Consider the following 224,981-nt stretch of genomic DNA (forward strand, 5'->3'; position numbering starts at 1 on the left):
GACCTGATCAAGAGCGATCCGCAGAGATCCTACGAGATCATGGGCGCCGACGTGAAGCAGTCTGCGAAAGAATTCGAGGATTCGGCGAAATACCTGAAATGGGCCGACAAGGCGGAGAACAAGCAGTTCTTCACCAAGGAATTCCAGGACTTTTCCAAGACCGCCGGCGAGCTTCTGCTGCAGATGGGGTTGATCAAGGAAGCGCCAGATGTTGCCACGCTGGCCGACACCAGCGCGGTGGCGAACTGATAGTCCGGCCTTTGACCATTGTGCGGCGGCGCCTAGGGCCGCCGCTCTCTCCTGGACAAGTGATGATTTGACGATGCGGACGATCTGAAGATGCGCCCCTTGCATCCGGTGTCGCCGGGCATTCGAACCGTGCTTGGCATTTCCTTCTTCGTGCTGTTCGTCGCCTTCTGGGCGTGGATCACGCTTGGCGGCCACGTCAACCGCATCTTCCTCGCCGACCCGCTGTCGATGCTGCGGGATGGTTGGCGGCTGCTGGTCGAGGACCGCTTCTGGCTCGACATATTGATCACCATCTGGCGGGTCTTCGGCGGGTTCCTGCTGGCGTCGATCGTCGCCGTGCCGATCGGCATCGCCATGGGCGCCTGGAAACCAATAGAGGCGTTTCTGGAGCCGTTCGTCTCCTTCGCCCGCTACCTCCCGGCTTCGGCCTTCATTCCGCTGCTCATCCTGTGGGCCGGCATTGGCGAGCTGGAAAAGCTGCTGGTCATCTTCGTCGGCTCGGTGTTCCAGATCATCCTGATCGTCGCGGTCAAGGTGGGCTCGACGCGGCGCGACCTGGTCGAGGCGGCCTATACGCTGGGCTCGACCAACAGCGGCATCGTCAAACGGGTCATCATGCCGGCCAATGCGCCCGAGATTGCCGAGACGCTGCGGCTGGTGCTCGGCTGGGCTTGGACCTATGTCATCGTCGCCGAGCTGATCGGTTCGTCCTCAGGCATCGGCTACATGATCATCAACAGCCAGTCGCGGCTGGCGACAGGGCAGATCATCTTCGGCATCATCGTCATCGGGCTGATCGGACTGTTGTCCGACTTCGCCTTCAAGGCGTTCAATCGCTGGCTCTTTCCCTGGAGCCTGGCATGAGCAAGTTGCTTATCGAAGGCGTCTCGCGAACCTTCGCCGGCGTGCGCGGCGGGCAGCCGGTCAAGGCGCTGATGCCGGTCGACCTTGCGGTCGCGGCCAACGACTTCATCACCATTCTGGGGCCGTCCGGCTGCGGGAAGTCGACGCTGCTCAGGATCGTTGCCGGCCTGGAAGCGCCGAGCGAAGGCCGTGTGCTGCTCGACGGCAAGGCGGTGACGCGGCCGGGACCGGATCGCGGCATGGTGTTCCAGTCCTACACGCTGTTTCCGTGGCTAACGGTGGCGCAGAATATCGCCTTCGGACTGCGCGAACGTGGCATGGCCGAAAAGGAGCGAGACGGGATCGTCGCTTCCTATGTCGACCTCGTCGGGCTCAAGGGCTTCGAGAACCATTGGCCAAAGCAGCTGTCCGGCGGCATGCAGCAGCGCACGGCGATCGCCCGGGCGCTGGCCAACGACCCCGAAATCCTGTTGCTGGACGAGCCGTTCGGTGCGCTCGACAACCAGACGCGCGGACTGATGCAGGAACTGCTGCTCGGCATCTGGGAGCGGCGCAAGAAGACAGTGCTGTTCGTCACCCACGACATCGAGGAGGCGATCTTCATGGCTTCGCGGGTGATCGTGATGAGCGCGCGGCCAGGCCGCATCAAGTCGGATGTCGCCATCGACCTGCCGCATCCGCGTCACTATACGCTGAAGACCAGCCGGGAGTTCTCGGCGCTCAAGGCGCGGCTGACCGAGGATATCCGCGTCGAGGCGATGCGCACAGTACAGGCGCAGCCCGCCGAAGCCTGAGTGCGTTTTCGGATCAGGCCGCCAGCAATTGCTTGCGGTCGACGCGCTCCTGCTGCGGCGAGCGGGCATAGAGTTCGCGGTAGCATTTGGAGAAATGCGACGCCGAGACGAAGCCGCAGGCGACCGCTACCTCGACCACCGGCATCGAGGACTGGATCAGCAGGTGCCGGGCGCGGTCGAGGCGGATTTCCAAGTAGTAGCGGGCAGGGGATCTGCCCATCTCGGTGCGGAACAGGCGCTCGATCTGGCGGCGCGACAGGTCGACATGGTCGGCGATCTCGATCAGCGACAGCGGTTCGGAGAGATTGCCTTCCATCAGTTCGATGATGGTCAGCACCTTGGAATTCTGCACGCCGAGGCGGGCGCGCAGCGGCAGGCGCTGGCGGTCGGTGGGGCTGCGCACGCGGTCGGTTAGCACCTGCTCGCACACGCGGTTGACCAGATTGTCGTCGAAATCGTCGCCGATCAGCTTGAGCATCATGTCGAGGGCGGCGGTGCCGCCGGCGCAGGTGTAGATGTTCTGGTCGATCTCGAAGAGGTCGGCAAAGACGTTGGCCTTGGGAAAGGCCTCGGAAAAGCCCGGCAGGTTTTCCCAATGGATGGCGCAGCGCTTGTTGGAGAGCAGGCCGGCGGCGGCAAGGATATGCGCGCCGGTGCACAGGCCGCCGACGGCGACGCCTCTGTTGTATTCCTCGCGCAGCCAGGCGAAGGCCGACCTATTCTGGTAGCGCTCGACATTCATGCCGCTGCAGACGATGGCCATGTTCGGCCGATCCGGCCCGGCCATTTTCTTGCGCTCTTCCTCGAGCGAGGTGTTGACGGCGCATTCGACGCCGTTGGAGGCGCGCACCGGCTTGCCGTCGATGCTGGCGAGGCGCCAGCGATAGGCCTCATAGCCGAGCATGCGGTTGGCCGAGCGCAGCGGGTCGAGCGCCGTCGCAAAGGCGATCATGGTGAAGTCCGGGACAAGGAAGAATACAAACGATCGCTTGATCGGATGCTTTACGGCGTTCAAGGGAACCTCACGCGGCCATGGCGCGAACAGGATGTCGCGAACAGCACAGCGACATCAGGAAAAACCATTCCTGTCAATCGGCTAGGGGGCTAAGCGGAAACTATATTTGCGACATGGGTCGCAAATGAGCAATCGTCCGGGATGACAGGCACGGGCTGCCGACGGATTGGGCATGGTGGCGGCGGCATAGGTGCCAAAAATGAGAAACGCCGCTTCGGTCAAGCCGAAGCGGCGCTGTTATCGACTATCGGCAGCGGCAGGGAAGCGCTGAGCGCTAGCCGTTATCTCAGGCAACGAAACCGAGGCGCACCGCATTCATGGCACCGGTCTGGCCGGGCATGGTATTGGCAAGGCGCTGGCGCTCGAGAGCGGTCGTCAGGTTCATTTCGCGGCGGGCAAAGAGGCGGGCAAAAAGCTTCATCATCATCTCCTATCGGTTGCTCAGACGGGTCGCCTTCGCTTGATGGAGTGGGGCAGCTCGTTTGCTGACGGTGATATAGGCCTGCGTGAGCAGAAACTAAATCGCAAATGCGAAGCGCTTGAATGGAAATGCGACATCGTTTGCGACATTATTGGGCATGGTGCCCAAAATTTACGATTACTTACAGTGTGTTACCGGCGACATTGAGGCGCCATGCAAGTGACGCATATGCGCCATGCAGCGGCGACACGGCTCTGAAAATCATTTGAGTGCAAATAAGTTGGAGAAAGCCTGCAGGGCCAATAGAGAAGGCCTGCCGGGCTGGTCTGCGCGGCAGGCCTTCAGCACAAGGTACACAATGGTTTACTTTGCTCCAGCCCAGGATCCGACGCCGTGGCGTGCACCGGTCTTGGTGTCGGCAGCTTCAGGCCAGCCGATATCCTTCTGCAGTTCGATCGGCAGCGAGCGGATCGCACGTTCGGTCTGGAAGCGGGCGCGGGCCGCGCTCAATTCGGTCGCAAGCCGACCGATGGATGACAGGATAGACATTTCATTCTCCTTTGGTTGTGGCACGTCCCGCATGAACGCGTTCCGTCGCCTGGATATTCCGCATCGAGTGCAATTCCGTGTCAGGAGCGTTGGAGCCATGGCACGTCCTGCCTTCGATGGAGTTGACTATCCTCCCAATCTGATGTTCAATCAAACGAAATGGAATGATGCTTCACATCAGAAAAATTGAAGGTCGATCCCGATGAACGCCCCACTCAATCATCCGCTGCCGCTGCTCGATCTCGACGTTTTGCGCACCTTCGTGGCCATTGCAGAGACCGGCAGTTTCACCACGGCGGCCAATGCGGTGTTCCGCACGCCGTCGGCGGTCTCCATGCAGATCAAGAAGCTCGAGGACATTCTCGGGCGCTCTGTTTTCGCGCGGGATGCGCGCTCGGTGACGCTGACCACGGATGGCGAGATGCTGCTCGGTTATGCCCGCCGGCTGTTGTCGATCAACCGCGAGGTGGTGTCGAAGTTCATCATCCCCGAGATCGTCGGCGTGGTGCGGCTCGGCTCGCCGGACGACTATGGCGAGCGCGTGTTGCCGCATGTGCTGAAGCGTTTCGCGCAGTCGCATCCGTCGATTGCCGTCGACGTCACCATCGACCAGAGCAGCAATCTGCGCCGCCGCATGGACGACCGGGCGCTCGACATCACGCTGCTGACCAATTCCTACAAGACCAGCGCACTCGGCGCCGAGGTGCTGCTCACCGAGCCGATCGTCTGGGCCGGCGCCAAGGGCGGCAGCGCGCATCTGCGCGAGCCTTTGCCGGTGTCGCTGTGGGAAGAGGGCTGCGCCTGGCGGGCCGGCGCGCTCGATGCGCTGAGCCGTGAAGGCCGCAATTACCGCATCGCCTATATGAGCGCCCACACGGCAGGCCAGCGCGCCGCCATCATGTCGGATCTCGCGGTTGCGCCGCTGCCGAAGTCATTCCTCGGCAACGACATGGTCGAGCTTTGCCCGAAGGACGGCATGCCCGATATCGGCACCTACAATCTGGCGATGGTGGTGTCGCCGGACGCCAGCGCGCCGGTCAAGGCCGTCGCCGACCATATCCGTGCGACGTTCGAGCTTTTCCGCGAAACCGGCAAGTTCTAGAGCGGTTCACCGTTTCACGGAAACGCGAGCCGCTTTAACTCCTTGTTTTGACGCAATTCCCAAGGGAAAGCGCTACACGCTTTTCCCGGGAAACCGTTTTACACTTTTCCTGGAATTGCTCTGCTATTCCGCTGCTTGGGCGGGGCGCGCCGCGAGAGCGGGTCGCGCCGTGCGCCGCGCAGTTGGCTCACCTTCAAGGAAGGTGACGATGCTGTCCCTGGCGCGACGCGCCTCCGGCATCTCGATCAGCGGCCAGACGTGGAACATGCCTTCCTCGTAGACGACCTCGACGTCGACGCCGGCAGCGCGCGCCTTTTTGGCGAAGATCAGATTGTCGGGGCTGAGCAGGTCGTGCGAGCCGGTCAGAAGCAGGGTCTTCGGCAGCACCGCGAGGTCGCCATAGAGCGGGCTGATGTGCCAGTCGCTGCGATCAATGCCGGCACTGTACATGCGGATCGCTTCCAGCCCGCCGGAAATGCCGAGCCACGGATCGTTGCGTTCCGCCTCGAACACTTCGGGGTTGGACAGCGACATGTCGAGGCCGGGTGAAATCAGCACGTGGCGCGACGGCAAGGGCAGGCCTTCCTCAGCCGCCATCATGGTCAGCACGACGGCCATGTTGCCGCCCGCGGAATCGCCCATGAAGACGATGTCTTCAGCGTCGGTCTCATCCAGCATCTGCCGGTAGACGTCGCCGACCATGCCGAACATGGCGTGGAAATCATGCTCCGGCGCGATGGGATAAATCGGCACGGTGATGCCGAAACCCAAGCGCTCGGCCACCTCGGCGATCAACCCCCAATGATAGGATGTGATCTGGAAGACATAGGCGCCGCCATGCATGTAGAGGATGCGCCTGCGTTCGCCGGCCTTCGGCGCGATTTCATAGACAGGGAAGCCATCGACGCTGCGCTCGGTGATATCGAGCCGCTCCCGCAGCAATGCCGGGGGATGATGATCCTCGGTCTTGCGGGCATAGGCGATCCAGCGCTGCAGGTTTTCCGGGCTGGCAAATGCCTTCTTGCGGCTGTGCCGGAGGATGAAGGAAACGAGGTGGCTTTTGAAACTGGGCATTCGCCTACACAAGCTCGGCCGCAGCCGACTAAGAGAATTCCCCCACTGTCGCGAAGATCGTACCTCCAGCCGAAATGTCAAGATTCTGGCCCAAGCCAACACGGTTGTTTGATCAGCCAGGTCCGCTGTTTTGCGCAGCGCGGCTCAGCGCCGGGGCAGCAGCGCGGCGCGAAGCTTGATGTCGGTCGCAGCCGGGACCATGCGGCGGCCCCGGCGCTTAGTCAGCAATTTGCACTTGTCGGCGAAGGTCATCAGCGGCCCGAGCCCAGGATCAGACGCGACAGGTTGGTCTGGGCGTCGATGCGCGGCGACACGGGCCAGCCGATGTCCTTCTGGATTTCGGGTGGCAGGTTGTTCATGGCGCGCACGGCCTGTGCATTCTTCATGGCCGCACGAAAACGGCCGAGGGTCTCGAACATCTCTATTCTCCTTTGGAGCGTTGTGGCGGCGGAATAGTCCGGTCCGCCATTCGATGTCCGTTAAATGCTTCACGTCTGTATCGGACGTATTGCGCCAAAACAGCGTTTCGGTTTCCAGATCGGTGCGATCTGGAAACATTTGCATACAAATGAAATTGGTCGAATTGGCGGCCTTCGTAAGGTGGCTTATTCCCGGCTGCGCCTGGCGGCATGGCCTTCACGCGAACGCCGGCGCGGGGCGGCGTCGCCGGCGACGCCATCCTGGCTGACGGTCTTGCGTGGCGGCAATTTCACCGCCGCCGACAGTTTCGGGAACGGATCGACCTTGTTGGGAAGCGCCATGGCGTAGACGAAATGCTCCTGGAATTTCGGCTCCAGTGCGGTCTCGATCTTCTCGATGTGGCTGACCGTGTCCTCGATCTCGCGGCGATAGCCGCGGTTGAGCAGCGCCATCCGCGCACCGGCGCCGGCGGCGTTGCCGACGGCCGAGACCTTGTCGAGGTCGCAGTCCGGGATCAGGCCGAGCACCATGGCGTATTTCGGATCGATGAACGAGCCGAAGGCGCCGGCGAAATGGATGCGGTCGACGTGTTCGGTGTTCTGCTTTTCCATCAGAAGCTTGGTGCCGGCATAGAGCGCCGCCTTGGCAAGCTGGATGGCGCGCACGTCGGTCTGCGTGATGGTGATCTTGGGTTCGCCTTCCTTCAAGACATAAGAGAAGGTGCGGCCGTTGACCGTGACGCGCGGCGACCGCTCGGCCAGCGACCCGTCGATGACGCCATCCTCGGAGATGATGCCGGCGAGGTACATTTCGGCCACGATCTCGATGATGCCGGAGCCGCAAATGCCGGTGACGCCGGTCGCCTGCACGCTATCCAGGAAGCCGGGGTCGTCGGACCAGAGTTCAGAGCCGATGACGCGGTATTTCGGCTCCAGCGTATCGGGGTCGATGCGCACGCGCTCGATTGCGCCGGGGGCAGCGCGCTGGCCGCCGGAGATTTCCGCGCCCTCGAAGGCGGGACCGGTGGGCGAGGAGGCTGCGACCACCCGCTTGCGGTTGCCAAGCACGATCTCGGCATTGGTGCCGACGTCGACGATCAGCATCATCTCGTCCTGGCGATGCGGGCCTTCCGACAGCGTCACGGCTGCGGCGTCGGCGCCGACATGGCCGGCAATGCAAGGCAGCATATAGAGGCGGGCGCCCTGGTTGAGCTTCAGGCCGATATCGGAGGCCTTGATGCGCACCGCGCCCGAGACGGCGAGTGCGAAGGGCGCGCCGCCGAGTTCGGTCGGATCGATGCCGAGGAACAGATGGTGCATGATCGGATTGCCGACAAAGACGGAATCCAGGATGTCGTTGCGCTGGACATTGCCTTCCGCGCAGACCTTGTCGACCAGGCCCGAGATCGCCTCGCGTACGGCGACCGTCATGCCTTCGCGGCCGTCCGGGTTCATCATCACATAGGAGACGCGGCTCATCAGATCCTCGCCGAAGCGGATCTGCGGGTTGGAGGTGCCCGACGAAGCGGCGACGCGGCCCGACAGCAACGACACCAGATGCATGGCGATGGTGGTCGAGCCGATGTCGCAGGCCAGTCCATAGGCCTCGTTCTTGAGGCCGGGCCAGAGTGCTATGACGCGGGCGATGTCGCTTTCGGCATCCTTGTGGATGGCCGCGGTCGCGGTCCAGTTACCCTTGCGCAGTATGCCTTGCACCTGCGGCATCAGGTAGAAGTCGAATTCGAGGTTTTTAAAGCCCCAATCCTTCATCAAGGCGATCTTGAGGCGGTCGAGATCGCCCAGCGGCTTGTGCATGTCGGGCTCTTCGATCTCGACATAGCACATGCGGATTGCCGCATCGCGGGCGATGACGCGCGTGTCGGCATCCTTGCGGATGGTCTGGGCGTTGATGACCGTGTCCTGCGGCACGTCGATGACGAGGTCGCCGAGGATCTGCGCCGAGCAGGACAGGCGCCGCCGCTCGGGCAGGCCGCGGACGCGCTCATATCGCTCTTCCTTGGCGCCCTTGGGCGAGATGTGGTCGTTGGACGAGACGATCTTGTGCTTGGCGAAATTGCCTTCCTGCACTTCGATCTGGCAGCGACCGCAGGTGGCGCGGCCACCGCAGACGCTCTCGACATAGACGCCGAGCTGACGCGCGGCATCGAGCACCGGTGTGCCGACGGGAAAGCGCCCGCGCTTGCCTGACGGCATGAACAGCACGAGCGGATCGGTAATGTTTGCAGGCGAGTTCACGATTGCGCGCTTATCCCCTGGCCATGCGGGCTTCACGGCCGCCGCGCCGGCGACCGCCATTGCCGCCGCCTTCGCCCGGAGCGTTAACGGCGGTGGGCGCTGCGACCGCCTGGCCGCCTTCGGCCGGTTTGTAATCCTTGTAGGTGCGGATCCAGTTGGTGCAGTTCTCGTCGGTGCCGTTGAGCACATTGGCGCCGCGCACGGCTTCCATTTCCTGCGGGCGAACCGGGTTCATGATAGCGCTAGTCATGCCGGCGCCGATCACCATCGGGATGAAGGCGGCGTTGATGCCGTGGCGGTGCGGCAGGCCGAACGAAATGTTGGACAGGCCGCAAGTGGTGTTGACCTTGAGCTCTTCGCGCAGACGGCGCAGCAACGCGAAGACCTGGCGGCCGGCATCGCCGAGCGCGCCGATCGGCATCACCAGCGGGTCAACGACGACGTCATGCGCAGGAATGCCGAAATCGGCGCAGCGCTGCACGATCTTCTTGGCGACGGCGAAGCGCACATCCGGATCCATCGAAATGCCGGTCTCGTCGTTGGAGATGGCGACGACCGGAACGTTGTACTTCTTGACCAGCGGCAGGATGGCTTCGAGCTTTTCCTCTTCGCCGGTCACGGAGTTGACCAGCGGCCGGCCCTTGGCGACCTTGAGCGCTGCCTCGATGGCGGCGGTCACCGACGAGTCGATCGACAACGGCAAGTCGACAAGGCCCTGGACGATCTCCAGCGTCTGCACGAGCAGGCCGGGTTCGGTTTCGTTCGGATTAACGGAGGTGACGCCGGCATTGACGTCGAGCATGGTGGCGCCGCAGGCGGCCTGTTCCAGCGCATCCTTGACGACGGTCTCGAAATTGCCGGCGATCATCTCGGCGGCCAGCTTCTTGCGGCCGGTCGGGTTGATGCGCTCGCCGATGACGCAGAAAGGCTGGTCGAAGCCGATGATGATCTCTCGTGTCGCCGAGGCGACGATGGTCCGGGTCATGAAGTCTCTCCGCCTGATATAAAGATTTCTTTATATCGTTGTCTGGTTTCATTCAAGCGAATGGCTGGCCGTCCGCGCTGTCAGTGCGCGGTCTTCACCATATCCACCTGCGTTTCGGTAATGTCGTCGTGCAGTATGCTCTCGAGCCGGTCGGCGACCATCTGATCGTCGTGGCGGATCTCGCGTTTCCATGGCTGGCGGCCTTTCAGCACACCCGATTCATCGACGATCTCGGCGACATATTCCTCCTGGCGGTAGGCCATCACATGGATGCCGGAGACACCAGGAATTTCCTTCACCTCGTTGATGATGTCGGTGCAGAGCTGCTTGCCTTCCTTCTTCTGGTCCTGCGCACCTTCCAGCCGCTTGATGATGGCGTCGGGAATATGAATGCCCGGCACGTTGGAGCGGATCCATTTGGCCGTCTTGGCCGAAGCCAGCGGGCCGACGCCGCACAGGATGAAAACTTTTTCCGTATGCCCCAAGTCCCGCGCCCTCTGCATGAAGGTTCTGAACATCGGCACGTCGAAGCAGTATTGCGTCTGCACGAACTGCGCGCCGGCGGCGATCTTCTTGCCGAGATGGATCGGGCGGAAATCGAAGGGTGGCGCGAAGGGGTTGACGGCGGCGCCGAGGAAAATTTGCGGCGGCGTCGTCAACTTGCGGCCGGACAGGAACTTGCCGTTGTCGCGCATGATGCGGCAGGTTTCGAGCAACGACATGGAATCGAGGTCGAAGACAGGCTTGGCGCCGGGCTGGTCGCCGGCCTGGACGCCGTCGCCGGTGAGGCACAGCATGTTGGCGACGCCCATGGCGGCACCGCCCAGCACGTCGCCCTGGATCGCGATGCGGTTCCTGTCGCGGCAGGCGATCTGCATGATCGGCGCGTAACCCATGCGGGTCAAAAGCGCGCAGATGCCGACCGACGACATGTGGCAGTTGGCGCCGGAGGCATCGACGGCATTGATGGCGTCGACCCAGCCGTCGAAGATTTTCGCGCGGTTATAGACGTCTTCGGGATCGGCGCTGTCGGGCGGGTTGAGCTCGGTGGTGACCGCGAATTCGCCGCGCCGCAGCACACGCTCCAGCCGGCCACGCGAGGAGTGGCCGGGCAGCGGATCGAGCGGCAGATGGATGCCGGCCGGGTTTTCATCGCGCTGGCGGCCGATCACGCGGCCGCTCCAGTGTTGGCTTTGGCCGCTGCTTCACGGGCCGCTGCCGACTGGGCCGTCACCCGCAGCCAGGCCGAGGTTTCGCGCAGCGACTGGTCGACCGGCTTCTGCACGGTCAGGATCCTGTCGCCATGCTCCATGTTCCGCGAGCCTTCCCAGGCCTTAACCCAGACGCAAGGCATATCGGGCTCGACCTCGCAATTGCCGTTGGCGCGCACACCGCCGCAAGGGCCGTTGCGCAGCTGCTTGGGGCAGTTCATCGGGCACGACATGCCGGTCGAGGACAGGATGCACTGGCCGCACATGCGGCAGTCGAACATGAAGCCCTTGACGCGCCTTTCGACAAACTTGATCGGCGCCTCGACGCGCCCATAGCCGAGGCCTTTCCAAAGCGGATGAAGAAGCAGGAACATGTCGGCGAACCTGGAGTAGAACCATTCGAGCAATCGCGAGTGCCGAATGGACCACAGCCTGATGGCAAACGACCGCTGCACGCGCCGCTGCGGCGACACGTCGGCCGGCTTGTAGTCGGATTTCGGCGCTGCCTTCTTGACCTGCGTGGCCTGGGTAAACGGCTGGGTAACCCTTGGCCCTTCTTTGGCAGGAGTGGTTTCAGACATTTTCTTTCCCGCCTGCCTTGACTAGAGCGACCAGCCGCTCGCGGTCGTATTTCGCGTCGATGTCGCTGAATGCCTTCTCGACCTCGGCTTCGAGGTCGTCGCCGACCGGGATCGGATCGGCCTTGCGCCATTCGGCGAGGTAATCGTCGGTGCCGCCGGCGCCGGTGCGCATGGCGCACATATCGATCGCCTCGGTGAAGCGCAGCGGCAGTTCGCGCTTGGCGTTCTGCCGGCCCTTCTTGACGATGACCTGGGCGGGGATGTCGCGCCAATAGACGACAATCAGATCGGCCATGAATTCTCTCACTCCCTGTAGAGCGCCGTGCGTCCATGAGGGAAACGACGTTCCACCACTTTATCCAGCTGGTGTGAGCATTGCCGGATGCGCAGTGGGGCTGCTTGTTATGGGACGACGCGCGCGCATTCAAAAGCGACGCTATTGAGAGTCGCAAAAAGAAAGGCGAGATTCCGAGGGAAGGCTGGCTACCAAACCCGCTTGGTCAGGCCGGTCCAGAGATAGAACCAGATCGTCGGGTGGTACCATTGTTTCGAGGGCAGGTCCGGCTTGATCGTGGCCAACTTTCCGTCCAAGGCACCGTGGACCGCCTCGACGCAGATGTCGCGCGAGAACGCCGCCTGGCGCAACGCATAGCTCGAAATCGTGTCGCCGGGCTCCGGCTTGCCGCGCGCCTGTTTCAACACGCCGCCGGTGTCGACGCCGGCGTCGACCAGATGCACGGTGGTGCCGAAATTCTGGAGATCGCCGCAGGCCAGCGCCCAGTAGCCGCCATTCATGCCGCGGTATTTCGGCGCGATGCCGGCGTGGTAGTTGAGCACCGGGCAGGGCATTTGCGCCAGCGTCTGCCGGGACAAAATCCGGCAGCCGGCGAGCAGCACCACGCCCGGGCGGATGTCGGCGACCGCCTGCAGGCAATCGGGCCCGTCGGCGGAGGAGACGTGGATGATCTTTTGTCCCGGCCTCGGCTCTGTCTGCAGTTTTTGCGCTGCGATCAGCCGCTCCGCGTGCCCGGCGAAGAAGCGCTTGCCGAGCCTCGTCAACACCATCGTGCCAAGCTGGCCGATGGCCGAAAACAAGCCCTGGCGGCGCGCCCGGCCGAGCAGCAATTGTTTTTTGGATTCAGGGCTTTCGAGGATGACGCTGACAGGACCGAACTGGTCGGCGATGGCGTTGACGATGGTCCAGATGTGCGGCCCGCCTTCGGTGACGATGACGATCGCAGCACTTTTTTCAACCGCTGATGCCATGGCGCGCTTTCTTGCCGGCGCGCAACCATTTGCCGTGCGCTGCCCGGCTCAATTCTGTGCCGGGCGAGGTTAAATCTTGATGACCGCCCGGCCAGCGAGAGACCAACGGATCAGCGCTTGAACTCGATGATGTCAAGTTTCGATTCGTAGTAGGGCGCCGGGAATTCGATGCGCCATTCATTGGCGCTGGTGCGGAAGGCATAGCCGACCTGGTCGCTTTCCGGGCCGCTGCCATAGGGTTTAGGCTTGTTGTCATTGACATAGCCGGAGCCGAGATAGATCGCGCGTTTTTCGCTATCGTCGAAGAAACGGCCCTTGGTGCGTTGCGAGCCGCTGACCTTTTCCAGCTGCCAGCCGGAGCCATCGTCCGTGACCTTGCACTTGAACCAGCCATAGATGACCAGCGGGCCGGTCAGGCCCACCTTGATGGTTCGGCATTGCCAGTTGCCGCTCAGGTCCTTGTCGGAAAAGGCCACTATCGGCTTTGCCAGCAGCGCGTCGAGTTGGCTGACCTCAGCCGGGTCTCCCGCTTTTGCCTCGGCCAGCGCCGCCTTGCGGGTCTCGCCATATTTGTCGAGCCGCACCTTGTCGGCAGGCGTGATGATCTTCTGCACCTCGCCGTCGGCGCGAGCGGGCAAGACGAGGCAGAGGAGGCCAAGGGCGGCGAGCAGGACGCGAGGGGTCATCGGTGGTATCCATGTTGGCGCGGCTGGAGCAGCCGATTCTATCTTCCAGTGCACACTTACCCATTCGCGGCGGCCTGTCATCCGTGCTTAAACAGCGGTATGTTCCGCGGGAGGTGCGCGTGGGGGTTACAATCCATTTTGAGGGACAACTGCGCGGAGAGGAACAATATGTTGCGCTGTTGCAGGAAGTTGAAGCGCTTGCCATCGCTCGAGACTGGCGATTTCGGCCGATAGACGAGGCCGAAATGGTTCTCAACCGGGTCATCGACGAACGCAGCGTTGACTATATCGGCCCGGTCTTGGGGATAGAATGCCAGCCGCATCCCAAGTCGGATCGCCTAAGGTTCGAGTTCGACAGGGACCTCTTCATGCAGCAATATTGCAAGACCCAGTTTGCGGGGTCGGAGGCGCATATCGAGATCATCGAGTTGCTTCGCAAAGTTGCTCCTTTTTTCGACAAGTTCGACGTCTTCGATGAAGGCGAGTACTGGCAACTGGGCGACCGCACAATTCTGCAGGTCAATCTCGACACAGTCGACGCTCTGCTTGCAGAGGCTTTGCGCAAGGATCCAACTGCAAGAGGGCCGATCCGGTTAGACAACGGCCGCGTTGTCGATTTCGTGTCGGATCCGCAACCGGAGAGCAAATAATCCGAAGTCGGGCGCCTAACGCAATTCTTCTGGATGTGCCGCCACCCGCGCCAATTCAGCCGTCAGGTCGCCATAGCCGGTCGAGCGGCGCTCATAGGCGAGGCCAAGCATCTTCGCGGCCTTCTCGGCGACCTTGTCGAGTTCCGGATCGTCGGTCTGGGCGATGTAGATCAGCTTCTGGTAGTTGCCGAAATAGTCCTTGATCAGCTCCGGGTGCTTGTCGAGGCCGAGCGGCTTCATGAAGAAGGCGTCGAACTGGCGGCACAGGAAATCGGTCATGTAGAACGACATCATGTCGTCGTCGGCGACCTTCGCATAGGCGTCCATGCCCTGGTAGAAGGCAAAGCAGTGCGGCCCGGCCATGCGCTCGACGCCGTGCTTCTCCAGGACCCGGTCGAGCATGCCGCCGGTACCGCAATCGGCATAGCCAACGAAGATGTTGCTATAGCCTTCCGCCTTGGCCTTTTCGATCGCCTTGTCCATCGCCGGTGCGATGCGGTCGGGGTAGAAATGGAACTCCGCCGGCAGGCAGGTCAGGTCGAGATGGTCGAGCTTGAGCTGCTCCTTGACGGCCAAAACTTCGCGCGCAATCATTCCGCAGGCGATGACCAGCAGCCTGTCGTCCTGATTCGGTTTCGTTTTTTGCATTCTGGCCATGGAACCCGGTCGAAGCGGCCTTCGTTGCTGTGGGGCGAATCTATCGAGAGAGGGATAAACCGTCCATGAAACTGTTACGCGTTGCGCCGATTGCAATCCTTGCCTGCATCCTGGCGCTTACGGCCTGTGCCAACACCGTCCGTGGTGTCGGCCGGGATATCAAATCGACTGCGAAAGCCGTCGACGACACCGTCACCAAACCCTGACGCAGCCATCCGTTCCAATAGCTGGAACAAAAAAGCCGCGCTGCAAGGCGCGGCTTTCGATTGTGGCCCAGACGCCTTGCGTAACAGATCAGGCTGAAGCGCGCACGTTATGCTTGCGCTTCATGAAGTCCTTGGCGGTCTCGACCGCCACGGCCGCGTCGCGGCAATAGGCATCGGCGCCGACGGCCTTGCCGAATTCCTCGTTTAGCGGCGCGCCGCCGACCAGGACGACATAGTCGTCGCGGATGCCCTTTTCCTTCATCGTGTCGATGACGACCTTCATGTAAGGCATGGTCGTGGTCAAAAGCGCCGACATGCCGATAATGTCGGGCTGGTGCTGCTCGATGGCGTCGAGGTATTTTTCCACCGCATTGTTGATGCCGAGATCGATGACGTCGAAGCCGGCACCTTCCATCATCATGCCGACGAGGTTCTTGCCGATGTCGTGGATGTCGCCCTTGACGGTGCCGATCACCATCTTGCCCTGCTTCGGCGCGCCGGTGGCGGCCAGCAGCGGGCGCAGGATGAACATGCCGGCTTTCATCGCGTTGGCCGACAGCAGCACCTCGGGAACGAACAGGATGCCGTCGCGAAAGTCCTCGCCGACGATGCGCATGCCTTCGACCAGAGCTTCGGTCAGCACCTTGTAGGGCACCCAGCCGCGCTCGAGCAGGATGTTGGTGCCTTCCTCGATCTCTTCCTTCAGCCCGTCATAGAGATCGTCGTGCATCTGCTGCACCAACTCGTCGTCGGAAAGCTCGGAGAGGATGATCTCGTCGTCGGCCATTTTTCTCGGGCTCCTTGCCGCGCGGATGCGATCACGGCGGCTTAAAATAATCGCGTCAATACCTAACCCGGCGGGGGCAGGTATCCATAGCTGATTTGCGACTTCCCGCAAAAGGAAAGCGACCGCAAATCTATTGGAATTCTTGTCGATTTTGCGACAGGCGTTGGCGCTGGCGGGCCGTTTCGAATAGGGTGCATGGCTACGATCCGGGCGAGAAGCCGCCTACGCGGCCGCAAACGGTTTTTAGGGAAAAACGATCATGAGTGAAAACGCGTCAGTCGACCAGGAAGCGTCCAATGCGCGACGTGGACGTGCTGCCAGCGGCGGCGCGGCTGCAAGGCGGGCGGCGCGCTCGGGCGGCGGACCGGGCACCCAGCTCACCTATATCAAGCGCAAGATCAACATCTATGAGGTCCTCAACGAGGAAGGCCTGGCGATTATCGAAAACAACACCGATACGGTGCTGGAAGAGATCGGCATCATCTTTCGCGACGACGCCGAGGCGCTGCAGCTTTGGAAAGAGGCGGGCGCCGACGTCAAGGGCGAGCGCGTGCATTTTCCCAAGGGCCTCTGCCGCTCGCTGCTGGAGACCGCGCCGCCCATCTACACCCAGCATGCGCGCAACGCCGAACGTTCGGTGCAGATCGGCGGCAACGCCACGGTCTTCGCGCCGGTCTATGGTCCGCCCTTCGTGCGCGATCTCGACGGTGTCAGGCGCTACGCGACGATCGAGGATTTCCGGAATTTCGTGAAGCTCGCCTATATGGCGCCGTCGATTCACCATTCGGGCGGCACGGTTTGCGAGCCGGTCGACGTGCCGGTCAACAAACGCCATCTCGACATGATCTACAGCCACATCAAATATTCGGACAAACCGTTCATGGGTTCGGTGACGGCGCCAGAGCGGGCCGAAGACACCGTCGCCATGGCCAAGATCGTGTTCGGCGACGATTTCGTCGAAAACAACACCGTGCTGACCAGCCTGATCAACGCCAATTCGCCGATGGTGTTCGACGAAACCATGCTGGGCGCGCTGAAGGTTTATTCGCGTCACAACCAGGCTTGCATCGTCACGCCGTTCATCCTTGCCGGCGCGATGAGCCCGGTCACGGTGGCCGGCACGCTGACACAGGTTCTGGCCGAGGTGCTGGCCGGTGCCTCTTTCACGCAGTTGATCCGCCCCGGCGCGCCGGTACTGTTCGGCACCTTCGCCTCGTCGATCTCCATGCAGTCTGGTGCGCCGACCTTCGGCACACCGGAGCCGTCGCTGGTTTCCTACGGCGCCGCACAGCTTGCCCGCCGGCTCGGCCTGCCGTTCCGCACCGGCGGATCGCTCTGCGCCTCCAAGGTTCCGGACGCGCAGGCCGCCTATGAGAGCGCCAACACGCTGAACTCGACCATTCTTGCCGGCACCAATTTCGTCCTGCATTCGGCAGGCTGGCTCGAAGGCGGACTGGCGTCCTGCTACGAAAAATTCATGATGGACATCGACCAGCTCGGCATGACGCAAAAGTTTTCCGAAGGCGTCGACCTCTCGGAAAACGGCCAGGCGATGGACGCCATCCGCCAGGTTGGCCCGGGCAGCCACTATCTCGGCTGCGACCACACCCAGGCCAATTTCCAGACCGCCTTCTACCGCTCCAGCATCGCCGACAACAATTCCTACGAGCAGTGGCTGGCCGAGGGCGAGAAGACAGCGCCGCAGCGCGCCAACGAACTCGCCCGCCGCTGGCTGGAGACCTATGAGGCGCCGTATCTCGATCCGGGCATCGACGACGGGCTGAAGGACTACATCGCGACGAAGAAGGCGTCGATGGCTGACGCCTTCACCTGAAAGGAGCCCGAGTCAGGCGGGGCTAAAGTCGCCAACATCATCCACAAGGAAGTCTGGCGGAGCGCTTTCTCCGACCCGGACAAGAAGGGATGATTGCGCGGCGCCGGGCTGACGAGATAGCGGCCGCGCTTTCCGCCGACGGCCTCATCCTGCGCGGCGGCTTCAATTTCGCAACAAGCGAAACGCCGCCGCATGGCCCTTCAGTTGCCCCCGCCAAATCCGTGCTGTTGGTGGGGCAGGCGGGAGCGGCACCCTGGCCGCATTTCCTGCGCTGGCGCGACCGGCAACCGCAAACCATTGCTAATCCGCTCGACACATGGTCGCGCGCAGTGATCGGTGCGGTGGCGGAGAAATTCGGCGCGCGCGCCGTTTCGCCTTCGGACAGACCTTATCTGCCGTTCCAGCAATGGGCGATGCGAGCGGAGGGGCTGAGACCGTCGCCGCTGGGCATCCTGATGCATCCGCAGTACGGGCTCTGGCATGCCTATCGCGGCGCGTTGCTGTTCGAAGACGAGATCGCGGCTCCAGAAGCTCACGCATCGATTCACCTTTGCGACGCCTGTGTGGCAAAACCTTGCCTGAAATCCTGTCCGGTTGACGCCTATTCCGCGGATGGTTTCGCTCATCAGGCTTGCTTGGCGCATGTGCGGGGATCGAAGGGCGAACCATGCCGCGGCGGCGGCTGCCTCGACCGCAACGCTTGTCCGTATGGCACGGCCCATCGCTATCCGCCTGAGGTTCAGGCCTTTCACATGACGGCGTTTGCTGGCCTGTAGCGGCGTTGAACGCCTGCACAAAGTGTTGAACGGGATTGTCAGGGAACGGCTTGCCCTGACAATGCCTGCTTATATGTATCGCACGACAATCAATGGGGCGAGCCATGGCGAAGCAGGACATTGAGATAGAGACCGGAGACGGCGTGGCGAAGGCGGGATTGTTCCGTTCGGCGACTGTTTCCCCGGTCAAGGCCGGTATCATTCTCTACATGGACGCCTTCGGTCCGCGACCGGCGCTCGACGCAATGGCGGAGCGGCTGGCGGGTGAGGGCTATGCGGTGCTGGTGCCGGATCTTTTCTATCGCAAAGCACCCTACGGGCCGTTCGAGCCCAAGACCGCTTTCGTCGTCGAGGAGACCAAGGTCGCGCTGACGGCGTTGGTCCACGGCACGACACAGCACATGACCATCCGCGACAGCAGGGCGTTCCTCGACACGCTTACCGCTGAAGGTGTCACCGGACCGGTCGGTGTCGTCGGATACTGCATGGGCGGGGCGCGGGCCTTGAATGCGGCTGCAACCTATCCCGATCGCATCGTGGCGGCGGCAAGCTTCCATGGCGGCAATCTGGCCAGCGATGCCGCCGACAGTCCGCACCGCAAGGCTGCAATGATCAAGGCGCGGGTCTATGTCGGAACGTCTGGGGTGGACCGCAGCTTTCCGCCGGAGCAGTCGGCTCGACTGGCCGAGGCGCTGCGCGTGGCGGAAGTCGACCACGTCATCGAAAACTATGCCGGCATGGCGCATGGCTGGTGCGTGTCGGATCACAGCGTCTTCAACGCGGCCGGCGCCGAGCGCCACTGGAAGCGACTGACGACGCTGTTCGCCGAGACGCTGATCTAACGAGGCGTTGCCTGAAGTCGCAACGAACGGGTAGAGACTGCACGATTGGCGCGGCCTGTTAAAACAGCGCCAGTCGAGCGGGAACGAACAGCCTGATGCAATCCTATGATGTCGTGGTGATCGGCGCCGGTGCGGCCGGAATGATGTGCGCCATCGAGGCGGGCAAGCGCGGCCGCTCGGTCCTGGTGCTCGATCACGCGACAAAGCCCGGCGAGAAGATCCGCATCTCCGGCGGCGGCCGCTGCAATTTCACCAACATCCACACCAGCCCGAAGAATTTCATCTCCGGCAATCCGCATTTCTGCATTTCGGCGCTCAGCCGCTACACGCAAGGCGACTTCATCGCGCTCGTCGAACGCCATGGCATTGCCTATCACGAGAAGACGCTGGGACAGCTGTTTTGCGACGGCTCGGCGCGCCAGGTCATCGACATGCTGGTTTCCGACATGCAGGATTGGGGTGTGGAACTGGCGTTGTCGACCGAGGTGAGGAACGTCAGCAAGACCGCGGACGGGTTTGTGCTGACGCTCTCCGCTGGCAGCGTCGCTTGCAGCTCGTTGGTCGTGGCTTGCGGGGGCAAGTCGATCCCCAAAATGGGCGCGTCCGGTTTCGGCTACGAGCTTGCGGCGCAATTCGGCCTTGCGGTGGTGGAAACACGGCCGGCGCTGGTGCCGCTTACCTTCGACGCAAGAACGCTGGAGCGGCTGGCGCCTTTGGCCGGCAATGCCGTCGATGCCGAAGTCGCCTGCGGCAAGACGCGGTTTTCAGAAGCGATGCTGTTTACGCATCGCGGCTTGAGCGGGCCTTCCATCCTGCAGATATCGTCCTATTGGCGCGAGGGCGACGAGATCCGCATCGCCATGCTGCCGGGGAGGGATGTGGCGGAACTGCTTCGCGCCGCCCGGCGCGTCAACGGCAGGCAAGCGGTGCAGACGGTGCTTGCAAACCATTTGCCGAAGCGCCTTGCGCAAGCAGTCGCCGAGCGCAGTGGGATCGATGGCAATCTCGCTGATTTGACAGACCTGCAAATGAAAACCGTCGAAGCCGCCGTCAACGACTGGCGCATCAAGCCGGCCGGCTCCGAGGGTTACCGCACGGCGGAAGTGACGCTTGGCGGTGTCGATACCAACGGGCTCGATCAGAAGACGATGCAGGCGAAATCCGTGCCGGGGCTGTTTTTCATCGGCGAAGTCGTCGATGTCACGGGCTGGCTGGGCGGCTATAATTTTTCAGTGGGCTTGGTCGTCCGGCTGGGCCTCGGGCCAGGTGTGCTGATATTCAGGTGAGGCCGGCCTGCAAACGACGGCTTTCTGTGCTTCCGGTGCTCGCGTACCAAAAGTACGCTCCGCTCCGGTTCTCGAAATCCATCGTTTTCGGCTCGGCCTGACCTGAATCTCAGCGCACCTGTTGCGCGTGCATCCGTCGCCTCGGAAAAAAATCTTTCCATAACCCCAAGGATTGGCCATTAGCCTTCGTCCAACAGGCAAATGATGGCGATGATGCTGGATGAAAGCGAAGCCTCCGACGCCGAATTGATCGGGCGGGCGAAGGGCGGAGACAGGGGTGCCTTCGGCAAATTGCTGGAGCGGCACTACGACTTCGTTTATCGCGCCGCCTATCGCTGGTGCGGAAAGAAGGCCGATGCCGAAGACATCGCCCAGGAGGTCTGTGTCCGTCTCGGCAAGGCGATCCGCGACTACCGCGGCGGCGGCGCGTTCACGACATGGCTCTATTCCGTGACGCTGAACGCGGCGCGCGACATGATGCGCAAGACCACGCGCGAAAACGTCAAGGCCGAGGCTTTCGGCGCCTACAGCATGATTTCGGGAGAGGCCTCGGCCGAGCCCGAAGATCCCTCTGAGGCGCTCTGGGCAGCGGTGCGGCAATTGCCGGACAAGCAGCGCGATGCAGTACTTCTGGTCTATGGCGAAGGGTTGAGCCATGCGGCCGCCGCCGAGGCGATGGCAATCTCGGAGACGACGGTTTCCTGGCACATCCATGAAGCGAAGAAACGGCTGAAGACGTTGATTCGTTCAGCCGGGGAAGTGTGACCATGGTCGACGACAACGAACTCGACAGGCTGCGCGACGCAGCAGTACCGGCGCCCGGGGAAAGCGCGAAGGCACGCGCCTTCGAAGCCGCCATGCGCGCCTATGATCAGGAAAATATTTCTGCCGTCACCCAAGGATCGGTCGGCGGGCTTCGTCTCACAGAGCGAGCACAAAAGCTCTGGAGCGAGATCATGCAAAAGAAACTCATCGCCACGCCAGCCATTGCCGGGCTCGTCGCCCTGCCGATCGCCGGATACGCCACCTTTCATATGCTGAGGGAACAGCCGTCGCCGTTCGGCAGCGACGAGAAGATCACTGAGACGCTGGCCGACAAGCCGGCAACCAATGGGCCGGCGATCAACGCGCCGGTAAAAGACAAGCAGGCGCCTGAAAGCGACAAGAAGGCCGACGCCGACGCGCGAAGCCGCGACACTACTACGACGCTTACGCCGCCCGCGCCGCCGAAGCCCGAATCGACCGTTGCTGTCGCCCCTGCGCAGCAGGATGCGCTGGGGCGCGGCGTGTTGGCCGAGCCTGCGCCAGTTGAGAGCCGCGAGTTTTCGCTTGACGGCACCGCTGCCCCGGCCGGCGGCGCGCGGGTCGACCGCATGGCCGGCGCGACCGAATCCAAGTACCTGGCGCAGCCCTCTACCATGCCGGCCGACCAGATTGCGCCGCAGGAGCCAAACCGCGACCGCGTCGAGGATTTCAAGACCAATCCAGTGCATGCAGCGCTTCAGGATCCGGTCTCGACCTTCTCGATCGACGTCGACACCGCTTCCTATTCCTTCGTCCGCGGCTCGCTGAAGCAGGGCTACCTGCCGCAGGCCGACACGGTGCGCGTCGAGGAGATGGTCAATTACTTCCCCTATGACTGGAAGGGTCCGGACTCGGCTTCGACGCCGTTCAATTCGACCGTCAGCGTCATGCCGACGCCGTGGAACGGGCACACCAAGCTGATGCACGTCGCCATCAAGGGCTTCGACATCAAGCCGGTCGAGCAGCCCAAGGCCAATCTGGTGTTCCTGATCGACGTCTCGGGTTCGATGGACGAGCATGACAAGCTGCCGCTGCTCAAGTCGGCTTTCCGGCTGCTGGTCAGCAAGCTCAAGGCGGACGACACCATCTCGATCGTCACCTATGCCGGTGACGCCGGCACCGTGCTGATGCCGACCAAGGTTACCGAGAAGGACAAGATCCTCAACGCCATCGACAATCTGTCGCCCGGCGGCTCGACGGCCGGCGAGGCGGGCATCAAGGAAGCCTACAGGCTTGCCCAGCAGTCCTTCGTCAAGGACGGCATCAACCGTGTGATGCTGGCCACGGACGGCGACTTCAATGTCGGCCAGACCGATGACGACGATCTGAAGCGGCTGATCGAGCAGGAGCGCAAGACCGGCGTCTTCCTGTCGGTGTTCGGCTTCGGCCGCGGCAATCTGAACGACCAGATGATGCAGACCATCGCCCAGAACGGCAACGGCACCGCCGCCTATATCGACACGCTGGCCGAGGCCGAGAAGGTTCTGGTCGAGGATGCCTCCTCGACGCTGTTCACCATCGCCAAGGACGTCAAGATCCAGGTCGAGTTCAATCCGGACAAGGTCTCGGAGTACCGGCTGATCGGCTATGAAACCCGCGCCTTGAACCGCGAGGACTTCAACAATGACCGCGTCGATGCCGGCGATATCGGCTCCGGTCATTCGGTGACCGCCATCTACGAGATCACGCCGAAGGGCAGTGGCGGCGAGCAGATGGATCCGCTGCGCTACGGCCAGGCCGCGGTCGACAATGGCGGCGTCGCCAACGCCGACGAATATGCCTTCGTGAAAATCCGCTACAAGCTGCCGAACGAAGACGTCTCGAAGCTGATCACCACGCCGGTGACGTCGGCCAACGAGGTCGCGTCCTTCGACCAGGCCAGCACCGACCAGCGTTTCTCCATCGCTGTCGCCGCCTTCGGCCAGAAGCTGCGCGACGAGGATGCGACCGCGAAGTTCGGCTACGACAAGATCATGGAGATTGCCACCGCCGCCCGAGGAGCCGACCCGTTTGGGTACAGGTCCGAGTTCCTTTCGCTTGTGCGCCTTGCCTCGGCGCTCGGCGGTAACCGGTAGTGGCAATACAGCCGGTTCCTTTCAGACGGGGGTCGTTCTGATACGGGGAACCGGCTACGGGCGGGTGAGGCAGGCCGGCGGGGGAAACCCTGCCGGCCTTTTTTCGGATCGATTAATCCGAAGCGCACAGATGATCCGCCTGATCGTTAAATTGCGCGGCTTTTCCGGAACGTCATCGCAATGCCCTGCTATTATTGCATGGGGTCGGGACTGGGCTTGGGGAGCCGGGAATTGCAGATCATGAACATTGGAAACACGACGCCGGCGGTGAGACTCACGCAGGCGTCGGGAACGCTGTCGCCAGAATCCAGGCGCATCATGGATGACGTCGACGCAGCCCGGAATACCGCAAAGTCGGCGCTGACCAATGACCGCTTTCGTGTCATGCTGGAGCAGATCGGCAGTCCGCAGTCGTCGGGTGACCTGGTGACGATGAATGAAAGCGCCGACAGCACCGCCCTGGATTTCAAGACGGCGCTATCGCGTTACGCTGAAAACAGCGAATAAGTTCGATATCAGGCCCGGCTGCGGCGGCGTTCGCGGCGGGCTTCGCTGGTCTCGGCGGTGTTTTCCGTCGCCACCTTGTTGCGCATCGGACCGATGCGTTCGACGATCGCCGCGACGGTCGGGCGTTCGGATTTGGTGTGCGCGTCGAGCGCCTTGCGCATGGCGGCAAGGTGCTGGAACGACGTGCCGCAGCAGCCGCCGATGATCTTCGCGCCGCCATCCACCGCCAGCCGGACATAGTCGGCCATCAGCTCCGGCGTGCCGGAATAATGGATCTCGGTGCCACGAAATTCGGGAATGCCGCAATTGCCCTTGACGATCACCGTCGCTTCCGGCTTCGCCTCGGTCATGTCGAGCAGCGAGGCCAGGATGTCGGAGGCGCCGACACCGCAATTGGCGCCGACACCGAGCGGTGTCTCTGAAAGTCCGTCGACGACGCCGTGGATATCCCTGGGCAGCAGGCCCATCATGGTGCGGCCGGCAGTGTCGAACGAACCGGTATAGGCGTAGGGCAGGCCGACGCGGATGGCGGCCTCCGCCGCGGCGCGGATTTCGTCCGGCGCAGACATGGTCTCGATCCAGGCGACTTCGGCGCCGCCTTCCTTCAAGCCTTCGATCTGTTCGGCGAAGGCCTCGACCGCCTCGTCATAGGTCATGGCGCCGAGCGGCACCAGCAACTCGCCGGTCGGCCCGACCGAGCCGGCGACGATGACTTTCCTGCCGGCCTTGTCGGCGACAGCGCGGGCAATCTCGGCGGCGCGCTTGTTCAGCGCATGTACACGGTCCTGCGCATGGTGCAGCTTCAGCCGGTGGCGCGTGCCGCCGAACGAGTTGGTGAGAATGATATCGGCGCCGGCGTCGACGAAATTCTGGTGCAGGCTGGTGATGGTGTCGGGCGCTGTCTCGTTCAGCAACTCCGGCGCTTCGCCGGCCTCCAGACCCATGGCGAACAGATTGGTGCCGGTGGCGCCATCGGCGAGCAGCACGCCCTTTTCGGCCAGCAGAGCATCGATGGGATTGTTCGCGGTCATCGGATCGACTTTCAGATATTTGAATGGAATAAGGATATAAAGAAGTCTTTATGTCCAGTCAATGTGTTTGCGACCTGCAATTGCCGCGCGGCGCACCTTTCCGGGGCGTTGGGGATCAGGCAGAACCCGATGGAAATGACGCGCCGGCCAGATTGCGCGCGTAGGCGGCGGCCTCATGCGGGTTGATGTCGGCGGCCCGGATCAGATTGTCGAAATGCTGGGTCAGCGCTTGGACCGGCTGGGTGGCGTTCAGCACGACATACATGTCGCCGACATAGATGGCGGCGCGATAAGGGCCGAAGATGGTCAGCGGGATGGAATAGCGCATGCGGCCGTCATAGAGGAACAGGCGGAAGGTGGGGTAGAGATCGTCAAGCAGCGTCGCCATATGGGCAAGCTGCTGCCGGCGGTCAGCCTCGGGAAAGCGGTCCCAGACGCCCAGGCCGCGGGCGAAGATATCAAGCGTATGGCGCGGCATGCAGACCTCCATGTCGGTCTCAGGGCGCCGGTTGTACTCGATGCGGTACTGCGTCTCGCTCGCCTGCGCCAGACGGCTGCGGTTGGTGATGTTGGCTTCGTAGTCGACCAGCTGGCGTGTGCGCAGGAGGTCGGGAATGCCGGCCGGCACATAGCGGATCTTGGTGCCTGCGGCCTCGGCGAACCATTTGGCGAGCAGCGTGCGGTCGAAGCCGTCGGGCGCCTCTTCGATCTCCAGGCTTTCGCGGATTTCGCCGGTGACGCCTTCATCCTGGGACAGGCCGAGCAGCCAGTCCAGCGAGATCTTGAATTCGGCGGCGATGTTGAGCAGCGTTTCGGCACGTGGCAGGCGCGTCGAGGCGCCGGACATCAGTTGCGACAGCGCCGACCGGTCGATGCCGACTGCTGACGCGAAGGCCGACTGGTTGAGATCGGACCGTGTCAGGAGCAGCTTCAGGCGCTCCCGGAAGATTGCCGAAAGGTCCCGTTTGTCCACTGTTCGTTCTCCGCGCTCTCTTAGGAAAAATTTGCGCCCGAGCCGTCGGATCAGCACTTCCAGCGTAAATGAATCCGTAGGGTTGTTTACAATGTTTAACATCTGCGGTCGAAAATGCGCAATCGCAACATTTTGTACACTTTGTCTCGTTGAGCGGAATTGCTTCTCCTGACACTATGCTGTCAGGAACCAATTCCGGCGACTGAGGGGCAGTGGTCGATAGCATGACAGGCAAGCGCATCAAGCGACGCGACGCAGCGGCCATCGAGTGGCCGACCGTGGTCCTCGCTTTCTTCTGTTACGGAATGTGGCTCGCTGCCGGGCTCCTGCTCTGGCCCTCTTATCCGATCCCGGCACTTCTTCTCCTCGGCTTCATCCTGGCCTTGCAGTCGTCGATCATGCACGAAGTGCTGCATGGCCATCCGACGCGCAGAGCGCTCATCAACGAAGCCTTCGTCTTCCTGCCGATCGGCCTGGTCTGGCCGTTCCGTCGCTTCAAGACGCTTCATTTGCGCCACCACGCCGACGAGCGCCTGACCGATCCGCTCGACGATCCCGAGAGCTATTACCAGGCGCTGTGGATGCATGACGATCTGCCGCCGACGATGAAATTCCTGCTCAAGATAAACAACACCATGGCCGGCCGTTTCTTTCTCGGCCCTTGGCTGTCCTGCATCGGTTTCTTCGTCGACGACGCCAGGCATGTGATTGCCGGCGACAAGGTGATCGGCAAGGCATGGCTGCTGCATGCGATCGGCCTCGCCATCGTGGTGCCGATCGTGCAGTTCGGCTTCGGCATTCCGGTATGGCTCTACATTCTGGTGCCGGTCTGGCTCGGCCAGTCGCTGATCGCGGTCCGGACTTTCGCCGAACATCAGTGGTCCGAGCACCCTGAAGGACGCACGGTGATCATCGAGCGCTCGCCGCTGTCGTTCCTGTTCCTCAACAACAATCTGCACTTCGTTCACCACAAGACCCCGACCCTTGCCTGGTACAGGCTGCCAAAACTGTTTGCCGACCGCCGTGACGAGTGGCTGCGGATGAACAATGGCTACGCCTATCCGAACTATTTCGCACTGATCAAGGCCTACGCCTTCAAGGCCAAGGAGCCGATCGTGCACCCGGTGCTGCGCCGCCAGGCCGAGCCGGGCAGGGCGTTCAAGCCGCGCATCAGGGCGCGCAGCATCAGCGGGCTTGGCAGCGCGCCGGTTCCGGCCGAGCCGCCGAAGGAATAATCCCCGGACTTCCCGAACCCGTGTCGGTCAATTCTGATTGGACGCCGCGTTTTTGCGATCCTTTCCCGAGCCATGATGATTGAGTATCGGCATGAGTGATTTGGTTGCGGCATTGCCGATGTATGACTGGCCCGAAGTGCGCGGCGAGGTCGACGCGCAATGGGCAGCGTTGCGCGATGCTTTTCGGCACAAGGGCGTCGATGGGCCGCAGACAATCGTGCGCCGCAATGGCGACCTGCCGCCGGTGCCGGGCGGTATCCACGACGCCGAGGGCAGACTGATCGCGCCCGATCCGGCGATACTGCCGCCGGACGAACTCGACCATCACCAGCTTTGGCTGCATCCGGCGCTGCTGTTCGCGCAGACCTGCTGGGGGCCGATGGAACTCGGCCTGAGCAAGCATGTGCAGGTGGTCGGCCAGCCGAGCTACGACGCTTACGAGGGCGGCGAAGGCGAACTCTATTCGAGCGCGCTGGTGATGCTGACGGGCGAGGGACCGGAGGTTCGCTCGCCCGCGGATGGCAAAGCCTCGCTGCCGCTCGATCTGATGCGCGGCAAGCGTTTTACCTACAACAGCCTCGATTCGATGTCGGGCATCATTGCACTGGCGCGCGATCTGCAGGCCGCCGGCGAAAGCCTGGATATCTTTTCCTCGCGCAGCGAAAGCGGTGGCCATCGCGACTCGATCGTCGCGGTCGCCGAGGGCAAGGCGGATATAGCTGCCATCGACTGTGAGAGCTGGGCGCTGGCGCAGCGTTTCGAGCCTGCGGCAAACGCCGTGAAGGTCGTCGGCTGGACGGCAAGGCGCAAAGGCCTGCCCTACATCACCGCCAGGACGACGCCGGAAAAGACGCTCAAGGCTCTGCGCGAGGCGCTTGCCGGATCAGCCGAGCAGCCTCGCATCCAACGGGTAGGTTGAAAGCTGCTCGTTACCGGTCTCGGTGATCAGGATCTGTTCCTCGATCTTGACGCCCTCATGGCCGCCGAGACGGCCGATATAGCTTTCCACGCACAGGACCATTCCCGGCTCCAGCACGCCATCGGGCGTGTCCGGCGTCCAGTCGCTGGCATGCGGCAGGGTTGGATACTCGTCGGCCAACCCGACGCCATGATAGAGCACGCCGTAGCGCGCCGGGAAGCAATCTCCCGGCGGCACCACGGACCGTTCGACCAGGTCGCGGAAGGAAATGCCGGGCTGCATTAGTTGCGTGTTGTGGGCGATCTGGTCGGCGGCGATGCGGAACAGATCGCGCTGCTCGTTCGACGGCTTGGCGTCACCGCACAGCCAGGTGCGCGAGAGATCGGCGCAGAAGCCGTAGGGACCGATCAGGTCGGTGTCGAAGGCGACGAGGTCGCCTGCTTCGATCACGCGCGATGAGCATTCCTGGAACCACGGATTGGTGCGCGGCCCTGAGGCAAGCAGCCGCGTCTCGATCCATTCGCCGCCGCGCGCAATGTTGCCGCGGTGGAGTTCGGCCCACAATTCGTTTTCGGAAATGCCCGGCATCAGCGCCTTCTCCATTTCACCCATCGCCGCTTCGCAAGCGACGATTGCGCGGCGCATGGCGAGGATCTCGTCCGGCGATTTGATCAGCCGCGCATTTTCCATCACCGCTTCGCCATTGCCGATCGAAATGCCGAGGCGGGCGAGTTCCTCGACGCCTTCCGGGTTGATGTGGTCGACGGCAATGCGGCTGTTGCCGCCGCCATGCTCCTTGACCAGATCGGCGATGCCGGCCGCCCAGCGGCGGACTCTGTGCTCGGTCAGCTCGCCGCCATAGAGATACATCCACGACACTGCCGGCCGCACCTCGTCGACGACGCCGGAATGATCCGACAGATGCTCGCAGGAGAAATAGTCGAACAGCACCACGGGTCCCTCAGTGGCGACGAAGCAGTGGCGGGTCGGATTGTGCGCGACCCACAGCTGCATGTTGGTCGAATCGGTAGCGTAGCGCATGTTGACGGGGTCGTAGAGCAGCGCGCCGGCGTAGTTTCGGCGCTTCAGTTCGGCTCGGACGCGCTCGAGCCGGTATTGGCGCGTAGCGGCAAGATCGGGCGCGGCGATGCCTGCCGCTTGCCATTCGGTTTCAGCCAGCGCGCCATAGCCCAGCACATGCTGGTTCAGCGACGCCGCTTTCTGGCGCGAGGCGTCGCGCAAGGCTTCGACGGAGCCCGGCTCGAACGGCATGATCTTGCGATGACGACCGAACCCTTGTTTCTCCACCCGACGCCTCCTGCCGACTTACTGTGGCTCTGCGCCCGCGGCCGCTTTCTTCAGCCGCGTGACCGTCAGCGTGCGGGTGGGCGGCTCGCTGTCGAACAGCATCGGGACGACCAACTGCTGCGGCGAGCCATCAGCGACATAGCCGGCCTCGCTCAAGGCCCGCAGGATGCCCTCAGGAGGTTCCTTGTCATTGGCCATCACGAGCACCGCCGGCTCGATCAGCAAATGGCCGAAGTCCGGCATCTCGTCGTCGAGCACGACCAGATCGGGATCGACAAGACGCAGATTTCCCACCCAGTGCCAGCTCGATATCGCCGTGCGAACCGGACCGTTTGCCGTCAGCTGGCCATAGAGCGACTGGTAGTCGACACGCACGATGCTGCCGCGGCTGTCGCCGCCATTGAGGTGCGTGTACCAGGTCACCGGCAGCACGAGCATGGCAAGCGTTGCGCCGACAAAGACGACGACGTCCTGCACCTTCCTTCCCTTGTCGCCTCTGGCATCCATCCGCAAGGCCAGCGCGACCGGCAGCAACACAAGGATGGGAAGCATCCAGCGATCGCGAAATTGCGTCGTCCCGCTCGCCAGGACGAGCACGATGGTCATCGCCAGGGCAAAAGCGATGGTGCGCCACACCAGTTTCTCGGTCCATGGCGCCGGTTGCAGCGCGGGCGCTGGCTTTTTCCATGCGATGAGCAAAGCCGCGACGAATATGCCGGCCGGCAACACGGCGAAATACAGGATAGCCTTGCCCAGTCCGCGCATTCCGTAGAATGCGGTTTGTATGGCGCTTTCTCCTCTGCCCATGCCGAAGCCGCCGCTGTGCGACAGCAACTGGTCGGTGTAGGTCAGGTTCCAGTAGAGCGTCGGCAGGCAAAGCAGCACCGCCACGACAAGGCTGATCGAAAACCGGCGGTTGAGGATGACGCCGCGCGTTTCGCGCAGCGACAGGGTGGACAGGATCAGCGCGCCGAGAAAGATCGCGTTGTTGTATTTCGACAGGATGGCGGCGGCCATCGCCACGCCAAACAGCACATAGGTGGCCAGGGAACGCCGCTGCACCAGTTCGACGAGCGCAAGAAACAGCACCACTGAAAAACAGAAAGCGGCGATCGAGTGGGTGAGGGCGTGCTGCATCTCCCACACCATCTGCGGAAACAACAGCAGGCCGAACAATGCGGCGGCGCCAGCGCGGCTGGAATAGCCCAGGCGGCGGACAGCGATGAAAACCGACGCCAGCGCCGCTCCGATCAGTAGGTACTTCACGATCTTGAGCGCGAGGATGTTCGTTCCGACCACGGCGGCGACGAGGCGGGCGAGCCAGGTGTAGAGCGGCGGCTGCGAGCCGCCATAGCCAGCCCAGAGGTAGCGCATGTACATCAGCTGTTCGGAATCGTCGACGCCGACACCGGTTCCCACGACATGGGACAGCAGCGCCATCACCACGATCTGGACGACGCAATAGACCGCGACGCAGACCAGCGCGGCGTTGAAGGGACCGACCTTGCCTTCGCAGAGCCAGTCCGTCCATTTCTCTAGATACTGCAAGGGGATCGTCTTTTCATCGAGGGAAAATGCCTGCGGCCAACTGCCGAAGGCCCCTTACACGATCTCACGCTCCCTGTCGCCTTTTCAGGTCCGCATCTTCTCGCCGCTGGGGTCGAAGGGCGCCTCGACATTGATGCGCGCCGGACGCCGGTGGCCGAGGATCTCGATCTCGAACAGTCCGGCACTTTCGTCCTCGGCGAGTGCCGCCGGCACATAGCCCTGCGCCATCGACTTCTGCACATAGTGCGCATAACCGCCCGAGGTGACCCAGCCGACCACGCGCCAGTCGCGGTCGACGATGCCGCGCACGGCGGAAGCGCCTTCGGCAGCCTTCGAGCCACGCACGTCCTTGCCTGCCGTATCGAAGCGTGGCGCGCCATAGCCATGCGGCTTTTCCACCGTGCCATAGTCCTTGCCGACCTTGGCCCAGATCGGCTCGTCGCCCATGACATCGGCGTCGGCCGCATCGACGATGAAGGAGACACGGCGCAGTTTCGGCCCTTCCGCCTGTTCCTTGGCGGCGGCTTCGCGGCCGATGAAGTCGTTCTTCTCCAGCTTGATGAAACGGTCCATCGCGCCTTCGAACGGGCCGTAGATCGGGCGCAGCTCGCGGTACCAGGTCGGGAAGTTCTTCTCCAGGCGCATGGAGAGCAAAGCGCGCATGCCGAAATCGACGAGGCCGAACTCCTCGCCGGCGTCCTTGATCGCCTTGTAGACCAGACGCTCATAGGCCGGCGCCATCCAGATTTCATAGCCGAGATCGCCGGTATAGGTGATGCGGTTGACCATGCAGGGCGCGCCGCCGACCGCCATTTCGCGGAAATCCATGAAGCGAAACGCCTTGGTCGAGATGTCGACATCGACCAGCTTCTGCAAGAGGTCGCGCGATTTCGGCCCGGCGATCGACAGGCCGACGAGCGTCTGATCGAAGCGGTGGATGCGCACCGAACCATCCTTCGGCAGGTGCTTTTCGAACCAGCGCATGTGGTACTTCTGCGCGGCGGACGAACCCCAGATCATAAATCTGTCTTCGCCTGCCTTGGCGATGGTGAAGTCGCCGATCAACTTGCCGAACTCGTTGATCATCGGCGTCAGCACGATGCGGCCGATCTTCGGCATGCGGTTGGTCATCAGCCGGTTGAGGAAATCCTCAGCCGCAGGTCCCGACACTTCGTATTTGGCGAAATTGGCGATTTCGGTGACGCCGACGCGTTCGCGTGTGGCGCGCACTTCCTCGCCGATAGGACCGAAATCGTTGGAGCGGTGGAAGGAGACGACGTCCTTCGGCTCCTTGCCCTTCGGCGCGAACCACAGCGGGGTCTCCAGGCCCCAGCTATCGCCCATGACGGCGTTGTTGGCGAGCATGGTGTCGTAGAGCGGGGTGGTTTGTGCAGGGCGCGCAGCCGGCAGCTCTTCATTGGGGAAGCGGATGGAGAAGCGGCGCGAATAGTTTTCGCGCACCTTGGCGTTGGTGTAGCGCAGGCCGGCCCACTCGCCGAAGCGGGCGACATCCATGCCCCAGACGTCGAAGCCGGGATCGCCATGCACCATCCAGTTGGACAGCGCGAGGCCGACGCCGCCGCCTTGGCTGAAGCCGGCCATGACCGCGCAGGCGCACCAGAAATTGGTCAGGCCCTGCACCGGCCCGACCAGCGGATTTCCGTCGAGCGCGAAGGTGAAGGGGCCGTTGATGATCTGCTTGATGCCGGCTTTCTCGATGCCGGGGAAATGCTTGAAGCCGATCTCCAGCGACGGCGCGATGCGGTCGAGGTCGGGCGGCAGCAGTTCATGGCCGAAATCCCACGGCGTATTGACCGGCGACCAGGGTTTGCAGGCTTTTTCATAGGTGCCGAGCAGGATGCCGTTGCGCTCTTGGCGGGTGTAGATCTCGCCCTTGAAGTCGAGCACGCCGATCATCTCGCGGCCGGTCGATTTGTTGAATTCCTCGACCTCGGGCATCGGCTCGGTGAGCAGGTACATGTGCTCCATGGCCAGCACCGGCAGTTCGACGCCGACCATGCGGCCGATCTCGCGCGCCCACAGGCCGCCGCAGTTGACGACATGCTCGGCGTGGACGGTGCCCTGTTCGGTGACGACGTTCCAGGTGCCGTCAACTTCCTGCGTCAGTTCGACGACGCGGTTGCGCAGCACGATCTCGGCGCCCAGCTTCTTGGCCGCCTTGGAGTAGGCGATCGTCGTGCCGGAGGGATCGAGATGGCCTTCGACCGGATCCCACATGGCGCCGACGAAATTGGTCTCGTCCATCAGCGGGAACATCGCCTTGGCTTCGGAGGGCGTGATCAGTTCGGTGTCCATGCCGAGATAGCGGCCCTTGGCGTGGGCCAGGCGCAGAAAATCCATGCGCTCGGGCGTATCGGCCATCATCACGCCGCCGGTCAGATGCAGCGAGCAGGACTGGCCGGAGATTTCCTCGATCTCCTTGTAGAGCTGCACCGTATAGGCCTGCAGCTTGGCGACGTTGGGATCGCCGTTCAGCGTGTGGAAGCCGCCGGCTGCGTGCCAGGACGAGCCGGAGGTGAGCTCGGAACGCTCGATCAGCATGATGTCGGTCCAGCCGGCCTTGGCCAGGTGATAGAGCACCGAGCAGCCAACGACGCCGCCGCCAATGACAACCGCTTTTACATGAGATTTCATGAGAGATAGGTCCGTTTTTGCGTAAATTGAATCAGGTGTGTCGGTTGGCAGGATGCCGCCAGTTGCTTGCCGATCAAAAATCGGTCGGCGCGCCGCCTTCGGCCGTGCGCTTTTCGACGAAGTCGTTGAGCTCTTCGCGGATCGCCGGGTCCATATAAGGTTCCTCGTAGGATGCCAGCCGCTCCTTCCAGACCTTGTTGGCCTTTTCCAGCGCGGTCGGCGATCCGGCTTCGGCCCAGGTCTCGAAATTGCGCCAGTCGGAGAGGATGGGCGAGTAGAAGGCTGTCTTGTAGCGGTCCTGCGTGTGCTGGGTGCCGAAGAAATGGCCGCCGGGGCCGACCGACTGGATGGCGTCGAAGCCGAGCGCTTCGTCGGACAGGTCGAGCGGGGTGAGGAACTCGGCCACCATCTGCAACAGGTCGATGTCCAGGATGGTCTTCTCGTAGGAACAGCGCAGGCCGCCTTCGAGCCAGCCGGCGCCGTGCATCATCAGATTGCCGCCGCCCTGGATGGCGCCCCACAGCGAGAACACGCTTTCATAGGCTGCCTGCGCGTCGACCGTGTTGGCGGCGCAGGTATTGGAGGTGCGGTAGGGGATCTTGTAACGGCGGGCAAGCTGGCCGCCGACAAGCTGCGCCTTCATATATTCAGGCGTGCCGAAGGCCGGCGAGCCTGACTTCATGTCGACATTCGAGGTGAAGCCGCCATAGCCAACCGGCGCGCCCTTTCTCACCATCTGGGCAAAGGCGATGCCGGACAGCGCCTCGGCATTTTGCTGCACCAGCGCACCGGCGATGGTCACCGGCGCCATCGCGCCGGACAGGGTGAAGGGCGTGATGACGACGACCTGACCCTTGCTCGACATCTGGATGATGCCTTCCATCATCGGCACATCCAGTTTCAGCGGCGAATTGGTGTTGATGATGGTGAAGACGGACGGCTCTTCGAGCATCTGCTCATGGCTGATGCCGCGGGCGATCCTGGCGATCTCGATGCCGTCGACATTGCGCTCCTTGCCGAGCGAATAGATGTGGAACACCTTGTCGGTCAGCGTGGCGAGGTCGCGGATGCATTCGAGGTGGCGCACGGAAGGATGGATGTCGGTCGGCTCGACCGGATAACCGCCGGTGCAGTTCAGGATGTTGTGCATCTGCGCCAGACGCAGGAAGTTGCGGTAGTCCTGCTGGTTGCCCGGACGGCGGCCGCGATCGAGGTCGGAGCAGTTCGGTGCCGACGCCATCATCGACAGGATCACATTGTTGCCGCCGAAGCGCACATTGTGCGCCGGGTTGCGGGCATGGAGCGTGAATTCCGACGGGCAGTTGGAGATGAGATCGAGGATCATGTCGCTGTCGAAGCGCACGCGCTCGCTGCCCTCGCGGACATCAGCGCCATTTTCCTTCATCATGCGGCGCGCTTCGTCATGCAGCACGTCGACGCCTATTTCCCTCAAGACGCGCAGCGAGGCGAGGTGGATCGATTCCAGCTCGTCGTCAGAGACCAGCTTGGTCGGCGTTAGCGGATTTCTCAGTTGCCGAAAAGCCGGCTGTTCGAAGGCGGCCGAGCCGCCGGCGCGCTTGCCCGCACGGCCACCGCGACGGGCCCGGTCGGTTGCCAAAGGCGGTTCGGCTGGATGCAGGGCGGCGGTCATGATGGTCCTCGTACGATGCTGGTAGCGGGCGGCATAATGGACCGGCGGCTGTCCGACCATTGCGGAGGCGGCGACCACTAGGACGAGGGAAGCGACATGCCCGAACGGCAGTCCGATAGTTGACAACCTTGCCGGGGATTGGCGGACAGGACGCGCCCACTGCGGCTCTTGGCGCAAGGGGATTTCAGGCGCGGCCCTTCCTTTCCCTAAATCGAACCGCTAGCTCAGTGGTTTGCCGCTGGATGGGCCGGCAATTCATGTGGAAGGCATCATGGCTGCGACCGGTTCGAGCGATGGCGAAGCGGGGACGCAATGGGCGGCGCTTGCCGGCGTAACTGCCGCCCTCGCGATGTTCGGTGCGGCGCAAGGGCTGAGCTCGCCGCTGTTTACGCTGCTGATGCAGAAGCAAGGCATGTCGCCGGCGCTGATCGGCTTGTCGGCAGCGATGATGCCGCTTGGCCTGATCCTTTCGGCCTCGTTCGTGCCGGCAGCCGTTCGGCTGGTCGGCGCGCGCAACCTGGCTGTGGGTTGCTCATTGATTGGGGCGCTGTGCTTCCTCGGCATCGGCTACCTGCAGGACTGGGTGGGCTGGTTCGTCATCCGCTTCATCATCGGTATCGTCATCAACCCGCTCTATATACTGGGCGAAGTATGGGCGCTGTCGCTGGCGCCGCCGTCGCGCCGCGGCAGGGTGATGGGGGCATTCAACACCGTGCTGGGCGCTGGCTATGCTGCGGGGCCTTTGGTCCTGACCGCGGTAGGGATATCGGGCTGGGTTCCTTTCCTGGTCGGCATGGCCGGCTTCATCCTGTGCGCCGCGATCCTTCGTGCTGTTTCCTCAAGCCTCGCCGGCTTCGAGGATGACGGCCAATTGCCCGGCGGCTTTTTCGGTTTCGCCAGGCTGGCGCCGGCGCTGTTGTTTGCCGTGCTGGTTTCGGCGGCGGTCCAGCAGGGCACCTACGCTTTGATGCCGGTCTTCGGTGCTGCCTATGGCTTGCCCGAAAGGACGCTGGCGGCCCTGGTGATGGCACTGTCGCTGGGAAACATCTTCCTGCAGATCCCGCTCGGCCTGCTGGCCGAGCGTTTCGGCGGGCGGGCGATGATCATCTTCTGTGCGTTGGCGACAACGACCTGCGCGGTTTTGCTGCCGTTGCTGATCACGACGCCGGCGATCTGGCTCGTCCTTCTCGTCATGGGCGCTGTCGGCTACGGCGTCTACACCATGGCGCTGGTGGAGCTCGGCAGCCGCTTCAGGGGAACCGTGCTGGTCGCCGGCAACGCCGCCTTCGCATTGATGTGGGGCGCCGGCGGCATTGTCGGCCCGCCTGGCGCCGGTGCCTTGATGCAGACCATCGGTCCGCTCGGTCTGCCGGTGGTGATCGCCGGCCTCGACGCGCTGCTGGTGAGCTTCGCGCTCTATCGATCGTTCAAGCGCCAAAACTCCTGACAGGCCCAAAAGCTCCTGACAGGCCTTGTCTGGAGCAAACGGTTTTTCGCGGGGCGGGGCTTACCCGCGTCGGACAGAAAAGCTAGTCCTGAACCTGGTTTAGGTGCCAATGATGAACCTGGCGGAAGCTGACAACGAGAAGATGCAGTGGGCGGCGATCAGCGGCGTGATCGCGACCGTCTCGGTGTTCGCCATCGCGCAAGGCCTGTCCTATCCGCTGCTGAGCTTCATCCTGCAACGCCAAGGCGTTTCGCCGGCCATCATCGGGCTCTCGGCGGCAATGACGCCGATCGGCTTCATTGTCTCGTCGCCGCTGATCCCGGCACTGGCGCGCCGGTTCGGGGCAGGGCGCACCGCGCTTACCTGCGCGGCGCTTTCGGCGATCGTTCTGGCGCTGATCGGGTGGACGCAGAATGTCTATCTGTGGTTTCCGCTGCGCTTCCTGATCGGGGTGGTGACCAATCCGCTCTATGTCTTGAGCGAAATCTGGGTCATTGCACTGGCGCCGCCATCGCGCCGCGGTCGCGTCATGGGTGTCTATTCAACCATCATCTCGGCCGGCTTCGCTGCCGGGCCGCTCTGCCTGCTCGCTGTCGGCACCGTGGGATGGCCGCCATTCCTGGTGGGGATCGCCGCCTTCATCTTTTGCGGCGCCTGCCTGGCGCTGGTGCTGCCGCGACTGCCGAAGGTCGACGAAGCCGGGCACAGGGTTTCGGTCATGGGCTTCATGCCCCTGGCATGGCTACTGCTGTCGGCGGTGGTCGTTGCCGCCGGTTTCGAACAGGGCGTGCTGGCGCTGCTGCCGGTCTACGGCACGCACCATGGCATCGCGGAAGCGCGCATGTCGGCGCTGCTGTCGGTGATGATCGCAGGCAATATCGCCATGCAGGTGCCGCTCGGCTTGCTGGCGGAACGGCTGACGGCGCGGCTGGTGCGATTCGTCTGCGTCGTGGTGACGGTGCTGGGCTGCGTGCTGCTGCCGCTGCTGATCGAGACGCCGTTGATCTGGCCTTGCGTCTTTATCTGGGGCGCGGTCTCCTATGGCATCTACACCATGTCGATCATCGAGCTCGGCGAGCGCTTTACCGGCTCGGCGCTGGTCGCCGGCAATGCCGCCTTCTCCCTGATGTGGGGCATCGGCGGCATCGTGGTGCCGCCGCTGGCGGGTGGCGTCATGGATGTGATCGGCGCCTCCGGCCTGCCGATCACGCTGGGCACGATTTGTCTGGCACTGGCTGTGGCCACGGTCCTGCGCCGGCGGATGGTTTGAGGTCGCATTCCCACCGATGACCGAACGTCACCATCTTGAATAAAACCGCTTGGAACGCGATGTAGGCAGGGCTGCCCGCCACTAGCCTGGAGACCGTGCGTGACCCAATCGACGACAAAACGCCAGACGGATGCCACCGTGGAGGACAAGTTCCTCTGGCTGGAGGACCGGACCAGCAAGGAATCGCTCGACTGGGTGCATCGCCAGAACGAGATCACCGTGGCCGAACTACAGGGCGATCCGTCCTACCAGGCGGCCTTCGAGACGGCGCTCGACCTGATGACGGCCGAGGACAACATTGCGGTCGGTGCCGCGCTCAACGGTCAAGTCTATAATTTCTGGCAGGACAAGACCAATGTGCTCGGCCTCTGGCGCCGCACGACGGTCGCTTCCTACAAGACCGAGAAGCCTGTGTGGGAGACGATCATCGACTTCGACGTGCTGTCGGCCAAGGAGGGGGTGAAGTGGGTGTTCAGCGGCGCCAGCCGCCTTTACCCCGATTTCAACCTTTGCCTGGTGGCGATGTCGCCGGATGGCGGCGATGCCGGCGAGATGCGCGAATTCGACATCGAGACCAAATCATTCATCGAGGGCGGCTTCCGCGCTCCCGCCTCGAAATCCGGGTTTTCCTGGCTGGACAAGGACACGGTCATTGTCTCGGCTGCCTTCCATGAAGGCGACAAGACCCAGTCCGGCTATCCGCGCGTCGTCAAGCTGTGGAAGCGCGGCACCCCGTTGGAGGATGCGACGCCGATCTTCGAGGCCGAGAAGCAGGATCTCGCGGCCGGCGCGGGGGTCGAGCATGATGGCGACAGGCAGTATTTGTTTCTGGCCCGCACGATCGCCTTCTTCTCCTCGCACAGTTTTCTGCGCCTGCCGTCGGGCGAAAACCGGCGCATCCCGCTGCCGGACGATGTCACCGACACCGCGCTGTTCAAGGGCTGGTTCGTGTTCGGGGTGCGCAGCCCATGGACGGCGCCGGGCGGCACTGAGTGCTTGCCGGACGGCCTCTATTCCTTCGATTTCGAACACTGGATGGACACCGGCGACCTGGGCCCTGTTGAAACCATGCTCGCGCCAGCGCACCGTGTTTCGGTCGCCGGCATTGCCCGCACTCAGGACCGGCTGTTCATCAATCTGATGGACAATGTGCGCGGCAAGGTCGTTGTCGCCGAGCGCAGCGGCGACCGCTGGTCGCTGAAGCCGGTGGCGCTGCCCGAGAACGGCAATGTCGGCATCGCGCATGCCGAGCATTTCGGTTCCAGCGTCTCCTTCTCCTTCACCGATTTCCTGACGCCGAGTTCGATCATCTGGTCGGACGATGACGGGGCGACGCTGGCCACCGTGAAATCGCAGCCGGCGCGGTTCGACGCCGCGCCGCTGGTCTCCGAACAGTTCGAGGCGCGCTCGAAGGACGGCACCATGATCCCGTATTTCGTCGTCAGGCGGCGCGACCAGAAGGGTCCGGTACCGACGCTTCTCTATGGTTATGGCGGCTTCGAAATACCGCTGCTGCCCGGCTATGCCGGCGTGCGCGGCAGGCTGTGGCTGGAAAAGGGCAACGCCTATGTGCAGGCCTGCATCCGCGGTGGCGGCGAGTTCGGGCCGGCCTGGCATCAGGCCGCGCTGAAGGGCAATCGCCAGACTGCCTTCGACGATTTCGCCGCGGTGGCGCAGGACGTCGTCAGGCGCGGCATAGCCACGGCTGCTTCCCTCGGCATCCAGGGCGGCTCGAATGGCGGCCTGCTTACCGGCGTTTCCCTGACGCAGCATCCCGAACTGTTCGGCGCCGTCATCATCGAGGTGCCGCTGCTCGACATGCTGCGCTACACCGAACTGCCGCCAGGCGCCTCGTGGATCGGCGAATATGGCGATCCGGCAAAACCGGAAGAAGCCAAGTGGCTCGCCGCCTATTCGCCGTACCATCATGTCTCGGCCGATGCCGTCTATCCCCCGGTGCTGCTCACGACATCGACCGCCGACGACCGCGTCCATCCCGGCCACGCCCGCAAGATGGCGGCGAAGCTGCAGGAAGCAGGTCACGGCAAGACGTTGTTCTTCGAGGAGACGGAAGGCGGCCATGGCGGGCGCGGCGACCGCCGGCCGCAAGCGGCGCAAACCGCCATGAAATACGTGTTCCTGCAAAGGGTATTGAGCGGCACCGCTTGAATTCCGGGCCTCGGGCGGCATAGACTGCAGCCATGGTCTACATGAGCACATCCGGCGCCTTCGGGGTCGCGGTGACACCGTCGCCGCGCACGCTGCGCGCCGAACTGCTCAGGCTGTGCGCCCGCATCGGCTATTCGCCGCCCGCCGTCCTCTGACGAAGTCGCCCCGGCAGCTTGCCGGTTTGATTCCAGAGGAAAGAGCAAACCCATGACTTACCAGAACTATTCGCTGAAGCAGCTTCAGCAGATTGACGCCGCGCATCATCTGCATCCCTTCACCGACCACAAGGAATTGCGCGAGACCGGCTCGCGCATCATAACCCACGCCAACGGCCCGTTCATCTACGATGCCGACGGCACCGAAATACTCGACGGCATGGCCGGGCTGTGGTGCGTCAATGTCGGCTATGGCCGCGACGAGCTGGCCGACGCCGCTTACGCGCAGATGAAGGAATTGCCCTACTATAATTCCTTCTTCAAATGCTCGACGCCGACGCCCGTGCTGCTGTCGAAGAAGCTGGCCGAGCTGGCGCCCAAGGGCATCGCCCAGGTGTTTTACGGCTCCTCCGGCTCGGAGGCCAACGACACGGCGCTGCGGCTCGTGCGCCACTATTGGGTGCTGGAAGGCAAGCCGGAGAAGAACCGCATCATCTCGCGCAAGTCGGCCTATCACGGCTCGACCGTCGCCGGGACGTCGCTGGGCGGCATGGATTTGATGCACAAGCAGCTCGGCGGCGCCGTGCCCAACATCGTCCATGTGATGATGCCCTATGCCTATGAGCTGGCGCTGCCCGGCGAAAGCGACCATGATTTCGGCCTGCGCGCGGCCAAGGCGGTCGAGGATGCCATTCTGGAGGCCGGCGCCGACAAGGTCGCGGCCTTCATCGGCGAGCCGGTGATGGGGGCGGGCGGGGTGAAAATACCGCCGATGAGCTACTGGCCGGAAGTGCAGCGAATCTGCCGCAAATACGATGTGCTTTTGATGCTGGACGAGGTCATCACCGGCTATGGCCGCACCGGCGAATGGTTTGCGGCGCAGACCTTCGGCGTCGAGGCCGACACCATCACCACGGCCAAGGCACTGACCTCGGGCTATCAGCCGCTGTCGGCGCTGCTGGTCGGCGACCGTATCGCGGCGACGCTGGTCGAAAAGGGCGGCGAATTCTACCACGGCTATACCTATTCGGGTCACCCGGTGGCCTGCGCGGTGGCGCTGAAGAATCTCGAGATCATGGAGCGAGAAGGTCTGGTCGACAGGGTCAGGAACGACACCGGACCTTACTTCGCCCAGGCGCTGCAGGAGCGCATTGCCGGCCACGAACTGGTCGGCGAGGTGCGATCGATCGGGCTGATGGGCGCGATCGAGATCGTCAAGGACAAGGCGACCAAGGAGCGCTTCCTGCCGGCGGGCAGTGCCGCCGTCACCGTCCGCGACCACGCCATCGCGCAAGGCCTGATGCTGCGCGCCACCGGCGACACGATGATCCTGTCGCCGCCGCTGATCTGGACCCGCGCGACGATCGACATGGCTTGCGATCGCATCGCCAAAGCGCTGGATCTGTCGCAAGCGGATTTGCGCAAGAAGTAGATGGAACGAGCGCCGGGCGCCTTGCAAACAGGGCGCCCGGACTGTGCGCCTGCTTATGGTCTGGGTCGACGGGGTCAGCGCACCGATCGTGCTGGTCAATGAAGACCATCAGGCAATTCCGAACGCTGCAATCGGAATAATAATTCAGACCGAGCAGTATAGTACTGCAAAACGCAAAAACCGCGCTCCATGGGAACGCGGCTTTGCCAGATACGCATGGCATTTCGCCAACAATACACTTGCGAAACTTACGGGCTCCGGTACGCGAGACCTGATCCGGAGCGCCGGGCGGATGCGATATGTCCGCCTCGCCATCCGTTATATAGGCACATCGTTACCGCCGGGTTATCGAGAGCTTAAGCAAATCTAAATTTGCAATTTTTCCGCGCAATAAAAATCGAGAAAAGCGCTGCCAAATTCGAAAACTTATAGAGAACTGCCGCGAAGGAAATTTATGATGCCGGAAAAATCCGATCCGCCATTTCCCTGGGCGTTGAACAGCGCATAAAGCTGGGCCGCTTCGGCCCCCATTGGCGTCACCGCGCCGGCGCTTTGGGCCGCCTCCTGCGCCAGTTTCAGGTCCTTCAGCATGAGTGCTGCGGCAAAGCCCGGTTTGTAGTCGCGGTTGGCGGGTGAGGCCGGCACGGGACCCGGCACCGGGCAATAGGTGGTCAGCGACCAGCACTGGCCCGACGAGGTCGAGGCAACGTCGAACAGGGCCTGATGCGAGAGGCCGAGCTTTTCGGCCAGCACGAAGGCCTCTGCGACGCCGATCATCGAAATGCCGAGCATCATGTTGTTGCAGATTTTGGCTGCCTGACCGGCGCCGTCGTCGCCGCAATGGACGATGCGGCCTGCCATCGGCTTCAGGACCGGTTCGGCCTTGGCGAAGGCATCCTTGGCGCCGCCGGCCATGAAGGTCAGTGTTCCCGCAGCAGCACCGCCGGTGCCGCCGGAGACGGGGGCGTCGATCGAATGCAGCCCGTGTTCCCTTGCTACGGCATGCGCCTTGCGGGCCGACTCGACATCGATGGTCGAGGAATCAATGAACAGGGCGCCTGGTTTGGCCTTGGGTGCGATGTCCTCGTAGACCGAGAGCACGTGCTTGCCGGCGGGAAGCATGGTGATCACGACATCGGCGTCCTTCACCGCCGCCACGGCATTCGCCATGACAATGACGCCATGCTCGCGGGCGACGGTGAGGTTTTCCGGCATCAGGTCAAAGCCGTGCACCGCGTGCCCCGCCTTGACGAGATTGGCAGCCATCGGGTTGCCCATATTCCCCAAGCCGATGAAGGCGATCGTCGTCATTGTTCTATCCTGGTCTTGCTGGCTTCAGCGTCCGATCAACGCCCGCGCGATAATCACGCGCATAATCTCGTTGGTGCCTTCGAGGATCTGGTGGACGCGCAGGTCGCGCACCAGTTTTTCGATGCCGTAATCATGGAGATAGCCGTAGCCGCCATGCAGCTGCAGCGCCTCGTTGGCGACGTTGAAGCCGATGTCGGTGACGAAGCGCTTGGCCATGGCCGACCATTTGCCGGCGTCCGGCGCCTTGCGGTCTAGCTTCGAGGCGGCAGCATAGAGGAAAATGCGTGCCGCCTGCAGTTCGGTTTCCATGTCGGCCAGCCGGAACTGCAGCGCCTGGAACTGGTTGATCTTCGAGCCGAAGGCTTTGCGTTCGCCCGTATAGGCCAAAGCCTTGTCGAGCGCCGATTGCGCGCCGCCGAGCGAGCATGCCGCAATGTTGAGGCGGCCGCCGTCAAGGCCGGCCATGGCGATGCCGAAACCTGCGCCTTCCCCCGACAGCAGGTTTGCAGCCGGCACCTTGCAGTCCTCGAAGATCACCTGGCGGGTCGACTGCATGTGCCAGCCCATCTTGTGCTCGTTGGCGCCGAAGGAGAGGCCGGGCGCATCCTTCGGCACGACGAAGGTGGAAATGCCCTTCGGCCCGTCGGCGCCGGTGCGCGCCATGACGACATAGAGGTCGCTGTCGCCGGCCCCGGAGATGAACTGCTTGGCGCCGTTAAGCACATAGTCGACGCCGCTCTTCACCGCGCGCGTCTTCAGCGCCGCGGCATCCGAGCCTGAGCCCGGCTCGGTCAGGCAGTAGCTCGCCAGCCATTCCATCGAGGTCAGCTTCGGCAGGAAGCGTTGGCGCTGCTCGTCGTCGCCGAAGCGGTCGATCATCGACGCCGCCATATTGTGGATCGAGATGAAGGAGGAAAACGCCGGATCGGCGTGCGACAGTGCCTCGAAGATCAGCACGGCGTCGAGCCGGCCGAGCGCCGAGCCGCCGACATCGTCCCTGACATAGATGCCGCCGAGGCCGAGCGGGCCGGTCTCGCGGATTACATCGGCGGGAAAGTGTCTTGCCCGGTCCCATTCGAGCGCATTGGGCGCAACGCGATCGGCGGCGAAGGCCTGTGCCATCTCCTGGATGGCGCGCTGTTCCTCGTTGAGCTCGAACTGGCTGGTGCTCGCATCGACCGCGGCGTCCATGGCGTGCTCCCTGTGTTCCCCAGCTGGGGTTGGCTTGCTGGCCTGTTGTTTTTGGCTTTGCGCGCCGCTCAATCTAGACCAATGATGCCGCCGCGCAACCCGGCTCGCCGCGCAGCCGCTGTGCATGAATGGATCAACGGAGCATTGCGTGCCGACATATTTCGACGAATTGCTCGACCGCTTCCATGCCTATCTCCGGGGCGTGGACAACGCGCTGGTGCGGGACGCCGTGACCCGGATCGGCTGGAATATGACGGCGCGCGTGCTCGAAGCGCATCCGCTGCCTTGCCTTGGTCTGCTCGACCGCATTGTCGAACTGGCGCCGCCGGACCCGCAGCCCCTGGTGCAACTGCTGGCGGAGCGTCGTGACGATCTGTGCTGGGGGCAGACCTACAACGCGAGCGATTTTGGTGAAGCGTTCTTGCAAAAATACGGCTGGCTGGAGGTGTTTGGCACGCGCGGCCATTTCGCCAATGAAGAGGTCGCGGCCGGATTGCTGATCCTGGGGCCCGGCATCACCTATCCCGACCATCATCACATTGCCGAGGAGATCTACATTCCGCTGACCGGCGGCACCGAGTGGCGCATGGGCGAAGGCGGCTTTCACACCCGCCAGGCGGGCGAAATTATCCATCACGCCTCCAATGTCAGCCATGCCATGCGCACNCAAGGCGATCATGCTGCAAGGCACGGGTTCGGATGTCGGCAAGACGGTGCTGGTGGCGGGGCTCTGCCGCGCGGCCAGGAATCGCGGGCTGAAAGTCAGGCCGTTCAAGCCGCAGAACATGTCGAACAATGCCGCCGTCGCCGACATTCCGGGCGACGACCGCCCCGGCGGCGGCGAGATTGGCCGTGGGCAATGGCTGCAAGCGCTGGCGTGTGGTGTTCAGCCGACCGTGCATATGAATCCGGTGCTGCTCAAACCCCAGAGCGACATCGGTTCGCAGGTGATCGTGCAGGGCAAGGTGTTCGGCGAGGCGCGAGCGCGCGACTACCAGACAATGAAAGCGGGGCTGATGGACGCCGTGCTGGAGTCCTGGACGAAGGTCGGTGAGGGCGCCGATCTGGTCATCGTCGAGGGCGCCGGATCGCCGGCCGAAATCAACCTGCGCAGCCGCGACATCGCCAATATGGGCTTTGCCACACGCGCCGACGTGCCGGTGATTCTGGTCGGCGACATCGACCGCGGTGGCGTCATCGCTTCGGTCGCCGGCACGCATCTGATCCTGCCGGAGGCAGACAGGCGCATGATCGTCGGCTACCTCATCAATAAGTTCCGCGGCGATGTCTCGCTGTTCGACGACGGCATCCGGTCGATCGAAAGCTTCACCGGTTGGCGCTGCTTTGGCGTCGTGCCGTGGCTGAAGGCGGCGGCGCGATTGCCGTCCGAGGATTCGGTCGTGCTCGAACGCCTGACGTCGGGCGAGAAGCGGGCGTTGAAGGTCGCCGTGCCGATGCTGTCGCGCATCGCCAATTTCGACGATCTCGATCCGCTCAAGGCCGAACCGCAGGTCGAAGTGGTGTTCGTGCCGCCGGGGCAGCGCTTGCCGGAGAATGCCGGCCTGGTGGTCATTCCCGGTTCCAAATCGACGATCGGCGATCTCATGAAGTTCCGCGAGAATGGCTGGGATCGCGATCTCCTCGCGCACCGCAAACGCGGCGGCCATGTCGTCGGTATCTGCGGCGGTTTCCAGATGCTCGGCCGCCTGGTGCGCGATCCCGATGGCATCGAGGGCAGTGTCACCGAGGCCGAGGGACTCGGCCTGCTCGACATCGAGACGGTAATGGAACCGGAAAAGACGGTGCGCAATGTCAGCGCCCGCTCAGTGCCGTTCGGCCTGGCGCTCGAGGGCTACGAAATTCATCTCGGCCGCACCACCGGGCCGGACATGGCGCGGCCGTCGGCTGTGATCAACGGCATCGACGACGGTGCGATTTCCGCCGACGGCAAGGTTTTTGGCACCTATCTGCACGGCCTGTTTTCCGCCGACGCTTTCCGGGCGAGATTCCTGGAAAGCCTCGGCTTGAAAGGCGGCGGCATCGACTATCGCGCGGACGTGGAAAAAGCGCTGGACGAGATCGCCACCGAGCTGGAGCGCCATCTTGAGTGCGATGCGATTTTTGGGTTAGCAAGGTAGGACCGTCCACCGTTTCGCCATCCTCGGGTCTGCGCGTCCGCTTCGTTTCCACTCCGTGGATGTCGAAGTTCGGGCGCTTTCGCCGACCTTCGACGCGGCGCTGAAGGACCAAGGCCGATGGCGAAGGATTCTGCGAAACTGATCACCAGCGGGACGGTGAGCGAGGCGTATTCGACATTGCGAAAATGGCCGGGCGCCGTTTCGCGATAGCCACAAATGTCGGTGACCGCGTTCTGCAGCCGCAGGCCCGGCGCGCGCCGCACCATCTCGAACCGGTCGGCTACCGGGCGGTGCTGTTGATCGTGGCGCTCCGTCTCGCCGGACATGGTCATCCTCCGCGCGGAAGAGCCTAACGGACCATGCATCCAAAGCAAAAGCGCCCGGCTTTTGACCGGGCGCTTCGAATTGCAGAAGTCGCGGGCGCCTAGGCGCCGCGCATCAGGCAGGCGGCGGCAAGCACGATGTATGCGATGAGGACAATCCACACCGCAGCCAGAGGAATGAACGCAAGAACGCCAAGCGCGGCGAGCACGCCGATGATGGCGATGACAAGGGATATGATGAAAACAAGCTGAGTGGGTGCACTAAGATTCATGTGTGGTCCCTCCAACATGATTCGTACAACGGCACTCTATCAGGCGTGAGGCTTATACACCAATCAGCTGGCGCAATGGGTTCGCCGGGTCGGCCAGCAGCTTCACCGCCAGAGCCAGGCAGATGATCACCAGCAGCGGCTTGATCAGCCGGGCGCCGATGCGGATGGCAAGGCTGGCGCCGAGCCGGGCGCCGAGGAACTGGGCGACGCCCATCATCAGCCCGATCTTCCAGCAGACGACGCCGGCGACGGCAAAGACGATGAAGCCGCCAATGTTGGAGGCGAAATTGAGCAGCTTGGTGTGTGCCGTGGCCTTGAGCACGCCGAAGCCGGCGAGGCTGACGAAGGCCAGCATGTAGAAGGAGCCGGCTCCCGGCCCGAACAGCCCGTCATAGAAGCCGACCAAAGGGGCGATGACCAGCCCGAACAGGAAGGGCGACAGGCGCTCGGCGCGGTCGACATCGTTCATGTTGGGTTTCACGGCGAAGTAGATCGCGATGGCGATTAAAAGCAGCGGCAGCAGCGCCCGCAGGAGATCACCCGGCACGAATGCCGCCAGCAAGGCGCCGACGGCACTGCCGGCAAGGGCCAGAAGCGCCGATGGCAGCTGTCGGCGCAGATCGACATGGCCATTCATGGCGTAGTGGATGGTCGCCGAAGCGGTGCCGAAAATGCCCTGCAGCTTGTTGGTTCCAAGTGCTGCGACGGGCGGGAAGCCGGCAAGCAGCAGGGCCGGGATGGTGATCAGCCCGCCGCCGCCGGCTATCGAATCGACAAAGCCGGCTGCAAAGGCGGCGAAGGCAAGCATGATGACGGTCTGGGTAGCGAGGTCGAGCATCGGGATTTTCTGAACATTCCGGCGGGAAAGGTGGTGCCGCGCCTTCTCATGGCCATCCGGTTTGCGCAAGGCCGATTCCGCGCTACGTCCATCCAAGCGCGTTGCGCTTGGATTTCCTGTGGTGCATGTCATTATCTCAGTACCGCTGCGCAGTTTTGGGTCATGTGCGCTGGGCGGGCTCGGGAAAGGGACACTGTTGGCGATGGCATTGCTCGACCAGATACGCTCGATCTTCGATGGTGACCCCGGCGTGCGCAAGGTTGCCGACGACCCCGTGCTGTCGGCGGAACTCTTGATGCTGTTTCGCATGATCCTGGCCGACGGCTCGGTTTCGGAGAGCGAAATGGTCGCCTTCCGGCGCATCTGCAAGGACGCCTTCGGCATCCCGGAAACCAGCATCGACGCGGTCATCGAATATCTCAATGATTTCGGCTACGAGACCAACGGTTCGCAAGCCATGGCGCTGTTCCGCGATCTCGATGTCGAACGGCGCAAGTTGCTGGCGCTCCACATGGCGGAGATCGCCAAAGCCGATTCCAAACTGGCCGAGAGCGAAGTGCGGCTGTTGCGCCGCACGCTCGATTTGCTCGACATCAGCCCGGTCGATGTGGTGAAGCCGGAGGAGTGAGGCAGACCAGGGGCAACGGCCGCCCGGCCGGGTCCCCGCTGCTTCGCAGCGTCCCAGCGTTCGTGACCTTTCATCGTGCCACTGGCACGATGAATTCGCTGCGCGAACCGGTCACTCACCCCTGTTCCTGCATACGGTGAGCGATCGCCCGATGCAGATCGGGCGCAGCCGCGACCAGCGCCCTGGCCGCCTCCGACTGCGGATGATCGAGCACGTCGCCGGTCTTGCCGCGCTCGACGATCCTGCCGTCATGCATGACCAGCACCTCATCGGTGATGGCGCGGGCGACGGTCAAATCGTGAGTGATGAAGAGATAGCCAATGCCGAGCTTCTGGTTGAGCTCTGCGAACAGATCGAGGATCTGGGCGCGGATCGAGACGTCGAGCGCCGAGACCGGCTCGTCGGCGACGACCAGCTTCGGCCTGGTGATGATGGCGCGGGCGATCGACAGGCGCTGGCGCTGGCCGCCGGAAAACTCATGCGGATATTTGTCCATGTCGCTGGTGCCGAGGCCGACCTCGTGCAGCGCATGCGCCACCATCTCGCGCCGCTCGGCCGGTGTCGGCTTCGTCTCCAGTACATGCAGCGGCTCGGCGACCAGTTTTACGACCTTCTGGCGCGGGTCGAAAGAGCCGTAGGGATCCTGGAACACCACCTGCATGTCGCGCCGCGCGGCTTTGAGCTCCGCCTCGCTTTTGCCGGTGATGGTCTCGCCGCGAAAGCGGATCGTTCCCGATGTCGATTTGTCGAGCGCCAGGATCATGCGGGCAAGCGTTGACTTGCCGCAGCCGGAGCGGCCGACCAGCGCCACCGATTGGCCCGGCGCCAGCGACAAGGAGACGTCGTCGACAGCGCGGATCGGGGGAGCGGGTTTGAACAGGGATGTACGCCGCCCGGGATAGTCGCGGGTCACGCCTTCGACCTCAAGCAGCGGTTTGCCCTGGCCGGTGGCGTGAACTTTGGCGCGCGCGGGCACGTGCATCGAGGCCAGCGCCAGCTGGCGCGTGTAGGGATGCAGCTGTTCCGACAGCGTGCGTGCGGTGTCGCCGGCTTCCATCACCTCGCCATTGCGCAGAATGGTGATGCGTTCGGCCATTTCGGTGACGACCGCGAGATCGTGCGAGATCAGAAGCAGGCCCATTCGGTTTTCGCTGACAAGGCCGCGCAAGAGGTCGAGGATCTGCGCCTGCAGCACCACGTCGAGCGCCGTGGTCGGCTCGTCGGCGATGAGCAGCTTGGGTTTCAATGCGCAGGCAATGGCGATGACGACGCGCTGGCGCTGGCCGCCCGACAATTCGTGCGGATAGCGCGACAGCGGGAATTTGGCCTCCGGCAGGCCAACCCGGTCGAGCATTTTGCGCGCGCGGTCTTCGGCGTCGGCACGGCTTGCCCTAGTGTGCCAGCGTATGCCTTCGGCGACTTGCTCGCCGATGGTCTTGACCGGGTTGAGCGCCGTCATCGGCTCCTGGAACACCATGCCGATGTCGTCCCCACGCAGCGCGCACATCTGGTCCTCGGTTGCGGCCAGAATATCGATGCCGTCGAAGGTCACGCGGCCGGTGGCGCGCGCCGCATGCGGCAGAAGCTGCATGATGGTCAGCGCCGTCATCGATTTGCCGGAACCGGATTCACCGACCAGGCCCATCACCTCGCCGGGCGCGACGGAGAGCTCGACCCCTTTCAGGATCGGCGTGTCGCCGATCGCCAGCGACAGGTTCTCGATCTGCAGCAGGCTCATCGCTGCCGCCGCGATTTCGGGTCGAGTATGTCGGCGATGCCGTCGCCGAGCAGATTGAGCCCAAGCACGGTGATGACGATGGCCATGCCGGGGAAGATGGCCATCCACGGCGCCACCACCATGCGCGTCTGGGCGTCGAACAGCATGCGGCCCCAGCTCGGCATTGGCGGCTGGGCGCCGAGGCCGACATAGGAGAGACCGGCTTCGGCCAAAATGCCGAGCGCGAACTGGATGGTGCCTTGCACCAGAAGCAGCGTGGCGATGTTGGGCAGCACGTGCTCGATTGTAATCTGCGTCTTGCTCTTGCCGGCGGCGCGCGCGGCGAGAATGAATTCGCGTGGCCAGATCGCCAGCGCGCCGGCGCGGGCGACGCGCGCAAACACCGGGATGTTGAAGATGCCGATGGCGATGATGGCGTTGATCGCGCCCGGTCCGAAGATGGCGGTGATCATGATCGCCGACAGCAGCGCCGGGAAGGCGAAGACAAGGTCGTTCAGCCGCATCAGCGCCTCGTCGACGAACCCGCCGCGCGCCGCGGCGAAGGCGCCGAGCGGCACGCCGACGCCCATGCCGATGCCGACCGCGACCAGCGCCACGGCAATCGAGTTGCGGGCGCCGACCATGATCATCGACAGGATGTCGCGGCCGAAATGATCGGTGCCGAACCAGTGCGCCGCAGAGGGCGCCAGCGTCTTGTCCGAGATCACCAGTTTGGTCACGTCGTAGGGCGTCCAGACGTAGGAGATGACCGCTATTGCAGCCACCAGCACCGTGATGGCGAAGCCGATGAGGAAGGAGCGGTTGCGGAAGGCCTTGGCCAGAATGCTGCCCAACGTCTCCTGCGGGATGTCGATGTGCAGCGTCATTGCCGGCCTCGAAGGCGCGGATCGACGATGGCGTAGGAGACGTCGACGACGAGGTTGACTGCAATGACGGCGACGACCAGCAGCATGACGATGCTTTCCACCACGATCAGGTCGCGCTGAGTGATCGCCTGGAACACCAGCCGTCCCAGACCAGGCAGATAAAAGACGTTCTCGATGATGATGGTGCCGGCGAGCAGGAAGGCGAATTGCAGGCCCAGAATGGTCAGAACCGGGATCATCGCGTTGCGCAGTGCGTGCCGCCACAGCACGGCGCGATAGGGCAGGCCCTTGGCGCGGGCGGTGCGGATATAATCCTCGTTCAGCACCTCGAGCAGCGCGGAGCGGGCAACGCGAGCCAGGATCGCGGCCTGCGGCAGGGCGAGTGCTACGGCCGGCAGCAGCAGCGATTTCAGCGCCGGCCAGGCGCCGGCGCTCCAGCCGGGGAAACCGCCGGCCGGCACCAGCCGCAGCCAGACGGCAAAGAGGTAGATCAGCATCAGCGCGAACCAGAAGTTCGGGATGGCGACGCCGAGCTGCGCGGCACCCATGGCAATCGTGTCGCCGGCCCGGCCGCGCCGGCTGGCGGAAAAGAGCCCGACGGGAATGGCGATGACGGTAGAGAGCGCCAGCGCGATCAGCGCCAGCGGCAGGGAAACCGCCATGCGTTCGCGGACAAGGTCGATGACCGGCACCGAATAAGTATAGGAGCGGCCGAAATCGAGGCTGAGCAGACCGCCGACCCAATGGAGGTAGCGCAGGAGAAGCGGCGCGTTGAGGCCCATCTGGTTGCGCAGGAGTTCGACCTGCTCGGCGCTGGCGTTGAGGCCCAGCATCAGCCGCGCCGGGTCGCCGGGCAGGATTTCGAGCACGGCGAAGACGACCATCGACGCCAGAATCAGCGTTGCGATGGCGATGGCGAGGCGTTTGAGGAGGTAGGCGGTCATGGTGGCGGGAATGGTGCGTTGCCAAGTGCGATGACTGAGCAAAGGCAGCGTTCTGTCACACCCCCCTCTGTCCTGCCGGACCCGGCCCTTCGCTGTCGCTTCGGGCGTTCGTTGTTCGGAAAGCCAAGCAGTTGGCTTTCCGTCCGCTGCGCGGACCACTCCTCACCCCCCGCAAGGGGGGAGATCAGCAGTTTCCGTGTCGTCGACCAGCGTTCAACGTTCGCGATAGGCGAAAGCGGAGATGAAAGCCCAATCTCCCCCCTTGCGGGGGAGATGCCCGGCAGGGCAGAGGGGGGTGTGACGGAGCGCAAACGCCGCCGTTTGGCCCGCCGCCTCAATCCGCCCACTTCACCTTGGTCAGATCATTCGCCTGGATCGGCGCATTCTCCCACAGGCCCTGCAGCTTGGCGTCCCAGACGCCGACCTTCGGCAGTTCATAGAGGAACCCCACCACGGCGTCGTCGGCCAGTATCTTCTGTGCTTCGCCGAGCAGCGTGTTGCGCTTGGCGTCGTCGGAGGTGAGGTTCAGCTCGGCGATGATCTTGTCGAAGGCGGGGTTGTCGTAGTTGAAGTAGTAGTCCTTGCGCGAATAGATATCGATGTCGTTGGGCTCGGTGTGGGAGACGATGGTCAGGTCGTAATCCTTCTTGGTGAACACCTGGTCCAGCCACTGCGCCCATTCGACCGGAATGATTTCCAGGTCGATGCCGACGTCGCGCAGCTGCGAGGCGATGATCTCGCCGCCAAGCCGTGCATAGGAAGGCGGCGGCAGTTTCAGCGTGGCCTTGATTCCGTTTTCGAAGCCGGCCTGCTTCAGCAGCTCCTTGGCCTTGTCGACATTGTGCGGGTACAGGCCGGTGAGGTCGACATAGGCCTTGCTGGCGGGCGACATGTGCGAGCCGATCGGCACGCCGAGGCCGGCCGAGGCGCCGTCGATGATCGCCTTGCGGTCGAGCGCGAAGGCAATTGCCTGCCGCACCTCGAGCTTGTCGAAAGGCGGCTTCTTGTTGTTGATCGCCAGAATGGTCTCGCCCTCGGTCGAGCCGATCACCACCTTGAAGCGCGGATCGTCCTTGACCTGCGCGACGCTGTCGGGATCGAAGAAAGGGAAAGCCTGGATGTCGCCGGAGAGCAGCGCCGGCACGGCGGCAGCGGCGTCGGGAACGATGCGGAACTCGGCCTTGTCGAGGAACACCGGGGCGCCCCAGTAAGTGTCCGATTTCACCAGCGTGATCGACGAGCCCTTGGCCCAGCTCTGGAATTTGAACGGGCCGGTGCCGATGGGCTTTTCCTTGTTGGTGTCGGCGCTCTCGGGCGCCACGATCACCGCGTCGCCCCAGCCCAGATTGTAGAGGAACGACCCCTGCGGGTTCTTCAGCGTCACCTTGACCGTTGTCGGATCGACGACTTCGACCGTATCGATGGCGGCGAACAAGGCCTTTTGCGCGTTTACGGAATTGTCGGCACGGGCGCGGTCGAGCGAGAACTTCACGTCGCCGGCGTCGAAATCGCTGCCGTCATGGAATTTGACGCCGGTGCGCAGCTTGAAGGTGTAGACCTTGCCGTCGTCGGAAATGGCCCAGCTCTCGGTAAGGTCGGGCAGCACTTCGCCATTCGGGCCGATGCGGGTCAGGCCCTCGAAGACGTTGGCGTAGAGCACTTCGTCGATCGCCGCGGCAGCACCGGCGGTCGGATCGAGATGTGGCGGCTCGAGCGTAATGCCGATCACCAGGTCGGTGCGTGCGGCAAATGCCTGACTGCCGGCCAGTGCCAGCACTGCGGCGGCAAGAATGGTTTTCCACAATTTCATCGTGCAACTCCCAAATGCTCGAACCCTGGTGCGATAGAAGCGTGATTTCGAGGTGGAGTAAATTGCGTTTCGTGCTCTGCAGCGGCGCGGGGAGGAATGTTTTTTCAGCGAAGCCGATGGTTCAGTCCGCGGCCGTGCCCCTGAGCAGCACATTCAGCCCGATCGCCATCACCTTGGCCGACTCCACCATATCAGAGATGCCGACCCATTCGTCGGACCGGTGGGCGAGGTCCAAAACGCCCGGGCCATAGGCGATGCAATCATAGATGTGGCCGATGCGGGCGATGTGCTTCTGGTCGTAAGTGCCTGGTGAAATGACATATTCCGGCTCGCGGTCGAAGATCGCCATGATGCCTTGCGCCACCGCCTTGACCACCGGCGCGTCGCGCTCGGTCATCAGCGGCAGCACCTCCATCAGGTCGCGAATCTCGTAGTCGAACTTTTTGCGCTCGCGCTTCAGCCGGTCGAGGATATCGGTCACCTCGCTCTTGACCGTGGCAAGGTCCTCCTCGAGCAGGAAGCGGCGGTCGATGGTCAGCCGGCAGGCGTCGGGCACGTTGGGCGAGGGCAGGCCGGGGCGGAAATCCTCGGTCTGGCCGCCATGGATCGAGTTGATGTTCATGGTCGAGCGCTTTGCGCCTTCGGGCACGACAGGCATGCGCGTCACCTTGCGGTCGAGCGCCGGAAACAGGTCATCCTCGAAGGCCTGCAGCACGGCGCCCATGTGGCGCACGGCATTGTCGCCGAGGAACGGCATCGAGCCATGCGCGATCTCGCCCTTGGTCTCGATCTCCGCCCACCAGACGCCGCGATGGCCAAGACAGATGCGGTCCTTGTTCAGCGGCTCGGGGATGATGACGTGGTCGACCTTGGGTTTCGAGAAATAGCCAAGCTTCGCCAGATGGGCGACGCCGCCGAAGCCGCCGGACTCTTCATCGACGGTGCCGGAGATTTCGATGGCGCCAGGAAAGTCGGGGAATACCTCCATGAAGGCTTCCGCCGCGATGATCGAGGCGGCCATGCCCCCTTTCATGTCGCAGGCGCCGCGCCCGTAGACCTTGCCGTCCTTCACCACGCCGGCAAAGGGATCGACGCTCCAGCCCTCGCCGGCTTCGACCACATCGATGTGCGAGTTGAAATGGACACAGGCCCCAGGCGAGCGGCCGTCGAAGCGTGCGACGACATTGACGCGGGGATAGCGGTCGGTGTCGCCGGGCGTGCCTGCGGCGCGGATGAATTCGGTTTCGAAGCCAAGCCTGCCTAGGCGCGCACCGATATATTCGGCGCAGGGGCGATAGGCTTCGCCGGGCGGGTTGATGGTCGGGAAGCGGATCAGGTCAGCGGTCAGTGCGACCAGGTCATCAACACGGGCGTCTATCGCTTTGAAGAGTCGTTCGTTCATTCCCGGATTTGAGCAGGCAAGGGGGTGGTTTTGCAAGCATCGCGCCACTGGCGCCGAAACTTCGTGTCGCAGCGGCAACTATGGCGGGAAAATCGTTCAAATTCGCTGCTTTAGATTGGCGAATTTATCAAGGAGTGTGTGTTAGATCACTCACCTGTCGTTAAAAAGATGAAAAACCGCGTGATGACAGGGCAGGCAAGGGGCATCAAAGGGGTTTGATCTCATGACTAAAATCGTTCTCATGGCAGCTGCTTTTGCTGCGATGCTGTTCGGCACGTCCATCGAAAGCAGGGCTGCCTCGCTGGTGGCCAGCATAGACGTCTCGTCGCAGACCATGACCGTTAGCCAATACGGCCAGGTGCTTTATCGCTGGAGCGTGTCGACCGCCCGCAGCGGCTATTTCACGCCGCGCGGCACCTATCGGCCGCAACGCACGGCGCGGATGTGGTATTCGAAAAAATACCACATGTCGCCAATGCCTTACTCGGTGTTCTTCCATGGCGGCTACGCCATCCACGGCACCGGCGCGGTCAGGCAGCTAGGGCGTCCGGCATCGCATGGCTGCGTGCGGTTGCACACCGCCAATGCCGCGATGTTCTATGCGATGGTGCGTGAAGTCGGCTTCGGCAATACGCGGATCGTTGTGACGAACTGAGGCTATCGACGACTTAAGATTGACGCTGCCGCTGGCCGGTGGCGTTGGCCTGTCCGCGCCGGCGCCGACGCCGGCCCGAGATTTCCCACCTTTTGTGGAACCACATCCACTGTCCCGGATCCTCGCGCACCCAGCGCTCGACCACGTCGGCGAGCATTTGGGTGGTGGCCGCGACATCGACGCTGCCGCTTTCATTGCGCGGCAAGGTCAGCTTGTCCTCGATCTCGAGGCGGAAGCGGTTGCCAGGCAGCCGCACACATCGCGCCGGATAGACGTCGCAATCATAGTGACGGGCGAGCATGCCCAGAACCGGATTGCTCTGGCATGGGCGGTTAAAGAAGATCGTCTCCAGTCCGCTGGAGAATTTCTGGTCGACCAAAACGCCGATATTGCCGCCTTTCTCCAGAATCGACGCCAGCGCGAAGGAGGCGCCGGTCGAAGACGGCAGCAAGGCGCCCATGCTCGAACGCCGTGTCGAATGGATGTAATCGGCGAGGTATGGGTTGTTCGGGGGACGAAACAGCGCCGTGATCTTCATGCCGAACGTCGCGGCTGCCACGGGCAGCAGCTCGAAATTGCCGAGATGGCCGGTGAACAGGATATGCGGTTTGTCCTCGCCAGCTATCTGATGGAAATGATCGGCGCCGCCAACTTCGACGCGGCCGGGCGTCGCTGCGTTCGGATCATAGTCGAAGAGCGCGTCGAGAAAGATGTATTCGGCGGCGAGCCGGGCCATGTTGCCCCACATGTCGGAGGCGATGGCCTCGATCTCGACATCGCTCTTTTCGGGATAGGCAAGGCGCAGATTGCTGATGGCGACGCGGTGGCGCCCGACGCGCGGACCGATGCGGCGTGCGGCGCGGTCGGCAAAATTGAGCGCGCTGTCGGCGGGCAAAAGGCGCAGCAGCGAAATGATCGTCATCGCCGCACGCGCAACCAGCCAGTGCTCCATCTGGCGCAGCCGCCTGCCATAGCGGAACATGAAGTCCCGGCGGGCTTTCTTGAACACCTTGCCGACCATGGTCCTAAGAAACGCGCAGGATGATCTTGCCGAACACGTCGCGGCCTTCCATGCGCTTCAGCGCGGCGTCGATGCCGTCGAAGCCGACCTCGGTGTCGATAACAGGTGCTACCTGTCCCGCCGCCATCTTCTGCATGGCGTTGGCCATGTTCTCCATGCGGCAGCCGAAGGACCCGAGCAGCTTCAGCTGCTGCTGGAACAGCTGCATCAGATTGATCTGGGTCGACACGCCGGAGGTCGAGCCGCAGGTAACGAGCCGGCCGCCGCGCTTGAGGCACAGCATCGAGGCGGCAAAGGTGTCGGCGCCGACATGTTCGAACACGACGTCGACGCCCTTCTTCCTGGTGAGCTTGCGCACGACCCCTTCGAAACGATCGTCGCGGTAGTTGATGATATGGTCGGCGCCGAGCGCCTTGGCCTTGTCGATCTTGTCGTTGGAGCCGACCGTGGTGATGATGGAGCAACCCATGCGCCTGGCCAGCTGGATCGCCGCCGAGCCGATGCCGGAGCCCCCGGCATGGATGAGGATGGTTTCGCCGGGCTGCAGCTTGGCATTGTCGAACAGCATGTGCTCGACGGTGCCGAAGGTGACGGGGGCGACGGCAGCGCCGACATCGGTCACGCCTGGAGGGGCCGGGACCAGCAGGCGCGCCGGCAGGTTGATCTTCTCCTGCGCAAAGCCGTCGAGATGGAAGCCGTGGACGCCCGAGACATGTTGGCAGAGATTGTCACGGCCTTCGCGGCAGGCGCGGCAAAGGCCGCAGGTGCGCGCGCCGTAGATCGACACCAATTGTCCGGGCAGCAGGCTGGAGACGCCGGGGCCGACAGCTTCGACCTCGCCGGAGGCTTCGGCGCCGACGACCAGCGGCAGCTTACGCTTGGCGAAGGCCATGCCACGCCAGCCCCAGACGTCGATATGGTTCAGCGCCACCGCCTTGATGCGCAGCGTGACTTCGCCCAATGTGGGGGGCGGCGGGGGCGGCAGGTCCACCGTTTCAAGACGGCGGTCCTCGATAAGTTGCAGTGCGCGCATGGAGCCTGTCAGTTCAGTCTGGCTGAAAAAGGTCGCTTAGACCGGTTCCCGCGCCATGACAAGGCAAGTGTTCTGGCCGCCGAAGCCGAACGAGTTCGAGAGCACGGTGCCGACTTCGGCATTGCGCTTCTTGTTGGGCACCACGTCGAGCACGATTGCCGGGTCGGGATTGTCGTAGTTGATGGTCGGCGGAATGACGCTTTCGCGCATGGTCATCAGCGAAAACGCCGCTTCGACGGCACCCGCCGCCGACAGCGTGTGGCCGATCATCGACTTGTTGGACGAGACCGGCATCGAGCCGATGCGATCGCCGAACACGGTCGACAGCGACAGATGCTCCATCTTGTCGTTTTCCGGCGTCGAGGTGCCGTGAGCGTTGACGTAGTCGATCTCGTCCTTGCTCAGGCCGGCATCCGCAAGGGCGGCGCGGACTGCTGCGATCGCCGGGGAACCGTCGGGCTTGGAACGGGTGCGATGGAAATCGTCGGCCTTTTCACCGCAGCCGCGCAGGATGCCGAGAACGCTGGCGCCCCGGGCAAGGGCTGCCTCAAGCGATTCCAGCACCAGAGCGCCGGAGCCTTCCGCCAGCACAAAGCCGTCGCGGTCCTTGGAGAAGGGTTTTGACGCCTTTTCAGGGATGTCATTGTGGGTCGACAGCGCCGAGAGCAACGAAAAGCGGATCAGCGCCTCGGCGGTTGCCGAACCGTCGGCGCCGATCGACAGCGCCCGGTCGCATTCGCCGCGGCGGATCGCTTCGACGCCGAGCTGGATGGCGGTGGCGCCCGAAGCGCAGGCCGTCGACAGCGTGATCGGCAGGCCGCGCGTGCCAAAGCGGTCGGCCAGCCGGTCGGCGATCGCGCCGAACTGCGTGCTTGCGAACGTATCTGTTTCCTTCAGCCCGCGCGCCACCCTGAGCAGCCTTTCGGCGCCGGCGCCTTTGCCGTCGGAATTGTAGAGCGCGAAGCGGTCGTGCCAGTCGAGTTCGACCGGCGGCGAGGCGAGGAACAGAGGCCCGCCAAAATCAGAGGAATCGAGGCCGGATTCGGCCACCGCCTCCTTCGCTGCGGTTTCGGCCAGCTCGTAGGTCAGCAGGCTGGCGCCTTTCGAGCTTGAGTCGAGGAAGTCGACCATGCCGGAGATGCGGGTGTTGAGGTGGTCGACGGGAAAGCGGGTGATCGGGTGGATGCCCGATTTGCCGGAGGTCAGTGCCGCCCAGTTATCGGCCTTGCCGATGCCGAGCGACGTTACCACGCCGATGCCGGTGACGGCGACGATCGGCCTGCCCATGTAATCTCTGAGATTGGCCATCCGGAACCTCTTAACTTTGCAGCATGATCGCGCAGCGCTGCTTCAAGCAGCGTTGACCAGCGCCATGCCCTCGAATTGGTGATAGCCGATCGCCGTTGCGAGCACGGTTTCGGGAATGCCTTCGAACGGCTTCTCGGCCGCGGCGTCGAACACGGGGTAGGCGGCCTTGCGGTCGACGGCCAGGGCGGCGAGGGCGACCGCGAATGGAAACTGCGCTTCCTTCATATGCCCGGTCAGCGTGGCGAAGCCGCGCGCCGATATCGCCGGATTGGCATCCAGCGCTGACTTTTCGGCTGACGTTGCGGTATGCGCGCCGGAGGCGCCCGACAGGGCAAGCAGCTTGCCGCTTGGGAGAGTTGCCTGTTTGAGCAGTGTCGCGATCTCGGCGTCAAGCTCGCCGCGCGAGCGCCGGGCGCGGCCTGAGACGACCGGTCCGAGCTCGGCATAGATTTTCCGCCCACGGCTTTGCGCGTGTTCGCGCTGCTCCAGCACCAGGAACGCGCCGCCGGAGCCGGAGACCAGGCCGCCGCCCTCGGCGCCCTGTCTCTGCCAGACCGGCTTCCATGGGCCGCGATGCAGATAGCCGGCCAATTCATAGCCGAGCAGCATGTCGGAATGTTCGGTCTGGAAGGCGCCACCTACCAGTATGTGGGTCGACTGTCCGGAGCGGATGCGCGCCGCGGCGGTCTCGACGGCGGCGACGCCGGCACCTTCCTCGCCCATGAAGGTCCTCGACGATCCCGTCACCTTGTGGACGATGGAGATGTTGCCGGCGAGCAGATTGGAGAGCTGGGCCAGGAAAAGCGTCGGCCGCAATTCGGTGGTCAGCTTCTCGTTGAGCAGCACGTCGCGGTCGTTGCGGCTCTCGGACGCGGCGAGGATGGCGGCATCGACCGCCTCGTCCCGCTCGCCGCCGCCGGCAGCGACAACCATGTCCATGGTCGTGCAGAGTTCGTCATTGCCCTTGATGCCGGCGTCGTCCAGCGCCATGCCGGCGGCATAGGTGCCCAGCCGCTGCCAGGTTTCCATCTGCCGCTGGTCGCCGCGCTTGGCGATCTGCAGGTTCCAGTCGATCTCCGGCAGGGGATGCACGGTGTAGGGCCCAAAGCGCGCGGCTTCGAGCACCGGCTCCAGGCCCGGCTGCGCCAGCTTCTGCCAGTGGGTATCCGGACCCTCTCCCAGCGAGGAGACAAGGCCGATACCGGTGATGACGACGTCGCGAGGGCTGCTCATGAGCGGCTTTGTGGGTCAGGCGGCGCAGCCCGTCAAGGCCGCGCGCTTGCCGATATCAGGCGGTCTTGGCGGCGACCAGCGCGTCGATCTTGGCGCACAGGTTCTTCATGACGAAGTAATCGTCGGTCGAAGCCTTGCCGTCATTGACTTCCTGGGTCCACTTTTCCAGCGGCACCTTGATGCCGAATTCCTTGTCGATGGCAAAGACGATATCGAGGAAATCGAGACTGTCGATGCCGAGATCGTCGATCGTGTGGCTCTCGGGAGTGATGGTATCGATGTCGATCTCGCTGGTGTCGGCAATGATCTTGGCGACTTTGTCGAACGTGGTGGACAAGGGCTCTTCCTTCGGTTGCGGGCGGAATCTGTCCGCATCTGGTTTGGGCGCTGTCTAATCGGTTTTTCCCGGCAGGAAAAGGCCTGATGCGCCGGGCGCAGATGGGATGGCCTTCCCATAAAGACAAGAAGGGCCGCCCGACAAGCCGGCGGCCCTCCCAGTTGACGTTACGTCAGCTCAGTTTTCACGGAGCTTGACCACTGGCTTTCTCAGAACGTGACGCGGCCGAGCACGCGCAAGCCATCGCCCTGCGGCTCGACCACCACCGCTTCGCCCTCGCGCGGCGAGACGCCGGTCAGCGCGACGATGTTTTCGAGATGCGTGACCATGACCAGATTGTCGGAACCGGTGTAGGCGCGGATTTCCTTCATCACCGCGTCGAGCTGCGCGGCCTTCTCGGTCGGATCGCTCCTCAGGAGGTCGAGCGGCGCAAAAAGCTCCGGCTCCGCCTCGAAGGCGATGCGGGCAGTGTCGAGGCAGCGGCAATAGCGGCTGGACAGCACCCGCTCGATGGGGGCGGCGCGGGCGCCGAACAAGGCGCCGATCTTGCTCGCCTGCTGCTTGCCGCGCGCCGATAGGTTGACCTGGGTGGCGCAGTTGTCGATGACGAAATTGGCGGGGTCGGTGGTGCCGGTGACCAGCGCGTGGCGAAGCAGCACGACATGGCCGCCGTCACGCAGCAGCGCCCAGCCGGCGTCGGTCGCGTGGGCGACGGCGGGAACAGCAAGCAGGAACAGCGACAGCACAAATCGAATCATCGAAACCTTTTCCGGGAGCCTGATGCCGCTCCGGTCATTCTGATATAGGGATCGGAAAGCCGGCACAAAGACAAGCGAAAGGCGAACCCTCGGTTCGCTTCACATTTTCGCCATTTGCTTCTTCGCCAGCTCGATCTTCTGATCGGTGAGCGGGATAGGGATCGTGTAGCCGGCTTCGGTGAAGCCCTGCTTGGCGTTCTCGAAGAATTCGATCGCCTTGAGATATTCCGGCTTGCCCGCGCCATAGCTGGCGCGGTTCCAGTGGACGTCGCCGATATTGTTCTGCTCGAAGGCCCACTGCAGCGGCTGACTTTCGCGCGTAAACACCTTCAGCGCCGCCGTGAACGCCGCTTCGGCGTCGTTGAGATATTTGTCGGTCCGCTGGAGATTGCCGAGATTGAGCAGGCTCATACCGATGCCATTTTGAGCGTTGGCCCAGTCGACCGGCGCGGCCTCGATGGTGAGTATTTCGAGCGCTGCCCGCCGCGCCGCAATCGAATCCTGCAGCGTCTTGGCATCGCCATTGCTCATGCTCAACCAGTGCAGCGTCGAGCCCAGGCCGGCCTGGGCCATTGCCCATTGCCGCGGGTTCGTCTCGCGCTTGTACTCGCGCAACGCATTGCCGTAGGCGTCGACCGCCTCGCTGTAATGCTCGGGCTTGTCGGTGACGCCGCCGAGAAGCTGCAGCGTGTTGCCGAGATTGTAGTAGCTCATCGCCCAGTCCTGCGGGAACTTCCGCCTGACATAGACCTGCCGTGCCGCCTGGAAGGCTGCCGCCGACTGTTCCAGCTTGGCCGCATCACGGGTGCGCTGACCAAGGGTCTGATAGATCGATCCAAGATTGTTCTGGGCTGACGCCCAGTCCATCGGGAAGCGCTTGCGGGTAAACACCGTCAGAGCGTCGTTGTAGGCAGCTGCAGCTTCTTCCAGCGTAGCCGTGCCCATATCGAAGCGGGCGATACCGCTCAGCGCATTGCCCAGGTTGAGGCGGCTGGTCGCCCAGGACACCGGGAAGGTTTCGCGGGTTCGCACTTCCAGCGCGGCGCGGAAAGCGTTGGCCGCCTCATTGATCTTGGCCTTATCGTTGAGCTGGATGCCAAGGGTGACCAGCGTGTTGCCGAGATTGTTCTCGATCATCGCCCATTCTACCGGCGCTTTTTCGCGCGTGTATTCCTCAAGCGCCAGCCGGTAGGCGGCTTCGGCCTGCTTAAGATGCTCGCCGGTGGGTTCGCGTTCGGAGAGCGCATAGAGGGCGAGGCCAAGATTGTTCTGCGAAGAGGCCCAGTCCAAAGGCAGCTTGTCGCGCGGGCGCCTCTCCAGCGTGGCGCGCATTGCCGCCACCGCATCGTTCAGGCGCTTGGGGTCGCTTTCGCGTTCCCCGATCTTCAGCAGCACATTGGCCAGGTTGTTCTGCGCAGCGGCCCAGTTGCGATCATCTTTCTCGCGCTCGAAAACGGCAAGCGAACCGCGGAAGATCTGCGCTGCCTCTTCCAGATGCGCGGTCTCGGTTTCGCGTTCGCCGATGGTTTGCAGCACGACCGCCATGTTGTTGCGAGTGATTGCCCAATCGCGGTTCTGTTCGCCATTGGGAATGAAGTTCAAGATGACATGATAGGCATCGATGGACTGTTGTAGTGCATCGAGGTCGCCGGTGGCGTAGCCATAAGCGTTCAGCGCCTCGGCCTCCTGGTTCTTGTAGTTCCAGCGCAGCTTTTCGTCCCACTTCTCGACCAGCGAAAACGCCTTGGCGTAGTCGGTGGCGGCGGATTTGTAGTCGAAGACCAGCGCGGCGGCGTCGGCGCGTTTGGCATAGATGGCGGCGTCGGCGATGCGCTTTTGCCGGAGCAGGTCCTCGGCCTCATCCACCGCACCGCTGTTTTCCTCGATCCGGCCGACCGCGTCGTCGAGGAATTTGCGCGCCGTCACCATGGCGCCCTGGCCTATGGCCTTGTCGGCGGATGCGACCAGGCGACTGATCTCGGGATCGTCGGTGCGTAATGCGGCGCGCTCGGCCATCATCTTCTTCAGACGCTCGGCCTGGCTGTCCAGCACCTTCTGCAGGTCGTTGGGATCCTCAGGGATCTTTTCCGTGCCGAGCGCCTTGAGCACGCCGTAGAGCGCGTCAAGGGGCACGCCGTCCTGGAGAGAAGCCAACTCCACCTGAGCCCGTTTGGGATCGGGCAGGTCGGAAATGGTCAGCAGCAATTGCCGCCTCTCGCCGGTGATCAGCCCGTCGTCGCCGGTCGGTTCGGGCGGCGCGACGCCGAAATAGAGCAGGCGACGCAGGCTCTCGCTGACCCAGGGGCGCTGCTTTGCCTTGGTGTCGAGATAGACCTCCTCGGTTACCATGCGCATGACCGAGCCGAACTCGGTGCCTTTCATCGCGGTGAGGTGGCGCAGCAGGGCGGCGGCGTAGGGGCTGTTTTCGCCGGCGACGCCATCGAGCGCCGGTCGGCCCGGCTCGGCGGCGAAGCCGACCACGGTTCCCAGGCTGGCATCATCCACTGAGGCATCGGCGAGGGCTTTTGCGCCGCGCACCGGTTCCAGCCCGCCGGCGCCGACGGGCTCGGCGGAAGCCGTCGGCCCGCGTCGCACGACCGCGTCCGGCGGAAACGGGTTGGTGCGGCAGGCGTCAAGCAGCACGATCGTCACCGGCATGGTCTTTTTCAGCTCGTCCATGACGGCTGAAATCGGCACCAGCGCCTCACCGGCATTTTTCAACGACGAGACGTCGGCGTCGACCGGCACCAGATAGTTCTCGCCGCCGGCCTCGATGCCGTGGCCGGAATAATAGATGAAGGCTACGTCGGCGCCTTCGGCGTCCTCGACAAACCGATCGAGATCGCGCTTCAGCTTGGCGGCATCGCGATCGGTGACGTTGCGGGCGTCGAAGCCGAGGTCGGTCAGCATCTTGGCCATGTCGCGGGCGTCGTTGGCCGGGTTGGCAAGGGCTGCGATGTGTTCGTATTTCGACTGGCCGATGATCAGCGCCACGCCCTTGAGACTTTTGGTCTCGGCGGCCTGGGCCTCAGATACGCCAAGGCAAAGCAGTATAACGACGAAACCCGCCAGCCACCCCTGTCTGACCAGCCACCCCTGTCTGACCAGCCACTCCCGTCTGAAATGACGCTGTTTCGGCGTCGCGACCATTCTTTGTGTCCGCCCTAATGATCCCAAGCCTGTATAGCGCTGTCACCCGACCATGATCAAATTCAGGCGCCGGCCGGATCGAGGATCGATTTCTGAAGATCAGGGCGATTGCACTGCAATCCGGGCTCGCCTATCCCTGAAAAATGTCGCCGCTCACGGAAACCGTTCTTTTCGTCTTCAGCCTTGTCGCGCTCGGCTATCTCGCCGGGCTCACCGGCTATCTAAAGCCGGCGAGCGGCGAGGGTATCGCCGAGTTCGCCATCAACGTGGCGATGCCGCTGCTGCTGTTTCGGACGATGGTGAATTCGGATTTCCACGGCGTGGCGCCCTGGTCGCTGTGGGGTGCTTATTTCGCGGCGGTTGCAATGACATGGGCCGCCGGCCATCTGGTGACGACACGGATCTTCGGGCGGGACGCGCGCACCGGCATCGTCGGTGGAGTGTCGTCATCCTTCTCGAATGTGGTGTTGCTGGGCATTCCCTTCGTTCTCGGCGTATTCGGGTCCAGCGGATTCGAAGTGCTGTCGCTGCTCGTTTCCGTGCATCTGCCGACCATGATGATGGCTTCGATCATCATGTTCGAGATATTTGGCCGCGGCGGCAGCGAGCCCGTACACCCGCTGCGCATCATCCAGAGCTTTCTGAGAAGACTGTTCACCAATCCGTTGATCATCGGCATCCTGGCCGGGCTGGCATGGCGCCTCACCGGCGCGCCGCTGCCGAACCTTGCCACGCGGCTGGTCGATGCGCTGGCTAACACCGCCGGGCCGGTGGCGCTGTTCGCCATGGGGCTCAGCCTGCGCCGTTTCGGCATTTCCGGTAACATCCGACCGGCGCTGGCGCTGTCGACGCTGAAACTGTTCCTGATGCCGGCGCTGGTGCTCGGCCTGGTCTGGCTGCTTGGCCTGCCGCCCTTGACGGCCAAGGTGGCGGTCGTGGTGGCGGCGCTGCCGTCCGGCATCAATTCCTATCTCATCGCCGTGCAGTTCAACACCGGCCAGGCGCTGGCGTCGAACCAGATGACCATCGCCACGGCAAGCGCGGTTGTTACAACCGCCTTTTGGCTGACGGTGGTGGTTCATGTCTTTGGGTAGGCTTGGTCTTTTGCAAGCCTGGTCTTTGGCAAGGCTGGGACCCAAACTAATTTACATGTGAATTTTATCTGGCGTTTGGCTGGCCCAAAGCCTATATGCCATCTTGCAATTGCTTGCCGACCTTGCCCTAGGTAAAGAGCAGTGGCTCAGCGTGTCGGGCATCCAGGCCATTGCGCGCGCTCATCGAAGACATCCACAGACCGGCCCGTCAGTGCGCCGAACGGAGGCTAGACCATGCTGCAGAAAACCAGCCATTTCATGCGCCAGGCCAATCTCATCAATGGCGAATGGGTGCAGGCCGACAGCGGCCAAACGGTCGACGTCAACAACCCGGCCACCGGTCTCAAGATCGGCACCGTGCCGAAGTCGGGCAAGGCGGAAACCCGCCGCGCCATCGAAGCCGCAAGCGAAGCCTTCAAGACCTGGCGCAAGACGACCGCGCTGGAGCGCTCGAAGCTGTTGCGCAAGCTGCATGACGCGATGATGGATAATCAGGATGTGCTGGCCGAACTGCTCACCATCGAGCAGGGCAAGTCGCTCGCCGAATCCAAGGGCGAGATCGGTTCGGCTGCCGCCTACATCATGTGGTTTGCCGAGGAAGGCCGCCGCACCTATGGCGATGTCGTGCCATCGCCATGGGGCGATCGCCGCATCCTGGTGACCAAGGAGCCGGTCGGCGTCATTGCCGCCATCACGCCGTGGAATTTCCCCTCCTCGATGCTTGCCCGCAAGCTTGGCCCCGCGCTTGCCGCCGGCTGCACCGCCGTGGTCAAGCCGGCCTCGCAGACGCCGTATTCCGGCCTTGCATGGGGCGCGCTCGCCGAGGAAGTCGGCTTCCCAAAGGGCGTCATCAACATCCTGACGGGTGCTGCCGGCGAAATCGGCGACGAGATCTGCGCCAATCCGCTGGTGTCGAAGATCACCTTCACCGGCTCGACCGAGATCGGCAAGCTGCTGATTCAGAAGTCGTCCGTCACCGTCAAGAAGGTCTCGATGGAACTCGGCGGCAATGCGCCGTTCCTGGTCTTCGACGATGCCGACCTCGATCGCGCCGTCGCCGGCGCCATCACCGCCAAATACCGCAATTCAGGCCAGACCTGCGTGTGCACCAACCGCTTCCTGGTGCAGGCCGGCATCTACGACAAGTTTGTCGAGAAGCTGGCCGCTGCCAGCAATGCGCTGAAAGTTGGCTCGGGCCTGGAAGAGGGCGTGCAGCAGGGACCGCTGATCGACGTGAAGGCGGTCGAGAAGGTCGAGGAATTCATCGCCGACGCCACGTCGAAGGGTGGCAAGGTCGTTGCCGGCGGCAAGCGCCACGCGCTTGGCGGCTCATTCTTCCAGCCGACCGTCATCGCCGATGCGAAGCCTGACATGCGCTTCATGAAGGAAGAGATTTTTGGCCCGATCGCCCCGGTGTTCAAGTTCGAGACCGAGGAGGAAGCCATTGCGCTCGCCAACGACACCGAGTTCGGCCTGGCCGCCTATTTCTACACCGGCGATCTCGGCCGCGCCTTCCGGGTCATGGAAGGCCTGAAATACGGCATGGTCGGCGTCAATGAAGGCCTGATCACCACGCCGGAAGCGCCGTTCGGCGGCGTCAAGGAATCGGGCCTCGGCAAGGAAGGCGGACATCAGGGCATCGAGGATTATCTCGACACCAAATATGTCTGCATTGGCGGCCTCGGCCTCTAAATCATTGACGGGCAGGGCAGGGCAGGCCGCGGGCCGGCCCTTGCCAGACGACATTCAGCCGGACTGGAGCGGTTCAGCGCTTCACGGAAACGCCGAACCGCTCCAGTTCTTTGTTTTTTGCAATTCCGGACGGAAAACCGTTTCACACTTTTCCTGGAATTGCTCTAAGTCGACAGATCGATGAATTAGCATTTGGACATAGCGATGAAGGACGGCGAAGTCTTCGGCACGACGCAGGCAGGCGAACCCGTTCGCCGTTTCACCATCCGGGGCGGCGGGGTCAGCGCCAACATCATCGGGCTCGGCGCAATCATCCAGGATCTGCGGCTCGCCGGTCACGACGCGCCGCTGGTGCTGGGCTACGACCGCTTCGAACCTTACGAGACCGACCGGGCCTTCTTCGGCGCGGTCGTCGGCCGCTATGCCAACCGCATCCGCGACGGCCGCTTCACCATTGCCGGCCAGCGCTACCGGACCGAGCGCAATTTCCTCGGCAAGCACACGCTGCATGGCGGCTCGGAGGGCTTCTTCCACCGGCCGTGGACGGTTTCGCTGCACGGCCGGGATTTTGTCACGCTGACCCTGCACGATCCCGAGGGCACGATGGGCTTTCCCGGCGCGCTCGACGTCACCTGCACCTACCGGCTGAAGATCCCCGGCACGCTCTCGATGGAACTGACCGCCACTTGCGAGGAGCCGACGCTGTGCAATCTGGCGCAGCATTCCTATTTCAATCTCGACGATGGCGGCGCTGGCGACATTCTCGACCACCGGCTGATGCTGAACGCCGGCGCCTATACGCCTGTCGATGGCGAGATGATCCCGACCGGCGTCGTCAAACCTGTCGACGGCACGCCCTTCGACTTCCGCCAGGCGCGGCCGCTGCGCATGGAAACGGAAGGCGAGCAGCTTCCCTACGACGTCAATTTCTGCCTGGCGTCAGCCCGGGGCCCGCTTCACCAGGTGGCGTGGGCGCAAGGCGCCAATTCCGGCGTCGAGATGGAAGTCTGGACCACCGAGCCGGGCCTGCAGCTTTACACCGGCCAGTATGTCGCGCCGACCTCGGGCGGCCTGGACGGACGGCGCTACAAGGCGTTTTCCGGCTTTTGCCTGGAAGCGCAGACGTGGCCCGACGCGCCGAACCGGCCCTATTTCCCACAGGCCACGCTGTGGCCGGGCCAGATCTATCATCAGGTGACGGAATATCGTTTCAGGCTTCCCTAAGGTCTTAGCCCTCGAAAGCGGTTCTTAGAACCTCGAACGGCGCCAGCGCGCCGCGCACCTGCACGACAGCGGCGGCGACGCGATGCGCGCGCTGCACGGCATCCGCCGGGGCATGGCCGGCCAGCCGGGCGGCGAGATAGCCGCCATTGAAGGAATCGCCGGCGCCGGTGGTGTCGACCGGGGTGGCGACATGCTGGGCCGGAACCGGCTGCAGGGCTCCGCCAGTGGCGATCAGCGCGGGTTCCTCGCCATTCTTGACGACGACTTCGCCGACCAGTTTTCCGAACCGCTCGGCGGTCGCTTGCGGTGCCGAGTCGCCAAACAGCATCTGCTCGTCGGGAAAGGTCGGCAGCGCGATGTCGGCGACGGCAAGCGCGTCGAGGATCGCGGCTTGCGCCTCCTCGCGGCTCTGCCACAGGCGCGGCCGGTAGTTGGGGTCGAAAGCGACGAGCGAACCGGCAGCCCGCGCCTTGGCCACTTCTGCCAGCAACGTCTTGCGCGCGGCGGCATCCAGAATTGCCAAGGTGATTCCGGAAAAATACACAAGCGCCTGGTTTTCAAGGCTTTTTGCCAAGGCGGCTGGATCCGAGGCAAGCCGCCTGGCCGCCGCGTCGCTGCGCCAATAGGTGAAGGCGCGTTCGGCGCCGGTCAAGGTGATGGCGTAGAGGCCGGGCCGCGCGCCTGGGATGACCGGGCTGGCGCCGATGCCGATGCCGTTTTCGGCGAAGAACGAAATCTGGCCCTGCGAGAAGGGATCGTCGCCGAAGGCGGAGACATAGGTCGCCGGCCGCTCGCCGCTCAGCGCATGCAGCGCCCACAACGTGTTGAACGTGTCGCCGGCAAAGCCCATGCGCCAGTTCGGCCCGGCCTGGCCGGACAGCTCGAGCATGCATTCACCGATCGAAGCGACGCCGTCTGCTGCCATGGATCTGTCTCCGGACCAGTTCGCTAATGTAGCTTTTTGCGGCCGGCAGCGCCATGCTTGGCGGCGGCGGTTTTTTGCGCCAGAAGCGTTTTGCCACAGAAGCGGCGGGACGCGAATTGCTTCGCGAGACGTTATGCCCAGAAGAGGAACCGGTTTGGCATCGATATGGCGTTATCTTCTTGCGGGCGTTGGTCTGGCCGCCTTGCTGACTGGCATATTGGCGATCGTCTATCTGACCGCGCCGCAGTCGGCGCCGGGCCCGGATATTTCGCGCTCGAAGAAGACGGCGAACGGCTTGTTTGTCGCCAGCATTCAGCCGGAACGCGGCGTTATCCGGCAAGGCGAACTGCAATCCTGGTTGCTGACCCTGAAGACGGTCAACGGCGATTCCGTGGAAGGTGCGGCGATCTCGGTGTCCGGCGGCATGCCGCAGCACAATCACGGCTTGCCGACCAGTCCGCAGGCGACCGATTATCTTGGCGAGGGGCGTTACCGCATCGAGGGGCTGAAATTCACCATGAGCGGCGTGTGGCAGTTGCGCTTCGCCATTTCGGCGGCGGCCGGTTCCGACACGGTCGTCTTCAACGTGGTGCTGTGAGCGGATGAACGGCCTGTTGCGCCTTCTGGCATTGGCGGCGGTCGTGCTCGTTGCCGGCTGCGGCAAACCGGATTTTTCCGATGCCGAGAAGAAGACCATCGCTTCGCTGGCGCTGAACACCTTGCCGGCGCTCAAACCCGACACCACCAACCGCTTCGCCGACGTGCCGGCCGCCGCCGCCCTGGGCTCCACTCTGTTCTTCGACCAGGGGATGAGCCGTGACGGGATCGTATCCTGCTCGACCTGCCACAAGATCGACCGGCAGTTCCAGGATGACCTGCCGCAATCCGTCGGCGTTGGCCGAACCAACAGGCGCTCGATGCCGCTGGCCGGCATCGCCCGCAATCCGTGGTTCTTCTGGGATGGACGGCGCGACAGCTTGTGGGCGCAGGCGCTGACGCCGCTGGAAAACCCGCTTGAGCAAGCGGGAAACCGCGCGGCCTTCGCGCATTACATCCAGAAGCGCTTTGGTGCGCGCTACGAGCGCATCTTCGGGCCACTGCCGGATCTTTCCGCCGTGCCGGCCAACGCCAGCCCGCTCGGCAATGAGGCCGAGCAGGCGGCGTGGAAGGCGATGACCGCGGCCCAAATGGACGACGTCAACCGCGTCTTTTCCAACATCGGCAAAGCGATCGCCGCCTTCGAACGGTCGATCGAACCGGCACAGACACGCTTTGACCGCTTTGCCATCGATCTTGCGTCAGGCGCCAAGCCGAAAGCCGACGATGCCTTTTCGCCGGAGGAGATGCTCGGGCTGAAACTGTTCATCGGCAAGGCCAATTGCGTCACCTGCCATAACGGCCCGCGCTTCACCGACAACGCTTTCCACAACACCGGCGTGCCGCCGGTCAGGGATTTGCCATTGGATCGCGGCCGTTTCGATGCGGTGGCCCAGGTTCAGGCCGACCCATTCAACTGCTTCGGCGCCTTCCGCGATGGCGACGCCGGCGCCTGCGGCGAGCTGCGCTTCATCGTCAAGGCAGTACCCGAACTGATGCGCGCCTACAAGACGCCGTCGCTGCGGGGCGCGGCAACGCGGCCGCCCTATATGCATGCCGGACAGTTTTCCTCGCTGGAGGAGGTGGTGGCGCACTACGCGAAGGCGGAGGCGGCCGTTGAAGGCACCTCCGAAGTGCACCCGTTGCAACTGTCGGATCGCGAACGCGCGGCGCTGGTGGCGTTTTTGAAGACGCTGTCGGACTGAAGAGTCAGCGATCCTTGACCGTCTCCATCGCCACGAAGGTCGAGGTCTGGGCGACGTGGGGGAGCGCCGAGATGCGCTCACCGAGAACACGGCGATAGGCGGCGATGTCGGTCGTACGGACTTTCAGGAGATAATCGAAGCTCGACGCCATCATGTGGCACTGCTCGATCTCCGGCACGGCCTGCACCGCGCGATTGAAAGCATCGAGCGCGGCCGAGCGTGTGTCCGACAGTTTGACCTGGACGAAGGCGACATGGCCTTCGCCCATGCGCTCGCGATCGATGATCGCCTGATAGCCCCTGATATAGCCGTCCTTCTCCAGGCGCTTCACCCGCGCCTGCACCGGCGTCTTCGACAGGCCGACCTTGCCGGCCAGTCCAGACATGGACAGCCGCCCGTCGCGCGCCAGCGCCGACAGGATGTTTTTGTCGATGCGGTCCAATTGGTCTTCTGTCACCGATATCACAATCCACCTGATAATAATTTAACCGCAATGATAGACCGATCAGCCTGCCATGTCGATTTCTTTGGACCGGCCGAAAATACGGCTTTGTGCTAGCTTGCGCCATTCGGTCCGGCGACCGCCGGCCCGCTCCCATACGTTTGCTCCGCAGGGACCGCCATGCCGCTCGACACCATCCGCCAGCAGATCCGCGCCAACTACCTGCCCGACGAAGACGCGGCTGTGAAGCGGCTGGCTGCGGCGACAGAACTTTCGGCCGATGACCGCAAAGCCGTCTCGGCCCGTGCCGCGGATCTGGTGCGCGCGGTGCGCGGCTCGTCCGACCCGCGGCTGATGGAGGTTTTTCTCTCGGCCTACGGCCTCTCCACCAAGGAAGGCGTGGCGCTGATGTGCCTGGCCGAGGCACTGCTGCGCGTGCCTGACACCGAGACTATGGACGACCTGATCGCCGACAAGATCGCACCGCATGACTGGTCGGCGCATTCGGGCGGTTCGAGCTCGATCTTCGTCAACGCCTCGACCTGGGCGCTGATGCTGACCGGCCGTGTGCTCGACGAAGGCGAGGGCGGCATTGAAGGCACGCTGCGCTCGATGGTTCGCCGGCTGGGCGAACCGGTGATCCGCAAGGCGGTCGCCGCCGCCATGCGCGAAATGGGCGAGCAGTTCGTGCTCGGCCGCACCATTGCGGAAGCCGTCAAGCGCGGCAAGTCGATGATCCAGAAAGGTTATCTCTATTCCTTCGACATGCTGGGCGAGGCGGCCCGCACCGAGGCCGACGCGCTGCGCTACCTCAAGGCCTATGCCGATGCGGTCTCCTCGCTCGATTCAGGCTCCAACGGTCCCGATATCCGCCAGAACCACGGCATCTCGGTCAAACTGTCGGCGCTGCATCCGCGCTACGAAGAGGCACAGAAGGAAAAGATGCTGCCGGTGATGGCCGAGCGGCTGCTGTCGCTGGCGCTGGCCGCACGCCATTCGCGCATGGGCCTCAACATCGACGCCGAGGAGGCCGACCGGCTCGACCTGTCGCTCGATGTGATCGAGCGTGTGTTGTCCGAGCCGGAGCTTGCCGGCTGGAATGGCTTTGGCGTCGTCGTCCAGGCCTACGGCCCGCGCGCGGCCTTCACCATCGACTGGGTCTATGCGCTGGCGGAAAAGTACGACCGCAACATCATGGTGCGGCTGGTCAAGGGCGCCTATTGGGACACCGAGATCAAGCGGGCACAGACGCTCGGGCTTTCCGGCTACCCCGTCTTCACCCGCAAGGCCAACACCGATGTTTCCTACATGGCCTGCGCCAAAAAGTTGCTGTCGATGACCGACCGCATCTATCCGCAATTCGCCACGCACAATGCCCATACCGTCGCCGCCATCCTGTCGATGGCTGACAACCGTGACGCTTTCGAATTCCAGCGCCTGCACGGCATGGGCGAGGCGCTGCATGAGACGGTGCGCCTGGCCGAAGGCACGCGGTGCCGCATCTATGCGCCGGTCGGCGCGCACTCCGACCTCTTGGCTTATCTGGTGCGACGTCTGCTGGAGAATGGCGCCAACTCCTCCTTCGTTCATCAGCTCACCGACGAGGACGTCGAGCCGGAGGATATTGCGCGCGATCCGCTCGAGACGGTCGAGAGCCAGGGCTCCGCCGCCAATCCGGCAATCGCTCGTCCGGCGACGATCTTCGGCACTGGGCGGCGCAATTCGAAGGGATTCGACATCACCGATCCGGTGACGCTGGCGGCGATCGACAAGGCCAAGGCGGCCTTTGCCGGGCCCGAGCGCTGGCATGCCAAGCCGATCACGCGCGCCGCCGGCTACGGCAAGCAGCGCCCGGTGGTCAATCCGGCAGAGCCTGCCGAGATCGTCGGCACGGTCGCCGAAGCCGCTGCCAAGCAGGTCGCGACCGCGGTGCGCTTTGCTGTGGAAGCGCAGCCGTCCTGGGCGAAGCGTCCCGTTGCCGAGCGCGCCGCCATCCTCAACCGCGCCGCCGACCTCTATGAGGCCAATGCGGTCGAGTTTTTCGCGCTGGCTACAAGGGAAGCCGGCAAGTCGCTGGCCGACGGCGTGGCTGAAGTGCGCGAAGCCGTCGACTTCCTGCGCTACTACGCTGCCGAAGCGGCCAACAACGAAGCGGGCACCGAGGCGCGCGGCGCGATCGTGTGCATTTCGCCGTGGAATTTCCCGCTCGCCATCTTCACCGGCCAGATCGCGGCAGCGCTCGTCACCGGCAATTCGGTCATCGCCAAGCCAGCCGAACAGACGCCGCTGATCGCCTTCCGCGCCGTCGAGCTGCTGCGCGAGGCCGGCGTTCCGGAAGATGTCATCCAGCTTCTGCCGGGCGACGGTCCGGCGGTCGGCGGACCGCTGACTGCGGATCCGCGCATTGCCGGCGTCTGCTTCACCGGCTCGACCGAGGTTGCAAAGCTGATCGAGAAGCAACTGGCCGAGACGGCCGCGCCGGACGCCATGCTGATCGCCGAGACCGGCGGTCTCAATGCCATGATCGTCGATTCCACAGCACTGCCCGAACAGGCGGTGCGCGACATACTGGCATCGGCTTTCCAGAGTGCAGGCCAGCGCTGTTCGGCGCTTCGCGTGCTCTACGTGCAAAAGGATGTCGAGAAGAAGATGCTGGAGATGCTGAAGGGCGCCATGGAAGCGCTCACCATCGGCGATCCCTGGCAGATTTCGACCGATGTCGGGCCGGTCATCGATGACGAGGCGCAGGAATCGATCCGCGAGTATTGCACCAAGATGGGGCTGCAGGGCCGGTTGATTGCCAAGCTCGAAGCACCGAAGGACGGCCGCTTCGTTGCGCCGCATGTGTTCCGGGTCAAGGGCATCGAGGAGATGGAGCGCGAAGTGTTCGGTCCGGTGCTGCATGTCGCCAGCTTCGACGCCGACGGGATCGACGCCGTTATCGCCGCCATCAACCGCAAGGGCTATGGCCTGACCTTCGGCCTGCACACCCGCATAGAAGGCCGCGTCCAGCATTTCGTCGACGGCATCCATGCCGGCAACATCTATGTCAACCGCAACCAGATCGGCGCCGTCGTCGGCTCGCAGCCCTTTGGCGGCGAGGGGCTTTCGGGCACCGGGCCGAAGGCCGGCGGGCCGCATTATCTCCGGCGGTTCCGCAAGGGGCCGGAGGCGGGCACGGAGATTGCCGAGGGCCACAAGGTGACGGCGACCAAACTGGCCGACAATCTGCCCGATCCGACGCTTGGCGGCTGGTCGACGCGGCCGGACCGCATCGCCATCTTGAGAAAGCATCTGCGCGGCAAGGGCGCTGCAGCGATCGGCGCTGCAGCCGCCATCGATTTCGGCCAGGTCGACCTGCCCGGACCGACTGGCGAGGCCAACACGCTGTCGCTGTCGCCGCGCGGCCGGGTGCTGTGCCTCGGTCCGGACGCCGAAACGCTGCTTGCCCAGACGATCCAGGCGCTGGCCGCCGGCAATGCGGTGCTGGCCGTGGCGCCGGGCGCGCCGGCAGCACTGTCGGCGCTGACCGGCAAGGGGTTGCCGCTGGCGGCCATAGACGGTCGGCCAGACCCAGTCGAAGCGCGTTCGCTGCGCGTCGATGTCGTCGCCTTCTCGGGCAGGCCCGAGGCGGCGCGGATCGTGCGCAAGGTCATTGCCGACCGCAGCGGGCCGATCGTGCCGCTGGTCAGCGAGGTGCTCAACCCGGCGGCCTATGCGCATGAACGCGCTGTCTGCGTCGACACCACGGCTGCCGGCGGCAATGCCAGCCTGCTCGCGGCGGCCTAGGGGGCTTTTCGCGGCTCGCTTGCCTGCGTCGGGTTGCAAGGGTATGCGCAAGGGACAGAGAGCAACTCGAGCGGGGCAGCCGAACAGATGGAAGACACGTCCCGACCGTTTGAGCTGCCGCGCGTGGCGGTGGTCATCACCTGCTTCAACTATCGGCCGTACGTCGAACAGGCGATCCGCTCGGTGCTTGCGCAGACCTACCGGAATTGGGAATGCGTCATCGTCGACGATGCCTCGACGGACGGCTCGGCCGACCATGTCCGACAGCTTCTAAGGGATATAGAAGACCCGCGCCTGCGCCTGTTGGCGCGCAAGGAGAATGGCGGCCAGACCGCGGGATTCCGCGACGGCTTTGCCGCAACCGACGCGCCCTTCGTCGCGTTTCTCGACGCCGATGACGTGTGGCTGCCGGATTTTCTCCTCGCGCATCTGTCCGCCCACCTCAACACGACGCATTCGGCCGCACTGTCGAGTTCCGATGTGTTCCTTGTCGATGGCGACGGCACCTTGCTGGGCGGTACCTTCCTTGCCTTGCGCAAACCGCGGTCCGGGGCGGATCGCAGTGGCGTCGCCATCGCGCCCGGTGGCCGGCTTGCCGGCATGGCGCCCGGGATCGCCTACGCATCGGAGCATCCGGTAACCTATTTCGCACCTGCGGTGACGGGCTGGCTGTGGTCGCAATGCTCGGCGATCATGTACCGGCGTGGCGCGCTGGAACCTGTATTGTCCTTCCCGTTCAAGGCCAAGGTCGGGACGGATTATCTGACGGCGACACTCGCGCACCAGGCCGGCGGCAGCCTCATCCTGTCAGAAGGTCTCGGCCTCTATCGCCTGCATGGCTCCAACCTGTCCACCGGAACTGCCTTTGCCGGCGGCAATGTGCGGCAAACGCCTGCATACAGGAGCTACAGGAGCGTGTTGGCGGCGGATGCCGCAGACTATTTGCTGGCGAATTCTGCCTGGCTCAGCGATCTCAACGGGCGCAATTTCATACCTGCATTCCTGACGCAGCATGTGCGCCAGTTCCCGGAGCTGGCCGGTGACCCGCGGTTGGCGCGCTACCTGACACGCGGACAGCCCTGGCGGCGGCTGCGCCTGCACATTGCCCAGCGGCTTCGGCGACTGGGCGGCCGGAATTCAACCGGAACATGACGGCATCTGCCCGTCGTCAGATCTCGTCGACGGGTGAAATCTCAATCAGGCCCCTTCGACGACGGAAAAGCCTTCGAACTGCGGATGGCCGAGATAATGCACCTTCGAGGTGCCGGTGTTGCGATGGGCGGCGCGAAAATTCTCGGATTTGGTCCAGGCGACGAAATCCTCATGGCTTGCCCACACCGTGTGCGAGGCAAACAGTGTGTAACCCTCGGCCTCGTTGACCGGGCCGCGCAGCAAGCGGAATTCCCTGAAGCCTTTCATCTCCGAGAGGCTCGAATCGCGGTTCTTCCAGACATCCTCGAAGGCGGTCTCCGAGCCGTTCTGGACCTTGAAGCGGTTCATGGCGATGTACATTGGGCTTCCTCTTGAATTGATGGACGATTTGGCGAAGGTCTGCGAGCTGGTTAAAACGGACCGATCCGCGCCCTGAACACCCAACTTGATAATCCGGTCTCGGGTGGAATGGGCGGGAACGGGGCTTGCTGGCGCACCAGTTTCAAAGCGAATTGGTCTAGCTCGGCAGACCCTGAACTTTCGACAAGCTGCAAGTCGCTGACGCTGCCGTCGGCCATGACGACGAAATAGACCCTGGCGTTGTTGCGAGCCTTGGCTTGAATTTCCTTCGAAACGCGCCGGTTAGCGCGGGCAAGCTTCTTTTGAATTTCACCGCCGTAACGAGATTCCATCGCATTGCCAGCCGCGTCCTGGTTTTTACCCTTGCTGGCAACCGCCGGTGCGTCGCGTTCTTCGCCATCTGCCGCACCGCGGGTATCTCCAGATCCGGCTGGAGGGGTCGGCCGCGGGCTCGGGACTGGTGGTTTGGCAGCAGGCAAATCAACGGCGGGCTCGTCGGCGGGCGGTGCCTCTGAACTTTGCGTTTGAACCCCTGGCGGAGTCGACGTCTCAGCGCTTGGGGCGACAGTTTGATCATTCGGGATGGCGGCCGTCAGTGTATCTGGCGCGGCGGTCGCCTGTTCGGCGGCTTCCGGCGCAGGCTTGGGCGCCGCCGGCTCCTTTACCGGTTGAGGCGCCTCGGTCGGCGGCACGGGTCGAACGGCCTCGGGCTTGGCCGGCTGCGGATCGGTTACCAGGGTAACATCGACCGCGTCGGGAGCCTGGCTGTCCAAGGCGCTGCCGACCACCTCGGCGCCCGATTGGTCGGTGCCTTCGGATTGTATCGCGTTACTGGAATCGAATGTCCCTGCGGGTCCGATGAAGAACGCCGCTGCGGCAGCGGCATGGAGCAGGCAGGACGCGACGATCGCCACAGTCCATTTGCGGTCCGCGGCTGCCGGCTGTGCGAGCTCGTCCATCGTAATCGCCGGTTCGTTGCCGGCGTCGGGGAGGGGGGTGATGTCCTGCATGGTTCGCGGCGAGACCTGCCGCGAGCGGGGTGGGATTGTCAAATCAAGATCGGTTGCCGGCCATGACGGCGGAGCTGCGACGGGTCGTGTCGCATTGTCGTGCAGGAAGGCGGGATGCAGGCCCACCTCAGACGCCGAATGCGATACCGGTCTTGGTCTGCGTCTTCAGGCCGCGCATGCAGGCGCCCGGTTCGACGCCGGCGCATTCGGTGGCGCTGTTGATCAGCACGCGGCTGAGTTTGGTGCAGTCGGTGCCGGCGAGGTCGAAGCGGGTCACCTTGGTCTTGCCGGCCGGCAGGTCCTTGAAGTCGAGCACGCTCAGGCGGTCGACAATGCCGGCCTCGTTGAACAGCGCGATTTCGAATGCCGCCTTGGAAAGATCGGCGCCGAGCGCATTGTTGACGACGAAGGTCAGCCGGCAACCCTTTTCGGAGGGCTGCGCGGCATTGAGCTCGAGGCTGAGTTGCGGAGCCGACGCGGACTGAGCCCACGCCGGCATCAAGCCAAGCGACATCGCCAGCGTCGAGGTCAGGAGGCGAAGCGATGCCGTCAAACTTGTCATGGGTGTCAGCCTCCAAAGCGCATGGTTGCGGCCAGCTTCAGCGTGATGCCGGGTTCATAGATGACGGCGGTGGTACCGCCGTTCAGCGGGTTGGTGTATTTGACGTCGAACAAATTGTCGGCGCGGAAGTCCACCTTCAGATTGTCGGTGGCCTGGTAACTGGCGAAGGCGTTGACCAGAGTATAATCCTTGGCCACGGGGTTGCCCTTCGGCTTGCCGTTGTACTGCACCTCGCCGCCGACGGTCAGCTTGTCCTGAAGGAAGCGGAAGCCGAGCTGCCCGGTGACCTGCGAGGACGGGATGGTGGCAAGGTCGGCCCGCTCGCCTTCATCGGAGATGGTGTGGCCGTTGATGATCGAGGCCGACAGCCCGGCATAACCCCAGGCGGCATCGTAGACGCTTTCCAGTTCGAAGCCGTTGATCCTGGCCTGGGCGACGTTCTGGTACTGGAAGCAGATCGGAATGCCGGGGCCGAACGGGCAGCCGCTGGTCGGGTCGAATGCCGACAACGTGACGCCTTCGATGTAATCGTCGACATCGTTGTGGAAGTAGCCGGCCTTGAGCCGGAACGCGTCGCCGGCCTCGATAAGGTCGTTCAGCTTGTAGTTGACGCCGAATTCGGTGGTCTTGCCGGTTTCGGGTTGCAGGTTGGGGTTGGGCAGGAACGGGAAGGTGACGCCTGCCGGATGGTTGCCGCTGATCAGCGTTTCGGTCAGCGACGGCGAGCGGTAGCCTTCGGCGTAGGTGCCATAGAACTGCAGGCCCGCCAGGCTGGCGCTTTCGAAGGGCGTGACACCAACGGTGATGCGCGGCGACAGACGATCACCTGACGTTCCATTGTCGGAATCCTCCAGGCTGTAATTGTCGTAACGCAGCCCGGCAATGACCTCGAGCCAGTCCCAGGTGAGCTTGTCCTGGATGTAGGCGCCCGAAACACTACGCTTGCCCGATGGGGTGTAGAAGCTGTCGCCGCCGGCGGTGCCGCCGGTCTCGACATCGTCACCCACCCAGTCGCCGCCATAGGTCAATTCGTGCGCAACACCGGCTGTTTCGAAGCGCGACGTGTTCCAGATGTCGACGCCGGCCGTGCCAACGTCGAAGGTCGAGGTCGAACCGACGGGCAGCAGCACGGGAAGGCCGGTCGACGGATCGAAGCGGTTCTGCGGGACCAGCGTGGTGAGGTCGAGATTGGTCTTGTTGTAGGAGGCGTTGATGTGGAGGTCGAGCCAGCTCTTGGCGTCGTCAGTGATGTTGTAGCGGGCGGTGAAGGTGTTCGACTTCAGGTCGACGTCGTTGGCCGGCACGCCGCCGCTGGTTTCCGTCCAGCCGTCGCTCGAGCCGACCCAGCCGAGCTTCAATTCGCTGTTCTCGCTGGGGCGGATTGTGGTCTTGAGCAGGCCGCTCAGCACGTCGAAACCGGTACCGGCGACGGTGTCGCCGCTGCCATTCTTGTAGTCGCCGTAGTCGCGGTAGACGATGTTGCCCAGCACATCCAAATCGTCGTTGAATTTGTAGGCGCCGCTGGCGCTGGCGGTCCAGCCCTTGCCGTTGCTTTCATAGCGCCCGGTGACGGAGCCGGCCCAGGTTTCGCCCGGTCTGAGGAAATCCACCGCATCCTTGGTGTCGAAGAAGACGACGCCGCCAATGGCGCCGGAGCCGTAGGTGTTGGCGGTCGGTCCGCGAATGACGTCAACGGATTTGATGAGCTCGGGATCGACATAGAAGGTCGACTGCGTGCCGTGGTCTGAGCGCTGGAAATTCTGCCTGGCACCGTCGACGATGACCGCGACGCGACCGAAATCCTGCAGGCCGCGGATGTTGATGCTGGAGCTGACGCGTCGCGCATCGGCCTGCACGGCGACACCAGGCACACCGAGCAGCATTTCGTTCGGCGTCGTCGCCATGCGGCGGTCGAGCTGTTCCTGGTCAACATGGCTGGCCGAGGCCAGCGATTCGATTGCCGTCTCGCCGGTGCGGCTGATGACGAGGATCTTGTCCAGCAGGGTCGCGCCGGCGGGCGCCGGCTTGGTGTCCTCGGTTTTCCTGGTCTGGTCGGCCTGGTCAGCGGCCGGCTGAGCGCTGGCCGGCGATGTCAGCAGCGCGATCGTCGCTGCCCCCGCAAGCAAGGCTGCCATTGCCTTTGCCATAGGCCGATGCACCGGATCGGCGTTCGCCAGACCCAGTCGTCCACAATTTCCCAAGCCCATGCCCCAACTCCAAAATTCCAGATTCGATGCTGGCTGGCTTGGTGCTCGCTGGCATTTTTCATTCTGTCCGGCGTCTTAAATGTTGACTCATTTGGTCCGGTATTGCACTGACTAATAAACATGATTATGCGAGTCAAGAAATGAATCGGCATTTTTGCAACGCCTAGCCAGTTGCCCGGCACAGGAAAGGCATCGAAAGAGATGAACACCCACAATCCCAACGACTTCCGTTACCGCGTCCGCCGTTCCGAGGAGACGCCGACCCGCTTCGACCGGGTGCCGCTGGCGGTGCGGACGCTGTCCTCCAACACGCTGTTCCAGGGCGAGCACGAGATCGGCATCGAGCACCATGGCGCGCTCTATCGGCTGAAGATCACCCGCCAGGGTAAGCTCATCCTCAACAAGTGACGAAACGACCAAACACGGCAGACAGGTAAGCAGGACATGGACCAGCGCGCAAAACCCGCCCCGCATGAAATCCGGCGGGCGCGGGCAGACAATCCGAAAGCGCGCGAGCGCGATCTTGCCGCCGAGCTCGGTATTTCCGAGGCCGAGCTGGCGGCCGCGCATTGCGGCGACGGCGTCGTGCGCGTCGAGCCCAGGGTCAACGATCTTCTGACCGGCCTCGACGCCGTCGGCGAAGTGATGGCGCTGACCCGCAACGAAAGCGCGGTGCACGAGAAGATCGGCGTCTACGACAAGGTTGTCACAGGCACGCACAACGCCATGGTGCTGGGCGAAAACATCGACCTGCGCATTTTTCCCAAAGTCTGGGCGCATGGCTTTGCCGTGGAAAAGCGCGACGGCGGCGACATCCGCCGCAGCCTGCAATTCTTCGACGCGGCCGGCGATGCGGTGCACAAGGTGCATCTGCGGCCGGCGTCCAATCTCTATGCCTACCAGAAGCTCGTGGCCGCACTCGAATCGCCGAACCAGGAGGCGACCGTGTCTATCGCAGGCCTGGCCGACGACGACGCGGAGACGTCGGGCATTGCCGCAGACATCGATGATCTGCGCGACCGCTGGAGCCGGCTGACCGACGTGCATCAGTTCTTTGGCATGTTGAAAACGCTGAAGCTCACCCGCCGCCAGGCCGTGCGCATGGTCGGCCAGGACTATGCCTGGCTGCTCGACAATGACGCCATCGGCGCCATGTTCCACCATGCCGCCGCCGACGGCATGCCGATCATGTGTTTTGTCGGAAACCGAGGCTGCATCCAGATCCATTCCGGTCCCGTCAAGTCGATCAGGCCGATGGGGCCGTGGATCAACGTGATGGACGAGACGTTCCACCTGCATCTGCGCACCGACCACATCCAGGACGTGTGGGCGGTGCGCAAACCGACCAAGGACGGTCATGTCACCTCGCTCGAAGCCTATGGCGCCGACGGCAAGATGATCATCCAGTTCTTCGGCAAGCGCCATGAAGGCGAGGGCGAGCGCGACGACTGGCGGTTCCTTGCCGAGAACCTGCCGCGCATTCCAAGCCCGACCGCAGCCTGAGGAAACGACGATGATTTCACTGTTCAGGACGCTTGCCGCGGCCATGGGCCTGTCGCTGTTTATTGCCGCCCCAGTGCCGGCCAGCGAGAACGTGGCCGTGTTGGCCGACACGTCGCGGATCGTGGCGATCGGCGGTTCGATCACCGAGATCGTCTACGCGCTTGGCGAGGAAGGTCATCTCGTCGCCCGCGATTCGACCAGCCGCTACCCCGCCGCCGCGGTCGCGCTGCCCGACGTCGGCTATATGCGCCAGCTGTCGCCGGAAGGCGTGTTGTCGGTCAATCCTTCGGGCATTCTGGCGCTGCATGGCAGTGGGCCGAAGGAAGCGGTCGATGTGCTGAAAAAATCGAGCGTTCCGTTCATCGACGTGCCCGAGCATTACAGCCATGACGGCATCCTGGAAAAGATCCGCATCGTCGGCAAGGCGCTTGGCGTCGACGCCAAGGCCGAGACGCTGGTGGCTGAGACCGACGCCAAGCTGAAGGCGGCCGAGAAGCAGACGGCGTCGATCAAGCAGCGCAAGCGCATCCTGTTCGTGCTGTCGATCCAGGGCGGCAAGATCCTGGCCGCCGGCACCGACACCGCCGGCGACGGCATCATCAAGCTCGCCGGTGCGGTCAACGCCGTCGAAGGTTTTTCCGGCTACAAGCAGATGTCCGACGAGGCCATCGTAACCGCCAGGCCGGACGTGATCCTGGCGATGAAAAATGCCGGACCGCCGATTGCGGAGGCCGAGCTGTTCGCCATCCCGTCGATCACCTCGACGCCGGCGGGTGAAGGCCGCAAACTGATCCTGATGGATGGCAGCTATCTGCTCGGCTTCGGGCCGCGCACGGCCGATGCCATCCACGATCTGGCCGCCTCGCTCTATGGCAGCCAGGTCACGGACTGAGCCGATGGTGGATCAGTCGATCACCGGCGCGGCGGGCAAGGTGGCCGAGGGCGATCGTTCCGGGCGCGCTCGCCTGGTTATTGTGCTCCTGTGTGTGGCGCTTGCCCTTTCGATGTTCCTGTCGCTGAGGTCGGGCGCTTCCGATGCATCGGCCGTTGCTGTCATTCGTGACTGGCTGACCGGCACCATGCCGGACGACGCCGCGCTTGGTGCCCGCGACCGGCTGATCGTCTACGATATCCGCATGCCGCGCGTACTTCTCGGTGTGCTCATCGGGGCGGCACTGGCCGTATCGGGTGCGGTCATGCAAGGCCTGTTTCGCAACCCGCTCGCCGATCCCGGCCTGATCGGCGTTTCCGCCGGGTCGAGCCTCGGCGCGGTCGCCGTCATCGTGCTCGGCACGACGTGGCTGGNGCTGGCCTTGCCGCTCGCCGCTTTCTGCGGCGGCCTTGCGGTCACGCTGGTGCTCTACCGCGTCGCCACGCGGCAGGGTCGCACATCGGTTGCCACCATGCTGCTTGCCGGCATTGCGCTCGCAGCCCTTGCCATGGCTCTGACCGGCATTCTCATCTTCATGGCCGACGACCGGCAGTTGCGCGACCTGACCTTCTGGCAGCTGGGCTCGCTTGGCGGCGCGACCTGGCCGAAGATCGCTTCCGTCGGGCCGATCATCGTGCTGGCGCTTGCGGCAATGCCGTTCCTGGCCAAAGGCCTCAACGCCCTGGCGCTCGGCGAGGCGACGGCCGGACATCTCGGCATCCCGGTACAGCGGCTGAAATACACCGCGATCGTCGGCGTCTCGGCAGCGGTCGGCGCCTCTGTCGCAGTCAGCGGAGGCATCGGTTTTGTCGGCATCGTCGTGCCGCATCTGCTGCGGCTGCTGATCGGTCCGGACAATCGCTATCTTTTGCTCGCATCGGCGCTGCTCGGCGCCTCGATGCTGCTTCTTGCCGACGCAGTTGCCCGCGTCATCGTGGCGCCGGCCGAATTGCCAATCGGCATCGTCACGGCGATCGCCGGCGCGCCGTTCTTCCTCTGGATCCTGCTGCGCAAGCGCGGCGTAATCGACTTGTGAGGCGGCATGATCGAAGCACGCGATGTCTCGGTGGCGATCGGCGGCAAGCGCATTGTTGCCAATGTCGATTTCGTCGCGCGGCCGGGCGAAATTGCGGCAATCGTCGGACCCAACGGCTCGGGCAAGACGACGTTTTTGAAGGCGTTGTCGGGCGATCTGGCGTTTACGGGGACAGTGGCCGTCAACGGGCGCGACCTCTCCGAGATGAAGCCGGTGGAGGCCGCGACCGTGCGTGCCGTGCTGCCGCAGACCGCGACGCTGTCCTTTCCCTTCACCGTGCACGAAGTGGTCAGGCTCGGCCTTATCGGCGGCCGTTCCGGCGTTCTGCCGGGCGAAGATGATCGTCTGCCCGAGCGGGCGCTGGCGCGGGTCGACCTCGACGGCTTTGCCGGCCGCTTCTATCAGGAGCTTTCGGGCGGCGAACAACAGCGTGTGCAGCTGGCGCGCGTGCTGTGCCAGGTCTGGGCGCCGGTGCTCGACGGCAAGCCGCGCTATCTCTATCTCGACGAGCCGGTCTCCAGCCTCGATATCAAGCACCAGCTGATCATCATGAACATCGCCCGCGATTTCGCCCGGCGCGGCGGCGGTGTGATCGCCATCCTGCACGACCTCAATCTGACGGCCATGTATGCCGACCGGATTTTCGTGATGCATCGCGGCCGGCTCGCCGCCGACGGTTCACCGCAGGAGGTGCTGAGCGACGATCTGATCGAAAAGGTGTTCGATTGTCGGCTAAGGGTCGGTGTGTTGCCGGCGGCGAACATGCCGTTCGTCTTGCCGCAGTCAGCCGCCTAAAGCGCGTCGCGTTTGAACGGACTCAGGCGACGCGCTTTAGGTCTTTGTTTTTATGCATGTCATTGTCTCAAAACCGGGGCCACTTTTGAGCGACATGCACTAGAAAACTCAGGCGGCCGGTGCTCGCTGGACCAGCATGTCGATGCCGAGTAAATGACGCACATTCGGGCGCGCCGCCACCATATCGGCGATCGTGTAGCGGGAAAGCACGGCAAAGAAGGCGTTGAGCGCCTCGCGCAGCGCCGAATTCAGCTGGCAGCTGTCGACCAGCGGGCATTCGGCGGCGTCGTTTTCGAAGCACTCGGCCATGGCAAAGCTCTCTTCGGTCACCCGTACGACGTCGAACAGGCTGATCTGCTCGGCGGGGCGGCCGATCCTCACGCCGCCATTCCTGCCGCGCACTGTCTCGACCAGGCCATGCTCGACCAGCGGCTGCAGGATCTTGAACAGGAAAAGCTCCGACACCGAATAGGCGGCCGCAATCTCGGGGATGCGGCTCAGGCGATCGTTGTTGGCGGCGCAATACATCAGGATGCGCATGGCGTAGTTGGTCTGGCGCGTCAGCCGCATTTCATTCCTCACCGAGTGCTGGCGCGCTGGAACTGCACCAGATTTTAGATTGTGCTGGTGCAGCTTTCTCACCCGGAGTTTCGGATTCGCCCACACTGGCCTGATCGGAATATGGCCTATACCTTGGAACAATTCCAGACTGGGATTGCATGATAGATGAACATTCTTGTCAACTTTGCGTGCGAAACCGGCAATTCCCGGACGAAATCGGCCCATCCGATCATGCTACGGGCCCAAACACCCCCTAAATAGCCCATGCCAGATAGCCAAGAGATCGATGAGGAGCGGCGTATCATGTCCCAATCGGCTTCGTCCCTGGCGCCTGGCGGTTTTGATGCCGAGACGGGCGCCAAGCTTTTCGCGTTGCGGCGGACAAAGTTCCTCGCCACGGCTGCGCTGGTGCTTTGCGTCGTGGTTTTTGCCGTGGCCAAATCGTTCGAGGCCAAGTATCCGTGGCTGGGCTTCGTGGCGGCCTTCGCCGAGGCGGCGACCATTGGCGGCCTGGCCGACTGGTACGCGGTGGTGGCGCTGTTCAAGCGGCCGCTGGGCCTGCCGATCCCGCACACCGCCATCATCCCAGCGAACCAGAACCGCATCGCCGATAATCTGGGCCGCTTCATCGAGGTCAATTTTCTGGCGCCCGGGCCGGTGCGGGAAAAGCTGGCCGAGGTCGATTTTGCAGCACTCGTCGCCGACTGGCTGACTGACGCCGAACGCTCTGCCGGCCTGTCACGCTTCGTCGTACGGCTGGTCCCGCAGACGCTTGCGGCGATCGAGCAATCCGGCCTGCGCGGCTTCGTCACCAGCCGCATGCTGGAGCAGATCGACAAGGTGCCGCTGGCGCCGCTCGCGGCCGAATTGCTGTCGGCACTGACCGACGACCGCCGCCACCAGAAACTCTTCGACGAATTCACCAGGGTGATCGGCCGGTTCCTGAACGATGAAGAGGCGCTGGCGACCATGCGCGAGAAAATCCGCGAGGAATTGCCGTCGCTGTTCAACCTGTTCAGAGCCGACGCCTATCTGCTGAAAAAGATCGTCGCTTCCGCCGGTTCGCTGCTTGACGAGGTGCGGGCCGACCCCGACCATCCGATGCGCGCCGAATTCGACCGTTTCGCGCACAGCTTCATCGAGCGGCTCAGAACCTCGAAGCAATACGCCAAACGGGCCGAGAAGCTGAAGCGCGATTTCCTGGCGCGGCCGGAAGTGAAGTCGCTCGCCGGCGACATGTGGCAGAGCCTCAGCGTGTTCATCGAACAGGACGCCAAGGCGGAGAATTCGATTGTTCGCGCGCATCTCGCCAACATGTTCGTCGAGGTCGGCCGCCATCTCTCAGGCGATCCGCAGATCAGGGCCGACATGAACCGGGGCTTTGTCGTGGCGCTGTCGTCGTTCGTGGAGAGCCAGAAGAGCGGTGTGTCGACATTCATCGCCGACCAGGTCAAGCGCTGGGACCTCGCCCAGCTGACGAGGCTGATCGAGATGAACATCGGCAAGGACCTGCAATATATCCGCTTCAACGGCATGATTATCGGCGGATTGGCGGGTATCGTGCTCTACACGGCGGAGAGGCTGTTTCTCGCTGGCTGATGCTGCATTTGCCGCTGAATTGCTTGGGCGTGCGAATGGACACACGGCGCGCGAGTGCTATTGTCCAGAACAGGGTTCAGCATTTGCGACAACTGGGGAGCACGAGCAATGGCCAAACAACCCGACTCCGATTCGTTCCTGGACATGTTCAGCCGGTTCGGCCGTGACCTGAAGGTGCCGAATGTCGAGGCGATCCTCGCGCATCACCGCAAGAACCTCGAGGCGCTGGAAAGATCCGCGCGGGCGGGAGCTGCCGGCGCGACCTCATTGTTGTCCAGACAGCGCGAGATGCTGCAGGACACGCTGCGTGAAGTCAGCGACATGGCGCAGAGCTACAAGGCGCCGGGCAATCCCCAGGAACTGATGACAAAACAGGCGGAGTTCGCCAGGAAATCCTTCGAAGCCGCCCTGAAAAATGCCGGCGAAGTGGCCGAGCTGGTCAAGAAATCCGGCACCGAATCGATCGAAATCCTGCGCAGCCGCATCAAGGAAGCGATGGAGGAAATCCGCTCGGGCTATGACAAGAAGTGACTCTCAACGCAACCATGAGAGGAGTGGCCGGTTGCGGCGCATGAGCATGGACGAGGGACGCTGTTTGGCGGAAAATGGCGGAACGGAATCGCAACGGGCGAATTGACAGGAGCCGTCCGTTCGTGGTCCGAGGCACTGGGAGCCACCGGGAAAGCAGGAATGACGGAACTACGGCCGAAAACGCCGCCGACCTTCGAGCAGTTAAGGGCGATGGCCGGGCAGGAGCTCGGCGTGTCGGAATGGACGACCGTCGACCAGAACCGCATCAACCAGTTTGCCGAATGCACAGGCGACCATCAGTGGATCCACGTCGATCCGGAGCGGGCGAAGCGGCAGAGCCCATTTCGCACCACGATCGCGCATGGCTATCTGACGCTGTCGATCATCGGCGCGCTGGCGCTGGGCATGGGCATCGTCCCCGAAAACACGCAAGCCGCCTTCAATTACGGCTTCGACAAGGTGCGGTTCCTGGCGCCCGTCAGGGTCGGCGCACGCATCCGGCTGCGCACGACGCTGTTGTCGGTGGAGGACAAGGGGCCGGGCCAGTATCTGATGAAGGCCGCCAATACGGTCGAGATCGAGGGCGAACAGAGGCCGGCGCTGACCGCCGAAACGCTGGTCATGCTTTATGAGCGGCGCAAGCGGGCGGGAGCGTAAGCTCCCTATCTTCGGTCATGATGGCTGTTGCCGCACCGACAGCCTGCCGCCGGCGCGGGTCGAGAGCAGTGCCAGCAACAGCGCAGCCATCGCCAGGACCGTTGCCGTCTGAAAGGTAACCTGCATGCCGTGGGCGGCTGCCGCTGAGGTCAGCATGTCCTGGCTTTGCCGTTCTCCCGTCGAGGCAGCCGCAAAAATGGCGCCCATAAGCGATGCGCCGGTGATCAGGCCGAGATTGCGCAACAGATTGAGCAGGCCGGACACCACGCCGCGCTCGCCGGCAGCGACACCGCTCATGACGGCGGCATTGTTGGATGTCTGGAACAGGGCGTACCCGAAGCAGGTGACGGCGATCGGCACGGTATAGCTGGCAATGCCGAGTTTTGTTGCGGCGAGCGACAACAATGAGGTTCCGACGGCAAGACTGAACAGTCCGACGACCATCATCCTGTGCGCGCCGAAGCGATCGGTGAGGCGGCCGGCGACGAGCGCCGAGAGCGCGGAGACCAGCGGACCTGTCGACAGGACCACGCCGACCATCGCAGCATTGAGCCCCAGCGCTCGCGACAGATAGAATGGAGCGACCACCAGGGTCGCCATCATCACTGTGGCGACAACGAGGTTCGTGGCGAGGCTGGCGCTGAGCCGGATGTCGTACAACCGGGCAAGCCGGATCAAGGGACTTTTCGCCTTCGTCTGCGCAACGCCGAACAGAACGACGCCGATGCCGGCGGCCACCAGCAGGCCGATGTTGAGGGCGCCGAAATGGCCGCGGCCGAGCGTCATGGCCAATGCATAGGCGGCCAGCGTCAGGGCCAGCAAGACCGTCCCGATCGCATCGAAGCTGTTTTGAGCTGCTTCCGCAGTCTTGTCGCGGGCAGGCAGGGCCAGCGAGGCGAGGGCAAAGGTCAGGAGGCCGAGCGGCACATTGACGAGGAAGATCGCCCGCCAGCCGAAGCCGGCGATCAGCAAGCCGCCAAGCGAGGGGCCGAGCGTCGTGCCGATTGCCGACATGGCGCCGAGCAGGCCCATGGCGCTGCCGGTTCTCTCCCTGGTCACGGTCTCCGCGACAAAGGCCAGCGTCAACGCCATCATCAGCGCGGCACCCAGTCCTTGTACGGCGCGCGCCGCAATCAGCAGCCAGAGCGTCGGCGCCAGGCCGCAGAGCACCGAGGCCAGTGTGAACAGCGCGATGCCGCCGAGCAGCAACGGCCGGCGGCCGACCATGTCAGCCAGGCGCCCGGCGCTGACGATCAGGGCGGTGATGGCGAGCAGATAGGCGAGAACCACCCATTGCACGGACTGGAAGGACGCACCGAACGCCTGCATGAGGGAAGGCAGTCCAACGCTGGCAATGCTGGTTCCAAGCGAGGACAGCAGCGTGGCGAGCGACAGGCTGGCCAATGCCAAGACAGGAGAGTGGGCCAGGCCTGCGGACCGGGTTTTCTGCGGCGCCGATGCGCACTCGTTCTGCTCGGCAGTTGCCATGGCGATTTCCTCCTTGTCAGTCCCGCAACCGGACCTGTCGGAGATCTAGTCGTCAGGGTGGAATGGCGGAAGGCGCAGCATTTGCATCTTAATCGTGCACCAAACGCCATGGCATGTGCTACAATCCGCCAATGACATCGCCCGACCTCAATCTGCTGTTCGCTCTCGACGTCCTGCTGACCGAAGGTAGCGTGGCTCGCGCGGCAACCCGGCTGCGGCTCAGCCCTTCGGCGATGAGTCGCACCCTGGCGCGACTGCGCGAAGCGACCGGCGACCCGCTGCTGGTTCGGGCCGGTCGAGGCCTTGTGCCGACGCCGCGCGCGGAGGCATTGCGGCAGCAGACCGGCCGTGTCGTCCAGGAAGCAGAAACGTTGCTGCGCCCTGCCAGGCCTCTCGATCTCGCGAAGCTGAACCAGATCTTCACGCTGCGCACCAATGAAGGGTTCGTCGAGGAGTTCGGGCCGCGTCTTGTCGCTCGCATCCAGGCCGAGGCGCCGGGCGTGCGGCTGCGATTTGCGCCGAAAGCCGACAAGGATGTCGCCTCGTTGCGCGACGCAGCGATCGATCTGGAAATCGGCGTTGCCGGCGAGACCGGACCTGAAGTGCTGATACAGGCGCTGTTCCGTGACCGGTTCGTCGGCGCCGTAGGAGCCGGCCATCCCTTGAGCGAAGGCGCGGTGACGCCTGAACGCTACGCGGCCGGCCGCCACATCAGCGTTTCACGGCGGGGTCGGGAAAGAGGGCCGATCGATCAGACTTTGGCGCTGCTCGGCCTGCAGCGAACCGTGGCGTGCATGGTCTCCGGCTTTTCGGCTGCACTCGCCATGGCGCGCGCTTCGGACCTTATTGCCAGCGTGCCCGAACGGCACACGCAAGGCGCACGCGCCGGCATGGTCAGCTTTCCGCTGCCGGTCGCCACGGTGGAGGTCACCATCTCGATGCTCTGGCATCCACGGCTCGATGCCGATCCGGCGCAACGCTGGCTGCGAGATTGCGTTCGGAAGGTCTGCGCGGCCTCCCGCTGAGCGCTCAGCGCGCCATTGCCGCCTTGAGCACCCTGAAAATCCGCTCGTCCTGGCACTGGGCAACGTTGAAGCGCAGGAACCGGCTGGCGGTTCCCGACAGGCTGAATGCATTGCCGGGCGCCAGCACGATGTTGTCGGCCAATGCACGGCGAGCAATTTCAGCCGCATCCACGCCATCCGGCAGGCTGCACCACAGGAACAAGCCGGCCGGTTGGTCGATCCAGGGCGTGATGCCGATCGCCTTCAGGCGCGCGCCCGTCTCACCCATGGCGCGGGAAAGCCGCGCGCGCAGCAATTCCATGTGCTTGCGGTAGCTGCCGTCCCTAAGCAGCGTCAGCACCAGTTCGGCCGCCAGCCGGCCGCCGCCGAAGGTGGTGGCAATCTTGAGGTCGGTGAGTTGCTCGATCCAGTCGCGCGGTGCCGCGATGAAGCCGCAGCGAACCGACGCCGATAGCGTCTTGGAGAAGCTGCCGATATGGACGACGCGGTTGAGGCCGTCGAACGCCGCCAGCTGAGGCGCTGGGCTGTGCTCGAAATCGGCGAAGATGTCGTCCTCGACGATGGTCAGGTCCGACTGGTCGGCGAGCTTCAGCAGCCGGTGCGCGGTGACCGGCGACAGGATCGCGCCGGTCGGGTTGTGGATGGCGGAATTGGTGATGTAGAGGCGCGGCCTGTGCTCGGCGAGCGCCTGCGCGAACAGCTCGATATCAGGCCCCGATGGCGTGTAGGGCACGCTGACGACCTTGGCGCGGTGGGCGCGCAGCAGCGCGTGAAAATTGAAATAGCAGGGGTCGTCGACTAGCACGGTATCGCCCGGTTCGATCAGGAAGCGGCACAGAAGATCGATGGCCTGCGTGCCCGATTCGGTCAGCATGATCTGTTCGGGCGAGACCTCGATGCCATGGCCAGCCATGCGCCGCGCGAGCAATTGCCTGAGCGGCGGCAGGCCGAGCGGCGTGCCGTAATCGGCTAGGTCGACATCGTCGGCGCGCGCCACGGTGCGCAGCGCCCGGCGCAAGGCCCCCTGCGGCATCCATGAGGCCGGCATCCAGCCGCAGCCGGGTTTCAGCATCTCGTCGCCGGCTTCCAGCGACTGGCGCGAGACCCACAGCGGATCGACAGCGCGGTCGAGCCGCGGGCCTATCTCGGCCAGCGACAGTGGCGCCAGCGATCCGGCGGCATAGAAACCCGAGCCCGGCCGTGAGCGTATCGCGCCTTCGGCAGCGAGCCGCTCATAGGCTTCGACCACGGTCGACTTGGACACCTGCATGGCCTTGGCAAAGGCGCGGATCGAAGGTAGCCGCGCGCCTGGCGTCAGGCTGCGCGCCGATATCCGCTGGCGGATGGTCGCCATGACAGTTTCCACAAGCGTGGTCGCGACAGGAGGGTGCGCATTGCCGGTTTCCAAAATGAGTTCGGTCATCTGTATTGCTCTGATAGCCATTACAGTTTTGCGGAATTGTACTGCATTGTCTCTGGCTGCACCATAGGCACTTGCCCGATAGAGGGCGAAAGCAATGGAGCCCGGAATGGACAAAACCGCGAGCGGCTGGATGAACGGATTCATCGGCGTGCTGATCTTCTCAGGCTCGCTGCCGGCAACGCGCGTGGCCGTGGCCGATTTCGATCCGATATTCCTGACTTCGGCCCGCGCCGCGATTGCCGGACTTCTCGGTCTCGCCATGCTGATGCTGTTTCGGCAGAAACGCCCGGAGCGCGGCGATTTTCTGTCGCTGGTGATCGTCGCCCTTGGCGTGGTTGTCGGCTTTCCCTTGCTCACCGCGCTGGCGCTGAAGCACGTCACCTCTGCGCATTCCATCATCTTCGTCGGCCTGCTGCCGCTGGCCACCGCGATCTTCGGCGTGCTGCGCGGTGGCGAGCGTCCGCGCCCGGCCTTCTGGCTGTTTTCCTGCATCGGCAGCGCGCTGGTCGCCGGTTTTGCCCTGATGCAAGGCGTGACGGCCTCACCTGTCGGCGACGGCCTGATGCTGGCCGCCATCATGGTCTGCGGCCTGGGCTATGCCGAGGGGGCGGCATTGTCGCGCAGGCTGGGCGGCTGGCAGGTGATCTGCTGGGCGCTGGCGATCTCGCTGCCGATCATGCTGGTGCTGACCTTTGCGACGCTGCCGTCGTCCTTCGCCGGCGTCGGCTCCGGCGCCTGGGCGGGTCTCGCCTATGTCTCGCTGTTCAGCATGCTGATCGGCTTCGTGTTCTGGTACCGTGGCCTCGCCCAAGGCGGCATCGCTGCCGTCGGGCAGTTGCAGCTACTGCAGCCCTTTTTCGGCCTGGCGCTGGCAGCGTCGCTGCTGCACGAGCAGGTCAGCCCGCTGATGGTGGTCGTCACGCTCGGCGTGGTGGCTTGCGTGTTCGGGGCGAAGAAGTTTGCACGCTAGGGGTTTGGTGGTGGAGGGCGACTCCGCCCTAGAACTTCGTCACCACCCCAATGCCAATCCCCTCGAACCCGCCCATTGCCATCAGCGCCGCAGGCGCCTCGTCGAGGCTGATCTTTCTGCCGACCAGCAGTTCGGGCTTGAGCTTGCCGGTGCGGATCATTTCCATCATGGCGGGGTAGCGGTAGGCCTGCATGCCGTGGCTGCCGAGGATTTCCAGCTCGAAGGCGATCACCTTGTCCATGGGCACTTGCGGGCGGGCGTGTTCGCCCAGCATCAGGCCGACCTGCACATGGCGGCCGCGCCGGCGCAGGTTCGCGATCGAATTGAACGAGGTCGTGGAGTGGCCGAGCGCGTCCATCGACATATGCGCGCCGCCATTGGTGATCTGCTTGACCGCCTTGACCACGTTCGGCGTCGTCGAGGCGTTGATGGTCGCTACCGCGCCGATCTTTTTGGCCAATTCAAGTTTCTCGTCGGTGAGGTCGATGGCGATGACATTGGCGCCCATGGAACTGGCGATCATGATCGCCGACAGGCCGACGCCGCCGCAGCCATGCACCGCCACCCATTCGCCCGGCGTCACCCGGCCCTGGTCGACAATGGCGCGAAAGGAGGTGACGAAGCGGCAGCCGAGGCTGGCGGCGGTGGCGAACTCCATCTCCTCGGGCAGGCGCACCAGATTGGTGTCGGCATGCTCGATGGCGACATATTCGGCAAACGATCCCCAGGCGGTGAAGCCGGGCTGCGTCTGGTGTTCGCAGACCTGATGATTGCCCGAATTGCATTCGAAGCAGCGGCCGCAGCCGACACAGAACGGCACGGTGACGCGTTCGCCGGCCTTCCAGCGGGTGACCTGCTTGCCGACGGCGACGACGACGCCGGCCAGCTCATGGCCCGGCACATGCGGCAGCGTGATGCCGTCGTCATGGCCCATCCAGCCATGCCAGTCGCTGCGGCAGAGCCCGGTCGCCTCGACCTTGATGACGACGCCGTCGGCGGCCGGTTTCGGATCCGGCACGGTCTGGATTCTCGGCGCCTCACCGAATTTTTCGAAGACGACGGCTTTCATCGGCAACTCTCTGTGCTCTGCTCCGGCATTGTGCGCCTATTCGGCATCTATCTGATTCTCTGGCGCTGCCCTCTGAAAGGCCGGCAGCGCCATGCAGGCGGCGTGGATGCGCGAGATCTCGGGGTAGGGCGTCAGGTCAACGCCGAAACGGGCGTTGCTGGCGATTTGGGCGACCAGGCAGATGTCGGCCAGGCCGGGCGTGTCGCCATGACAGAAGGCGCCGGTCTCATCAGATGAAGCCAGAATCTTTTCAAGCGGCTGGAACCCTTCGTTCACCCAGTGGCGGAACCAGTGGATGACATCCTGGTCGCCGGCGCCGAACAGAGTCCGCAGCGAGGTCAGCACGCGCAGATTGTTCACCGGGTGGATGTCGCAGGCGATCATCTGCGCCAGCATTCGCACGCGCGCCCGGCCGAGCGCGTCCTTCGGCAGCAGCCGCGGCTCGGGCTTGGTCTCGTCGAGAAATTCGATGATTGCCAGCGACTGCGTCAAAAGCGTGCCGTCGCCCAGGATCAGCGCCGGTACCAGCCCCTGCGGATTGACCGCGCGGTAAGCGGGCTCCAGATGGTCGCCGTGACGCAGATGATGCGGCACGTACTCGTAGCTCAGGCCCTTCATCTCCAGCGCAATGCGCACGCGGTAGGAGGTGGAGGAGCGGTAGTAGTTGTGGAGGACGAGATCGCTCATCGGGTCACGGCTTGCTGCTGGAATCTTGGCCGGTGGAATCTTGGCCGATGCGATCTTGGCCGACGGGATCTTGGCCGACGGTGATCTCGATGGTGCCGATGCCGTCGACGCCGCCGGTCATCGTCTGGCCCGGCACCACCGCGCCGACGCCGGCCGGCGTGCCGGTGAAGATCAGGTCGCCCGGTTGTAGTACAACCGCACTGCTGCAGATAGAAACGATATCGGCGATCGGCCAGATCAGTTCGGCGAGGTCGCCCTCCTGTTTCACCGTGCCGTCGACGGCGAGCCAGATGCGGCCCTTTTGCGGGTGGCCGGATTTGGCGGCTGGTACCAACGGGCCGCAGGGCGCCGAGCGGTCGAAGGCCTTCGACCAGTCCCACGGCCGCGCCGCCCTCTTGGCCTCGTCCTGCAGGTCGCGGCGGGTGAGATCGATGCCGACGCCGTAGCCCCAGACATGGTCTAGCGCCTCAGCGCGGGGAATGCGGAAGCCGGCCTTGCCGATCGCAGCGACCAGCTCGATCTCGTGGTGCAGGTTCTTGGTCAGCGGCGGGTAGGGGATCGTGGTGCCGGAATCGACCACCGCGTCGGCCGGCTTGGTGAAGAAGAAGGGCGGGTCGCGTTCGTCATTGCCGAGTTCGCGGGCGTGCGCGGCGTAGTTGCGGCCGACGCAGAAGATGCGGCGCACCGCGAAGCGAGCCGACGAGCCTGCTATGGCGACCGATGGGGTTGCGGGCAAGGGAAGGACGAAGTCTGTCATACCAGGTCTTTCTGCTTCAACTGCCGGCACATTTGACCGATTTGAACCGCCGGGCAAGGCATCAGCGTCCGCAAAAGCATCGGCTGCGCCTTGATTGTCGGATAAAGTCGGCTTCGCCTCCGGGGGTTAAGATGGCGATAGACTATTTGCCAATAAGCTGCCCATGGTCCGGGGAGTATCCTGCCCAGGGAGGACTGAAACGAACACCATGACCGCAGTCAACGATCGCGCCCGGTTTCTGATCATCGACGACCATCCGCTGTTTCGCGAGGCGCTGCACAGCGCCGTGCAGATGGCGTACCCGGAAGTCGACACGGTGGAGGCGCGCTCGATCGCCGAAGCGCTCGATCTCCTGGGTGGGATAAAACCGTTCGACCTGGCGCTGCTCGATCTCAACATGCCCGATGTCCATGGCTTCGACGGGCTGCTGCAACTCAGGACCCGCCATCCGCGGCTGCCGGTGGTCGTCGTCTCGGGCTATGAGGAGCCGAAGATCATTTCAGAGGCACTGTCCTATGGCGCTGCCGGCTTCATCCCGAAATCGGCGCGCAAAAGCGATCTCGCCGCCGCCATCCGCTCCGTGATGGAAGGCGCGATCTATGTGCCGGAAAACTATGAGGGACAGCCGCCGGACGCCGACAGCACAGACCGCGCCGACATGGTGCAGCGGCTGGCGAAACTGACGCCGCAGCAGCTGCGGGTGCTGCAGATGCTGCGCCACGGCCTGCTCAACAAACAGATCGCCTACGAGCTGCAGGTCGGCGAGACCACGGTCAAAGCGCATGTCTCGGAGATCCTGCGCAAGCTCAATGTGTATAGCCGGACGCAAGCGGTGATTGAGGTGTCGAAGCTGGACAATGCGGAGCTGTTTCGCGATCAGGCCGGGTTTTGATCTTTACCCTCCCCCTTGTGGGGAGGGTCGATCCGCGAAGCGGAGCGGGGTGGGGGAGCTTGGCGCTGCACCCCGCCCCNGGGGGGGGGGGGGGGGGGGGAGCTTGGCGCTGCACCCCGCCCCGGCGCTGCGCGCCGACCCTCCCCATCGAGGGGAGGGTATGGAGCTCAAGCCAGCAGATGCGCCAGCAGCGCCCTTAGCTGCGCCGGCTTTAGCGGCTTCCGCATCAGCTCTATGCCTGCGGCGCGGGCTGCCTTGGCGACGGCCTCCGATCCGTCGGCGGTGACGATCAGCGCCGGCACGGCGCGGCCGAGATAGTCGCGGACTTCGGCTATTGTTGCGGTGCCGAGGTCGCCGTCGTCGAGATGCTGGTCGGCAATGACGATGTCGGGCACCCAGTCGGTGTCGCCAAGCAGGCTGATCGCAGCCTCGGTCGAGGTCGCGGCGCGCACCAGGCACTGCCAGCGCTCGAGCAGGAAGGTCATCGCCTGCAACACGTCGGCGTCATTTTCGACCAGCAGGACCTTGGTGCCGAACAGGCCGTAGCCGCGCGGCCGCTCCATCTCGGCAAGGCTGGCGATCGCATCGGCGCTGGCGCCGATGCCGACCGGCACGTCGATGTGGAAGATGGTGCCGCGCCCAACCCTCGAGGAGAACGTCACGGGATGACCGAGCGCGGCGGCCATGCGCCGCACGATGGCAAGGCCCAGGCCCAGCCCGCCGCCGGAGATCCCGGTGTCGGCTGGAATGGCGGAGCCGCGATGGAACTCCTCGAACACCGCCTCGCGCTGATCCTCGGGAATGCCGCAGCCGGTGTCGGCGACATCGATGCGGATGGTATCGCCGCGATGCCTTGTGCCGACAAGCACGCCGCCCAAAGGGGTATAGCGCAGCGCATTGGACAGGATGTTCTGCAGGATGCGGCGCAAGAGCGTGCGGTCCGAACGCACCACGGCGCTGACCGGGCGGAACTTCAGCGCCAGCCCCTTCATCTCGGCCACCGGCAGGAAATCCGACCGCAGCGAGGAAAACAGCGTCTCCAGATTGACATCGCCGATGTCGGGCTGGACCACGCCGGCATCGAGCTTGGAAATGTCGAGCAGCGTGCGCAACAGGTCTTCCATGGTCTCCAGCGAGCGCTCGACCTGGCGGACAAGTTTCTTGCCCTCGTCGCTGGTCTGCACTTCGGCCAGCGCCGAGACGGAGAGGTGGGCGGCGTTCAGCGGCTGCAGCACGTCATGGCTGGCGGCGGCCAGGAACCTGGTCTTGGACAAGTTTGCCAGCTCGGCGTTTTCCTTGGCGGCGCTGAGGTCGATGTTCGACTGTTCCAGCCGGCGCAAGGTCGAGTGCAGTTCCTCGGTGCGCATGCGCACCCGGGTTTCCAGTGAAATTGCGGTCTGGAACAGCGAGAAGGCGTTGCCCTGCTGGTCCATCGAGCGCTCGACGCGGCTGACCAGAGCGGCGTTGATCTTCTTCAGCCTGTCGACGTCGTCGATATCCCTGAGCGGCATGGGCTATTCCGCCGCCTGGCGTTCGCCGAAGGCGATGCCGGTGAAGGTTTGGTTCAGATGCATGGAGCGGTACTGTTCGCCATAGGTGCCGAAGCCGATGACATTGTTGACCCGGTAGAGCTCCGAAATGTCGCGGAAGACCTGGCGGTTGCGCGCATCGAGCCGGCGCAGCACGCAATCGAAGCCGAGGATCATGTCGATGCCGCCGAGCCGTTGCTCGACGTCGCGCAGTGCGGCGCGCGTGGATTCCACCATGTCCTTGGGCTGGGCGATGGACAGCACGACGCCGTCGTCTATGGCGCAGAAGAATGACAGCGAGCCGTCGGGATGCATCTTCTGGATCGAGCGGCAGTAAAATTCGCCACCCACTTTCACCACCACCGGGTGCGAAGCGAAGCTCATCGGCGTCAGGTTCTGCGCAACGATGCCGACGGAGGCTGCATACTCCTCAGCCGCATTGGTGGCGTTGAATTCGCGCACGGTGCGGTGGTCCGGATCGGATGCCGTCACCACCAGCTTCTCGTCGGTGGGGATGAAATTGTCGGTCTTGAAGACATGGAACGGGATCTCGGTGGCGATCAGCACAATGATGGCGCTATCGGACGCAACCTTGCCGTTCGAAATCAGCCTGGTGGTTTCGAATTTCAAATCGTCGCCCGCCGAACCGCCGATCAGCGGGATGTCGTCCAGCCCCCAATGGATGGCCGAGGTTACAGCTTCCTCGGCAAAGGACAGGCCGTCGATGAAGCAGAGCGCGAAGGTGCTTTTGGCATGGCAACTGCCGGTGCGTCCGCGCAGCAACCGCCGCAAGCCCTCGACTTCATCAGTGATCCTGTCCATTCCCGACGAGGAGAGATTGTCGACCATGGTGCTGACCGCCGAAAACGACGCGGAGGGAAAGAGCAGCGCCAGCACATGGCCTTCCTCCAGGCCCTGGGGGGTGATCTCGCCGGCGGTCGAGCAGGCGGCGTAGGCCAGCGTCGGTGCGTGGGTCTTCAGCCCTTGCGAAAGGACGCTCGCGTCAAACAAGCTCTGGGAGAAGAACAGCAGGGCAAAGCCGGCATCGATGGCTGCGGCCTCGACAGCGACCGCCAGGGCGAATGCATCGGCGTCGGGCTCGTCGGTGGTGAGCGCCGACAGACCGGATGCATAGCTCGTCCGTGAACTGGCCAGAGGCTTCCTCCCGATATCCTCCGACGCTTCCTGCGCGCGCCCGTTTTATGTCTCTCGGCGAGCTGGCGTCGAGGGCATTGTTGCCCCCTATTCGCTCTTTGGCAATGGGGCGGACAGGCCCATGATTTTCGTTTTCTCCATGACCGAAAGTACAATGAGCGCCGTGTGTTTTTTGCGCTTTGTGCAGTGTACCAATAGCGCATGGCCGAGCGCCAAAGCCGCATCGGCAGCATGACTACCAAGGTCATACCCAGGGAGGATGCATGTCGGACGTTTCGTTTGTCGTGAACGGAAAACGGATCAGCGGCGCTGCCGAGGACCGAACGCTTCTGGTTCATTTCCTGCGCGAAAATCTTGGTCTCACCGGAACGCATGTCGGTTGTGACACCTCTCAATGCGGCGCCTGCGTCGTGCATGTCGACGGCAAGGCGGTGAAGTCCTGTTCGATGCTGGCCGTGCAGGCCTCCGGGTCGACCGTGGTGACGATCGAAGGGCTTGCCAATGGCGGCGACCTGCATCCGATGCAGGCCGCGTTCAAGGAACATCATGGGCTGCAATGCGGCTTCTGCACGCCGGGCATGATCATGACCGCGACCGACATGATCGCGCGCCATCCCGAAGGCCTCGATGAGGCGACGGTGCGCGCCGAGCTCGAAGGCAACATCTGCCGCTGCACCGGCTACCACAACATCGTCAAGGCGATCCTCGCCGCATGGCAGACTATGGCGAAGGTGCCGAAGGGCAGGGCGAAACAGGCAGCGTAAGAAAGAAGCGAGTAGCGAATAGGGAGTAGCGAGTAGTCGGTTTAGCCGAACCGCTCCGAGCACAATTCCCTACTCACTAATCACTATTCGCCACTCACTATTCGCTATTCCGGAGGAATTCCTATGGGCATTGAAGGTATCGGCGCTCGGGTCGTGCGCAAGGAAGACAAACGCTTCATCACCGGCGCCGGCCGCTATGTCGAGGACATGGTGGTTCCCGGCATGAAGCATGCCGCTTTCGTGCGCAGCCCGCACGCGCATGCTCAGATCAAGAAGATCGACGTCAGACGAGCGCAGGCGATGCCCGGCGTCATCGGCGTCTTGACCGGCAAGGAGCTCAAGGCCGACGGCATCGGCAACCTGATCTGCGGCTGGATGATCCATTCCAAGGACGGCTCGCCGATGAAGATGGGCGCGTGGTCGCCGCTGGCGGTCGACAAGGTGCGCTATGTCGGCGATGCGGTCGTCATCGTGGTGGCGGAAACCAAGGGCCAGGCCCGCGACGCGGCCGAAGCGGTCGAGATCACCTACAAGGAATTGAAGGCGGTGGTCGATGCCACCAAGGCGCTGCAAAAAGGTGCGCCGCAGGTCCATGCCGATGCCGAGGACAATCTGATCTTCGACTGGGAGATCGGCGACGCCAAGGCGACCGACGCAGCGATCCAGGCGGCGGCCCATGTCACCCGCATGAAGATCGTCAACAACCGGCTGGTTCCCAACGCCATGGAGCCGCGCGCGGCCCTTGGCCATTACGACAAAGCCGAGGACCATTTTACCTGCTGGACGACGTCGCAGAACCCGCATGTCGCGCGGCTGGTGATGAGCGCCTTCTACAATGTCGCACCGGAAAACAAGCTGCGCGTCATTGCGCCCGATGTCGGCGGCGGCTTCGGCTCGAAGATCTACATCTATCCCGAAGAGATCGTCTGCCTGTGGGCGTCGAAGAAGACCGGCGTGCCGGTCAAATGGGTTGCCGACCGCACCGAAAGCTTTCTCACCGACGCGCATGGCCGCGACCATGTCTCGACAGTCGAAATGGCGTTCGACAAGAACAACCGGATCACCGGCTTCAAGGTAGACACCATCGCCAATCTCGGCGCCTACATGTCGCTGTTCTCGTCTTGCGTGCCGACCTATCTCTACGCGACGCTGCTGTCGGGCCAGTACAATATTCCCGCAATCCACGCCAATGTGCGCACCGTCTACACCAACACGGCACCCGTCGATGCCTATCGTGGGGCAGGGCGGCCGGAAGCGACCTATTTGCTCGAACGCACAATGGAGACCGCCGCACGCGAACTCGAGGTCTCTCCGGCGGAGTTGCGGCGCATCAATTTCATCACCGAGTTTCCGCACCAGACGCCGGTCATCATGAACTATGACGCCGGCGACTATGGAGCTTCACTCGATGCGGCGACACAGGCGTCCGACTATGCCGGCTTTGCGGAACGCAAGGCTGCCGCCGCCAACCAAGGCAGGCTGCGCGGCATCGGCATGAGCTGTTACATCGAGGCCTGCGGCATCGCGCCGTCGGCGGCGGTCGGCTCGCTCGGCGCCGGCGTCGGTCTGTGGGAATCGGCCGAGGTGCGGGTCAATGCCGTCGGCACGATCGAGGTGCTGACCGGCTCGCACAGCCATGGCCAGGGCCATGAGACGACCTTCGCGCAACTCGTCAACCAGCGTTTTGGCGTGCCACTGGACTCGGTCTCGATCGTCCATGGAGATACCGACAAGGTGCAGATGGGTATGGGCACCTACGGCTCGCGCTCGGGCGCGGTCGGCATGTCGGCAATCGCCAAGGCGCTCGACAAGGTCGAGGCCAAGGCCAAGAAAATCGCCGCCCATCTGCTCGAAGCCGACGAGGGCGACATCGTCATCGAGAATGGCGAGGTCAAGGTCGCCGGCACCGACAAGAGCCTGCCCTGGTTCCAGGTGGCTCTTGCCGCCTACACCGCTCACAATCTGCCGGCAGGCATGGAGCCGGGACTGAAGGAAACCGCCTTCTACGATCCGGCGAACTTCACTTTCCCGGCGGGCTGCTACATCTGCGAGGTCGAGATCGATCCGGAAACCGGCACGACCGAGATCGTCCAGTTCGTCGCGGCGGACGATTTCGGCAACATCATCAACCCGATGATCGTCGAGGGTCAGGTGCATGGCGGCATCGCCCAGGGTATCGGCCAGGCGCTGCTGGAAGGCGCGCACTATGACGATAGCGGGCAGCTGCTGACGGCGAGCTACATGGACTACACCATGCCGCGCGCGGACGACCTGCCGTCATTCAAGGTCTCGACGTCGAACACGCCGTGTCCGAGCAATCCGCTCGGCATCAAGGGCTGTGGCGAGGCCGGCGCCATCGGCTCGCCGCCGGCGGTCATCAACGCCATCACCGACGCTTTGGGGATTGTGGACATCGCCATGCCGGCCTCGCCGTCGACGGTGTGGGCGGCGATTAGGGCGAAGAAATGAGTGAGTAGGGAGTAGTGAGTAGGGAATGGGCATTACCGGAGATGACAGCGTCCCTATTCCCTACTCCCTACTTACTACTGCCTAACACTTCAGGAGGATCCCATGTACGCAGTCAACTACCACCGCGCCGCCTCGGTCGCCGACGCCGCCAAGCTGGTGAAGAGCGGCGACGCCAGGCTTTTGTCAGGCGGCATGACGCTGATCCCGGCGATGAAGACGCGGCTCGCCGCACCGTCCGACCTGATCGACCTGTCGCGGATCAGGGAGCTGCAAGGCGTCAAGGTGTCGGGCAGGACCGTCACCATCGGCGCTGCCACCACCCATTACGACGTCGCCAATGACGAGAGACTGAGAAAGGCCTGTCCGGCGCTTGCGCATCTGGCGTCGCTGATTGGCGATCCGGCGGTGCGCCACAAGGGCACGATCGGCGGCTCGGTCGCCAACAACGACCCAGCCGCCGATTATCCGGCGGCGCTCTCGGCGCTGGGCGCCACCATCGTCACCAACAAGCGCGAGATTTCAGCCGCGAAATTCTTCACCGGCCTGTTCGAGACGGCGCTGAAAGAAGGCGAGATCATCACGGCGGTGAGTTTTACCGCGCCGGCCAAGGCTGCTTACGAAAAATTCCGCAACCCGGCCTCGCGCTATGCGATTGTCGGCGTGTTCGTGGCCAAGGGCAAGGACGGGGTCAGCGTTGCCGTTACCGGCGCCGGCGATGACGGTGTGTTCCGCTCGAAGGAGATCGAAGCCGCACTGGCGAAGAACTTTGCCGCATCGGCGCTCGACGGCGTGAAAGTGCCGGCGAAGAATTTGATGACCGACCTCCACGCTTCGGCCGAATACCGCGCCAATTTGATCGCCGTGATGGCCAAGCGCGCCGTGGCGGCAGCCAACGCCTGACATCATCAACTACTGACAAGGAAAGGGGCCATCGCGGCCCCTTTGTTCGTCTGCGGCGAGCTGTAACTGCCCAGTCCTTGCGAGTTCGCTGCCACGCGCAAATCCGTTGTTTCAGGTAATTCCCGTGCAAGAACAGGCGCATACTTCCCAAGGGACTGCCCAGCCCCATTCTCGCACTTGCACAATCTGATATTGCACTGCAATATGTATAGCTTGGCGGAACACGGGGTGGATTCTGCGCGCGGCGGTGTGAGCTGCGCCAAGATCTTGCGTCGTAGAGGATCGGCATGGCCGACATCTCCGCAGCGTCTGTTGCCCTGCCGCGGGCCACAGCCGACAAAGCCGCCAGAGCAAGACTGGCCTATCTCGATGGCTGGCGCGGGCTTTCGATCGCACTGGTGCTGATCGGCCATTTCTTCCCCGTTCCCGGGATCAATCTCGGCGTGCTCGGCGTCGAGTTCTTCTTCGTGCTCTCAGGCCGGCTGATGGGCGAGATACTGTTCATCGAACGCTTTCCGCTGAAAAAATTCTTCAAGCGCCGCTTTTCGCGCATCTATCCCGCGCTGCTGGTGTTCGTGACATCAGCCATGATCGGGCTCTCCGGCACCTTTATCGGCTTCAAATGGAAGGCGGCGCTGACGGCGCTGACATTCACCTACAACTATGCCGGAATTCTCATCACCCGCGCCGGCGCGCTCGACCACATCTGGTCGCTGTGCGTGGAAGAGCATGCCTACATCATCCTGGCGCTGATCAGCGTGGTGGTGACCGGGCGGGGTAATGTCGTTCGGCTGCTGGTGACGCTGTCGCTGCTGGCGATGGCCAATGGCGCCATTTCGTACTGGGTGCTCGGCATGGATTACGAGCACAGCTATTGGCGCACCGATGTGCATATCGCCTCGATCCTGCTGTCGGCATCGATCTGCCTGCTCAAGCACGATGACCGGGTGCCGGCATTCCTGAAGAGCCCCTATGTCAGCCTCGTGTCGGCGGCGGCGGCTATATTGCTGTTCCTCGATCCGGTGCCGACGCCGGTCCACTATCTCCTGGCGGTGCCCTTGCTGGCGCTTGCCGTCAATACGCTGGACACCAGCAGCTGGCATCTGACCGGCCTGCTTTCATCCAGGCCGATGGTGATGATCGGGCTGTGGTCGTACTCGCTCTATCTCTGGCAACAGCCCTTCTACAAATTCGTCGCCGAGCAGGGCAGTGCGCCGATCCCGATGCTGGCGGCTGTCTTCGCCTGTGCATTATGCAGCTACTATCTGGTCGAGAAGCCCGCGCGGGCCTGGCTGAACCGGAATTGGTGAGGGCTACGGATTCCTAATCTTATGCCGCCGTGGCGATCTGCTTGCCGATCATCAGCCAGCGACCCATCAGCCGGCGATCTCCTTGAGGTAGTAGCGCACCGCCTTCTTGCCGCCATGGATCACCGCGTCACCGACCTCGGCAAAGCCAAGCGCCGCATGGAAGGCGTCCGAAGCCGGATTGGGCGGTTCGACATTGACCTCGCAGGTGACGATGCTGTGGCCCGCGCGTGCGACTTCCCCGAACAGATCCTCGTAGAGCCGGCGGGCATGGCCGCGGCCGCGCGCTTGCGCCGCGACGACGACGCGGTCGACATAGACGAAGCGTGGATAGCGCTCGCGGAACCAGAGGAAATTCGGGCTGTCGTAGGCCGCATTCTGGTCGAAGGTCATGATGAAGGCTTCGAGCGTGCCGATGCGCCTGATGTAAAACGCTTCGCCAAGCAGGAAAGACAGCCGTTCGGGCTCGAGCCATGACAGTTCGGCGGCGTGCTCGTTGTTGAGTGCGAGGATGGCCGCTTCGTCCTGAGGCGAGACACGGCTGATCGGCGACGGCCCAGTCACGGCTTCGCTCATCATGCTCTGGCCGCCGCAATCGTCGCGGCAACCAGCGCCCCATCGGTGATTGTGGTGCGGTATTCGCGGTCCAGATCGCCGCCGCCCATGCCGACTTGCGGGTTGCGGTAGGCCATGGCGCTCGGTACGTCCTTGAGCGCGGCGAAATGCAGTTCCGTCAGCCCGGTTGATGCCAGCACCCCGGCGATGTTTTCGGGGTCCAGCGCGCCGCAGCCGAGGATGATGATGCGGCCGTCGGCCTGGCGGACGAGATCCGCCAACAGGCCGGCGCCTTCCACCGCGGTGTCCCTCTGGCCGCTGGTCAGCACGCGGCCGACCTTGCAGCGGATCAGCGCTTCCAGCGCCTCGGCCGGGTCGCGGGTCATGTCGAAGGCGCGGTGGCAGGTGACGGCGAGCGGACCGGCGGCATGGACCAGCGCGCCCATGCGGGTTTCATCGATGGTGCCGTCGGCATTGAGGCAACCGACGACGACGCCGGCGACGCCGAGGTCACGAAGCGCTGCGACATCGGCGAGCATCGAGCTGTATTCGGCCTCGCTGTAGAGGAAATCGCCGCCGCGCGGCCGCACGATGACATGGAAGGGAATTGTCGCGCTCTCGAGTGCGGCGCGCACCGTGCCGAGGCTGGGCGTGATGCCGCCTTCGACCAGGCTGGCGCAGAGCTCGACCCGGTCGGCGCCGGCGGCCTGCGCAGCCAGCAGTCCATCGATGCCTTCGACGCAGATTTCGATCAGGGGGCGAGCATTTCCGGCCAAGGGGCGATCCTTCATGATTGCATGACGGCCAGCCCTAGCATCGGCTCGGTTGGTGGGGAAGCCGGAACAGCCAGTCGCTGCTTGGGCCAGCCCGGCAACCCGGCCGATCCGCAATTACTGGCGCAGCACCGTGTTCTTGGCGCCTTGTTCGACCTGGTCGATGACCAGCAGCTTGACCGGGCCGTCGCCGATGTTGGTGGCCTGGTGCCACTGGCCGATCATCTCGATGATGAAATCGCCCGTCTTGTAGGTGTTGCTGTTGCCGGTCTCGACATTCGTCACTTTGAGTGTCCCGGCCTCGACATAGGCGTAGCGGGCAAACGGGTGCTTGTGCACCGGCAGAGTGGCGCCGACCGCAATGTCATAGGTTGAAACCAGGACCTGGACATTTTTCTGCGGCAGCACGATCGGCTGGCCGGACGCCGTCTGGCTGCGATCGGCAAGCGGTGTGACGACAACCGGCGGGATGGTACTGTCCAGCGCCCGAGCGGGGTTTGCAGATAGCGCCGCCGCGAACAGCAGCATCGATGCCAGGATCTTTCGCATGGTTCCTCCAGGTTTTACCGCCACCGCGCGGGCGCGACGCCAAACTTCTATCTCTCGTCAGTTACTGGAGACACAACGTCATCCGCCGGTGCCGTCGTCCATCATCGTATTCGTGAGCGCTTCATAGATGTTGCTGCATACCTGGGACCGCGGACAGTGTTTTACGATGAATACCGGCACGACAGTCAGTGCGGCGGCGATCAGGATTTGCAGGAAGAGAGGAGCAGGCTCGAAGCGTTTGCCAAACAAGGCTCGGCAAGCGAAGTAGAGACTTTGAGCCAGGCATGCCCAGACAAGGACATGCAACAGCGTGCTCGTTGCTCTTGCATAGGGCGTTATGTATCCGTCGGGAAAGCCGACCATGCCAAGGTCGACGAGCCACTGCAGAGCCAGAACGCAGGACAGGCATGCCCACAGGAAGAGCGCTGCGCGGGTAACCAAAACTCTGCTGCGATCCACGCTCATGTGCGGTCGAAGCACAACTGCGCTCGGTCTTCCAGAGCGGCTGCTGCGTGGCTTGGAGTGTGGCCTATTTCAGAGTGCGCAGCGTGATCGAATAGCGGTGCCCGGCGACCGGAGGAATGCTGTGCTCCCACTCGTGGCGCGCCGGGCCGTCAATGAGATAGACAGATCTCGGCTGAACCTCGATCGTCTTGCGATCCCATTTCGAGCCGTTTTTTCGGCGCAGCCGAAAGCTGCAGGGCGCCAGCAGGGAGACGCCGGCGACGAGATCGAAATGCGGCTTGTCGCGATGCCAACCTATGCCCGCGCCCGGCCGATACTCGTTGATGAGCACTTGCGCGAATTCCGTGGCCTGCCTGCCGGCAAAATCCGCGACCTTGTCGCGAAGCGGCAGCAGGAATTTCGGGATGGGCGGCGCTTCGACGACCTGGCGCCGGTCGTAGTCGTAGCGCCAGCCGAAGCCGGCGACCTGCCGGTTGGCAAGGTGGCCGTGGAAATCGAACGGCTTGAAGGACAGTTCATTGAGGTGACGGACCAGTTCCGCCTCTTCGTCCGTTGTGATCAGGCTAGGCCGGTAAGAAAATCCTTCCGGCAGCGTGTCGGCCGCGCCGAAGAGATCGCCCTGGCTGGCATATGCTGTTGTGCTGGATTTCGTCTGTGCCATCTGACGGAGAGATAGGAAGCCTCGCCACCCGGGCAAGATTTTCGGCGTTGTGGTGCGCCTCCCTGTCGGAACCTCCGCATCGTTGCGGCATTACGCATGTTCGAAGCAGGATTTGGAGAAGATTTGGGGACGAAGCGGGATTTTCGACATGCCGTCCACTGCCATCCGCAATACCCACTACGACCCGTCGACGAAAATCCTCTCGGTCTGGTTCGTCCCGAGCGGAGCCCGCTACGACTACGAGGAGGTCGAGCCCGAGACCTATGCGGCGTTCCGGGCCGCCTTCTCGAAAGGGCAATTTTTCAACGAGTTCATACGCGATCGCTACCGGTTTCATTTGGTTGAAGAAGGACGCCGGCGCGTGACTGGATCCTGAAGGCGCTACCAGGAGTCGCAGCGCAGGGATAGTTTTCGGGCTGGGAAGACCAGGGACCCAGGCAGCTATAGGCCCGCCACGGCGAGCGGAATGCCAAACAGACGACCGCATGGCCTCATCAAAGCCCTGTTCAACTCCTTAATTCGTGGTAAGGTGATTATACCAGTTAATAACATGACGATCGGCGCGGCCGTCGTTTAAAGCGGGAGTAGGGATAGATGACAACGATTGCGCTACTCGGTGCCGGCGGCAAAATGGGGTACCGCCTATCGACCAATTTTCGCGGATCGCCCTACACGGTACGCCATGTCGAGGTGAGCGAGGCCGGCCGCGAGCGGCTGAAGACCGGACTGGGCTTTGACGCGGTCAGTGCCGATGCGGCGCTGGACGGGGCGGACATCGTCATCCTGGCCGTTCCCGACACGCATATCGGCAAGGTGGCGGCTGATATCGAGAGCAAACTGGCGCCGGGCACAATGGTGATAGTGCTCGATGCGGCCGCACCCTTCGCCGGCCATCTGCCCAACCGGCCGGACCTGACCTATTTCGTCACCCATCCCTGTCATCCGCCGATCTTCAACGACGAGACCGACATGGCGGCCAAGAAGGACTATTTTGGCGGCGTCAAGGCCAAGCAGCATATGGTCAGCGCGCTGATGCAGGGACCGGAAGCGGATTACGCCAAGGGCGAGGCGGTCGCGAAAATCATCTGGGCGCCGGTCATGCGCTCGCACCGTGTAACTGTCGAACAGATGGCGCTGCTGGAGCCCGGTCTATCGGAGACGGTGTGCGCGTCACTGCTTGTCGTCATGAAGGAAGCCGTCGACGAGGTCGTCGCGCGTGGCGTCGACCAACAGGCGGCGCTCGACTTCCTGCTCGGCCACATGAACGTGCTCGGCGCCGTGATTTTCGGCGAGACCAAGGGCGTATTCTCGGATGCCTGCAACAAGGCGATCGAATTCGGCAAGCCGGTGCTGATGCGCGACGACTGGAAGCGGGTGTTCGAGCCGGAAGAGATCGCCGCGAGCATTCGGCGCATTACCTGAGACAGGCCGAGTCGGGCGCTTGCCGGAGCGCCTCGGTGGCTCGACACACCCGCCATGACACCCAACTGTTTTTGCTCAGTGGGCACATGTCACCTCAATTAGTGATTGACTCATCATACCAGTTGGCTTAGCTGTTGATGGCTTGGGCAAGGGTTCGCGGGAAGTACGAAGCCTGGGCGAGTGGAGGGACGGCGAGGGAGCAGCGATCGTTTGGGAAGCCGGCACCGGCATTCAGCCTGAACCGATCGGCGGCCCGCTTTGCGCGACGAATTCGAATGCAGGGGCCTTGATCGATCAAGGCAATTTTCAAACGGGAGGACATCATGAAACTCACACGCAGAATGACACTTGCGGCGTTCGCCGGCATGCTGGCGCTTGGCACGGCGGTACCCGCCTATGCAGCCGACCTCATTGCCATCATCACGCCCTCGCACGACAATCCGTTCTTCAAGGCGGAAGCCGTCGGCGCCGAAGCCAAGGCCAAGGAACTCGGCTACGAAGCGCTTGTCCTCGTCCATGACGACGATGCCAACAAGCAATCCGAATTGATCGACACCGCGATCGGCCGTGGCGCCAAGGCGATCATCCTCGACAATGCCGGCGCCGACGCCACTGTCGCTGCCGTGCAGAAGGCCAAGGACGCGGGCGTGCCGTCGTTCCTGATCGATCGCGAGATCAATGCCACCGGCGTCGCCGTGGCGCAGATCGTCTCCAACAACTACCAGGGCGCCCAGCTCGGTGCGCAGGAATTCGTCAAGCTGATGGGCGAGAAGGGCAATTTCGTCGAGCTGGTCGGCAAGGAATCCGATACCAATGCCGGCATTCGCTCGAAGGGCTATCACGACGTCATCGACGATTATCCGGATCTGAAGATGGTCGCCCAGCAGTCGGCAAACTGGAGCCAGACGGAAGCGTATTCCAAGATGGAATCGATCCTCCAGGCCAACCCGGATATCAAGGGCGTCATCTCCGGCAATGACACGATGGCGATGGGCGCCTATGCGGCGCTGGTCGCGGCAAACCGCAAGGACGTCATCGTCGTCGGCTTCGACGGGTCGAATGACGTGCGCGACTCCATCACCGCGGGCGGCATCAAGGCAACCGTGCTGCAGCCGGCTTATGCGCAGGCGCAGATGGCGGTCGAGCAGGCCAACGACTTCATCAAGAACAAGAAGTCGCCGGCCAAGGAAAAGCAGCTGATGGACTGCGTTCTGGTCAATGGCGACAATGCTGCCAAGCTGGAAACGTTTGCGCTGACCAACTGAGCCGGCGTGACATGAACAGCGAGGGGCGACCCAAGGGTCGTCCCTCGTCGCCCTTTTCCGTGGGTATTGATCACATGCTCAACAAGCCATCATGCTGAACAACAAGCCGATCTGGCCGATCCTTGCCGTGATACTCGGCATCAGCTTGACCGCCTGCAAGATCCTCCCGACCCCTTCGGGGGACAGCGGCAATGCCGCCGTCTTCAACCCGGACAAGATGGTCGAGGAGATATGGGCGGCGAAGGTCGTGCCTTACCTCCAGCAGAAAGCCGGGCCGTTTGTGCAAGTCCACGCTCTGGCAAAAACCGATCCTGCTTCCGCCGGCGCCAAATATGGCAATCCGAACAAGCAGGCGAATTCGCCCTGGACCTTCGCGGTTCGCGTCGAGGGCAAGATCATCGCCGCCAACACGCAGTCGCGGGCAGCGACCATGGATGTCGATGTCGACGGCGACGGCAAGGCCGATGCGCGGGTGCAAATCGGACCGGCGATGCGGGGAACCGCGCTGCGCGACAGCCTCGATTTCATCCAGTTCAACGATTTTACCAATCAGATCGACTTTGCCCAGTTCGGCAAGGCGTTCAACGCCTATGCCGTCAAGGCCCTGTTTGCCAAACTGCCGCGTGACGCGCTGGAAGGCCGGACCGCCAAGGTTCTCGGCGCCTATACGCTCGAGAGCGGCCAGGACCTGCCGCTGGTGACGCCGGCGGAGGCAGAAATCGGGCGGAAGCCATGAGCGCTGCGGTTGCTCACGATGTCGTCTTGAAACTGGAGGACGTCTCCAAGGTCTATTCCGGCACCGTCGCGGTCAAGCGCGCGAATTTCGAGGTGCGCAAGGGCGCCGTCAATGTGCTGGTCGGCGAAAACGGCGCCGGCAAATCGACGCTGATGAAGATTATCGCCGGCGTCGAACAGCCGACGCTCGGCCGGATCCTCCTGGAAGGGGAGGAGGTCTCCTTCTCGTCATCGGGCGACGCGGTGAACCGCGGCATCGGCATGGTGTTCCAGGAGCTGAACCTGTTTGGCAATATGACCGTCGCCGAGAACATCTTCGCCACGCGCGAGATCACCAACCGGTTCCGCAAGATCGACCGCAAGGAGCAGGAGCGTCGCGCGGCGCAATTTCTCGAACGCCTGCAGGCCGGGATAAGGCCCGACATGCTGGTCGAGGATCTGCGCATCGGCCAGCAGCAGCTGGTCGAGATCGCCAAGGCGGTTTCGCTCGATGCGCGCATCCTGATCATGGACGAGCCGACCTCGGCGCTCAGTGCGGCGGAAGTCGAGATCCTGTTCAAGGTGATCGCCGACCTCAAGGCGCGCGGCGTGGCGATCGTCTACATCTCGCACCGGCTGGAAGAACTGATCCGCATCGGCGACTACATCACCGTGCTGCGCGATGGGCACATCACCGGCCAGGAGGAGATGAAAAACGTCGACACCCGGTGGATCGTGCGGCAGATGATCGGCTCCGACGCCAAGGATTTCGCCAAGGCCGACGGCCATGTTCCCGGCGAAGAGATATTCCGCGCCGAGGACATCTGCCTGCCGCGCGCGACCGGCGGGCTGGCGGTCGATCACGTCTCGCTGTCGCTGCGCGCCGGCGAGATCCTCGGCATATACGGCCTGATGGGCGCTGGGCGGAGCGAGCTGTTCGACTGCATCATGGGCCGCCATGGCCAGGCTACCGGCGCGATCTTCATCGCCGGCAAAAAGGTCAAGGAGCGCGACACGACGCGGCGTATCCGGCGCGGGCTGGCGCTGATCCCCGAAGACCGCCAACGCGAAGGGCTGGTCTCGATCCTGTCCGTCGCGAGCAATCTGACACTGGCCAGCCTGTCGCGTTTTGTCCGCCTGTTTCACATTCGCGGCGGCCACGAGAAGCAGGCGGTGACGCAGATGGTGCGGGAACTGGCGATCAAGGTCGCCGACCCGGCGCAGGAGGTCTCATCGCTGTCGGGCGGCAACCAGCAAAAGGTGGTGATCGGCAAGGCGCTGCTCACCGGGCCGAAGGTGCTGCTGATGGATGAGCCCAGCCGTGGCATCGATGTCGGCGCCAAGGCCGACGTCTTCCGCACCATGCGCAAACTGTCGCGCGATGGGCTCGGTATTCTGTTCGCCACCTCGGATCTCGATGAGGTGATGGCGCTGTCCGATCGCATCGCGGTGATGAGCAATGGAAAACTGACGGGCACGTTCGATCGCTCCGAGGCGACGGAGGCAGCCCTTGTCGCCGCCTCGGCACTTGGCCACGGACCGACCCCGCACACGGAGAAAAGCGCCCATGACTGACATCCCGGCCAAGGCGGCTGTCTCCTCCGTCTCGAGCGGCTCGCTGCTGCTGACGCTGATGAAGGCGAGGACGTTCATCGCGCTGATCGCCGTCTTGATCTTCTTTTCGATCGCGGCGCCGAATTTCCTGTCGACCGCCAACCTGATCCTGATGTCGAAACATGTGGCGCTGAACGCCTTCCTCGCCATGGGCATGACCTTCGTCATCATCACCGGCGGCATCGACCTGTCGGTCGGCTCGATCGTCGGTCTGTGTGGCATGGTCGCCGGCTACCTCGTGCTGAACGGCATCGACCTGCAATTCGGCTACACCATCTATTTCAACGTCGTCGAGATCGCGCTGATCACGCTGGCGGTCGGCATATTGATCGGCGCTGTCAACGGACTGCTGATCACCAGGCTGAACGTCGCGCCGTTCATCGCCACGCTCGGCGTGCTCTATGTCGCGCGCGGCCTGGCGTTGCTGTCGTCGGACGGCCGCACCTTCCCCAACCTGGTCGGCAAGCCGGAGCTCGGCACCACCGGGTTTGGTTTCCTCGGCGCCGGGCGGCTGCTTGGCCTGCCTGTGGCGATCTGGATCCTGATCGTCGTCGCGCTGGCTGCGGCCTATCTCGCCAAATACACGCCGCTCGGCCGCCACATCTTCGCCGTCGGCGGCAATGAGCGGGCGTCGCGAATTTCGGGCGTTCGTGTCAACATGGTGAAAATGTTCGTCTACATGTTCTCCGGCTTCTGCGCGGCGATCGTCGGCCTGATCATCTCGTCGGAACTGATGGCCTCGCACCCGGCAACGGGCGAAAGTTTCGAGCTCAACGCCATCGCGGCGGCAGTGCTCGGCGGCACCTCGATGTCGGGTGGGCGCGGCACGATCGGCGGCACCATTGTCGGCGCCTTCGTCATCGGCATTCTTTCGGACGGGTTGGTGATGATGGGCGTGAGTTCCTTCTGGCAGATGGTGATCAAGGGCCTTGTCATCATCGTCGCCGTCGTCGTCGACCAGGCGCAGCGCCGGCTGCAGAGCCGGGTGACGCTGATGCAGATGGCAAAGGCAGGCTGAGCATGGCGGAGTTGCGGGGAGGGCTCATCGGCTGCGGCTTCTTTGCCATCAACCAGATGCATGCCTGGCGCGACATTGAAGGCGCCGCGATGGTCGCCATTTGCGACCGCGACCCGGAGCGGCTGCGCATCATCGGCGACCAGTTCGGCATTGCGAAGCGCTACACCGACGCGGCAGAGATGTTTGCAAGCGAAAGCCTCGACTTCGTCGATATCGCCACCACCGTTCCCAGCCATCGTCCGCTGGTCGAGATGGCGGCGCTGCACCGTGTGCCGGTGATTTGCCAAAAGCCGTTCGCGCCGACGCTTGCCGACGCCAAGGCGATGGTGAGGGCCTGCGTGGAAGCCGGCGTACCGTTGATGGTGCATGAGAATTTTCGTTGGCAGTCGGCGATCCAGGCGGTGCGTGCCGTGCTCGACAGCGGCGAGATCGGCACGCCGTTCTTCGGGCGCATCTCCTTCCGCTCTGCCTATGACGTGTTTTCCGGCCAGCCCTATCTCGCCAAGGGAAAGCGCTTCATCATCGAGGATCTCGGTATCCACAGTCTCGACATCGCCCGTTTTCTACTGGGCGACGTGTCGACGATCACGACGCGAACCGCGCGCATCAACCCCGGCATCGCGGGCGAAGATGTCGCGACGATGCTGATGGACCACAAGAGCGGGGCGACGTCAGTGGTCGACTGTAGCTACGCGACGAAGCTCGCCACCGAACCGTTTCCCGAAACGCTGATCGAGATCGACGGCAGCGACGGCACGATCCGCTTGGCGCAGGGATATCGGCTCACCGTCACCGGCAGGAGCGGCACGAAGATTACCGACGTTTCGCCGCCCGTACTCGCCTGGGCATCGCGCCCATGGCACAACATCCAGGAGAGCGTCGTCGCCATCCAGCAGCACTGGGTCGACTGCCTGGCAAAGGGAACCGAGCCGGCGACCTCGGGCGCCGACAATCTCAAGACATTCGCGCTGGTCGAGGCGGCCTATCTGGGCGCCGCGAGCCACGAACCTGTCCACCTGGATGGCTTGCTGACATGACAGCCGACGCCTTCCTCCTATACGGCACACGCGTGGTCGAGGCCGAGCCGGTTAGGCTGAGTGCGGGCTTGCTCAGCGCCGACTTTGTCAACGGCAGCCTGCGCACCATCCGTTACGGCGGCATCGAAGTGCTGCGCGCCATCGCCTACATCGTGCGCGACCGCGACTGGGGCACCTATGAACCGGCGCTGACGGAACTTGCCGTCGATCAGGACGCCGACAGCTGCTCCGTCAGCTACTCCGCAACTTGCTTAGCACCGGGCGGAAGCCGGCTCGACTTTCGCGCTACGATCAAGGGCTCCGCCAACGGTCACCTAGTGTTCGACGTCAGCGCGGTCCCTGAAAGCGATTTCGAGACCAATCGCTGCGGTTTTTGCGTCCTGCATCCGATCGCCGGCCTCGCCGGCAGCCCGGTCACGGTCGAGCATACCGACGGCAGCGTGGTGGCGACGAAACTGCCACTGCTGATCGATCCCTGGCAGCCTTTCAAGGATTTGCGCGCGATCACCCATGAGGTCCGGCCGGGCATCACTGCCGAATGCCGGATGGAGGGCGACACTTTCGAGATGGAGGACCAGCGTAACTGGTCGGACGCGTCCTACAAGACCTATGTGCGGCCACTGGCGTTGCCTTGGCCCTATGTGCTGCCGGCCGGCCAAACTGTAAGCCAGACGGTCAGCCTGCGCATCACCGGCGAGGGGGGAATGCCGGCCGCAGCATCTGCCGCCGAACCGGTCAGCGTCGAACTCGGCGAGACCGGGCAGAGGCTGCCGGATCTCGGCGTGATCATCTACCCGGATGAGGTCGAAGCAGCGCTCGCAAATCTTTCGACATTGACCGAGCTCGGCCCGCAGCAACTTGTCTTCCACTACGATCCGACGCGCGGTCACGGCGTCGAAGCATTGCAGTCTTATGCAAGGCTCACCGCCGCCTATCCGGTGCAGACGACGCTGGAATGCGTCGTTGCCTGCGCGGGCGACCTCGATGCCGAGCTGTCAGGCGTTGCCGACATGGTGCGTCAAGCCGGGTTGAAGCTTTCGGCCATTGCCGTCTCGCCTTCGGTTGACCGGCAGTCGACACCGCCGGGCAGCGCGTGGCCGGACTGTCCGCCGCTCGAAGACGTCTATGCCGCGGCCTGTCGCGCCTTTCCCGATATCCGGCTCGGCGGCGGCATGTTCAGCTATTTCACCGAGCTCAACCGCAAGCGCGTGCCGGCGGGCCAACTCGATTTCGTCACCCACTGCACGTGCCCGATCGTGCACGCCGCCGACGATCTCAGCGTCATGCAGTCGCTGGAGGCGCTGCCCTTCATCACCGCGTCGGCGCGGGCGATCTTCGGGGAAAAGCCTTACCGCATCGGTCCATCGACGATCGCCATGCGCCAGAACCCCTATGGCGGCGCGACCAAGGGCAATCCCGGGGGCCAGCGCATCGCCATGGCCGATCGCGACCCTCGCCATGCCGGCCTGTTCGCAGCCGCATGGGCGATCGGCTATGCCGCGCGTGTCGCGCCGGCCGGGCTGGAACTGCTCACGCTGTCCGGCTTCGCCGGGCCTTTCGGCGTGCTCGCAGCATCCGGCGAACCCGTCGCGGAAGGATCGCCTCGGCCGATCTTCGATGCCATCAAGGGGCTTTGCGAACTGGCCGGCCTTACGTATGTGGCGACGAAAACGAGCGACGAGACCAAGGTGCTGGCGCTGGCCGGCCGCTCCGCTTCGGGCAAGACCGTGGCGTGGCTGGCGAACCTGACGGCGGACGACGTGACGGTCGACATCTCAGCGTTTGGCCGAGGCCAACTGGTGATGACCCCTTACGCGATCACGCGGATCGGCTGAAATCAGTTGCCGGAGTTCATCACATAAAGCGCGCGCGAGCGCTCGAGGTGCTTGATCATCGCCTTCTCGGCGCCGTCGGCATCCTTCTTCTCGATGCGGCCGATGATCTCTTCATGCTCGGTCAGCGTGAACTGTTCCTTGCCGGTCCAGATCAGCATTTCGGTGTGATATTCCTTCAGCCAACCGAGCATCGCCTCGCTGACGGCGATATAGATCGGGTTGCCTGAAATGGCCGCGATCTGGGTGTGAAACTTCATGTCGGCTGAAATGAAAGCCTCGGAATCGCCGCGAAAGCCACGCTGTTCGGCAATTGTGGCCCGCAGCTGCTCAACGTCCTCGGCAGTGGCGTTTTCGGCGGCTTCCCTGACCATACCGCGCTCGAAGAAGATGCGCGCCGTTTTCAGGTGTTCCAACGTGTCCTTCGACGACGACAGGATGATCTTGGCTGCGCCATCGACCTGCTTGATGATCGACTTGGCGGTCAGCTGCAGCACCTTGGCGCGTTCCCCATGCGAGATCGCGACGAGGCCCATATTGCTCAGCGCCTGCATCGCCTCGCGGATCGCGGGACGGCCGACCTCGAAGCGCTCCATCAACTCGCGCTCCGACGGCATGTCGTCGCCCGGCGTCAATTCTCCGCTGGTGATCAGGCGCTTCAGCCGCAAAAACACTTCGTCGGAAAGTTTGCGCCGGACGATCGGCTCCGAACGGTTCATCGTCGCGAATCACTCCCTTGACCTGTGTCTATCTAACACTGCCGCAGCTGTTCCCGGAATGGCTGTCGCCCCGATCGCCCATAGCCGCCAGACAGGATATTGCTTGCAAAGCTTATGTACTCATTATACCAGATTCCGACGATCAAGGAACTCTTTTCGAACCCCCTGCGGCCTCAGACAACGAACCATGATCACGCTCACCTACCGCATCGAGACATCAGGCAGCATCGAGACGCTGGCAGCCAAGATCGCCAGCGACCAGTCGTCTGGAACCTTCGTCGCGCTGCCCGGCGAGACCGAGGAACTGAAAGCCCGGGTGGCCGCGCGTGTCCTGGCCATTCGGCACCTGCCGGACGCACTTCGCCCCTCCATTCCCGAGGCCGGTAACGGGCCGTTCAAGCGCGCGGATGTCGACATCGCCTTTCCATTCGATGCCATCGGCCACGACCTGTCGGCTCTGATGACCATTGCCATCGGCGGCGCCTATTCGATCAAGGGCCTAACCGGCATTCGCGTTGTCGACATGAAGCTGCCGGAGCAATTCCGCGGCGCGCATCCAGGTCCGCAATTCGGCGTCGCCGGCAGCCGCAGGCTGACAGGTGTCACGGATCGGCCGATCATCGGCACCATCGTCAAGCCGGCGCTGGGGCTGCGGCCCCCCGAAACCGCCGCGATGGTGGGCGAGCTGATCGCCGCCGGTGTCGATTTCATCAAGGACGATGAGAAGCTGATGAGCCCAGCCTATTCGCCGCTGGCGGAGCGGGTAAAGGCAATCATGCCGCTGATCCTCGACCACGAGCAGAGGACCGGCAAGAAGGTGATGTACGCCTTCGGCATCTCGCATGCCGACCCGGACGAGATGATGCGCAATCACGATCTGGTGGCCAAGGCCGGCGGCAATTGCGCGGTGGTCAACATCAACTCCGTCGGTTTCGGTGGCCTGGCCTTCTTGAGAAAACGCTCCAGCCTGGTGCTTCACGCTCATCGCAACGGCTGGGACATCCTCACCCGCCATCCCGGCCTCGGTATGAACTTCAAGGTCTGGCAACAGTTCTGGCGGCTGCTCGGCGTCGACCAGTTCCAGATCAACGGCATCCAATCGAAATACTGGGAGCCGGACGCGTCTTTCGTCGAGTCCTTCAAGGCGGTGACGACGCCGATTTTTGCGCCTGAGGATTGCGCCTTGCCTGTGGCGGGCTCCGGCCAATGGGGCGGGCAAGCACCCGAGACCTATGAACGGACCGGCCGGACGGTCGATCTGCTCTATCTGTGCGGCGGCGGCATCGTCAGCCATCCGGATGGACCGGGCGCCGGGGTGCGTGCCGTGCAGCAAGCCTGGCAGGCGGCGGTCGACGGCATTCCGCTGGCGGATTTCGCCTTGAGCCATCCGGAGCTGGCGCGGTCGATCGAAAAATTCGGCGACGGCAAAGCGGCCTGAAGCAATGCAAGACCTGCTTCTCAGCTATTATGGCGACGACCTCACCGGCTCGACCGACGTCATGGAAGCGCTCGAACTCGGCGGCGTGCCGACCGTGCTGTTCATGCGCCAGCCGGACGCGGCCATGCTTGCGCAGTTCAGCCACTGCCGCGCCATTGGATTGGCCGGCACCAGCCGCAGCGAGACGCCACAATGGATGGACACGCATCTGAGCGATGCCTTCGCTTGGCTGAAGACGCTGAATGCCGCGATCTGTCACTACAAGGTCTGCTCGACCTTCGATTCCAGTCCGACGATCGGCAGCATCGGTCGCGCCATCGAGATCGGCCGCTCGGTTTTCGCTCAGGACAGCGTGCCGCTGCTGGTTGGGGCGCCGCAGCTCAAGCGTTACACCGCCTTCGGTCATTTGTTCGCGGCCTATCGTGAAAAGTATTTCCGCATCGACCGCCATCCGGTGATGAGCCGCCACCCGACGACGCCGATGGATGAATCCGACCTGCTGATCCATCTGTCGCGGCAGACGGAGCTCACATCGGGGCTGGTCGATCTCGCGACGTTGCAGTCGGTGTCGCGCTCGGAAGCCTTCGACCGCTTGCTCGCTGAGGGCACCGACATCGTACTTGTCGATGTCGACAGCCTCGAGACGCAGGCGCTTGCCGGCAAGGGGATATGGCGCGCCCGCAAGCCGGGCGGTTCGTTCGTCGTCGGCTCGTCCGGGATCGAATATGCGCTGCTGGCCGAATGGGTGTCGAGTGGGACAGTCAGAGCTGAGCCAGGATTTTCGCCGCCAGGTGCCGCCGACCGGATCGCGGTCGTCTCGGGCAGTTGTTCGCCGACGACCGAACGACAGATCCGGCACGCTTTGACCGACGGCTTCGATGGCATCGAGGTCGATCCCGTCGAACTGATCTCCGAAGCTTCCGGAGATGCGATCGCACGCGCGACGGCAGCCGGTCGCGCCAGTCTGGAAGCCGGGCGCAGCGTCGTTCTCTACACGGCCCTTGGACCCGCGGCCGATAGGGGGGGCGAAATCGACCGCCAGGAAGGCGCCCGCCACAAGCTCGGGCGGGGCCTCGGCGAACTGCTTCGCGCGCTGACCATCGAGCAGAAGTTGCAGCGCGTGGTCGTTGCCGGCGGCGATACGTCGAGCCACGCGCTCGGCCAGATGGGTGTCGATGCGCTGACCGTGCGGATGCCGTTGCCGGCGTCGCCGGGCTCGCCGCTTTGCGTCGCTCACTCGCGCGTCAAGGCGATCGATGGGCTGGAGGTGGCACTCAAGGGCGGGCAGGTTGGAACCGACCGCTATTTCAGCGCCATCCGTGACGGCCTTAGCAGCTGATTACGCGTCGCCTGGCAACCGCGAGATCCATTCATGCCCTCTAACGGCGCGGTAGCGGTTTTTGTCGCGCATGTTGACGTTAAATTCACATAAAGATATGGGTGTTTTGTCGGGGCAAGGTACTTTTGCCATTTTATCCGCCTTGCTCTATCGGGGTTGTCGCCATGTGTTTCGCCCTTGCATCAGACTGCAGGATCGCCCTGTAGCAATCGCCAATGCTGAAAGAGGCGGTGATCATGCCCAGCCTGCTCGGAATCGATAACGGCCTCACGGTCACCAAGGCGGTCATCTTCGATGCCGACGGCACGCAATTGTCCGTGGCGCGTCGCCGGGTGCCGCAATCGATGCCCCACGCGCGCTGGGTGGAGCGCGACATGTCAGGCCTGTGGCAAGCAACAGCCGACGCCATCAAGGAGGCGATCGCGCTCGCCGGCAGGCCGGCGGAAGACATCAAGGCGGTGGCGGCGACCGCGCATGGCGATGGTCTCTATCTGCTCGATCATGATCGTCAGCCTTTGGGACCAGGCATCCTGTCGCTCGACAGCCGCGCCGGCGACATTGTCGACAGGTGGTCCGCCGGTACCGTTTTCACCGATGCGCTGGCGACGACAGGCCAGACGCCGCATGTTTCGGCGCCGTCGGCGCTGCTGGCGTGGCTTAAGCAGAACGATCCTGATCGCTATGGCCGCATCGGCCGTGTGCTGGCCTGCAAGGACTGGTTGCGCTTTTGCCTGACCGGCACGATCGGGACCGACCGCACGGAGGCCAGCACTTCATTCACGGATTTTCGCACGCAAGCCTATGCGCCTGAAGCGCTGCGCATCTTCGGGTTGGAGGATCTGTTCAACGCGCTGCCGCCGGTGGGGCATTCGGCTGACGTCGCCGGTCAAGTCACAGCCGATGCCGCCGAAAGGACCGGCCTTCGCAAGGGAACACCGGTCGCCTGCGGCCTGCACGACGTGGCCGCCTCGGCGCTTGGCATGGGCTGCCATGAGGAGGGCGTGCTCGCCATCGTCGCCGGCACCTATTCCATCAATGAAGTCGTCTCTTCGCAACCGCGCGTCGACCGACGTTGGTTCTGCCGTAACGCCATCGATGCGGGCCGTTGGAACAACATGTCGATCTCGCCGGCCTCGACAGCGAACTACGACTGGTTTCTCGACACCTTCTGTCGCTTGGAGCAAGACAGAACAAACGCGGATCGCGGCTCCCTCCACGAATTGCTGGCGGGAGAGATCGATGCGGCGTTGAAGAAGCCTTCGACCATCCTGTTTCATCCCTATCTGTTCGGCTCTCCCTATGGCGATTTGGCCAGCGGCAGCTTTGTCGGCCTGCATGGCTGGCACAATCGCGGCGACATGCTGAAGGCGGTTCTGGAAGGCATCGCCTTCAATCACCGCACCCATGTCGAGGCCTTGCGCGACGGCTTTGCCGTCAGCGAGATCCGCCTGACCGGGGGCGGCTCGCGCAATCCTGCTTTCGTCCAGATGTTTGCCGACGTGCTGAACGCCCCGGTCACCGTCACCTCGACGGATGAGACCGCGGCCCTCGGTGCCGCGCTTTGCGCAGGTGCTGCGGTCGGCTTGTTCAAGACGCCGCAAGAGGGCGCCAGGCAGGTCGGGATGACGGAGCGGACGTATCAACCCGTGCCCGCCTCCAGTGCTGTGTTCAATGAGCGGTTTTCGCTCTACTGCCGCATAGCCGAGCAACTGAAGTCGCATTGGCCTGATATCGAAAGGCTGGCGGGGGTAAACGCATGATCAAGGCCGACGAACGACGAGAAGAGATCGCCGATTATGTGATCAAGCTCGGCCAGGTGCGCATCGATGATCTGGTCGAGCATTTCGGCGTGTCGCGCATGACCATCCACCGGCATATCGACCGGCTGGCGCAGCAGGGCGTGCTGCGCAAGCTGCACGGTGCGGTGACGGTCCAGCCTTCCGGCCTCTACGAGAGCGCTTTCCGCTACCGGGTGACCGTCAATCGAGCCGAGAAGGATGCACTGGCGCGGGCGGCACTGGATTATATCGAGGCCGGCCAGGTGGTGATGCTGGACGATTCATCGACGGCAAACGCGGTCGCGACGCTGCTGCTCGACGTCAAGCCGCTGACCGTCGTTTCCAACAGCGTCTCGACGGCGGGCCAATTGATCAATGTGGACGATATCGATTTCATCTGCCTCGGCGGCCAGTATCATCCCACTTACAATGCCTATATCGGCATTGTCTGCGAGAACGCCGTGGCGCAGTTGCGCGCCAATGTGCTGATCTGTTCGGCTTCGGCCGTCACCGGAACCACTGCTTTCATCCAGGATCCGAATGTCGTGCGGGTCAAGCAGGCGATGATGACCGCCTCCGTGAAGCGCATCCTTTTGGTGGACCACGCAAAATTCGACCGGATCGCGCTGCATGTCTTCGACGATTTGACCAGTTTCGACGCCGTGCTGGTGACCGAGGGCCTCGGCGATGCGCAGGCGCAGAGCCTCGAGCGGGCCGGGGTGAAACTGCGCATCGTCAAGACGAAAGCGCCATGAGCCGAACAGACGGAGCAGGGGCGGACAATCCCGCCGGGCGTCTCGCCGCGATAGCCGGGACCGGCGAGGTCGACGTCGTCATTCTTGGCGCCGGCATCAACGGGGCAGGGCTGTTTCGCGATCTGTGCGCGCAAGGTGTCAGCTGCCTGATCGTCGACAAGGCGGACTTCGGCTCGGGCACCAGTGCCGCGCCGTCGAGGCTCATCCACGGCGGCCTGAAATATCTCGAGACGGGCGAGTTCGGGCTGGTGGCGCAGTCGACGCTCGAACGCAATCTGCTTCTTCAAAACGCGCCGCACTATGTCAGCCCGCTGCCGACCGTCATCCCGATCTTCTCGTGGAGCAAGGGCATGCTCGCGGCGTTGCGAACGCTGTTCGGCTCGACCAGCGCGCCGCGCAGCCGCGGCGCCATGCTGATCAAGATCGGCTTGATGATCTACGATTTCTACGGTTCACGAAACCAGGTCATGCCGCGCCACCGCATGGTCGGGCGGCGGCAGGCGCTTGTTGAGATGCCGGCGCTCAATCCGGCGATCGTCGCCACCGGCACCTACTACGACGCCAAGATAAGTCACCCGGAAAGGCTGGTGCTGGAACTGATCCTCGACGGCTTGCAGGCTCACGCGGCGTCTGCCGGTGCCAACTACACGACACTGGCGGCTTCAGCCAATGGCGTGCTCACCTTCCAGCCGGAAAACGGCACCCCTTTTTCGGTGCGACCAAGGCTGGTGATCAACGCCGCCGGTCCATGGATCGATGACGTCAACGCGCTGCTTGGTGCTCCATCGAAGATGATAGGCGGCACCAAGGGCTCGCATATCCTGTTAAGGCATGACGAACTGGTCAAAAGCCTCGCCGGGCGCATGCTCTATTTCGAGGCCGATGACGGCCGCATCTGCCTGGTCTACGACTATCTCGGCCTGGCGCTGGTCGGCTCGACCGACATCAAGGCCGACAATCCGGACGCGGTCCGCTGCGAACCCGAAGAAGTCGACTATCTGCTCGACAGCGTGCGAACGCTGCTGCCGGGCATGGCGTTCGAGCGCGACCAGATCGTCTACGCCTATAGCGGCATCCGGCCGCTGCCGACGTCTGAAGCAGCGACGCCCGGACTGATCAGCCGCGATCATTCGGCGCCCGTTGCCGAGCCGGACGGCAACAGGCCCTTTGCAGTCATTTCGCTGGTCGGCGGCAAATGGACGACGTTCCGCGGCTTTGCCGAGGAAGTCACTGATACCGTACTCATGCGCTTGCAGCGCAGCCGCAAGATGTCGACTCAGTCGATGCCGATCGGCGGTGGGCGGGATTTTCCGGCCAATGCCGCCGCGCGCGCGAACTGGCTGGCTGAGGCACAGCAGGCAACGGGCGCCGGGGAAGGGCGCCTTGATCAATTGCTGTCGCGCTACGGGACCAGAGCCGTTGAGATCGCCAGGCACGGGTCGGATGATGAGGGTTGCCTGCCGGACTCCGGCGGCTACGGCAAGGCGGAAATCGACTACATCGCGCGCAACGAATTCGTCGAACATCTGGCCGATGTCGTTATGCGCCGCAGCACGTTGGCGATAGGCGGCTCGCTGACGAGCCGCGACCTGCAGGAGATTGCCGCGATCGCGGGGCGGGCGTTGGGGTGGAGCACCGAGCGCCTCACGCGGGAGGTCGATGCCGCTGTTGTCGAGCTCGAAGGCAGGAACCTGATGCGGCTGGACTGATCGCTTGATCGCCGACGCCTAGCTTTTCCTGAGGCAATCCGATCGATTTGCCCTTGTTGCGCCCTGTGCATCAACCTTCCCATTTTGCACCCGGATTGGGATTTGCCGGCGCCTACGGGCTCATGCCGTCACTGGATACGGTAACACAAATTGAAGTTAAATTAACACTACCGTATGGTCATATTGTATGCTTACCTTCTAATAGGCTCGCGTTGGCTGCCGAACGTCGGCTGAGGCAACCATCTGCGGAGGGATTGACAGCGGCGCAAAGGTATGAAAATTTTTGCACACAAAGATAATATTATCACCCTGGGGAGGGGATGGCTTGAATTCCGGCGGAAGCGCAAACCGCGACCATGAGTCCAGCCTCGCCACGCGCGCGGCCTGGCTGCACTATGCCGGTGGTCTGACCCAGGCCCAGGTGGCCAAGCGGCTTGGCCTGACCAGCCTCAAGGCGCATAGGCTGATCACCAAGGCCAACCAGGAAGGTCTGGTTAGGGTCTTCATCGACGGCGACGTCGCCGAATGCGTCGACCTGGAACAGCGCCTGATCGCCGCCTATGGGCTCCACTATTGCGAGGTGGTTCCCGATCTCGATCAGGACGAACTGCCGCTCAAGGGGCTGGGCATTGCCGGCGCCCAGTTCCTGAAGCGCGAAATCGATCGCGGCGAAGACATGCTGATCGGCGTCGGCCATGGCCGCACGCTTGCCGCCAGCGTCGAATATCTGACGCGCGCAACTGCTGCTCACATCCGTTTCGTCTCGCTGCTTGGCGGCGTGACGCGCAAATTCGCCGCCAACCCGCACGACGTCATGCATCGCCTGGCAGAGCGGACCGGCGCGCAGGCTTTCGTCATGCCGGTGCCTTTTGTCGCCAATACCGCCGAGGACCGCGAAGTGCTGCTTGGCCAGCGCGGCATCAGCGATGTGTTCGCTCTCGCCAGCCGGTCCGACCTGATGTTCGTCGGAATAGGCACGGCCGAGCGGGAGGCGTCGCTGGTCGCCACCGGCATGATCGAGCCTTCCGAAATCGACGAGGTCAAGCGTGACGGCGGCGTTGGTGAATTGCTGGCGCATTTCTTCGACGACAAGGGGCGTCCGGTCGAAACGGCGCTGTCGGAAAGAATACTGGCGCTTCCGCGCGATCAGTTGAAGGGCCGCAGGATCGTTGCCGTCGCCGGCGGCAAGGTGAAGGTGCGCGCCATCAAGGCAGTACTCGAAAGCCGTTATCTCAGCGGCCTGATCACCGACGAATGCACGGCCCGCGCGCTGGTCGAGCTCGACGATGCAGCCGGGACCGCGAAGCGCCGCGTGAACGGAGGAACTTCGAATGCGTGACAACGGAAAATCGCTGGTGGTTGCATCATGAGCGCGAAGGCTGCCACCGCCCGGCAAGCTTCGCCCCGCTTGCGCCGGGTACTTGCCGGCGCCGCGGCTCTGGTTCTGCTCGGCGCCATGGCGCTCGACACCAAGGTGATCAAGATCGGCTCTGCCGGCGATGTTCGCAACGCCGTGTTTTCGGCGGCCGACTACGGCAAATCTGAATTCCCCAAGGTGCAAGCCGATGTCGAAGCGCGTGCCGCCGACGCCGCGACGGTGGCGACGGCGATCGCCAAGGACAGGGCGACGGCCGAAAAGGAATATGGCGTGCCGGCGGGAGTCGGACCGGTCATCTCGGTCAAGTTCACCGGCGTCGTCGGCGAGGGAAAATCGGGCATCTACAAGGTCGCCGTCGACGGTTTGCCGGACACGTTGACCGTCCGCGTACAGACTGGGCCGGCGATCAACGGCACCGAGCTTCGCGACGCCACCGGCAAGATCACCTTTGGTCAGTTCACCAACCAGATCGAGTATCAGGACGCCGGCTCGGCGCTGAACAACGAGATGAAGAAGGAGGTGCTGGCGAAAGTCGACACCAGCGCCTTGACCGGCAAGACAATAGCGGTGGTCGGCGTCTTCAAGCTGGTCAATCCGAAGAGCTGGCTGGTCACACCGGTGAGGCTGGACGTCAAATGACAATGGCTGCCGGCACAGAACCCGCGACTGGCGATGCCGTGCTTTCGGCGCGCAATGTCGTCATGTCGTATGGCGGCGTCCACGCGCTCAAGGGCGTCAACTTCGACATCCATCGCGGCAAGGTCACCACCCTGTTCGGAGAGAATGGCGCCGGCAAGTCGACGCTGATGAAGATCCTGTCCGGCGTGGTCACGCCGACATCCGGCGACATCGTGCTCGACGGCAATCTCGTCAGCTTTTCCTCGTCTTCGGACGCGCGCGACCGCGGCATTTCGATCATCCACCAGGAGCTCAGCCTGGCGCCGAATCTGAGCGTTCGCGACAACATCTTCATGGGCCGCGAACTGCGCACCAGAACCGGCCTCGACTTCGCCGAGGAGTCGCGCCAAGCGCGGGCGCTGATGGCCGACCTCGAAGAAGACATCGATCCGATGACCTTGGTGGAGGACCTGCGCCTGGGGCAGCAGCAGATCGTCGAGATCGCACGCGCGCTATCGGTCGACAGCCGCATCCTGATTATGGACGAGCCGACCTCCGCGCTGAGCGCCACGGAGGTCGAAGTGCTGTTCAAGGTGATCCGCGATCTGACCAGCCGCGGTGTCTCCATCGTCTACATCTCGCATCACCTCGAAGAGGCGCTGCAGATCACCGACTACGCCGTCGTGCTGCGTGACGGGGCGATCACGGCGACGGCCGAAGCCAAGGACATCGACCTCGAATGGATCGTCCGCAACATGGTGGGTGAGAATTTCGACCTCGGCTCGCCGCCGACCGGCCATGCGTTTGGTGAGGTCGCGCTGTCGATCGAGGATGTCAGCGTCACCGACGCTTCGGGTTCAGGCTACGTCGTCGATCATCTGTCGCTGGATGTCAAAGCGGGCGAGATCGTCTGCATCTATGGGCTGATGGGCGCGGGCCGCACGGAATTGCTGGAGGCCGTCGCCGGCCGTGTGCCCATGGCGGGCGGGCGGGCGCTGCTGGAGGGTGAGGACGTTTCGGGGCTGACCATTGCCCAGCGCATCGCCCGAGGTCTGGTTCTGGTCCCCGAGGATCGCCAGCGCGACGGCCTGGTTCAGACCATGACCGTCGGCCGCAATCTGTCGCTTGCCAGCATCGAGGCGTTCGCGAAAGGCCTGTTCCTCTCCCGGCCGAGGGAACGCGCACTGATCGACGATTCGATCCGCAAGGTGACCATCAAGACCGCGGGCGGCAACGCCATGATCGGATCGCTGTCGGGCGGCAACCAGCAGAAGGTCGTCATCGGCAAGATGCTGACGACAGATCCCAAGGTCATCCTTCTCGACGAGCCGAGCCGCGGCATCGATGTCGGCGCCAAGGCCGAAGTCTTTCGCTTGCTCAGCGAGCGTGCCGCGCAAGGCCTGGCGGTCGTCTTCTCGACCTCGGAGGTCAATGAGTGCCTCAGCATCGCCCATCGCATCGTCGTGATGCGGCGCGGCAAGATTTCAGCCGAATTCGGCGCCAACGCCACCAAAGAGCAGATCATGGCCGCCTCCGGCGAAGCCGTGGTCGCCTGACCATAGAATTTCGGAGCCCCGACCCATGAGCGATGTCAGCCAGGCCAGCAAACAGTCCAGCCCCAATGCGGGCGGCGAGGGCTTCGACGTGGCCAAGCTGCTGCTCGAAGGCCGGGCCTTCTTTGCCCTGATCGTCATCATTGTCGTCTTCTCGATCCTGTCGCCCTATTACCTCTCGGTGGCGAATTTCCTGACCATGGCCTCGCATGTCGCCATCTTCGGGATTCTCGCCGTCGGCATGCTGCTGGTCATCCTCAATGGCGGCATCGACCTGTCGGTGGGGTCGACGCTCGGGCTTGCCGGCGTCGTCGCTGGGTTTCTGATGCAGGGCGTGACGCTGACCTGGCTGGGCGTCGTTCTCTACCCGCCGGTCTGGATGGTCGCGGTGCTGGCCTGCATGCTGGGTGCGGCCGTCGGGCTTATCAACGGCGTGCTGATCGCGCGGTTCAAGGTTCCGGCCTTCGTCGCCACGCTCGGCGTCATGTACATGGCGCGCGGCCTGGCACTGCTGATGACCAGCGGCCTGACCTACAACAATCTCGGCGGCAAGCCGGAGTTGGGCAACACCGGTTTCGATGCTCTCGGCTTCAACCGCCTGTTCGGCGTGCCGACCGGCGTGGTGGTGCTGGCGGTTATCGCGCTGATCGGCAGCATCGTCCTGAACCGCACCGCGTTCGGGCGCTGGCTCTACGCCTCGGGCGGCAATGAGCGCGCCGCCGAACTCTCCGGCGTTCCGGTCAAGACCGTGCAGATTTCGGTCTATGTGCTGTCGGGCATCTGCGCCGCCATTGCCGGCCTGATCCTGTCCTCGCAGCTGACCTCGGCCGGGCCGACCGCCGGCACCACCTACGAACTGACGGCCATCGCCGCCGTGGTCATCGGCGGCGCCGCACTCACCGGCGGGCGCGGCAACATTCGCGGCACCTTGCTCGGAGCCTTCGTCATCGGCTTCCTATCCGATGGTCTGGTGATCATCGGCATCTCATCCTACTGGCAGACAGTGTTCACCGGCGCCGTCATCGTGCTCGCCGTGCTCCTCAATGCCGTTCAGTATCGCCGCCGTAGCAAGCTTCCAGCTTCGACGGGCGGCCAACCGACTTCTCAGAAACGGGGGAAGGCCGAACCGGCCAATCCTGCCCAAGGGAAGACTGCCAGCTGACTGGCAGCAAGACCGCGTAAAATCATTGGAGGAATGTACATGAAAATCGTGCTTAGAAGTTTGCTTGCCGCCGCGATGGTGGTCGGGTTTAGCGCAGCCGCATCGGCCGCGGGCCTGATCTCGATCATCGTCAACGATCCGGCCAACCCCTACTGGCTGACCGAAGGCAACGTCGCCAAGGCCGAAGCCGAAAAGCTTGGCTATACAGCCAACGTCGCCGCCCACAAGGGCGACACCAATACCGAAAGCAATCTGATCGACACCGCCATCACCAACAAGTCGGTGGCGATCATCCTCGACCCGGCCAATGCCGATGGTTCGGTCGGCGCGGTGAAGAAGGCGATTGCCGCCAACATCCCGGTTTTCCTCGTCAATGCCGAGATCAACCAGGAAGGTCTTGCCAAGGGACAGCTCGTCTCCAACAACGCCCAGGGTGCGGCTCTCGGCGCCCAGCAGTGGGTGCAGGCGGTCGGTGAAAAGGGCAAGTATGTCGAACTGCTCGGCGCCCCCTCGGACAACAACGCCGCCACGCGCTCGAACGGCTACGCGACTGTGCTGAGCCAGTATCCGGATCTCGAAAAGGCCGCTTCGCAGGTCGCCAACTGGGATCGTACCCAGGGACACGACAAGATGCAGAGCATGCTGCAGGCCAATCCCGACATCATCGCGGTGATCAGCGGCAACGACGAAATGGCGCTTGGCGCGGTTGCGGCGCTGAAGGAAGCCGGCAAGCTCGCCGGCATCAAGGTCGGCGGCTTTGACGGCTCCCCGGATGCGGTTGCGGCCATCAAGTCCGGCGAACTGCAGTACACCGTGCTTCAGCCGGTGGCCATCTTCTCGGCCAAGGCCGTGCAGCAGGCCGACTCGTTCATCAAGACGGGCGCTACCGGCGCCACCAGCGAGAAGCAACTGTTCGATTGCCTGCTCATCACCAAGGACAATGTGGACAAGTACACCGCACCCTTCGTGCTGTCGGAATAAAAACCTGCTCAGGGGGTGTCCTTCGCGGACACTCCCTGGCTCTTCCATGGCTTCGAGACAACAAAGACTGCTCCTTGTGACTTGCCTTCATAACCATCCGGAACTTGCGGCATGAAAGACCTGCTGATCGGGATCGACGCGGGAACGTCCGTGATCAAATCGGTCGCTTTCGATCTATCGGGGCGGCAGCTCGCCATGGCATCGGTGACCAACAGCTTCGTCACGCTGGAAGGCGGCGGCGCCGAACAGGACCTTAATCAGACCTGGCGCGACATGGTGCTGACCGTTCTCGATCTGGCGACGAAAATTCCAGACCTCGCGCGGCGAACCGCGGCCGTCGCGGTCACCGGGCAGGGCGACGGCACCTGGCTGATCGATGGCGACGGCATGCCGGTCGGGCGCGCGTGGCTCTGGCTCGATGCGCGCGCCGGACATCTGGTGGACGAGATGCGCGGCGATCCCCGGGATCGCACGCGGTTCGAGATCACCGGCACCGGGCTCAACGCCTGCCAGCAGGGCGCTCAGCTCAGCTGGCTGAAGAAAAACAGCCCGGAAATCCTGGAGCGCGCCGCCACTGCCTTTCACTGCAAGGACTGGCTCTATTTCAAGATGACCGGCGAGCGCGCCACCGATCCTTCGGAGGGAACATTCACCTTCGGCGATTTCCGCGCGCGCAGCTATTCCGACGAGGTGCTCGACATTCTGGATCTGACGTCGCACCGCCGCCTGCTGCCCCCCATGCTCGAAGGCACGACCGACCATCATCCGCTTTCTGCGTCGGCAGCAGGCGAGACCGGCCTGCTTGCGGGCACGCCGGTGGTGCTGGGCTACGTCGACATGGTCAGCACCGCGCTCGGCGCCGGCCTCTATGATCCAAGCGGCAATGTCGGCTGCACGGTCATCGGCTCGACCGGCATCCACACACGCCTAGCGCGCACTCCTGATGATGTCGTCCTCAACGACAATGCCTCCGGCTACACGATCGCCATGCCGGTTCCGGGCGCCTATGCGCAGCTGCAATCCAATATGGCGGCGACGCTCAACATCGACTGGCTGCTTGGCCTGGCGCGCGACGTGCTGACCGCCAGCGGCGCAAAACCTTCGCGCGACGAGCTGCTGAAAGCGCTCGATGTCTGGGTCGAAGGATCGGAGCCGGGATCGCTGGTCTATCAGCCCTATATCTCGCTCGCCGGCGAACGCGGACCGTTCGTTGACCCCGACGCACGCGCGGGCTTCATCGGCCTCTCGGTCAAGCACGGTTTTGGCGATCTGGCGCGCGCCGTTCTCGAGGGATTGGCCTTCGCGGCCCGCGATTGCTACCAGGCCATGGGCAGCATGCCCAGCGAGATCCGCCTGTCTGGCGGCGCGGCGCGCAGTCCGTCGCTGCGCCGTATTATCGCCGCGGCAACCCGCGCGCAGGTCAGAACCAGCAGCCGCCAAGAAGCAGGTGCCGCGGGTGCGGCGATGATGGCCGCGGTCGGGCTCGGCTTTTATCGCTCGATGGATGATTGCTGCGCCGAATGGGTGACGCCGCTTCTGGGCGAATGCGACGCCTATGACGAGGCGCTTTCGCAAACCTACGATGCGCTGTTTCCGTCTTTTGTCGCGGCGCGTCAGGCGCTGCATCCGGTGTGGAAATCCATGGCGCACCGCACAGGAGCTAAGTCTTGAGCGATACAACGGATATTGTCGATCTCTTCGTGATCGGCGGTGGCGTCAACGGCGCCGGCATAGCGCGCGATGCCGCGGGTCGCGGGCTGTCGGTCATCCTGTGCGAGAAGGACGATCTGGCGCAAGGCACCAGCTCGCGTTCCGGCAAGCTGGTGCATGGCGGCCTGCGCTATCTCGAATATTACGAGTTCCGGCTGGTGCGCGAAGCGCTGATCGAGCGCGAGGTGCTGCTTGAGGCGGCGCCGCACATCATCTGGCCAATGCGTTTCGTGCTGCCGCACAGCCCCGAGGACCGGCCGGCATGGCTGGTGCGGCTCGGGCTGTTTCTCTACGACCATCTTGGCGGCCGCAAGCGGCTGCCGGGAACGAGGACACTGAACCTGAGAACGGCGCCGGAAGGGGCGCCGATCAGGGACGAATTCAAGCGTGGCTTCGAATATTCCGACTGCTGGGTCGATGACGCCAGGCTGGTGCTGCTCAATGCGCTCGATGCCAGTCAGCGCGGCGCAAAAGTCTTCACTCGCACTGCCTGTATTGCTGCCTGGCGCGAAGACGGCCTGTGGTCGATCGACATGCAGGACGGCCGCACGGGCGCTGTGACGAGGGTCCGCGCACGCGGGTTGGTCAACGCGGCCGGGCCATGGGTGAATGACATCGTCAGCCGCGTCGCCGGACAGAATTCCACCCGCAACGTTCGCCTGGTAAAAGGAAGCCATATCGTCGTGCCAAAATTCTGGGAGGGACGGCAGGCCTATCTGATCCAGAACAACGACAAGCGGGTGATTTTCGTCAATCCGTATGAGAACGATCTGGCGCTGATCGGCACCACCGACATACCCTATGAAGGCAGGCCTGAGCTAGTGGCGGCCGAAGCCAGCGAAATCGATTATCTGATCAAGGTGGTCAACCGCTACTTCAAGCGCCAACTCACCGCGCAGGACGTGGTCTACAGTTTCTCGGGCGTGCGGCCGCTCTATGACGACAATGCCGACAACCCGAGCGCGGTGACGCGCGACTACATCTTCGAACTCGACGCCCCGAACGGTGGCGCGCCGCTGCTTTCTGTGTTCGGCGGCAAGATCACCACCTTCCGCAAACTGTCCGAACATGCGCTGGAAAAGATCCAGCCCTTCTTTCCGACCATGAAGAAGGCCTGGACAGCCAAAATTCCCCTGCCGGGAGGCGACCTGCCCAACGCGGATTTCGAGCAGTTCCTGGGCGATCTGCACGCCGAGTTTTCGTGGCTTAGCCCGTCGCTGGTGAAGCACTATGCCCGCAGCTACGGCACGCGCACGCGCGCCTTGCTGAAAGGCGTAAAAGGCGAAGCCGATCTCGGCCGTCGTTTCGGCCCGGATTTCTATGAGCTCGAAGCTGTCTTCCTGTTCGAGACCGAATGGGCGATGACCGCCGCCGACGTTCTCGAACGCCGGACCAAACACGGGCTGCATATCAATGCGGCCGAGCGGAAAACATTCGAAGACTGGTGCACAAAGACAATGGCGGCGGTGAACTGATGGCCTTCACGCTTTCGCTGAACACCAACCCGCTGGTCAATCGCTTCGCCGATCCCGACGATCTGATCGACGCCATTGCCTATGGCATCGGCATCCGCGACGTGCAACTGACGCATGAATTCGTCAATCCGGGCTGGCCGGCGGCAACGATCGCCAAGTTCGTTCGCCTGTTCAACAGCGCCCTGGCGCGGACCGGCGTGCGGATCACTTCGGGTATGACCGGTCCCTATGGCCGGCTCAATCATTTCGGCCATCCGGACGCGGATGTGCGCCGCTATTATGTCGATTGGTTCAAGACCTTCGCCGACATCTCCGCCGAACTCGGCGCGTCGGGCATGGGCACGCAGTTCGCCATATTCACCTACAAGGATTTTGACGATCCGCAGCGGCGCGCGGCGCTTCTCGACATCGCGCTCGAATGCTGGCGCGAAGTGGCCGAGCACGCCAAGGCGGCGGGCCTGACCTACCTTTTCTGGGAACCGATGTCGGTCGGCCGCGAGTTTGGCCACACGATCGAAAGCTGCGTCGAATTGCAGGGCGCCATCGATGCGGCCAAGCTGCCGATCCCGATGCAGATGATGGTCGACATCGACCATGGCGACGTGACCTCGCCCAATCCTGACGACACTGATCCCTATGCCTGGGCGAAAGCGTTCCCGTTGCAATCGCCGATCATCCACATCAAGCAATCGTCGATGAACAAGGGCGGGCACTGGCCGTTCACCGCCGCCTACAACAAGGATGGCCGCATCATCCCGCAGAAGCTGCTCGACGCCGTGCGGGCGGGTGGCGGAACCGACAATGAAATCTGCCTTGAACTTTCCTTCCGGGAGAGGGAACCGGTCGATCATCAAGTTATTGCCATGATCCGCGAGTCGGTGGATTTCTGGGCGCCTTACATCGACAGCGGCCGCGACAGTCTCAAGCCTCGCGCTTGAGGGAAAGCGCCGGCCCGTAGGCCGGCGCGCTGGCCGGAAACACGCATCATCCGAATTTCGGATCGAAGGAGAGAAGAATGGCCCCATATTGGGTCGGCACGAGCTGGAAAATGAACAAGACGCTGGCGGAGGCGCTGCAGTTCGCCGAGGCATTGGCTGCCTTCGTGCCCGGCTTCGATCCGGCGATACAGCCTTTCGTCATTCCGCCCTTCACCGCGGTGCGGCAGGTCAAGGCGGCGCTCGCCAACACCCGCGTCAAGGTTGGCGCCCAGAACATGCATTGGGCCGATGCCGGTGCCTGGACGGGCGAGATTTCGCCGGTGATGCTGAGGGATTGCGGGCTCGACCTGATCGAACTCGGCCATAGCGAGCGTCGTGAGCATTTTGGCGAAACGGACAAGACCGTGGGACTGAAAACCGCAGCGGCAGTCAAGCACGGCTTCGTACCCTTGATTTGTGTCGGCGAGACGCTGGCGGAGCGCGAGGGCGGCCGCGCCGACACAATTCTGACCGCGCAGGTTTTGGGCGCGCTGCAGGGTCTCGCAAACAATGAGTTGTCGGCAGAGATACTCTTTGCCTATGAACCGGTGTGGGCGATCGGCGAGAAAGGCATTCCGGCCAGCGCCGACTATGCCGACAAGCAGCAGGCGCTGATCAAGCAGATCGCAGCAACCCGGTTGCCGACCGCCCCGCTTGTGCTCTACGGCGGCAGCGTCAATCCCGGCAACGCGGCCGAACTGATTGGCCAGCCGCATATCGATGGGCTGTTCATCGGCCGCTCGGCATGGCAAGCGGAAGGCTATATCGACATTCTCAAAAAGGCGTCGGCCGCCATCGCGCGCTGACCACGAAAACGAAGGAGTTAATTGCCATGAAGATCGCACTCGGAGCCGACAGCGCCGGCAAGCCGCTGCTCGATGTCATCGCCAAGCATCTCGCCACCAAGCCAGAACTGCAGGTCGTCGATCTCAGCCAGGACGGATTCTACGCCGATATTGCCGCTGCGGTCGGCCACGAAATTGTCGACGGCAATTACGACCGCGCCATCCTGTTTTGCGGCACCGGCATCGGCGTCAGCATCTCGGCCAACAAGGTGCCCGGAATCCGTGCCGCGCTAACCCACGACACCTATTCGGCGGAACGCGCTGCGAAATCCAACAATGCCCAGATCATCACCATGGGTGCGCGCGTCATCGGCCCCGAACTGGCCAAATCGATCGCCGACGCCTGGCTGGCCTCGGAGTTCGATCCGAACGGTCCCTCTGCCGCCAATGTGCAGGCTGTCGACAAGCTCGACGCGAAGCGCTGAGGATTCGCTCCCGACCTAGCCGGTCAAGGCGATCCGCATCGCCTCGATGACGGTTACGGCGGACGCCGCGCCTGGATCCATGTGGCCAAGCGAGCGTTCGCCGAGGCGGGAGGCCCGGCCCTTGGTGGCGATCATCGTCTTGGTCGCCTCCGCGCCGGCCTTTGCCGCCTCGGCTGCAGCCGCGAGGCTGCCGGCCAGCCCCTTGCCGGCGGCCAGGGCCTCGCCCGCAGCCGTCGCGGCCGGCGCCCACGCATCGATCATCGTCTTTTCACCAGGCTCGGCCTTGCCGCGATCCTGAATGCCTCTGGCCATCGCTTGGAACATAGCGACCGCGTCGGAGTCGTCGAGCGTCGCCTTGCCCTTGACGGCGGCCGCGCCGCGCATGAACGCAGTGGCATAGAGCGGGCCCGAGGAGGCGCCGACGGCGTTGAGGAACGACTTCGCCGCCGCGTTCAGCAAGATGGTCGGATCGGTGGTGCCGGTATCCAATGCGGCCACCGCATCGCGTGCCGCGGAAAATCCAAGCTCCATCGCAATGCCGTGGTCGGCATCGCCGATCACCCCGTCGAGCGCGCACAACCGGTCCCGGTCGGCTGACATAGCGTCGGCGATGGCCGCGAACATCGCGGCAAGGCGCGTGGTGTCGATTGTCGTCATCTCTGGTTCCTTGCCGTTCGCCAAGTTTACCCGGCGCGAAACATGGCGCAGTCGCAAGGGTGGTCGAGCATCGTTTGCAACTCGTCGTCGAGGTGGTGCAGCGTAATCGAAGCGCCGGCCATTTCGAGCGAGGTGCAGTAATTGCCGACCCAGCTTGCGTGAATGGATACACCGATATCGTCAAGCCGCTGCTTCACGCGCCGGTTCATGATGTAGAGTTCCATCAGCGGTGTCGAACCCAGCGAATTGACCAGCACGGCGACCTTCTCGCCGCGTGCCGGCGCCATCTCGGCCAGAATCCTGTCCAGCATTTCGTCAGTGATCTCGTCGGCCGTTTTGAGTTTTCCGCGTGCGATGCCGGGTTCACCATGGATGCCCATGCCGATCTCCATCTCGTCGGGTCCGATTTCGAAATTCGGCCGGCGGGTTTGTGGCAACGAACAGGGCGCCAATGCGACGCCCATGGTGAATGTGTGGTCGTTGGCCTTCCCGGCAATGCGTTCGCATTCATCGAAAGACAACATCCGGTCGCAGGCAGCGCCTGCCGCCTTGAAGATGAAGAAGTTGCCGGCGACACCGCGCCGCTTGTGCCTGTCGCCAACGGGCGCGGAAGCGACGTCGTCCGTGCTCAGCACCGTGCGCACCTCGATGTCGTCCATTGCTGCCATTTCGGCCGCCATGTCGAAATTCATGACGTCGCCGGCATAGTTGCCGTACATGAACAGCACACCGGCGCCGCCGCTCGCCGCCTTGGCGCATTCGAGGATCGGGTCGGGCGGCGGAGAGGCGAAGACATTGCCGATGGCCGCCGCGTCGGCCAGCCCCTTGCCGACGAAGCCGAGAAAACTCGGCTCGTGGCCCGAGCCGCCACCAATGACGAGGCCTACCTTGCCTTGGCGCGGTCCATCGCGGGCGATGATCGAGCGCGGGCTGCCGTCAACGGCTTTAAGGTGGCGGGGATGCGCTGCCAGGATGCCTTCCAGCATCTCGTCGACGGCGCGGTTGCCGTCATTGATGATCTTCTTGGTTTGCACCAACGTCCTCCCGATTTGGTATTTTCATAGATGATATCGGGCGTTATCAGGCTGCCTCGGGCGAGGGCAGGGGCGCCATGCCCACCAAACTGCCTCGATCGGCTTCGTAGCTGTTACCAGCCGTTCTGGCAGAAGCTAAGCGGACCGAAGTGCGCGGACAATGGCGCTGTAGTGTACAAGATCGCACCACGGCTTAGAAAAGGCGGTGGCTCCCCGGGCCGGATTCGAATCAGCGACCAACCGGTTAACAGCCGCTCTCGGGATAGCCCACCAGCGCCATATACCGGTTGTTCCACTCCTGAAAAACCCCTTGTTTCATAACGAGTTCAGCTTTCCTGTTGCACATTAGAGCACACAGGCAACATAGGCAGCAGTTGCGTTGCCCCGGAGAGCCCTAATGCCCCGCGAGAACCTGACCGACAACCGCCTGAAGGCTTTGAAGCCGGCTGCTCCTGGCAAGCGATACGTGATCATGGATGCCCAAGTCCCGAGCATGGGCGTCCGCGTAACCGACAAGGAGCCGTCCAACGGTTCAAAGCTTAAGGCCGGACAAGTCAGCTTTGTCTACATCGCCCGTTTCGGTGTTGCAACTCAGCCAGCCCGCCGCGCGCTGGGAGAGTACGACGTCATGTCGCTTGAAGCGGCACGCACCAAGGCGAGGCAGTGGGCAGCGCTCATTGATCGCGGCATTGACCCGAAGGTCCAGGCTGACGAGGAGCGGCAGGCGGCGGCGAGGGCAGCGACAGAGAGCCGTGACCGGTCTTTCGAAACCATCCTTGAACGGTTCATCAAAGCCCGGCGCCGCGATGGCATCCGCAAGGCCGACGAGGACGAGCGCGACCTCAACCGGGAATGCCTGCCGAAGTGGAAGGGCAGGGACGTCGCCACCCTCACCAATGCCGACATCATGGAAGTGGTCGAACCGATCTATGCGCGCGGCGCGCAGCGGCAGGCGCTCAACATCGCCCAGAAGATCGGGACGTTCTTCGGCTGGTGTGTCGATGACGACCTGATCACCGCCTCACCCTTCCGGGCAAAGAAGGTGCGCACCACCATCGGCGAGAAGGGATCAAGGGACCGCGTCCTGACCGATGCTGAGATTGGGGCGCTCTGGACTGCCACGGCCGCTGGCGACGTCTACAGCGCCGTCTATCGGCTGCTGCTGCTGACCGGCCAGCGCCTCAACGATATCGCCCAGGCGTCATGGACCGAAGTCGACGTTGACCGCAAGACGCTGACTGTGCCGGCGGCGCGCTTCAAGTCCGGCCGCGATCACGTTGTGCCTCTCACTGACGAAGCGCTCGGCATCATCGCCAAGTTGCCGCGGTTAAAGAAATGCAACTGGCTTTGCTCGCTCGACGGCGCGGGACCGGTGACGATCGGCCATAAGGTCAAGCTGCGGATTGACGCCGCCATGCTCGCAGCGCTTCGGAAAGACGATCAAGAGGCCAAGCTGCCGGCGTGGGTCAATCATGACATCCGCCGGACGGTTCGCACCCGGCTGTCCGAGCTCGACGTGATGGACGAGGTTGCCGAGGCTGTCATCGGGCATGTGCCTACGGCGCTAGTCAGGACGTACAACCAGTCTGACCGCCTCAAGGTGAAGCGAGACGCCCTGACGCGCTGGGAGGGCGCGCTTGTGGCGCTGACAGGCCGCAAGACGGCCAACAATGTCATCCAGATAAAGGCGGCCGGTCAATGACCCTCAATTTCAACTATCAGCACGATTTCTCGGAGCGAGCCGAACGAGAGATCCTTTCAATGCTGGAATCCCAAGGGTTTTCCATGCCTCATGGCGATTGGCTCAGAACGAAGCTGCACGACATTGCAAATACGTTTCATTGGTCGGCCGAGCGGCGGAAAAAGGACACACATCAAGGGACCGTCGATGAATGGAAAAGGCTCCAGGAGGCGGTGTCGTCCACCGTGCAGTATTCGGATAGCCAAAAGCTCGAGTTGTCGACGGCTTCCGAGTTTGGGGCGGGTGTGCGCGTGCCTGATAGTTGGGACGACGCAGCTCCGGTCCCCATGTCGGAAGAAGAACTAAACGCATGCCTCGTCCGGCTGAGTTCACCGAGGGTGACGTCGAGATCGCTAAACGGGTGCTTCACCGCCTGCTTGCGAGCGTGACCGCTATGGCTGACGGCATGGAAAAATGGTTGGAAGGTCGACCGACGAAAAACGAGCAGCCCGAGATCGATGGGCTCATACGTGGCCTTGCTCGGCTCTGGTGCGCGGCGTTTAAAGTGATTGCTCATATAAAGATATCGGAGAGCGCCGGCAGCCCTACTGCCAATTTCATTGAGACCGGTGCCAAGCTATTCCTTGGCGCCGCGCCGCCTCGCAAGTCCATCGTCACTCGCATCATCGCTTATAGGGATGAAGAGAAAAAGCAAGCTATCCTGATTTGCCAGTGCTGATTGCGCTCTAAACCAGCACGCGGGTTTGTTCGCACAAAATTTCTTCAAAGAAGTGTATTTCCCGACGCTGAAATGACTACGCTATGAGGCCTTCGATAGCAACGTAAGGCACTCCAATGCAAACTCTTGTCGCCTTCAGTGAACGCCCCTCAAAGGGGATCGTGTACTCTCGAAATTACATCGACCGCATGATCAAGGAGCACCGGTTTTCTAAGCCGGTGTTCCTTTCGCCCCGTCGGCGCGCCTTTGTCGAGGCTGAGTTAGATGCTTGGGTGAAGGCCCGCGTCGACCAGCGAGACGCGGTGGCCTAATGACCACTGATCGCGAACATAGCGCCGCTATCGAGGAGGCTGCAGCCTGGCTGCGATCTGACAGGCGGGAGCGCATCAGCCGGCCAATTATCCCCCACCTGAAGCAGGCGTTCGGCCTGACCGCTGCTGAAGCGATCGAAGCGCTTGCCGCATCGTCTGCGTCGATAATCTATCTCGGGCAACGCAAGGGCAACGAAAGTGCTAGCCATCAACCCCGCTCAAGCGCCTGACATGGCCCGCAAGCATGGCGGCCTTGCTCAAGGCATGCTGGACCGTCGCACGCGCGAGTGGCGCCGCCGGCAGGAGCTTGTCGACATGTTCGCCCAAGCGCTCGGCGGTGCCGACACGCTGACCCCAGTGAAGGGCAAAATTCGAAGCGTCGACGCGATTTCGAAGGCGATCCGGGAGAACCCGGAACGTGCCATCCGGTTTGCAAGGCAGCCGGGGAAAACCTCGACGCCTGGTTCCCGATGAACCCGAAATAGACGCTAGAAGACGCTCTGCGGACGCACGGCCTGATCAACTAGTCCAGGCCGACCCTGCGCCGGATGCGTGTTGCCAGCAGGCTAACCAGTTCCCGCGTGGGGATGGTGTCTCTGGCGGCCGGCACCTTGACGATTTCCCGCTCGATCTTCACCGGCTGGATTTCGCGATAATCCGGCCCGACTTCGGCATCGAATTCCGCGTGATGCCGCAGAGCGAGCTTGATGCGGACGGCGTTTAGGGCGTCGTTGGAAAGCGCCGCATGGGTGTCGTTGCGGCGCAGCTGCACCACGAACTCCGAACCGATATTCTCTTCGATGAAGGCGATCTTAAAGTTGACAAGCTTGAGCGCGTTCAACTCGAAAATCGCCAGCTCGAACATCGCCGGCGTGAAGAACCATGCGTGGTTGTCGACATAGGGCCTGCTGTCGGACATGTCGCCTTTAAGGTCGCCCTGATATTCCGTCCATGCCGCTTCGAGGCTGTGGGCGTAGCCGAGCGGCGAGTGATCGCCTTTGATCCACGCCGACTTTCCGCCGCGTGTCGCCGCCGAGCATCGCCCCTCAAACAGCGCTTCCGGTGAATGCCTGATGCGGCCTTCCCGGTAGGCGGTGAGAATTTCGCGCAGGCTGGTGGGAGACTTGAGCAGGTCGAAGCATTTTCGCATATCGGGAACGGCCAGCGAAATGATGCCGTCCGGCTTCAACAAGCGGGAGCATTGCTGCAGGAAGCGAATAAGGTCCGGCGTATGCTCGATCACGTGGCTGGCGATGAGGCAATCAAAACCATCCGGCCGGACGGCCAAGGCGGCTTCGTCCAAGGGCTGGCCGGTCCAGACGATGTCGACATTTTCAATCTCGTCAACCTTGTTGCGGATGACTTCGGCCGTGTGACCACGGGCCATCTCGCGCAAAGCATCGCCGTCCTGGAAGTCCACTATTGTCGTATCCCAGCCGTCCGCCCTCGGAGCGATCGGGCTGAAGAACGGCCCGATTTCAATTATCGACATGCTGGTTTTGTCGATATTTCTCCGCAACTGTTCGAGACGGTCCAAAGTTGTTTCCTCCGCAAAGTAATACCCCGCCCGGCCGTCTGATATTTGCTCGCGCGCGCTTCGTCCAGCCCGCCAGTTGGCGGAAAGGAACTCGCATGCTGTTTCTCGCGAGAAGCAAAGCCTTGACCTCGTGCTGGTGCACGAACGCGGCTACTCCAACCATCCTGCCGACGGCCCGACCATGAAGGGCGTGACCCAGCGTGTTTATGACGGCTACCGCAAGCGCAAGGGCCTTGCGCTTGCGGTATAGCAAGACGCCGGCAGCGGTTGGCGCAGCCGGGTGATGTCGTCGAACCGAAAGTCAAACGGCAGTTCCGCTCCACTCTCCAATCGGAGAAATTGGCTACAGTGCCGTCCTCTTCGATTGCGTGGCCTTCCACGCTGCCGTTGAAAGACAGTTAAAAGAAGGGCATGAGGAGCGCTGCCAAAGCTAGTTAGATTGGATGAGTCCTATGACGCAGAGCATTCTCGATAAGACATTGGCAGGGGCCCAGAAGGATCAGGAGACGGTTCGATCCGGCGAGCCGATCGGCAAGGTCCCCGACGGCGTGACGTTTCACGACATGACCGCTCACCTCGACGACAGGGGAAGCGTCACCGAGGTCTACGACCCTCGCTGGAATTGGCATCCCGATCCGCTTGTTTTTTGCTACATGTTTACCATACGACCGAGAACGGTGAAGGGTTGGGCGCTGCATAAGCTTCACGAGGATCGATACTTCGTTGTCGATGGCGAGATGGAGGTCGTCCTGTATGACCCAAGGCCCGAGTCGAGCACCTGCGGACAGGTATTTCGGATTGTTCTGTCTTCAGCCCGGCCACGCCTGATGAACATCCCCAGATTCGTCTGGCACGCGGACCACAACATCGGCGCGAGGGACGTTAGAGCAATCAATTTTCCTACAATGCAATATGACCACGCCAATCCCGACAAATACCGGCTGCCGCTGGATACCGATTTGATCCCGGTCGACTTTGGCGGCCTCAAGGGATGGTAGACGACGCTCCGCCGCTCTTCAGCGTTCTGATGCCGACCCATAATCGTCCCGACTCTCTTGCCTATGCGATCCAGTCGGTGCTGGCGCAGACGGAGCAATCGTTCGAGCTTCTGGTCGTTGGCGACGGTGCAGCACCGGAGACCGAAGCGGTCGTGAAAAGCTTTTCCGACCCGCGCATTCGTTGGTTTGATTTCCCCAAGGCGCCTCACTTTGGCTATGCCAATCGAAATCTGGCGCTTCGATCGTCACGCGGGGAATTGATAGCCTTCGCTGCCGACGATGACCTGATGATGCCGGATCATCTTGCACTCATGCGCGGCCAGTTCGTCGATCCGTCGGTGGCACTTGTCTACGGCCAGGTCCTCTGGGTCTCGACCGACGGCATTTGCGGTCCTGATCTTACCAACCTGTTTTTTCCCGAAGAGCGGCGCCAATTCATGGCGAGAGGGAACACGATAGCGGCCTCAGGCGTCGTATATCGCGCCAGCGCTCTTGCAGAGCGGACGGTGTGGCCAGAAGATGTGAACGGGGCGGGAGACTGGGAGATCTGGCGTCGGATCGTGCTCACAAAGGGCTTCGCCGCCGTGCGTTACCTTCGCCTTCCTACGTGCCTGCATTTCTCCGCTAAGTGGAAAAACCTCAGAGACTCCGGATTCGCGAGGCTGACGGGCTTCATCAAAGCGTGTGAGACGTCGATCTGGTTTCCGGCGCCGCTACGGGTCGCCATTCCGACAGGACACCTGGAACAAAAGGTCTTCTGGGACATCATGTGTGTCGATCCCGATGGCTGGACCGCGCTCATTCGGGAAGCCGCAGCCGACGCCGTGAACCGACTTGCGCTCGACCGTCTCGAAAAGCTGGCTACACCCGACTCGCCGCCCACACCACCTCCTCCCCCCGCTGCCCCAGATGACGGCCGAGCCGAGGCGCTTGCGGTAGAAGTACAGGCTCTCGCGATTGAAAGGGACGCTATGAAGATGGAGATGGAGGCGCTCAAGCGCTCGAAGAGTTGGCGTTGGACTGCCCCTTTAAGGCAATTGCGAAGGCATATCGGCCGATAGGAGCCGGCGCCAAAGGGCATGAAGCGGCCGGATAATTATTCGTCCCCGTCGCCGAGGTACGCCTTCACACGTCCGAAATCGCGGTACATTCCGCCGTCCGGGTGTTTCTTCTCATGCCAGGTGATCGCCCAATAGCCGGTGTCCTGAAGACCCTCCATGACCATCACCCGATCGCGGTCGGTCGGGAAATGCTCCTTGAGAAGATCGTTGACGGCATTCAAGCCGCCGTCTCGGTAGGCTTGCAGATATACATCATCGACCATGGGATAATTCCCCTTTTCGCGGACTGTTGCTACCGACAGGGATGTTGCAGCCGGTGCTCTAGCAAGAGGGTTAAGACCTCTTCGGTTTTGTCCCGCCGGTGCTTCTCTGCCAAAGCGACTCTATCATTGCTAGGCCCCAGCGGCATCGATATCAGGAGGTCGGTGAGTTGCGGGTTGCACTCGAAGAGGATTGCCCTGGCCAGTAGGTCGGCCGGCTCGCAGAGGCCTTTGAACCGGTCGATCCCGGCGCCAAGGCAGGCTTCGAACGCCTCCCGCTTAGTAGTTTCGGCGCCCGCGGTGCAGATCGTCGCACCCATCACCAACGAACAAAGCATCGCTTTCATGGCTGAAGCATCGCGCGCAAGCTTCGCCCCCGCAAGGGCGTGCTTGAGTTTTTAAAGGTGTCGGCGCATCATCACCGGCGGAGCGTGAGAACTCCCGCGGATGGCCCTGCCGGGCCATCTGCACCCAGAGCATTGGCGGGGCGATCCCTCCAAGGATCGATATTGCCAACGGGTAGAACGAGCCGACTTAGCCGTCGGAGCGAACGGCAGCACTATGCCGGGAGAGCGGCGGCTATACAAGACCCGAAAGGGAAAGGCCGTTCGCGCATGGTCTCTGGCCATGTTCTCACCCTCCCGGCCAGTGCTGTCCACTGGCAACCGGCCGTGAGAAGCCGAAACCAGAGAGCCTACATCATGACCATCCATCAACCTGACATGCGCCGTGAAGACGGGGCAATCTTCCTCACCGTGGCGGAAAACGACCGCCTGGGGATAGCAACCACGATAGAGCGACTGATCGACCTGCTCGAGCCATGAGCCCGGATCCTGATCTCGAGGAAAGCCTCGGATGGGGATATGGCAGCCAATTGGAATTGCACGCCCAGGACGCGAGCGCGAGGAGGAGAACGAGCACGGTGGCGACGTCCAAGACGACACGATTCGCAGGACGAAGGGGACTACGAGCCGAGCCTTGGCTGGGGCAACCGTACGGGGCAAAGCGGCGTCGGGCAGGAAGCCTGGAGCCTTGAGGATGCCTGCGACATCAGCGGCCTCGGCGGGCTCGCGCTCTTCTCAGGCTCGGGCTATGCGATCGGGAAGGCAATCCTACGAGAGTTTGCGCAGCGCCGCCCTGATGTGACGCAGGCCTATGTGAAGACGTCGTGCGCGATTGGGGGCGCTGGCGAAGCGGCGAGATCGGCGACGTACCTCTGCTGAAGATCATACCGGGGGTGACGCGCATCCTTCGCGACTGACCTTTCGCCAATTGGCGATAAATGGCCCGCCGCCCCGCGGTGCCGGGCTGGGCGCGCTAGATCATTCCGTGCCGAAACAACCAGCCCCCTGTCTTGCTATGGCGGGCTGCTTTTTAGAATTTCCGCTGCGGTCGATCGTCAATGGACCGAGCAATTGCATTCAGTTCTTCCTGCGATGGCACAGGGGGAGCTTCACCGGTCTTCCACCCCGTCGCCATCTGCCGTTGAACATGTTCCCAGAGTGGCCCGAGCACTTGGTTCATCGGGAAGCCTTTCGAGATCAATGGCAGCATGCTTGTATTGTTGATTCGACGGCCATCGGCATCATAAGCTGAATGCGCCCCGCCGCCTTCGCGGTAAGCCCATGCGCAAAGTGCTTGCGGTCCCACGGTCGCCGGCTCCTTCGCGCTGATCTCCCTGTTCATTCGCACGAACCATGCGCAGAGACGATCGGCCGCACGCTCCTTCGTTCTGGCACGAGCGGCCTGTCTCGTCATTGTTTGCATAATCGTCACGGGCAGGAAGTGGGGAGCGCCTGAGCCGAGAGCGATGCCAAAGCTATAAACACGCGGCCCGAGCTTCAAGTCCATCACCCGAAATTTGGTTTGGCCTTTCGTATCGATTGTCGAGGCACCCGTCTCCAGCCTCATTTGCATCTGGTCCAGCGACGTAATAGCCGCAACTCGGGCCTTCCCGTCGATGAAGCCCACATACCCGAACGTGTGGCCGGGGGCGTGTTTATCGAAGCCCTGCTCTTCGGCAGCAGCGGCAATTTCCCGCAAGGTCTGATCGAGCGTGCGGTTCGCTACGCGCAGAACGCCCTCGATCCACTCGCTGACTTCGAAAGGCTTGCTACCTGATCTGGCGCCGGCGCCAGCATAGGTGATGAAGCCGTGACCGTCGGCGGTTTCCAGCCTGGCCATCTTGGTGGCCGCGAACGACTTCATGCTGTCCACGCCGCTGTATAGACGGTCTGCGCCGACGAACGCCACGCGAGCAGTAACCATTGCAAGGGCGAAGGTCATCGTTGCCCCAGATGTTGCCCTGTCCGGAACTCAAGTAAACGCTCAGGAAAGGGAAAGCGGGCTAAGTGTTTGGAAATGTTGGCTCCCCGGGCCGGATTCGAACCAGCGACCAACCGGTTAACAGCCGGTTGCTCTACCACTGAGCTACCGGGGAATAGAGGCTCTCATGTGAGTGGCGCAGCCTATAGCAAACCCTTTTCGGCTTTGCAAAGAAGCATTTCGCATTTTTCAGCGCATTTTCACCCAATGGTTTCTGGCAATCGCCGGATGACACCACATATGAGCCGTCTTGGGCGCCGTCGGACCTTGGTCGGCGGAACCTGAACGGCGATTGCAGCCTTTAGCGCATATGGCTTTATCGAAGGCAACCGGATCGACTTTCGACATGACTGCAGCAGACGAAAACCAGGCACCGGCGCGGAAAATCTCGGTGTTCGGGCGCGAGTTCACCATGCCGCGCTCGCGCGGGCTGAGGATCGCCATCGGTATCATGCTGGTGTTTTTCGGCCTTCTCGGCTTCCTGCCGATTCTCGGCTTCTGGATGATTCCGCTCGGCCTTTTGGTGCTTTCCTACGAATTTGCCGCGGTGCGCCGCCTGCGGCGCCGGTTCGTCGTCTGGTGGGAACGCCGTCGCCGGCCAAATTGAAAGCGATGGTGCGGGGTTCCGGTTCAGCGGCCGCTTCGCTTTCCAGCCCCTCGCAGATTTCCCCCTCGAAGATCCCTCGAGAACGGCAGCCGCCGGTGCCAGCCGCGTGCGATTATGCGGCGAAGCCGGTTTGCTCCCGCTGCGTAAAGCTGCGGGTTCGAGTTTCGCCGGTCGCGCAGCACGCTTGACGAGCGGCCAATATGCCGGTGCGCCAAGCGCTGAAACCGCTCGGGAACCACGTTGCGGAGGCTGATGAGGAAAGCGCGCCGGAATGCCGCGCGGACGCTTGACGACCTTTCGCTGCCACCATATTGAGTTCGCTCGCCGGGAGCGATGAGGCCTCGTGGCGGAGTGGTTACGCAGAGGACTGCAAATCCTTGCACCCCGGTTCGATTCCGGGCGAGGCCTCCAGTCGCTTCACCTCCCGCATGCCGGGGGCTTGAGTTCAGGTCGAATGCGCCGCAGTGTCGGCGCGACAAGCGCATTTCAGCGCATTGGCTTTTGACGGATTGGTTAGGACATGAGCGCTGATTTCTCCGAACTTCGCGTCAAGATGGTCGACGGCCAGGTCCGCACCACCGATGTGACCGACGCAGCATTGCTCGATGCCATGCTTGCCGTGCCGCGCGAGGCCTTTGTCGGGGCCGACCAACAGGCTCTCGCCTATATCGACGAGGATATCCGCATCTCCGACGGCGCCGATGGCAGCGGTGCGCGCTACCTCATGGAGCCGTCGCCAATGGCCAAGCTTTTGCAGTTGGCCGAGATCGACGCCGGCGATTCGGTGCTCGATGTCGGCTGCGGCACCGGTTATTCCGCGGCGCTGCTGTCCAGGCTGGCCAAATCCGTCGTGGCGCTGGAAAGCGATACCACACTGGCGGAAGCAGCCAAAGCGGCGCTTTCGGCGCAGGGCTGCGATAACGTCACCGTGGTCACCGGCCCACTGCCGCAAGGTCATGCCGCCAAGGCGCCCTACAATGTGATTCTCATCGGCGGCAGCGTCGAGAAAGTGCCTGCGGCGCTGCTTGACCAGCTAGCCGAAGGCGGTCGGCTGGTGGCTGTGGAAGGGCAGGGCAATGCGGGCGTAGCCCGGCTCTTTTTCAATGCAGGGGGGGTTGTAACCGGAAGACGGGCATTTAATGCGGCAATTAAGCCACTACCCGGATTTGAACGCATTCATGCCTTCGAGTTCTAAGTGATTTTGCCTTGCAGCAAAGACTCTGTCATGTTGGCTTGCGATTGAACAATCGTTGCTGATTGGTTAACCGGGGTTCGGGAGGCTGTCAGCGGGGGAACGATACATCGACGCGGCGCTGGCCGATCCCTAGGGATGGGCTGGCGTGGCGTAGTTCCCGTGCAAAACGAATGAGGGATATAAAGTGCCGTCCTTAGCCAAGAGTCTGTTTGTTACCGTCCTCATTTCCGCGACAGCGCTTTCGCCGATAGCCGCCTCGGCGGAAACCATTCTCGGCGCGCTTTCCAAGGCCTACCAGAACAATTCCTCGCTGAATTCGGCCCGTGCCGGCGTGCGCGTCACCGATGAGGGCGTGGCGATCGCCAAGTCGGGCTATCGCCCGGTGATCACTGGTTCGGCCGATATCGATTACACCTCCAGGCACCTAAACGGCAGGAACGCGAGCCTGGCATTGACCACCGGCAGCTTCGGCGTTCGGATTGACCAGACGCTGTTCGACGGCTTCCAGACCAAGAACAGAGTCGCGTCGGCCGCTGCACAGGTGAGGGCCTCGGTCGAGGGCCTGCGCAACACCGAAGAGAACACGCTGTTCAACGCGGCGAGCGCCTATATGGACGTGATTCGCGACCGCCAGGTGGCGGTGCTAACCGAACAGAACCTTCAGTTCCTGACCGAGCAAGCACGCGCGGCACGCTCGCGCTTCGAGGTCGGCGAGGGCACGCGCACCGATGTGGCGCAGGCCGACGCGTCGCGTTCGGCCGCGGTGGCGCAGTTGAGTGCCGCCCGTGCGCAGGCTCTGGCCAGTGCAGCAACCTATCATCAGATCGTCGGTGATGAGCCGGGCAAGCTCAAGGCTGCGTCGCCGTTGGCGAAGCTGTTGCCGAGGAGTCTCGAGGCGGCGATCGGTATTGCATCGAACGAGCATCCGGCCATCCTGGCCGCCCTACATTCCGTCGATGCAGCGGGATTTGATGTAAAGACGCAGGAAGGTGCGTTGCTGCCGCAGTTGACTGCCAGTGCCGGCCTTTCCCATGCCTATCAAAATACCGTACCTGGCGCGGGGAATTCGGACGGCGACTCCAATGCCGCCACCGTCGGCGCGACGCTGACCGTTCCGATCTATTCGGGCGGCCGTACCTCCGCACTCGTTCGTCAGTCGAAGGAATCGCTCAGCCAGGCTCGCATCGAGGTGGATGTCAGCCGTGACTCGGTGCGCCAGGCCGTGACCTCGGCATGGACGCAATACATTGCAGCGCGGGAAAGCGTCGACGCTAATCGGCAGGTGATCGCGGCCGCACAGTTGGCACTCAACGGCGTCATCGAGGAGCGCAATGTCGGACAGCGCACCACGCTCGACGTGTTGAACGCCCAGAACGCCGTCATCTCGGCAAAGATCGACCTCGCCAGCTCCGAGCGCGATGTGGTCGTAGCGAGCTACGCCATCCTTTCGGCAATGGGCCGCCTGTCGGCCGATCGCCTGGCGTTGAATGTGGTGAAGTACAAGCCTGAAGAGCACTACAGAGCCGTCAAGGACAAATGGATCGGGCTGCGTACGCCGGACGGCCGTTGAGCCCCCCGAGCGGTTCAAATCCCGCCAAGGTTGAAAGTATCGTAGCGCCGCGCTTCCCAAGGATGCGCGGCGTTTATCTTTTATGGCTTAAACTGTTGAAATCCGGCGTCTTCCGAGATTGGGGATTCTCGGATGGCGATCCGTCGGCTACGCTGTCGCCATGATTCGTATCCGGCTTTGCCGGACAGGAATCCAGGAACGGGTCACTACAGCGCCACGCGTCCGGTGGATGCGCAAAGGACGCTGTAGAACTTTGATTTTGCGCCTGATCCTCTTCGAAAATCGAAGATCGATTTTCGGGATCATGTGCGGGGGCGGCGGATGTGACGATGGCGACGGCAAGCAGCGCACAGCGCGAACCTTCCATGGAAGAAATACTGGCTTCCATCAGGAGGATCATCGAAGACAGCGACACCGGCCGCAAGCTGCCGGGCGACGCCGATGAGTTGCGCCAGGACCTTGTGCCGGCCGCCGGGCCTGTTTCGGATGTCGAGGCCTTCCGCAGCGAATTGCACAGCTCGACCGAAAGCAAGAAGCCGGTGACGCTGGCCGAGGTGCAGGCCCAACTGGCCGAGCCGGTGGTTGCGCGGCCGGAGCCGCGCTCCGAGCCGTCGCCAGTGAAGCCTGCCATTGCGGCAAATGCCACGACCGCCGCGCCACCCGCGCATGCTCCGATGACATTGGCGGAAGTAAGCGCCAGGATAGCCAGTGAGCCAGCTCCCGCCGTCAGGGCAGAAGCTGCAGTGCGGGCAAAGGCGGAAACCACCGACTCGATCGTCACGGATTGGCGCCGCGAAATCGCGGCCGTTGGCAATCAGGCAAAACCGGCTGACACAGTACGGCGGCCCGAGATCAGGCAGCCGGAGATCAGGCAGCTGGAGACTGAAAATCGGCAGGCAGCAATCGCGGAGGTCGAGGCTTTCGAGGACGATCTCGCTGCCGAGCCGGCTTTCGAGCCTCGTCCTTCGAGCGGCGAGCGCGCGCGCCCGGCCGATACAACTCCGGTTCGGTCGGCGATCGTTTCGGAACATACGGGACGGCAGGTCGCAGCCGCCTTCGGCGAGCTCTCCGACGCCTTCGCCAGCCGCAGCAAGAAGACCTTCGACGAGATGGCCGAGGAGATGCTGCGGCCGATGTTGCAGGACTGGCTGGACAACAATCTGCCGACGCTGGTCGAGCGCCTGGTACGCGAAGAAATCGAGCGCGTCGCGCGCGGCGCGCAGTAGACATCACCATAGCCCGTTCCGGATTAAGGCGCCGCCTTCGGGCGACGCTTTCGCTGCAGGTCAGCTTCCGGCCGATGTCGCGAACACGATCAGGTACCGTCGGGATCGCTGACGATGAAGGTGCAGGCATGGCCTTCCCGTTGAAATGACCAGGGCCCCGCCTATTTGCGTTGAAGGACTGAGGCCGCCCTCGCGGTTGACTTGGCCAAAACCTTCCGATTTACACCGGGTCAGCAAAACTCCCGACCGCGCGGACCATTTTCCCATGCTTGAAAAGACCTACGACGCCAAGACCGTCGAGCCCAGGATCGCCAAAATCTGGGAAGAGGCGGACGCATTTCGCGCCGGCGCCGGCGCCGAGGAGGGGGCGGAGGCCTTCACCATCGTCATCCCGCCGCCCAACGTCACCGGCTCGCTGCATATGGGCCATGCACTCAACAACACGCTGCAGGACATACTCGTGCGCTTCGAGCGCATGCGCGGCAAAAACGTGCTGTGGCAGCCCGGCATGGATCATGCCGGCATCGCCACGCAGATGGTGGTCGAACGCCAGCTGATGGAAAAGCAGATACATCGCCGCGATCTCACCCGCGAACAGTTCATCGACAAGGTCTGGGAGTGGAAGGCCGAGTCCGGCGGCGCCATTTTCAACCAGCTGAAGCGGCTCGGCGCCTCGGCGGACTGGTCGCGCGAACGCTTCACCATGGATGAAGGCCTGTCCAAGGCCGTGCTCGAAGTTTTTGTCAGCCTCTACAAGGAAGGGCTGATCTACAAGGACAAGCGCCTTGTGAACTGGGACCCGAAGCTGTTGACGGCGATCTCCGACCTGGAGGTCGAGCCGCAGGAGGTCAATGGCAATCTCTGGCACTTCCGCTATCCGATCCAGGGCGAGATTTTCGATCCGGAAAATCCTGGGACATTCATCACCGTGGCGACGACACGGCCCGAGACGATGCTGGGCGATACGGCAGTCGCCGTGCACCCGGACGACGAGCGCTACCGGCATCTGGTCGGCAAGAATGTCGTGTTGCCGATCGTCGGCCGGAAAATTCCGGTTGTGGCTGACGAGTATTCCGACCCGGAAAAGGGTTCCGGCGCCGTCAAGATCACGCCGGCGCACGACTTCAACGATTTCGAGGTTGGCAAGCGCCACAAGCTGCCGGCGATCAACATCCTGACCATCGAGGCGGCAATAACGCTCAGGGATAACGAGGATTTTCTCGCCGGGCTCGACGTGACGCCGGAGCGCCAGGCCGTCTGGGACGAGCTCGACGGTCTCGACCGTTTCGTCGCGCGCAAGAAAATCGTCGAGCTGATGGAGGCCGGCGGCTTCCTCGACAAGATCGAGCCGCATCGCCACGCCGTGCCGCATGGCGACCGCGGCGGCGTGCCGATCGAGCCGTTTCTGACCGAGCAGTGGTATGCAAACGCCGCCGAGCTGGCCAAGCCGGCGATCGCATCGGTGCGCGAAGGCCGTACCAACTTCGTGCCGAAGAACTGGGAAAAGACCTATTTCGACTGGATGGAGAACATCCAGCCCTGGTGTATTTCACGCCAGCTATGGTGGGGTCACCAGATCCCGGCCTGGTACGGGCCGGACGGCCGGGTCTTCGTCGAGAAGACCGAGGAAGAGGCGCTGGGCGCCGCGATCGAATATTATCTGGCGCTGGAAGGTCCATGGAAGGCCTGGGTCGAGGACAAGCTCGAGACCTTCAAGCCGGGCGAGATCCTGACCCGCGACGAGGACGTGCTCGACACCTGGTTCTCGTCGGCGCTTTGGCCGTTCTCGACACTGGGCTGGCCGGATCACACGCCGGAGCTGAAAACCTATTACCAGACCGACGTGCTGGTGACCGGTTTCGACATCATCTTCTTCTGGGTCGCCCGGATGATGATGATGGGCCTGCATTTCATGCACGAGGAGCCGTTCCACACCGTCTATGTGCATGCGCTGGTGCGCGACAAGAACGGGCAGAAGATGTCGAAGTCGAAAGGCAACGTCATCGATCCGCTCGACCTCATCGACGAGTTTGGTGCTGACGCACTGCGCTTCACGCTGACGGTGATGGCGGCGCAGGGGCGCGACGTAAAGCTCGATCCGGCGCGCATCGCCGGCTACCGCAATTTCGGCACCAAGCTGTGGAACGCGACACGCTTTGCCGAGATGAACGAGGTCGCGCGCAATGACGATTTCTGGCTCAACGACGCCAAGCTGCCGGTCAATCGCTGGATCCTGACCGAGCTGACCAGGGCGTCGCGCGCTATCACCGAGGGCATCACCGGTTACCGCTTCAACGAAGCAGCGGGCGCCGCCTACCGCTTCGTCTGGAACCTGTTCTGCGACTGGTATCTGGAACTGCTGAAGCCGGTGTTTATGGGCACGGACGAGGCTGCCAAGGCCGAAAGCCGTGCCTGCGTCGCCTTCGTGCTCGACGAGATCTACAAGCTGCTTCACCCCATGATGCCGTTCATGACGGAGGAGCTGTGGGCGCAGACGGCAGGTGAGGGCAGGACGCGCGCAACGCTGCTGTGCCACGCCGCCTGGCCGTCGCCCGACTTCGAGGACGCCGATGCAGCCGCCGACATCAACTGGCTGGTCGATCTGGTCTCCGGTATTCGCTCCGTGCGCTCTGAAATGAACGTGCCGCCGGCGGCGATCGCGCCGCTGGTGGTGGTCGGCGCCAGCGCCGAGACTCACCAGAGGCTGGAACGCCATGCGTCCGCCATCAAGCGGCTGGCGCGGGTCGGCGACATCTCGCTGCAGGACGCCGCACCCAAGGGCTCGGCCCAGATCGTGCTCAACGAGGCGACGATCTGCCTGCCGCTCGGCAGCCTGATCGATCTGTCCGCCGAGGCGGCGCGGCTGCAGAAGGAACTGGCCAAGGTGACCGAGGAAATCGCGCGGCTGCACAAGAAGCTGTCGAACGAAAGATTCGTCGCCAGCGCGCCGGAAGAGATCGTCGCGGCCGAGCGCGAAAAACTCGCGGAATACCGTGATCAGCAGGAGAAGCTTTCGGTGGCGTTGACCAGGGTGCGCGACGCCGGCTGATCCGCCGGATTCGCGATGCCCGGGAACGGCGTCAAGGCAGGTCTTCTGCCCGAAAAACAGGCATTCCGTAGCGTTAATGTTGACGTAAACGGAAAGTTTTCGCCCCATTGTTGCCATAATGTAACAATGGCGGCCATTGGCGGCAAAACAGCCGGTTTTTATACTGTGTAGAGCGAATCCTCCTGATTTTTTGCGCCGATTGCCGCCCAAATGGCCCTTTTCCGGCATGCTTGCGCGGGTCGCCACTTTTTCCGCAATGCGTTCTGCAAGTGCGTACATGTACGCATTATCAATTCATTGTTGCACCGTTAACCCGAATTGGTTCTAGCTTGATCCACTAGTATTCGGGGAGGACATCCAATGAACAATTTGCGTTTGCAAACACTGCTGGGGGCGGGGTGTTTTTCGCTGAGCCTGATCGGCTCCGTGCATGCCGGCGGCATCGAGCGCGGTGGCTACGACGTCGACCTTCTGTTCGATCCGGCGCCCTTCGCCACCGAAGCCGAAGCGACGTATGTCATGCCGGAGCGCAAGCTCAAGAATGCGGTGGACACAGATAATTCAGATGGCAACGTGTCGGCGTTGGGCAGCACGGCGAAAGACAGCGAGAGCTACTGGGTGCCACGCATCGGCGTCAAGGCCGAGGTGGTCAAGGGTGTCGACTGTATGGTCGACTATTCACAGCCTTGGGGTGCGCATACGGCTCCCGGCCTTTGGGCCGGCGCGCAGTCCAACATGGAAACCGACATCAAGAGTAATAACTACGCCGGCACCTGCTCCTACAAGATGGATGCCGGCAAGGGGCAGCTTCGCTTCATCGGCGGTGTGTTCTACCAGGAAGTCTACGGTTTCAAGGAAAGCCTTGTGTCGCCACTGGTGCCCAATTTCGGCGGCACGGGTCGCGTTGACCTCAAAGGCACTGGCTGGGGCTGGCGTGCTGGCCTTGCTTACGAAATTCCTGAGATAGCGCTGCGCGCAAGCCTTGTTTATAATTCGCAAGTAAAGCTCGACAATCTCTCTGGCACGCTTGATTTGACGAAGGTCGGCATAGGGGCCGAGCCGATAGACATATATGGCAATGCCTCCATGCCAGATTCGTTGGAATTCAAGCTCCAATCCGGTATCGCACCCGGCTGGCTTGCCTTCGGGTCCGTCAAATGGGTCAACTGGAGCGTGTTGCAGAGCATTCCTATCTGCTCGCAAGCTTCTAAGGGGCTGGCAGCTTGTACGTCGATTTCTCCGGGGCTCGGCTCTCCGACTCCGGTGCGATTGACGTCGCTAGATCTGATGTACCGTGACGGTTGGACGGTTACCACAGGCATTGGCCACAAGTTCAACGAGCAGTGGAGCGGCGCAGCTCAGATTTCGTGGGATCGTGGTACCTCGCACGGCGTTGGCTCCCAGAGCGACACGTGGACACTCGGTGGCGGCGTCGCTTACACGCCAACCGCCAACATCGAAGTGCGGTTGGCCGGCGCGATCGGTGTGCTGACCAGCGGTCACTCAGGAACTTTGACAGACGAGAACGGCTACCAGGCCGGCACCGATGTCAGCTACAATTTCGGAAACGACTTGGTCACGGCCATTTCGGGCGGCGTCAAGATCAAGTTCTAAGGCTCTGAAAATTATAATAAAGGCCGAGCGTTGCCCGGCCTTTTGTTTTGTGGGTGAAAGTTAGCGCTGCAAATCCGTCGCATCACTTTCACCTCTCGTAATTGTGACGTTTTGGCAACAGTTCCCGACCAACCCCCGCGCTACGGTCCCGCTCGACCAAATTGCCCATTTCCCGCCATAAACCCGGCGCACCTCGAATTTGTCTCGGGACACGCGCCAGAAGGCTCGGCGATGGGGCAGGCCGCACCGCCCGCGGCAAGGAAGAGAATGGACGCCAGAGTCATCTCCAAGGCCAAGCTACCTAGCCGCCATGTGACCGTCGGTCCGGCGCGTGCGCCGCACCGTTCGTATCTCTATGCGATGGGGTTGTCGGCGGCCGAGATCGAGCAACCGCTGGTCGGCGTCGCCTCGTGCTGGAACGAGGCGGCGCCTTGCAACATCTCGCTGATGCGCCAGGCGCAAGTGGTCAAGAAAGGTGTCGCGGCCGCCAACGGCACGCCGCGCGAATTCTGCACCATCACCGTCACCGACGGCATCGCCATGGGCCACCAGGGCATGAAGTCGTCGCTGGTGTCGCGCGATGTCATCGCCGATTCGGTCGAACTCACCATGCGCGGCCATTGCTACGATGCGCTGGTCGGCCTTGCCGGCTGCGACAAGTCGCTGCCCGGCATGATGATGGCCATGGTGCGGCTCAACGTGCCGTCGATCTTCATCTATGGCGGCTCGATCCTGCCGGGCTCTTATCGCGGCCGCCAGATCACCGTGCAGGACGTGTTCGAGGCGGTCGGCCAGCATTCGGTCGGCACGGTCAGTGATGCCGAACTGCTCGAGATCGAGCAGGCGGCGTGTCCGTCCGCCGGCTCCTGCGGGGCCCAGTTCACCGCCAACACCATGGCCACCGTCGCCGAGGCGATCGGCCTGGCGCTGCCGTACTCCTGCGGCGCGCCGGCGCCTTACGAGATGCGCGACCGCTTCAATTTCGCCTCCGGCGAAAAGATCATGGAGCTGATCGCCAAGAACATCCGGCCGCGCGACATCGTCACGCTGAAGGCGCTGGAGAATGCGGCGACCGTGGTCTCGGCCACCGGCGGCTCGACCAATGCGGCTTTGCACCTGCCGGCGATCGCGCATGAGGCAGGCATCAAGTTCGACCTGTTCGACGTTGCCGCGATTTTCGAGAAGACGCCCTACATCGCCGACCTCAAGCCGGGCGGCAAATATGTCGCCAAGGACATGTTCGAGGCCGGCGGCATTCCGCTGTTGATGAAGACGCTGCTCGACCATGGCTATCTGCATGGCGACTGCATGACCGTGACTGGCCGTACTTTGGCCGAAAACATGGAGCATGTTGCCTGGAATGATAGCCAGGATGTGGTCCGTCCCGCCAACCGACCAATCACCCAAACCGGCGGTGTCGTGGGCTTGAAGGGCAACCTTGCCCCCGAAGGCGCGATCGTGAAGGTCGCGGGCATGACGGAGCTGAAATTCTCAGGTCCGGCACGGTGTTTCGATTCGGAAGAGGAATGTTTCGAGGCGGTCACGCACCGCAACTACCGGGAAGGCGAGGTTCTCGTCATCCGTTACGAAGGTCCGCGCGGCGGCCCGGGCATGCGCGAGATGCTGTCGACGACGGCGGCGCTCTACGGCCAGGGCATGGGCGGCAAGGTCGCCCTCATCACCGACGGTCGTTTTTCGGGCGCGACGCGCGGTTTCTGCATCGGCCATGTCGGGCCAGAAGCTGCCGTTGGCGGCCCGATCGGACTGCTGAAGGATGGCGACGTGATCTCGATCGACGCAACCAAAGGCACGATCGAGGTCGACCTGTCCGAGGCTGAACTGGCAACGAGGGCGAAGGCCTGGAAGGCGCGCACGACCGACTATCAGTCGGGCGCGATCTGGAAATATGCACAGACGGTAGGGCCAGCCCGCGACGGCGCGGTCACCCATCCCGGCGGTGCCAAAGAAACACATTGCTATGCGGATATCTGAGTTGTTGAGGTCGTCTGTCCTTCCGGCGCTGGTCGCTGTTGCGATCTTTGGCGCCGTGGGCCAGGCCATGGCCTTCGACGACAAGGTGTTCGACGACAAGACCGGCGTGAAGCCGCAATCGAGCCCATGGGCCGTGTTCCAGTTCGGCTTCTCCGCCTACAAGAGCGGCCACAAGGAACAGGCGGTCGAGGCCTATAAATACGCCGCCGAAAACGGCCAGATCGGCGCCACCTGGAAGCTCGCGCGCATGTATGCCGAAGGCGACGGCGTGACGCGCGACGACTATGCGGCGTTCAAGTTCTTCTCCGAGATCGTCGATCAGGATGTCGAGCCGGGGTCGCCGGAGGAAAGCTATGTCTCCGACGCGCTGGTGGCGTTGGGCGACTATCTCAGGACAGGCATTCCCGGTAGCCCGGTCGAGGAAAACGAGGTCGCGGCGCAGGAATATTACATGCGTGCGGCCGCCAACTACCGCAATCCGAACGCCCAGTTCGAGATGGGCCAGATGTTCCTGAAGGGCGAGGGCGGCGTGAAGGCCAGCGTCAAGCAGGCCGGTCGCTGGTTCCAGCTCGCTGCCGAAAAGGGCCATGCCGGCGCCCAGGCGACGCTCGGCAATCTTCTGTTCCAGAGCGGCAAGATCGTGCGCGGGCTGGCCATGATGACCGCCGCGCTCGAACGCGCCTCGCCGAGCGACCAGCCGTGGATCCGCGGCATGCAGGAAGAGGCATTTGCCGCCGCCGGCGAAGCCGACCGCCGCACGGCGATTTCGCTTGCCGACGATATTCTCACCAAGGGTGGTGACGACCAGTGAAATTGCCAATCTCCCCCTCAAGGGGGAAGATTAGCTCACATCCATCAGTTCTCGGTGAGTTCCGCCGGCACCGCTCTGTACACCGGCATCGAGATCGGCGTGACGTGAAGATGCGGCTTAATCGTGCTGTCGGGACAGGTATCGCCGATCTTGGTCCATGAGGTGTTGTTGAGCACCAGGTCGCAGCGGGCCATATGGCTCTTGTCTGAAACCGTCAGGCAGGTGACCTGGCCGACCTGGTAGGACTTGCCATTGGCCAGGCACTGCTGGTCGGCAAGTGCCGCTGCAGGGGAGGCCATGGCAAATGCCAGGCCGATCGGGCAAAGGAGGAATCGTAGTGCCATGGAACCCCAGCCGCCATGCTGATCTCTGACTGAATGGCGCGATTGTGGCGATATCAGGGTTTCGGCTGATATCAGGCCGGCAGCAGCGCCAGATCGATCGCCACCGGCACGTGGTCGGAAGGTTTTTCCCAGGCGCGCACATGCTTTTCGATCGAGGCCGAGGAAAAGCGGTTGGCCGCTTCGGGCGACAGCAGCAGATGGTCGATGCGGATGCCGTTGTTCTTCTGCCAGGCGCCGGCCTGGTAGTCCCAGAAGGTGTAGACGTCGGCCGCATCGGTGACGGCGCGCACCGCCTCTGTAAAGCCGAGATTCTTCAGCCGCCGGAAGGCCTGCCGGGTCTGCGGCTGGAACAGCGCATCGCCAAGCCAGTTCTCGGGGAAGCGCGCATCGACCGGCTCGGGGATGACATTGTAGTCGCCGGCCAGCACCAGCGCCTCCTCCAGAAGCAGCCGCTGCTCGGCCCAGCGATGCAGCCGTTCCATCCAGGCCAGCTTGTAGGGAAACTTCTTCTCGTCATCGACCGGGTTGCCGTTGGGCAGATAGAGCGAGGCGACGCGCAGCGCGCCCTGGTCGGTCGAGAACACGCCCTCGATGAAGCGCGCCTGCTCATCAGTCTCGTCGCCTGGCAGGCCTCTGATAACCTCGTCGAACGGAAGTTTCGACAGCAGGGCGACGCCGTTAAAGCCCTTCTGGCCATGGGTTTCTACGTTGTAGCCAAGCGCCTCGATCTCGGCGCGCGGGAACTGCTCGTCGACCGATTTGATCTCCTGCAGGCAGACGATGTCGGGCTGGCTTTCGCTCAGCCAGTGGGTGAGGTTGCCGATGCGGGCGCGAATGCCGTTTATGTTCCAGGTGACGATTTTCATGGGCGGCCTCAGGGATGTTCGGGCGAAAGACGTTCGACAAGCCCGATCGTATTGCCTGCCGGGTCCTTTAGAAACGCCATCCACTCGCTTTCCCCCGCCGTTCCGAACGTGCCTTCGGTGTCGTTGTGGACGAGCGCCGGCGGTGCGGTGAAGGGAACGCCGGACGCTTTCGCCTCGGCGTGGAAGGCTTCGAGCCCGGCTATATCGAGATAGACGGTGCCGGCCGGAACGCCATCGGTGAATAGCAACCTGATATCACCGGCCATGATGAAGGCGATGCCCGGCGGATCGTAGCGGGCATGAACGCTGAGGCCGAGCACATCGTGCCAGAAGGCCAGCGTGACGTCGAGGTCGCGCCCGGCCGACAGTGCGACCTGACGGACCGCGCCGACGCCGGACATCTGCCTAGATGGAGAAACTGGTGCCGCAGCCGCAGGAGGCGACTGCATTGGGGTTGCGGATCTGGAACGACTGGCCCATCAGATCGTCGACGAAGTCGATCACCGAGCCGCCCATATAGACCAGCGACAAATCGTCGATCAGCACGGTGGCGCCGTCCTTTTCGATGGCGACGTCGTCGTCATTGCGCGTATCGACCAGGTCGAACTTGTAGGAAAAGCCGGAGCAGCCGCCGCCCTCTACTGAGACGCGCAGCGCCGTCTTGCCGGCCTCGCCAGAGACGATTTTCGCGATCCGCCTGGCGGCGGACTCGGTCATCTCGACTTTCATGGCAGTCTTGGCATCAGCGCCCATGGGCGTCACCTTGCTTTCGGTTTCACATGATAGGTATGAAGCGGGAAGGGGCAAGTCAACTGCGGCGGCATCAGCCATGACAAATGAGCTTGGCGACATTGGGTTCGGCTATCGGCCGCGCGCGGCCTATGCCAGCGACCCAGCCAGGTCGCGCGGGCGGCTCTATGACGAGGTCGAGAGCCCGACTCGCACGCCATTCCAGCGCGACCGCGACCGCATCATCCATTCCACCGCCTTCCGCCGCCTGAAGCACAAGACGCAGGTGTTCGTCGCCCATGAAGGCGACCACTATCGCACCCGGCTGACGCATTCGATCGAGGTCGCGCAGATTGCGCGGGCTCTGGCGCGAGCGCTGCGCGGCGACGAGGATCTGGCCGAGGCGGTCGCCTTGGTGCACGATTTCGGTCACACGCCGTTCGGCCATACCGGCGAGGACGCGCTGAACGAGCGGATGGCCCAATGGGGCGGCTTCGACCACAATGCGCAGTCGCTGCGCGTGGTGACGCGGCTGGAGCGGCGCTATGCCGAGTTCGACGGGCTAAACCTGACCTGGGAAACGCTGGAAGGGCTGGTCAAGCACAATGGGCCGCTGACAGATGCCAAGGGAAAAGGGCTCAAAGGCCCGGTGCCGCAGGCGATCCGCGACTATTCCGAGCTGCACGACCTCGAACTCGACCATTTCGCCGGCATCGAGGCGCAATGTGCTGCGATCGCCGACGATATCGCCTACAACACCCATGACATCGACGACGGCCTGCGCTCCGGCTTCCTGACCTTGGACATGCTGGAAACGGTGGCGCTGCCGGGATCGATCCTGGCAAGCGTGCGCGCGCGCTATCCGGGCCTGGACGATGTGCGCACCGGCCATGAGCTGATGCGCCGGCAGATCACGATGATGGTCGAGGATGTCATTGTTTCCACCACCGCCAATCTTGAGCGCATCAAGCCTGACAGCGCCGAAGCGGTGCGGGCGGCGGGCGAAACGATGGTGACCTTTTCCGCTGACGTGGCGGCGACCGAGAAGGAATTGAAGACCTTTCTCTACAAGCATCTCTACCGGCATGACGAGGTGATGCGCGTTCGCACTGAGGCCGAGCAGATCGTGCGCGACCTGTTCGATGTCTATTTCGCCGATCCGCGCGCCATGCCGGACGGCTGGCGGGAGGGGCTCGACCGGGCGGAGGACCGCATCAAGGCGCGCAGCGTCGCCGATTTCCTGGCGGGGATGACGGATACCTACGCCTTGAAGGAACACCGCCGTCTGTTTGACCATACGCCCGATTTAAGCTAGGGCGGGCGCGATTTGCCGGCCAATGAGCCGGTTCCCCTGAACAGTCCGCCAGAGCAAGACCCATGAACATCTTCGCCGATTTCAGCGCGCGAATCACAAAAGCCGTCGAAGCGCTTGATTTGAAAGACAGTAATGGCGTTTCGCCCGACCTGTCGCGCATCGCCGTCGAGCCGCCGCGCGACGCCAGCCATGGCGATCTCGCCACCAATGCGGCGATGGTACTGGCCAAGCCCACCGGGCAGAACCCGCGCGCGCTGGCCGAGCGGCTGGTGGAAGTGCTGCGCAGCGACGCCGATGTTGCCGAAGCCGACGTCGCCGGTCCCGGCTTCGTCAATCTCCGGCTCAAGGACGCTTTCTGGCAGGCACATCTGACTGCGCTGCTGGGCGAGGGGCAAAACTACGGCCGCTCGACCATTGGTGGCGGCAAGAAGACCAATGTCGAATATGTCTCGGCCAATCCGACCGGGCCGATGCATGTCGGCCATTGCCGGGGCGCGGTTGTCGGCGACACGCTTGCAAATCTGATGGCCTTCGCCGGCTATGACGTCACCAAGGAATACATCATCAACGACGCCGGCGCGCAGATCGACGTGCTCGGGCGTTCGGCCTTCCTGCGCTACCGCGAAGCGCTGGGCGACGACATTGGCGAGATACCGGCCGGTCTCTATCCCGGCGATTACCTTGTGCCGGTCGGTCAGGCGCTGGCTGCCGAATTTGGCCGCAAGCTCTTGCAGATGCCCGACGATGAGTCGCTGGTAATCGTCAAGGACCGCACGATCGACGCCATGATGGTGATGATCCGCGAGGATCTGGCGTTGCTCAATGTCCATCACGACGTTTTCTTCTCCGAGCGCACGCTGCATGCCGACAATGCCAGGAGGATCCGCTCGGCGATCAACGATCTGACGCTGAAGGGCCATATCTACAAGGGCAAGCTGCCGCCGCCCAAGGGCGAGAAGCCGGACGACTGGGAAGACCGCGAGCAGACGCTGTTCCGCTCGACGGCGGTCGGCGACGACATGGACCGGGCGCTGGTCAAGTCCGACGGCTCGTTCACCTATTTCGCCGCCGACGTCGCCTATCTCAAGGACAAGGTCGACCGCGGTTTCGTCGGCCTGATCTATGTGCTGGGCGCCGACCATGGCGGCTACGTCAAGCGGCTGGAAGCGCTGGCGCGGGCGATTGCAGGCGATGATCTGAAGCTGCAACTCACGGTGCTGCTGTGCAATCTGGTGAAGCTGTTTCGCGATGGCGAACCGGTTCGGATGTCGAAGCGGTCGGGCGACTTCGTGACCTTGCGCGAAGCGGTGGAGGAGGTGGGCCGCGATGCTATCCGCTTCATGATGCTCTACCGCAAGAGCGACGCGCCGCTCGACTTCGATTTCGCCAAGGTCACCGAACAGTCCAAGGACAATCCCGTGTTCTACGTGCAGTACGCTTCGGCGCGCTGTCATTCGGTGTTCCGGCAGGCGAGCGAGCAACTGGGCGAGGCCAATTTCGACCGCAACAGCCTGGCCGCGGCCTCGGCGTCGCTCACCGACGAGGGCGAGATCGGCCTGATCCGGAAGCTGGCTGAATATCCAAGGCTGATCGAATCCGCGGCCCTTGCGCTGGAGCCGCACCGGCTGGCATTCTACCTCTACGATCTGGCTTCCACCTTCCATGGACACTGGAATCGGGGCACCGAGAATCCCGACTTACGTTTTGTTAAGGTTAACGACCGACAATTGACTCATGCCAGACTAGGGCTGGTGCAGGCTGTTTCGGATGTTTTGACTTCCGGCCTGACGCTGATTGGGGCTGATGCGCCCACTGAGATGCGTTAGGTTTAACTAAAACACCTGTCACCATTTGCCCACATTGCGCTGGTAAGGGCCAACCCTACGCGACGTCCATGGCGTCCGAATGAGTGCGAGTTCGGGAACAATAATGGCAGACAGAACCCAGCTGAGAGTAGCCGACAACAACGACATCGCCGAAGATGATCCGTTCGCTGAACTGACCAGGATCATGGGTTTCGATCCGCGCCAGCCGGTCAAGCCGCAGGCGCCAGCCGTCGAGACGGCTGCGGACGAGGGCGATTTCGACATCGACCTCGAGAAGGAGTTGATGGGCGAATTCGGCGATGAAGTCGGTTCCATGGAGGCCAGCCAGCCAGCTCCCGAGGTTCACCAGCCTGCCGCTGAACCCTACGACTCTGCTGCCGAGATTCGCGAGCCGGCTTTCGAAACCACCGATGCCGCGATGGACGATGCGCTGGCTGCTTCGCTGGAATATGATTTCGTCTTCGACGATGCCGCCGATCTGGATTTCGGCGCTGCCCCGCAGGCTGCGGCTGCTCCCGTTGAACCCTCGTTTGCCGAACCTTCGTTTGTCGAGCCCGCATTCGACGAAGCTGCATTCGACGATGATTTCGACAATGCCGTCGCCAGCTCGCTGGAAAACGTATCGCCGCTCGAAGACGACCTGCCGATGGATCACGACCTTGCCGCTTCGCTCGAGCAGGGGTTGCTGCTCGATGACGGCGCGACCGTCGCCCATGCCGCAGATGTCGCGCAGGTTGCTGCTGCGCCTGCCGACGATCTCGCGTTCGACGATGATTTCGACAATGCCGTCTCGATGTCGCTGGAAGACGAGCTGACGCTGGACGGTCCTGCGCCGGCGCAGGACCAGTATGCCGCGCCAGTAGCCGAGGCGCCGGTCGTCGGCGCCGCCGACCACGCTGTTGCCGACGAGGATTTTGCGGTTCATTTCGATGACGCGATGGCCGATGTCGACATGGACTTTGCAGCCGAGCATTTCGAGCCTCAGGCTTTCGAGGCTCAGCCTGTTGAGGCCGAGGATCCGGAAGAGCGCGATCTGGATGTCAGCGATCTGCAGGTCAGCGCGCCGGTTGAGATGGATGCGCCGGAAGTGGACGAGACGCCGGCCTGGACCGTGGAGGCCAGCCCCTCTCATGAGACTGCGCACGAAGCATTCGACGATTTCGATCTGAGCATCGATGATGCGCTTGCCGATCACGAGCCGGTGGCCGAGACCGCACCCGCTCCGGTTCAGCCAACTCCGGTCGCACCAGCCTATGTGGCGCCTACCAATATGGCGACCCCGGCCGCTCCGGTCGCTGACGAACGGACGTTGGAAGATGAACTCAACGCGCTGCTTGGCGCCATGACCACACCACGCCCGGCGCCAGTCGCCCCGATTCCGGTGGTCACCGAGCCCACCAGGGCTGCCGCCATCGAGCCCACCAGGACTTATGAGCCGGTTGCCCCGGTGCAGCGGTCCGTCGCGACGCCGGTCGCTCCGGTCGATAATCTCGACTGGGACCTAGACGAACACGCGCCTGCTCCTCAGGAGGCCCAGGCGGACGATGCCGATTTCGACGATCTGCTTGCCGGCGAACTTGAAGGCCATGTGCCCGAGATCGAGTTCGATGATCACGCCTTCGACGCGGCGCTGGCCAAGGGCATCGATCTCGGTCATGACGATACGGCAGCACCGGTCGCTGGCGATTGGCGCTCGACGCCGCCGGAGCCGGCGCGTTCGTGGAGCCGCGTGACTCCCACCCCGGCCCAGCCTTCCTTTGCAGCGCAGCCGCAACCTTCTTTTGCAGCGCAGCCGCAAGCTTCTTTTGCAGAAAAGCCGTCCATGCCGCCGGCGGCAGCGCCAAGCTATCGCGACCAGCCGGTTGCCGCTGCTGCCTATGTGGCGCCGACGCCATCGCGCCAGGCGCCGCCTCAGGCCTATGACGAGATGCCGGATGTTGAGACGGTCGATGTGCCGGAGCGTGTGGTGGCGATTGCCGACGACCTCGACATTCCAGAACTCAGCTTCGAGCAAGACGAGCCGGCCGCCTATGACGACATCGACGCCGAATTCGCCGGCATGCTCAACGACATGAACGCGGTGGAAGTGGCGCCGCCCACTGCCGCACGCAGTGCCGGCTATGATGACGATTCCTACAGTTCCGGCTTCAGTTCGGGCCACGAGCTCGACCGGCGCGCCTATGCGGCGCGGCCAGCCGAAGTGCTTGCAGCCACGCAAGCTCACCACGCCGATGCCGCCGGCGGCTTCGACATGGACGATCTGCCCGGCAGCCAGCCGGTTTCGCAGGCCGACGATTTCGCGGTCGACGAACTCGACTACGATCCGGATCTGGACGAGGCAATGGCGGTGCCGGGCCTCGCCGAGCAGGAAGCCGCACGGCCGCGCAGGAGCGGCCTGCTGGTCGCGGGGGTCGTTGCTGCGGTTGCGATTGCCGGCGGCCTTGGCGCCCTCGCCTTGTCCTTCGGCGGCAAGGGCGGCAGCGATGCGCCGGTCATTGTCAAGGCCGACAACAGGCCGATCAAGGTCAAGCCCGAAAATCCGGGCGGCGCCGTGGTGCCGAACCAGGACAACAAGGTTTATGATGCGGTCGCCAAGGGCACCAAGCCGGCCGAGCCGGTTCAGGAGAAGCTGGTCACCAACACCGAAGAGCCGGTCGATGTGAAGGCGCAGGAGCCTGAAAGCCGCGTCGTCGATCTGTCGCCCGACGATACCGACGCTGCCCCAGGCCCCGACGCTGCCGGCAACCCCGAAGCTGCCGTCAACCCCGACGCGGCTGTCGCGCCGGCGCCAAAGTCCGAGGACCGCATCGCTCAGGTGCTGCAGGAAGCCGACAAGAACCCCGATACGGTCGCCGTTGCCCCGCGCAAGGTGCGGACCATGGTGGTCAAGCCCGACGGCTCGTTGGTGGCCCGCGAGGACTCGACGCCGGCCGCGCCACAGGTTGCGGCGACTGAGCCGCTTGACCCGGCGCCGCAGCACGTCGCCCCTTCGGCCGATGCCGAGCAGACCGGCACCGTGGCGCCTGCCGATCAGGCAAATAGCGACCAGGCAAGTGCCGAGACCGCCAAGCCGGTCAAGCCGGTGAAGCCGGCGGCCACGCCGAAGGCTGAGACCCAGTCCGCCAACACGCCGCAGACGGTTGCCGTAGCGCCGCAGCGCCCGTCCGACCAGCCGGTCGACGTGGTCGGCGAGGTCAAGCCCGACCAGGTTGCCTCCATCCCGGCGACGGCTTCGACATCGGGCGGTTCGTGGTCGATGCAGATCGCTTCGCAGCCGACGGTCGAAAGCGCCCAGGCCAACTACGCCGACCTGCAGCGCCGCTATGGAAATGTGCTCGCCGGTCGCACCGCCAACATCGTCAAGGCGGAGATCGCCGGCAAGGGCACCTTCTACCGTGTCCGGGTGCCTGCGCAATCGCGCAACGATGCGATCAATCTGTGCACCAGCTACAAGGCTGCCGGCGGCAACTGCTTCGTGTCTCGGTAAGGCCGGATCCAATTATCAGAGCCGGTGCGTTCCCAAGGGTCGCGCCGGCTTTTTCATGTGGATGGGCGAGAGGTTGAGGCGCTTGCCGTCCGGGGAGATTCCCTTTGCCGGCGCGAAGCCCTAAACTGGTGGAATGACCGAATCAAAATCCATGATCCTCGGCTGTGCCGGGAAATCGCTGACCCGCGAAGAAATCCGTTTCTATCGCAATGAATGCCCGTGGGGCTTCATCCTGTTTGCGCGCAACATCGGCGAAACCGAGCAGATCCGCGATCTGGTCGCCGAAATGCGCGACTGTATCGGGCGCCCCGATGCGCTGGTGTTCATCGACCAGGAAGGTGGCCGGGTGCAGCGCCTGCGGCCGCCGCTGGCGCCGAACTATCCCGCCGGCGGCGCGCTCGGTGCATTGTGGCGCAAGGACCATGATGCCGGCACCCGCGCTGCCTGGCTGATGGCGCGGCTGCACGCCTTCGACCTGTTGCGCTTCGGTATCTCGGCCGATTGCCTGCCGGTGCTGGACGTGCCGATCAAGGGCGCCAGCGACGTCATCGGCGCGCGCGCCTATGGCAAGGAGCCGCGCCCGGTCATCGAACTTGGCCGCGCCGCCGCGGAAGGGCTGATGTCCGGCGGCGTGTTGCCGGTCATGAAGCATATTCCGGGCCATGGACGCGCCTTCGCCGACACGCATTTCCAGCTGCCTGTGGTCGACGCCTCGCTGAGCGACCTGCAGCGGCATGATTTCGCCCCTTTCCGCGAGCTTAGCCATCTGCCGATGGCGATGACGGCGCATGTCGTCTACAGCGCCATCGATCCGAACAACCCAGCGACCACCTCAGGCAAGGTCATCGACGAGATCATCCGCCGCGAGATCGGCTTCGACGGGCTGTTGATGAGCGACGACACCTCGATGAAGGCACTTTCTGGGGATTTCCCGACAAAGGCGGCCTCGATCCTTGCGGCGGGCTGCGATCTGGTCCTTCACTGCAATGGCGTTTTCGAGGAGATGGCAGGCATCGCATCGCGAACCACGGGACTTGAAGGGACGTCGCTGGAGCGCGCCAACCGGGCGCTGACCTATATAAGGGATCGCGACCGGGCCGACGAAACCGAGATACGCGCCGAGTTTGCCACCTATTTCGATGCGGTGGCCTAGAGACGGATGATTTCAGGTCTGTTCGACCTGAAATCTGAATCCGTCTCTAAATTAGATAGAGAGAGCATGATGTCGTCCGAAAACCGCTTCACACTTTTCGGCATCATGCTCTAACCAGAGGTAAAGGAACAAGTGGCGGAGACATTGGACAGCAAGGCTGCGAAGGCCGCACCGATGGACCGTCTGTGGGCCGAGAACGACGATTCACGGGTCACCGGCGACCCGTCGCTGGTCGTCGACGTCGCCGGGTTCGAAGGTCCGCTCGACCTCTTGCTGCATCTCGCCCGCAACCAAAAGGTCGATCTGTCGCGGATTTCCATCTTGGCGCTGGTCGAGCAATATCTGACCTTCGTCGAGACGGCGACGGCGCTGAGGCTTGAGCTTGCCGCCGACTACCTGGTGATGGCGGCGTGGCTGGCCTTCCTCAAGTCGAAGCTCCTCATCCCCAAGCAGCCCGGCGAGGAAGGCGAAAGCGGCGAGGAACTGGCCGCGGTGCTGCAGTTCCGGCTGAAGCGTCTGGAGGCCATGCGCGACGCCTCGGCAAGGCTGGTCAACCGCAACCGGCTCGGCCGCGACGTGTTTGCACGCGGCATGCCTGAGATGGTCATCGTCGAGAAGCGTAACGCCTATTCGGCCTCGCTCTACGATTTGCTCACCGCCTATGCGCAGCAGCGCCAGAAACAGGCGATCACCAATGTGACAATTGCCCGGCGTGGCGTGTGGTCGCTCAAGGATGCGCGCGATATCCTGACCCGGCTGATCGGCTCGCTGCGCGACTGGACGGCGCTGGACAGCTATCTGATCAATTACCTGACCAGCCCGGACGAACGGCGTACCGCGATTGCCAGCTCGTTTGCGGCGTCGCTGGAACTGGTGCGCGAAGGCAGCATCGAGATGCGACAGGACCAGGTGTTCGCGCCGCTCTATCTGCGCGGCCGCGCGCAACCAATCAAGGCAGTCGAGGTGGCATCATGAGCGAACGCGCCAACGCTTCGGTCATTCCGTTCAAGGTCGAAGAAGAGACCGAGGAGGGCATTATCGCCCAGGATCCGACTGATACCCTGCTTCTGAATCCTGGCGAACGGCTGCATATGGCCGAAGCCATACGCATGGCCGAGGCGATTGTGTTCGCCAGCGCCGAGCCGGTCAGCGAAAAGCAGCTCGCAGCCAGATTGCCCGACGGCATCAGCATAGCCGCTGCCATGGCTGAGCTGCAGCAGATCTATGCGCGGCGCGGCGTCAATCTGGTCCGGGTCGGCGATGCCTGGGCTTTCCGTACCGCCGGCGATCTCGCCTTCCTGATGAGCCGCGACACGGTGCAGCAGCGCAAGCTGTCGCGCGCGGCGCTCGAAGTGCTGGCGATCATCGCCTACCACCAGCCGGTGACGCGCGCCGAGATCGAGGACATCAGAGGCGTCGAGACCTCGAAGGGCACGCTGGATACGCTGCTCGAAACGGAATGGGTGCGCATGCGCGGCCGCCGCCGCACGCCCGGCCGTCCCGTCACCTACGGCACGACAGACACTTTCCTCGACCATTTCGCACTGGAGGATATCCGCGATCTTCCCGGCATGGACGAACTGAAGGGGGCAGGGCTGCTTTCCGGCCGAATGCCGTCGAATTTCGCCATCCCGTTGCCGCCGGCCGATCCGGACGCGCTGACCGAGGACGAGGATGCGTTGACCGACATCGATCTCGAGGAACTCGGCCTGCTGACGCCGCGCGTCACGGAAGATTGACCGCAAGCCGCTGTCAAAAAGCTGCATTGCTGCGGTAGATGCGCCGATTGGTAGCGGGCAGCTTTGCCGAAAATGCGTGACATAAGCCGCGCCTTCATAAACTTTGTCGCTGTTGTGTTTGAATCCCAACGCGAAAACGCATAGATCATCGCCAGGGAAAACATTCGAGAGAGAGTTACAATGGGTTCATTTTCGATTTGGCACTGGATGATCGTGCTGGTGATCGTGCTGCTGGTGTTCGGCCGCGGCAAGATACCCGAGCTGATGGGCGACATGGCCAAGGGCATCAAGAGCTTCAAGAAGGGCATGGCCGACGACGATACCGCCGAAGACAAGCGCACCGTCGAGCACCGCCCGGACGAGACCGTTTCGGCAGTGAAGGAAAAGGCCAGCAAGAGCTGAGCCGAAGGTTGTTGCTTTTGTGCAAGTCGTTGTCCCAAAACCGCTTCGCACTGTTGGGCGACAAGCACTAGTCGGAACTGATTGCCATGTTTGAAGTCGGCTGGACCGAAATGCTGGTGATCGCGATCGTCATGATCGTGGTCGTCGGACCCAAGGATTTGCCCAATATGCTGCGCACCTTCGGCCGCACGACGGCGAAGCTGCGTGCCATGGCCTCCGACTTCCAGAAGCAGTTCAACGAGGCGTTGAAGGAAGCCGAGCTCGACGACGTCAAGAAGTCTGTCGATACGCTGCGCGGCCTCAATCCGGCGGCCGAAATCCGCAAGCAGCTCAATCCGTTCGAACAGGCGGCAGCCGAGGTTCGCTCCGGCGTCGATGCGGTGATGAAGCCGAAGCCCGCCGTCGACCCCTCAACGCCCGCGGCAGAAACACCACAGCCGGCCGAGCCGCTCAAGAACGGCGCGACGGTGATGCCGGGTGTCAACGGACCGGAAACAGCGCCGGCGGCGCCGATCCTTCCGGCGATGACCGATCAGGCGGTGGTGACACCGGCTGCAGCAACAGCAGCGCCACGAAACGCGCGCGCCAAGGGGGCTGCGATATCAAAGGCCCCGGCAACCAAAACAGCGGCAGCCAAGGCAGCACCGGCAAAGCCGGCGCCTGCGGCGAAGGTTGCGGCCAAGCCGTCAGCGGCGCCCGCCAAGGCTGCACCTGGAAAAGCCGCCACCAAGCCCGCTGCTGCACCGAAGGCAGTCGCAAAGGCTGAGCCGAAGCCTGCGCCGGCCACGAAGCCCGCGTCCAAGAAGACGGCGGGGGCCGCCAAGTGAGCATTACGGACAGCGAAAAGGACGAGATCGAGAAGTCGTCGGCTCCGCTGATGGAGCATCTGATCGAACTGCGCCGGCGGCTGATCTGGTCGATCGGCGGTTTCTTCGTCGCCTTCCTCGTCTGCTTCTTCTTTGCCAAGAAGCTGTTCAATCTTTTGGTCGTTCCGTTCAAGTGGGCCACGCAGTGGGCCGGGCTCGATCCGCACAAGGTCGAGCTGATCTATACGGCGCCGCAGGAATTCTTCTTCACCCAGGTCAAGCTCGCCATGTTCGGCGGCATGGTCATCGCCTTTCCGCTGATCGCCACGCAGATCTACAAATTCATCGCGCCAGGCCTCTACAAGAACGAACGCAACGCCTTCCTGCCGTTCCTTATCGCATCGCCGATCCTGTTCCTGATGGGAGCGTCGCTGGTCTATTTCTTCTTCACACCGATGGTGATGTGGTTCTTCCTCGCCATGCAGCAGGCCGGCACCGACGACCAGGTGCAGATTTCGCTGCTGCCGAAAGTGTCGGAATATCTCAGCCTGATCATGACGCTGATCTTCTCCTTCGGCCTGGTGTTCCAGCTGCCGGTGGTGACCAGCCTGATGACGCGCGTCGGCATGCTGTCGTCGAAGGCGCTGGCCGAGAAGCGCAAATGGGCGATCGTCATCGCCTTCGTCGTCGCGGCGGTGCTGACGCCGCCTGATCCGATGAGCCAGATCGGTTTGGCCATCCCGACCATCCTGCTCTACGAGGTGTCGATCTGGGCGGCCCGGCTGATCGAGCGCGATCAGGTCAAGCAGAAGCTGGCGCGCGAGAAGCAGGAAGCCGCCGAAGCCGTGGCCGAAAAGGCGGCGGACGCGTCCTCAAAGCAGGCTCGTTCATAGGCTGTCGCGTTCGGGTATCCGCGTTAGCGGAAAAACGCGACAGCCGCCATCTTGCATCGATGAAGGATGCGGTTTACGCCCTCAGGCCTTAGCTCGAGGACGACCAACCATGCTTGATATCAAATGGATTCGCGACAACCCGAAGGCCCTTGTCGAGGCGCTGGCCAAGCGCTCGTGGTCGGCTGACGAGGCGCAGTCCACGGTCGATGAGCTGATCAAGAAGGACGAAGCGCGGCGCGAGCACGTCACCGAGCTGCAGACCAAGCAGGAACGCCGCAACGCCGCCTCGAAGGAGATCGGCAACGCCATGCGTTCGGGCGACACGGCACTTGCCGAAAAGCTCAAGGCCGAAGTCGGCGATATCAAGACCTTCATCCAGAATGGCGAGGCGCGCGAGCGCGAGCTCGACAAGACGCTGAACGATGCGCTGGCGGTGCTGCCGAATGTGCCGCTCGACGACGTGCCGGTCGGCAAGGACGAGCACGACAATGTCGTCAAGCATATCGTCGGCGAGGTGCCGACCCGGCCGAACTGGGTGAAGGAGCATTTCGAGATCGGCGAAGCGCTCGGCATGATGGATTTCGAGCGGGCGGCAAAGCTGTCGGGATCACGCTTCACCGTGCTGAAGAGCGGGCTGGCGCGGATGGAGCGCGCCATCGGCCAGTTCATGCTCGATCTGCACACGACCGAGCATGGCTATGAAGAAGTCATCCCGCCACTGATGGTGCGCGACGAAGTGCTTTTCGGGACCAACCAGCTGCCGAAATTCGAGGACGACCTGTTCTTCGTGCAGCATGGCGATGGCCGGCTCGGGTTGATTCCAACCGCCGAGGTCCCGCTCACCAACCTGGTGCGCGAAGAAATCACGGCCCATGAAAAGCTGCCGCTGCGCTATACGGCGCTGACGCCGTGCTTCCGCTCGGAAGCGGGCTCCGCCGGCCGCGACACGCGCGGCATGTTGCGCCAGCACCAGTTCTACAAGGTCGAGCTGGTCTCGGTCACCGACCAGGAGTCTTCGCTCGCCGAGCACGAGCGGATGACGCAGTGCGCGGAAGAGGTGCTGAAGCGACTGGAGCTGCCGTTCCGCACCATGGTCCTGTGCACGGGCGACATGGGGTTTGGCGCGCGCAAGACCTACGACATCGAGGTCTGGCTGCCCGGCCAGAACGCCTATCGCGAAATCTCGTCCTGCTCGGTCTGCGGCGACTTCCAGGCCAGGCGCATGGATGCCCGCTACAAGGACCGGGATGGCAAGGGCAACCGCTTTGTGCACACGCTGAACGGTTCGGGCACCGCTGTCGGCCGTGCGCTGATTGCCGTCATCGAAAACTACCAGAATGAGGATGGCAGCGTAACCATTCCTGAAGTGCTGCGGCCTTATATGGGCGGTCTGGCGAAGATCGAATCGAAGTAATGCGCATCCTTCTGACCAATGATGACGGCATCCATGCCGAGGGCCTGGCGTCGCTCGAACGCATCGCCCGCACGCTGTCGGACGATGTCTGGGTCGTGGCGCCGGAGCAGGACCAGTCCGGCTACGCGCACTCGCTGTCGATCTCGGAGCCGCTCCGGCTGCGCAAGATCGGCGAGAAACACTACGCCGTGCGCGGCACGCCGACCGACTGCGTCATCATGGGCGTCAAGAAGATCCTGCCTGGCGCGCCGGACCTGATCCTGTCCGGTGTCAATTCCGGCGCCAACATCGCCGACGACGTCACCTATTCCGGCACCGTCGCCGGCGCCATGGAAGGCGCGCTGCTCGGCATCCGCTCGATCGCACTCAGCCAGGGTTATTCCTATGTCGGCGAGGACCGCGTCGTTCCCTATGAGACCACTGAGGTGCTGGCGCCGGCGCTGCTGAAAAAGCTCGTCGCCATGCCGCTGCCGGACGGCGTGCTGCTCAACGTCAACTTTCCCAACTGCCTGCCTGACGAGGTCGCCGGCACCGTCGTGACGTCGCAAGGCAAGCTGGTGCACAGCCTGTGGGTCGACGAGCGCCGCGACGGGCGCGGCCTGCCTTATTACTGGCTGCGCTTCGGCCGCGAGCCGGTCGAGGGCAAGCAAGGCACCGATCTCCATGCTCTGCGCAACCGGCTCGTGTCGGTGACGCCGCTGCAGCTCGACCTGACCGCGCATGAAATCCGTGACCAACTGACCAAGGCGCTGTCTGAATAAGGTGTTCGCATGAAGAAGGTTCTGGCATGAACTTGCCGCTCGACGATCGCGAGGGTTTTGCCGCTTTCCTGCTGCGCCTGCGCGGCCAAGGCGCGGTGCCGAAGGCGTTGATCGCAGCCTTCGAGGCGACGCCGCGGCGCGGCTTCCTCAACGGCCAGTTCCATTCGATCGCCTGGTCGGACGGCATGCTGCCGATCGAATGCGGCGAGGCGATCGAGGGCGCCGATCTGCAGGCGGCGGTGATTGCGGCCTTGGCAATAGAGCCCGGCAACCGGGTGCTCGAGATCGGCACCGGCTCGGGCTACACGGCAGCGGTGATGTCGCGGCTCGCGGCGCGCATCGTCAGCGTCGACCGCTACAAGACGCTGGCCGAGCAGGCCAGGCAACGCTTCGAGGCGCTCGGCATCGGCAATGTCATCGTGCGCCAGGCCGATGGTTCCAACGGCCTTGCCAACGAAGCGCCGTTCGACCGCATCGTAGCCTGGGCGGCTTTCGACAGCCTGCCGCGCTTCCTGCTCGACCAATTGTCGAGCGGCGGCATCGTCATTGCCCCGATCGGGCCGGAGGAGGGCGAGCAGGTGCTGGCCAAGCTGACCAAGGTCGGCAGCCGCTTCGAGCGCGAGGATATCGGCACCGTGCGCCTGCAGCCGATCCTGCGCAGCGTCGCGGCGGTTATTTAGGTGAACTGATATTCAGGTGAGGCCGGCCTGCAAATGCCAGGTTCCTGCGCTTCCGGTGCTCACGTGTTTGAGTACGCTCCGCTCCGGCCTTCGCCGGCCGAAGCCGTCATAAATGCCTCCGCTCTATGAAGGCTACGGCCGGCGTAGGCCGGTTCTCAGAACCTGTCATTTTCGACTCGGGCCGATCTGAATCAACGCAGCTTCGGCGCATTCGAAAATGTTTTAAGAAAATTTGCGTCTGATTCTATGGGGTTAACCCGCCAGTAACATTAACGCGCTTTAATCATGACCAGTGTGTACCGGGTCTGTGCGGGTTAGTGCGATGCAATTCAGTGTTTTGAAGGCAAACGGGCGTACTCTGTCGCGGGGCTGCGCTGTCCTCATGCTAGCCGGAGTGGCGGCGGGGTGTAGCTCCCAAGTCTCGCGGTTCAATGGTGTCGACGACGTCTTCACCTCCTCGACCAACAATCAGCGCGCCATCATCGACAAGCAGAGCACTGCGCAGCCCTATCCGGGCGATGTGGCGGCCGAGCCGATCGCTGCGGCACCTGTCGATGGCAGCCATAACCAGTCGGTCAGCCGCTCCAGCCTGGAGCCGGTCACCGTCCAGCAGCTGCCGCCGCCGAGCGCGCCCAAAGCTGCTCCGATGCGCACCGCTTCCGCGCCGGCGCTTGCACCGGCACCGCATGTCGACAGAACGACTACCGGCACCGTCCAGCCGGCGAGGCCGTTCAAGAATGCCGGTGACTCCGATCCGAAACCACTTGCGGCTGGTACGCCGCATGCGACCGAGATCGTGGTCAGCGACGGCGAGACCATTTCCGGCATCGCTCATCGCTATCATGTGCCCGCCGACGTGATCATGAAGGTCAACGGCTTGAGCGCCACCAAGGGGCTGAAGACCGGTCAGAAACTGGTCATCCCGGCCTATGCCTATTCAAGCAAGGGGACAGAGCCGAAACTTGCCGACGGCAAGCCGGCAAACAGCCCCAAGGCGCCGGCGCCGGAGAAGGTCGCCGTACTGCCGCAGCAGCCGAAACTCAAGGACGGCAAGTCCGCCGCGCAGGTTGACGCTTCGGCAGCGAACAAGCCGAAGACCGACAAGCCGGCGCAGACGGCCTCGGCCGCGCCAAAAGCCGGCGCGGGCACCTACACGGTCCAGTCGGGCGACAGCCTGTCCTCCATCGCCAGGAAGACCGGCGTTGGCGTCGTGGCGCTGAAGCAGGCGAACGGCATGCAGGACGGCCTGCTCAAGATCGGCCAGACGCTGAAGGTTCCGGCAGGTGGCACCGCAACGGTCGCCAGCGCCAAGCCGGCCAAAGTTGATCCGGTGACGACCGCGACCACCCAACCGGCGGCAAAGCCGACGGAGACGCTCGCCACCTACACGCCGCCGAAGAAGGACGCCAAGGTCATCCAGCAGGCCGAGGACGACGATGCTGTTGCGCCCGATGCCACCGGCATCGGCAAGATGCGTTGGCCGGTGCGTGGCCGCGTCATCTCCAATTTTGGTGGCGGCAAGGATGGCGTCGACATCGCCGTGCCTGAGGGGACGCCGGTCAAGGCGGCCGAGAACGGCGTGGTCATCTATGCCGGCGACGGCCTCAAGGAATTCGGCAATACGGTGCTGGTGCGCCACGAAAACGGGCTGGTCACCGTCTATGGCCACGCCAGGTCGATCGAGGTGCAGCGCGGCCAGAAGGTCAAGCGCGGCCAGGAGATCGCGCTGTCGGGCATGAGCGGCACCACCGACTCGCCGAAACTGCACTTCGAAGTGCGCAAGAACTCGGCCCCGGTCGATCCCTCAGGTTATCTCGAATAGTCGGGAATAGAACAATAAACGTTTTGCAGGCCGTCTGACCTCCAGTCCGGCCCGCCGGCTCAGCCCGCTCCGCAAGGGGCGGGCTTTTTCAGTGACCTGACGGAAATCAATCAGTCGTTCAGCGGCTTGCCGAGCCGGCCGGCCAGATCCTGAGTGAATTGCCAGGCGACGCGGCCCGAGCGGCTGCCGCGTGTCGTTGCCCATTCCAGGGCGTCGGCGCGCAGCTGCTCCGGGTCGATCTTCAGTCCATGATGGGTGGCATAGCCGTTGACCATATCGAGATATTCGTCCTGCGAACATTTGTGGAAGCCGAGCCACAGGCCGAAGCGGTCGGACAGCGAAACCTTTTCCTCGACCGCCTCGGACGGGTTGATGGCGGTCGAGCGCTCATTGTCGATCATGTCGCGCGGCAACAGGTGCCGGCGGTTCGACGTGGCGTAGAAGATGACATTGGCCGGGCGGCCCTCGACGCCGCCTTCAAGGGCTGCCTTCAGCGACTTGTAGGAGGTGTCGTCATGGTCGAAGGAGAGGTCGTCGCAAAACAGGATGAAGCGAAACGGCGCCGCCTTCAGCAGGCCCATCAGCCTGGGCAGCGTGTCGATATCCTCGCGATGGATCTCGATCAGCTTGAGCGGCAGGTCGGATTTGGCCTGGGCGTTGATCTGCGCATGCACGGCCTTGACCAGCGAGGATTTGCCCATGCCGCGCGCACCCCACAACAACACATTGTTGGCGGCATGGCCGGCGGCGAAACGTTCCGTGTTTTCGACCAGAATGTCGCGCACGCGGTCGACGCCGCGGATCAGGCCGATGTCGACGCGGTTGACCTTGCGCACCGGCTCGAGATAGCCGGGGTCGGCCTGCCAGACGAAGCAATCGGCAACCGCAAGATCGGTTTGCGGCACCGGCGGCGGGGCGAGGCGGGTGACCGCCTCGATCAGGCGGTCGAGCTTTTGGTTCAGGGCCTCGATGGTGCTGTCGGTCATGTCTCGTCTTTTATGTTTCCGCACGAACGTGCGTAGGGGCCGAAATCGTCTTGATCCGGGCGAGATAGAAACGGGTTCCAAGCTTTTGTTTGGGCATGATCTTTTGCGAAAACCACGCCCGTATTCCGGGAGCATGCTCTAACACGGGTCAACCGGCCGGAAAAGCAGCTGAAAGCCCGGCCGCGCAGTTGCATTGGTAACTTTACCCACTATATTCCGGCCAAATTTGGCGAGGCCGCCCTACGGCCTTCTTCGTAACCAGGAGTTCTTGATGTTCGTCACACCGGCATACGCCCAAGCTACCGGAACTCCGCTTGGTCCGTTCGGGGATATCGGCATGATACTCCCGTTCGTTCTGATCTTCGTGATCATGTATTTCCTCATCATCCGGCCGCAGCGCGCCCAGTTGAAGAAGCGCCAGGAGATGATCTCGGCCGTGCGCCGTGGCGACACGGTCATCACCGGCGGCGGCTTCGTCGGCAAGGTGACCAAGGTGATCGACGACAATGAGCTTGAGATCGACCTTGGCGGCGGCACCAAGGTGACGGCGCTGCGCTCGACGATCGCCGATGTTCGGGTCAAGGGCGAGCCGGTGGCCAACCAGAACGCCAAGAAGTAAGCCAGTTTCCCAAGCGGAGCGATCCGCGGGCAGAGCTCTGACAAAAGACGGCGTATGGTCCATTTTTCGCGCCTGAAAATGATCCTGATCTGGCTTGCTATGGCCACAATGCTCGTCGACGCGCCCAGTCTTCACGCTGCCGGCGCGGACGTGCTGCTTCGATTGGACGCGACCGATGTGATCGATCGCCGGTTGGAGGCGACGCGTGACGAAATCAGGACGCTGCTGCGCGATGCAAGGATCGGCTATACTGGTCTTGCTAAGTCGGGTCGGGCCGTTCAGGTGCATATCACCGACGCCGCTCAGGTCGGCGCGGCCAAGATGGCATTGGAGGCGGTGACTGATCCTGTCCTTGGCAGCGCTGGTCCGGTCCAGGAAGTGATCCTGGATGATACCGGAGCAGCGTTGCTCAAGTTCACGGTAACAGACACAGGTATCAAGTATCGGATGTCGATCGCGCTTGCGCAGTCGATCGTGGTCATTAAGAATCGCCTGCGTGATCTTGGTGTAGCCGACCCAGTAGTGCGGCCAGAGGGCGAAGACGGTATGCTGGTCCGGACCTCGGGCGTTGCGGATTTGCAAAGGCTGAGGAGAATTCTCACCCGAACCGGAATGCTGACTTTTCAGTGGGTTGATGAGTCGATGCCGGTCGCTGATGCGATCAATGGCCGGACGCCCGCTGGCTCGGTGGTGGTTTATTCGAAGGACGATCCACCGGTTCCCTATCTGGTTGAGAGCCGAACGATCGTTTCCAGTGACGACATTGTCAATGCTCAGGCGACTCCCAACTCCGTCACAAATGAGCCGGCGGTTTCGTTCACCTTCGATTCCAGGGCAACGGCACGCGTTGCGCAGGCGACCTCGCAGAATGTCGGCAAGCTATTTGCGATGATCCTCGACAACCAAGTGCTTTCGGTGCCAGTCGTCCGCGAGCCAATTCTTAACGGCCGCGGCCAGATATCGGGCAACCTCACCAAGGAGAACGCCGATGATCTGGCCTTGCTTTTGCGTTCCGGACCGATGCCTGCACGATTGAAAATAGTCGAGTAGCGCACGATAGCGCCCGGCGGTGATCAGAATTAGAATGGAACCGACAGAGGCGATTGACGCCGAAACCGCTGCCGGCGGCAGCGCCAAATTGACCTCAGCGCGCTCGACAATCGGCGAAGTGCGGGTTAAGGGCGAGCCGGTGGCAAATAAGAACGCCAAGAAATAACCGAATTGTCGGCGGAACGATCCGCCAGTACGCCCTGACGGACAACGCCATATGCTGTATTTTTCGCGCCTGAAGATGATCCTGATCTGGATCGCCGTGGCCGTCACATTCATCCTTGCCGCGCCAAATCTCTTCCCGGCCAGCACATTGGCGCAATTGCCCAACTGGGTGCCGAAGCGGCAGATGACGCTTGGTCTCGATCTGCAGGGCGGTTCGCACATCCTCTTGCAGATGGACCAGAATGATCTCGTCAAGGCGCAGCTGGAAACGACGCGCGACGAGATCCGCACGCTGCTGCGCGATGCCAAGGTGGGCTATACCGGCCTTGGCGGCACCGGCAGGACCGTACAAGTGCGCATCACCGATCCAACCCAGATCGATGCCGCCAAGGCGGCGCTTAAGCCGCTGACCGATCCGGTCGCCGCCGGCCTGTTCACCGGTGGCTCCATCCAGGAAATGTCCCTGGATGATTCCGAAGCCGGGCTGCTCAAATTCACCGTCACCGACGCCGGCATCAAATACCGCACCTCAGCCGCATTGGCGCAGTCGATCGAAGTCGTCGAGCGTCGCGTCAACGAACTCGGCACCACCGAGCCGATCGTGCAGCGGCAGGGCGACGACCGTGTGCTCGTCCAGGTGCCGGGCCTGCAGGATCCGCAAAGGCTGAAGGAGATCATTGGCCAGACCGCCAAGATGACCTTCCAGATGGTCGATACCTCGATGTCGGTGCAGGATGCGCTGAACGGCCGCCCGCCGGCAGGCTCCTCGGTGCTTTATTCGCAGGACGATCCGCCGGTTCCGTATCTGGTGGAAAATCGCGTCATCGTGTCCGGCGAGGATCTTGCCAAGGCCACCGCAACTTATGATTCCCGAAACAACGAGCCAGTAGTTTCGTTCGTCTTCAACTCGCGCGGTGCGACACGGTTCGGCCAGGCGACCCAGCAGAATGTCGGCAAGCCGTTCGCCATCATCCTCGACAATCAGGTGATTTCGGCGCCGGTGATCCGCGAACCGATCCTCGGCGGCAGCGGCCAGATTTCAGGCAATTTCACCGCCGAAAGCGCCAACGACCTCGCCGTGCTGCTGCGGGCCGGTGCGTTGCCGGCAAAGCTGACCGTGATCGAAGAACGCACGGTGGGCCCGGGCCTCGGCCAGGATTCGATCCATGCCGGCAAGGTCGCCGGCATCATCGGCTCCATTCTCGTCGTCGCCTTCATGTTCGTCGCGTACGGACTTCTCGGCTTCCTCGCCAACATTGCGCTCGCCGTGCACGTGGCGATGATCGTCGGGGTTTTGTCGCTGCTTGGCGCGACGCTGACCTTGCCCGGCATTGCCGGTATCGTGCTGACCATCGGCATGGCGGTCGATTCCAACGTGCTGATCTATGAGCGCATCCGCGAGGAGCGACGGGCCGGCCGTTCGGTCATCCAGTCGATCGACACCGGCTTCACCAAGGCGTTGGCGACCATCGTGGATTCCAACGTGACGTCGCTGATTGCCACGGTCGTGCTGTTCTATCTCGGCACCGGACCGGTGAAGGGCTTCGCCATCACCTATGCCATCGGCATCCTGACCACGGTGTTCACCGCCTTCACCTTCACCCGTCTGCTGGTGTCGATCTGGCTGCGCCGCGCGCGTCCGAAGGAATTGCCGCGTGCGCCGGTGACCTTCGTTCCGGCCGGCACGAAAATCCCGTTCATGGGCATCCGCCGCTGGACCTTCGCACTGTCCAGCCTGCTGTCTGTCCTCTCGGTCGTGCTGTTCATGACCGTCGACATCAATTACGGCATCGACTTCAAGGGCGGCTCGATCATCGAGGTGCAGTCCAAGCAAGGCGACGCCGATATTGGCGATATCAGAAGCCGGCTGTCGGAGCTAAACATCGGTGAAGTGCAGGTCCAGCAATTCGGCGCGCCGAACGACGTGCTGATCCGCGTCGGCACCCAGGATGGCGGCGAGAACGCCGAGCAGACCGTCATCGACAAGGTGCGCGGCGAGCTCCAGGACAATTACGATTTTCGCCGCGTCGAGGTGGTGGGTCCCACCGTTTCGGGCGAGTTGGCCAAGCAAGGCACGATCGCCATGATCATCGCGCTGATCGGCATCCTGGTCTATGTCTGGTTCCGCTTCGAATGGCAGTTCGCGGTCGGCGCGATCGTGGCGACGGTGCACGATGTGGTGATGACGCTGGGCTTCTTCGTCATCACCGGGCTCGAATTCAACCAGTCTTCGCTGGCTGCGATCCTGACCATTATCGGCTATTCGCTCAACGACACGATCGTCGTCTATGACCGTGTTCGAGAAGATTTGCGAAAATACAAACGAATGCCGCTGCCGCAATTGTTGAACAACGCCATCAACGAGACGCTTTCGAGAACGACGCTGACTTCGGTGACGACCATCCTGGCGCTGCTGGCGCTGGTGTTGTTCGGCGGCGAGGTGATCCGCTCGTTCACCATGGCGATGCTGTTCGGCGTCGTCTTCGGCACCTATTCGTCGATCTTCATCGCAGCGCCCTTGCTGATCCTGTTCAGGCTCAGGCCGCAGGGAGCGAGCGCCGATGAGGAGAAGCCGGTTGGTGGCGGCAAGGCCATGGCGACCTGACGGCTGCGCTGGTGGCAAAAGGCATCGTCATACGCGAGGCGCATTTCCCCGGACGGGCGCCGATCGAAGCCTACGGCAATGGCGGCTTCCGCTTCGCCGACATGTCGCATCGCGGCTCGCTTCTTTGCCTGCCCTCCGGCATCCATGGCTGGGAGCCGGCCGATCCGCTGGCCCTGACGGCGGCGGACTTTGACCTGCTGCTGGCCGAGGCCGACAAGGTCGAGATCCTGCTGGTCGGCACAGGCAAGGATTTGCGGCCCTTGCCGGCAGCACTTCGGGCGGCGCTGAAGGCGGCTGGCATTGGCTCCGACCCGATGTCGACGGGGGCAGCGGTGCGGACCTACAATGTGCTGCTTGCCGAAGACCGCGCCGTGGCCGCGGCGCTCATCGCCGTCGACTGACGTGACCGATACAGCTGACATCGTCATGGAGGCGGTGCGCGCCGGCGACCATGACCGCTATGTCAGCGCACTCTATGCACCGGCCGACAAGCGCGCGGCGCTGTTTTCGCTTTACGCCTTCAATGCCGAGATCGCGTCTGTCCGCGACCGCATCCACGAGGCATTGCCGGGCGAAGTGAGGCTGCAATGGTGGCGCGATGTCATCGCTGCTGAAGCCGCAGCCACAGGCAACCCGCTCGCCGATGCGCTGAAGGCGACGATTTCTGCCCATGGCCTGCCCAAAACTGCCTTCGACAACATGCTCGAGGCCCGCATCTTCGACCTCTATGACGATCCGATGCCGTCGCGCACCGATCTCGAGGGCTATTGCGGCGAGACGGCGGCCGCGCTGATCCAGCTGGCGGCGATGGTGCTCGATCCCAATCAGGCGCCGCGCTTTGCCGAACTGGCGGGCAGGGCCGGCTGCGCCCAGGCGATGACCGGCCTGTTGCTGCTGTTGCCGCTGCATCGCCGACGCGGGCAATGCTTCGTGCCGGCGGATATCCTTGCAGCGGCCGGCTCGTCGCCGGAGGAGTTCGTAAGCGGCGACGGCGGCCCCGGCGCTCAGCGCGCGGTGGCTGCGATGATTGCATTGGCGCAGGAGCATCTCCGCGCTTTCGAGCAAGGGGCGTCCGCACTTCCGGAAACGCTGCGTCCGGCGTTCCTGCCGCTGGCGCTGACCAGCGCCTATCTCGGCAAGATGGCCAATGGCCGCTCGCCGCTTGGTGGCGCAGCCCGGCTTTCGGCTCTGCGCCGGCATTGGCTGTTGCTCAGGCGCGCAACGCGGGGTTGGCCAGCGAGTTGACGTAAACGTCAATCGCGTTAGGACTCTGAGACTTGGCTATTCAGCAGCTTCCGATGTTTGCGCCGGCAGCCCTAGCCACTCCCGACAATCTGCCCGCGCGCGTGAGGTGATCGCGTGGCGCTTGGCCACCGTCTTGTCCTTGCCGCGCAGGCGTTTGCCTTCGGTCTTCGGTGCTTCCACCGGCGGGAACAGGCCGAAATTGACGTTCATCGGCTGGAACGAGCGTTTGCCCGGCTCGTCGTCGGAAACGATGTGGCCGCCGGTGATGTGGTTGAGCAAGGCGCCGAAGGCGGTGGTGAGCGGTGGCAGCGATGGCGCGTGGCCGAGCCGCTCGGCGGCGGCGAAGCGGCCGGCGAGCAGGCCGATCGCCGCGCTCTCGACATAGCCCTCGCAGCCGGTGATCTGGCCGGCAAAGCGCAGGCCCGGCCGCGACTTCAGCTGCAGCGAGGCGTCGAGCAAGGTCGGCGAATTGATGTAGGTGTTGCGGTGCAGGCCGCCGAGACGGGCGAACTCGGCGTTTTCCAGGCCCGGAATGGTGCGGAAGACGCGCACCTGCTCGGCATGCTTCAGCTTGGTCTGGAAACCGACCATGTTGTAGAGCGTTCCCAGCGCATTGTCCTGGCGCAGCTGCACCACGGCATAGGCTTTTACCGTCGGATTGTGGGCATTGGTCAGCCCCATCGGCTTCATCGGCCCGTAGCGCAGCGTCTCGACGCCGCGCTCGGCCATGATTTCGATCGGCAGGCAGCCGTCGAAATAGGGCGTGCCTTCCCACTGCTTGAATTCGGTCTTCTGGCCGTCGACCAGCGCCTGTACGAAGGCGAGATACTGGTCCTTGTCCATCGGGCAATTGATGTAGTCCTTGCCGGTGCCGCCGGGCCCAACCTTGTCGTAGCGCGACTGGAACCAGCAGGTGTCCATGTCGATCGTGTCGAAATGGATGATCGGGGCGATGGCGTCGAAGAAGGCCAGCGCGTCGGCGCCGGTTGCCTCGGCGATCGACTGGGCGAGCGACGGCGCGGTCAACGGGCCGGTGGCGATGATCGCCTGGTCCCATTCCGCCGGCGGCAAGCCCGGCACTTCCTCCCGCTCGATGGTGATCAGCGGGTGCGTTTCGAGCCTTTTCGTCACCGCGTCGGAGAAGCCGTCGCGATCGACGGCCAGCGCGCCGCCGGCCGGCACCTGATTGGCGTCGCCGGCGCTCATGATCAGCGAGCCGGCCAGTCGCATTTCGGCATGCAGCAGGCCGACGGCATTGTTCTCGGCATCGTCGGAGCGGAAGGAATTGGAACAGACGAGTTCGGCCAGCCCATCGGTCTTGTGCGCATCGGTGCCGCGCACTGGGCGCATCTCATGCAAAATGACGGGAACGCCGGCTTGTGCTGCCTGCCATGCGGCTTCGGAGCCGGCGAGGCCGCCGCCGACGATGTGGATAGGATTTTTGCTCATGAGCGCCGGAATAATCGCTTGGCGCGCCGTTTGCAATTGGCCGGTGCGAGCGTGGGTCATTGTCGTGCAACGACGGAGCTCGACTTTCTTATGTCCGCGGCGACGCTCTGATGGCGGCGTAAAGCGCCTCGATCGACTGCATGCGCAATTGAAAAGCCTGCCCAAAAACAACAACACCCGCCGCGGGAGGAGGTGCGGCGGGTGTCGTTTTTGGGGCCGATCCTCGGGAGGAGGTGGGGATCGGCCGTATTCGTCATCGCCGGGGAGGAGGTCGGCTTTGACGAAATTCTTTTCGCCGGATCGAGGGAGGCGAAATCCCTGGAAGGCGAACTGCGTTCACTTTGGAGACGAACTGCGTTCGGTTTGGAAACAGCGCCCGCCGCGGGAGGAGGTGCGGCGGGCGCCGTTTTGGTGGTCAACCCTCGGGAGGAGGTGAAGGCTGACCGTATCCGTCAGGGTCGGGGAGGAGGTCGACCCTGGCGAAATTCTGGTTAGATCGTCGCCCTGCGGGCGATGATCTTGATCTCGTCGCGGACGATGCCGAGATCATGGAGCTGACGGTTCGAAAGGCGACCCAGCTCGGTAACGGTGTCGCGGTAAACGCGCCAGTTACGATAGTTGCGGATCAGGTTCATTGTCGTTCTCTTTTTCAAAACTGGTTCGGACCATTTGCGATCCGAAGAGGATTAGACCGCCTTGCGGGCGACGTAGTGGATGTCGCTGCGGCTGATGCCGAGGTCGGTCAGTTCACGGTTCGACAGGCGGCTCAGCTCGGAGACGGTGTCCCGGTAGCGGCGCCAGTTGCGGTAGTTGCGGATCAGGTTCATGGTAGTGCTCGTTTCGTCTTTCTTCGGATCATTCCGTTTGTGTACGAACAGTAAATAGGCTGGGTTATATCGATTTAAAAGTGCTGTTGACGCATGGCAGCAATGCAAATTGTGCAATGCAACATTAACGCGCGTTCACGGCTTCGTCATGAAGAAACCCGAATCGGAAAATGACGTTGCGTCAACGATTTGAGCGGATCGGCTGTCAGAAAGACCAAGCTGGGGGAGAAGCGGCATGGCGAGTTATTCGTCACGGGCGAGGGCCGATATCGGGCGGTGGCTGCAGGCTGGCCTGATCGACGCGAAGACGGCCGATGCGCTTAAGCGCGACATCGACGCAAACGAGCGCAAATCGCTGAGCTTCGGCACTATATTGGCCATGATGGCAGCGCTGCTGTTCGGCGCCGCGATCCTGCTCTTCGTCGCCGCCAACTGGGACGCGATCCCGCGGCTGGTGCGGGTCGCGGCGCTGTTTGCCGTCATTCTCGCCGGCTATGTCGGCGGCGCGGTGTTGAAGATGCGCGACCATGCGGCGATCGGCGAGGCGCTGTGGATCGTGGCCGCCGCGGCCTTCGGCGGATCGATCGCGCTGATCGGCCAGATGTACCATCTCACGGGTGACGAAGCCTCGGCCATCGTCACCTGGGGCATCGGCACGGCATTAGCCGCGGTGGCGTTGCGCTCGAACCCGCTGACGGTCGCTGCCGTCGGCATATCCGTTGCCTGGCTGTTCGTGCGCGCGTTCGACTTTTATGACCGCCCCGTATTTCCGGATTTCTTCGTTATCATGGCGCCGGTGCTTTTTGTCGTCTCGTTGTGGACGCGCAGCCAGCCGGCACGCCACCTGATCATTCTCTCGGTCATTTTCTATATCGCGGTGCGCGGCCTGGACCAGAACACGCTCGCCCTGGCTATTCCTCTCGTCGTGGTGTCGGCGCTGCTGTTTGCGGTTTCGATCTTCGCCGCTGGGCCGGCCGACCGGATCTTGCAGCTCGGCGGGCGGTTGCCTTTGCACGCCTTGATCGGCTTTCTCACCGGGCTGGCGATGATGCAGATCGAACTGGGCGATGACAACGCCTTCAGCAACGGCTTTGCCATTGCGTCGGTCATCGCACTGGCCGGCATTGCCGCGGCGATCATGCTGGGCGGGCGCGAGAGCAGGGGGCTGCGCTGGGTTGCCTATGCCGGCTTTGCCTTCGAGCTCGCCATTATCTATGTCGTGACCTTGCAGACGATGCTCGGCACGGCCGGCTTCTTCCTGGCTGCCGCAGTGCTGTTCGGCATCCTGGCTCTCGTCATCATCCGTGTGGAAAAACGCATGAAGGCCCCGGAAGGAGCGGCAGCATGATGTCGGGAAAGAAACTTGTCATCTCGGCGCTGGTCCTGGCGCTCGTCCAGATCGGCTTCCTGAGCTGGATCATCGCCGGCCGCGCGGCGATCCTGCGCAACGGCAAGGAGGTCTTGCTGAAAGTCGAGCCGGTCGATCCGCGCGATCTGCTGCGCGGCGACTATATTATCCTCGGCTATGAAATATCGCGCTTGCCGGTGAAGCTGATCGCCAACATCCCGGCCGGCCAGCTCGTGAGCGAGAACACGCCGATCGTGGTCCGGCTGAAGCCGGGTGCCGACGGCTATTGGCATGCGACCACGGCCTGGTTCGGCAAGGCTCCGACGCCGGCGACCGCCGACGAAGCCGATATTGTCGGCCAGGTCGCGCCGGGCTGGACGCTTGATCCTGAATCCACGATCGCACCGCAATACGGCATCGACCGCTTCTACCTACCTGAGGGCCAGGGCATGGCGATCCAGAACGACATGCGGGTGCGGCCATTCGGCGTGCGCATCGCGCTCGCCGCCAGTGGCCAGGCACAGATCAAGGCGCTGATGGACGGCGACAAGACATTGTTTGAGGAACCGCTCTACTAGAAGACATTACCCAGGGCATGGATTTCGGCAACGATCGATCGCTTCGCCCTCATGCAAACCAGACGGGCGAAGACAATGCCGATTACGGTGACGACGCGCGAAGATATCAATCTCGATGCCGTTTTGCGCGTCGCCTGGAGAAACGACACGGTCGAAATCGGCGACAAGGCCTTGCAACGCATTGCCGAATGCCGCGCCTCGTTCCTGAAACTCATTGAGTCCGATCCGCCGCCGGTCATCTACGGCGTCACCACCGCGATGGGCGAGCTGGCAAGCCGCAAGCTCGAACTTGACGAGCGCGACCGCCATGCGCGCATCAAGGCTTTTGCTGCCGCCACATCGTTCGGTGAGCCATTGCCTGAGCGCGTCGTAAGGGCGATCGTGTTGGCGCGGCTGACCAACTTTATCGAAGGCAATGCCGCGACCACGCCGCGCATCGCACGGGCGGTCGCGGCGATGCTCGACGGCGGCCCGATGCCGGTGGTGCCGTCGCAAGGGCAGGGTGGCGCCGGCGAGATCCTGGCGCTCTATCCGCTGTTTGCTGCGCTTACCGCCAGCCTTGAGCTTGAGGTGAAGGAGCGCGGTTCGCTGATCAACGGCTCGCCCTGCGCGGCGGCACTGGTGGCGGACGCAGCACTTGCCGCGCGTCGTCGCCTCGCCATGGCGCACAAGGTGTTCGCGCTGTCGATCGAAGCGTTTCGTGCGCCGCTCGAGCATTATGATGCAGCGCTCGACGGGCTCTGGGGCGACGAACACGAAGCGGCCGCCTTGCAAGGGTTGCGGCAGTTTCTGGTCGGCGCAGGGGATGGACGGCGCAATTATCAGGCGCCGGTCAGCTACCGCATCGTGCCACGTGTGCTCGGCCATGCGCATCGGGCGCTGGCCGGCGCCGAGCAGGCGGCGACCGTATCGCTGGCCTCGATCTCGGACAATCCAGTCTATATCCCGCCCGACGCGGCGCACCCGCTGGGGCGCTGCATCTCGACCGGCGGCTATCACAATGCCATGGCGACGCCGGCGCTCGACGATCTGGCGGCGATCTGGGCCGATCTCTGCCTGCTCTGCGACCGCCACGCCTCAAAGCTGCTGAACGGCAAGGTGTCGCTGCTGCCCGACCTGTTGATGACCGGGCGGCATTGGGCCGACAGCGACGGCCACGGCAATGTCGGCTATGTCCCGATGGCGATCACCGGTTATCTCGAACAAGCCAAGCTGGCGGCGCAGCGCACCTTCATTCCAGGCACCGAATCGGCCGGCGCCGGCCAGGATGACGTCGCCACGACCGCTTTCTTCGCCTGGACCAAGGAAGCGACCGCCGGCCGCTGCCTCGACGCGGCGATCGCGATGCTGGCCATGATCGCCTCGCAGGCCCTGTACGTCACTGAACGCGCCGCGCCGCCGGCATTGCAGGATTTTGTCGCGGATATCAGGAAGATCGTGCCGCCGGTCGAGGATGACCGCGTGCTGGGACCGGAGCTGGCAAAGCTGGCCGAGTGGTTCACCGGCAAGGTGTTTGAAGTATAGGCCGTCGCCGCCAGTCCTGCTGCGCCAAGGCTTCGGAGGACACCTTTCGCTCTAACAAGCTCTCAGGTGGCCTGCCACCCGAAGCCCGATAGAGTGAAGGGTGGTGCGGATGAAGGGACTCGAACCCCCACGCCTTTCGGCACTGGAACCTAAATCCAGGGCGTCTACCAGTTCCGCCACATCCGCATTTGTCGGCAATCCCATGTAGCCATCATTCTGTCAATGTCGGGGCGAAAATGTCTGCCGTTGGGGCGGTCATTCGCTGCAACGCGAAGATGGTTGAAAATTGGCCTCGCCTGTGACAAAAGGCGTGTCAAATGTGACGGGACGTGCCGATCCGCTTCTGCAGAATGTGATAAGAAGTAGGAAAAACAAGAACTTATTCACATCTTGGAACGCAGTTTGGAACAATTTGAGCCGTAATTTCGGTCAAATCGCCAGGTTCCGTACCAAAAGCCATTCCCGGCAAGATTGTACCGGCAGGCTGTGAACGGCAAGACGCCGTGGCAGCCTCTTTGGTGAAGATAAAGGTTTTACGATGCAGGTCACCGAAACGCTCAACTCCGGTCTCAAGCGCGAGATCAAGATCACCGTGCCGGCCGGTGATATGGAAGCCAAGCTGATGGCGCGGCTGTCCGACGCCAGGAACAAGGTCCGCATCAACGGCTTCCGTCCCGGCAAGGTGCCTGTGCAGCATTTGCGCAAGGTCTACGGCAAGTCGTTCATGGCCGAAGTGGTCAACGAGATCCTCAACGATTCGACCCGTTCGATCATCACGGGGCGCGGCGAAAAGGCCGCCATGCAGCCTGAAGTGATCATGACGGAAGACGAGAAAGAGGCCGAGAAGATCCTGGCCGGCGGCGCCGACTTCGAATTCCGCCTCAACTACGAGGTCATCCCGGCGATCGAGATCAAGGATTTCTCCGACATCAAGGTGACGCGCCAGGTATTCGAAGTGCCGGACAGCGAGATCGACGAGCAGGTCCAGCGCGTTGCCGAATCGGCGCGAAGCTTCGAGCCGAAGACCGGCAAGGCGGCCGCCGAAGGCGATCGCGTTTCGATCGACTATGTCGGCAAGATCGACGGCGAGGCCTTTTCCGGCGGCGCCGGCACCGACCAGCCGCTGGTTCTGGGGTCCAAGGAATTCATTCCGGGCTTCGAGGACCAACTGATCGGCGCCAAGGCCGGCGACGAGAAGCAGGTCACGGTCACTTTCCCGGAAAACTACCAGGCCGCGCATCTGGCCGGCAAGGAAGCCACCTTCGACGTCACCGTCAAGGAAGTGTCCAAGCCCGGCGCGCTGGAAATCAACGACGAGATGGCCAAGAACCTCGGCCTGGAATCGCTGGAGCGCCTGCGCGACGTGGTGCGCGGCCAGATCGAGAACCAGTTCGGCTCGATGACGCGCCAGAAGGTCAAGCGTCAGCTGCTCGACCAGCTTGACGCGGCCTATTCGTTCGAGGCGCCGTCGAAGCTCGTCGATGCCGAGTTCAACAACATCTGGACCCAGGTCAACCGCGATCTCGAAGCCGCCGGCCGTACCTTCGCCGACGAGGAGACGACGGAAGAAGAGGCACGCGCCGAATATCTGCGGCTTGCCGAGCGCCGCGTGCGTCTCGGCCTGGTTTTGGCCGAGATCGGCGAGAAGGCCGGCGTCACCGTTTCCGACGAGGAACTGCAGCGCGGCCTGTTCGAGCAGGTGCGCCGCTACCCGGCCAACCAGCAGCAGGAAGCCTTCGAGTTCTATCGCAGCAATCCGGAAGCCCTGAACACGCTGCGCGCGCCGATGTTCGAGGAGAAGGTCGTCGACCATCTGCTCAGCCAGATCTCGGTCATCGACGTCAAGGTCAGCAAGGAAGAGCTGATGGCTGACGACGAAGAGGGCGATACAGCCAAGGCCAAGCCGGCGAAGAAGGCCGCTGCCAAGAAGGCCGACAAGGCTGAAAAGGCCGACGACGCGGAAAAGCCGAAGAAGAAGGCAGCCCCGAAGAAGAAGGCCGCCAAGGACGCCGAATAAGCGCCTGACGACAAGATCAGAAAAGGCCGCCCTCGAGGCGGCCTTTTTCGTTGTGGCGGATGTGCCTTGAGCCACCGCAGCCCACCTGAACCTTTGTACGGTCGACCTGTTCTACCTACCGGCCAGATTCTGTGGTACACAAGTGCCGCAATTCCATCTGGGGAGGAGCGGAGAATCTATTCTGCCGTGCAGGGCGCATGCTGGTGCTACCGGCATGTGCAGACCGTCTCAGGCAAATTTGACGATCAGGGAGGAATGCCATGCGCTTGGTTGCGTTTTTCGCCGTCGTTTCCGTTGCAACTTTCATCGCCAATCCATCGCGGGCACAGGACGCCGCGGCGGGCGAGAAGGTCTTCACCAAATGCAAGGTCTGCCACGTCGCAGACCAAGACACCAACAAGATAGGCCCTTCGTTGCATGGCGTTATCGGCCGGACGGCCGGCACGCATCCGGATTTTAAATATTCCGAAGCCATGATCGCGGCCGGCACATCCGGCGTCAAATGGGATGAGCCGACACTGACGACGTATCTTCACGACCCCAAGGCAATGGTCAAAGGGACGAAGATGGCGTTTCCCGGCCTCAAGAAGGACGAGGACGTCGCCAACGTCATCGCCTATCTGAAGCAATTTTCCCCGTAACTTGGCTCTTCGGCCGGCCAGAGCGTTTCACCGTTTCACGGAAACGCGATCCGCTCGATCTCTTTGTTCTTACGCAATTCCGGACGGAAAACCGCATACACTTTTCCTGGAATTGCTCTAGGCTGCCCGGTTTCCATCGATGGTCGTCTCAAATGTCGGTCAAGGAAAGCCTCAAGGATACCGGCGTCCGCCTCTCGGAAGCGACGGCCAGTGATTTCTTTGCGCTCTTGAAGCCTCGGGTCATGGCCCTTGCCGTCTTTACCGCCTTCGTCGGTCTGATGGTGGCGCCCGGCGCGATGAACCCGGTCATCGCCGTGATCGCCATAGGTGCGATTGCGGTTGGAGCGGGAGCGGCCGGCGCGCTCAACATGTGGTACGACGCCGACATCGACGCGCTGATGTCGCGCACGTCAAAGCGGCCGGTTCCGTCGGGCCGCGTCACGGCCGGCGAAGCGCTCGGCTTCGGCCTGGTGCTTTCCGCACTTTCGGTCATGACGCTCGGCGTGCTGGTGGGCTGGCTTGCCGCGTCACTGCTGGCCTTCACAATCTTTTTCTACGTCGTCATCTATACGATGTGGCTGAAGCGCTCGACGCCGCAGAACATCGTCATCGGCGGCGCAGCGGGTGCCCTTCCTCCGATGATCGGCTGGGCGGCGGCCACCGGCGCCATCGGCATTGAAAGCCTGATCCTGTTCCTGATCATTTTCCTGTGGACGCCGCCGCATTTCTGGGCGCTCGCACTGTTCAAGGCCGGCGACTATGCCGCTGCCGGCATCCCGATGATGCCGAACGTGGCCGGCCAGGCCTCGACCAGAAGGCAGATCTTCGCCTATTCACTGCTTCTGGCACCGATCGGAGTGCTGCCCTGGGCGTTCGGATTTACGAGCGGGGTCTATGGGATTGTTTCGGCTGCGTTGGGCGCGGGTTTCATCTGGCATGCCTGGAACGCCCTGGTCATGCTCGACAAGGAGATGAAGCCGGCCAAGGCGCTGTTTGCCTATTCGATCTTCTATCTTTTCGCGATCTTTGCCGTGCTGCTTGCCGATACCATCGCGATGCGCGCGTTCATGTCAGCCGGAGGGTGACGGCATGACGCTGTGTTCGGAAACTTCGCCTTCCGGGAGCCTTTTGTAAGAACGGGCGACAAGCTCCAGTCAATGGAGTATATTGATTGCGGTGCAGGTCGCGGTTCGCGTGGCCAGTCATGCAGAACGGCAGCACCGTGATACCGCGACCTTGCCGGACCTGGTCTGGAGGAACGGGCATGACAAGTTTTCACGTGATTGCAGGCGCCAGCGAAACGCTGGAACACACCAAAATCCGAAAAATCAGTGTTTCCGATCTTTTCCATGCGCTCAAGCGCGGTGTTGACGATTTTATGGTCAAACCGTCGCACATCGTCTTTCTCTGCCTGATCTATCCGCTTGTCGGCGTGGTGCTCGCTGCCTGGACTTCGGGTGCCAATGCGTTGCCGATGTTGTTTCCGCTGGTGTCCGGCTTTGCGCTGATAGGTCCATTCGCGGCGATCGGCCTCTATGAGATCAGCCGCAGACGAGAAGCCGGGCTCGACACCTCCTGGACGCACGCTTTCGAGGTCAGGAATTCTCCGGCCCTGCCAGCCATCGCCGCAGTCGGGATCATGCTGGTTGCAATCTTCATCGCCTGGCTTTTGGCGGCGCAGGTGTTCTACGAATATCTCTTCGGCCCGGCTCCGCCTGTATCGATTTCGGGCTTCATCAATGAAATATTTGCCACCGGACGCGGCTGGTCTCTGATTGTCCTGGGGCACGCCATCGGCTTCGTCTTCGCCGCGGTGGTGTTGTGCACGACGGTTGTCGCCTTCCCATTGCTGCTCGACCGCGATGTCGGCGCCTACGAAGCCATCCACACGTCGGTGCGAGCGGTGCTGGCGAACCCGATCCCCATGGCTGTCTGGGGACTGATTGTCGCCGTCGCCCTGATCATAGGCTCGCTGCCGGTGTTTGCCGGGCTGGCGGTCGTGCTGCCGATCCTGGGTCACGCCACCTGGCATGTCTACCGCAAGGTTGTGGAGCCGCCATCGTCCCCGACGCGGGTCGGCCTCTGACCCCGCAGATCAGCTGATGGGAAGCTTCATCTCCGGTCTTTGACCGGAGATGAAGACTGTGCGTCAGGGCCCCGGTCCGAAGAAGGACAACCGGGTGAGAAGCGTGTAGTCCGCTTCGAAGAGCATCATCGCCACGAACACCAATATCAGAAGCGGCGGCAGGATGATCGCATAGGTCAGCGCCAGCCGCTCCCAGGCCATGTGCATGAACACGGCGACGATCAGCCCGGCCTTGAGGATCATGAAGATCAGGATCAGAGACCATCTGAGATAGCCGTGGATGCCGAGATAATCGACCATGTAGGAGCAGGCGCTGAGGATGAACAGCCATGCCCAGACCACCAGATAGAGCTTGATCGGATGTTCCTGATGAACCTCCGCGACGCCGGTCGGTGGCACTTCATGCGCATGATCAGAGTGCAGCGCGTGTTGCCCGAGGCCGTTTGCGGTTGCTTCAGCCATGTCAGCCTCTCACCAAAGATAGAAGAATGCGAAAATGAACACCCAGACCAGGTCGACGAAATGCCAGTAGAGCCCCATGATTTCGACGTTCTCGTAGCGACCCCTGCGGCTGGTGAAGAAGCCGGGACGACCGACGTCGTAGTCTCCACGCCAGACCTTTCGCGCCACGATGATGAGGAAGATCACCCCGATCGTCACATGCGTGCCGTGGAAGCCGGTGATCATGAAGAAAGTCGAGCCGAATTGTGCCGCGCCCCAGGGATTGCCCCACGGCCGTACCCCTTCGGTGATCAACTTGGTCCATTCGAAGGCTTGCATGCCGACGAAGGTGGCTCCTAGCGCTGCCGTCAGAAGCATGAGGATTGCGGTTTTGCGGCGGTCGCGGCGATAGCCGAAATTGACCGCCATGGCCATCGTTCCGCTGCTCGATATCAGCACGAAGGTCATGATGGCAATCAGGATCAGTGGAATGTCCGAACCGCCGATGCGAAGCGCAAAGACCTCGCTCGGATTGGGCCACGGCACACGTGTGGAGACGCGCGCGGTCATGTAGGAGAGCAGGAAGCAGCCGAAGATGAAGGTGTCGCTGAGCAGGAAGATCCACATCATGGCCTTGCCCCAGGACACGTTCTTGAACGCGCGCTGATCCGAGGACCAGTCGGCGGCAATGCCTTGCCAGCCTGCGGGCCGCGTCTCCGTTTGGCCGGTATGCGTCAGTGTCGTTTCTGCCATGCTCCTCGACCTCCTAGGTCAGCAACTGCCGGCAAATATCGATGAACGTCGCGGCCCAGCCGGCTAAAAGAGCGAAGATGGCGAGCCAGACGAAAAGCAGGAAATGCCAGTACATGGCGCATAATTCGACGCTGAGGCGAAGCCGTTCCGGCCGTGCCCCGTTCCAGGCGCCGGCGGTTGTCCTGCCCAGGCCCACCAGCCCTCCCACTATATGCAGGCCGTGCATCCCGGTTATCAGGTAGAAAAAACTGTTGGCCGGATTGGAGGCCAGAAAATAGCCATCGGCGGTCAGGTCCCGCCATGCCATGAGCTGCCCGATGAGGAAGGCGATCGCGGTGAGCCCAGCCGCGGCAAGGCCGAGCCTGACCGTGTCCATCTGGCGCTTGCGCGCCGCGATCGAGGCGCATTGCAGGGCAACGCTGCTCAGCACCAGCATGCCGGTGTTGAGCCAGAGCAGGCGTGGGATGGGCAGCGGCTGCCAGTCCGACAGCGCCATACGCATGAAGTAGGCGCTGGTGAACAGCGCAAACAGGCAGCCGACCACGGCGAGGAAGACACCGAGGCCAATCTTGGCGGTCGGCAGGCTCGATCGGTCGAAGGCGACAAAATCTCCTGCCACACCTTGCTCGAGCCATGGTTTCGCCATCAGCCGCTGATGCGAGAGCCACCAGCCGGCAAAGCCGGCGATCACGAGAAGGAAGACCAGGATGACGCTCATGCCGGCTCCCTGGAGGGGCCGAACGTGCCCGGCATGTTTTGCGGAATGAAGTCCTCCTTGGCGCCCGGCACGCTGTAGTCATAGGCCCAGCGATAGACGATCGGCAGATCCTTGCCGAAATTGCCATGCGCCGGTGGCGTCTGCGGCGTTTGCCATTCGAGTGTCGTGGCTCGCCATGGATTGCCACCGGCCTCGCGCCCATGGCGGATGCTCCAGATAAGATTGAACAGGAAGACGATCTGGGCGAAGCCGACGATAAACGCCATGATGCTGATGAACGAGTTCAGGTGATGCGCCGACTCCGTCATGACCGTCACGTCGGTCAGTTCGGCATAGCGCCGCGGCACGCCCATCAGGCCGATGTAATGCATGGGAAAGAAGATCAGGTAGGCGCCGAGAAATGTGACCCAGAAATGGAACCGGCCGAGCGTCTCGTTCAGCATCCGGCCGGTGACCTTCGGGTACCAGTGGTAGATCGCGCCGAAGATGACGACGATCGGAGCAACACCCATGACCATATGGAAGTGAGCGACGACGAACATCGTGTCCGACAGCGGGACGTCGACGACGACGTTGCCGAGAAACAGCCCGGTCAACCCGCCATTGACGAAGGTGACGATGAAAGCCATGGCAAACAGCATCGGTATGGTGAGATGGATGTCGCCCCGCCACAGCGTCAGCACCCAATTGTAGACCTTGATCGCCGTCGGGATGGCGATGATCAGTGTCGTGGTGGCGAAGAAGAAGCCGAAATAGGGGTGCATGCCGCTGACATACATGTGGTGCGCCCAGACCACGAAGCTCAGCGCGCCGATGCCAACGATGGCCCAGACCATCATCCGGTAGCCAAAAATGTTCTTGCGCGCATGCGTGCTGATCAGATCGGAGACGATGCCGAAGGCCGGCAGCGCCACGATGTAGACTTCCGGGTGGCCGAAGAACCAGAACAGATGCTGGAACAGGATCGGGCTGCCGCCATTGTGCTGTAGCTGTTCCCCCATCTCGACGACCGCGGGCATGAAAAAGGAGGTTCCAAGCGCGCGGTCAAGCAGCATCATCACGCAGGCGACGAACAGCGCCGGAAAGGCGAGCAGCGCCATGACGGTGGCGGTGAAGATGCCCCAGACGGTCAGCGGCAGGCGCATCATCGTCATGCCGCGCGTGCGGGCCTGCAGCACCGTCACGACATAGTTCAGACCGCCCATGGTGAAGCCGATGATGAACAGGATCAGCGAGACGAGCATCAGGATGATGCCCCATTCCTGGCCGCCAGGTGTGCCGGTCATGATGGCTTGCGGCGGATAGAGCGTCCAGCCGGCGCCGGTCGGTCCGCCGGGCGCAAAGAAGCTCGACACCAGCACCAGCACGGCAAGGAGGTAGATCCAGTAGCTCAACATGTTGACATAGGGAAAGACCATGTCGCGGGCTCCGACCATCAGCGGGATCAGGTAGTTGCCGAAGCCGCCGAGGAAGAGTGCCGTGAGCAGGTAGATCACCATGATCATGCCGTGCATGGTGATGAACTGGTAGTAGGCCTCGGGGGTGATGAAATCGAACGTGCCGGGGAAGCCGAGCTGCAGCCGCATCAGCCAGGACAGCACCAGCGCGACCAGGCCGATGGCCGTTGCGGTCGCCGAATACTGGATGGCGATGACCTTGGCGTCCTGCGAGAACACATACTTCGTCCACCAGCTGTGCGGATGGTAAAGCTCCATTTCCGCGACTTCGGCGGGCGGGACGGCATCTGCAGGCGTGATATCGACCATAGGCGGAGCACCTCCGTGCCCTTCAGCGGGACCCGACAGTTTCGAGTTTTGCCGCAACTTCTAGAGCTGACGCCGTCGCGTTGCCCGGCGCCTGTTCCACCGAGCCCGTCTGCTGCGGCGCCGACAACTGCGCGAACGTCTGCTGCTGGTCGAGCCAGGCCACATAGTCCTGCTCGGTATCGACCATGACGATGCCATGCATCATCGGATGCCCCTGGCCGCACAGTTCGGCGCACAGAACCTGGAAGGTCCCGGTCTTGGTGGGGGTGAACCAGAAATAGGTGACCGAGCCCGGTATCATGTCCATCTTGGCGCGGAATTCCGGAACGTAGAAATCGTGCAACACATCGATCGAGCGCAGCAGCATCTTGACCGGCTTGCCGACCGGCAGATGCAGGTCGGCCGCTTCGACCACGACGTCGTCCTGGCCGCTGGGATCCTTGGCGATCACGCCCAGCGGATTTTCAGCGGTGACGTCGCGGGTGTCGGATGTGCCGAGTTTGCCGTCCTTGCCGGGCAAGCGGAAACTCCACTGCCATTGCTGGCCGACGACTTCGACCACGGTTGCGTCGCTTGGAACATTGACGAACCGGCTCCAGACAAACAGGCCGGGAACCAGCATGGCGGTAACACCCACTCCGGTGACGATCGTCAGCCACCATTCGAGCCGCTTGTTCTCCGGTTCGTAGGCCGCCTGGTTGCCTTCGCGGTGACGGAAGCGGAAGACGCAATAGGCCATGAATAGGACGACCGCGGCGAAGACGACGCCGGTGATCCAAAAGGTGATGATGATGGTGTTGTCGATATAGTCCCAATTCGAGGCAATCGGAGTCCACCACCATGGGCTCAGGAAGTGGAACAACACCGAGCCCACGACGATCAAAACGAGTACAACCACTATGGGCATGTCCCGTTCCTCCCGGTATTTCAGGGGGCGCGAAGCCGTCCCGGGAAAATACCAAGTGCATCATGCGTGATTTGCGATCGAAATTCTAGAGCCGGTTGTGGAAGGAGCGAAAAATTGCTTCTGCGGCGCCGGACCTTGCTTCGTTGGTGACGCCGGAGCGACACCCGACCCCCCAAATCAGGGAGGGCAGGGGCTGGTTTGATTCGGCTTGCCTTGTTCCAGCGGGATCAAAGCGCCTTGATGATGATGCAGCCGGCCAAAAGCAGCACGACGCCGGCGAGCCGCATGCCGGAGACAAGCCGCTGCGGCAGGCGGAACCAGCCGAAGGTGTCGACTAAGATGCCGGCGACCTGCTGGCCGGCCACCGTCAGGCTGACGGCAGCTGCCGCTCCGATGACGGGGATGGCAGTGAACACGGTCGTGACATAGGTGGCGCCGGCAAAACCTCCGAGCCAGCCCCACCAGGGCATCGACGACAGGCCGGCGAGGCGAGGGCGGGGCGTCTTCGTCAAGGCAAGCGTGATCAGAAGCACCGCGGCCATGGCCAGCATCGCCACCAGGAACGAGATGGTGCCGACCGCAAATGGCGCGCCGCCAAGGTCGTGCCGAAGCAAGGCGTTTACAGCGCCTTGCACCGGAAGCACGGCGCCTGCCAGCAGCGCCAGTCCGATCCAGCCGAGTTTCGAGGGCGCCAGATTGTCCGCCGCGCCCTTCTGTCCCAGAACGATGAGGGCAGCACCGGCAAGCAAGACGAGCATGCCGAAGGCAGGCCCGGCTCGCAGTCCTGCTTCGGGGATCCCGAGCCAGCCGAACGTGTCGAGGGCGAAGGATGCAAGCATCTGCCCGGCGATGAAGAGCCCGACGGACACGACGGCGCCAAGGCGAGGGAACACAAGAATGGTCGAAACGACGTAGAAGGCCGAAGCCATGCCGCCGATCGCATGCCACCATTCGGCTTGCCGAACGGCAAGCAGAGCCGGTGTCGTTCCGGTGAGGGCCATGATTGACAACAGCACGATGGCGCCGACCGCGAGCTGAAGCGTGGTCGCGGCAAAGGGTGAGCCGACCGCCTTTGAAAGTTGGGCATTGGCGCCGGCTTGCACCGCAAGCAGGCCACCGGCGACAAGCGCCAGAGGGACGAAGAGGATTTCCACGATCGTATTCCTTGAATGCGGGGTGCGGCGGCTAGGGCATGATCCCAAAAAGTGGGTGCCGGTTTTTGGAAAAGATCATGCTCCAACAAAGGGTTAGGTCATGATGAGATTTCAACCAAATCTCATCATGATCTAAGCGGCCGCTGACGCTTCCGGCAGGGCGGGAACAGCGATCCCTCTGACAACTGCGGAGCGGCGGCCGATGGCCGCATACCAGCGCGCCAGGTTTGGTGTGTCATCGAGGCTGAGGCCGAGCTTGGTGACGGCCGCGTTGATCCATGGCCATGTCATCACATCGGCGATGCCGTAGCTTTTGCAGACAATGTGCTCATGGTGCTTGAGCCGGCTATCGAGAACGCGGAAGACACGTCCGGTTTCGCGCTCAAAACGCTCGATCACGTAAGGGATTTTTGCCGGCGCGAAGATTTTGTAATTCCACAATTGGCCAAGCGTCGGGCCGACATGGGCCGCCTGGAACAAGGTCCAGGTCAGCGTATCGTCCGCCTCCTGCGCGCCCACCGGCTGAAGCTTGCCCGACCGTCGCGCCAGGTAGTGTAGGATGGCGCCGGATTCGAAGACCGTGCGGCCGGCGTCCCGGTCGACGATCACCGGGATCTTGTTGTTGGGATTGAGCGCCAGGAAATCAGGCTTGGTCTGGTCGCCCCTTTCGATGTCGACCAAGCGGACCGAGTAGGGCAGGCCGACCTCTTCCAGCATGATCGAGGCCTTGTGCCCGTTGGGTGTCTGGCAGGTGTAGAGTTCTATCGGCGTCATTGCTCTTCTCCGCGACTGTTTCTTTTGTCGTCGGACTCCATATGGCGTGCGTGCATGCGCAGATCGACATGCCGATTCGCCCGCTTGCTCTGCGTTTTTGCACAGCGAAGCGTCATTTTGACTCGCAGAGCGCATCGCTTTCTTTTATCTTTCTGCAAGAATGCACAGCTCACGCGATATCGACTGGGAAGATCTGCGCATGGTGCTGGCCGTCGCCGATGGCGCTTCGCTGGCGGCGGCGGCTCGGATCCTAGGCGTGAACCACACGACTGTGCTGCGGCGCGTCAACGCCTTCGAGGCGCGGCTGGGTATCCGCCTTTTCGATCGGCTGCCGACTGGCTATGCCCTCACCGCGGGCGGCGAGGAACTGCTGGGCGCGGCACGCACAATGGCCGAGACGGTCAATGAACTGGCGCGCAAACTGTCGGGGCAGGATCTCAGGTTCGAAGGCAGGTTGCGGGTCACCACCACCGATACGCTGATGGCATCGGTGCTGCCGCCGATCCTGGCGGCGTTTCATAAGCTCCATCCCGGCATACGGGTCGAGGCGATGACGCAGAATTCCATCGCCAACCTGACGCAAAGGGATGCAGACGTGGCGATCAGGCCGGTGTCGCAACCGCAGGAAATCCTGGTCGGCCGGCGCATTTCGGGCGTCGCCTTCGCCGCCTACGCGACACGTTCCTATGCCGAAACGCTACCCCCGGAGCCGAGATTGGGTGCGCTGCGCTGGATCGCGCCCGACGACAGCCTGGCCAACACCGGCGTCGCCCGCTGGATGCGGTCGTCCCTGCCCGATGTCGAGATCGCCATGCGCGCCGATTCCCTGGTGACGATGTCGCATGCGGCGGGCGCCGGAATCGGGGTTGCGGCGCTGCCCTGTTATCTCGGCGACAGCCTGCCCGGGCTTGTAAGGGTCGGAGGGCTGATCGAGGAGATCGGCTCGGCGCTGTGGGTGCTGGTGCACGACGATTTGCGCCGCACGGCGCGCGTCCACGCCTTCACCAAATTCGTCTCCGGCGAATTGCAGCAGCGGCGCGACCTTCTTGAGGGCAGGCTCGGCGCCGGAGCTTGAGACGCACGCCAGCTGACGCTGGGGTTCAACTCCGCAACAGGTTCCCAAGCTCGGCAACCGTCATCACGCGCCCGAACACCTTGCCTATGATGTCGAGGGTTGCATTGTGCGATGCCTCGTCCAGTCCGCCATTGGCGTCGCTGATGAAAGCCACCTTGTATTCGCGCATGAAGGCGCTCCGCGCGGTGGATTCGCAGCAGATGCTGGTCACGGTGCCGATGATGATCACCGTGTCGACCCGGCCTGCGCCACGGATGTTGCGCAACACGGTCTCGAGCTGCGTGTTGTGGAAAGGCATCGTAGCGGTGCTTCTTGATGACGACATCCCCAGGCAAGGGCGCAAGCGCGGCGACGATTTTCGGCGCCGGCGCTGCCTTCCCGCATTCCTTTGGTTTTCAGCTTCGGCTGATAGCCGGTTTCCAGCGGCGAGATATCGAAATGGTCGCTGAGCACATGCTGGGTGTAGATAACCGGGACGCCTTGCGCGCGGCAAAGCTCGACCACCTGCCGCATCGCCGGAATGCGATGGCGGGCAATGGCCACTTCCATGACGGCGCCCTCATCGACAAAGTCGCTTTGCATGTCGATGACCAGAAGGGCTGCGCGTTGCTTGTCGAACGGCCATGGTTCGTCGCCGGGCTGGGGCATTGCGTGTTTCCTGTTTCCGACGTTGATCAGGTGAGCAGCAGGCTCTTCATCGAGACATCGCAATTCCTGCCGATGACGATGTGATCGTGGATGGATGGAGAGATCAAGGTCGTGGCAATCTCGCAGCGAGCTCCGGGATTTGTTTGGGCGACTTGACGCGTCCTCGCTTGGCCTACGGGTCGATGACCGCGATCGCATCGATCTCTATCAGGTAGCCGGGAGACATCACCGCTATCCCCACCACTACGTTTGCCGGCTTGTGATCGCCGAACAGCTCGATCTGGGCCGCTTCGATGATCGGCACGTGTTCGTCGCGTTTGTAATCGACGATGTAGATCGTGATCTTGCAGACTTGCTCCGGCCGAGCGCCGGCGGCAGCAAGCGCTCGGCCGAGATTCCCGAACGCCAGGCGCGCCTGGACTGCGAAATCACCATGGCCAACGAGCTTGCCGTGTATGTCTTCTGGCTGCTGGCCCGAGACGAACGCCAGCTTGCTTCTTGTCGCAACGACGACCTGGGAGTACATTTCCGGAATCGGCAGATCATTTGGATTTATGCATTCGAGCGTCATTGAATAGATCTCCTGCAATTGCTGTCGGGAACTGGCTGCTTCGTATTCGCGGGTCTACGACATTGTCGCCGAAACGGGCGCTTCCGTCGCAATATCACCTCTACACCGCAAGCGTGGGCATTTGAGCCAAAGCGGAATGTTGCTGATTGGCTCGCGAGCGGTGGCGTTTGGGTTGACGGCGCCGGCGAGCGTCGGGCTCAGATCAGCAGGAGGCCCTTCATCGAGGCATTGCCTTTCTTGCCGATGATGATGTGGTCGTGGACGGCGATGCCGAGCGGCTTGGCGCTGTCGATGATCTGCTTGGTCATTTCGATGTCCGCACGCGATGGTGTCGGATCGCCTGACGGGTGATTATGCACCAGGATGACGGCGCTGGCCGATAGTTCGAGCGCGCGCTTGATCACTTCGCGCGGATAGACCGGCGTGTGGTCCACGGTGCCGACCTGCTGTACCTCGTCGGCGATCAGCACGTTCTTCTTGTCGAGGAACAGGATGCGGAAATGTTCGCGGTTCTCGAACGCCATCGCCGAGCGGCAGTACGCAAGAAGCTGCGTCCAGTTGGACAGCACCTCGCGGTCGCGAACCTCGGTCCGCGCCATGCGTTGCGCGGCAGCGGCAATCACCTTCAGGTCGACCGCCACGGCGGGGCCGATGCCCTTCACCTCCTGCAGCAGCGCCACCGGTGCGCCAAGCACTTCGCCAAAAGTGCCGAAGCGCGCCAAAAGCGCCTTGGCGATCGGCTTGGTGTCGACGCGCGGGATCAGTCGAAACAGCAGCAGTTCGAGAAGTTCGTAGTCGGGCAGGGCGTCCGCGCCGCCGGCAACGAAGCGCTCGCGCAATCGGTCGCGATGGCCGTGATAGTGTGGCTTCTCCGTCGATTTGTCTCTTGGTGCCTTGTCCTTCGCCGGTGGTTCAAGCCACCGCTCGGAGAAGAACCCCCGTTCGTCGTCACCGCTGTTCCCCATCCATCCCCCACACTCCCCGAAGGCTTCGACGGCAGATTAGAGCGGTAAGCAGCGCGCGGTCGAGTTTTTTCGGCGACGGCGCCTCAAAGCCGCGGCTTGAGGCGATCTTGTTTTCAGCTGACCGCAGGCAGGCCGGGGCGGTCGAGCTTGTTTGGCGACAGGGTGAAAATCTCGCAGCCAGTTTCGGTGACGCCGATCGTGTGTTCGTACTGCGCCGACAGCGAGCGGTCGCGCGTCACCGCCGTCCAGCCGTCCGACAGCACTTTCACATGCGGCCGGCCAAGATTGATCATGGGCTCGATGGTGAAGATCATGCCCGGCCGCATCTCGACGCCTTCCGAGGCGGTGCCATAGTGCAGGATGTTGGGTGCGTCGTGGAACAGCTGGCCAACGCCGTGGCCGCAGAAATCGCGCACCACCGAGCAGCGCTCGGCCTCGGCATAGGTCTGGATGGCGGCGCCGATGGCGCCGGTGCGGGCGCCGGGCCGGACCGCCGCGATGCCGCGCATCAGGCACTCGTGGGTGACTTCGAGCAGGCGTTCGGCGGCGCGCTTGATGGTGCCGACGGGATACATGCGCGAGGAATCGCCGTGCCAGCCGTCGAGGATGTAGGTGACGTCGATGTTGACGATGTCGCCATCCTTCAACGGCTTGTTGTCTGGAATGCCGTGGCAGACGACGTGGTTGATCGAGGTGCAGGACGATTTGGTGTAGCCGCGGTAGTTGAGCGTCGCCGGTAGCGCGCCTTGGTCCATGCCGAATTCGAAGACGAAACGGTCGATGGTCTCGGTGGTGACACCCGGCTGGACCATCGGCACCAGTTCATCGAGGCAGCGCGCGGTGAGATCGCAGGCCTTGCGCATGCCGGAAAATCCTTCTTCGCCATAGAGGCGGATCTGGCCGGTGTTCCTGAGGGGTGCCGTGGCGGCGTCGAGATAGGTGACCATAGTGTCCGTTTGCCTGTAAGCGGGCGGCGCATACCAGCCCGTTAGAAAATTTCCCCAGATTTGGCACTGCAAGCCGCAAGGTTCAAGGAAGAACTGCCGGCAATGGACTGATACTGGCCATATTCCTGGCTTGCGCGGCCGCTCAGATGACATCCAGGTGCGCGATCTCCTCCGAATGCCGAGATCGCACTGACGACACATTTTCGCGCAAAAGCAGCCAAAGCAACTTTTGACGACGAACGGCGTTGCTGTGGTCGACGCCAGTTCGGGAGATATAGAATGGACAGATTGCAATTCGAGGTGCCGGTGCGCATCGCGCCCGCGCCCGGGCTGCCGGTAGAGGAAATATACAGCGTCGAACAGGCGCTGGATATCCTGCATGACTGGCCAAAGAAGCGACAGGGCAAGGTCTATGAAGCGGCGTTCAATGCCTGTTTCGGGGCCACGGTGGATGTGGTCAAGACTGAGGACGCATGGCGCGCCTTCATGGCGTTTTGCCGGGTTAGTGGCCTGCTGGCCAGGGACATGATGGTTACGGCCAAGCGCGCCGGCGAGGCGAGGGGCCTGAGGGTCTAGAGTTCTGCTTGACCTGGAGGCCGGCCAACCGACTCGTTCCAATCGGCGCGGACTCCGCGGCGTTAAGGTTCCGTTTCCGACTTCACAGCTAGGCATGAGCCATAGAGCAGCGTCTGATTCGTTGCGTCGGTTTCATGGTGCAGAACATGTCTTCAGCCAATGTGCGTACCTTCCCGCTAGATCGGCAGACCGTGCTGGTGCGCGAGGTCGCCGCAAGGCTGGGCAGACTGCACGGCGACACGGCCACGTCGTTCTGGAAGGCCACGGCGCGCGAACTCCTCGACAAGGCGGTCGCGGCCGGCTGCGATGCGGCTTCGGCGGCCAACGATGTCCGCCGGTTTTTTGCCGCGGTCCAGGACGAGATGCATTTCAAGGCGGACGATGCCGCACCAGGGCAGCGCCGGACGCGCACCCGCCCCTAGCCTCAAAACACACGCGCTCATCATTGTGTGGCCAACCGTGGACCGGTCTTGGCGTCGACGGATCTCGGGTCTTACGCTGTCGATTGTGCCGTCCCAGCCACGGCGAGCGCCTTGTTGCACGCGAGACAGGCGATGAAATACTGGTCGCGCTCGGCCCTGGCGACGTCGGTCATCGCCAAGGAAATCGTCGAGCGCTATGGCGGGACTATCATGCCGGAGACCTGCCTGACGGCCGCCTTCCAAACAGTGGGTCTCAAGGCGGCTTAGCGCAAGGCGTCGGCCTCTCGGCGATCCCTGTGCCGACCCGATCCGAATCGGCTATGCCTGCGCGATGCAGGAAACGTCTCTCTACATCCCGGTGAAGCGGTTTCTCGAGAGCCTGGAATTCACGGTCAAGGGCGAAGTCGGGCACTGCGATATCGTGGCGGTGCGCGACGGCGAGCCGCCTGTGCTGGTCATCTGCGAACTGAAATTGCAGTTCAACCTCGAACTGGTGCTGCAAGGTGTCGATCGCGCCGCGGCATGCGACGAAGTGTGGCTGGCCGCGCGCATGTCGGCGCGTGGCAAAGGCCGCGAGCACGACCGCCGTTTTCGCGCGCTGTGCCGGCGGCTCGGCTTCGGGCTTCTGGCTGTCAGCGGCAAGGGGGAGGTCGAATTGCTGCTCAGCCCGGCCGCTCTGCCGCCGCGTCGCGATCCAAAGCGGCGCTCGCGGCTGATGGAGGAACACCGGCGCCGGCGCGGCGACCCGGTGGTGGGCGGCGGTTCNTGGTGGGCGGCGGTTCGCGCGCGCCGATCATGACCGCCTACCGGCAGGATGCGCTGGCCTGCGCCGCAGCCATGACCGACGGGCCGAAACGCCCGCGCGATCTGAAAGCGATTTCGCCGCGCGCGCCCAGCATCCTATTGGACAATGTCTATGGCTGGTTCGCCAGGGCCGAGCGCGGCGTCTACGCGCTGACCGAAGGCGGCCATGCGGCGTTGCAGCGCTGGCCACAGGTGGCGCACGACCAAGGATGAGTGGCCGGAGATTGCCGCGAGCAGGCGCCGAGGGAAACCTCGGCACGGGAGCCGCTGTTCGCCGTCTCAACCGATTCGCCGCGCCACCGTTCCAGCCGCTGCTAGTTCGGCGGCTGCCGCGAGGCCTCTTGTTTTCTTGAAAGATCTGGTACGCCCAAGGGGAATCGAACCCCTGTTACCGCCGTGAAAGGGCGGTGTCCTAACCGCTAGACGATGGGCGCGCTCAGACGAAGCGGCTTATAATTGCGTTGTTGCCAACCGGCAACCCATCAGCCGCCAGATGCGGAAACTTTTTTCAAGAGGGGCGAAAACGGCCCGGTTTGGTGAGCCTGCGCAGGGTTTCTGGCCCTCGCGTCATTGCACCTCTTTGGAGATTAGCCTGAACGCCCCGCGCAGTCGTCATCCTATGGTCTGCGCTGCGTCGCTGCGCGCCTTGCTTCGCCATAGGATGACGAAGTCGCGGGTGCCTCGGCTAATCTCGAACGTCGCTGATAGCTAATCGGGAAAAACGGCAGGCTGCTAACGGCCCCTCGGCCCGTTTGCCGAATGGGGATGCTAACCCCGCCGGCGGCAGCGCCAGTTCCAGTCGCGCTCGGGGCCGACGTCGACGTGAACGGATTCGGTATGGCAGTAGGTGCCGACGCCGCCGCGGCCGGGCATGGTTCGGATGTAGCTCGCCAGTTCCCATTTGGAGACGCCGGGAACCTGGATGTCGGCGGCGGCGCAATACATGTGCAGCGAATTCTTGGCGCCGTTGGCGCGCCGGTTGCGGGCCGGGTCGCGGTAGCCTGATGTGACCATCATCTTGCGGCCGTAATGGCCTTCGATGGTCTTCAGCACACGCACCAGCGACGGCTTCAGGCAGGCGACGTCGACGCTCTCGTTTTGCTTCAACAGGCCGTTGGGCGCCAGCCGGGCGAGGCCGGCGGCGGAAGCCACCTGATAGGCGCCGCCCGAACCCTCGTCCTCGTTCAGGTCGACGTCGCTTTCGTCGTCGAGGCCGGATTTGCGCTTGATCTCGAACAGCGCCGTCTGGCGCACGCCGGGCAAGGCATCGCTGCCGGTGATGTGGTTGCTCTCGTTGCCAAGCGAGGCAAGCTGCAAGGGCTTGTCGGCCGAACTGGCTGAGGCCAACGTGATGATCGGCTTTGCCGGGGCGGCCTTCTGGGCAGCAACCGCAGGCTGTTCGCCCGAGCGCGAGTTGACCAGCGGAGCAGGTGCCGCCGAGGTTGGCGTGGTGCTGAACAGTGAGGCCAGGAAGCCCTTCTTCGGCGTGTCGATCTGCTGGGGCGCGGCGGTCACGTAGACCTCGTTGGTCGCGGGCGCCGCTGCCGTCGCTTTCGGTGCGGTCACGCCGGCATCGGCGGCGGCGATCTTCTGCGCCACGGCGTCCGTTGCGGCCGCCGTCTGTGCTGACTGCTGCAGCGACTGCGGCGTCTGGCCGACAATGGTTTCGGAGCCGGCGGGAACATTGACCGGGAAGCCGGTGCCGGGCTTGGCCACCGGCACATAGGCGACCTGCTCGGGCAGTGTCGCATCGCCCGCTGCCGTCATCATCATCTGCGGCCCGGTGGATGTGACCTGCACGGTCGAATCGCCCGGCGCCGCAGGGCTGGCGCCGGAAGCCGCGGAGATGTCAGAAGCGGTCGCGTTGTAGCCAGGCATGCCGATGGACATTGTGGGGTCGCCAGCGGAGGTGCAGGACGCCAGAAGCACGGAGAAAAGCGCTGCCGCTATAGTGCGACCTTCTCTCCCCGCGAGACGCGATCCTACTGATTTCAAAACTAAATTCCCCCTCGGTGTCCGGTCGGCCTGCTATTGGTGCGGCGTCGAAACGTTCACATCCAATAACCTTGTGTTCCCAAACCGGAAACGAGACTTGTGTCAATTCTGCAAGCCTCTGAATTATTTGCTCGTTGGAGGCCAATTGAGGCTTCTTGAAGGTTGACGACACCATTTCGCCCCGTTTTGCCGGCTCGTCAACTCACCAGACATTACATTCCGTTACACACAGGCACCTGCAAAAGGTGCCGGCCGTTACACACGCACCTTCACATAGGTGCCGGGGGCATCACCCAGGGTTTTCATGTGCTTGCCGGGTTTGCGGGCCGGAACGAGGGTGTCGTCCTGGGTCTCGATCCAGTGCTGCCAATGCGTCCACCAGGAGCCGGGATGCTCCACCGCGGAGGCGAGCCACTGGTCAAAATCGCCTGTCGGTTTGCCGCCGGTCCAGTACTGGTATTTCTTGGCTGCCGGCGGGTTGACGACACCGGCAATGTGGCCGGAACCAGCCATCACAAACTCGACGTCACCGCCGAAATATTGCGAGCCGAGAAACACGGAAAGGGCCGGCGCGATGTGATCTTCCTTCGACGCCAGGTTGTAAACCGGGATGGTGACGTCGGCCAGCGACAAAGTGCGGCCGGCGAGTTCCATCACGCCACGCGTCAGATTGTTTTCGAGATAACAGTTGCGCAGGTAGAAGGAGTGGTTGGCGGCCGCCATGCGGGTGGAATCGGCGTTCCAGTAGAGCAGGTCGAAGGGAAGGGGATCCTTGCCGCGCATGTAATTGTTGATGACATAAGGCCAGATCAGGTCGCCCGAGCGCAGCATGTTGAAGGCGGTCGCCATCTTGGTGCCGTCGAGGTAGCCCTTTTCGTTCATCGATTTCTCGACCGCTGCCACCTGGTCCTCGTCGACGAAGACTTTCAGGTCGCCGGCATGGGTGAAGTCGACCTGCGTGGTGAAGAAAGTCGCCGATTTGATGCGGTTGTCGCCTTCCTGTGCCAGCAGTGCGAGTGCGGCCGCCAGCAGCGTGCCGCCGACGCAATAGCCGATGGCGTTGACCTCTTTCTCGCCGGTCGCCTTCTCGATCGTGTCGAGGCCGTATTGCAGGCCCTCCCGTATGTAAGCTTCCCAGCCCTTGGCGCCGTGCCGCTCGTCGGGATTGATCCAGGAGATGACGAACACGGTATGGCCTTGCTCGATCGCCCAGCGGATGAAGGACTTTTGCGGGTTGAGATCGAGGATGTAGAACTTGTTGATCCAGGGCGGGCAGATCAGCAGCGGGCGCTTGAGCACCGTCTCCGTCGTCGGATCGTACTGGATGATTTCGGCGACATCGCTGCGGCCGACCACCTTGCCGGGAGAGGTCGCGACGTTCTTGCCGATCTCGAAGGGCGAATAGTCAGCTTGTCTCAGCTTCAGGTCGCCCTTGCCGGCGGCGATGTCTTCGGCCAGCATCTTCATGCCGCGCACCAGGTTTTCTCCATTCGAGGCGACGGTTTCTCGAAACAGCTCCGGATTGGTCAGGATGAAGTTCGACGGCGAGATGGCATTGGACACCTGCTTGACGTAGAAGCTCGCCTTGTGGCGGGTGTGGTCGTCGAGGCCTTCGGCGTGCTCGACCAGGTCGGCCGCCCAGCGCGAGGTGACGAGATAGGCCTGTTTGAGGAAATCGAAGAAAGCGTTGCGACCCCATTCGGGGTCTTGAAAACGCTTGTCGCCGCGCTCGGGCTTGACCGCATCGTCCGGCGCTTCGGCATTCGGGCTAACCTTCTGGATGGCGTTGCCCCAGACCGTCATGTAGCCGGCGAACAGTCGCGTCTGCGCTTCCAGCGCGCGTTGCGGGTCGGCCAGCCAATATTCGCTGAGCTTGGAAAAGGTTTTGACCATGTCGACCACGGGTTCGGCGACATGATCGCGCACCTCGCCTTTTTCGCGCGGCTCGGCCCAGGCCGAGGCGGCTTTGCCGGCCTGTTCGACCATGCGCGCCATGTTCAACGCGAAGCGTTCCGGGTCTTTCACCAGATATTGCTCCACGGTCGAAGATTGATCATCTTCCGCTTTGCTCGAATCAGGTGTTTTGGACATGGCTCGCGGGGTTCCTCCCGAGGCGTTTTCTTGACATATTATCATGGGACATCTGACCGGGTCCAATGCGCTGTACCCCGGCTGCCAGGAAAACAATATGACGATTAACACCGGCAAGACCATTTTTTCGGGGGCAGGCCGCTTTTGCCGCATCGCGGTTGCAATCGCCTGTCTGGCGCCAGGGCTGCTGGCGGCAAGTGGCTGCACGAGCGCCAACACCGGCAACGGGATGAATGTCGGCCTGACCCAGGGCGCGCAGGACACCGGCTCTTATCCCAATCTCAACATCCCACCGCAGGTGGCGGCAAAGCAACTCACCCCTGAGGAGACGCAGGCCAAGCTTGCCCAGTTGAAGGGCGAACAGCAGGGGCAAGTGGCCAAGGGCGGCGGCGGTGCCCCGTCCACCAGCCCGGCGGCGCTGAATTCGCTGGCGAAGAACCATGGCAAGGACACGCTGAAGCAGATCGAAGCCAAATGCGATCCCGCCCTCGACCCTACCTGCAAATAAGGCTATATCGCGCGCCGAAAGCGGTCTTTGCCAAGGGCGCCTAGCCAAGCCAACTGTGCTGAAGCCAATCTTAAATCGTCTGGAACTGACATGGAAGAATTTCACAAGGTCCGCCGGCTTCCGCCCTACGTGTTCGAGCAGGTCAACCGGCTGAAGGCCAGCGCCCGTTCGCGCGGCGCTGACATTATCGACCTTGGCATGGGCAATCCCGACCTGCCGACTCCGAAGGCGATCGTCGACAAATTGTGCGAAGTGGTGCGCGATCCGCGCACGCATCGCTATTCCTCCTCGCGCGGCATCCCAGGTCTGCGCCGCGCCCAGGCCGCCTATTATCAGCGCCGTTTCGGCGTGAAGCTCAATCCCGACACGCAGGTGGTGGCGACGCTCGGTTCGAAGGAAGGCTTCGCCAATATGGCGCAGGCGATCACCGCGCCGGGCGACGTGATCCTGTGCCCCAACCCGACCTATCCGATCCATGCGTTCGGCTTCATCATGTCGGGCGGCGTCATCCGTTCGCTGCAGGTCGAGCCGGATGACGGCTTCATCCCGGCGATCGAGCGCGGTGTCCGTCATTCGATCCCGAAGCCACTGGCATTGATCCTCAACTATCCGTCGAACCCGACGGCGCTGGTCGCCTCGCTCGATTTCTACAAGGACGTGGTCGCCTTCGCCAAGAAGAACGACATCATCATCCTGTCGGACCTTGCCTATTCGGAGATCTATTTCGACGGCAATCCGCCGCCTTCGGTGCTGCAAGTGCCGGGCGCCATCGATGTCTGCGTCGAGTTCACCTCGATGTCGAAGACCTTCTCCATGCCCGGCTGGCGCATGGGCTTTGCCGTCGGCAATGAGCGGCTGATCTCGGCGTTGACGCGGGTGAAGTCCTATCTCGACTACGGCGCCTTCACGCCGATCCAGGTGGCGGCGGCGCATGCGCTGAATGGCGACGGCGCCGACATCGCCGAAGTGCGCGAGGTCTATTTGAAGCGCCGCGACGTCATGGTCGACGCCTTCAGCCGCGCCGGCTGGACCATTCCGGCACCGGCTGCCTCGATGTTCGCCTGGGCGCCGATCCCGGAGCCGTTCAAGCATCTCGGCTCGCTTGAGTTTTCCAAGCTCCTGATCGAGCACGCCGACGTGGCGGTGGCGCCGGGCATCGGCTTTGGCGAGCATGGCGACGATCATGTCCGCATCGCGCTGGTCGAGAACGAGCACCGGATCCGGCAGGCGGCGCGCAACATCAAGCGCTTCCTGGGGTCCAGCGCCAAGCAGCCGAACAATGTGGTGCCGCTCGCCGCGCATCGCTAAAGTCGCCGCACATCTTATTCGAGTAGATTTTTTGAGGGGCGTCGCCGGGCATGGCTGAAGCGTTGCGTGTTGGAATTGCGGGTCTGGGTACGGTTGGCGCCTCGGTGGCGCGCGTGCTGCGCGACAAGGCAGCGGAGCTGACGCGCCAGTGCGGACGCAATGTCATCGTCACGACCGTTTCCGCGCGCGATCCCAAGCGCGACCGTGGCGTCGACCTCAGCGCCGCCAAATGGTTCGACGATCCGATCAAGATGGCGCAGGCCGCCGATATCGACGTCTTCGTCGAACTGATCGGCGGCGACGAAGGGGCAGCGCGCGCGTCGGTCAAGGCAGCACTTGAAGCCGGACGTCATGTCGTCACCGCCAACAAGGCGCTGTTGGCCAAGCACGGCGTGGCGCTTGCCGAAATCGCCGAGAAGAAGGGCGTGCTGCTCAACTACGAGGCGGCAGTTGCCGGCGGCATCCCGGTCATCAAGACGATGCGCGAGGCGATGGCCGGCAATTCGGTCACTCGCGTTTTCGGCATCCTCAACGGCACCTGCAACTACATCCTGACCCGCATGGAGGCCGAGGGCATCTCCTTCGACGAGTGCCTGAAGGACGCGCAACGGCTGGGCTACGCCGAAGCCGATCCGACTTTCGATATCGAGGGCCATGACACGGCGCATAAATTGTCGATCCTGACCAGCCTGGCCTTCGGCACCAGGATCGCCGCCAACGACATCTACATGGAAGGCATTTCCAATATCAGCCAGGCCGATATCCGCGCCGCGGGCGACCTTGGCTACCGGATAAAATTGCTCGGCGTCGCGCAGCGCACCGACAGCGGCATCGAGCAGCGTGTGCACCCGACCATGGTGCCGACCGCGTCGGTGATCGCACAGGTGCATGGCGTTACCAATGCGGTGGCCATCGAAACCGACATTTTGGGCGAACTGCTGCTCTCCGGCCCGGGCGCCGGCGGCAACGCCACCGCGTCCGCCGTGGTCGGCGATATCGCCGACATCGCAAAGAGCCGGCCGGGCTTCCAGCACGGTCCGGTGTTCGGCCTGCCGGCCAAGGAACTGCGCCCCTACAAGAAGGCGCAGATGCGCAGCCATGCCGGCGGCTATTTCATCCGGCTGACCGTGCACGACCGCATCGGCGTCTTCGCCGCGATCGCCAAGCGCATGGCGGACAACGACATTTCGCTGGAATCGATCGTCCAGCATGCCGTCAGCGGCGAGACGGACGCGCAAAAGACGGTGATCCTGGTCACCCACGAGACCACGGAAGCAGCCGTGCGCAAGGCTGTCGACGGCATCACCAAGGACGGCCACCTCACAGACAAGCCGCAGGTTATCCGCATCGAGCGTGCGGGCTAGGCCAAGTCATTTTTCTCCTTAACCGATTTGATATTCCTGCTGAAAAGTGGTTCAGACGCCATAGTGCTCTATCTCTTTGATTTGGAGCCGGATTGAGATTTCAGGTCGAACCCACCAGTCATCATCGGGCTCTGGCGGAGGCGTGAGCCGCGAGATCAAGGCGCGTCACCAGGAGGTGGAAAAGTTGAGACTTTCCTGTTTAGCCGTCGCATATTGCCGGAAATGACAATCTGTAGACTACGCCTCCTATGACGGGCGACAAACGCTTCTTCCTCGATGTCAGGCAGTCGGCGACCGGTGTTTCCTGGGAACACCGGTTGAGCGAGCGGCAGGACATGACTGCGCTGGCCATAGCGCAGGGCCACGGCGTGCCCGACATTGTGGCGCGCGTGCTCGCCGGGCGGGGCGTCACCGCGGACCAGGCCGAGCGCTTCCTCGATCCGACGATCCGCAATCTGTTGCCGGATCCGGCTTCGCTGACCGACATGGGCAAGGCTGCGACCCGCATCGCCGAAGCGGTCATGGCCAAGGAGAAGGTGGCAATCTTCGGCGACTACGATGTCGACGGCGCCGCCTCTTCGGCGTTGCTCAAGCGCTTCCTGACACATTTCTCGGTGCCTTCGGAGATCTACATTCCCGACCGCATCTTCGAGGGCTACGGCCCCAATCCGGAGGCTATGCGCGAACTGGTCTCGCGCGGCGCGACGCTGATCGTCACCGTCGATTGCGGCACCAACAGCGCTGTCTCCATCGATGCCGCCAAGGCCGCAGGCGCCGATGTGGTGGTGCTCGACCACCATCAGGTCGGCGGCCCGCTGCCGGAGGCGACCGCAGTCGTCAATCCCAATCGCGAGGACGACCTTTCCGGGCAAGGCCATCTGTGCGCCGCCGGTGTCGTCTTCCTCACTCTGGTGCAGACGGCGAGGGTCCTGCGCAGCCGATTGCCCGACGCAGCGCCACCGGACCTGTTGTCGTTGCTCGACCTGGCGGCGCTGGCCACGGTTTGCGATGTGGTGCCGCTCATCGGCGTGAACCGCGCTTTCGTCGTCAAGGGATTACAGATGGCGCGGCAGCAGAAGAATGAGGGGCTCGCCGCACTGGCGCGGGTGTCCCGCATCGGTGAGCCGATAAGCACCTTTCATCTCGCCTATCTGATTGGGCCGCGCATCAATGCCGGCGGCCGCATCGGCGATGCAGCACTTGGCAGCCGGCTGCTCGCCACCGACGATCCGGTTGAGGCCGGGACCATTGCCGAGACACTCGACCGGCTCAACCAGGAACGCCAGCAGATGGAGCTGGAGATGCTGGCAGCGGCGCGCGCCGAGGCTGACGCCGAACTTGCCGGCGGCAACGGGCCGGCCATCATCGTCACCGCCAGCACCAATTGGCATCCCGGCATTGTCGGCTTGATCGCCTCGCGGCTGAAGGACCATGCGCGGCGGCCGGCCTTCGCCATCGCCTTCAACGCCAATGGCATCGGCACCGGCTCTGGCCGTTCGGTGTCGGGCTTCGATCTCGGACGGCTGGTGCGCGCAGCCGCCGATGCCGGGCTGATCGTCAAGGGCGGCGGCCACGGCATGGCCGCCGGCATCACGGTGGAACGCGCCAAGCTCGGCGAACTCCGTGCTTTCTTCGAGGAGCGCGCGGCGACCGAAGTGTTCCGGCTGCAGGACGAAGAAAGTCTGGCCGTCGACGGCGCGCTCGCCGCCGAGGGCGCGACGATTGCTTTGCTCGATGCATTGGAAAAGGCCGGGCCTTTCGGCGCCGGCCATGTCGCGCCGGTGTTCGCGCTGCCGCGCCATCGGCTGGCCGACGCGCGGGCCGTCGGCACCAACCACATCCGGGCTGATCTGCAGTCGGAAAGCGGCGGCCCCATCCAGGGCATCGCCTTTCGATCCGTCGATACCGCGCTGGGCGAATTCCTGTTCAAGAACAGGGGCAACACGATCCATGTAGCCGGCTCGCTGTCGGGGAATTATTGGAACGGCAACCGCACGGTGCAGTTCCGCATCACCGATGCGGCCAAAGCCTGACATTGCCGAATTGTTTTAAGCGAGAACCGTCTGCAGCCGCTTCAACTCGCTGATCTGCGCCATCGTCGCCTGGTAACCGACGCTGATCGCCTCATCCGCGCGGTGGAATTCGGTCAAGCCGATATGGCTGAGTTTCGGTTGGAGCGACATGTCGGGCGGATCGCCCGCCAGCCTTGCGCGTGAAATCCGGTCCTGGATGATGTTGAAGGCTTCGACCATGACGCCGGTGATGCCGAGACGGCTCTGGTGCGGCTGGTGGTCGGGGCTGGCCTGGCCTGGCCGGGGCGCGTCCTTCTCGATGAGCAGTTCGCCGGCGCTGTGCTTGATGACGGCGGCGCGGCCGAACAGATCGTAGTGAAGGTTGACCGCGACGACCAGCGGCTGCTCGTAGGCGCGGCAGACCGAAACCGGAACCGGGTTGACCAGCGCGCCGTCGACCAGAATGCGGCCGTTGCAATTCACCGGTTCGAACACGCCGGGCAGCGCATAGGAAGCCCGCATCGCGGTGATCAGCGAACCGCTGGACAGCCAGATCTCATGGCCGGTGCGAATTTCCGCGCCAACGGCGACGAAGGGTTTCGTCAGATCCTCGAAGCGGATGCCTGCCATGTGCTCGCGCAGCCTGACGTCCAGTTTCATGCCGCCGAATAGGCCGCTGCCGCGCAGATTGAGATCGAGCAGGCCGAAGATGCGCCGCTTGGTCAGGCTGCGGGCGAACTCCTCGAGTTCGTCCAGCTTGCCGGCGAGATAGCAGCCGCCAACCAGCGCGCCGATCGAGGTGCCGGCGATCATCGAGACTTCGATGCCGGCTTCGTCGAGCGCGCGCAGCACGCCAATGTGCGCCCAGCCGCGTGCGCAGCCGCCGCCCAGCGCGAGCGAAATGCCTGTCTTGCCCGCGGGTTGCGGGTCAGGCACGCCGCCGGACGATGAGGGGCCATTGGCCTCCCGCACGTCCGGTCTGCTACGCAATGACGCCCACTCGAGCATCATGATCTCCCTTGTCCCGCGTCCGTTCTACAGGAAGGACGTTTGAGAATAGTGAATATGAGTGGTTTGCGACTGTTGAATGGTTCACGCGGGCTTCCGATACGTTTTTTCCGCATCGAACAGCGGCGTGCTGCCATCGCCGGCAAGCGTTGCCTTGCCGCCGATTAGCCCCACCGTCCGATAAAAACATGAACGCCGGCCGGTGTGACAAGTTGCGTCGTGGCCCAACACTTTGACGCGCAACCATATGGCGTCCTGGTCACAATCCGTGAGCATCTCGACGACGGTCTGAAAATTGCCTGATGTTTCGCCCTTCTTCCACAGCGCCTTGCGCGAGCGCGACCAGTAGTGCGCGATGCCGGTTTCGAGCGTCAGCGCCAGCGCCTCGGCATTCATATGCGCGACCATCAGCAGCATACCGTCAGCGGCGTCGGTGACGACGACGGTGACCAGCCCGGCAGCATCGAAGCGCGGGGAAAACACCGCGCCTTCTTCGAGAGCCTTCTTGTCAGATGGAGCCTTGGGAAATGTTAGTGCCGACATCGCCGGTCCTTGATCTAGCGATGCCGGCGAGGGGCTTACGCCCCGAGGCCGCGCACCATGGTGACGAAACGGACCTGTTCCTCGGGCGTGTCCTTGAACATGCCGGTGAAGGTCGAGGTCAGCGTGGTGGAGCCCTGCTTGCGGATGCCGCGCATGGCCATGCACATATGCTCAGCCTCGATCATGACGGCGACACCGCGCGGATTGAGCACGTCCTGGATGACGCCGGCGATCTGTGCGGTCATGGCCTCCTGAGTCTGCAGGCGATGGGCGAAGATATCGACCACACGGGCAATCTTGGACAGGCCGACGACCTTGCCATCCGGGAGGTAGCCGACATGCGCCTTGCCGATGATCGGCACCATGTGGTGCTCGCAATGCGAGTGGAACTGGATGTCCCTGACGATGACGAGATCATCATAGCCGGCGACTTCCTCGAAGGTGCGGCCGAGCTCTTCGGCCGGGCACATGTCATAGCCGTTGAACATTTCGAGAAAGGCCTTGGTGACGCGCTTGGGCGTGTCGATCAGGCCCTCGCGGTCCGGATTGTCGCCGGTCCAGCGCAACAGCGTGCGCACGGCGGCCTCGACCTCGGCTTCGCTCGGCCTGTCGGTGACCGGCTTGTCCAGATAGTCGGAAGGGGGCATTATTTTCTTGATGACGGCATCCATAAAGGCGTCTCCCGTAGTTCCTCTCTCAGGAGGAACGAGTTGAACGGACCACGACCTTTCGGGTGCTGAAAACTCGCCCGGTTTCCAGCCCGCAAGCGGCGTGAACGAAATGGGCAAGGACGATGGCTTTGCGTTGCCTTGTCGATACCCGACTGCCACCATTATATATGGTCGTACGCAGCGAATGAAAGACGCTACAACGGCAATCGCTGTTCGCTTGGCGGCGACGGATTGGAAAAATATGATTGACGACGTCTACAATGCGAAAATTCTGGGTTTTGCCGGAAACATCGCCCGCATCGGCCGGCTCGATCATCCGGATGCGACGGCCAAGGCCCATTCCAAATTGTGCGGCTCGACGGTGACCATCGACCTCAAGATGGACAATGGCGTCGTCACCGATTTCGCGCATGACGTGAAGGCCTGCGCCCTCGGCCAGGCCTCGTCCTCGATCATGGCTCAACATGTCATCGGCGCCAGCGCCGACGAATTGCGGGCGGTGCGCGACACCATGCTGAAGATGCTCAAGGAAAACGGCGCGCCGCCGCAAGGCCGCTTTGCCGATCTGAGATATCTGGAGCCGGTGCGCGACTACAAGGCGCGCCATGCCTCGACCATGCTGACCTTCGATGCGGTCGTCGATGCCATCGGTCAGATCGAGAAGAAACGCGCAGAAGAAGCAGCGTGACATAGCGCGGGCTTCGCGCAGGACATGACGGACGAAGTGTTTGCACTGGTTGATGGTGGCTTCGGGCCTTGTGGTTTCGCTGGTCACGAGTGGCTATGCTGCCGGCGCAGAAAACGCCTCGCAGCAGAAGGCTGCCGCCTACCTCGCTGACAAGCTGGCTGGCTGCTGGATTATCCCCGTCGGCGACGAACTTGTGGCCACACGCGTCAAAATCAGCTTAACCGGGATGGTTCGCTGGCGGCGCCCCGAAGGTACTCAATCCTGCAACAGAACCACAGGGCAAGAAGTTCAATGACAGCGCAGTTCGGGTGATTACCCGTTGTGCGCCCTTCATTGGCCTTGCGACTTATGCCGATAGCTACCAGGCTTGGCGCGAGACGACGGTCAATTTCGACGGCCGAGTGATGTCATCCGGCGCGCAGCAGAAATAGAACCGAAGGCTTAAGAAGCACGACGGCTTAGGTCTGCTGTTCCTGCGCCCGTCTGCTTTCGGCAAATTCGCTTCTCACCCAGTCGGCAAAGGCCTTAGCCGGCTCCGGCAGGTCCTTCAAACTCCTGGCCACCAGCCAGTAGGCGCCCGATGCGACGTCGATGTCGAACGGCTTGATCAGCGCGCCGGAGGCAATCTCCTCGCCGATCTGCAATAGGTCTCCGAGCGCAACGCCGTGGCCGAGCAGGGCCGCCTGCTTCGACAGCGACACATCCGCCAGCATCGGGCCGCGCGCCGGAATGGCGTCGGCAGCGACGCCGGCGGCCTCGAACCAGCGCGCCCAGCCCTGGCGGTTTTCCTCGTGCAGCAGCGTGTAGCGGGCAAGGTCGAGCGGCTTTTCGAGGGTAGGGCCTGATGCCAGCAATGCCGGCGACAGGACCGGCGAATCGACGGTCGAGGCGAGCCATTCGGCCTCGCTGCGCGGCCATGAGGTGGCGCGCGCGCTGAAGCGCAGGGCGAGTTCAGGCTGATCGCTGCGGAACTCGATCGGCCTTGGGTCGACCTCGAGGGAAACGTCGATATCAGGCCGCAACTGGCTGAACCGGTTGAGCCGCGGCAACAGCCACACAGAGGCCAGCGACGGCTCGACACTGACGCGGACCACCGACTGCGCCGGGGCAGCCACCAGGTCCGAAAGCAGCCTGTCGATGTCGTCGAAACTCCTGACCAACTGATCGAGCAGGCGCTGGCCGGCCTCGGTCAGCTCGACGCGGCGGTGATGACGGCGGAACAAGGGCTGGCGCAAGAACTGCTCGAGTTCGCGGATCTGCCGACTGATGGCGGCCTGCGAGACGAACAGCTCCTCGGCGGCCCGGCTAAAGCTCAATTGCCGGCCGGCTGCCTCGAAACTTCGCAACGCCGTCAGGGGCAACCGTCCGCGCTTCATTTCGCATAACCCGAAGTTATCCGAACCGGAAATTATACTCGTTTGAAGGCGAAGGCCAGCGGGCGTCTAATCCGCTCTTAGAGGAGACACGGACATGATCCAGTTTCTGGAAATCTTTGGCGATGTGATGCGGATCGCGACGTTTCAATGGCGTGGCGACAGGCAGCATCATGTGCAGCGCACCGAGCAAAGGCCGGCCACCCGCTGGGCGGCTCCAGCGGAGCGGCATCCCTTTCGCCGCTCGCGACCCTGAAGCCGACAAAGAGGCGAGTGAGTGAAGAGGATTGCGTTTGCCGGCCGAAGCTCACATCTATCGGTTTGGAAACGCAAGCTGACCCGGAAGCCGGTTTCGGGTCGCGTTCGGAAAGAGACTGCGGTGGGCGACCAGCATCGGCATGTGCATGCCGCCGGACGGACCCGGCGCGGGCGCAACTGGCCCGGTCCCTGGCGCAAAACACCCGGCCGCATTTTCGGCACGTCGCTGGTGCGCCTCTATCAACTGACGCTGTCCGGATTTGTCGGCAATTCCTGCCGGCATCTGCCGACCTGTTCCGAATACGCGCATGAGGCGATCGCCCGCCATGGTCTGTGGGCCGGCGGCTTCATGGGGCTGTTCCGCGTGCTGCGCTGCGGCCCTTTCGGTTCGCATGGCATCGATCGCGTGCCGGAGGTACTCGATCAGCGCTATGTCTGGTTCATGCCATGGCGTTATTGGCAGATCGGCAGGAAGCGCGGCGAGGCCTGACGGCGGGCGCGCTGGTCCCTGATCCAGATCGCCAGCGCGGCATTCTTTACAATCCGGTAAGGTTAACAACGGGCTGCACAAAGACTGCGCATTTGAGTCAAAATCGAGCCAAGACACTTCGCTAAGCGCCTCCTGTTCATTCCCAGGAGAGCCCACATGCGTCGGATCGAAACCCATCCCTTCATCATTGCCGCGGTCCTCTTCCTGCTGGCCTGGTTTCTGGGATTTCCGATGCGGGCGCAATCGGCTCCGCTTGGCGATGTCGCCTGCACGCTTATCCAGGACGCGGCGAGCGGCGAGACGCTCTATCAAAGCGGCGTCTGCGACCAACGCGTCAGCCCGGCGTCGACCTTCAAGGTGCCGCTGGCGCTGATCGGCTACGACAGCGGTATCCTGAGCGATGCGCATACGCCGACCTGGGACTACAAGCCTGAATTCAGGGCCGTGAGCCGCGACCACAAAGCCGTCGACCCGACGATCTGGGAGCGCGACTCGATCGTATGGTATTCGCGCGAGATCGTGCGCCGGCTCGGCGCAAAAAGCTTTGCCGGCTACGTCTCGAAATTCGGCTACGGCAACATGGATGTCTCGGGCGATGCCGACAAGGACAACGGGCTCACGCAATCCTGGATAAATTCCTCGCTTGAGATATCGCCGGTCGAACAGACAGCCTTCCTGCGCCAGCTGCTCGCCGGCAAGATGCCGGTTTCTGCCAAGGCGCATGAGATGACCCGAGCCATCCTGCCGACTTTCCAGGCCGGCGGCTGGACGGTGCGGGGCAAGACCGGCAGCACCAGGCTGGGAAACAGCAAGGACAAGCGCGCGCTGGGCTGGTTCGTCGGCTGGGCCGAAAAGGGCGGCCGCCGGATCGTCTTTGCCCGGCTGGTCGTCGACACCAAGCCGATCGACATGCCGAAAGGCCCGGCGACACGCGCGGCGTTACTGAGGGAGTTGCCGCAACTCGTGAAGTGAGTTGCCGCGACAAATCCCGGCGGCTGTGCCAATGACCGCTGCGGAAATGTATCAGTCGACGTTCCGGCTCGTGGACTCTGTCGGTCGTCGCCCTTACAATCCCGGTCCTGTTGCTCTTGAAAGCAATGCACCACATGACCGAAGGACGCGTCCAACGCCGTCTTGCCGCAATTCTGGCCGCTGACGTGGTGGGGTATACGCGCCTGATGGGCAGCGACGAGGCCGGCACACTTGCCGATCTGAAGGAGATACGGGCCCACCTTATCGACCCAAATATGGCCGAGCACCAAGGTCGCATCTTCAAAACGACTGGCGACGGCATCCTCGCCGAGTTTCCAAGTGTCGTGAACGCCGTGGCTTGTGCCGTTGCTATGCAGCGTGCCATGTCGGGTCGCAGCGCAAAACTGTCCGAGGACCGAAGAATACAATTCCGCGTTGGGATCAACCTCGGTGACGTAATCGTCGAGGATGACGATCTGTTGGGTGACGGCGTGAACGTGGCGACAAGGCTCGAAGGCATCGCTCCTGTTGGAGGTGTTATGGTTTCGGGCACGGTGCGAGATCACCTCGGAAACCGGCTTGAACTGCAATTCGACGACATTGGTGAGCAGATACTTAAAAATATTGAACGCCCCGTGCGAGCTTATGCGGTGCGCCTCGACGGTCCCGAAGCGGCCCCCACTTCGCCGGCGTCGCTTGCTGATAAGCCATCCATCGCTTTGCTGCCGTTCGTCAATATGAGCGACGACCGTCAGCAGGACTACTTTGCGGATGGGATCACAGAGAACGTCATCACCGGATTGTCTCGGTTTCGCGATCTTTCCGTCATCGCCAGTAATTCGACGTTTGCTTACAAGGGCAAAGCCACGAAGATACAGGATGCCAGCCGAGAGCTGGGTGCCCGCTATATCTTGGAGGGCAGTGTACAGAGGTCGAAGGACCGGGTCCGGATTACCGCCCAGCTCATTGACGGCAAGACTGGGCGGCACCTTTGGGCAGAGCGCTACGACCGAGGCATCGAGGACATCTTTGCCGTGCAGGACGATGTCACTGAAAGAATAATCGGCAGTTTAGCCACAGCGTACGGAGGCCGACTGTTAAAGGCGTGGCAAGAGCGCCCGGAAGTCGCGGGGACGCGGAATTTTGAGGCGCTGGACTATTTCGTGCGCGGCATGGAGTCTCTCAACCGCTACACAAAACAAGACAACTTGCGTGCTCGGGAACTCTTTGAGAAGGCAGGCGAACTCGATCCGAAGTTCGGAAAGGCGTTTGCCAAGCTCGCTTGGACGCACATGATCGACGCAAGCGACGGTTGGAGCGCGAATCCCGAGGCTTCACTGGCATGTGGCCTGAAATACGCCAATTTGGCGATCGAACGGGACGACGCCGAGGCATGGGGGCACTATGCGCTCGCAGGGCACTGCCTATTTTGCGGACAATACGAACGCGCTATCGTTGAGTATCAACGGGCCCTTGAGCTTAATCCAAATGACGCCGACGTGCTGTTGGATTACGGTTCCTGCCTAAGCTATTGTGGGAGGGCACAGGAAGGCCTTGAGACGGCGCAAAAAGCCATGCGTCTCAACCCTCACTACCCCGAGTGGTACATCCTACAGATTGGCCAGATTTACTACGACGTTCGCAGATATCGTGAAGCGATCGCGGCGTTGGAAGGTCTACGAACCCTCGACACCGTATACCAACACTTATACCTGGCAGCGAGCTACGCGGCTTTAGGGCGCGAAGACGAAGCGCAGCAGGTCATCGAGCACATTTTGCAGCTGGAGCCGCGAGCCACAATCACGATGAGAACGACCTCGGATATGGCGCCATACAAGAACTCAGGTGACTTGGAACATCTTCGCGAGAACTTGCGCAAGGCAGGCCTGCGCGAGTGAGTGAAAGCTCGCGCTAGCCTTGAACGGCTGCAAAGTGGCGGTCCTTGGTCGTTCCGATCGGGGAGGCCGATGGCAACGTTCCAACTGGAATTCAAACTGACACACTACCAGCGCTCTTTACCTCACACCGTGCTGCCTCTAAAACCCGCCCGCTGCCGGATGCCTCCGGCTTCACACCACGACCACCCGCGCTCGTTTGCGGGACTGGATAGGAGATACCCGATGCTGAATTCCGTTTCCCTGACATTTCCCGATGGCTCCGTCCGCGACTATGACGCGGCGATGACCGGTGCGGGCCTCGCCGAATCGATCTCGAAGTCGCTGGCCAAGAAAGCTGTCGCCTATGCCATCGACGGCACCGTTCGCGATCTTTCCGACCCGCTTGGCAAGTCCGGCAAGGTCGAGATTATCACCCGCAGCGATCCGCGCGCGCTGGAGTTCATCCGTCATGATGCAGCACACGTGCTGGCGGAGGCCGTGCAGGAACTGTGGCCGGGAACGCAAGTGACCATCGGGCCGGTGATCGAGAACGGATTCTATTACGACTTCGCCCGTAACGAGCCGTTCACGCCTGACGATTTCCCGGTGATCGAAAAGAAGATGCGCGAGATCATTGCGCGTAACAAGCCGTTCACCAAGGAAGTCTGGTCGCGCGACAAGGCGAAAAAGGTATTTGCCGAGAAGGGCGAGCGCTACAAGCTCGAGCTGATCGACGCCATTCCCGAAGACCAGGATCTCAAGATCTATTCCCAGGGTGACTGGTTCGACCTCTGCCGCGGCCCACACATGGCCTCCACCGGGCAGATCGGCAACGCCTTCAAGCTGATGAAGGTGGCCGGCGCCTATTGGCGTGGCGATTCGAACAACCCCATGCTGACCCGCATCTACGGCACGGCCTGGGCCGAGCAAGCTGAACTCGATGCCTACCAGACGATGCTGGAAGAGGCAGAGAAGCGCGACCACCGCAAACTCGGCCGCGAGATGGACCTGTTCCATTTCCAGGAAGAGGGGCCGGGCGTCGTCTTCTGGCACGCCAAGGGCTGGAAGATGTTCCAGAATCTGGTCAACTACATGCGCCGCCGCCTCGACGAGCAGGGCTACCAGGAGGTCAACGCACCGCAGGTTCTCGACAAGAGCCTGTGGGAGACGTCGGGCCACTGGGGCTGGTATCGCGATGCCATGTTCAAGGTGACGGTGGCCGGCGACGACACCGACGACGACCGCGTGTTCGCGCTGAAGCCGATGAATTGTCCGGGCCACGTGCAGATATTCAAGCATGGGCTGAAATCCTATCGCGATCTGCCCGTAAAACTTGCGGAATTCGGCAATGTGCATCGTTACGAACCGTCCGGCGCCTTGCACGGGCTGATGCGCGTGCGCGGCTTCACGCAAGACGATGCGCACATCTTCTGCACCGAGGAGCAGCTGGCCGCGGAGTGCCTGCGCATCAACGATCTGATCCTGTCGACCTACGCCGATTTCGGCTTCGACGATGTCAGCGTGAAGCTGTCGACGCGG

General features: G+C 63.0%; 212 protein-coding genes, 4 tRNA genes and 4 pseudogenes (2 of these 220 running past the window's edge). 129 read left to right on the forward strand and 91 right to left on the reverse strand.

Features of this window, described 5'->3' with window-relative positions:
* The 3 genes from X733_RS159100 to X733_RS159090 all read left to right on the forward strand — a co-directional run.
* Positions 1-249 carry the 3' portion of an ABC transporter substrate-binding protein gene (locus tag X733_RS159100; protein WP_023688106.1) on the forward strand. The gene continues 702 nt to the left of window position 1, outside the view, so the window shows 249 of its 951 coding nt (coding positions 703-951); its start codon lies beyond the left edge, outside the window; the stop codon is at positions 247-249.
* A gap of 90 nt (positions 250-339) precedes the next feature.
* A complete protein-coding gene (locus X733_RS159095; RefSeq protein ID WP_023688107.1) occupies positions 340-1,113 on the forward strand; it encodes an ABC transporter permease in 774 nt (257 codons plus the stop codon).
* On the forward strand, positions 1,110-1,907 hold the full coding sequence (locus X733_RS159090) for an ABC transporter ATP-binding protein (RefSeq protein ID WP_023696446.1): 798 nt from the start codon (positions 1,110-1,112) through the stop codon (positions 1,905-1,907). The genes X733_RS159095 and X733_RS159090 overlap by 4 nt, the downstream gene beginning before the upstream one ends.
* 13 nt (positions 1,908-1,920) lie before the next feature.
* Here X733_RS159090 and X733_RS159085 read toward each other — a convergent pair whose 3' ends face one another.
* The 3 genes from X733_RS159085 to X733_RS159080 form a co-directional block, all read right to left on the reverse strand.
* Positions 1,921-2,859, reverse strand: a complete 939-nt coding sequence (locus X733_RS159085; protein WP_348524244.1) for a GlxA family transcriptional regulator — start codon at positions 2,857-2,859, stop codon at positions 1,921-1,923.
* Between the two features lie 349 nt (positions 2,860-3,208).
* Complete coding sequence (locus X733_RS1000000171270; protein WP_023681787.1) at positions 3,209-3,343, reverse strand: hypothetical protein; 135 nt, start codon at positions 3,341-3,343, stop codon at positions 3,209-3,211.
* A gap of 363 nt (positions 3,344-3,706) precedes the next feature.
* Positions 3,707-3,892 (reverse strand): hypothetical protein, encoded by a 186-nt coding sequence (locus tag X733_RS159080; protein WP_023681786.1) that lies wholly within the window; start codon positions 3,890-3,892, stop codon positions 3,707-3,709.
* Positions 3,893-4,094: 202 nt separating this feature from the next.
* On the opposite strand from X733_RS159080, the gene X733_RS159075 reads away from it, so the two are divergent.
* The gene (locus X733_RS159075; protein WP_023670389.1) at positions 4,095-4,994 is read left to right on the forward strand and encodes a LysR substrate-binding domain-containing protein; all 900 of its coding nucleotides are present in this window, start codon (positions 4,095-4,097) and stop codon (positions 4,992-4,994) included.
* A 123-nt stretch (positions 4,995-5,117) separates the two neighbouring features.
* Here the strand turns inward: X733_RS159075 and X733_RS159070 are convergent, their stop codons facing one another.
* The 9 genes from X733_RS159070 to X733_RS159035 form a co-directional block, all read right to left on the reverse strand.
* A complete protein-coding gene (locus X733_RS159070) occupies positions 5,118-6,068 on the reverse strand; it encodes an alpha/beta hydrolase (protein ID WP_023818043.1) in 951 nt (316 codons plus the stop codon).
* A 251-nt stretch (positions 6,069-6,319) separates the two neighbouring features.
* Complete coding sequence (locus tag X733_RS1000000170135) at positions 6,320-6,487, reverse strand: hypothetical protein (protein WP_196813564.1); 168 nt, start codon at positions 6,485-6,487, stop codon at positions 6,320-6,322.
* A gap of 186 nt (positions 6,488-6,673) precedes the next feature.
* Entirely contained in the window at positions 6,674-8,803 is a 2,130-nt protein-coding gene (locus X733_RS159065; RefSeq protein WP_032910877.1) for an ASKHA domain-containing protein, read from the reverse strand.
* The gene (locus X733_RS159060) at positions 8,754-9,728 is read right to left on the reverse strand and encodes a methyltetrahydrofolate cobalamin methyltransferase (RefSeq protein WP_023681781.1); all 975 of its coding nucleotides are present in this window, start codon (positions 9,726-9,728) and stop codon (positions 8,754-8,756) included. Before X733_RS159060 ends, X733_RS159065 begins: the two co-directional genes overlap by 50 nt.
* Positions 9,729-9,808: 80 nt before the next feature.
* On the reverse strand, positions 9,809-10,900 hold the full coding sequence (locus X733_RS159055; protein ID WP_023681780.1) for a methylenetetrahydrofolate reductase: 1,092 nt from the start codon (positions 10,898-10,900) through the stop codon (positions 9,809-9,811).
* The gene (locus X733_RS159050) at positions 10,897-11,520 is read right to left on the reverse strand and encodes a methylenetetrahydrofolate reductase C-terminal domain-containing protein (RefSeq protein WP_023681779.1); all 624 of its coding nucleotides are present in this window, start codon (positions 11,518-11,520) and stop codon (positions 10,897-10,899) included. Before X733_RS159050 ends, X733_RS159055 begins: the two co-directional genes overlap by 4 nt.
* On the reverse strand, positions 11,513-11,815 hold the full coding sequence (locus tag X733_RS159045) for a virulence factor (protein ID WP_023670397.1): 303 nt from the start codon (positions 11,813-11,815) through the stop codon (positions 11,513-11,515). Before X733_RS159045 ends, X733_RS159050 begins: the two co-directional genes overlap by 8 nt.
* A 188-nt stretch (positions 11,816-12,003) precedes the next feature.
* Positions 12,004-12,786 carry a formyl transferase gene (locus tag X733_RS159040; protein WP_023818045.1) on the reverse strand — a complete coding sequence of 261 codons (783 nt, stop codon included), beginning with the start codon at positions 12,784-12,786 and terminating at the stop codon, positions 12,004-12,006.
* A gap of 110 nt (positions 12,787-12,896) precedes the next feature.
* Positions 12,897-13,472, reverse strand: coding sequence for a DUF4893 domain-containing protein (locus X733_RS159035; RefSeq protein WP_023670399.1), 576 nt, complete (start codon positions 13,470-13,472; stop codon positions 12,897-12,899).
* Positions 13,473-13,483: 11 nt separating this feature from the next.
* Between X733_RS159035 and X733_RS1000000169410 the strand changes: the two genes are divergently transcribed.
* Positions 13,484-14,122, forward strand: coding sequence for a hypothetical protein (locus tag X733_RS1000000169410; RefSeq protein WP_155924159.1), 639 nt, complete (start codon positions 13,484-13,486; stop codon positions 14,120-14,122).
* Between the two features lie 15 nt (positions 14,123-14,137).
* On the opposite strand, the gene X733_RS159025 is transcribed toward X733_RS1000000169410, so the two are convergent.
* Positions 14,138-14,779, reverse strand: a complete 642-nt coding sequence (locus X733_RS159025) for a DUF1638 domain-containing protein (protein ID WP_023733763.1) — start codon at positions 14,777-14,779, stop codon at positions 14,138-14,140.
* A 65-nt stretch (positions 14,780-14,844) separates the two neighbouring features.
* Here X733_RS159025 and X733_RS22740 point away from each other — a divergent pair, with 65 nt between their 5' ends.
* A complete protein-coding gene (locus tag X733_RS22740; RefSeq protein ID WP_023688117.1) occupies positions 14,845-14,985 on the forward strand; it encodes an entericidin A/B family lipoprotein in 141 nt (46 codons plus the stop codon).
* Between the two features lie 88 nt (positions 14,986-15,073).
* Here X733_RS22740 and X733_RS159020 read toward each other — a convergent pair whose 3' ends face one another.
* The gene (locus X733_RS159020) at positions 15,074-15,772 is read right to left on the reverse strand and encodes a B12-binding domain-containing protein (protein WP_023688118.1); all 699 of its coding nucleotides are present in this window, start codon (positions 15,770-15,772) and stop codon (positions 15,074-15,076) included.
* A gap of 259 nt (positions 15,773-16,031) precedes the next feature.
* Here X733_RS159020 and X733_RS159015 point away from each other — a divergent pair, with 259 nt between their 5' ends.
* The 7 genes and pseudogenes from X733_RS159015 to X733_RS158990 all read left to right on the forward strand — a co-directional run bounded on the left by X733_RS159015 (position 16,032) and on the right by X733_RS158990 (position 23,896).
* The gene (locus X733_RS159015; protein ID WP_023818047.1) at positions 16,032-17,606 is read left to right on the forward strand and encodes a trimethylamine methyltransferase family protein; all 1,575 of its coding nucleotides are present in this window, start codon (positions 16,032-16,034) and stop codon (positions 17,604-17,606) included.
* Between the two features lie 89 nt (positions 17,607-17,695).
* Entirely contained in the window at positions 17,696-18,382 is a 687-nt protein-coding gene (locus X733_RS159010; RefSeq protein WP_023818048.1) for a hypothetical protein, read from the forward strand.
* A 104-nt stretch (positions 18,383-18,486) separates the two neighbouring features.
* Positions 18,487-19,224 carry a dienelactone hydrolase family protein gene (locus X733_RS159005; protein ID WP_023670405.1) on the forward strand — a complete coding sequence of 246 codons (738 nt, stop codon included), beginning with the start codon at positions 18,487-18,489 and terminating at the stop codon, positions 19,222-19,224.
* A gap of 95 nt (positions 19,225-19,319) precedes the next feature.
* Positions 19,320-20,499, forward strand: a pseudogene (locus X733_RS01000000165945) (NAD(P)/FAD-dependent oxidoreductase).
* A 215-nt stretch (positions 20,500-20,714) separates the two neighbouring features.
* Positions 20,715-21,275, forward strand: a complete 561-nt coding sequence (locus X733_RS159000; protein ID WP_023818049.1) for an RNA polymerase sigma factor — start codon at positions 20,715-20,717, stop codon at positions 21,273-21,275.
* Positions 21,276-21,277: 2 nt separating this feature from the next.
* Positions 21,278-23,389: a VWA domain-containing protein gene (locus X733_RS158995; RefSeq protein ID WP_023818050.1), complete on the forward strand. Its 2,112-nt coding sequence runs from the start codon at positions 21,278-21,280 to the stop codon at positions 23,387-23,389.
* 240 nt (positions 23,390-23,629) lie between these two features.
* Positions 23,630-23,896: a hypothetical protein gene (locus X733_RS158990; RefSeq protein ID WP_031193098.1), complete on the forward strand. Its 267-nt coding sequence runs from the start codon at positions 23,630-23,632 to the stop codon at positions 23,894-23,896.
* Between the two features lie 8 nt (positions 23,897-23,904).
* Here X733_RS158990 and bmt read toward each other — a convergent pair whose 3' ends face one another.
* Entirely contained in the window at positions 23,905-24,927 is a 1,023-nt protein-coding gene (gene bmt, locus X733_RS158985) for a betaine--homocysteine S-methyltransferase (RefSeq protein WP_023818052.1), read from the reverse strand.
* A 115-nt stretch (positions 24,928-25,042) separates the two neighbouring features.
* The gene (locus X733_RS158980) at positions 25,043-25,900 is read right to left on the reverse strand and encodes a helix-turn-helix transcriptional regulator (protein WP_023818053.1); all 858 of its coding nucleotides are present in this window, start codon (positions 25,898-25,900) and stop codon (positions 25,043-25,045) included.
* 224 nt (positions 25,901-26,124) lie between these two features.
* Between X733_RS158980 and X733_RS158975 the strand changes: the two genes are divergently transcribed.
* Positions 26,125-27,135, forward strand: a complete 1,011-nt coding sequence (locus X733_RS158975; protein ID WP_031193099.1) for a fatty acid desaturase — start codon at positions 26,125-26,127, stop codon at positions 27,133-27,135.
* A gap of 91 nt (positions 27,136-27,226) precedes the next feature.
* Entirely contained in the window at positions 27,227-28,054 is an 828-nt protein-coding gene (locus X733_RS158970) for a PhnD/SsuA/transferrin family substrate-binding protein (RefSeq protein ID WP_023818055.1), read from the forward strand.
* Here X733_RS158970 and X733_RS158965 read toward each other — a convergent pair.
* The 4 genes from X733_RS158965 to X733_RS158950 form a co-directional block, all read right to left on the reverse strand.
* The gene (locus tag X733_RS158965) at positions 28,019-29,326 is read right to left on the reverse strand and encodes a Xaa-Pro peptidase family protein (RefSeq protein WP_023818056.1); all 1,308 of its coding nucleotides are present in this window, start codon (positions 29,324-29,326) and stop codon (positions 28,019-28,021) included. The two genes, X733_RS158970 and X733_RS158965, sit on opposite strands and share 36 nt — an antisense overlap.
* Positions 29,327-29,380: 54 nt before the next feature.
* Complete coding sequence (locus tag X733_RS158960) at positions 29,381-30,910, reverse strand: glycosyltransferase family 39 protein (RefSeq protein WP_023818057.1); 1,530 nt, start codon at positions 30,908-30,910, stop codon at positions 29,381-29,383.
* A gap of 84 nt (positions 30,911-30,994) precedes the next feature.
* Positions 30,995-33,565 carry an FAD-dependent oxidoreductase gene (locus tag X733_RS158955; RefSeq protein ID WP_023739084.1) on the reverse strand — a complete coding sequence of 857 codons (2,571 nt, stop codon included), beginning with the start codon at positions 33,563-33,565 and terminating at the stop codon, positions 30,995-30,997.
* A gap of 73 nt (positions 33,566-33,638) precedes the next feature.
* Entirely contained in the window at positions 33,639-35,216 is a 1,578-nt protein-coding gene (locus tag X733_RS158950; RefSeq protein WP_023710765.1) for a trimethylamine methyltransferase family protein, read from the reverse strand.
* A gap of 271 nt (positions 35,217-35,487) precedes the next feature.
* Here X733_RS158950 and X733_RS158945 point away from each other — a divergent pair, with 271 nt between their 5' ends.
* From X733_RS158945 to X733_RS158925, 5 genes are all read left to right on the forward strand, one after another.
* The gene (locus X733_RS158945) at positions 35,488-36,663 is read left to right on the forward strand and encodes an MFS transporter (protein ID WP_023818058.1); all 1,176 of its coding nucleotides are present in this window, start codon (positions 35,488-35,490) and stop codon (positions 36,661-36,663) included.
* A gap of 112 nt (positions 36,664-36,775) precedes the next feature.
* Positions 36,776-37,933, forward strand: a complete 1,158-nt coding sequence (locus X733_RS158940; protein ID WP_023818059.1) for an MFS transporter — start codon at positions 36,776-36,778, stop codon at positions 37,931-37,933.
* 99 nt (positions 37,934-38,032) lie between these two features.
* Positions 38,033-40,102, forward strand: coding sequence for a prolyl oligopeptidase family protein (locus X733_RS158935; RefSeq protein ID WP_023818060.1), 2,070 nt, complete (start codon positions 38,033-38,035; stop codon positions 40,100-40,102).
* A 32-nt stretch (positions 40,103-40,134) separates the two neighbouring features.
* Complete coding sequence (locus X733_RS158930; protein WP_023670422.1) at positions 40,135-40,257, forward strand: hypothetical protein; 123 nt, start codon at positions 40,135-40,137, stop codon at positions 40,255-40,257.
* A 52-nt stretch (positions 40,258-40,309) separates the two neighbouring features.
* Positions 40,310-41,689 (forward strand): aspartate aminotransferase family protein, encoded by a 1,380-nt coding sequence (locus tag X733_RS158925; RefSeq protein ID WP_023818061.1) that lies wholly within the window; start codon positions 40,310-40,312, stop codon positions 41,687-41,689.
* Positions 41,690-42,115: 426 nt separating this feature from the next.
* Here X733_RS158925 and mmsB read toward each other — a convergent pair whose 3' ends face one another.
* Both mmsB and X733_RS158915 read right to left on the reverse strand, forming a co-directional pair.
* Positions 42,116-43,000, reverse strand: coding sequence for a 3-hydroxyisobutyrate dehydrogenase (gene mmsB, locus X733_RS158920; protein WP_023818062.1), 885 nt, complete (start codon positions 42,998-43,000; stop codon positions 42,116-42,118).
* Between the two features lie 24 nt (positions 43,001-43,024).
* A complete protein-coding gene (locus X733_RS158915; RefSeq protein WP_023706069.1) occupies positions 43,025-44,191 on the reverse strand; it encodes an isobutyryl-CoA dehydrogenase in 1,167 nt (388 codons plus the stop codon).
* A 250-nt stretch (positions 44,192-44,441) separates the two neighbouring features.
* Here X733_RS158915 and X733_RS1000000167705 point away from each other — a divergent pair.
* Positions 44,442-44,801, forward strand: a pseudogene (locus X733_RS1000000167705) (dimethylsulfonioproprionate lyase family protein); the annotation flags it as partial.
* A 43-nt stretch (positions 44,802-44,844) separates the two neighbouring features.
* Positions 44,845-46,329 carry a cobyric acid synthase gene (locus X733_RS158905; protein ID WP_023818064.1) on the forward strand — a complete coding sequence of 495 codons (1,485 nt, stop codon included), beginning with the start codon at positions 44,845-44,847 and terminating at the stop codon, positions 46,327-46,329.
* A gap of 107 nt (positions 46,330-46,436) precedes the next feature.
* On the opposite strand, the pseudogene X733_RS1000000170655 reads toward X733_RS158905, so the two are convergent.
* The 3 genes and pseudogenes from X733_RS1000000170655 to X733_RS158900 all read right to left on the reverse strand — a co-directional run.
* A pseudogene (locus X733_RS1000000170655) lies at positions 46,437-46,655 on the reverse strand (AraC family transcriptional regulator); the annotation flags it as partial.
* A 98-nt stretch (positions 46,656-46,753) separates the two neighbouring features.
* The gene (locus X733_RS1000000167715; RefSeq protein WP_023670429.1) at positions 46,754-46,924 is read right to left on the reverse strand and encodes a hypothetical protein; all 171 of its coding nucleotides are present in this window, start codon (positions 46,922-46,924) and stop codon (positions 46,754-46,756) included.
* A 52-nt stretch (positions 46,925-46,976) separates the two neighbouring features.
* Positions 46,977-47,762, reverse strand: coding sequence for a TSUP family transporter (locus tag X733_RS158900; RefSeq protein WP_023753415.1), 786 nt, complete (start codon positions 47,760-47,762; stop codon positions 46,977-46,979).
* Between the two features lie 196 nt (positions 47,763-47,958).
* On the opposite strand from X733_RS158900, the gene X733_RS158895 reads away from it, so the two are divergent.
* Positions 47,959-48,390: a TerB family tellurite resistance protein gene (locus X733_RS158895; RefSeq protein WP_023691035.1), complete on the forward strand. Its 432-nt coding sequence runs from the start codon at positions 47,959-47,961 to the stop codon at positions 48,388-48,390.
* A gap of 115 nt (positions 48,391-48,505) precedes the next feature.
* On the opposite strand, the gene X733_RS158890 is transcribed toward X733_RS158895, so the two are convergent.
* From X733_RS158890 to X733_RS158870, 5 genes are all read right to left on the reverse strand, one after another.
* A complete protein-coding gene (locus X733_RS158890) occupies positions 48,506-50,128 on the reverse strand; it encodes a dipeptide ABC transporter ATP-binding protein (RefSeq protein ID WP_023818065.1) in 1,623 nt (540 codons plus the stop codon).
* The gene (locus X733_RS158885; protein ID WP_023691037.1) at positions 50,125-50,994 is read right to left on the reverse strand and encodes an ABC transporter permease; all 870 of its coding nucleotides are present in this window, start codon (positions 50,992-50,994) and stop codon (positions 50,125-50,127) included. The genes X733_RS158890 and X733_RS158885 overlap by 4 nt, the downstream gene beginning before the upstream one ends.
* Positions 50,991-51,938 carry an ABC transporter permease gene (locus X733_RS158880; RefSeq protein ID WP_023818066.1) on the reverse strand — a complete coding sequence of 316 codons (948 nt, stop codon included), beginning with the start codon at positions 51,936-51,938 and terminating at the stop codon, positions 50,991-50,993. The genes X733_RS158885 and X733_RS158880 overlap by 4 nt, the downstream gene beginning before the upstream one ends.
* 334 nt (positions 51,939-52,272) lie before the next feature.
* A complete protein-coding gene (locus X733_RS158875; RefSeq protein ID WP_023818067.1) occupies positions 52,273-53,748 on the reverse strand; it encodes an ABC transporter substrate-binding protein in 1,476 nt (491 codons plus the stop codon).
* A gap of 121 nt (positions 53,749-53,869) precedes the next feature.
* Positions 53,870-55,150 carry an acetylornithine deacetylase/succinyl-diaminopimelate desuccinylase family protein gene (locus tag X733_RS158870; RefSeq protein WP_023688147.1) on the reverse strand — a complete coding sequence of 427 codons (1,281 nt, stop codon included), beginning with the start codon at positions 55,148-55,150 and terminating at the stop codon, positions 53,870-53,872.
* Positions 55,151-55,373: 223 nt separating this feature from the next.
* On the opposite strand from X733_RS158870, the gene X733_RS158865 reads away from it, so the two are divergent.
* On the forward strand, positions 55,374-55,805 hold the full coding sequence (locus tag X733_RS158865; protein WP_023681747.1) for a L,D-transpeptidase: 432 nt from the start codon (positions 55,374-55,376) through the stop codon (positions 55,803-55,805).
* 13 nt (positions 55,806-55,818) lie between these two features.
* On the opposite strand, the gene X733_RS158860 is transcribed toward X733_RS158865, so the two are convergent.
* The 7 genes from X733_RS158860 to X733_RS158830 form a co-directional block, all read right to left on the reverse strand.
* Positions 55,819-56,826, reverse strand: a complete 1,008-nt coding sequence (locus tag X733_RS158860) for a lipid A biosynthesis lauroyl acyltransferase (RefSeq protein WP_031193103.1) — start codon at positions 56,824-56,826, stop codon at positions 55,819-55,821.
* Between the two features lie 4 nt (positions 56,827-56,830).
* Positions 56,831-57,859: a zinc-binding dehydrogenase gene (locus X733_RS158855; protein WP_023818069.1), complete on the reverse strand. Its 1,029-nt coding sequence runs from the start codon at positions 57,857-57,859 to the stop codon at positions 56,831-56,833.
* Between the two features lie 36 nt (positions 57,860-57,895).
* Complete coding sequence (locus tag X733_RS158850) at positions 57,896-59,167, reverse strand: beta-ketoacyl-ACP synthase (protein WP_023753408.1); 1,272 nt, start codon at positions 59,165-59,167, stop codon at positions 57,896-57,898.
* 42 nt (positions 59,168-59,209) lie between these two features.
* Positions 59,210-60,400: a beta-ketoacyl-ACP synthase gene (locus X733_RS158845; protein ID WP_023818070.1), complete on the reverse strand. Its 1,191-nt coding sequence runs from the start codon at positions 60,398-60,400 to the stop codon at positions 59,210-59,212.
* A 55-nt stretch (positions 60,401-60,455) separates the two neighbouring features.
* Positions 60,456-60,737, reverse strand: coding sequence for an acyl carrier protein (locus X733_RS158840; RefSeq protein ID WP_010909964.1), 282 nt, complete (start codon positions 60,735-60,737; stop codon positions 60,456-60,458).
* A 209-nt stretch (positions 60,738-60,946) separates the two neighbouring features.
* Entirely contained in the window at positions 60,947-61,495 is a 549-nt protein-coding gene (locus tag X733_RS158835; RefSeq protein WP_023670442.1) for a histidine phosphatase family protein, read from the reverse strand.
* Between the two features lie 99 nt (positions 61,496-61,594).
* Positions 61,595-64,645, reverse strand: a complete 3,051-nt coding sequence (locus tag X733_RS158830; protein WP_023818071.1) for a caspase domain-containing protein — start codon at positions 64,643-64,645, stop codon at positions 61,595-61,597.
* A gap of 143 nt (positions 64,646-64,788) precedes the next feature.
* Here X733_RS158830 and X733_RS158825 point away from each other — a divergent pair, with 143 nt between their 5' ends.
* The 3 genes from X733_RS158825 (at position 64,789) to X733_RS158815 (ending at position 68,655) form a co-directional block, all read left to right on the forward strand.
* Positions 64,789-65,739, forward strand: coding sequence for an AEC family transporter (locus X733_RS158825; protein WP_023818072.1), 951 nt, complete (start codon positions 64,789-64,791; stop codon positions 65,737-65,739).
* Positions 65,740-65,973: 234 nt separating this feature from the next.
* The gene (locus tag X733_RS158820) at positions 65,974-67,431 is read left to right on the forward strand and encodes an NAD-dependent succinate-semialdehyde dehydrogenase (protein WP_023670445.1); all 1,458 of its coding nucleotides are present in this window, start codon (positions 65,974-65,976) and stop codon (positions 67,429-67,431) included.
* Between the two features lie 198 nt (positions 67,432-67,629).
* A complete protein-coding gene (locus X733_RS158815; protein WP_023818073.1) occupies positions 67,630-68,655 on the forward strand; it encodes an aldose epimerase family protein in 1,026 nt (341 codons plus the stop codon).
* Positions 68,656-68,659: 4 nt separating this feature from the next.
* On the opposite strand, the gene X733_RS158810 is transcribed toward X733_RS158815, so the two are convergent.
* Positions 68,660-69,580 (reverse strand): sugar kinase, encoded by a 921-nt coding sequence (locus X733_RS158810; RefSeq protein WP_023707862.1) that lies wholly within the window; start codon positions 69,578-69,580, stop codon positions 68,660-68,662.
* Between the two features lie 154 nt (positions 69,581-69,734).
* Here X733_RS158810 and X733_RS158805 point away from each other — a divergent pair, with 154 nt between their 5' ends.
* Complete coding sequence (locus X733_RS158805; protein ID WP_023818074.1) at positions 69,735-70,178, forward strand: FixH family protein; 444 nt, start codon at positions 69,735-69,737, stop codon at positions 70,176-70,178.
* A 4-nt stretch (positions 70,179-70,182) separates the two neighbouring features.
* On the forward strand, positions 70,183-71,382 hold the full coding sequence (locus tag X733_RS158800; protein ID WP_023818075.1) for a cytochrome c peroxidase: 1,200 nt from the start codon (positions 70,183-70,185) through the stop codon (positions 71,380-71,382).
* A gap of 4 nt (positions 71,383-71,386) precedes the next feature.
* On the opposite strand, the gene X733_RS158795 is transcribed toward X733_RS158800, so the two are convergent.
* The gene (locus X733_RS158795; protein WP_023818076.1) at positions 71,387-71,839 is read right to left on the reverse strand and encodes an Lrp/AsnC ligand binding domain-containing protein; all 453 of its coding nucleotides are present in this window, start codon (positions 71,837-71,839) and stop codon (positions 71,387-71,389) included.
* Between the two features lie 165 nt (positions 71,840-72,004).
* Here X733_RS158795 and putA point away from each other — a divergent pair, with 165 nt between their 5' ends.
* Both putA and X733_RS158785 read left to right on the forward strand, forming a co-directional pair.
* Positions 72,005-75,613 (forward strand): bifunctional proline dehydrogenase/L-glutamate gamma-semialdehyde dehydrogenase PutA, encoded by a 3,609-nt coding sequence (gene putA, locus X733_RS158790; RefSeq protein ID WP_023818077.1) that lies wholly within the window; start codon positions 72,005-72,007, stop codon positions 75,611-75,613.
* 87 nt (positions 75,614-75,700) lie between these two features.
* The gene (locus X733_RS158785; protein WP_023818078.1) at positions 75,701-76,765 is read left to right on the forward strand and encodes a glycosyltransferase; all 1,065 of its coding nucleotides are present in this window, start codon (positions 75,701-75,703) and stop codon (positions 76,763-76,765) included.
* 45 nt (positions 76,766-76,810) lie between these two features.
* On the opposite strand, the gene X733_RS158780 is transcribed toward X733_RS158785, so the two are convergent.
* The 4 genes from X733_RS158780 to X733_RS158765 form a co-directional block, all read right to left on the reverse strand.
* The gene (locus X733_RS158780; protein WP_023818079.1) at positions 76,811-77,125 is read right to left on the reverse strand and encodes an antibiotic biosynthesis monooxygenase; all 315 of its coding nucleotides are present in this window, start codon (positions 77,123-77,125) and stop codon (positions 76,811-76,813) included.
* 50 nt (positions 77,126-77,175) lie between these two features.
* Positions 77,176-78,135: an energy transducer TonB gene (locus X733_RS158775; protein ID WP_023673857.1), complete on the reverse strand. Its 960-nt coding sequence runs from the start codon at positions 78,133-78,135 to the stop codon at positions 77,176-77,178.
* Between the two features lie 127 nt (positions 78,136-78,262).
* A complete protein-coding gene (locus X733_RS158770; protein WP_023673858.1) occupies positions 78,263-78,697 on the reverse strand; it encodes a hypothetical protein in 435 nt (144 codons plus the stop codon).
* A gap of 5 nt (positions 78,698-78,702) precedes the next feature.
* A complete protein-coding gene (locus tag X733_RS158765; RefSeq protein ID WP_031193107.1) occupies positions 78,703-80,832 on the reverse strand; it encodes a TonB-dependent hemoglobin/transferrin/lactoferrin family receptor in 2,130 nt (709 codons plus the stop codon).
* Between the two features lie 273 nt (positions 80,833-81,105).
* Here X733_RS158765 and hemP point away from each other — a divergent pair, with 273 nt between their 5' ends.
* The 5 genes from hemP to X733_RS158740 all read left to right on the forward strand — a co-directional run bounded on the left by hemP (position 81,106) and on the right by X733_RS158740 (position 85,169).
* The gene (gene hemP, locus X733_RS158760) at positions 81,106-81,312 is read left to right on the forward strand and encodes a hemin uptake protein HemP (RefSeq protein WP_023673860.1); all 207 of its coding nucleotides are present in this window, start codon (positions 81,106-81,108) and stop codon (positions 81,310-81,312) included.
* Positions 81,313-81,348: 36 nt separating this feature from the next.
* Positions 81,349-82,407 carry a hemin-degrading factor gene (locus tag X733_RS158755; protein WP_023673861.1) on the forward strand — a complete coding sequence of 353 codons (1,059 nt, stop codon included), beginning with the start codon at positions 81,349-81,351 and terminating at the stop codon, positions 82,405-82,407.
* A gap of 10 nt (positions 82,408-82,417) precedes the next feature.
* Positions 82,418-83,299 carry a hemin ABC transporter substrate-binding protein gene (locus X733_RS158750; RefSeq protein ID WP_023673862.1) on the forward strand — a complete coding sequence of 294 codons (882 nt, stop codon included), beginning with the start codon at positions 82,418-82,420 and terminating at the stop codon, positions 83,297-83,299.
* 4 nt (positions 83,300-83,303) lie between these two features.
* A complete protein-coding gene (locus X733_RS158745; RefSeq protein ID WP_023818081.1) occupies positions 83,304-84,374 on the forward strand; it encodes an iron ABC transporter permease in 1,071 nt (356 codons plus the stop codon).
* A 6-nt stretch (positions 84,375-84,380) separates the two neighbouring features.
* Entirely contained in the window at positions 84,381-85,169 is a 789-nt protein-coding gene (locus tag X733_RS158740; protein WP_023815471.1) for a heme ABC transporter ATP-binding protein, read from the forward strand.
* A 108-nt stretch (positions 85,170-85,277) separates the two neighbouring features.
* Here X733_RS158740 and rirA read toward each other — a convergent pair whose 3' ends face one another.
* Complete coding sequence (rirA, locus tag X733_RS158735; protein ID WP_023672640.1) at positions 85,278-85,739, reverse strand: iron-responsive transcriptional regulator RirA; 462 nt, start codon at positions 85,737-85,739, stop codon at positions 85,278-85,280.
* Positions 85,740-86,033: 294 nt separating this feature from the next.
* Between rirA and X733_RS158730 the strand changes: the two genes are divergently transcribed.
* The 3 genes from X733_RS158730 (at position 86,034) to X733_RS158720 (ending at position 88,517) form a co-directional block, all read left to right on the forward strand.
* A complete protein-coding gene (locus X733_RS158730; RefSeq protein WP_023818082.1) occupies positions 86,034-87,329 on the forward strand; it encodes a DUF445 domain-containing protein in 1,296 nt (431 codons plus the stop codon).
* 108 nt (positions 87,330-87,437) lie between these two features.
* On the forward strand, positions 87,438-87,860 hold the full coding sequence (locus tag X733_RS158725) for a phasin family protein (RefSeq protein ID WP_023672638.1): 423 nt from the start codon (positions 87,438-87,440) through the stop codon (positions 87,858-87,860).
* Between the two features lie 159 nt (positions 87,861-88,019).
* The gene (locus X733_RS158720; RefSeq protein WP_023681725.1) at positions 88,020-88,517 is read left to right on the forward strand and encodes a MaoC family dehydratase; all 498 of its coding nucleotides are present in this window, start codon (positions 88,020-88,022) and stop codon (positions 88,515-88,517) included.
* 15 nt (positions 88,518-88,532) lie between these two features.
* Here the strand turns inward: X733_RS158720 and X733_RS158715 are convergent, their stop codons facing one another.
* Positions 88,533-90,005, reverse strand: a complete 1,473-nt coding sequence (locus tag X733_RS158715; RefSeq protein ID WP_023818083.1) for an MFS transporter — start codon at positions 90,003-90,005, stop codon at positions 88,533-88,535.
* Positions 90,006-90,136: 131 nt separating this feature from the next.
* On the opposite strand from X733_RS158715, the gene X733_RS158710 reads away from it, so the two are divergent.
* A complete protein-coding gene (locus X733_RS158710; RefSeq protein WP_023714388.1) occupies positions 90,137-91,030 on the forward strand; it encodes a LysR family transcriptional regulator in 894 nt (297 codons plus the stop codon).
* A gap of 4 nt (positions 91,031-91,034) precedes the next feature.
* On the opposite strand, the gene X733_RS158705 is transcribed toward X733_RS158710, so the two are convergent.
* Entirely contained in the window at positions 91,035-92,453 is a 1,419-nt protein-coding gene (locus X733_RS158705; protein WP_023818084.1) for a PLP-dependent aminotransferase family protein, read from the reverse strand.
* Positions 92,454-92,559: 106 nt separating this feature from the next.
* Here X733_RS158705 and X733_RS158700 point away from each other — a divergent pair, with 106 nt between their 5' ends.
* Positions 92,560-93,423: a DMT family transporter gene (locus X733_RS158700; RefSeq protein WP_023818085.1), complete on the forward strand. Its 864-nt coding sequence runs from the start codon at positions 92,560-92,562 to the stop codon at positions 93,421-93,423.
* Between the two features lie 28 nt (positions 93,424-93,451).
* On the opposite strand, the gene X733_RS158695 is transcribed toward X733_RS158700, so the two are convergent.
* From X733_RS158695 to X733_RS158685, 3 genes are read right to left on the reverse strand one after another with little or no spacing between them, the layout of a single operon-like run.
* On the reverse strand, positions 93,452-94,492 hold the full coding sequence (locus X733_RS158695) for a zinc-dependent alcohol dehydrogenase family protein (protein ID WP_023818086.1): 1,041 nt from the start codon (positions 94,490-94,492) through the stop codon (positions 93,452-93,454).
* Positions 94,493-94,528: 36 nt separating this feature from the next.
* A complete protein-coding gene (gene maiA, locus X733_RS158690; protein WP_023818087.1) occupies positions 94,529-95,179 on the reverse strand; it encodes a maleylacetoacetate isomerase in 651 nt (216 codons plus the stop codon).
* A gap of 4 nt (positions 95,180-95,183) precedes the next feature.
* Positions 95,184-95,936, reverse strand: coding sequence for a fumarylacetoacetate hydrolase family protein (locus X733_RS158685; RefSeq protein ID WP_023818088.1), 753 nt, complete (start codon positions 95,934-95,936; stop codon positions 95,184-95,186).
* 208 nt (positions 95,937-96,144) lie between these two features.
* Between X733_RS158685 and X733_RS158680 the strand changes: the two genes are divergently transcribed.
* Entirely contained in the window at positions 96,145-96,828 is a 684-nt protein-coding gene (locus tag X733_RS158680) for a response regulator transcription factor (protein WP_023818089.1), read from the forward strand.
* 167 nt (positions 96,829-96,995) lie between these two features.
* Here X733_RS158680 and X733_RS158675 read toward each other — a convergent pair whose 3' ends face one another.
* Entirely contained in the window at positions 96,996-98,339 is a 1,344-nt protein-coding gene (locus X733_RS158675; RefSeq protein ID WP_023818090.1) for a hybrid sensor histidine kinase/response regulator, read from the reverse strand.
* A gap of 3 nt (positions 98,340-98,342) precedes the next feature.
* Positions 98,343-99,368 (reverse strand): FIST N-terminal domain-containing protein, encoded by a 1,026-nt coding sequence (locus X733_RS158670; protein WP_245274388.1) that lies wholly within the window; start codon positions 99,366-99,368, stop codon positions 98,343-98,345.
* 407 nt (positions 99,369-99,775) lie between these two features.
* Here X733_RS158670 and X733_RS158665 point away from each other — a divergent pair, with 407 nt between their 5' ends.
* From X733_RS158665 to X733_RS158650, 4 genes are all read left to right on the forward strand, one after another.
* Positions 99,776-100,276 (forward strand): (2Fe-2S)-binding protein, encoded by a 501-nt coding sequence (locus X733_RS158665; protein ID WP_023818091.1) that lies wholly within the window; start codon positions 99,776-99,778, stop codon positions 100,274-100,276.
* 123 nt (positions 100,277-100,399) lie between these two features.
* Positions 100,400-102,745, forward strand: coding sequence for a xanthine dehydrogenase family protein molybdopterin-binding subunit (locus X733_RS158660; protein WP_023818092.1), 2,346 nt, complete (start codon positions 100,400-100,402; stop codon positions 102,743-102,745).
* Positions 102,746-102,847: 102 nt separating this feature from the next.
* The gene (locus X733_RS158655; RefSeq protein WP_023818093.1) at positions 102,848-103,645 is read left to right on the forward strand and encodes a xanthine dehydrogenase family protein subunit M; all 798 of its coding nucleotides are present in this window, start codon (positions 102,848-102,850) and stop codon (positions 103,643-103,645) included.
* A 287-nt stretch (positions 103,646-103,932) separates the two neighbouring features.
* Positions 103,933-104,955, forward strand: a complete 1,023-nt coding sequence (locus X733_RS158650; RefSeq protein WP_023818094.1) for an acyltransferase — start codon at positions 103,933-103,935, stop codon at positions 104,953-104,955.
* Between the two features lie 66 nt (positions 104,956-105,021).
* Here X733_RS158650 and X733_RS158645 read toward each other — a convergent pair whose 3' ends face one another.
* The 5 genes from X733_RS158645 to X733_RS158625 form a co-directional block, all read right to left on the reverse strand.
* Positions 105,022-105,528: a GNAT family N-acetyltransferase gene (locus tag X733_RS158645; protein ID WP_023681710.1), complete on the reverse strand. Its 507-nt coding sequence runs from the start codon at positions 105,526-105,528 to the stop codon at positions 105,022-105,024.
* Complete coding sequence (locus tag X733_RS158640) at positions 105,528-106,283, reverse strand: copper homeostasis protein CutC (protein WP_245263042.1); 756 nt, start codon at positions 106,281-106,283, stop codon at positions 105,528-105,530. The genes X733_RS158645 and X733_RS158640 overlap by 1 nt, the downstream gene beginning before the upstream one ends.
* Before the next feature lie 114 nt (positions 106,284-106,397).
* Entirely contained in the window at positions 106,398-106,829 is a 432-nt protein-coding gene (locus X733_RS158635; protein WP_023681708.1) for a cupin domain-containing protein, read from the reverse strand.
* A 78-nt stretch (positions 106,830-106,907) separates the two neighbouring features.
* The gene (locus X733_RS158630) at positions 106,908-107,294 is read right to left on the reverse strand and encodes a hypothetical protein (RefSeq protein WP_023681707.1); all 387 of its coding nucleotides are present in this window, start codon (positions 107,292-107,294) and stop codon (positions 106,908-106,910) included.
* A 64-nt stretch (positions 107,295-107,358) separates the two neighbouring features.
* Positions 107,359-107,955 carry an alpha-ketoglutarate-dependent dioxygenase AlkB gene (locus X733_RS158625; RefSeq protein ID WP_023672616.1) on the reverse strand — a complete coding sequence of 199 codons (597 nt, stop codon included), beginning with the start codon at positions 107,953-107,955 and terminating at the stop codon, positions 107,359-107,361.
* A 148-nt stretch (positions 107,956-108,103) separates the two neighbouring features.
* Between X733_RS158625 and X733_RS158620 the strand changes: the two genes are divergently transcribed.
* The 8 genes from X733_RS158620 (at position 108,104) to X733_RS158585 (ending at position 116,860) form a co-directional block, all read left to right on the forward strand.
* Positions 108,104-108,331, forward strand: coding sequence for a KTSC domain-containing protein (locus X733_RS158620; protein WP_023681706.1), 228 nt, complete (start codon positions 108,104-108,106; stop codon positions 108,329-108,331).
* 218 nt (positions 108,332-108,549) lie between these two features.
* On the forward strand, positions 108,550-109,377 hold the full coding sequence (locus X733_RS158615; protein ID WP_023681705.1) for a phosphogluconate dehydrogenase C-terminal domain-containing protein: 828 nt from the start codon (positions 108,550-108,552) through the stop codon (positions 109,375-109,377).
* 323 nt (positions 109,378-109,700) lie between these two features.
* Positions 109,701-110,642: a D-ribose ABC transporter substrate-binding protein gene (locus X733_RS158610; RefSeq protein ID WP_023681704.1), complete on the forward strand. Its 942-nt coding sequence runs from the start codon at positions 109,701-109,703 to the stop codon at positions 110,640-110,642.
* 91 nt (positions 110,643-110,733) lie between these two features.
* The gene (locus X733_RS158605) at positions 110,734-111,378 is read left to right on the forward strand and encodes a DUF2291 family protein (RefSeq protein ID WP_023681703.1); all 645 of its coding nucleotides are present in this window, start codon (positions 110,734-110,736) and stop codon (positions 111,376-111,378) included.
* The gene (locus X733_RS158600; RefSeq protein ID WP_023818095.1) at positions 111,375-112,931 is read left to right on the forward strand and encodes a sugar ABC transporter ATP-binding protein; all 1,557 of its coding nucleotides are present in this window, start codon (positions 111,375-111,377) and stop codon (positions 112,929-112,931) included. Before X733_RS158605 ends, X733_RS158600 begins: the two co-directional genes overlap by 4 nt.
* Entirely contained in the window at positions 112,924-113,988 is a 1,065-nt protein-coding gene (locus X733_RS158595; protein WP_023681701.1) for an ABC transporter permease, read from the forward strand. The genes X733_RS158600 and X733_RS158595 overlap by 8 nt, the downstream gene beginning before the upstream one ends.
* 2 nt (positions 113,989-113,990) lie before the next feature.
* Positions 113,991-115,025, forward strand: a complete 1,035-nt coding sequence (locus tag X733_RS158590; protein WP_023681700.1) for a Gfo/Idh/MocA family oxidoreductase — start codon at positions 113,991-113,993, stop codon at positions 115,023-115,025.
* Positions 115,022-116,860: a hypothetical protein gene (locus tag X733_RS158585; protein WP_023714397.1), complete on the forward strand. Its 1,839-nt coding sequence runs from the start codon at positions 115,022-115,024 to the stop codon at positions 116,858-116,860. Before X733_RS158590 ends, X733_RS158585 begins: the two co-directional genes overlap by 4 nt.
* Before the next feature lie 2 nt (positions 116,861-116,862).
* Here the strand turns inward: X733_RS158585 and X733_RS158580 are convergent, their stop codons facing one another.
* Positions 116,863-117,576, reverse strand: coding sequence for a transcriptional regulator NanR (locus X733_RS158580; protein ID WP_023672607.1), 714 nt, complete (start codon positions 117,574-117,576; stop codon positions 116,863-116,865).
* 187 nt (positions 117,577-117,763) lie between these two features.
* Between X733_RS158580 and oiaX the strand changes: the two genes are divergently transcribed.
* The 15 genes from oiaX (at position 117,764) to X733_RS158505 (ending at position 135,719) form a co-directional block, all read left to right on the forward strand.
* Positions 117,764-119,014, forward strand: coding sequence for a 3-oxo-isoapionate-4-phosphate decarboxylase OiaX (oiaX, locus tag X733_RS158575; protein WP_023681698.1), 1,251 nt, complete (start codon positions 117,764-117,766; stop codon positions 119,012-119,014).
* 4 nt (positions 119,015-119,018) lie between these two features.
* Positions 119,019-120,353, forward strand: a complete 1,335-nt coding sequence (locus X733_RS158570; RefSeq protein WP_023815457.1) for a four-carbon acid sugar kinase family protein — start codon at positions 119,019-119,021, stop codon at positions 120,351-120,353.
* Between the two features lie 236 nt (positions 120,354-120,589).
* Positions 120,590-122,113, forward strand: a complete 1,524-nt coding sequence (locus tag X733_RS158565; protein ID WP_023818096.1) for an FGGY-family carbohydrate kinase — start codon at positions 120,590-120,592, stop codon at positions 122,111-122,113.
* Positions 122,110-122,886 carry a DeoR/GlpR family DNA-binding transcription regulator gene (locus tag X733_RS158560; protein WP_031193112.1) on the forward strand — a complete coding sequence of 259 codons (777 nt, stop codon included), beginning with the start codon at positions 122,110-122,112 and terminating at the stop codon, positions 122,884-122,886. Before X733_RS158565 ends, X733_RS158560 begins: the two co-directional genes overlap by 4 nt.
* Positions 122,883-124,595: a glycerol-3-phosphate dehydrogenase/oxidase gene (locus X733_RS158555; RefSeq protein ID WP_023818097.1), complete on the forward strand. Its 1,713-nt coding sequence runs from the start codon at positions 122,883-122,885 to the stop codon at positions 124,593-124,595. Before X733_RS158560 ends, X733_RS158555 begins: the two co-directional genes overlap by 4 nt.
* Positions 124,596-124,920: 325 nt before the next feature.
* Positions 124,921-125,934, forward strand: a complete 1,014-nt coding sequence (locus X733_RS158550) for a sugar-binding transcriptional regulator (protein WP_023691085.1) — start codon at positions 124,921-124,923, stop codon at positions 125,932-125,934.
* 27 nt (positions 125,935-125,961) lie between these two features.
* On the forward strand, positions 125,962-126,612 hold the full coding sequence (locus X733_RS158545) for a DUF2291 domain-containing protein (RefSeq protein ID WP_023818098.1): 651 nt from the start codon (positions 125,962-125,964) through the stop codon (positions 126,610-126,612).
* Complete coding sequence (locus X733_RS158540) at positions 126,609-128,147, forward strand: sugar ABC transporter ATP-binding protein (RefSeq protein ID WP_023818099.1); 1,539 nt, start codon at positions 126,609-126,611, stop codon at positions 128,145-128,147. The genes X733_RS158545 and X733_RS158540 overlap by 4 nt, the downstream gene beginning before the upstream one ends.
* Positions 128,148-128,172: 25 nt before the next feature.
* On the forward strand, positions 128,173-129,306 hold the full coding sequence (locus tag X733_RS158535; protein WP_023672598.1) for an ABC transporter permease: 1,134 nt from the start codon (positions 128,173-128,175) through the stop codon (positions 129,304-129,306).
* Between the two features lie 33 nt (positions 129,307-129,339).
* Entirely contained in the window at positions 129,340-130,287 is a 948-nt protein-coding gene (locus X733_RS158530; RefSeq protein WP_023672597.1) for a D-ribose ABC transporter substrate-binding protein, read from the forward strand.
* 111 nt (positions 130,288-130,398) lie between these two features.
* On the forward strand, positions 130,399-131,958 hold the full coding sequence (locus X733_RS158525; protein ID WP_023672596.1) for an FGGY-family carbohydrate kinase: 1,560 nt from the start codon (positions 130,399-130,401) through the stop codon (positions 131,956-131,958).
* The gene (locus X733_RS158520) at positions 131,955-133,472 is read left to right on the forward strand and encodes a glycerol-3-phosphate dehydrogenase (protein ID WP_023672595.1); all 1,518 of its coding nucleotides are present in this window, start codon (positions 131,955-131,957) and stop codon (positions 133,470-133,472) included. Before X733_RS158525 ends, X733_RS158520 begins: the two co-directional genes overlap by 4 nt.
* Positions 133,472-134,410 (forward strand): TIM barrel protein, encoded by a 939-nt coding sequence (locus X733_RS158515; RefSeq protein ID WP_023818100.1) that lies wholly within the window; start codon positions 133,472-133,474, stop codon positions 134,408-134,410. The genes X733_RS158520 and X733_RS158515 overlap by 1 nt, the downstream gene beginning before the upstream one ends.
* Before the next feature lie 77 nt (positions 134,411-134,487).
* On the forward strand, positions 134,488-135,255 hold the full coding sequence (locus X733_RS158510) for a triose-phosphate isomerase (RefSeq protein WP_023681686.1): 768 nt from the start codon (positions 134,488-134,490) through the stop codon (positions 135,253-135,255).
* 26 nt (positions 135,256-135,281) lie between these two features.
* A complete protein-coding gene (locus tag X733_RS158505) occupies positions 135,282-135,719 on the forward strand; it encodes an RpiB/LacA/LacB family sugar-phosphate isomerase (RefSeq protein WP_023818101.1) in 438 nt (145 codons plus the stop codon).
* Between the two features lie 15 nt (positions 135,720-135,734).
* Here the strand turns inward: X733_RS158505 and dhaL are convergent, their stop codons facing one another.
* On the reverse strand, positions 135,735-136,376 hold the full coding sequence (gene dhaL / locus X733_RS158500; RefSeq protein ID WP_023681685.1) for a dihydroxyacetone kinase subunit DhaL: 642 nt from the start codon (positions 136,374-136,376) through the stop codon (positions 135,735-135,737).
* Between the two features lie 26 nt (positions 136,377-136,402).
* Positions 136,403-137,410, reverse strand: a complete 1,008-nt coding sequence (locus X733_RS158495) for a dihydroxyacetone kinase subunit DhaK (protein ID WP_023667709.1) — start codon at positions 137,408-137,410, stop codon at positions 136,403-136,405.
* Positions 137,411-137,807: 397 nt separating this feature from the next.
* On the opposite strand from X733_RS158495, the gene X733_RS158490 reads away from it, so the two are divergent.
* The 5 genes from X733_RS158490 (at position 137,808) to X733_RS158470 (ending at position 140,615) form a co-directional block, all read left to right on the forward strand.
* Positions 137,808-139,112, forward strand: a complete 1,305-nt coding sequence (locus tag X733_RS158490) for a site-specific integrase (protein WP_023818102.1) — start codon at positions 137,808-137,810, stop codon at positions 139,110-139,112.
* Complete coding sequence (locus tag X733_RS158485; RefSeq protein ID WP_023818103.1) at positions 139,109-139,540, forward strand: hypothetical protein; 432 nt, start codon at positions 139,109-139,111, stop codon at positions 139,538-139,540. The genes X733_RS158490 and X733_RS158485 overlap by 4 nt, the downstream gene beginning before the upstream one ends.
* Before the next feature lie 5 nt (positions 139,541-139,545).
* Positions 139,546-139,830 carry a hypothetical protein gene (locus X733_RS158480; protein ID WP_023818104.1) on the forward strand — a complete coding sequence of 95 codons (285 nt, stop codon included), beginning with the start codon at positions 139,546-139,548 and terminating at the stop codon, positions 139,828-139,830.
* 310 nt (positions 139,831-140,140) lie between these two features.
* A complete protein-coding gene (locus tag X733_RS0134205) occupies positions 140,141-140,371 on the forward strand; it encodes a hypothetical protein (RefSeq protein ID WP_031193113.1) in 231 nt (76 codons plus the stop codon).
* Position 140,372: 1 nt separating this feature from the next.
* Positions 140,373-140,615, forward strand: a complete 243-nt coding sequence (locus tag X733_RS158470; RefSeq protein ID WP_023818106.1) for a hypothetical protein — start codon at positions 140,373-140,375, stop codon at positions 140,613-140,615.
* A gap of 49 nt (positions 140,616-140,664) precedes the next feature.
* Here X733_RS158470 and X733_RS158465 read toward each other — a convergent pair whose 3' ends face one another.
* Complete coding sequence (locus X733_RS158465; protein ID WP_023818107.1) at positions 140,665-141,678, reverse strand: methyltransferase domain-containing protein; 1,014 nt, start codon at positions 141,676-141,678, stop codon at positions 140,665-140,667.
* Between the two features lie 130 nt (positions 141,679-141,808).
* Here X733_RS158465 and X733_RS1000000169420 point away from each other — a divergent pair, with 130 nt between their 5' ends.
* The 3 genes from X733_RS1000000169420 to X733_RS158455 all read left to right on the forward strand — a co-directional run bounded on the left by X733_RS1000000169420 (position 141,809) and on the right by X733_RS158455 (position 143,737).
* Positions 141,809-141,928, forward strand: a complete 120-nt coding sequence (locus tag X733_RS1000000169420) for a glycosyl hydrolase 108 family protein (RefSeq protein ID WP_245274389.1) — start codon at positions 141,809-141,811, stop codon at positions 141,926-141,928.
* Positions 141,929-142,130: 202 nt separating this feature from the next.
* Positions 142,131-142,676 carry a dTDP-4-dehydrorhamnose 3,5-epimerase family protein gene (locus tag X733_RS158460; RefSeq protein ID WP_023681672.1) on the forward strand — a complete coding sequence of 182 codons (546 nt, stop codon included), beginning with the start codon at positions 142,131-142,133 and terminating at the stop codon, positions 142,674-142,676.
* A complete protein-coding gene (locus tag X733_RS158455; protein ID WP_023746767.1) occupies positions 142,670-143,737 on the forward strand; it encodes a glycosyltransferase family 2 protein in 1,068 nt (355 codons plus the stop codon). The genes X733_RS158460 and X733_RS158455 overlap by 7 nt, the downstream gene beginning before the upstream one ends.
* A 35-nt stretch (positions 143,738-143,772) precedes the next feature.
* Here X733_RS158455 and X733_RS158450 read toward each other — a convergent pair whose 3' ends face one another.
* Together X733_RS158450 and X733_RS158445 are read right to left on the reverse strand one after the other, a co-directional pair.
* Complete coding sequence (locus X733_RS158450; RefSeq protein ID WP_023739028.1) at positions 143,773-144,000, reverse strand: hypothetical protein; 228 nt, start codon at positions 143,998-144,000, stop codon at positions 143,773-143,775.
* 29 nt (positions 144,001-144,029) lie between these two features.
* A complete protein-coding gene (locus X733_RS158445; RefSeq protein WP_023739027.1) occupies positions 144,030-144,344 on the reverse strand; it encodes a hypothetical protein in 315 nt (104 codons plus the stop codon).
* 354 nt (positions 144,345-144,698) lie between these two features.
* Between X733_RS158445 and X733_RS1000000171275 the strand changes: the two genes are divergently transcribed.
* Positions 144,699-144,821, forward strand: coding sequence for a hypothetical protein (locus X733_RS1000000171275; RefSeq protein ID WP_280790514.1), 123 nt, complete (start codon positions 144,699-144,701; stop codon positions 144,819-144,821).
* Positions 144,822-145,371: 550 nt separating this feature from the next.
* Here the strand turns inward: X733_RS1000000171275 and X733_RS158435 are convergent.
* Together X733_RS158435 and X733_RS158430 are read right to left on the reverse strand one after the other, a co-directional pair.
* Positions 145,372-146,283, reverse strand: coding sequence for a hypothetical protein (locus tag X733_RS158435; RefSeq protein ID WP_023818110.1), 912 nt, complete (start codon positions 146,281-146,283; stop codon positions 145,372-145,374).
* 79 nt (positions 146,284-146,362) lie between these two features.
* Positions 146,363-146,437: transfer RNA gene (locus tag X733_RS158430), tRNA-Asn, on the reverse strand.
* Positions 146,438-146,668: 231 nt separating this feature from the next.
* On the opposite strand from X733_RS158430, the gene X733_RS158425 reads away from it, so the two are divergent.
* The 9 genes from X733_RS158425 to X733_RS158385 all read left to right on the forward strand — a co-directional run bounded on the left by X733_RS158425 (position 146,669) and on the right by X733_RS158385 (position 158,386).
* Positions 146,669-146,929 carry a PGPGW domain-containing protein gene (locus tag X733_RS158425; protein WP_023667708.1) on the forward strand — a complete coding sequence of 87 codons (261 nt, stop codon included), beginning with the start codon at positions 146,669-146,671 and terminating at the stop codon, positions 146,927-146,929.
* Positions 146,930-147,266: 337 nt separating this feature from the next.
* Positions 147,267-147,340: transfer RNA gene (locus X733_RS158420), tRNA-Cys, on the forward strand.
* A gap of 109 nt (positions 147,341-147,449) precedes the next feature.
* Entirely contained in the window at positions 147,450-148,124 is a 675-nt protein-coding gene (locus X733_RS158415) for a protein-L-isoaspartate O-methyltransferase (RefSeq protein WP_023818111.1), read from the forward strand.
* A gap of 184 nt (positions 148,125-148,308) precedes the next feature.
* Entirely contained in the window at positions 148,309-149,694 is a 1,386-nt protein-coding gene (locus X733_RS158410) for a TolC family outer membrane protein (RefSeq protein WP_023667706.1), read from the forward strand.
* Positions 149,695-150,023: 329 nt separating this feature from the next.
* Positions 150,024-150,920, forward strand: coding sequence for a PopZ family protein (locus X733_RS158405; protein ID WP_023714409.1), 897 nt, complete (start codon positions 150,024-150,026; stop codon positions 150,918-150,920).
* A 265-nt stretch (positions 150,921-151,185) separates the two neighbouring features.
* Positions 151,186-153,969: a valine--tRNA ligase gene (locus X733_RS158400; protein ID WP_023818112.1), complete on the forward strand. Its 2,784-nt coding sequence runs from the start codon at positions 151,186-151,188 to the stop codon at positions 153,967-153,969.
* Between the two features lie 360 nt (positions 153,970-154,329).
* Complete coding sequence (locus X733_RS158395; RefSeq protein ID WP_023818113.1) at positions 154,330-155,583, forward strand: OmpP1/FadL family transporter; 1,254 nt, start codon at positions 154,330-154,332, stop codon at positions 155,581-155,583.
* 267 nt (positions 155,584-155,850) lie between these two features.
* Positions 155,851-157,575, forward strand: coding sequence for a dihydroxy-acid dehydratase (gene ilvD, locus X733_RS158390; RefSeq protein WP_023818114.1), 1,725 nt, complete (start codon positions 155,851-155,853; stop codon positions 157,573-157,575).
* Positions 157,562-158,386: a tetratricopeptide repeat protein gene (locus X733_RS158385; RefSeq protein WP_023805344.1), complete on the forward strand. Its 825-nt coding sequence runs from the start codon at positions 157,562-157,564 to the stop codon at positions 158,384-158,386. The genes ilvD and X733_RS158385 overlap by 14 nt, the downstream gene beginning before the upstream one ends.
* Positions 158,387-158,430: 44 nt before the next feature.
* Here the strand turns inward: X733_RS158385 and X733_RS158380 are convergent, their stop codons facing one another.
* The 4 genes from X733_RS158380 to erpA all read right to left on the reverse strand — a co-directional run bounded on the left by X733_RS158380 (position 158,431) and on the right by erpA (position 160,349).
* Positions 158,431-158,685, reverse strand: a complete 255-nt coding sequence (locus X733_RS158380) for a hypothetical protein (RefSeq protein WP_245274390.1) — start codon at positions 158,683-158,685, stop codon at positions 158,431-158,433.
* A gap of 116 nt (positions 158,686-158,801) precedes the next feature.
* Positions 158,802-159,596: an exodeoxyribonuclease III gene (gene xth, locus X733_RS158375; protein WP_023688213.1), complete on the reverse strand. Its 795-nt coding sequence runs from the start codon at positions 159,594-159,596 to the stop codon at positions 158,802-158,804.
* An 8-nt stretch (positions 159,597-159,604) separates the two neighbouring features.
* Positions 159,605-159,997: a VOC family protein gene (locus X733_RS158370; RefSeq protein WP_023681658.1), complete on the reverse strand. Its 393-nt coding sequence runs from the start codon at positions 159,995-159,997 to the stop codon at positions 159,605-159,607.
* A 4-nt stretch (positions 159,998-160,001) separates the two neighbouring features.
* Complete coding sequence (gene erpA / locus X733_RS158365; protein ID WP_027050337.1) at positions 160,002-160,349, reverse strand: iron-sulfur cluster insertion protein ErpA; 348 nt, start codon at positions 160,347-160,349, stop codon at positions 160,002-160,004.
* Between the two features lie 76 nt (positions 160,350-160,425).
* On the opposite strand from erpA, the gene X733_RS158360 reads away from it, so the two are divergent.
* From X733_RS158360 to X733_RS158300, 13 genes are all read left to right on the forward strand, one after another.
* Entirely contained in the window at positions 160,426-161,640 is a 1,215-nt protein-coding gene (locus tag X733_RS158360; protein ID WP_023716245.1) for a deoxyguanosinetriphosphate triphosphohydrolase, read from the forward strand.
* 62 nt (positions 161,641-161,702) lie between these two features.
* Entirely contained in the window at positions 161,703-163,466 is a 1,764-nt protein-coding gene (gene argS, locus X733_RS158355) for an arginine--tRNA ligase (RefSeq protein WP_023739016.1), read from the forward strand.
* A gap of 103 nt (positions 163,467-163,569) precedes the next feature.
* Complete coding sequence (locus tag X733_RS158350; protein WP_023818116.1) at positions 163,570-166,953, forward strand: SPOR domain-containing protein; 3,384 nt, start codon at positions 163,570-163,572, stop codon at positions 166,951-166,953.
* Positions 166,954-167,086: 133 nt separating this feature from the next.
* Positions 167,087-168,106, forward strand: a complete 1,020-nt coding sequence (gene nagZ, locus X733_RS158345) for a beta-N-acetylhexosaminidase (protein ID WP_023818117.1) — start codon at positions 167,087-167,089, stop codon at positions 168,104-168,106.
* A 174-nt stretch (positions 168,107-168,280) separates the two neighbouring features.
* The gene (locus tag X733_RS158340) at positions 168,281-169,081 is read left to right on the forward strand and encodes a ScpA family protein (RefSeq protein ID WP_023751550.1); all 801 of its coding nucleotides are present in this window, start codon (positions 168,281-168,283) and stop codon (positions 169,079-169,081) included.
* Positions 169,078-169,845, forward strand: a complete 768-nt coding sequence (scpB, locus tag X733_RS158335) for an SMC-Scp complex subunit ScpB (RefSeq protein WP_023735290.1) — start codon at positions 169,078-169,080, stop codon at positions 169,843-169,845. The genes X733_RS158340 and scpB overlap by 4 nt, the downstream gene beginning before the upstream one ends.
* 180 nt (positions 169,846-170,025) lie before the next feature.
* The gene (locus X733_RS158330; RefSeq protein WP_023681650.1) at positions 170,026-170,247 is read left to right on the forward strand and encodes a twin-arginine translocase TatA/TatE family subunit; all 222 of its coding nucleotides are present in this window, start codon (positions 170,026-170,028) and stop codon (positions 170,245-170,247) included.
* Between the two features lie 86 nt (positions 170,248-170,333).
* Positions 170,334-171,074: a Sec-independent protein translocase protein TatB gene (tatB, locus tag X733_RS158325; RefSeq protein ID WP_023691107.1), complete on the forward strand. Its 741-nt coding sequence runs from the start codon at positions 170,334-170,336 to the stop codon at positions 171,072-171,074.
* A complete protein-coding gene (gene tatC, locus X733_RS158320; protein ID WP_023667686.1) occupies positions 171,071-171,946 on the forward strand; it encodes a twin-arginine translocase subunit TatC in 876 nt (291 codons plus the stop codon). The genes tatB and tatC overlap by 4 nt, the downstream gene beginning before the upstream one ends.
* Before the next feature lie 109 nt (positions 171,947-172,055).
* Entirely contained in the window at positions 172,056-173,360 is a 1,305-nt protein-coding gene (serS, locus tag X733_RS158315; RefSeq protein ID WP_023667685.1) for a serine--tRNA ligase, read from the forward strand.
* Positions 173,360-174,121 (forward strand): 5'/3'-nucleotidase SurE, encoded by a 762-nt coding sequence (gene surE / locus X733_RS158310; protein ID WP_023681648.1) that lies wholly within the window; start codon positions 173,360-173,362, stop codon positions 174,119-174,121. The genes serS and surE overlap by 1 nt, the downstream gene beginning before the upstream one ends.
* Before the next feature lie 26 nt (positions 174,122-174,147).
* Positions 174,148-174,801 carry a protein-L-isoaspartate(D-aspartate) O-methyltransferase gene (locus X733_RS158305; protein WP_023667683.1) on the forward strand — a complete coding sequence of 218 codons (654 nt, stop codon included), beginning with the start codon at positions 174,148-174,150 and terminating at the stop codon, positions 174,799-174,801.
* A 322-nt stretch (positions 174,802-175,123) separates the two neighbouring features.
* Complete coding sequence (locus X733_RS158300; protein ID WP_023667682.1) at positions 175,124-176,623, forward strand: peptidoglycan DD-metalloendopeptidase family protein; 1,500 nt, start codon at positions 175,124-175,126, stop codon at positions 176,621-176,623.
* Positions 176,624-176,733: 110 nt separating this feature from the next.
* Here X733_RS158300 and X733_RS158295 read toward each other — a convergent pair whose 3' ends face one another.
* The gene (locus tag X733_RS158295; protein WP_023667681.1) at positions 176,734-177,609 is read right to left on the reverse strand and encodes an ATP-binding protein; all 876 of its coding nucleotides are present in this window, start codon (positions 177,607-177,609) and stop codon (positions 176,734-176,736) included.
* A 271-nt stretch (positions 177,610-177,880) separates the two neighbouring features.
* Here X733_RS158295 and yajC point away from each other — a divergent pair, with 271 nt between their 5' ends.
* The 5 genes from yajC to X733_RS158270 all read left to right on the forward strand — a co-directional run bounded on the left by yajC (position 177,881) and on the right by X733_RS158270 (position 183,293).
* Positions 177,881-178,228, forward strand: coding sequence for a preprotein translocase subunit YajC (yajC, locus tag X733_RS158290; protein ID WP_023667680.1), 348 nt, complete (start codon positions 177,881-177,883; stop codon positions 178,226-178,228).
* Between the two features lie 54 nt (positions 178,229-178,282).
* Positions 178,283-179,278 carry a hypothetical protein gene (locus X733_RS158285; RefSeq protein WP_023744782.1) on the forward strand — a complete coding sequence of 332 codons (996 nt, stop codon included), beginning with the start codon at positions 178,283-178,285 and terminating at the stop codon, positions 179,276-179,278.
* A gap of 217 nt (positions 179,279-179,495) precedes the next feature.
* On the forward strand, positions 179,496-182,048 hold the full coding sequence (secDF, locus tag X733_RS158280) for a protein translocase subunit SecDF (RefSeq protein WP_023705998.1): 2,553 nt from the start codon (positions 179,496-179,498) through the stop codon (positions 182,046-182,048).
* A gap of 11 nt (positions 182,049-182,059) precedes the next feature.
* Positions 182,060-182,449: an Mth938-like domain-containing protein gene (locus tag X733_RS158275; protein WP_023667676.1), complete on the forward strand. Its 390-nt coding sequence runs from the start codon at positions 182,060-182,062 to the stop codon at positions 182,447-182,449.
* Position 182,450: 1 nt separating this feature from the next.
* Positions 182,451-183,293: a phytoene/squalene synthase family protein gene (locus X733_RS158270; RefSeq protein WP_031193116.1), complete on the forward strand. Its 843-nt coding sequence runs from the start codon at positions 182,451-182,453 to the stop codon at positions 183,291-183,293.
* A 36-nt stretch (positions 183,294-183,329) separates the two neighbouring features.
* Here the strand turns inward: X733_RS158270 and trmFO are convergent, their stop codons facing one another.
* The 3 genes from trmFO to X733_RS1000000167725 form a co-directional block, all read right to left on the reverse strand.
* A complete protein-coding gene (gene trmFO, locus X733_RS158265) occupies positions 183,330-184,742 on the reverse strand; it encodes a methylenetetrahydrofolate--tRNA-(uracil(54)-C(5))-methyltransferase (FADH(2)-oxidizing) TrmFO (RefSeq protein WP_023818118.1) in 1,413 nt (470 codons plus the stop codon).
* Positions 184,743-185,233: 491 nt separating this feature from the next.
* Positions 185,234-185,377, reverse strand: coding sequence for a DUF1127 domain-containing protein (locus X733_RS1000000167720; RefSeq protein WP_023667673.1), 144 nt, complete (start codon positions 185,375-185,377; stop codon positions 185,234-185,236).
* A 51-nt stretch (positions 185,378-185,428) separates the two neighbouring features.
* Positions 185,429-185,569, reverse strand: coding sequence for a DUF1127 domain-containing protein (locus tag X733_RS1000000167725; protein WP_006335194.1), 141 nt, complete (start codon positions 185,567-185,569; stop codon positions 185,429-185,431).
* Between the two features lie 235 nt (positions 185,570-185,804).
* Here X733_RS1000000167725 and X733_RS158260 point away from each other — a divergent pair, with 235 nt between their 5' ends.
* The 3 genes from X733_RS158260 (at position 185,805) to X733_RS158250 (ending at position 189,019) form a co-directional block, all read left to right on the forward strand.
* Positions 185,805-186,917 (forward strand): DUF2157 domain-containing protein, encoded by a 1,113-nt coding sequence (locus tag X733_RS158260; RefSeq protein WP_023667672.1) that lies wholly within the window; start codon positions 185,805-185,807, stop codon positions 186,915-186,917.
* Positions 186,914-187,495, forward strand: coding sequence for a GDYXXLXY domain-containing protein (locus X733_RS158255; RefSeq protein ID WP_023697610.1), 582 nt, complete (start codon positions 186,914-186,916; stop codon positions 187,493-187,495). Before X733_RS158260 ends, X733_RS158255 begins: the two co-directional genes overlap by 4 nt.
* A gap of 75 nt (positions 187,496-187,570) precedes the next feature.
* Complete coding sequence (locus X733_RS158250) at positions 187,571-189,019, forward strand: aromatic amino acid lyase (protein ID WP_031193117.1); 1,449 nt, start codon at positions 187,571-187,573, stop codon at positions 189,017-189,019.
* Between the two features lie 101 nt (positions 189,020-189,120).
* Here the strand turns inward: X733_RS158250 and X733_RS158245 are convergent.
* Positions 189,121-189,205, reverse strand: a tRNA-Leu gene (locus tag X733_RS158245).
* A 352-nt stretch (positions 189,206-189,557) separates the two neighbouring features.
* Between X733_RS158245 and tig the strand changes: the two genes are divergently transcribed.
* The 4 genes from tig (at position 189,558) to X733_RS158225 (ending at position 193,763) form a co-directional block, all read left to right on the forward strand.
* Positions 189,558-191,036, forward strand: coding sequence for a trigger factor (gene tig / locus X733_RS158240; RefSeq protein ID WP_023818120.1), 1,479 nt, complete (start codon positions 189,558-189,560; stop codon positions 191,034-191,036).
* 260 nt (positions 191,037-191,296) lie between these two features.
* Positions 191,297-191,677 carry a cytochrome c family protein gene (locus X733_RS158235; protein ID WP_023667668.1) on the forward strand — a complete coding sequence of 127 codons (381 nt, stop codon included), beginning with the start codon at positions 191,297-191,299 and terminating at the stop codon, positions 191,675-191,677.
* Between the two features lie 152 nt (positions 191,678-191,829).
* Positions 191,830-192,762, forward strand: coding sequence for a heme o synthase (locus X733_RS158230; protein WP_023818121.1), 933 nt, complete (start codon positions 191,830-191,832; stop codon positions 192,760-192,762).
* Positions 192,763-192,941: 179 nt separating this feature from the next.
* Positions 192,942-193,763 carry a DUF2189 domain-containing protein gene (locus tag X733_RS158225; protein ID WP_023818122.1) on the forward strand — a complete coding sequence of 274 codons (822 nt, stop codon included), beginning with the start codon at positions 192,942-192,944 and terminating at the stop codon, positions 193,761-193,763.
* A 63-nt stretch (positions 193,764-193,826) separates the two neighbouring features.
* Here the strand turns inward: X733_RS158225 and X733_RS158220 are convergent, their stop codons facing one another.
* The 7 genes from X733_RS158220 to X733_RS158190 form a co-directional block, all read right to left on the reverse strand.
* A complete protein-coding gene (locus X733_RS158220) occupies positions 193,827-194,225 on the reverse strand; it encodes a cytochrome C oxidase subunit IV family protein (RefSeq protein WP_023818123.1) in 399 nt (132 codons plus the stop codon).
* Between the two features lie 9 nt (positions 194,226-194,234).
* Positions 194,235-194,957, reverse strand: a complete 723-nt coding sequence (locus X733_RS158215; protein ID WP_023667664.1) for a heme-copper oxidase subunit III family protein — start codon at positions 194,955-194,957, stop codon at positions 194,235-194,237.
* Positions 194,958-194,970: 13 nt separating this feature from the next.
* Positions 194,971-195,675, reverse strand: a complete 705-nt coding sequence (locus tag X733_RS158210) for a cytochrome c oxidase subunit 3 (RefSeq protein ID WP_023688233.1) — start codon at positions 195,673-195,675, stop codon at positions 194,971-194,973.
* The gene (gene ctaD, locus X733_RS158205; protein ID WP_023681631.1) at positions 195,672-197,441 is read right to left on the reverse strand and encodes a cytochrome c oxidase subunit I; all 1,770 of its coding nucleotides are present in this window, start codon (positions 197,439-197,441) and stop codon (positions 195,672-195,674) included. The genes X733_RS158210 and ctaD overlap by 4 nt, the downstream gene beginning before the upstream one ends.
* Positions 197,442-197,463: 22 nt before the next feature.
* On the reverse strand, positions 197,464-198,348 hold the full coding sequence (locus X733_RS158200; protein WP_023667661.1) for a cytochrome c oxidase subunit II: 885 nt from the start codon (positions 198,346-198,348) through the stop codon (positions 197,464-197,466).
* A 227-nt stretch (positions 198,349-198,575) separates the two neighbouring features.
* Complete coding sequence (locus X733_RS158195; RefSeq protein ID WP_023818124.1) at positions 198,576-199,502, reverse strand: DMT family transporter; 927 nt, start codon at positions 199,500-199,502, stop codon at positions 198,576-198,578.
* Between the two features lie 132 nt (positions 199,503-199,634).
* Complete coding sequence (locus tag X733_RS158190) at positions 199,635-200,276, reverse strand: glutathione S-transferase N-terminal domain-containing protein (protein WP_031193118.1); 642 nt, start codon at positions 200,274-200,276, stop codon at positions 199,635-199,637.
* A 160-nt stretch (positions 200,277-200,436) separates the two neighbouring features.
* Here X733_RS158190 and X733_RS158185 point away from each other — a divergent pair, with 160 nt between their 5' ends.
* A complete protein-coding gene (locus X733_RS158185; RefSeq protein WP_023667658.1) occupies positions 200,437-201,351 on the forward strand; it encodes a LysR family transcriptional regulator in 915 nt (304 codons plus the stop codon).
* Positions 201,352-201,376: 25 nt separating this feature from the next.
* Here X733_RS158185 and X733_RS1000000171280 read toward each other — a convergent pair whose 3' ends face one another.
* Positions 201,377-201,694: an isochorismatase family protein gene (locus X733_RS1000000171280; RefSeq protein ID WP_348625855.1), complete on the reverse strand. Its 318-nt coding sequence runs from the start codon at positions 201,692-201,694 to the stop codon at positions 201,377-201,379.
* Between X733_RS1000000171280 and X733_RS1000000171285 the strand changes: the two genes are divergently transcribed.
* The gene (locus tag X733_RS1000000171285; protein WP_023818127.1) at positions 201,667-202,083 is read left to right on the forward strand and encodes a hypothetical protein; all 417 of its coding nucleotides are present in this window, start codon (positions 201,667-201,669) and stop codon (positions 202,081-202,083) included. The genes X733_RS1000000171280 and X733_RS1000000171285 overlap by 28 nt on opposite strands.
* 88 nt (positions 202,084-202,171) lie before the next feature.
* Here the strand turns inward: X733_RS1000000171285 and X733_RS158170 are convergent, their stop codons facing one another.
* The 3 genes from X733_RS158170 to map form a co-directional block, all read right to left on the reverse strand.
* Positions 202,172-202,570: a RidA family protein gene (locus X733_RS158170; protein ID WP_023818128.1), complete on the reverse strand. Its 399-nt coding sequence runs from the start codon at positions 202,568-202,570 to the stop codon at positions 202,172-202,174.
* Positions 202,571-202,767: 197 nt separating this feature from the next.
* Entirely contained in the window at positions 202,768-203,535 is a 768-nt protein-coding gene (gene radC, locus X733_RS158165; protein WP_023681624.1) for a DNA repair protein RadC, read from the reverse strand.
* 113 nt (positions 203,536-203,648) lie between these two features.
* Entirely contained in the window at positions 203,649-204,482 is an 834-nt protein-coding gene (gene map / locus X733_RS158160) for a type I methionyl aminopeptidase (RefSeq protein WP_023818129.1), read from the reverse strand.
* Positions 204,483-204,761: 279 nt separating this feature from the next.
* Here map and X733_RS158155 point away from each other — a divergent pair, with 279 nt between their 5' ends.
* From X733_RS158155 to X733_RS01000000165950, 4 genes and pseudogenes are all read left to right on the forward strand, one after another.
* Complete coding sequence (locus X733_RS158155; protein ID WP_023667653.1) at positions 204,762-205,058, forward strand: DUF982 domain-containing protein; 297 nt, start codon at positions 204,762-204,764, stop codon at positions 205,056-205,058.
* Positions 205,059-205,204: 146 nt separating this feature from the next.
* The gene (locus X733_RS158150; protein ID WP_023681621.1) at positions 205,205-205,480 is read left to right on the forward strand and encodes a DUF6074 family protein; all 276 of its coding nucleotides are present in this window, start codon (positions 205,205-205,207) and stop codon (positions 205,478-205,480) included.
* Between the two features lie 111 nt (positions 205,481-205,591).
* The gene (locus X733_RS1000000169430) at positions 205,592-205,747 is read left to right on the forward strand and encodes a hypothetical protein (RefSeq protein WP_155924160.1); all 156 of its coding nucleotides are present in this window, start codon (positions 205,592-205,594) and stop codon (positions 205,745-205,747) included.
* A gap of 64 nt (positions 205,748-205,811) precedes the next feature.
* Positions 205,812-206,497, forward strand: a pseudogene (locus X733_RS01000000165950) (DUF2161 family putative PD-(D/E)XK-type phosphodiesterase).
* A 146-nt stretch (positions 206,498-206,643) separates the two neighbouring features.
* On the opposite strand, the gene X733_RS158145 reads toward X733_RS01000000165950, so the two are convergent.
* From X733_RS158145 to phaC, 3 genes are all read right to left on the reverse strand, one after another.
* A tRNA-Glu gene (locus tag X733_RS158145) sits at positions 206,644-206,718 on the reverse strand.
* Between the two features lie 334 nt (positions 206,719-207,052).
* A complete protein-coding gene (locus tag X733_RS158140) occupies positions 207,053-208,174 on the reverse strand; it encodes a YcbK family protein (RefSeq protein ID WP_245274391.1) in 1,122 nt (373 codons plus the stop codon).
* A gap of 360 nt (positions 208,175-208,534) precedes the next feature.
* Complete coding sequence (gene phaC / locus X733_RS158135) at positions 208,535-210,370, reverse strand: class I poly(R)-hydroxyalkanoic acid synthase (RefSeq protein WP_023818132.1); 1,836 nt, start codon at positions 210,368-210,370, stop codon at positions 208,535-208,537.
* Between the two features lie 97 nt (positions 210,371-210,467).
* Here phaC and X733_RS158130 point away from each other — a divergent pair, with 97 nt between their 5' ends.
* From X733_RS158130 to recJ, 4 genes are all read left to right on the forward strand, one after another.
* Positions 210,468-210,878 carry a hypothetical protein gene (locus X733_RS158130; RefSeq protein ID WP_023818133.1) on the forward strand — a complete coding sequence of 137 codons (411 nt, stop codon included), beginning with the start codon at positions 210,468-210,470 and terminating at the stop codon, positions 210,876-210,878.
* A 90-nt stretch (positions 210,879-210,968) separates the two neighbouring features.
* On the forward strand, positions 210,969-212,186 hold the full coding sequence (locus X733_RS158125) for an LL-diaminopimelate aminotransferase (RefSeq protein ID WP_023818134.1): 1,218 nt from the start codon (positions 210,969-210,971) through the stop codon (positions 212,184-212,186).
* Positions 212,187-212,236: 50 nt separating this feature from the next.
* Positions 212,237-213,550, forward strand: coding sequence for a homoserine dehydrogenase (locus X733_RS158120; protein WP_023818135.1), 1,314 nt, complete (start codon positions 212,237-212,239; stop codon positions 213,548-213,550).
* A 248-nt stretch (positions 213,551-213,798) separates the two neighbouring features.
* Positions 213,799-215,583, forward strand: a complete 1,785-nt coding sequence (recJ, locus tag X733_RS158115) for a single-stranded-DNA-specific exonuclease RecJ (protein WP_023818136.1) — start codon at positions 213,799-213,801, stop codon at positions 215,581-215,583.
* A 15-nt stretch (positions 215,584-215,598) separates the two neighbouring features.
* Here recJ and X733_RS158110 read toward each other — a convergent pair whose 3' ends face one another.
* The 3 genes from X733_RS158110 to folE form a co-directional block, all read right to left on the reverse strand.
* Complete coding sequence (locus X733_RS158110; protein ID WP_023667624.1) at positions 215,599-216,570, reverse strand: patatin family protein; 972 nt, start codon at positions 216,568-216,570, stop codon at positions 215,599-215,601.
* Positions 216,571-216,654: 84 nt separating this feature from the next.
* The gene (gene hisI / locus X733_RS158105) at positions 216,655-217,113 is read right to left on the reverse strand and encodes a phosphoribosyl-AMP cyclohydrolase (protein ID WP_023667623.1); all 459 of its coding nucleotides are present in this window, start codon (positions 217,111-217,113) and stop codon (positions 216,655-216,657) included.
* Positions 217,114-217,148: 35 nt separating this feature from the next.
* Positions 217,149-217,784: a GTP cyclohydrolase I FolE gene (folE, locus tag X733_RS158100; RefSeq protein ID WP_023818137.1), complete on the reverse strand. Its 636-nt coding sequence runs from the start codon at positions 217,782-217,784 to the stop codon at positions 217,149-217,151.
* Positions 217,785-218,025: 241 nt separating this feature from the next.
* Between folE and X733_RS158095 the strand changes: the two genes are divergently transcribed.
* Together X733_RS158095 and X733_RS1000000170140 are read left to right on the forward strand one after the other, a co-directional pair.
* Positions 218,026-218,472 carry an iron-sulfur cluster assembly scaffold protein gene (locus X733_RS158095; protein WP_023818138.1) on the forward strand — a complete coding sequence of 149 codons (447 nt, stop codon included), beginning with the start codon at positions 218,026-218,028 and terminating at the stop codon, positions 218,470-218,472.
* A 40-nt stretch (positions 218,473-218,512) separates the two neighbouring features.
* Positions 218,513-218,767, forward strand: coding sequence for a hypothetical protein (locus X733_RS1000000170140; RefSeq protein WP_196813698.1), 255 nt, complete (start codon positions 218,513-218,515; stop codon positions 218,765-218,767).
* A 163-nt stretch (positions 218,768-218,930) separates the two neighbouring features.
* Here the strand turns inward: X733_RS1000000170140 and X733_RS158085 are convergent, their stop codons facing one another.
* Positions 218,931-219,848: a LysR substrate-binding domain-containing protein gene (locus X733_RS158085; RefSeq protein ID WP_023818140.1), complete on the reverse strand. Its 918-nt coding sequence runs from the start codon at positions 219,846-219,848 to the stop codon at positions 218,931-218,933.
* Positions 219,849-219,942: 94 nt separating this feature from the next.
* Between X733_RS158085 and X733_RS1000000170145 the strand changes: the two genes are divergently transcribed.
* The 5 genes from X733_RS1000000170145 to thrS form a co-directional block, all read left to right on the forward strand.
* Complete coding sequence (locus X733_RS1000000170145) at positions 219,943-220,101, forward strand: hypothetical protein (RefSeq protein WP_023667618.1); 159 nt, start codon at positions 219,943-219,945, stop codon at positions 220,099-220,101.
* A 123-nt stretch (positions 220,102-220,224) separates the two neighbouring features.
* Positions 220,225-220,593 (forward strand): membrane protein insertion efficiency factor YidD, encoded by a 369-nt coding sequence (gene yidD, locus X733_RS158080; protein ID WP_023667617.1) that lies wholly within the window; start codon positions 220,225-220,227, stop codon positions 220,591-220,593.
* Positions 220,594-220,749: 156 nt separating this feature from the next.
* Positions 220,750-221,565: a class D beta-lactamase gene (gene blaOXA, locus X733_RS158075; RefSeq protein ID WP_023667616.1), complete on the forward strand. Its 816-nt coding sequence runs from the start codon at positions 220,750-220,752 to the stop codon at positions 221,563-221,565.
* A 134-nt stretch (positions 221,566-221,699) separates the two neighbouring features.
* The gene (locus X733_RS158070; RefSeq protein WP_023818141.1) at positions 221,700-223,463 is read left to right on the forward strand and encodes an adenylate/guanylate cyclase domain-containing protein; all 1,764 of its coding nucleotides are present in this window, start codon (positions 221,700-221,702) and stop codon (positions 223,461-223,463) included.
* Between the two features lie 222 nt (positions 223,464-223,685).
* Positions 223,686-224,981, forward strand: the 5' portion of a protein-coding gene (thrS, locus tag X733_RS158065) for a threonine--tRNA ligase (protein WP_023818142.1). The gene runs 678 nt beyond the window's last position; only the first 1,296 of its 1,974 coding nucleotides appear in the window; the start codon lies at positions 223,686-223,688; its stop codon lies beyond the right edge, outside the window.

This window comes from Mesorhizobium sp. L2C066B000 (assembly GCF_000502335.1).
GTDB lineage: Bacteria > Pseudomonadota > Alphaproteobacteria > Rhizobiales > Rhizobiaceae > Mesorhizobium.

What these genes read in the sequence shown, in the direction of transcription:
- X733_RS158485 (WP_023818103.1), top strand. Translation starts at nt 139,109, where the DNA reads ATGACCCTCAATTTCAACTATCAGCACGATTTCTCGGAGCGAGCCGAA.
- X733_RS158945 (WP_023818058.1), top strand. Translation starts at nt 35,488, where the DNA reads ATGGCTGCGACCGGTTCGAGCGATGGCGAAGCGGGGACGCAATGGGCG.
- X733_RS158615 (WP_023681705.1), top strand. Translation starts at nt 108,550, where the DNA reads ATGACAACGATTGCGCTACTCGGTGCCGGCGGCAAAATGGGGTACCGC.
- X733_RS158810 (WP_023707862.1), bottom strand. Translation starts at nt 69,580, where the DNA reads ATGGCAGCAGACGGCGTCGCTTCGATCGGTGAATGCATGCTCGAGCTG.
- X733_RS159010 (WP_023818048.1), top strand. Translation starts at nt 17,696, where the DNA reads ATGATTGCGCGGCGCCGGGCTGACGAGATAGCGGCCGCGCTTTCCGCC.
- X733_RS158230 (WP_023818121.1), top strand. Translation starts at nt 191,830, where the DNA reads ATGTCGGTCAAGGAAAGCCTCAAGGATACCGGCGTCCGCCTCTCGGAA.
- X733_RS158705 (WP_023818084.1), bottom strand. Translation starts at nt 92,453, where the DNA reads ATGACCGAACTCATTTTGGAAACCGGCAATGCGCACCCTCCTGTCGCG.
- X733_RS158730 (WP_023818082.1), top strand. Translation starts at nt 86,034, where the DNA reads ATGTCCCAATCGGCTTCGTCCCTGGCGCCTGGCGGTTTTGATGCCGAG.
- X733_RS158535 (WP_023672598.1), top strand. Translation starts at nt 128,173, where the DNA reads ATGAGCGATGTCAGCCAGGCCAGCAAACAGTCCAGCCCCAATGCGGGC.
- X733_RS158630 (WP_023681707.1), bottom strand. Translation starts at nt 107,294, where the DNA reads ATGAGCGTGGATCGCAGCAGAGTTTTGGTTACCCGCGCAGCGCTCTTC.
- X733_RS158070 (WP_023818141.1), top strand. Translation starts at nt 221,700, where the DNA reads ATGACCGAAGGACGCGTCCAACGCCGTCTTGCCGCAATTCTGGCCGCT.
- X733_RS158720 (WP_023681725.1), top strand. Translation starts at nt 88,020, where the DNA reads ATGACGGAACTACGGCCGAAAACGCCGCCGACCTTCGAGCAGTTAAGG.
- ilvD (WP_023818114.1), top strand. Translation starts at nt 155,851, where the DNA reads ATGGACGCCAGAGTCATCTCCAAGGCCAAGCTACCTAGCCGCCATGTG.
- putA (WP_023818077.1), top strand. Translation starts at nt 72,005, where the DNA reads ATGCCGCTCGACACCATCCGCCAGCAGATCCGCGCCAACTACCTGCCC.
- X733_RS158340 (WP_023751550.1), top strand. Translation starts at nt 168,281, where the DNA reads ATGGACCGTCTGTGGGCCGAGAACGACGATTCACGGGTCACCGGCGAC.
- X733_RS1000000171270 (WP_023681787.1), bottom strand. Translation starts at nt 3,343, where the DNA reads ATGAAGCTTTTTGCCCGCCTCTTTGCCCGCCGCGAAATGAACCTGACG.
- X733_RS159015 (WP_023818047.1), top strand. Translation starts at nt 16,032, where the DNA reads ATGAGTGAAAACGCGTCAGTCGACCAGGAAGCGTCCAATGCGCGACGT.
- tig (WP_023818120.1), top strand. Translation starts at nt 189,558, where the DNA reads ATGCAGGTCACCGAAACGCTCAACTCCGGTCTCAAGCGCGAGATCAAG.
- X733_RS158595 (WP_023681701.1), top strand. Translation starts at nt 112,924, where the DNA reads ATGACTGACATCCCGGCCAAGGCGGCTGTCTCCTCCGTCTCGAGCGGC.
- bmt (WP_023818052.1), bottom strand. Translation starts at nt 24,927, where the DNA reads ATGACCGCGAACAATCCCATCGATGCTCTGCTGGCCGAAAAGGGCGTG.
- X733_RS158300 (WP_023667682.1), top strand. Translation starts at nt 175,124, where the DNA reads ATGCAATTCAGTGTTTTGAAGGCAAACGGGCGTACTCTGTCGCGGGGC.
- X733_RS159020 (WP_023688118.1), bottom strand. Translation starts at nt 15,772, where the DNA reads ATGGCCGACGACGAGATCATCCTCTCCGAGCTTTCCGACGACGAGTTG.
- X733_RS158480 (WP_023818104.1), top strand. Translation starts at nt 139,546, where the DNA reads ATGGCTGACGGCATGGAAAAATGGTTGGAAGGTCGACCGACGAAAAAC.
- X733_RS22740 (WP_023688117.1), top strand. Translation starts at nt 14,845, where the DNA reads ATGAAACTGTTACGCGTTGCGCCGATTGCAATCCTTGCCTGCATCCTG.
- X733_RS158665 (WP_023818091.1), top strand. Translation starts at nt 99,776, where the DNA reads ATGTCGGACGTTTCGTTTGTCGTGAACGGAAAACGGATCAGCGGCGCT.
- X733_RS158970 (WP_023818055.1), top strand. Translation starts at nt 27,227, where the DNA reads ATGAGTGATTTGGTTGCGGCATTGCCGATGTATGACTGGCCCGAAGTG.
- X733_RS159085 (WP_348524244.1), bottom strand. Translation starts at nt 2,859, where the DNA reads ATGATCGCCTTTGCGACGGCGCTCGACCCGCTGCGCTCGGCCAACCGC.
- tatB (WP_023691107.1), top strand. Translation starts at nt 170,334, where the DNA reads ATGTTTGAAGTCGGCTGGACCGAAATGCTGGTGATCGCGATCGTCATG.
- X733_RS158590 (WP_023681700.1), top strand. Translation starts at nt 113,991, where the DNA reads ATGGCGGAGTTGCGGGGAGGGCTCATCGGCTGCGGCTTCTTTGCCATC.
- X733_RS158425 (WP_023667708.1), top strand. Translation starts at nt 146,669, where the DNA reads ATGACTGCAGCAGACGAAAACCAGGCACCGGCGCGGAAAATCTCGGTG.
- X733_RS158580 (WP_023672607.1), bottom strand. Translation starts at nt 117,576, where the DNA reads ATGAACCGTTCGGAGCCGATCGTCCGGCGCAAACTTTCCGACGAAGTG.
- X733_RS158900 (WP_023753415.1), bottom strand. Translation starts at nt 47,762, where the DNA reads ATGCTCGACCTCGCTACCCAGACCGTCATCATGCTTGCCTTCGCCGCC.
- X733_RS158950 (WP_023710765.1), bottom strand. Translation starts at nt 35,216, where the DNA reads ATGACCGCCGCCCTGCATCCAGCCGAACCGCCTTTGGCAACCGACCGG.
- X733_RS158400 (WP_023818112.1), top strand. Translation starts at nt 151,186, where the DNA reads ATGCTTGAAAAGACCTACGACGCCAAGACCGTCGAGCCCAGGATCGCC.
- hemP (WP_023673860.1), top strand. Translation starts at nt 81,106, where the DNA reads ATGAACACCCACAATCCCAACGACTTCCGTTACCGCGTCCGCCGTTCC.
- X733_RS158845 (WP_023818070.1), bottom strand. Translation starts at nt 60,400, where the DNA reads ATGAGCAGCCCTCGCGACGTCGTCATCACCGGTATCGGCCTTGTCTCC.
- X733_RS158725 (WP_023672638.1), top strand. Translation starts at nt 87,438, where the DNA reads ATGGCCAAACAACCCGACTCCGATTCGTTCCTGGACATGTTCAGCCGG.
- X733_RS158185 (WP_023667658.1), top strand. Translation starts at nt 200,437, where the DNA reads ATGCACAGCTCACGCGATATCGACTGGGAAGATCTGCGCATGGTGCTG.
- nagZ (WP_023818117.1), top strand. Translation starts at nt 167,087, where the DNA reads ATGACCGAATCAAAATCCATGATCCTCGGCTGTGCCGGGAAATCGCTG.
- X733_RS158915 (WP_023706069.1), bottom strand. Translation starts at nt 44,191, where the DNA reads ATGGACGCCGCGGTCGATGCGAGCACCAGCCAGTTCGAGCTCAACGAG.
- X733_RS158540 (WP_023818099.1), top strand. Translation starts at nt 126,609, where the DNA reads ATGACAATGGCTGCCGGCACAGAACCCGCGACTGGCGATGCCGTGCTT.
- X733_RS158085 (WP_023818140.1), bottom strand. Translation starts at nt 219,848, where the DNA reads ATGAAGCGCGGACGGTTGCCCCTGACGGCGTTGCGAAGTTTCGAGGCA.
- X733_RS159070 (WP_023818043.1), bottom strand. Translation starts at nt 6,068, where the DNA reads ATGCCCAGTTTCAAAAGCCACCTCGTTTCCTTCATCCTCCGGCACAGC.
- X733_RS158855 (WP_023818069.1), bottom strand. Translation starts at nt 57,859, where the DNA reads ATGCGCGCACTGCAACTTATCGAGGACCGCCGTCTTGAAACGGTGGAC.
- X733_RS158835 (WP_023670442.1), bottom strand. Translation starts at nt 61,495, where the DNA reads ATGATTCGATTTGTGCTGTCGCTGTTCCTGCTTGCTGTTCCCGCCGTC.
- X733_RS0134205 (WP_031193113.1), top strand. Translation starts at nt 140,141, where the DNA reads ATGACCACTGATCGCGAACATAGCGCCGCTATCGAGGAGGCTGCAGCC.
- folE (WP_023818137.1), bottom strand. Translation starts at nt 217,784, where the DNA reads ATGGATGCCGTCATCAAGAAAATAATGCCCCCTTCCGACTATCTGGAC.
- X733_RS158215 (WP_023667664.1), bottom strand. Translation starts at nt 194,957, where the DNA reads ATGGCAGAAACGACACTGACGCATACCGGCCAAACGGAGACGCGGCCC.
- X733_RS158150 (WP_023681621.1), top strand. Translation starts at nt 205,205, where the DNA reads ATGTCTTCAGCCAATGTGCGTACCTTCCCGCTAGATCGGCAGACCGTG.
- recJ (WP_023818136.1), top strand. Translation starts at nt 213,799, where the DNA reads ATGACGGGCGACAAACGCTTCTTCCTCGATGTCAGGCAGTCGGCGACC.
- X733_RS158445 (WP_023739027.1), bottom strand. Translation starts at nt 144,344, where the DNA reads ATGAAAGCGATGCTTTGTTCGTTGGTGATGGGTGCGACGATCTGCACC.
- X733_RS158820 (WP_023670445.1), top strand. Translation starts at nt 65,974, where the DNA reads ATGCTGCAGAAAACCAGCCATTTCATGCGCCAGGCCAATCTCATCAAT.
- X733_RS158560 (WP_031193112.1), top strand. Translation starts at nt 122,110, where the DNA reads ATGATCAAGGCCGACGAACGACGAGAAGAGATCGCCGATTATGTGATC.
- X733_RS158095 (WP_023818138.1), top strand. Translation starts at nt 218,026, where the DNA reads ATGATTGACGACGTCTACAATGCGAAAATTCTGGGTTTTGCCGGAAAC.
- X733_RS158675 (WP_023818090.1), bottom strand. Translation starts at nt 98,339, where the DNA reads ATGCCGCTCAGGGATATCGACGACGTCGACAGGCTGAAGAAGATCAAC.
- X733_RS158620 (WP_023681706.1), top strand. Translation starts at nt 108,104, where the DNA reads ATGCCGTCCACTGCCATCCGCAATACCCACTACGACCCGTCGACGAAA.
- X733_RS159000 (WP_023818049.1), top strand. Translation starts at nt 20,715, where the DNA reads ATGGCGATGATGCTGGATGAAAGCGAAGCCTCCGACGCCGAATTGATC.
- X733_RS159060 (WP_023681781.1), bottom strand. Translation starts at nt 9,728, where the DNA reads ATGACCCGGACCATCGTCGCCTCGGCGACACGAGAGATCATCATCGGC.
- X733_RS158785 (WP_023818078.1), top strand. Translation starts at nt 75,701, where the DNA reads ATGGAAGACACGTCCCGACCGTTTGAGCTGCCGCGCGTGGCGGTGGTC.
- X733_RS158295 (WP_023667681.1), bottom strand. Translation starts at nt 177,609, where the DNA reads ATGACCGACAGCACCATCGAGGCCCTGAACCAAAAGCTCGACCGCCTG.
- X733_RS158515 (WP_023818100.1), top strand. Translation starts at nt 133,472, where the DNA reads ATGGCCTTCACGCTTTCGCTGAACACCAACCCGCTGGTCAATCGCTTC.
- rirA (WP_023672640.1), bottom strand. Translation starts at nt 85,739, where the DNA reads ATGCGGCTGACGCGCCAGACCAACTACGCCATGCGCATCCTGATGTAT.
- X733_RS1000000169410 (WP_155924159.1), top strand. Translation starts at nt 13,484, where the DNA reads ATGTTGGCGCGGCTGGAGCAGCCGATTCTATCTTCCAGTGCACACTTA.
- X733_RS158130 (WP_023818133.1), top strand. Translation starts at nt 210,468, where the DNA reads ATGACGATTAACACCGGCAAGACCATTTTTTCGGGGGCAGGCCGCTTT.
- phaC (WP_023818132.1), bottom strand. Translation starts at nt 210,370, where the DNA reads ATGTCCAAAACACCTGATTCGAGCAAAGCGGAAGATGATCAATCTTCG.
- X733_RS158660 (WP_023818092.1), top strand. Translation starts at nt 100,400, where the DNA reads ATGGGCATTGAAGGTATCGGCGCTCGGGTCGTGCGCAAGGAAGACAAA.
- yajC (WP_023667680.1), top strand. Translation starts at nt 177,881, where the DNA reads ATGTTCGTCACACCGGCATACGCCCAAGCTACCGGAACTCCGCTTGGT.
- X733_RS158850 (WP_023753408.1), bottom strand. Translation starts at nt 59,167, where the DNA reads ATGGCCAATCTCAGAGATTACATGGGCAGGCCGATCGTCGCCGTCACC.
- radC (WP_023681624.1), bottom strand. Translation starts at nt 203,535, where the DNA reads ATGGGGAACAGCGGTGACGACGAACGGGGGTTCTTCTCCGAGCGGTGG.
- oiaX (WP_023681698.1), top strand. Translation starts at nt 117,764, where the DNA reads ATGATCACGCTCACCTACCGCATCGAGACATCAGGCAGCATCGAGACG.
- X733_RS158385 (WP_023805344.1), top strand. Translation starts at nt 157,562, where the DNA reads ATGCGGATATCTGAGTTGTTGAGGTCGTCTGTCCTTCCGGCGCTGGTC.
- dhaL (WP_023681685.1), bottom strand. Translation starts at nt 136,376, where the DNA reads ATGACGACAATCGACACCACGCGCCTTGCCGCGATGTTCGCGGCCATC.
- X733_RS158525 (WP_023672596.1), top strand. Translation starts at nt 130,399, where the DNA reads ATGAAAGACCTGCTGATCGGGATCGACGCGGGAACGTCCGTGATCAAA.
- X733_RS158775 (WP_023673857.1), bottom strand. Translation starts at nt 78,135, where the DNA reads ATGCAGGACATCACCCCCCTCCCCGACGCCGGCAACGAACCGGCGATT.
- X733_RS158755 (WP_023673861.1), top strand. Translation starts at nt 81,349, where the DNA reads ATGGACCAGCGCGCAAAACCCGCCCCGCATGAAATCCGGCGGGCGCGG.
- blaOXA (WP_023667616.1), top strand. Translation starts at nt 220,750, where the DNA reads ATGCGTCGGATCGAAACCCATCCCTTCATCATTGCCGCGGTCCTCTTC.
- X733_RS1000000170145 (WP_023667618.1), top strand. Translation starts at nt 219,943, where the DNA reads ATGATCCAGTTTCTGGAAATCTTTGGCGATGTGATGCGGATCGCGACG.
- X733_RS158110 (WP_023667624.1), bottom strand. Translation starts at nt 216,570, where the DNA reads ATGCTCGAGTGGGCGTCATTGCGTAGCAGACCGGACGTGCGGGAGGCC.
- X733_RS1000000170135 (WP_196813564.1), bottom strand. Translation starts at nt 6,487, where the DNA reads ATGTTCGAGACCCTCGGCCGTTTTCGTGCGGCCATGAAGAATGCACAG.
- X733_RS159050 (WP_023681779.1), bottom strand. Translation starts at nt 11,520, where the DNA reads ATGTCTGAAACCACTCCTGCCAAAGAAGGGCCAAGGGTTACCCAGCCG.
- X733_RS158605 (WP_023681703.1), top strand. Translation starts at nt 110,734, where the DNA reads ATGCTGAACAACAAGCCGATCTGGCCGATCCTTGCCGTGATACTCGGC.
- X733_RS159035 (WP_023670399.1), bottom strand. Translation starts at nt 13,472, where the DNA reads ATGACCCCTCGCGTCCTGCTCGCCGCCCTTGGCCTCCTCTGCCTCGTC.
- X733_RS158965 (WP_023818056.1), bottom strand. Translation starts at nt 29,326, where the DNA reads ATGCCGTTCGAGCCGGGCTCCGTCGAAGCCTTGCGCGACGCCTCGCGC.
- map (WP_023818129.1), bottom strand. Translation starts at nt 204,482, where the DNA reads ATGGTCACCTATCTCGACGCCGCCACGGCACCCCTCAGGAACACCGGC.
- X733_RS158770 (WP_023673858.1), bottom strand. Translation starts at nt 78,697, where the DNA reads ATGACAAGTTTGACGGCATCGCTTCGCCTCCTGACCTCGACGCTGGCG.
- X733_RS158800 (WP_023818075.1), top strand. Translation starts at nt 70,183, where the DNA reads ATGAACGGCCTGTTGCGCCTTCTGGCATTGGCGGCGGTCGTGCTCGTT.
- X733_RS158635 (WP_023681708.1), bottom strand. Translation starts at nt 106,829, where the DNA reads ATGCGAAAGATCCTGGCATCGATGCTGCTGTTCGCGGCGGCGCTATCT.
- X733_RS158225 (WP_023818122.1), top strand. Translation starts at nt 192,942, where the DNA reads ATGACAAGTTTTCACGTGATTGCAGGCGCCAGCGAAACGCTGGAACAC.
- X733_RS158305 (WP_023667683.1), top strand. Translation starts at nt 174,148, where the DNA reads ATGAACTTGCCGCTCGACGATCGCGAGGGTTTTGCCGCTTTCCTGCTG.
- secDF (WP_023705998.1), top strand. Translation starts at nt 179,496, where the DNA reads ATGCTGTATTTTTCGCGCCTGAAGATGATCCTGATCTGGATCGCCGTG.
- X733_RS158545 (WP_023818098.1), top strand. Translation starts at nt 125,962, where the DNA reads ATGAGCGCGAAGGCTGCCACCGCCCGGCAAGCTTCGCCCCGCTTGCGC.
- serS (WP_023667685.1), top strand. Translation starts at nt 172,056, where the DNA reads ATGCTTGATATCAAATGGATTCGCGACAACCCGAAGGCCCTTGTCGAG.
- X733_RS158455 (WP_023746767.1), top strand. Translation starts at nt 142,670, where the DNA reads ATGGTAGACGACGCTCCGCCGCTCTTCAGCGTTCTGATGCCGACCCAT.
- X733_RS158450 (WP_023739028.1), bottom strand. Translation starts at nt 144,000, where the DNA reads ATGGTCGATGATGTATATCTGCAAGCCTACCGAGACGGCGGCTTGAAT.
- X733_RS158925 (WP_023818061.1), top strand. Translation starts at nt 40,310, where the DNA reads ATGACTTACCAGAACTATTCGCTGAAGCAGCTTCAGCAGATTGACGCC.
- X733_RS158955 (WP_023739084.1), bottom strand. Translation starts at nt 33,565, where the DNA reads ATGAAATCTCATGTAAAAGCGGTTGTCATTGGCGGCGGCGTCGTTGGC.
- X733_RS159045 (WP_023670397.1), bottom strand. Translation starts at nt 11,815, where the DNA reads ATGGCCGATCTGATTGTCGTCTATTGGCGCGACATCCCCGCCCAGGTC.
- X733_RS158220 (WP_023818123.1), bottom strand. Translation starts at nt 194,225, where the DNA reads ATGGCTGAAGCAACCGCAAACGGCCTCGGGCAACACGCGCTGCACTCT.
- X733_RS158415 (WP_023818111.1), top strand. Translation starts at nt 147,450, where the DNA reads ATGAGCGCTGATTTCTCCGAACTTCGCGTCAAGATGGTCGACGGCCAG.
- X733_RS158350 (WP_023818116.1), top strand. Translation starts at nt 163,570, where the DNA reads ATGGCAGACAGAACCCAGCTGAGAGTAGCCGACAACAACGACATCGCC.
- X733_RS158875 (WP_023818067.1), bottom strand. Translation starts at nt 53,748, where the DNA reads ATGAAATTGTGGAAAACCATTCTTGCCGCCGCAGTGCTGGCACTGGCC.
- X733_RS158740 (WP_023815471.1), top strand. Translation starts at nt 84,381, where the DNA reads ATGATCGAAGCACGCGATGTCTCGGTGGCGATCGGCGGCAAGCGCATT.
- X733_RS158610 (WP_023681704.1), top strand. Translation starts at nt 109,701, where the DNA reads ATGAAACTCACACGCAGAATGACACTTGCGGCGTTCGCCGGCATGCTG.
- X733_RS159090 (WP_023696446.1), top strand. Translation starts at nt 1,110, where the DNA reads ATGAGCAAGTTGCTTATCGAAGGCGTCTCGCGAACCTTCGCCGGCGTG.
- X733_RS158530 (WP_023672597.1), top strand. Translation starts at nt 129,340, where the DNA reads ATGTACATGAAAATCGTGCTTAGAAGTTTGCTTGCCGCCGCGATGGTG.
- X733_RS159025 (WP_023733763.1), bottom strand. Translation starts at nt 14,779, where the DNA reads ATGGCCAGAATGCAAAAAACGAAACCGAATCAGGACGACAGGCTGCTG.
- X733_RS158155 (WP_023667653.1), top strand. Translation starts at nt 204,762, where the DNA reads ATGGACAGATTGCAATTCGAGGTGCCGGTGCGCATCGCGCCCGCGCCC.
- X733_RS158680 (WP_023818089.1), top strand. Translation starts at nt 96,145, where the DNA reads ATGACCGCAGTCAACGATCGCGCCCGGTTTCTGATCATCGACGACCAT.
- X733_RS159065 (WP_032910877.1), bottom strand. Translation starts at nt 8,803, where the DNA reads ATGGCGGTCGCCGGCGCGGCGGCCGTGAAGCCCGCATGGCCAGGGGAT.
- X733_RS158865 (WP_023681747.1), top strand. Translation starts at nt 55,374, where the DNA reads ATGACTAAAATCGTTCTCATGGCAGCTGCTTTTGCTGCGATGCTGTTC.
- X733_RS159005 (WP_023670405.1), top strand. Translation starts at nt 18,487, where the DNA reads ATGGCGAAGCAGGACATTGAGATAGAGACCGGAGACGGCGTGGCGAAG.
- ctaD (WP_023681631.1), bottom strand. Translation starts at nt 197,441, where the DNA reads ATGGTCGATATCACGCCTGCAGATGCCGTCCCGCCCGCCGAAGTCGCG.
- scpB (WP_023735290.1), top strand. Translation starts at nt 169,078, where the DNA reads ATGAGCGAACGCGCCAACGCTTCGGTCATTCCGTTCAAGGTCGAAGAA.
- argS (WP_023739016.1), top strand. Translation starts at nt 161,703, where the DNA reads ATGAACATCTTCGCCGATTTCAGCGCGCGAATCACAAAAGCCGTCGAA.
- X733_RS158570 (WP_023815457.1), top strand. Translation starts at nt 119,019, where the DNA reads ATGCAAGACCTGCTTCTCAGCTATTATGGCGACGACCTCACCGGCTCG.
- X733_RS158255 (WP_023697610.1), top strand. Translation starts at nt 186,914, where the DNA reads ATGATGTCGGGAAAGAAACTTGTCATCTCGGCGCTGGTCCTGGCGCTC.
- X733_RS158780 (WP_023818079.1), bottom strand. Translation starts at nt 77,125, where the DNA reads ATGTACATCGCCATGAACCGCTTCAAGGTCCAGAACGGCTCGGAGACC.
- X733_RS158625 (WP_023672616.1), bottom strand. Translation starts at nt 107,955, where the DNA reads ATGGCACAGACGAAATCCAGCACAACAGCATATGCCAGCCAGGGCGAT.
- X733_RS158190 (WP_031193118.1), bottom strand. Translation starts at nt 200,276, where the DNA reads ATGACGCCGATAGAACTCTACACCTGCCAGACACCCAACGGGCACAAG.
- X733_RS158435 (WP_023818110.1), bottom strand. Translation starts at nt 146,283, where the DNA reads ATGACCTTCGCCCTTGCAATGGTTACTGCTCGCGTGGCGTTCGTCGGC.
- X733_RS158395 (WP_023818113.1), top strand. Translation starts at nt 154,330, where the DNA reads ATGAACAATTTGCGTTTGCAAACACTGCTGGGGGCGGGGTGTTTTTCG.
- X733_RS158710 (WP_023714388.1), top strand. Translation starts at nt 90,137, where the DNA reads ATGACATCGCCCGACCTCAATCTGCTGTTCGCTCTCGACGTCCTGCTG.
- X733_RS158460 (WP_023681672.1), top strand. Translation starts at nt 142,131, where the DNA reads ATGACGCAGAGCATTCTCGATAAGACATTGGCAGGGGCCCAGAAGGAT.
- X733_RS158655 (WP_023818093.1), top strand. Translation starts at nt 102,848, where the DNA reads ATGTACGCAGTCAACTACCACCGCGCCGCCTCGGTCGCCGACGCCGCC.
- X733_RS158880 (WP_023818066.1), bottom strand. Translation starts at nt 51,938, where the DNA reads ATGACCGCCTACCTCCTCAAACGCCTCGCCATCGCCATCGCAACGCTG.
- X733_RS158170 (WP_023818128.1), bottom strand. Translation starts at nt 202,570, where the DNA reads ATGACGCTCGAATGCATAAATCCAAATGATCTGCCGATTCCGGAAATG.
- hisI (WP_023667623.1), bottom strand. Translation starts at nt 217,113, where the DNA reads ATGTCGGCACTAACATTTCCCAAGGCTCCATCTGACAAGAAGGCTCTC.
- X733_RS158750 (WP_023673862.1), top strand. Translation starts at nt 82,418, where the DNA reads ATGATTTCACTGTTCAGGACGCTTGCCGCGGCCATGGGCCTGTCGCTG.
- X733_RS158565 (WP_023818096.1), top strand. Translation starts at nt 120,590, where the DNA reads ATGCCCAGCCTGCTCGGAATCGATAACGGCCTCACGGTCACCAAGGCG.
- X733_RS1000000171275 (WP_280790514.1), top strand. Translation starts at nt 144,699, where the DNA reads ATGACCATCCATCAACCTGACATGCGCCGTGAAGACGGGGCAATCTTC.
- X733_RS158360 (WP_023716245.1), top strand. Translation starts at nt 160,426, where the DNA reads ATGACAAATGAGCTTGGCGACATTGGGTTCGGCTATCGGCCGCGCGCG.
- X733_RS158585 (WP_023714397.1), top strand. Translation starts at nt 115,022, where the DNA reads ATGACAGCCGACGCCTTCCTCCTATACGGCACACGCGTGGTCGAGGCC.
- X733_RS158600 (WP_023818095.1), top strand. Translation starts at nt 111,375, where the DNA reads ATGAGCGCTGCGGTTGCTCACGATGTCGTCTTGAAACTGGAGGACGTC.
- X733_RS158260 (WP_023667672.1), top strand. Translation starts at nt 185,805, where the DNA reads ATGGCGAGTTATTCGTCACGGGCGAGGGCCGATATCGGGCGGTGGCTG.
- X733_RS1000000171285 (WP_023818127.1), top strand. Translation starts at nt 201,667, where the DNA reads ATGACGACATCCCCAGGCAAGGGCGCAAGCGCGGCGACGATTTTCGGC.
- X733_RS158510 (WP_023681686.1), top strand. Translation starts at nt 134,488, where the DNA reads ATGGCCCCATATTGGGTCGGCACGAGCTGGAAAATGAACAAGACGCTG.
- X733_RS158380 (WP_245274390.1), bottom strand. Translation starts at nt 158,685, where the DNA reads ATGGCCTCCCCTGCAGCGGCACTTGCCGACCAGCAGTGCCTGGCCAAT.
- X733_RS159075 (WP_023670389.1), top strand. Translation starts at nt 4,095, where the DNA reads ATGAACGCCCCACTCAATCATCCGCTGCCGCTGCTCGATCTCGACGTT.
- erpA (WP_027050337.1), bottom strand. Translation starts at nt 160,349, where the DNA reads ATGGGCGCTGATGCCAAGACTGCCATGAAAGTCGAGATGACCGAGTCC.
- X733_RS158120 (WP_023818135.1), top strand. Translation starts at nt 212,237, where the DNA reads ATGGCTGAAGCGTTGCGTGTTGGAATTGCGGGTCTGGGTACGGTTGGC.
- X733_RS158125 (WP_023818134.1), top strand. Translation starts at nt 210,969, where the DNA reads ATGGAAGAATTTCACAAGGTCCGCCGGCTTCCGCCCTACGTGTTCGAG.
- X733_RS158890 (WP_023818065.1), bottom strand. Translation starts at nt 50,128, where the DNA reads ATGAGCCTGCTGCAGATCGAGAACCTGTCGCTGGCGATCGGCGACACG.
- X733_RS158990 (WP_031193098.1), top strand. Translation starts at nt 23,630, where the DNA reads ATGAACATTGGAAACACGACGCCGGCGGTGAGACTCACGCAGGCGTCG.
- X733_RS159040 (WP_023818045.1), bottom strand. Translation starts at nt 12,786, where the DNA reads ATGGCATCAGCGGTTGAAAAAAGTGCTGCGATCGTCATCGTCACCGAA.
- maiA (WP_023818087.1), bottom strand. Translation starts at nt 95,179, where the DNA reads ATGAGCGATCTCGTCCTCCACAACTACTACCGCTCCTCCACCTCCTAC.
- X733_RS158405 (WP_023714409.1), top strand. Translation starts at nt 150,024, where the DNA reads ATGGCGACGGCAAGCAGCGCACAGCGCGAACCTTCCATGGAAGAAATA.
- X733_RS158470 (WP_023818106.1), top strand. Translation starts at nt 140,373, where the DNA reads ATGGCCCGCAAGCATGGCGGCCTTGCTCAAGGCATGCTGGACCGTCGC.
- X733_RS158210 (WP_023688233.1), bottom strand. Translation starts at nt 195,675, where the DNA reads ATGAGCGTCATCCTGGTCTTCCTTCTCGTGATCGCCGGCTTTGCCGGC.
- X733_RS158645 (WP_023681710.1), bottom strand. Translation starts at nt 105,528, where the DNA reads ATGAGCGAAGCCGTGACTGGGCCGTCGCCGATCAGCCGTGTCTCGCCT.
- X733_RS158505 (WP_023818101.1), top strand. Translation starts at nt 135,282, where the DNA reads ATGAAGATCGCACTCGGAGCCGACAGCGCCGGCAAGCCGCTGCTCGAT.
- X733_RS158995 (WP_023818050.1), top strand. Translation starts at nt 21,278, where the DNA reads ATGGTCGACGACAACGAACTCGACAGGCTGCGCGACGCAGCAGTACCG.
- X733_RS158330 (WP_023681650.1), top strand. Translation starts at nt 170,026, where the DNA reads ATGGGTTCATTTTCGATTTGGCACTGGATGATCGTGCTGGTGATCGTG.
- X733_RS158870 (WP_023688147.1), bottom strand. Translation starts at nt 55,150, where the DNA reads ATGAACGAACGACTCTTCAAAGCGATAGACGCCCGTGTTGATGACCTG.
- xth (WP_023688213.1), bottom strand. Translation starts at nt 159,596, where the DNA reads ATGAAAATCGTCACCTGGAACATAAACGGCATTCGCGCCCGCATCGGC.
- X733_RS1000000167725 (WP_006335194.1), bottom strand. Translation starts at nt 185,569, where the DNA reads ATGAACCTGATCCGCAACTACCGCAACTGGCGCCGCTACCGGGACACC.
- X733_RS158975 (WP_031193099.1), top strand. Translation starts at nt 26,125, where the DNA reads ATGACAGGCAAGCGCATCAAGCGACGCGACGCAGCGGCCATCGAGTGG.
- surE (WP_023681648.1), top strand. Translation starts at nt 173,360, where the DNA reads ATGCGCATCCTTCTGACCAATGATGACGGCATCCATGCCGAGGGCCTG.
- X733_RS158650 (WP_023818094.1), top strand. Translation starts at nt 103,933, where the DNA reads ATGGCCGACATCTCCGCAGCGTCTGTTGCCCTGCCGCGGGCCACAGCC.
- X733_RS158200 (WP_023667661.1), bottom strand. Translation starts at nt 198,348, where the DNA reads ATGCCCATAGTGGTTGTACTCGTTTTGATCGTCGTGGGCTCGGTGTTG.
- X733_RS158825 (WP_023818072.1), top strand. Translation starts at nt 64,789, where the DNA reads ATGTCGCCGCTCACGGAAACCGTTCTTTTCGTCTTCAGCCTTGTCGCG.
- X733_RS158860 (WP_031193103.1), bottom strand. Translation starts at nt 56,826, where the DNA reads ATGGTCGGCAAGGTGTTCAAGAAAGCCCGCCGGGACTTCATGTTCCGC.
- X733_RS158940 (WP_023818059.1), top strand. Translation starts at nt 36,776, where the DNA reads ATGAACCTGGCGGAAGCTGACAACGAGAAGATGCAGTGGGCGGCGATC.
- X733_RS158140 (WP_245274391.1), bottom strand. Translation starts at nt 208,174, where the DNA reads ATGTCCATCGGCATGCCTGGCTACAACGCGACCGCTTCTGACATCTCC.
- X733_RS159080 (WP_023681786.1), bottom strand. Translation starts at nt 3,892, where the DNA reads ATGTCTATCCTGTCATCCATCGGTCGGCTTGCGACCGAATTGAGCGCG.
- X733_RS158685 (WP_023818088.1), bottom strand. Translation starts at nt 95,936, where the DNA reads ATGACAGACTTCGTCCTTCCCTTGCCCGCAACCCCATCGGTCGCCATA.
- X733_RS158285 (WP_023744782.1), top strand. Translation starts at nt 178,283, where the DNA reads ATGGTCCATTTTTCGCGCCTGAAAATGATCCTGATCTGGCTTGCTATG.
- X733_RS158765 (WP_031193107.1), bottom strand. Translation starts at nt 80,832, where the DNA reads ATGGCAGCCTTGCTTGCGGGGGCAGCGACGATCGCGCTGCTGACATCG.
- mmsB (WP_023818062.1), bottom strand. Translation starts at nt 43,000, where the DNA reads ATGACGACGATCGCCTTCATCGGCTTGGGGAATATGGGCAACCCGATG.
- X733_RS158555 (WP_023818097.1), top strand. Translation starts at nt 122,883, where the DNA reads ATGAGCCGAACAGACGGAGCAGGGGCGGACAATCCCGCCGGGCGTCTC.
- X733_RS159095 (WP_023688107.1), top strand. Translation starts at nt 340, where the DNA reads ATGCGCCCCTTGCATCCGGTGTCGCCGGGCATTCGAACCGTGCTTGGC.
- X733_RS158490 (WP_023818102.1), top strand. Translation starts at nt 137,808, where the DNA reads ATGCCCCGCGAGAACCTGACCGACAACCGCCTGAAGGCTTTGAAGCCG.
- X733_RS158930 (WP_023670422.1), top strand. Translation starts at nt 40,135, where the DNA reads ATGGTCTACATGAGCACATCCGGCGCCTTCGGGGTCGCGGTGACACCG.
- X733_RS158830 (WP_023818071.1), bottom strand. Translation starts at nt 64,645, where the DNA reads ATGGTCGCGACGCCGAAACAGCGTCATTTCAGACGGGAGTGGCTGGTC.
- X733_RS158250 (WP_031193117.1), top strand. Translation starts at nt 187,571, where the DNA reads ATGCCGATTACGGTGACGACGCGCGAAGATATCAATCTCGATGCCGTT.
- trmFO (WP_023818118.1), bottom strand. Translation starts at nt 184,742, where the DNA reads ATGAGCAAAAATCCTATCCACATCGTCGGCGGCGGCCTCGCCGGCTCC.
- X733_RS158235 (WP_023667668.1), top strand. Translation starts at nt 191,297, where the DNA reads ATGCGCTTGGTTGCGTTTTTCGCCGTCGTTTCCGTTGCAACTTTCATC.
- X733_RS1000000167715 (WP_023670429.1), bottom strand. Translation starts at nt 46,924, where the DNA reads ATGAATCTTAGTGCACCCACTCAGCTTGTTTTCATCATATCCCTTGTC.
- X733_RS158370 (WP_023681658.1), bottom strand. Translation starts at nt 159,997, where the DNA reads ATGTCCGGCGTCGGCGCGGTCCGTCAGGTCGCACTGTCGGCCGGGCGC.
- X733_RS158700 (WP_023818085.1), top strand. Translation starts at nt 92,560, where the DNA reads ATGGACAAAACCGCGAGCGGCTGGATGAACGGATTCATCGGCGTGCTG.
- X733_RS158885 (WP_023691037.1), bottom strand. Translation starts at nt 50,994, where the DNA reads ATGACGCTGCACATCGACATCCCGCAGGAGACGTTGGGCAGCATTCTG.
- X733_RS158695 (WP_023818086.1), bottom strand. Translation starts at nt 94,492, where the DNA reads ATGAAAGCCGTCGTCTTCGAAAAATTCGGTGAGGCGCCGAGAATCCAG.
- X733_RS158715 (WP_023818083.1), bottom strand. Translation starts at nt 90,005, where the DNA reads ATGGCAACTGCCGAGCAGAACGAGTGCGCATCGGCGCCGCAGAAAACC.
- X733_RS1000000167720 (WP_023667673.1), bottom strand. Translation starts at nt 185,377, where the DNA reads ATGAACCTGATCCGCAACTATCGTAACTGGCGCGTTTACCGCGACACC.